Source organism: Sphingomonas sp. R647, from assembly GCF_020177055.1.
In the GTDB taxonomy this organism is placed as follows: domain Bacteria; phylum Pseudomonadota; class Alphaproteobacteria; order Sphingomonadales; family Sphingomonadaceae; genus Sphingomonas.
This window is the reverse complement of sequence record NZ_JAIQXT010000005.1, coordinates 54280-270335: the sequence shown is the minus strand read 5'-3', so window position 1 is coordinate 270335 and position 216056 is coordinate 54280. Positions and strand designations below refer to the sequence as shown.

Sequence of the window (216056 nt, the reverse complement as noted above, 5' to 3'; positions counted from 1 at the left end):
TTGAACTTCGCGAGCCGGGCGGCACTGGTGGCCGATCGCGAGTCGAACTCGCGCATCATCGACCCAGCCCATCCGCCGCGGTCCCCTACCATCTCGAGGTTGGTCGCGAGCGTCGGGAGTTGGGTCAGCAGCGGCGCGATCGCCGAGATAGATTCGCTGCCAAACAGCTGATCGAGGATACTGGCGCGCTGATAGTCGGGCAGCGCCGCGATCTTCTGCATCACCGTCATGATCGTGCCGGTGGCGTCGCGCTGCATCGATTTAGCGACAGCCGTAGACTCGAGGCCCAGCAGTCCGAACGCCTTCTTCTGCGACTTCGTCGCTGCCTCGCCCTTTGTCAGCGCGAGCATCGTATTCTTGATGCCGGTGGCGGCAATCTCCTCCTGCACGCCCATCGAGGCGAGCGTCGCGCCCATCGCCGCAATCTCGCCGGCGGCGAGGCCCGCGACTTCCCCCAATGGGCCGACGCGGGTCACGATCGCCGAGATCTGATCCGGGGCGGCGGCGGTCTTGTCGCTGAGCCAGTTCACCTTGTCGGCGAGCTGCACCACCTCGCGCTGCCCGAGGCGGAAGGCGGTGCGCCACTTCGCCATCGTCTCGCCGGCCTTATCGGGGTCGATGTCGAATGCGACGCCCATCTGCGCGGCGTTGCGCGCGAAGGGCAGCAGCTCGTTGCCGGCAAGGCCGGCCTGACCGCCCGCGGCGACGATCTGGGCGAGCCCTTCCGCCGCGATGGGCAGCTCGCGCGACAGTTGAAGGATATCGCGGCCCATCGATTTGAACGCGCGCGGATCCTCCATCCCGTCAACGACCTTGCGCACGTCGGACATGGCAGATTCGAAGTCGATCGCCTCGCGCACGGCAAAGCCGAGCGGCACAGTGATAGCCGTGCCCGCGATCCCGGCTGCCATGCCCATGCCCTGGATCTTGCCGCCGACCGCCTGCACCTTCTCCGCGCGGGCCTGGACGCGACCGCGCTTCTCAAGCTCCTGGCGCTGCTGCTGGAGCCGCTTGTTGGTGTCGTGCAGCTCGTTGCCCAGACGCTCCTCGTGGCGCGCCAGCTCGGCGACGTCGACGCCGGCGCGATCGAGGTCACGGGACAGGCCCTGCAGCTCGATACCGTGCTTTTCGTGCTGGGCGATCAGCCGCGCTTCCTTGCGCTCGGCCGCCTCGATCCGACTGGTGAGGCGCTTGGTGCTGCCTTCTGCTTTCCCGTGTTCGGCACGCAGCCCGGCGAGCTTCGCGCGCTGCTCTTCGATCGCCGACGCGCTCGCGCGGAAACGATTCTCCATGTCGCGAAAGGCACCGACCTTCGCCTGCGCCTTCTGCAGGCGATCGATCTCCCTGCGCGTCTCGGCGATATCGGCGGCGGTCTTCTTTGCCGAACCGCCGATCGTCCGCATCTTGCCCGTCAGGCGATCGAGCGCAGCGAACTTGATGACCAGGGAGAGCGAGCGGTCGATTGCCATGTCACTTATCCTTGGGGCGACGCGCCACCATCAAATTGTGCCAGCGGACCAGATCGCCGATCGCCATCCGGTCCATCTGGTCGGGCATCCAGCCCCAGATTTCGGCGAGGTTCGCCATCACCTCATCGAGATCGTCTACGAGCCCGCTTTCCGCGCCTTCGTGAACAAAAAATCGACGACGATCTCGCACAGGTCGGTCAGATCCTGCACCTCGAGCTGGCCGCTGCTGATCTCCTGCTCGGTCAGCGCCGGCGTCGTGATGCGCGGGAGGAGCTTGGTCAGCGCCGTCACGTCGCCGTTGCTGACGGCGTTGAGCGTCAGGCCGCGACAATCTCCCGGGGTCGGCTTGCGCACGGTGACCTCGGTGATCTGGGTGTCGCCGCGCTGGATTGGTTCGTCCAGCGTGTGCTTCTTGAACTTGGGCGACTTGGGCGCACCCGGTGCTTCGGCTTCCATGACTGCTCCTTACTGGCCGAGGATCGCGCGCATCTCGGCGAGGCGATCGACGCCGCCGACGCGGTAGATGTTGTTGAGGATGTCGATCTCGATCTCGGTCGAGCCGTTGACGTCCCAGCGCAGATAGGCGGCGGTCTGCTTGAACTTGTGCTCGGTATCGTCGCCCGGCTTGGCGTTGCCCGGATCGAACTCGATCCATTTACCGCGGGTGATCACCTCGGCCGAGAGCCAGGTGCCCGCGCTCTCCTCCTGATAGGCACCCGCGAAGCGGCTGATCGCGCCGGCGACGCCGACCATGCCCATCTGGCGCATGATCGGGACCGCGATGCCGCCGACCGTCAGCTCGAGCTCGAGCTTTTCGAGGCCGAGCGAGATGTCGAGCTCACCGTTCATGCCGCCGCCGCGATAGCCTTCGGTCTTCTCCACGATCTTGGGCAACGTGATTTCAGGCACCTGGTGGATGAATGAGGTACCACCGGCGAAGTAGTTGAAGTTCTTGAGCTTGGAGGGGAGCATGGTCGTATCCTCGGGTCAGGCAGGCGGGGGCGGTCGTGGCGGTGCGCTGGGGATCAGCCCAGGTTGCGGCCGAAATCGGCGTAGTAGATGTCGGTGATCTGCTGGGTGCCGTTGAGCTCCTCCATCGGGGCGCAGGGCGTGAAGTCCCAGATGAGCGCGAGCTTGCCGGCGGCGAGATTGACGGCGGGGTTCAGGTCGCGGTCGTAACGTGCGCGGCCGCCGATCAACCGACCCTGCGCGATCTTCGCATCGAAGTCGGCGTTGATCGTCTCGATCATCGCCTTGATCAGACCCTCGGTCAGAGGCTGATCAACCGCCCAGAGCAGGCCATTGGCGATCGAGTCGCGCAGCACCTGACTGGTGCGCACGGCGCTTTCGAACGCGTACATCGGGTCGGGCGAGCGGGTGCGGTTGCCCCAGAAGCGATAGCCGTCCTTGCGGATGACGGTCGTGATCGGTCCGTCGTTGAGCAGCCCGGCGTCGGTCGAGGCGTCCTGAAGGTCGAAGAAGACCGGCGTGGCGAGGCCGGTGATGCCGTTGACGACGACGTTGGAGATCGTCTTGTGCCAGCCGACCGTCTCATCGATGCGCGCACGCATGCCGAGCACGCGGGCGATCAGATCGGCGGGGCCGTTCTCGGCGCTGGTACCTGGCCAGAACAGCATCTGTTCGCGCAACGCGAAGTCCTCGGCATAGACCAGCGCTTCGCTGACGCTGGTGGCGCCGGTGCAATAGCCATAGGCCATGCCGTTGAGTTTCTGGGCCGCGATGCCGAGCGCGCCGAACACCGGGGCAGTGTCGAGACCCGGGGCGCCCAGGATGCGCGGGCGGACGCCGGTCGCGCCTTCGGCCGCGAGCAGCGCCTGAATGCCGGTATAGGCGCCGCCGGCGATCGTGCCGATGACCGCATCATCCTGATCCTCGGGATCCACCGTTTCCGCGACGCGCACGACGATCAGGATCGGGCTGCACTGGTCGTAGATTGCGGCGAGGGCTGCCGGCAGGGTGCCGGTCTCACCGGCGACCGCGATCGCGGCGCGGATGTCGCCGATCAACACCGGCGTGTCGAGCGGGAACAGATCCTCGTCGGCGTCGGGGCCGGTGGCGACCAGGCCGACGACCGCAGTCGCGACCTCGACGATCGGGCGGGCGCCCTGGGCGGTTTCGGTGATGAAGATACCGTGGCGGACGGGCATGGCAGGATCCTTCAGGTTGCCGGCTGCAGGGGCAGGGTGAGCGGGACAGAGAGGCGGGCCAGCGCGTTGGGCGCGGGGGATTCGAGGTCGACGCCCTCAAGCTCGAGCTGCGCCTTGCCGTCGGCGGCGAAGGCGAGCGCGACGCGGGTCAGACGAAACAGCGGCTCCCACCGCGCGATCGCGGTCGCGGTTGCGGCGAACAGGCGAAGCCGGCCGAGCGCGTTCATCGGCTGATCGATCAGCTCGAACAGCATCGAGCCGAAATCGAGCCGGTTCACGCGGGTGCCGAGCGGCGTGTTGAGGATGATCGAGAGCCGCTGGCGCAGATGATCGCGGCCGGCGAGGCGTTTGCCAGTGTGGCGGTCCATGCCGATCATCGCGCTGGCCGATCGGACTTGCCGCAACTCTGGGGCTTGGATTCGCTGGTGCGATCGGGGCGGCGGGAGCGATCCATCAAGACACGTCCGGTCTTCGCGCCGCGGACATGCTGGTCGACACCGAGGAAGCGCGGGGTGGTCATTCCGGCACCGCAGTCTTGGCCGCGCCGGCCTGGACGCCGGCGTGCTTGTGGGTCTTGAGGCTGATCGCGCCAGCCTTGACGTCGCCATCGGCCTCAACATCGCCGGTGACGCTGAGCTTGCCGTCGATCGAGACGTCGCCCGTGATCGAGACGTTCGCCTCGATCGACACGCCATCGGCTGCGACGACGGTCACCGAACCGCCCTGGACATTGAGGGTGGAACCTTCCGCGAGGGTGATATCGAGGGTCGAGTTTTCAGGGTCGAAGGCGAGGATCGATCCATCCTCAAATTCCACCAGCTCGCGCGCCGAGGTTCCGGGCAGCGGGAAAGCCGACTGGGTCAGGCCGCCAATCGCGATCGCGCCCTCGATGTCACCTTCGGGACAGAGTAGAAGCAGTTGCTCGCCAACACTGGGCGGCGACCAGGTGCGCGTCGCGCCGGCGCGGCGCTCGAGCCAGCGGATCTTGCTTGTGCGGATCTCGCCGACCGCAACCACGATGCGCCCGGCGGCAAGATCGACTTCCTCGACCTTGCCGATGCGGAGCAGCTCGCCGATGCGGCCGTGCGGATCCTCGCCGTCGCCCATGCTCAGTCGCGGGTGAGCTCGAGCGTGACGCCGAATTCCTCGGCCGACGCCGGGGTATAGGTGTCGGTCGCCTCGATCAGGGCATAGAGCTTGCTGTTCGGCTTGGTGGTGTCGAAGATGATATCGCAGCTGGCGCGACCCTGCGAACCATCGCCGAGTGCCTGGCCGACGACCACGGCAACCGAGCCGATATAACCCTTTGCACGGCCATTGGTGATCGCAAAGGGGCCGTTGTCGCCATTGGTGACGCCGGGCGCCTGGTCGAACAGGTGCACCTTGAATTCGGCGTCGGTGAGCGTGACGCTCGACTTGTCGATCGACACCGCGGTGATGGTGCCAGCCCCGCCGGGAAAGCGTGCGCCGGGGGAAATTTCGAGCGGCACGACGCTGCCTGCGGTCGCATGGTTGGCGACCAAGTCACCGGCAGCATACTGTGTGGTGTTCGCGAGACGGGTGAAGGCGGCGCGGACGCGGCGGCGGAAATCGGACATCGGGACGTTCCCTCGGCTGAATGACCATCCCGGCTGTCCGGGAGCGCGCAGATGGTTGCGAGCGAGGGCGCGGCGCGTCATCCGCCCGCTGTTGTGCGGGGCGGAGACACAACAAGGGGTGAGATCAGCGGCTCGGGTCAGCACCTTCCTGTGCGAGCATGCCCCGGGGGGCGGCCGCGCGCGCGGCTTTGGAGAGCGCGGCGGGGTAGGGGGGTGGCGTTACCGGCCGAAGTGCGCGGGCAAGAGGCTCAAATGCCGCGCCGCCCAGGCTTGAAGAAAATGCTCTTCAGCAGTCCGCTTTCATCAACGAGGTTTTCTCCCGGCGACAGCGGGGAAAAGCGCGTCCCAAAGATTCGTTCATATTGATGAGGAACGTGGCGTCGAATTTGAGTGAGAGTTGGATTCGTGGGCCACTTTGGAGGGTAGCCCGCGCGATCGGCCTCTTCTGCAGATTTGCGACCGTAAAACGCCAGAAAATCTGCGAGTTGGATCGCTCGCGAGTCATCCTTACGGACAAATTTGAGTGAACCTAAATCCTTCGCTGCATCCTCGCTATTCCTCCTAAACCAGTCAAAGTAATTGGCGATGTTCCCATTGTTGCGGTGGCCATCTTCGACAATAAATGTGAGCGGAAGTGCGGCGGGGATAGGGCGGCGCTTTAAAATGATCCCGGTGATAATCGACCCAAAGCACAATCCGATGGGTGACATATTCTGAAGCCCTGGCGTCTGCTTCAGGAGGGCGCTTGCGTCGAGTTTGTTTGCCGACGCGTAGATCCCCAACATCCCATACCGGCCAGCGATCCAGAACAGGCCCTCGATGAACGCTGTGCGCTTCGCATCCGGCCAGCCCCTGTGCACCCCCTTCCGGTACTGAAAATCCTTCGTATGGAGCACCTCGATACCCCATGATTTCATGTATCTGTCCGCCTCCTCCTCGAAGGCGCGCCAACGCTCTGCAAGTGTCACGTAGCCGCCGAGGACAATTACGGGTCCCTTGTCATTGTCGCTGTCGTCAAGGTAGCAGATCAACCCCATGGGCTTGCTTCCTAGCGAACCCCGAACCGAGCTGCCATACCCTGCTACCAGAGGATCATGTCAGACCCCCGGAACGCGCTTCCTGATCCACTCATAGAGAGTGTCACACTGTTCGACCGTCAGGGCCGACTGTGCCACGCCAGCAGCTTTAAAGCGCACGGTGTCACCTGAGTATATCGACTGAGGGCTGGGGCCGGGCCCGAGAATGATGCTGCGATCAGACGGGGTGCGCGACCCGGTGCATGCCGCCTCGATGAGCTCTCCGATACGCGGGATGTAGAGTATGTTCTTGCCAGTCGAAGTGTTCACAATTCCGAACACAACCTCGTATTCAAGCGGACTAACCGGCCAGCCCGCGTCAGCAGATACGGCAACGCCCGCGCTCGCCGACCATTTCGAACTGAAGACCGGCTTACGGGGTGAGGAGCCGTTGGTATAAAGGCGGATGAAATTTGCATCGCCGTTCAGATCACTTCCCATAAACATGACTTGGGCGTTATTCCGCTGGACGACGCCAATCAGGGTCATGTCAGCGCTCTCCTGAATGCCTGTGTCGATGTAATTCCCATCGGTGAAGGTCGCCGCGACATCGACCGAAGGTGCGCCCACCACGGTTGCATCCTCGCCGCCGGTGACCACGTTTCTGACCGCATGCTCGAGCGAATCCGACAGGAACAGGAAGGAAGCCAACGGAACGGGAGGGTTCACCCGCTTGATATAGCGGATCGGATTGGTGGCGGTGACACCGACAGCCTTAAGGTTGAGGGTCATGGTCGGCTCCTAGAAGTTGAGGGTGTGGTAATAGACGGCCATCGCCTCATCCGGGGCGAGGACAAGAGCCGCGCCGGTCTGCTGAAGCCAGGCCAAGTGATCGAGGATCTGCTCAAACTCGGCCGTGGAGGGGCGAGGTGTCAGGTCAGGGTTCGTGTAATAGGCGGATGGGACACCGTGAATGTAATAGCCGCGGAGATATTTCGCGGCTGCTACCGCATCCATATCGCCGGTTACGGCGGCGACATTGTGCCCGCCATGGATACCTGGGTCGGCATTGAGCAGCGACTCGATGCCCTTGCGCGCAAGGCGGGTCGGATCGACGGTCTGATCCCAACCAAGCGCGTTGGTATAGGTAAACGCGTAGCCATAGTGTTTCCGAAGCGGGTCAAAATAGCTTGCGTGCAGCTCGCTGCTGGGGGTCACCCAGCCCGACACCTTGAAGCCGTAGCTCTCCAGCACTGCCTTGCTGTCCGCCATCTTCGACTCGATGACCGCGATATCTGTTGCCCCGCTGCTCATCGCCGTCGCGTCGGTCGAATGCGACAGGATCGAGTGGCCGCGCGCATAGGCGCGCTTGTACAGGGCAATAGTGTCGGAGCTCACGTTGGCCGTGTTTAAAGCAAAGCCAACCTTGAGACCTCGCTCGTCCAGCATGTCCAGGACGTCAGCATCAGTTGGATTCAGGTCATCGACAACCAGCATAATGACTGCCTGCCGTCGCGAAGTGAAGCGAACCTTGGATGCATTTACTATTCGCATTTGTGCATCGAGTTCGACGTCGCCGGGGATACTCGGCACTTCGGAGACTTCAAACAGCACGCCACCATTTTCATCGGTAACGACGAATGCGTAGCCTGGATCGTCGGCCTGCTCCAAAGCGAACCCAGCGACATTCAGCCTATCCATCGCGATCGCGCCGCTGATTGCGGTAAGCACTGCAGCCACACCATCTGCATCAACCGCGCTGAAGCCGCGCGTTTCGAAGATACCCGACGCCAGCAGCCTCGCCGCGACAGCGCCGGATGGATCAAGAAAGCGCGCTATTGCATGCGGATCGAAATCAGGTTCTGCCGAGGGGGTTTGCGATACCGCTGCAGTAAGCGGCGCCGTCGCTGCCTCGACCACGCGATCAAGTGGGACGCGCTTCGCCTCCCCGTCAGCGAGCACCAGGACGGTCTCAGCGCCGGTAGGTTCAGGAAGTTCGGGCAGTTCGGAGATCTTCGCCATCAGGAGTTTTCCGGCCAGAGGGGATGCGAGGAAGGATCGAAGGCGGCGAGGTTCGACGCCGGCATGCGAGCGACGATCGCCTCGATCGCGTTGGAGGCGGTGCGGATCGCGTTGATGCGGGCGCGTCGATCGAGCGCGCCGCCGATATCGGTCGCTGCCCCGGCGAACGCCTCGATCGCGATATCGGCGCTGTCGTTGGCCTGGCGCTCGAGGCTGGCGACATCGAGGATCCGGCGGCGAGCCTCGCCCTTGATCGAGTTGACCGCGCGATCGCGCAGCTGCTCCAGGCTAAGCCGCGTCGCCTTGATGACGGGTCGCCCTTTGGCATCGGCGACGATCTGCTTGCCGGCGCTGCGCGCCTCGATCAGCTCAGCATAGCGCGCGCGAGACATCCGCACCGCGTCGGCGGGCAGCTCGGGATGGATGGCGGGATCGTAGAAGCCGCCGGTGGCTGGGGAATAGAACATAAGCCCTCCCTCAATGTCCGATCATGATGAGGTCGAAGCCGTCGACACGGATGTCGCGGTCGAAGTGGAGCTGCAGCATCACCTGACAGCCGTATCGGTCGGCCGAGACGATCTGCGGCTGAAGGTTCCGGTAGATGCTGGGCGCTTCCAGCCAGGCCGTGGCCGAGCCGACCAACGCGGCGTTCGGGAACACGATCGGCCAGCTGATCGGAATCGCGATTTCGTAGAGAATGACCGCGCGGTACGCGATCCACTGGATGATCATGCCGTTCGGCAAGGTCGCATAGCCGTTTGGAGTGAGGCTCTTTGCCAACCCGCCCAGAGCGGCAGGCGTCACGGCCTTGTCCCCGGCCAAGCCTGCCAGGATCTCTGCGGTAGAAGATGGCAGCACGGTCAGGGTGCGGTCGGCCGTGAAGTCGCCTCCCCCGGTCACCAGCCCGCCGCCGGTAACGCTGCGCGCAGACGGCACCTTGCCGCCAAGCGCGGCCGCCATGGCTAAGGGGGTGACGGCCTTCGCATCGTCGGTGCCCGTGGCAACATCGACCGGTGACGCCTTCGGCACGGTGAGCGTGATGTTCCCTGCGAGGCTCCCGCCGCCGGTGACCAGCCCCCCGCCGGAGACCGTGCGCGTTGTCGGCACCGCGCCGACATCGGCGGCGGTGAGCACCACAGTGCCGACTTTGCCGTTGACGCTCGACACCGGTGCCGGGGTCGAGATCTCGAGCCAGTTGGCGAGGACGGTCGCTGGCGCGGCCTGAAGGACGTAGACTAGCCCGTTGTCGGTTCGGACAGCGAAGTCCCCGACTGTGGCGGCGAGCGCGAGCATCGCGGCTTCGCTTGCCGCAGGGAACACGTCGATCAGATCGATCGGCGGGCGCTGCGACACGAGCAGTTTGCCATCAGGGCCGAGCGTGGCGACACCGTTTGCAACACCGAGCTGGTCCGCCGCGACATAGCTGGCAAGCACCGCCGCCATCGTCGCGGGCGTGATGATCTTGTCCGCGACGGCTCCGGCCAGCGCCTCGGCAATCGTGGCGAGATAGGCGACGCCCTTCTCGCTCTCGGTTGCGGGCGGGTTGAGGAAGTTGGTGTCCCCGAACGCGATCAGATCGGCCTCACCGTCGAGGAACTTGAGGTCGAACGCGGTGAGGAAGTGCGAGGCGGGATATTTGCCGAGGAAGGGGTCGCCCTGGCTGAAGACGGCGAACAGCGTCCCGTCCGCAAGATAGAAGCCCAGCCCGCGCGCGACATATTCATCGTCGCTCGAATCGCGCACGATCAGGTGCACCGTATCGGGATCCGCAGCGGTGCCCGCGATCGCGTCGATCCGCTTGAACTCACCGGGCAGCGCGGTGAGCGTCGGCGCGGCCACGAACACCGACGCGGTTAGGCCGGCCTCGGCGATCACAACAGCCGCCGACCCGCCGCCCTCCGCATCGACCAGGGCGGCGCGACCGGCATCGGTAATTACGAGTTGAAGCGGTGTCGTCATACGGCACTCCCGTCGATGAATTCGCCGCTGTCATCCTCGAGCGGTTCGCCGTCCTCGGTCTGGATAAGGTCGGCCCATGGCGTTTCGCTCGCGTCGGTCGCGGCCATGTCGAGGCGGGCATAGGCGACCGGCTGCCCCGCCGAGATCGGCGCAGGGAGGCCGATCAGCTCGAGTTGCTGGACCAGCGCGAAATGAGCGCGGACCGGCTTGGCGCGGGTCACGTCGATGAGGATTTGGCGCGCGAACTCGGCTGACGCGCGCTTGCCGCCAGCGACGCCATCGGCATCGATCAGGGGCAGACGCACCTCGAAAGTGTGCCGGGGAAGGTTGGGCGAAACCTCGAACCACTCGACCAGCTGCAGCAGGTCGTCGAGCGCCTGCAGCGCTTCCTCGACCGCGAGGCGCGTGCCCTTGATGCGCTGCGCTGCGATTGCCCCGGCGACGGCTTCGCGCTTCTGATCGTCACCCCAATCGGCTTGCCAGCGATCGACCGAAAGCATCCATCCCAACCAGGGAAGCGCGTTGATGGCACAGGTGGCGGGGTTGACGAGCGTAGCCACGTCGACGGGAATGTCGCCGATCCGCGCGCCGGCATTGGCGAAGGTTCGCTCGAGCGGAGTGCTGGCCGGTGGCAGAAGATCAGTCATCGGCCAACGTCACATCGGTGCCGGTGCAATGGGCGATCTGGGTCCCGTCAGGCAAAATGTCGGTAGCGGGCTCGACCAGGGCAACGTTGAGCACGCCTTCGACGTGGAGGGCGGCGATGATCCCCGAGCGGGTGACGGGTCGCCCGATCTTGCGTGCATCGGCGAGATAAGCGGCCAGCCGTGCCTCGGCCGCCGCGAGCACGACCACCGCATCCGGACCATGGAACAAGGTCAACACGGCAAGGACGTTGAAGGTCAGCAGCGTGACCGACGCCACCCGGACATTGTCGGTCAGGGGCCGCACCTCGCGATCATTGACGATCGCCTCGACCGCTTCGATTTGGTCGGCGGAAGCGGTGCCGTCGCCCAGGCGGGAGAGAATGCTGACAAGGACGTCCCCGGGCCAGTCGGCGGCGCCTAGCGTAGTCGTCATTGCCGTTACGAGTTCGGGCGCTGCGTCATGCGCTGCGAGGACGCTGAGCACGATCGACAGGATGTCGTCGGGGGTCGGTGACGTGGCGAGCGCGTCAGCGATCGTCGCATCGGCCGACAGGGCGTGGAAGCGATAGGCGGTCGCGGGACCAGCGACGCTGAAGCTCTCGGGCGCGAGCTGGATGCGGCGGCGCAGATCCGCGTCGCTTTCGTATATCGCCGGGGTTGGTCCGTCCGCTTCCTGGAGTATCAGACGAGGGACATTGACCAGTGCCCCCAGCTGCTCGAGATCCGCGCCTGTGGCGTAGGCGAGCATCGTCTGCAAGGCGCGCTCATTGAATGCCTGGCGGATCACCAGCTCGCGCCAGGCGATCGTCTCGAGCAGCATAACGGCAGGATCGGCCTCGACGGTCGCGTCGAACTCAGGAAGGTTTTCGGGGCGCGTGACGTACTCGATCAGCTCCGCGCGAATCGATTCGAACGAAGGCACCGCGACAAAGCTCGGTGGCGGGAGACGCGACAGGTCGATCGCGGTCGAGGAGTTGGCGGGGTCGGACACGGGGCCATGTCGCCGCCCGCGCATAGCCCTTGCCACGGGGTGCTGTTGTGCCGGGCGGAGACACAACAGCAGGGGTGCGTTCTTTCCCGCCGTCACCAACCCGCTTTGTTGTGATGCTGGCCCACCGTCGTGGGCCAGCGTTCTCGGGAGCGTGGGAGCCGGAGCCTTTGGTACAAACCCGCTGGCGTCTTACTACCTAGCGATCTCCGCCGCCGCCATGCCAAGCAGCATGTCGATATCCGCTTGGCGAAAGCCGAGGAGAACGCGGGCCGCATAGGTGACCTCGGGAGCACCCGGCTCGCCGGAGACTCGGTCACGCAGGCCGAGCTGGTGGATGCGGGCGATTCTGCCGGCCGCACCAGCGAAGCCGACGGCCACTTCGTCGGTTCCGGCCTCATTGCGCAGCCATTGGACGAGACGCAGCTTGCGGAACATCGGGCCGCCCTGGGCTCGGCGCCGAATCGCGCCACGGCGGGCGCGACCACCCTCACGGGGCTTGCGCGGAGCAAACGGGGACCCATCGGGGTTCTTCTGTTCGGCAATGCGGCGGGCCTGAGCCTGGCGCAGCGCTCGCCCCATGCGCACGGCCAGACCAGCGCGGCGATCAGGCGAAACCGCAGCCATGATCGCGCCGAGCTCCGCCTCGAGCGCGGCGAAGTCGCCGGCGTCGCTCATTGCGCGGGCGGGTACGGCAGGATGACGCCAGCGGGGTCCATGAGCTCGAGCAGCACCGGATTGCCGTCATAGCCCGGGTCGATCGGCCCCGGCTCCGCGTGGTGGACGAAGTCGATACCGCCGTCGGGCTTGCGAACCACACCGACCGCCTCGGTCAGGCGCAGCGTCAGTTCGAGGTCGGCAGAGGTGCCGCCGAGGAACTCGGCGTCGAATGCGATGGCCTCGTTGGCGTTCGCGCGCGTCTGAAGCTGATCGGGTTGATGCGTCGCGAGCCAGTCGAGCAGGGGCAGAATGACCGCGTCCAGATGGCCGGTGAAGTCGAGCAGTATGATCCGAAGATCGTAACGATACTCGAAGCCTCGATCGACCGGAGAGCCGGGCGCGGTCGGGCGGGTGGCGATGCGCCCCTTTTCAGCGAAGACCACAAGCCGATCAGGGTCGCGCGCATAGTCGGGCAGCGCGGCGGTGAGGGCGGCACGGATCGAGTCGGGCTTGAGCATCAGCGCGCCGGCGGCGCAGGGCCGTTGTTCTCGATCGCGGCCTGCGCCCGCACCCATGCCTGCAGCGCCTCGAGCTGCATCGCCTGCTCGGTCGCGATCAGGCGGTCCTCGAGATCCATCAGCCCGATGGCGAGAGGAAGTCGGTCTTGCGCGGCGGCACCATCAGGTCCGCCGGCGGCTGTGCCGGCGGCGGGCATTCGCGGGTCTGCGGCGCTGCTGGGATCGGTTGGGGCCGCTCGCTGCAGCTGAAGGCGCAAAGCATCGGCACGAGCGCGGACGCCAGCAAGGCGCGTTTGATAGTCACGAGAGACCTCCTGGTTGATGCGGGACTGTTCGGCGATGACGCGCTTCGCATTCTCGGCGTCCGCGATCTTGGCCTGCGCGGCCGCCAAGCGGACGTTGGCGACCGTGATGCGGTGCGCGGTGCGTTCGTCGGCGAGCTCGACCCGCGCGCGCGCCGTTTCGAGTCGGGCACCGGCGAGCTGAAAGTTCAGGATTGTGACGGCCGCGAGCGCTATGAGCGCACCGGTTCCGCGCCAACCGAGAAACGCCCACACCGCTTTCGCCGCGCCAATCATGCCGTCACCAGTGCGTAGGGGATCGTCGCGCTCGACACGCCGAGCCGCTTCGCGAGCGCGTCGACCTGGGCGATGAACGCATCCCACTGATCGGGCGGCACGGTCTGGCATCCCTCCGACGACGTCGTTGAGTTGCCGCCGCGGTGGATGTTGATCCCGAAAAAGCCGGTGTCATCATAGGGCGGCGTGCCATCCCGCGTGACCGTCACCTTGCCGCCGGTCTGCACCAGGGCGCGGTACTGGCCCTTGTGCAGGCCGAAGCGGTGCGCACGCCACAGGCCCGGCTTCAGCACCGCCATGCCCTTGCCGGCACCGGTGCCCGAACCGAGGCGACCGCGCGAAGGGTCGGTATTGCCGTTCCAGGCGCTGAAATGAACGCCGGGCGCGACGATGAACAGGGCATCGTCATAGATGCCGCGATCATTCGCGCCGGGCTTCCCCATCGTGTCGCGGTAATAGCCGCGGACACCGACGATGAAGAGCCGATCGCGCGCAGTGAGGCCGAGCGCAGCGACCTTCGCCATCACTTCAGTCTCGGTCATCTTGGGGCGGCTCGCGGGCTTCATGGCTTGCTCCTCTTGGTGCGGCGGGGGCGTGCAGCCGCTCGGTCATAGGTTTGGGCGAGCGCGCAAACGCCGGCGTCGAGCCCGTCGATCGCCGCGGTCGACGGCGCATCGGACGCGACGCGGATGCACGCGGCTTTGAGGCACGCGGCCATCAGGCGATCGGCGGCGCGCGCCAGATCGGGCCCGGGCTCAGAGAGCGCGGTCATCGGGGATGCTTCCGGTGATCTTGAACGCCAGCACCGTCAGCGCGGCGGCGATTTTCTTGTCGGTTTCGAGCCGATCCTTGTCGAAGATCAGACGATCGGCGCGCTCCTGGCGCAGCGCGTCGCGATCCGCTTTGGTCTGGAGATAGAAATATAGCGCGAAGATGCCGATGGGGCCGCTTCCGATCAGTGCCTGGACGAGGCCTTGTTCCATGGAATCAGTCCCACAGCTGGACCAGTTCGACGCGCTGCGCCGCTGGCGAGGTTTCGGGAATGAGGACAGCGCGGCCCTCCGGAAGCACCGGGCCGAGACCGGCAAGGCCGCGATTTGCACCGAGCACCACCTCAACAGCGGCGGGGCCGCCGCCGATCGCGCGCCAGACCAGCTGGTCGAGGCGCTCACCCTGGCGGGCCGGGACGGTCATCGCGGCCATCAGATCAGCTCGACATCGATGCGCGTCCGCGCCGGCGGCGCGTCGACGTCGGGATCTTGCGACGGCACGATCGCGAGCAGGTCGCGCACGGCGTGAAGGCCATCGCGCCGATAATCCTCGGCGCTGGTCGCCTTCATCTCCGCACGCTCGTCGCCGGCGCCGGTGGCGCTGATATCACGATGGGTCTCGGCGAGCTGGGCGAGGGCGTAGTTATAGACCGCGCTGCGCCACAAATGAGAGCAGGCGCTTTCCCCGTCGAGCTGCAGACCCGGAACCTGGCTGACGTGCTCGACACCAGCGAGCACCCAGTTGGTGCGCCAGGCCGCCAGATCCTTGAGCGCGTCGGTCATCCCCTTGAGCGCCGCCTCGCGCAGGCGCGGGAATGTGATCTGAGTGCCGACGCGCATGACGTCCTGCAGATGGTGCAGATCCACCGGCGCGAACCAACCATCGGCATGGACCAGCTGCTCGCACGATTCCGCGCCGGCGCACGGGGCGCTGGCGGGCGGGATCGAGATGATGGCGGGGCCGGTCATTGGCGGTTCCAAAAATGCTAGCGGGGGGTGAGGAGACGATCGCGGCGGGAAGGCTGCGTAGGCGTGAGGCCGTCCGCCCGTCGTTCCGCCCCCCGAGCGCTCGCGGGGCGAGGGGGTGACAGGGCCGGTTGCCCGGCCCCGGAAGTCAGGCGGCGTAGCGCGGCGAGCGCGGATGGCCTGCGATCAGATGATCGTGGTGGCGATAGGGTGCCGCAAAGGTGAACGCGGACAATAAGCGCTCGAGCGGATGCACGATCGTCGCCTTCACGAAGGCAACGCTGCTCGCAAGCGCCGCAGTCAGGGCGAGGGATGCGAGGGCAATGATATGGGTCAGTCGCATTGTCAGTCTCCTGCTTCAAAAGGCTCGCGCGCGGCCACTTCCGGCGCGGGCGTCATGATGCGGCCCGACGTGAGCGTAATGTGCGCTCCTCGGGCGATGATCAGTTGAGGTTTGCGGAGTCCGGCGTCCTCGAACGCATCGACGATCGCGTCCGCGACAGCCTCGGCATCATGATCGGTGACTTTCTCGCTGAGCTCGACGATCAGCACCCGGCGCTGGCTGCGGCGTTCGAGCCAGGTGCCGAAGAGGATCGCACCGGCGAGGATGGCAAATAGGATGAGCAGGCTCATTGGACGTCACCCATCTTGACGAGATCTCGCTCCGCCTTCTCGAGATCCTTCTTCACCCCGACTTTTGGGTGACGGCGGAGGGCAGCTTTGAAGTGGGTGACGGCGCCATCAAGCGCAGCGCGAATGCCGCCGGCACGATCCGACGCCTCGGCATCGGCTTCGCCTTCAGGCGGCGTGGCGAGGCGGACCAACGTCAGCCCGATCGCCTTGTGCAGCTTGGCGCGAACCTCATCGATCATGTCGTGATCGGCGGTCGATTCCTCGACCAGCTGCAGGAAGTCGATGCTCGGCGTATCGCCGCGCCCGAGACGCGCGATCGCTGCCTCGGCCGCGATCTCGGCGATCACCGTCGGCGCGGTGCGACTGTAGCGTTCCGGCATCGCCAGATTGTTGCCGAGCACATAAGCGATCAGCGGGAGCGCGCGATCGTGGTCCTCGATGTCGAGTGCCCAGACCATCATGGTCAGCACGATATCGTCCTGCACCGCCGGCGCGCCGGCCTTATGCGCGTCGAGGATCCCGGCGACCCATTGGTCGAAGATTGCGATCAACTCGCGCTTGCGGGCGATCTTGGCTTCGCGGGCCTGGATCTGCTTGAGCTGGCGCAGGCAGTCGCCGAGCTCGGCGAGCTGGAGGCGCTCCTCCGACGTCGCGGCAGCCTGAGCCCCGCCCAGCGCGCGGGGCGCGCCGCCGGCCGCCACGCTGGCGTGGCGGCGCTGCATCATGCGCTGGGCGGGGCTGAGGCGCATCACGGCTCCTCGGGATCGAGGATGACGACGTTCTCGAGCAGGAACGCGACCTCATAGTCCTCGACGACATAGCCGTCGTTGGAGCTGTTATAGTCGGCCACGCGATCGGCATCCGGCTCTTCCTGGATGTGCCGGCGGCGCTTGCCGTCCTGATAGTAAAGGGCGAGGTTCTTCGGCGGCGTGACCAGGATGGCGTTCGCCGGGAAGTACGGCACGACCATCGCCTGCTTGCCGCCGAGGCGACGCGACGCGAGAATGACCTCGAGAGCGATCTCTTCGGTCGGTGCCTGCTCGACATTGACCTTGTTGAAGTACTTGTCGTGGAGCAGATCGGCGCCGGTGATCGCGACCAAATCGCTGCGCGTGCGATTGTAGCTCGGCAGCAGCGTGTGGGTCATGTCCATGACCAGCGCGTCCAGGTTGCGATAGTCGCCTCCCTGGCCAATCGTGATCTGGTTCGAGTCGGTCACCAGCTCGGCCACCACGCGGGTTTCGTTTTCGGTCCGCATCTTCTCGAGCCAACCGATGTTGACGTCCTGAAGGAGCGGGTTTGCGGTGCGGTCGGTGGTCGCGGCAGCGCTGGTACCGTTCCACCCGATCATGATGCGATCGAGCGCGCAGCGCTCCATCAGCACCGACTGCCACATGGTCTGGAAGTTGGGGAACTTCGCCCAGCTGTCGAGCTTGTCGTAGCGCAGCGCCACGTCATAGTTTGTCTGCTTGAGCGTGTAGCCCTCACCGGTCAGGCCGGTAGGATCGCGCGGCACGCGGCGACCGGCGCCGGTCGTGTCGGTGCGGCCCGCGACCGTGGAGGTCGCGTTCATGCCCAGCTTTTCGCCGGTCAGCTCGGGCACGCCCTGCATGCTGATCAGCTTGAGGAAGCCGCTCGATTCCTGCGTCTTCTGCTCGAGCGTCTGCTGGGTCGAGGGGGAGACGGTGAACTTCTTGTCGGCGGGCGCGCCATCGTTCAGCGAGCTGACGCGCTGGCAATAGGCGTCGAAGGCCTGGCGGGTTTCGGGACGCATCGGGCGGGATCCTCGTTAGTAAGCGGCGGGGCGGGCGGTGGCTTAGAAGTCGGCCTGGGCGTAGGTGCCCGTGCCGGAAGCGGGCGGGCGGCGGTGGCGGTCACCGTCGGTGGTCTCGATGTCCGAGCGCAGCTTGGTGACGTCGGCCTTCACCTCGCCCAGCTGCTTGGTGAAATCGGTCTGGAGCGCCGCCATGCCTGCGGTCAGCTTCTCGACGCCCTGGCCGAATGCCGCAAAGCGGGCGGCCATTTCGTTGTCGTTGGCGGGGTCCTTCGGCTCTTCCTTCTTCGGCTCCTCGGCGGGCTTGCCCTCGGTGAAGTGCTTGAAGAAGGCAGTGGCGGCGGCGAACAGACCCTGCGCATCGCTCGGCACCGCCGGCGCGGTTTCGTCCAGCTCGAAGCTAGTTTCGAGCCCAAGCGAGAAGACGTTGCCGTCCTGCTGGACGCGCGGGGCAAGGCTCATGCCCTGGCCCTTGTCGAGGGCGAAGCTCAGCACTTCGGTGCCGAGCGATGCCGGGCTGTCGGTGACGGCCAGGCCGACCAGATACGCCTTGTTCGAGTTGGCGAAGTTCGGTTGCACCTCGATCGAGGTGTAGAGCTTCTGCTTGTCGCGGTTCATCGCGACCAGATCGTCGGTCGGGTCGATCTGCGCTTCGAGCGCCAGCTTCTTAACCGGCTTGCCGCCGATGTTGAGATCGACCTCAGCGGTGCGAACCGCGACGACGTCGCCATAGGACTTGAACGGCGCCTTGTCGGTAATGCCGCGGATATGCTCCATGTTGACGCGCGCGCCATAGGTCTTAGGGTCGAAGGTCGCGACGATGTCCTTGATCCAGTTCGCCTCGATCTTGCGGCCGTCGACGGTGTCACCCTCAACGGCGACGCGGAAAAACTTGGTCTTGGCCATGACGGCGCGCGCTCCTGCAGCTGGTCAGCTTCGTGTCGCCGCAACAGGCGCGAGGAAGCGGCCATTTCGCAACGCGGGGCTGTTGTGCCGGGCGGAGACACAACAAGCGGCTAGGGCTGTCCGGGCATCGCCGCGTCTAGCGTCCGCGCATGCTGGATGGCCTCCGCCACGATCCCCGCGCCAAAGCGCGTCATCTGTTCTGGGCGCACTACACGCTGGAGCAGATCGCCGAGGTGCTGGACGTGCCGGCCGCGACCGTGCGCAGCTGGAAGCACCGCGACAAATGGGAATCGATCGCGCCGATCGGCCGCGCCGAGGAAGTGATGTCGGCCGAGCTGATCCGGCTCGTCCTCAAGGCGGATAAGACGGGCAAGGATGTCCGCGATATCGACCTGCTCGGCCGCCAGCTCGAGCGCTTCGCGCGGATCCGGCGATATGAGGCTCCCGGCGGCCATGAGGGCGACCTCAACGATCGCGTCGCCAATCGAAACGCCGGGCCGAAGAAGAAGCCGCGCAAGAACCAGATCACCGTCGAGCAGGCCGAGGCGCTGCGCGAGGCGTTCATCGCCGAATGCTTCCCCTATCAGCTGGCATGGTATGAAGCAGGCGGCGAGCGCACGCGCTTCATCCTGAAGAGCCGCCAGATCGGCGCGACCTGGTATTTCGCGCGCGAGGCGCTGATCGATGCGCTCGACACCGGGCGCAACCAGATCTTCCTGTCGGCGTCGCGGCGCCAGGCCAACATCTTCCGCAGCTACATCGTCGAGTTCGTGTTCCGCGTCACTGGCGTGAAGCTGACCGGCGAGCATTTGACGATCGATCGGGGCGACGACGCGGAAGGTAAGCCGCTCGAGATGCCGACGATGTTCTTCCTGGGCGCGAATTACCGCACCGCGCAGGGCGAGCACGGCAATTTCTATTATGACGAGTGCTTCTGGAGTCAGGACTTCGAGCGCACCGACGATGTCGCGTCGGGCATGGCGAGCCAGAAGCGCTATCGCGAAACCTATTTCTCGACCCCGTCGACGGTGCAGCATCAGGCGCACCGCAAGTGGAGCGGCGAGAAGTATAACGAGGGCAAGTCGAAGGCGGATCGGGTCAAGGTCGATGTCAGCGAAGCGAATGTCGCCGCCCTCCGCGCGGGCGAACTCGGCGCTGACGACATCTGGCGTCAGGTCGTGTCGATCGAAGACGCGGCGGCGGGTGGGTGCGACCTGTTCGACCTCGACAAGCTGCGCGCGAGCAAGTCGCCCGAGGTGTTCGACAACCTCTATATGTGTCGGTTCATCGACGACGCCCAATCGGCCTTCCCCTGGGCGACGATGCGGCGGTGCATGGTCGACAGCGAGGATGCGTGGCGCGATTTCGAGCCCTATGCGCTGCGCCCGCTCGGCGACAAGCCGTGCGTCATCGGGTACGATCCGCAACAGTCGCTGACCGGTGACGAAGGGTCGCTGGCCGTCCTGGCGATGCCCGAGATCGGGAAAAGTGCGAAAGCGAAATCCGGCAAGTTCCGTGTGCTTGAGCGCAAGCGCTTCCGTGGGCGCGACTATGATGAGCAGGCGGAGGCGATCCTCGACGTCTGCACCCGTTATAATGTCGTCGGCATCGCGATCGACAAGACCGGCCTGGGCGATGCCGTTTACAAGCTGGTCGCGAAGAAATTCGCGAACACCCGGGGGCTGGTCTATTCGGTCGAGCTCAAGACGCTCTTGGTGCTCAAGACCAAGAACGTCATCCGCGCCGGCCGCCTCGAGTTCGACGCCGGCATGATGGATATCGTCGAGGCGTTCGTCTCGATCCATGCCGAGCTGACCAAGAGCCAGCGGGCCGTAACCTTCACCAGTAGCCGCGCAGGGAATGTCGGCCATGGCGACGTGGCCTGGGCGATCATGAACGGCATCAGTTTCGAAGAGCTGGACGGCGGCGCGCCGGGCCAGGGCAATATCGTGGAGATCTGTTGAGATGAGCGAGCAGCTGCCGGCGATCGCCGAGACGGTAGAGACTGTGGAGGGCGAAGTGATCGCCAGCGGCGGGCGTGGAATGACCTTTGCGTTCGGCGAGGCGGAATCGGTTCGCGATCGGCGCATGCTGATGATGGAGTGCTGGCACAACGGACGCTGGTATGAGCCGCCGGTAAGCCGCGACGGGCTCGCCCGAGCGTTCGACGCCGCGCCGCACCATGCCAGCGCGATCAAGCTGAAGGTCAACCTGCTGGCGCGTCAGTTCATCCCGAGCCGCTGGCTCAACCGCGACGATTTCATGCGGTTCGCGCTCGATTTCCTCACGATGGGCGACGGCTATCTAGAGCGGCGCGACAACCTGGCGGGGCGGCCTATGGCGCTGAAGCACAGCCTGTCGCGCTATACGCGCCGCGGCGTGGTCGACGGCGAGTTCTTCTTCGTGCCGGGGTGGCGTCAGGAGCATGAATTCCGGCCAGGCACAGTCTTTCAGCTGAGCGAGCACCACCCGAGCCAGGAGATCTATGGCGTCCCATATTACATGGGCGGGCTGCAGAGCACGTTCCTCAACGAAAGCGCCACGATCTTCCGCCGGCGCTATTACGACAACGGCAGCCATGCGGGCTTCATCCTGTATCTGAACGGCACCGATTTTGGCAGCGCCGAGACCGAGGCGATCCGCAAGGCGATGAAGGACGCGAAGGGGCCGGGCAACTTCAAGAACATGTTCCTGCACGTCCCAGGCGGCAAGGAACATGGCGTGAAGGTCATCCCGATCGCCGAGGTCGCGGCGAAGGACGATTTCATGCCGATCAAGAATACGAGCCGCGACGATATGCTGGCCACCCATCGCACGCCGCCCCAGCTGCTCGGCGTCGTGCCGACAAACAGCGGCGGGTTCGGCGACGTCGGCAAGGCCAGCGACATCTATTTCTTCAACGAGATCGAACCGCTGCAGGGTCGGATGCTTGAGGTGAATGAGTTCGTCGGCCTCGAGGCGGTGGCGTTCCGGCCTTATGAGCGGGTGGGGGTCTCAGGCGGAACGGGATAGCCGACGCTCTTCCGTCCATCTATGGCGTCAGCAAAAGCAGACAGTGACGGATCCCTGAGGTCCAGATCCTCGTCCACTCGCCGGATGATGCGCGCGGCATGTTCCCAAGTTCGCTGAACTGCTAGTCGCGCCGCCATCCTGGCAACCGTGGTCACCCGATCTTCTGCGGGCATCGGCGTGCTGGCATAGTATTGCTCCGCCTCGCGAGCGATTTGATCGGCGAACAATAGATCCCGGTGAAACGACCCGTCGTAATCATTCTTGGTTGCTGCCGACATGTTCGCTGGCCTCATGTTGTGCCCGCCGGATACACAACAGGCCGCTGTTGCCGCGTCAATAGCGCCGGGGGGAAGCGGGGGTCGCCGCCCTGCAAGGCGGAAACCGACGAGCATGCACTCGCCATGACACAGCTGGCCGACTGAGCCACCCCGCACCCGCGCAACGGGCGGGGCCCATGGACACGTATGCAATGAACCCGTCAAGCACCCCTGTTTCCCCCGTCCGTCCCGCCGCCGGCTATATCGGCGGGAAGCGCAACCTCGCGCGAAAGATCGTTCCGATGATCGATGCGACCGAGCATGCGCTCTATGGCGAGCCCTTCGTCGGCATGGGCGGCATCTTCCTTCGGCGCCGGCGTCGGCCGAGTGTCGAGGCGATCAACGATGCGTCGGGTGACGTCGCCACGTTGTTTCGCGTGCTCCAGGAGCACTATCCCTATTTGATCGATATGCTGCGCTGGCGGGTCGCCAGCCGCGCGGAGTTCGACCGGCTGATCGGCATGGATCCGACGCGCCTTACCGACCTGCAGCGCGCGGCCCGGTTCCTTTATGTCCAGAAGCTCGGTTTCGGCGGCAAGGTCGCCGGGCGTCATTTCGGCATCTCGCCGGGTCAGTCGGCTCGGTTCGACGTATCGAAGCTGGAGCCGCTGCTCGCCGACATTCACGAGCGGCTGTGCGGCGTGTGGATCGAGCAGCTCGACTTCGCGACCTTCATCGGGCGCTATGACCGCGCCGACGCGCTGTTCTACCTCGACCCGCCATATTGGGGCAGCGAGGACGATTATGGGGCCGAGCTATTCGGGCGGCACGACTTCGATCGTCTCGCGGGCGCGCTGCGCGGAGTGCGCGGGAAGTTCCTCCTGTCGATCAACGATTGCCCAGGGGTACGCCAGTGCTTCGACGGATTTCAGATGGCCGAGGTCCAAACGACCTACACCGTCGGCGGAATGAAGTCAGGCGGAGTTCGCGCTGGTGAACTGCTGATCAGCAACTACGCCTTGCCGACCGGGGGATAAACTCGAACGAAGACGGCATGGTGCCGCGGAAACATGGCCCGGGCCTTGGCCGATATCAGGCAAAGGTACCGGGCCTGTCGAGAGACCAGCAGTACATCGTAGCTCGCCCATAAGCGTCGCGGGACCCGCGCCAGACGCGGGCTTTGGCCCGGCTCCACGGGCCGGGCGTATCCTTCGATCAACGCGACGCCGGCGGCGAACTCCGGATATCGCGCGATCATCTCCTCGAGACTGACGGGGCTGAGTTGCTCGGCCACGCGGCTTGCTGCGGCAGCGGTGCGATGGTGCGTCAGCTCGCAGCCGCCGACGCTCACGATGTGCGTGACCTCGCCCAGCATCACGCGCCGGCCGATATCGACAGCCCAGCGGTGGCGCAGCCAGTCGGCCTGAGAGATCGATTTCGAATCGCGGAACACTGAAGGGAACAAAGCACGAACGGGCGGCGGCGGCCAGACCCCCAGCGCCGCGCTTGCCCCCGCGCCTCGCCCGGAGGCTTTTGGTACCGGTTTTGTTGCGAGAGCCAAATCGCGCCGCTGGGCGGGCGGTGGGCCGTACAGGGGCCGCGTTGCAGTTTGTTGCGAGGAGCGGCGGCTTGCCCCTCGGGGCCACTCCTGACCGCCCTAGCGTCGCGCTAGACGCCAATCGGGCGGACGAGCCTTGACCCTTTCCCCCTTGGAAAGCCACGCGGCGGCGCATGCCGCCGCATCCCGGAGGCGCTGTCGGGCGATCCGGTTGGGTGCGTGGACGCAGGTTGTGGGGTTTCAGATCAAATGCGCGTCGCGAAGCGACCTGCCTTTACATGGATCAGAATGATCCCCCGATCTCATCGGTCCTGGAGGATTCGCGACTCTGGCTTTCGCGACGGTCGACTGCGGCGGCAAGCCCCGCGAGCGTGTCGCCCAGCAGCGCGCTGCCAGTCCAGGTTGCGGCGAGGCGCTCCTGAGCCGTCAGGCCGGCGAGCATCGCATCGAACTCGGCGCGCTCGCGCTTGCGGCGATCGGCGTCGCATTCCGGATGGTGGCCCTTGCCTAAGAGGCGATTGAGCCACGCCTTCATCCCGGCCGGGCACAGCAGCGCGTAGGCGTTGCTCACCTGCTTTGCCGGTGGCCCTCCCGGCTGCGGATCCTCGACCGGCTCACTGCGCCGCATCCACGAGAGGAATCCGTTGTCGCGCAGGCGCACCAGCGCCTTATGCACTGCGGAGTAGCTGTGGCCGACGGCGTCGGCGATGGTGCGCAGGGCGGGCTCGAGGCGGCCGGTCTGAAAATCGACGAGGCCATAGAGGTATTCCAGCACAGCCAGGCCGACGTCGCCCAGCGCGCCGTTGCGCGCGCCAGGCTCGATCTCGCGGCGCTCGGCGCGGGTCTTCCGCTCGAATCGCTTGGCCGCGCCCAGCAGCGCCGCCGTCCAGCGTTTGCCGCCACGGCGGGTGCCGCCATTGATCGGCTTCCAGATGCGATCCTCGATCTGCCCGACATAGTAACTGTTGCGCCAGACCGGAGCGCCCGATCGCGATGCGTCGCCGCGGATCTTCGCCGCGGTACCGGAGGCGAGCGCCTTGGCGAAAAGTCCGAACGCGGACGCGCCCGAGGGCGTGGTGGAGACGCGGGCCGTCATGCGCGGCCTCCCGCGATCAACGCCTGGCGGCGAGCTGCTCCGGCGTTTCCAGTCCTCTGATGAGCATGTCCGCCCATTGCTGCGCGAGCGCGCGCCGGCGTGGCATGTAGGCCGCACGGTTGTACGCCGCCTCGACCCCCTCGGGCATGTGCGCGAGCATCATGTCGATGATGGCGCGGTCGCGTTCGCGATCGTCGATCGCCGCCTGCTCGTTCATGATCGTGGAAAAGGTTGCGCGCCAGCCATGCGGCACGTGCTGTCCGCTGAAGCCCGCGTCCCGGTACAGCTTGCTCAGCGTCGAGTCGCTGATCGGCTTGTGGAGGCTGCGGATGCTGGGGAAGAGCAGCCGCGGCGCGTTCGACAGCGTCAGCGCCTGCTGCACGAGCTCGACCGCCTGACGCGACAGCGGGATGACGAACTCGAAGGTGACGTCGTTCTTGCGCTCGCGCGTCAGCTTCATCTTCTCGGCCGGGATGCGCCAGATCGGCGCCGTGCCGTCGAGATCCTCGAACTCGTCCCGCTCCGCCAACCGCACCACACCAGGGCGCGCGGCTGTCAGCGCCAAAAGTCGAGAGGCGAATCGCGACGCCCAGTAGCTGCGGTGTTGCGCCTCCGCCTTCGCCAGCACCTCGCGCGCGGGGACGATGCGCGTCATCGCCGGCCACAGCCGAGGGGTCGTAGGCTTGAGCGCCTTGCGGATGACGTGCGCAGGATCTTGCTGCGCCTTGCCCGTCGCGATCGCGTGGACGAACACGTCCGAAATGTGCGACCGAACCTTGTGCGCCATCTCCGTCGAGCCGCGCCGCTCGATCACGCGAACAACGTCCAGCACCTCGGCCGGCGTGATCTCGCTCACCGGATGCGCGCCGATCAGCGGGAAGACATCCGCCTTCAACCGATCGAGGATTTGTCGGGCATAGCGCGCGGCCAGGGTCGGCGCCTTCAGCTGGTGCCACTCCAGCGCCACCGATTCGAATGTGTTGGCCGACGATCGCGCCGCCGCTGCCTGATCGCGCTTTCGCTCGAACGCTGGATCCCGCCCCGTCCGGAGATGCTTGCGCGCGGCGTCGCGCAGCTCGCGGGCCTCGCTCAACGGCACATCGGGATAGGGGCCGAAGATCAGCCGCTTCTCCTTGCCATCGATGCGGTACTTGAAGCGCCACGAGCGGAAGCCGGTCGGCGTGACATAGAGATACAGCCCGAGTGCGTCGGCCAGCTTGTAGGGCTTGTCCTTCTTCGCCGCCTTGCGGCACTGCATGTCGGTCAGCAACCGGTGCCCCCAGATGCGGCGACCGGTGCCCCAAGAGTGCCCCCACCTTGGGGGCGTTTCCCTGACCCGCGATGTCCCGCCGTGGCCCGTCTGTGCGGGCTAGATCGGCTGAATTCAAGGGGTTTTGTCCCCCCTTGGCCTCGCGTGGCCCTAAGAATTGGCTCCCCGAGTTGGATTCGAACCAACGACCAAGTGATTAACAGTCACCTACTCTACCGCTGAGCTATCGGGGAACGACAGCGAGGCGCGCCTATACGAAGGGGTGCGGCGCATTGCAAGCGGGGAAAACGGGATTTTTTGGGAGGCTTCTCATTCCTCCCCTGAGCTTGCTCAGGGGAGGGGGACCGCCCGCGCAGCGGGTGGTGGAGGGGCGGCTGCGCAGACAGCCGTGAACCGCTCGGCAAAATTCCGCCGTCTAACGACGGCGGCCACTCTGTCAGCACTGCGTGCTGCCACCTCCCCTGCGGGCAGGGGAGGAATTGGGCACTCACGCGATAAACTGTTCCATCGTGATCCGCTCATCCAGCGCGTGTTCGGGATCGAACAGCAAGGTCAGGTCGCGGTTGCGGTCGATCGCGATGTCGACCTGCGCCACGTCGCGCACCTCGCGCTGGTCCGCCACCGCGCTGACCGGGCGCTTGCCGGGGTCGAGCACGCGCAGCGAGATTCGCGTCTTTTCGGGCAGGATCGCGCCGCGCCAGCGCCGCGGGCGAAACGGGCTGATCGGGGTCAGCGCGAGCAGCCGCGAGCCGAGCGGCAGAATCGGGCCATGCGCCGACAGATTATACGCGGTCGACCCCGCCGGCGTCGCCACCAGGATGCCGTCGCACACCAGTTCGGGCAGCACCACGCGATCGTTGACCCGCACCTCCAGCTTGGCGGTCTGGCGCGTCTCGCGCAGCAACGACACCTCGTTGATCGCCGGCAGGACGTGGCGCTCGCCGTCCATCGTCGTCGCGGTCATCACCAGCGGCGACACCTTGAACGGCCGCGCCCGCGCCAGCCGATCCTCCAGCCCCTCGGGCTGCCAGTCGTTCATCAGAAAGCCGATGGTGCCCAGGTTCATGCCGAACACCGGCACGATCCGACGCCGCTCCAGCATCGCGTGCAGCGTCTGCAGCATGAATCCATCGCCACCCAGCGCGACGACCATGTCGGCATCATCGACGTCCACCCAATCGCGCCCGGCGAGCAGTTCCGCCGCAGCGGTTTCCGCCGGCGTGGTGGGAGAGGCGGCCAGCGCCCGGCGTACGTCGCTCATCCGCCGGTCACGCTCATATGCCGCGAAACAGCCGGCGCAGCGCCCGGCGCGACGTCGAAACTGTGGCGCGCGGGCTTTGCCGCCAGCGCCGTATCGATCGCATCATCGACCGCCGCCAGCCCGCCGCTGCGGATCGCGGCCTTCAGATCGACCTGGTCGTCATGGCCCAGACAGGTGAACAACTTGCCCTCCGTGGTCAGCCGCACGCGGTTGCAGCTGTCGCAGAAATTGCCCGTGAGCGGGGAAATCAGGCCCAGCCGCGCGCCGGTCCCGCCAACGCGCCAGTAGCGTGCCGGACCGCCGCTGTCATGGGCATCGCGGGTCAGGTCGAATTGTGCAGACAAATCGTCGAACACCGCGGTCAGCGGCACGAAGCGATCGGCGCGATCCTCGTCGATCCGCCCCAGCGGCATCGTCTCGATCAGCGTCAGGTCGATGCCCTGCGCGCTGGTCCATTCCAGCATCGCCGGGATCTCGGCTTCGTTCAGCCCCTTCATCGCAACCATGTTGATCTTGACGTCCAGCCCGGCCGCCTGCGCCGCTGCGATGCCGTCGAGCACTTGGCGCACATCGCCATGCCGGGTGACATGCCGGAAAATCTCGGGATCGCGGCTGTCGAGGCTGACATTGATCCGCCGCACGCCTGCATCCGCCAGCGCAGCCGCATGGGTCGCCAGCCGCGTGCCATTGGTGGTCAGCGTCAACTCGTTCAGCCCGGCACCCACGCTGCGCCCCAGCCGCCGCACCAGATCCAGCGCGTCGCGCCGCACCAGCGGCTCGCCCCCGGTCAGCCGGATCTTGGTCACCCCGCGCGCGACGAACCGTTCGGCAATCAGCGCGATTTCCTCCAGCGCCAGCAATTCGCTGCGCGGCAAAAATGTCATCTCTTCGGCCATGCAATAGCGACAGCGCAGGTCGCACCGGTCGGTCACCGATACCCGCAGGTAGCGGATCGCACGGCCATGCTTGTCCATCAAAGGCCGATCCATCGCCATCCTCCATTCGCTAAGCTGTTCGTAGCGCGGGGACAAGGCTTTGGTTCCGCCCGGGCTTGGGTTAGGACTGCTGCCGATGACCGACGCCGCGCCCGTTCCCGCCACCCCGATGACCGGACGCGATCGCCCGCTGTTCCTGCTGTCCTTCCGCCAGCGTGACGAGCTTGCCGCCCATGCCGCGCGTGCCGGGTGGCGCGTCGTCGCGGCGCGGCGCGGGGAGGGGGCGGACCGCCGCTTCCTCGCCAGCGGCGCGGCGGTTGCAGTGGTCGATGCGCGCGGATCGGTCGATGAAGGGCTCGCCGCCGTCCGCTCGCTCGCCGCCGTCACCGGCGCCAGTGGCGGCGCGCTGCTCGCGCTGGTCTCGCGCGACGACACCGCCCGGCTCGGCGAGTTTTACGATGCCGGCGCCACCCATTTCCTCGCCAGTCCGATGCGCGAGATCGAGTTCGTCCAGGCGCTGCGCTTCGCCGCGCGCCACGCCCAGCGTGCCGGCAACGAAGCCGCCCGCGCTGCGACCGGCGAGCCGCTCGGCTGGCGCTACGACCCCGCGCTGCGCTCGCTTCAGGTGACGCCAGCACTCGCCTCGATGCTTGGCCTCACTTCGGCGCCCTCGCTGCGCACCGTGCTGCGCCATGTCGAGGCCGCCGATCGCGGCGCGATGCGCGGCGCGCTTCAGCGGCTGCGCGACGGCATTCAGGCGACCGCCTTTGCGCACGACCTGCCCGGCGCGGGCCGCGTGGTCGAACATCTTCAGCGCGACGCCCGCACCGGCCGCATCCACGCGCTGATCGAACGGCTGGGTGAGGTGGATGCGAGCGCCGTGGTCCGCGACGTGCTTACCGGCGTGCGCGACGATGCCGGGATGCGCCGCTGGATCACCCGCCGCCTCGACGATGCCCAGCCGATCGGCGTCATCCTCGTCGCGCTTGGCCGGTTCGACATGGTCAACACCGCCTATGGCCGCGACGCTGGCGACGCCGTGCTGCGCGCCGCCTCGACCCGTATCGCCGAAGCGGCGCGCGCCACGCTGGGTCGTCGCGCCGTGCTCGCGCGGATGGGCGGGGCCGAATTCCTCGTCGCGGTCGAGGATGCCGATCCCGCCACGCTCGCCGCCGCTGCCAAGGGGATCGAGGACGCGCTGACCCGCCCCTTCGTCATCGGCGACGCCATCGCCCCGGTCGGCGCGCGCGTCGCCACCGCGCACTCCCGCCCCGACGACGATGCCGCCGCGCTGATGCGCCGGGCGGGTGAGGCACTTGCCGGGGAAGAGAGCGACCGCACCCTCAGCGTGCCGATCGAAACGCTCGCGATCGACCTGCGCCGCGCGATGGACGCGGGGGAGATCGAGTTGCGCATGCAGCCCCAGGTCGCCGTCGCCACCGGCGCGATCGTCGGGGTCGAGGCGCTGGCCCGCTGGCGCCACCCCGACCATGGCGAGGTCGGCGCCGAAACCCTGTTCGCCGCCGCCGCCCGCGCCGAACTCGAACTCGCGCTTTCGGAGCATGTCCAGCGGCTTGCACTCGCGCAGGCCGCACGCTGGCCCGCCGCACTCCGCCATCTGCGCCTCTCGGTCAACGTCACCGCCGCCGATGTCGCGCGCTCGAGCTTTGCCGACCTGTTCCTCGACTGGGTCGACACCAGCGGCTTTCCGCGCGCGCGCCTGACTGTCGAAATCACCGAAGGCGGCCTGATCGACGACCTCGGCGAAGCCTCACGCCTGCTCAGCGAGCTGCGCGCGGCCGGCTGCCGTGTCGCAATCGACGATTTCGGCACCGGCTATTCCAGCCTCGCCTATCTCAAGGCGCTCCCGCTCGATTACCTCAAGGTCGACCGCAAGCTGACTCAGGACATCACCGGCAGCGCGCGCGACCGCATCGTCGTGCGCGGCGTCATCGACATGGCGCGCTCGCTCGGCCTCACCGTCATCGCCGAAGGGGTCGAAACCCCCGAACAGCTCGACCTGCTCGCCAAGGAGGGGTGCCAATATTATCAGGGTTTCCTCTGCGCCGAGCCGCTGACCCTACCCGAACTCATCGCATTGGTGGACCCTGTATGAACGATCCGCGCGACGCGACCGGCGTCTGGTATGGCCGCTATTTCGCGACCGGCTGGGACGTGCCCGAAAACAGCTTTATCGCGCATCTTGAGGAATTTGGCGGCGCGGTCGAGGGCACGATCACCGAACCTGACGACACCGGCCGCTCCGAAATCCGCCGCGCCTTCGTCTCCGGTTCCCGCAGCCTCGACACGCTCGTCTTTACCAAACAATATGACCCATCCGGTCCGCTCGCGCACAGCGTCGCGTACACGGGCTGGATCAGCGACGACGGGACCGAGGTTACCGGCGACTGGCGCTTCTCCGGCTATCACGGCAGCTTCGTGATGAACCGCGAGATTTTCAGCGCCGAGGAACTGGACGAAGAGGCGGCGGTGGACGAAGAACTGCTGATCGAATTGGGGGACCCGGCGCCGCCCGCTTGGCGCCTGTGACATGGGAGGGATTGAGATGATGAACCGCCGCGGCCTGTTCGCGACACTGGCGATGCTGCTGACTGCAGCCCTGCTTCCCACGCCAGCGACGGCAAAGAACTTCGCGTCCGACCGCATTGCCGTGACCGTGGAGGGGAAGGGCGCCGACGTCATCCTGATCCCCGGCCTGTCCTCGTCCCCCCGTGTCTGGGCGGAGATGACTGCCGCGCTCCCCGGCTATCGCTACCACAAGGTTCAGGTGCGCGGCTTTGGCGGGCTCGACAAGGGCGGGAACACCGAAGGCAATGTCGCGGCTCCGGTGGCCGAGGAAATCTCGCGCTACATCGCCGAACACAAGCTCGGCAAGGTCGCGGTGATCGGCCATTCGATGGGCGGCACGATGGCGATGATGCTCGCCGCGCGCCACCCGGATCAGGTCGGCAAGCTGATGGTCGTCGACATGCTCCCCTTCCTCGGCGCGATGTTCGGTGGCCCGCAGGCAACGCCGGAGACGCTCAAGCCGATCGCCGACCAGATCATGGCCGGCATGCGCAACAGCCCGCAGGACGCCTATGCCAAGCAGCTTGAAGGCACGATCGCATCGATGGTCGCGACCGAAACCATGCGCGCGCCCGCACTCGATGACGCGATGAAGTCCGACCGCGACGTATCCGCCCGCGCCTATGGCGAACTCGTCGTCACCAACCTGATGCCGGAACTGGGCAAGATCACCGCGCCGACCACGGTCCTCTACGTGACGCCCAAGGGCGCACCGGTCACCGACGCGCAGATGGACGGATTCTATCAGGCGTCCTTCGCCCCGATCAAAGGCGCCAAGCTGGTCCGCGTCCCCGCCTCCGCGCACTTCATCATGTGGGACAACGCGCCCTTCTTCCAGGCTCAGGTAAAGGCATTCCTCGCAGCATGATCCTCACCCTCGCACTCGCCGCCGCCACGCTCGCCGCACTCCCCGCCATGGTTCAGGACGACGCCCCCGACCGCTCGCAGGACGTCGCCTGGCACAACAACCAGATGCGCGCGCTGGCTGAGCGACACAGCGGCACCGGCTGGAACGTCACCGCCACCGGCCTGCGCTGGCGATTGATCGCCGGCAACGGCACCGGCAAACGCCCCGGCCCGACCGATCGCGTCGCGGTCCATTATGTCGGCAGCTTCACCGACGGCGTGGAGTTTGACAGCTCGGTCAAGCGCGGCGTCCCCGCCGTCTTCCCCCTGAACCGCGTCATCCCCGGCTGGACCGAAGGCGTTCAGCTGATGGGCGTCGGCGACAAGGTCGAATTCGCGATCCCCGCAGAGATCGCCTACGGCCCCAACGGCCGCGGCCCGATCCCCGGCGGCGCAACGCTGCTGTTCACGGTGGAACTGCTGGGGATCGAAGGGGCCGGGGAGTAGGGCCGGCCACCCGCTCGATAGGGATCACCTCAAGCCGTTTGTGCTGAGCTTGTCGAAGCACCATCCCCGCGCTCAGTGAGGACGGGAGACGGCCCTTCGACAAGCTCAGGGCAAACGGCGGTTGGACAATGCAAATTGCACGCGCTCTGGTGACGGCAGGCCGCAATCCACCCCACCGTCATCCTGAACTCGTTTCAGGATCCACGTCTCCACCAGCGGCTCAGTCGCCTTTTGAACGGTGGATGCTGAAACAAGTTCAGCATGACGGAAGGCGAGAGGGGCGGCCAGCGACCACCCAAATCTCGTCGCCCCGGGCTTGACCCGGGGCCGGGCTGCCTTGGTGTGCGTGCAGAGCAGAAGAAGAAAGAAGCCCCGCCCCGGGTCAAGCCCGGGGCGACGATGGGGGAGGGATCACCCCAAAGCCTCAAACGCCCCCGTCTCGAAATCCTCGCCCAGCATCGCAACGATCCGCTCCGCCACCTCTTCCGGCGGCTTGACGCTCTCGGGCGCCTCGCCCGGATAGGCCCGCGCGCGCATCTTGGTCCGCGTCGCGCCGGGGTTGAGCAGCGCCACGCGCACCTTGGTCAGGTTGCGCACCTCATCGGCATAGCTCAGCAGCAGCGTCTCGAACGCCGATTTGGTCGCGCCGTACAGGCCCCAATAGGCGCGCGGCTGGCGCGCGACGCTCGACGTCAGGCCGATCACGCGGCCAGCGTCGGACTTGCGCAGCAGGCCGTCGAACGCCCCGATCAGCGCCGCCTGCGCGCTGACGTTGAGCGCCAGCACCTTGGCCACTTCCTTGGGATCGAACGCCGCCACCGCCGACAACGTGCCCAGCGCAGCCGCATTCAAAACCAATATATCCAGCTTCCCCCACCGCTCCGCCACCGCAGCGGCCAGACGCGGGATCGAATCGCTCTCGATCAGATCCATCGGCGCGATCGTCGCCGATCCACCGGCTGCGAAGATCGCTTCCTCGACCTCTTCGAGGCCACCGGCGGTTCGCGCGGTCAGCACGACATGCGCGCCCTGTGCCGCCAGCGCGATCGCGGTCGCCGCGCCAATCCCACGGCTCGCGCCGGTGACGAGCGCGATGCGCCCTGCAAGTGCCTGTTCTGTCATCGGATCAACGCGTCTCGTCGAGCAGCGCGAGCTGGCTCACCGCCTGCTCGTCATGGTCGGTCAATTGGGTCGGATACTGGCCGGTGAAGCACGCATCGCAATAACGCGGCAGCACGTCGCCGCGCTCCGCCTCGCCCAGCGCGCGGTACAGGCCGTCGATCGACACGAACGCCAGGCTGTCGGCCTTGATGAACTTCGCCATCCCCGCAACGTCATGCTGCGCGGCGAGCAGCTTCGAGCGCTCGGGCGTGTCGACGCCATAGAAACAGCTATGCGTCGTCGGCGGGCTGGCGATGCGCATATGCACCTCGGCAGCGCCAGCCTCGCGCATCATCTCGACGATCTTCAGGCTGGTCGTCCCGCGCACGATCGAATCGTCGATCAGGATAATCCGCTTGCCCTTGATCAGCGCGCGATTGGCATTGTGTTTGAGCTTGACGCCCAGCCGCCGCACTTCCGCGCTCGGCTGGATGAACGTCCGCCCAACATAGTGCGATCGGATGATGCCCAGCTCGAACGGAATGCCCGACTGCTGCGCATAGCCGATCGCGGCGGGGACGCCCGAATCCGGCACGGGGATCACCAGATCGGCATCGACCGGCGATTCGATCGCGAGCTCGGCGCCGATGCCCTTGCGCACGGTATAGACCGAGCGGTCCTGCGCGATCGAATCCGGGCGGCTGAAGTACACCCACTCAAAGATGCACGGGCGCGGCGCGATCGCGGTGAACGGGCGGATCGAACGCATCGCGCCGTCCTGCACAATCACCAGCTCGCCCGGCTCGACGTCGCGGACATAGGTTGCACCGACCACGTCGAGCGCCACCGTTTCCGACGCAAAGATGAAGCTGTCGCCCAGCCGTCCCATCACCAGCGGCCGGATGCCCAGCGGATCGCGGCACGCGATCATCCCCGCCGGCGTCATGCAGATCAGCGAATAGGCGCCCTCGACCTGCTTCAACGCATCGATGAACCGGTCGAGCAGATCCTTGTAGCCGCTGGTTGCGACCAGATGGATGATCGTCTCGGTATCCGACGTCGACTGGAAGATCGAACCGCGCCGGATCAGCTCGCGGCGCAGATGCATCGCGTTCGAGATATTGCCGTTATGCGCGATCGCGAACCCGCCGCTCGCCAGCTCGGCATAAAGCGGCTGCACGTTGCGCAGCGCGGTCTCGCCGGTGGTCGAATAGCGGACATGCCCGCACGCCACGGTCCCGGCGAGCGCGCGGATCACCTCGTCGCGGTCGAAATTGCCCGCGACATGGCCCATCGCGCGGTGCGTGTGGAAGTTGGCGCCGTCCCAGCTGGTAATCCCGGCCGCCTCCTGTCCACGATGCTGCAACGCGTGCAGCCCCAGTGCAACGAGCGCAGCTGCGCCCTCGGCACCGGAAACACCGAAAACGCCGCACTCTTCGCGCAGCTTGTCGTCATCGAACGGATTTGTGGTCAGCATCGGCCCTTCGGGGGAGTCGTTGGTCGATCCGCGGGCCTATAAGCGGTCGATCCGGCTTTGTCGCCTGTTTGTCACATCAAATCCGCGATCAGTGTGTTTCTGTGTGGGGGGGAGAGGGCTTGAGGCAGGCAAATCCTCCCCGGAACGGGGAGGGGGACCATGCGCAGCATGGTGGAGGGGGCCCGAGGCAAGGGAGTCCGGTGCCTCGGGGCCCCTTCCACCACGCCCTGCGGGCGCGGTCCCCCTCCCCGTGCCGGGGAGGATTTAGTAAACCCAAATCCCCACTCTGTTCGTCCCAATCGATGACGAAGCGATGACATAATCGATTTCCTCACTCGCACTGACCGGTTTATCCCGTTTCCGCCGCGCGCCCCACTCCGATAGCCTCCCTCCAAGACCAATCACCCAAGGAGGGATTCCAACATGGACGCAAAGACCGGATCGATCGACGGCGGCGGCTGCCCCGTTCACGGCAATGGCGGAGTCCGCGCGCTGCTCGGCCGCACCAACAAGGATTGGTGGCCCGAAATGCTCGCCACCGAAATCCTCAACCCCAACGGCCCGTCCAACCCGATGGGCCCTGACTTCGATTATGCCGAGGCGTTCAAGAAGCTCGATTACGCCGCGCTCAAGGCCGACCTCGTCGCGCTGATGACCGACAGCCAGCCGTGGTGGCCGGCCGATTACGGGCATTATGGCCCGTTCTTCATCCGCATGGCCTGGCACGCCGCCGGCACCTATCGCACCGCCGACGGTCGCGGTGGCGCCAATAGCGGGCAGCAGCGTTTCGCCCCGCTCGACAGCTGGCCCGACAACGGCAACCTCGACAAGGCGCGCCGCCTGCTGTGGCCGATCAAGCAGAAGTACGGCCAGCAGATCAGCTGGGCCGATCTGTTCATCCTCACCGGCAATGTCGCGATCGAGAGCATGGGTGGCCCCGTGTTCGGCTTCGGCGGCGGCCGCGCCGACGTGTACGAGCCCGAGCGCGACATCTATTGGGGCAGCGAAGACAAGTGGGTGAATGAGGGCGTTCAGACCCGCATCGACCCCGACAAGAACATGGCCGAGCTGGAAGGCCCGCTCGCCGCGATCCAGATGGGCCTCATCTACGTCAATCCCGAAGGGCCGGGCGGCAACCCCGATCCGCTGCTGTCGGCGCGCGACATGAAGGCGACGTTCGAACGCATGGCGATGAACTCGGAGGAAACCGTCGCGCTCACCGCCGGCGGCCACACCTTCGGTAAGGCGCACGGCAATGGCGACGCCTCGCTGCTCGGCAATGCCCCGGCCGGCGGCGACATCTCCGCGCTCGGCTTTGGCTGGGTCAGCAGCCATGAAAGCGGCGGCATTGGCGAACACACCGTCACCAGCGGCATCGAAGGATCGTGGGTCAACACGCCCACCGAGTGGACCGAGAACTATTTCCGCCTGCTGCTCGATTACGACTATGAACTCGTCCACTCGCCCGCCGGCGCGCAGCAGTGGCAGCCGATCAACCAGCGCGAAGAGGACATGGCCCCCGCGGCATGGGACCCGAACGTCAAGGTTCCGACCATGATGACCACCGCCGACATGGCGCTCAAGATGGACCCCGAATTCCGCGCGATCAGTGAGAAGTTCCGCACCGACCATGAAGCGTTCAAGGACGCCTTCGCCCGCGCATGGTTCAAGCTGACCCATCGCGACATGGGGCCCAAGGTCCGCTACCTCGGCCCGGAAGTGCCGGCCGAAGACCTGATCTGGCAGGACCCGATCCCCGCCGGCACCATGCCGAGCGACGCCGACGTGGCATCGGTGAAGGCGGCGATCGCCACTAGCGGTCTGACGGTCAGCCAGCTGATCAAGACCGCCTGGGCCTCGGCCAGCACCTATCGCAAGTCCGACCATCGCGGCGGCGCCAACGGCGCGCGCGTCCGCCTCGCCCCGCAAAAGGACTGGGAGGTCAACGAGCCGGAGATGCTCGCCAAGGTGCTCGAGACGCTCGACGGCCTGCGCGGCAACCTGTCGATGGCCGACGCGATCGTGCTCGGCGGCGTGGTGGGTCTGGAAAAGGCGATCAAGGACGCCGGCCACAGCGTCTCCGTCCCCTTCACCGGCGGCCGCGGCGACGCGACCGACGACCAGACCGACGCCGACAGCTTCGCCGTGATGGAGCCGGAGGCCGACGCCTTCCGCAACTATCTCGGCAAGAAGAAGCTGGCGGTAAAGACCGAGGAAATGATGCTCGACCGCGCGTCGCTGCTCGGCCTCTCGGTCCCCGAACTGGTGGTGCTGGTCGGCGGCCTGCGCGTGCTCGGCGCCAACCACGGCGAGCGCGGCCATGGCCACTTCACCAAGCGCTCGGGCCAGCTGACCAACGACTTCTTCGTCAACCTGCTCGGCATGACCAATGTCTGGAAGGCCTCCGAAGGCTCGGACGATCAGGAGTTCATCGCGACCGACCGCAAGGGCGGCCACGAAACCTGGCGCGCGACCCGCGCCGACCTGATCTTCGGCTCCAACTCGGAACTCCGCGCCGTCGCCGAAGTCTATGCCGAAAACGGCCATGAGGAAAAGTTCGTCAAGGACTTCGTCGCGGCCTGGACCAAGGTCATGAACGCCGACCGCTTCGACCTGAAGGCGTAAGGCGACCGCACCGCCCCCGTCGTCGGGGGCGGGTGGCATCGATCGATGGGCGGCGGCGCGCTGACGGGCGTGCCGCCGCCCATCCTTGTTTGCACGGCGCGCTTGCAATGCGTGCTGGTGCCCCGCACGGGACCTCCCTATCGCAGGGGTAGAGAGGGGCTGAACCATGAAATTGCCAGCTGCGGCTTGGAAATCGGCCGGCCTTTGGCTGCTGCGCGGGCTGGCAGCCCTGCTCGCGGCAGGTACGCTGCTCAGCGCGACTGATTTCAATGAATGGTGGATCCGCATCTGGGATTTTCCACGCCTGCAGATCCTGATCGCGCTGGTCGCGACGGCGGCGGCGCTATGGATGGTCGACCGCAAGGCGCGACCATGGCTCCCCGTCTTCCTTGTCGCGCTGAGCATCTGGCAGGTCTATCGCATCTTCCCCTACACCGCGTTGGCGGACCCCGAAGTCATGCAGATCGCCTCGACCGAAGCGAAGACGCCGGGCTGTTTCACGGTGCTGTCGTTCAATGTCCTCCAGTCCAACCGCGCCTATGACCGCACCGCAAAGCTGATCCGCGACGTCGATCCCGATATCCTGCTGCTGATGGAAACCGATCGCGCATGGATGGATGCGATGGCCCCGATGCTGAAGCGCTATCCAAGTCAGTTGCATCGCCCGCTGCCGAACACCTATGGGATGATCTTCGCGACCCGGATGCCGATGCGCGACGGCAGCGTTCAGGACATTGCCGAACCCGACACCCCGTCGATGTTCGCGACGCTGCGCGCGGGCAAGCAGGATTTCCGCATGGTCGCCCTGCATCCGCGCCCTCCAACGGTGGGGCAAGATACCGAGGAGCGCGATGCCGAGATCGTCCTCGCCGCGAACTATGCGCGCAGCCTCGCCATGCCCGTGATCGCGATCGGCGACTTCAACGACGTCGCGTGGTCCGACACCACCCGCCTGTTTCAGGAGCTTGGCGGCTTCCTCGATCCGCGGATCGGCCGCGGCACCTATGCCACCTTTCCGGCCGACATGACCTGGCTGGGCTGGCCGCTCGACTATCTGTTCGTGACCAAGGAGTTCGTGGTCGCCGACATGCAGGTTGGCCCCGCGATCGGATCCGACCATCGCCCCGTCATCGCGCGCCTGTGCCTCAACCCGGCGGCCGGGCAAGCGGGCAACGCCACGCCCAGGACTGCGGGATCAGACGAGAAGCAGGACGCAGCCGAGGTGCTGGAGGAATACCGGGACGACACTGCAGAGGATCGCAACGAGCAAGGGGATTAGGCTCAGGCGATGGGGGTGTGCGATGCGATTGCGACGGGTCGTTCTTGGTGTCGCGGCGGTGGTGATCGAAACCGTCAGTCGCCTCGAACAGCTGAGCCAACCCTGCGTCGTTCCACGGTCTCGGTCCCGGTTCTCTTCTCCGTTACCCCGTCTTCGCGCCTGATCTCGGTTCGGGTCGTCTTCACCCGCTTGCGGGCCACCCCCGTCGCGTCCGTTTCCCACGTAACCGTGATCGAACCCGTCACCTGCTCGCCCGCGCGCTCGCGAAGCGCCGCCTCCAGACTGACCGGCTTCCCGCTGATCTCACCAACGACCACATCGGTCTCGGCGCGTTCATGGCGAACCTTGTCCGGATCGATGCGGACCGTGACGCTGAACCCAGCTTTGCCGGTCTGAACGATCCGACCGTCCGGCGCCGCGCGCGGATCTGAATAGGTGGCCCCCTCCGTCACGATCTGCGCAGCGGGGTCGAGTTCGGCTATGCGGGCAAGGATCGCTTGCGGGTCACATTCGATGCGAAACGCGGTCCAGGTGAAGATCCAGCGTCCACAAACCGACCGGTCCCATTTGGCCACCTTCAACCAGCCCTCAAGACGCGCTTCGAGTTGCGCGGTATTGAGCAACTGTCGCGACCCGTCGGCCGCCTTGAAGACAAGCGCAGGCAACAGCCATTCGCGCGCCCTGTCTTCCGGTGTCGCTTCGGACGGCAGGTCATATTCCAGCTCAACCCCGCCATCGCGCAAGCTCACGACCCGTTCGACCAGACCCGTCCGGCCGCTTGAACTGCCCTTTGATCCGTCGCTCGACGTCTCGGTCGTCTGGTAACTCTGCGTGAGTTCATAGACGTCCCCGGCTTGCATCGCCTGCGCCAATGCGGGCGTCGCTCCTGCGAACAGCATCGCTGTGCCAGCACCGAGGAAAGCCAGGCTCATTGTCAGGGTCGTGCCCGCGCAACCTGCGTCTGACAAGCCAGATCAGCGGCCCCCAACCGCCAACCCAACCCCGCCCCTCACCGCCGCCCGCCGCGCCACCACAAACGCCGCCGCCACCATCACTACGCCCAGATATCCGACCAGCAGCGAATCCAGCGCCATCACCGCCCACACAACCCCCGGCGCCTTGCCCACCGCGAAAAACGCCAGCGCATAATGCGCGACCATCAACGGCAGCATCGCCAGCAGCGACACGACCACGGCGTAGAGATACACCCCCCGCATCAGCCGGATCGATCGCACAAAGCCGATTGCCGGATTGCCCGCCGCCGCCGCCGTCTTCCACGCCGACAGCAACGGCTCGAACAACAGGCTGACGATCAGGCTCAAAATCAGCACCCACGCCGCGACATTGCCCGAAATCCCCGCCGCATCGGCGACCAGCGGCACATCCTGCACCAGGATCAGCCAGAACAGGCTCCACGCCATGACGGGCAGGAACAGCCGCACCGCCACAGGATCGATCCGCCGCGCCGCCACCGGATCATCGCCGAACACCAGGAATCGCGCCGCCCAATATCCGGTCAGGAACAGCGCGATCACCTTCACATGCCCGATAATCAGCCGCAGCACATCGCCCTCCGCCGCCTTCAGGCCAGCGATATCGACATACATGCCCGCGCGGATCTCTACCGCATGCTGCACCATCTCGATCGCCACCGGCACCAGGAACAACAGCGGGCACAGCAGGGCATAGCGGCCCGAGCGCACGAACACTTCAATCAGGTCGCGTCCCATCGTCATTCCCCTTCGTCATAGGTCAGGATGTCGCCCGGCTGGCACTCCAGCGCGCGACAGATCGCCTCGAGCGTCGAAAATCGGATCGCCTTGGCCTTGCCGGTCTTCAGGATCGACAGGTTGGCCAGCGTGATGTCGACCCGCTCGGCCAGTTCGGTCAGGGTCATGCGCCGCGCATGCAGCACATCGTCCAGCGTCACGCGGACCGCCATCAGACCGTCCCCTCGATCTCGTCCTGCATCGCCGCACCCTGCTGGAACACCCGCGCCAGCACGAACAGCAACAGCACCGCGAGCCAGCCGGTGAAGGAAAACTGCCACGCCATGAACTCGCCCGTCGCCTCGCTCAGCTGCGTCGCGAACCAGCCATAGCCAAGGTCAACGATCTGCAACGCCAGCATCGCCCACGCGACCTGCCGCAGCCGCTCGGCATTGACCGGCGCGAACGGGTTACCGATGCGCACCGTGTCGATCATCGCGATGATCCGGGTAAACATGACATGCACCGGCACCGCCGCGACGCACCCGATCGCCATCACGCCGACCAGCGCAAGGCGAACTGCGTCTGCATCGCTGCCGAAACCCTTTGCCAGCTTGCCCGCCATGAACTCCGGCATCGCCAGCAGCACGCCCCCGAACACCACGAACCCCGCCACCGCGATCCAGTTGAGAACCAGCAGCACCATCAGGATGCGCCGCGTGAGAATGAGCATGTCGAGTCTCCGTGAATTATCGCTATTCGATAATCCACACATCGAATAACGGCAAGTGAAGTTATCGTTTTCCGATAAATCTTGAGGCAATCACGCCGCCGGGGTGGCGAAAGCGCCCGGCAAAACCCCTCGTCGTCCCGGCCTTGAGCCGGGACAGGGCTTTTTCGCCTGAGGCCGCCAACGACCATTTTGAACTGGCCGGATCACGGGTTATGCAGAAACGGCAGGGGCGTGTGAGATGCGATTGCGACTGGTTGTTATTGGTATCGCGGCTGTGGTGTTCGGCATCGCCGCCCTCTGCGCTTTCTCATTCGCCCAAACGCCCCGACGCGATCCCATCGCGCCAGCCACCGACCGGATCATCGTCGAGAAAAGCGCGCATCGCATGACGCTGCTGAAGGACGGGCGCGTCGTCCGAACCTATCGCATCGCCCTCGGCCGCGGCGGCCTTGGCCCCAAAACATGGTCGGGCGACAATCGCGTGCCGGAAGGCATCTACCGGATCAGCGGCCGCAACCCCGACAGCGCCTATCATCTGTCACTGCGGATCAGCTACCCGACGCGATCGCAGGCACAGGCCGCCCGCGCGCGCGGTATCGATCCGGGCGGGGACATCATGATCCACGGGCTGCGCAACGGCCTTGGCTGGATCGGCACGCAGCATCGTCGTGTCGACTGGACCCAGGGATGCATCGCGGTAACCAATGCCGAGATCGAGGAAATCTGGCGCACCGTGCCGGATAACATCGTCATCGAAATCCGGGCGTAAGCTGCCCCCACTGCGGTTGACTGAGCAGACTATCGCCCGCAGCATCCGCGCCATGAACACGGGAAAGACCTATCAATGGACGGGGCTCGGGCGCTGGCTCGTACTCGCGGCCGCTGCCGGGATGATCCTTTTCTCCATTCCCCTGATCGTCTCGAACGTAGCGGCGGGTGGATGGAACGTCTTTCTTGGTCTGCTGCTGTTCGGCGTGACCGTGTCGGGTAATCGCCATGCGCCGAAGCTCGCCTATGTGCTGGCGATCCTGTTCGCCATCCGCGCCGTCCTTGCGGTCCTGCTGGAAGCGGACTTCATCGGAGCTGCGATTGAGGGCGTATTCTGTGCCGTCATCGCCGTTGCAGCGAGCCAGTTGGATCATCAGAAGGCGGCTGCTGACCGGGGCTGATGCCGGTCGCGCCCGGTCGCCGGGCCAAAGCCCCGCCTCACCCCGGGTGCCCGTGCCGGGTTCCACTCCAGCCACCCTCACCGCTGAAACCCAATCTCCCGCACCCGCACCCGCCGCGTCGCCACCGTCCGACCCGCAACAAACGCCCGCAGCACCGGCTGGAGCACTGGATCGCCGAACAGGTCGAACTGGTGCGCGGCATTCTCCACCACGACGGCGTGCGCATGCGATAGCCCGCGCGCGATCTCCCGCGCATTCTCCACCGGCGTGCGCGCGTCGAGGTCGCCGACCAGGATCAGCGTCGGCACCGCACTCCGTACCGGCTTGCGATAGGCCGCGCCCAGATCGACGGCCGGCCAGGCATCGCGCAGCCCCATCAGCGGAAAGTTGATCGCATTGCCGAGCAGCGCGGTGCGCGCCTGCCGCTCGATCCGCCGCAGCCGCGCCGGGCTGGCATGCGAGGCGAGGTCCATCATGTACTTCATCCCCGACCCCAGCCGCCACTGGCTGCGTGCCGCCAGCGCCACCACACCCATGCGGCGGAAATCGCCTGCCGCCATCTCGCGATAGGCGGCGGGCAGGGTGGCGAGCGTGCGCGGGTCGCCCAGCGCCTGCGCCGTCAACCACTGCACGTCGAACGCTCCGATGGTGACGCGCCGCGCCACGCCGTCCGGCCCGGCCACCTCGAGCGTCACCGGCTCGCGCCGCAGCCGCGCGATCACCGTGCGCATCGTCGCGGGCAGCTCCGGCGTTCCCGCCCGTTCGGCAATGCGCGCAATCACCGCATCGGTCTGCGCGGGCAGCTTGTAGGTGTGATCGGGGCCTTCGGGGCTGACCAAAATCAGCCGCGCGACGCTCGCCGGGTGCCGCCGCACCGTTGCCAGCGCGAGGTGCGATCCATAGCTGCGCCCCCACAAGTGCATCGTCGCATAGCCGAACGCCCGCCGCACCGCGTCGACATCATCGGCATTTTCGGCGCTGGTATAAGATGCCAGCCGCACCCCGTTCGCCGCGAACCGCCGCGCCGCCGCGCGCGCCGCATCCGCCATCACCGGCAGCCACAGGGCAGGGGAGCCCTCAGCTTCGAGTGGCAGCGGTGTGCGCTCAGGCAAGCCAAGGCTCGGCCGCGACCGCCCGCTCCCGCGCTGGTCGAACGCGATCACGTCCCCGCCCATCAGGTCGAGCAAAGCAGCCGCGCGCGCGGCGGAAAGGCCGCTCAGCAATCCGGTTCCGGAATCGCCCGGTCCGCCCGCCAGCACCATATTGACGATCCCGCTCGGCGCGTCCGCCCAGCGCAGCCGCATCACCGCCAGCTCGATCACCCCCTCCGGCACAGCGCGATCGCGGCGTTCGGGGACGCGCAGAAAGCCGCGCTCGACCGCCATCGCGCGCCCGTCCGGCGCAACCAAGCGCTCGGCGTGCGCTTCACCCAGTTGCGGCGCGATCGGTGCGGCGTTGGCGGTGGCCGCGCCGGCCAGCAGCGCCAATCCGATCAGCAGGATCCGGATCATCGCGCGCGCTCCGCCATCTGCGTCTCCAGCGCCCGCCGCTTTGCCGTCAGCGCCGCCAGCCGCTGTCGTGCCCGGCTCAGCAGCACCAGCGAGGCACCAACCATCGCCACTCCCATCGCCGCCGCGACGAACCCCGTGGCCATCCCTGATCCGATCCCGATCGCCAATGCGCCCAGCGTGAACACCGACGTAAACGCGACCGCCATCCATCCCGCGACGACTTGCTGGCGCGCATACAGCACGCGGCGCTGGGTCAGCACCCACAGCGCATAGGTGGTCCACCCCATCCCGATCAGCGACAGCACCGCAAATGCGGCGCGCGTGCGCAGCGGCAGGTCGGGCTCGGTGATGAACAGCGACAGCGTGACCACCGTCCCGCTGAGCGCTGCCGCCAGCAACAGCGCGTGCGCAACGCGGGGGCCGGTGGACAATTCGGCGCTGACGATCCGGACTTCCGGGGCCGCAGCATCCATTTGGGGGGCAAGGGTCATTGGACATCTCCATGCAATTCGAGCACGCGCCGCAATTGCTTGCGGGCGCGGTGCAGGCGTGACTTGACGGTTCCGGTCGGGATCGACAGCGCCGTGGCGACCTCGTCGATCGCCAGTTCCTCAAGGTAGAACAGGGTCAGGATCTCGCGTTCGACCGGGGCCAGTCGCGCCAGTCCGCGCTCGACCGCCTCGACATCGAACTCCGCCTCGCCCGCATCGGCTTCGGCGACGTCATCCTCGGCGGGCAGCGGCGTCGCGGTGCGATATTTGTGGCGCAGCTGGTCGGCAAAGGCGCGATGGGCAACGCCGAACAGCCACGACCGGAACCGGCTTGTGTCCTCGATCCGCCCGATCCCGCGCACCACGCGCAGCCAGATGTCCTGCGTCAGCTCGGCGGCAGCATCGGCTTCACCGGTCACGCGCCGGGCGTAGCCGCTGACCGGCCCGGCCCATCGCCGCACCAGCGCATCGAACGCGTCGCGCTCGCCCAGCTGGCAGCGAACGACGAGCAGCTCGTCCGCGATCGCGCTTGATTGTTCCCCGCCGTCCGGCCGCATCTTTCACCTCATGCTTTCCCTCGTAGTCGCCGCGCGGCGAAAAAGGTTCATCCGAATGGCATCGGACGCTAACACCGCCGCATGACCGATCCCCGCGATTCCACGCTCGACCTCAACCCGAACTACGACGCCAGCGGCCTGATCACCGCCGTCGCCACCCACGTCGCGACCGGCGAGCTGCTGATGCTCGCGCACATGAACGCCGATGCGCTGGCCAGGACGCTCGACACCGGCGAGGCGTGGTTCTGGTCGCGCAGCCGCCAGCGCCTGTGGAAAAAGGGTGAGAGCAGCGGCCACGTCCTGCGCGTCATTGAGGCACGGATCGACTGCGATCAGGACGCTTTGTGGCTCAAAGTCGACCCCGCCGGCCCCGCCTGCCACACCGGCGAACCCAGCTGCTTCTTCCGCCGCATCGAAAACGGCAAGCTGGTGCGCGGGTGAGGGGAGGGGCCGCCCTCGCCGCCGCACTCCTCCTCGCCGCCTGCTCGGGCAGCGGGCCGCAGCCCGGCGCGTCGCCCACACCCCCCAGCCTCGAATCCGCCGCGATCGAACGCGGCCTCGTCCGCGATCCCAAGGCGAGCGACGTCACCGGCCTCTACGCCCGCGACACCGACCGGCTGTGCGTCGTCCCCGACGGCACCGCCTACCGCGTCGGGGCGTTCGTCGATTATGGCGACAAGGTCAGCTGCACCGGCCGCGGCACCGCCGCCCGCTCCGGCGCGACCCTCGCGATCGAGTTCAAGGGCAGGAACGGCGAGACCTGCGCCTTCGACGCCAAGTTTGACGGCGACCGCATCACCTTCCCCGCCAACGTCCCCGATTCCTGCGCCAAACTCTGCGGCCCCCGCGCCAGTTTCGCCGCACTTGAAGTCGAACGCCTCAGCGAATCCGCCGCCGAAGCCGAAGCCCTGCGCAGCGCCGAAGGAACGCGTTTGTGCGGTAGTTGACGTTAACGTCAACCGCGACTAAATTCCCCCCATGGCAACGAAACTAAAAGCCGTAGCCAGCTTCGCCCCGATCGAGGCGCGGCCGGATAAGGAGAGCTTCTCGATCTCGGACCTGTGCGCCGAGTTCGACGTCACCGCACGCGCGCTGCGCTTTTACGAGGATGAAGGGCTGATCGGCCCCGAGCGCCGCGGCCTCCAGCGCATCTACTCGCACCGCGACCGCGCCCGGCTCGCCTGGATCCTGCGCGGCAAGCGCGTCGGCTTCAGCCTCGCCGAAATCCGCGAGATGATCGACCTCTACGACGTCGGCGACGAACGCCGCACCCAGCATCAGGTCACGCTCGACAAGTGCCGCGCGCGCATCGACCTGCTCGAGCGGCAAAAGCACGACATCGACGCCGCCATTGCCGAACTCGACGATTTCATCGCGGTCCTCGAAGGCCGCGCCAGCCCCATCAAATAAGAACAGGAACGAGAGAGATGCCCCGCTACAATCCCCCCGTCCGCGACACCCGCTTCGTCCTCGACCGCGTGCTCAAGCTCGACCGCTACGCCGACCTCCCCGGTTTCGCCAACGCGACGCCCGACACCGTCACCGCGGTGCTCGAAGAGGGCGGCAAGTTCGTCGCCGAAGTCCTGTTCCCGATCAACCACAGCGGCGACCAGCAGGGCTGCACCCGCCACCCCGACGGCAGCGTCACCACCCCCGACGGCTACAAGGAAGCGTACCAGCAGTTCGTCGACTCCGGCTGGGGCACCCTCAGCGCGCCCGAGCAGTTCGGCGGCCAGGCCATGCCGCACGTCGTCTCGACCGCGTTTCAGGAATATATGATCTCCGCCAACATGGCCTTCGCCATGTACCCCGGCCTCACCCACGGCGCGATCGAGGCGCTCCTCGCCAAGGGCAGCCCGGAGCAGCAGGAGAAGTACGTCCCCAAGATGGTCTCGGGCGAATGGGGCGGCACGATGAACCTGACCGAACCGCATTGCGGCACCGACCTCGGCCTCATCAAGACCCGCGCCACCCCCAATGCCGACGGCAGCTGGTCGATCACGGGGACCAAGATCTTCATCTCCTCCGGCGAGCATGACCTCACCAGCAACATCATCCACCTCGTCCTCGCCAAGACCCCCGGCGCGCCGGAAAGCAGCAAGGGCATCAGCCTGTTCGTCGTCCCCAAATTCATGGTCAACGACGACGGCAGCCTCGGCGACCGCAACGCCGTCAGCTGCGGCTCGATCGAGCACAAGATGGGCATCCACGCCAACTCGACCTGCGTCATGAACTATGACGGCGCGACCGGCTGGCTGGTGGGCGAGGAGATGAAGGGCCTCGCCGCCATGTTCATCATGATGAACGCCGCCCGCCTCGGCGTCGGCCTTCAGGGCCTCGGCATCGGCGAAGTCGCGTACCAGAACGCCGTCCAGTACGCCCACGACCGGCGTCAGGGCCGCGCGCTTACCGGCGCCGCCGAGCCACAGGAAAAGGCCGACACCCTCTTCGTCCACCCCGATGTCCGCCGCATGCTGATGGAGGCCAAGGCGATGACCGAAGGGCTCCGCGCCCTGTGCCTGTGGGGCGGCCTCCAGGTCGACCTGTCGCACAAGGCGGCGAGCGAGGAGGAGCGTCAGCTCGCCGACGACCTGATCGGCCTGCTCACCCCCGTGATCAAGGGCGTCGGCACCGACGCCGGCTACCGCATCGCGACCGACAGCCAACAGGTCTATGGCGGCCATGGCTACATCGCCGAATGGGGCATGGAGCAATATGTCCGCGATGCCCGCATCGCGATGATCTATGAAGGCACCAACGGCGTGCAGGCGATGGACCTGGTCGGCCGCAAGCTCGCCCAGAATGGCGGCCGCGCGGTCCAGACCCTGTTCCGCATCGTCGCGGAGGAGGTCGCCGCCGCCAAGGCCAAGCCCGAACTCGCCCACCTCGCCGAAGCGCTCGAAAAGGCCAATGGCCAGCTTCAGGCCGCGACCATGTGGTTCATGGCCAACGGCATGAAGGACCCCAACCAGGTCGGCGCCGGCGCCTATTCGTACATGGAGCTGATGGGCACCGTCGCGATCGGCCTGATGTGGCTCCGCATGGCCGACGCGGCCGTCGCGGCACTGGCCGAAGGCGACGACGACAAGGCGTTCTACGAAGCCAAGCTGGTCACCGCCCGCTTCTACGCCGACCGCATCATGCCCAACGCCGGCGCGCTCCGCCGCAAGATCGAAAGCGGCGCGGAGACGATCATGGCGCTGCCGGTGGAGGCGTTTGGGGTTTGATCCCCAAGCGCGGCCATCCGTGGAGCCGCGCCACGACCCGATGGACCGCCTGATCGAGGCCGCGCTCGGCGAGCGCGGCCTCGATTTCGTTGGCGAAGGCCATTGGTTGATCGCCGAAGCTGCTTTTTTAATTTAGTCCTTTTTGAGATTGAGACTGAAGTAACCAGCCACTACTGCTAGCGCTCCGCCGGGAGCTAGTATTGAAGCCGTCGCAGGTTCGCATACTTGATAAAGAAGCATTAGAGTTCCGAAAGCAATAGGTGCCGAGGCTGCAAGCGGCTTTAAGCCGGCGACCATTAAATGTCCTGTATCAGCGCAGAATGAAAATACTAAGCTGGATAGTTTTCGAACTAATTTAATTTTATTTTTCGGCACCGTTCCGGATTGAGCGCTAGAAATTAGATCGCTTAATGCCGATTCGAGTTCAGCAAGTTTTGCGATGTTATCAAGATCGTTTTGATCGCTGCCCCCGTTGTGAAGTCTCCACTTCATTTCAGAAAGGAGGTGTCTGACGCCTTCGCGCGCGGAAATTGCATCTTCTAATATCGCGCGTGCTTTGACATGGGGATCCGGCCGATGAGAATGCAATTCTCGCCCAGCACTAGCAGGTGGGGTATGACTTTTCGGTCGAAACAGCTTTGAATTTTCGTATGCTCTTTCGAATGCCGCGTTGATAATATGATCTGCTGTCAAAAGATCGTCTGAAAAGTACTCAATTCCATAGGATATATCTTTGACAAATTGGTCGGCGTCTTTGTGGCTGCTCTGAATGATATATATCATGCTGGACAGGTACTTGTTGATGTCGAAGTCTCGCTGGCTGGCATCTCGAAATACTACGCATATCTCCCCCGGGCCAATGAGTGACAAAAAGACATTATTATTTGGAAAAATCCGGAGAGTTTCTGCGATTTCTCGCACCTTCAACTCGGACTTGCGTACCCCAAGTTCGGTCTTGATAGTCGCGAGTCCAGGTATGACAATTCCGGCAACCGCCGATATTGTCCCATTTGACATTCTTTCGAAGTTGGCTGAATCAATAGCATCTATAGTGAGCTGCCTATTTGGCAAGCCCGTCGCCGCGTCATAGCGCGCGAGCTTGCTTAATCTATTGGCGCTTTCACGAGCGGAGGTTATGTCAGACATAACGCCTAGGTAGCCGAGCAAATCGCCTTTACTATTGAATCGCGGATTTCCTGATATTTCTACCCAAGTCTCGCCCGAGGACCGTACAACCGGTAAGATTAAATCTTGAAATCTCTCATTTTTTATAAATGCGTCTGCTAAATCTCTGAGACCTGTTGAAAAGTTTCCAGAGTGCCAACATTGTCCCGCAGCCGCCTCTAGCAGTAGCTTACCCGATAACGTGTCGCTTTCGAAGAAATCACGCATTTTCCTTGAGGGGTTTACGATCCTCCGCTGGTCGTCGGTTTCCCAAAGCCAGTCGCTATCCCCGGACGTTTCACGAAGAAGCAGGCTGATGACCTCTTCCGGGTCAGGTCGACTGGATTTCTTTCGGGCGTTCTTAAATTCCATCATCCACGTCTAAATCTGCGAAGCTGTAAGTAAATAGTTATCACTGTAGGAGGGGCAGGAAGAGCCCCTATCCCGAGTTTGCCAATCTCGGGGAGCATTCAAAGTCTCGACCTCGCTCCGGAACAAAAATAGAACTTTCCTACAGCCCCCGTTCCGGCATACCTAACCGGTCCTCTGCATCACATCAGCAAAGGACCGGCAGACATGAACGCTTTCACCACGCCAGAACCGGCGCCCTACGACCCCGCGACCTTCAACCACGCCGCCTTCCACGAACTCGAACCCGGCGTGCCCGATGCCCAGCGGTATGACGGCTGGACCCCCGAAAAGCAGAAGCGCTTCCTCACCGCTCTCGCGCGCGGGCATAATGTGACCAAGGCGTGCGCCATCGTCGGCATGTCGCGCCAGACCGCCTATGCCCTGCGCGACAGCGCGCGCGGCGCGGCGTTCGCGCTGGGGTGGAAGGCGGCTCAGCTGCGCAGCCGCGACTGCCTCGCCGACGAACTGATGGACCGCGCCTTCAACGGCGTGCGTGAATCCGTCACCGGCGATAATGGCAGCATCACCACCCGCCACCGCTACGACAACCAACTGGCGTGGAAGATGCTGAACCGGCTCGACAAGCGCGCCGACGCCGCCTGCACCGATACCGACGCCGCCGCCGTGCGGCTCGCCGCGGCGGACTTCGAACAATTTCTCGATCTGGTCGAACAATCGGCGGCACCGGGCCGCGCCGGCCTGTTCCTCGCCGCGCGTTTCGGTGCGGCGGGGGTGGCGAGCGAGGACGACCTCGCCCCGATCCGCACGCTCGCCCGCGCCGATCGCTGGTTGCGCACCCATGTCGACGACAGCGCCGCCGTCCCCGCCACCGACCTCGACCCCGCCGACCGCGCTCGCTGGACCGACGAACAATGGCGCCGCGCCGAAGCCATCGGCCTCGTCGCGCTCGCCTCCGAAGCCCCGCCAGAGGAACAGCCTGACAGCTCGTCCGACACACGCGATTCTTGTCAGGATCGTCTGGACAGTGACGAGACTGCGCCCCCCATCTGGTGGTGCGACGAGCGTAACGCCTGGCGCACCAGCTTCCCGCCGCCCCATGATTTCCACGGCTTCGACGAAGGCATCCCCGGCACCGACGACTATGAGCGCGACCTGACCGAGGAAGAGGAAGAAGCCATCGAAGCCGAAGAGGACGCCAAACTCGAACCGCTCATCGCCGCCGGCGACGCCGCCCGCGAAGCCTGGCTAGCCAAATGCCGCGCGGCGGCGGGGGAGGCTAACAATCCTCCCCCGCCAGGGGGAGGTGGCGCGCATAGCGCGACGGAGGGGGAGGAAGGGAAACCGCCCGAGGCTCCATCCAATTCCTCCCCGGAACGGGGAGGGGGACCGCGACGCGAAGCGGCGGGGTGGAGGGGGCCCGAGGCAAGGGAAGCCGGTGCCTCGGGCCCCCTCCACCAGCCTGCGGCTGGTCCCCCTCCCCGTGCCGGGGAGGATTGATAACCCCTTGAGCCTTTCGCCCCACCCGCCATAACGGAGGAATGCTGCTCCCAGACACGCCGCTCCACCCGTTCGAACGCGGCCAGCTCAATGCGATGCGCTTCACCGCCGCCGTCTTCTGGACGATCGCGACGCTCGTCTCGTTCGGCCCCGGCATCGGCCTCGACATCGCGTTCGACTGGTTCCCCTTCTGGGCGCCGCCCGCGGTCATCGCGCCGATCGGCCTGTGGTCCGTCCTCTACGCCGCGCCCAAGCAATGGGCGCGCTGGGGCTGGGCATGGACGGGGAAGGAACTGCACGTCGCCTCTGGCTGGCTCGCCCGCCGCCACACCATCGTCCCCGCCGCGCGCGTCCAGCATATCGACGTGACGCAGGGACCGGTCGAGCGGATGTTTGGCGTCGCCACCTTGGTCCTCCACACCGCGGGGACCGCCAACAGCGAAGTGCATCTCCCCGGCATCGCCCGCGAAACCGCCGAGGAGATCCGCGACGCGATCCGCGACCAGCTCACGGTCGACCCATGGTGAGCGAGGAGGTGAACGAGCCGCTGGCCGAGCCGGAGGCGCTTGAGGACCACGAACCCCGCCGCGTCCATCCCGGCACGATCGGCATCTGGTTCCTCAAAAAGGCGCCCCAGAATGTCGTCGGCCTGCCCGCGCTGATCGGCATCACTTCGGGCCGCGGATTTGGCTGGATTTTGCTGGCGGCGGGGGTGGTCGGCGCGCTCAGTCTGGTGTGGACCTGGATCAACTGGCGGCGCCTCACCTATGCCGTCACCGACAGCGAACTGGTGATCGAACGCGGCCTGTTGAACCGAACCCGCCGCTCGATCCCGCTGGAGCGCATTCAGGACGTCGGCATCGAACAGGGGCCCTTGTCCCGCATCTTCGGCCTCGCCGAAGTCCGCGTCGAAACCGGCGGCGGCGACAAGGACGAAGCGGTGCTGGACAGCGTCACCCTGTCCGAAGCCGCCAGACTGCGCGGAGCCCTGAGAGGGGCACCGGTGAAGCGGGCCAGTGTCGGCCTCGATCTGCCGATCGAGGACACGCTGACCGACGTATTCGCAATGACGCCCCAGCGCGTGTTGCTGCTGGGCCTGTTCAGCTTCTCGCTGGTCTGGATCGCCGCTTTGGCCACCGGCATCCAGTTCCTCGGCGATGCCTTGGGCTTCGGCTGGGACGAAGTCGCCGACATGGCGAAAAGCGCCCAGGGTGAGGTGCAGAGCCGGTTGAACTACTCCACCGGCTTCGGCCTGTTCGGGCTGGTGGTGGTGCTGGGCGTGATCACCGGGGTGGCCCGGACGGTACTGCGCGAATGGAACTTCAAACTACGCGCCGGGATCGGCCGTTTCCGCCGGACAAGGGGCTTGCTGACCCGCAGCGAAGTGGTCGTGGCGATGCGCCGCATCCAGCTCGCCCTGATCCAGCGCGGCCCGTTCCGCGGCCTACTCGGATGGAATGCCCTGAGTGTTCAAACACTTGGCGGCAGCAACGACCCCAGCGGCCGCCAGGTCATGGCCCCGCTGGCCCGCGATTACGAAGTGGCAGGAATCGTCGACCGAGCCGGACTACCCCCGTTCGAAAGGCTCCCCCTCCGCCCCGTAGCCCCGGCCCACATCCTCCGAACCTTGGTGCTGGCGATCCCTCTGCCACTAGCAGTCATCGCCGCAGCACTGCTCCTAACCCCCTTCGCCTGGCTAGGCCTGATCCTGACGCTCCCGCCAGTCCTCACCGCCCTCCTCCAACGCCGCTACCACCGCTACGCCCTCCGCAGCGCCAGCCTGCAAGTGATGAGAGGGGTATTGGCCCAGCGCGACTGGATCGTTCCGGTAGAGAATGTCCAGGTCGTGACCCTCCGTCAGGGCCTGATCCAGCGCTGGCTGGGGCTGGTAACCGTCGAAGTCGACACCGCCGGAGCCGGAATGGGAGCAACCCCCGCCGTCGTCGATGTCGCTTTGGAGGACGGAGCAACGCTAGCCCGCGACCTCGCCGCAGGAATCAGTTGATGGCCGGGGTAGGGGATGGCGTCGGCGCAGCCTTCCGCCGCACCCCGCTCAGCACCTCCGGCGTTGTCGAAGGAACCGGCGCCGGGGCAACCGCAGCCGCAGCCGGCGTCCGCCGCATACATTGGATCGGGCTAGGCCGCTTGAACTCGCCGCAATTCCACAGCGCCTTGCCGAACCCCTGATCCTTGTCCCGAAGGTAGCTAAACGACATCGCGTCGATCTGCGCCGGTGTCAGGCTGGCCCCCACCGCCGGGACCTTGGCCCGATCGGTCCAGCCCAGAAACTTGCAATAGGCCCGCTCACCACAGGTCCGGATCGCCAACGCCGCAAAGGCATCCGCCCCCATCGCCTTGTCGAGTGCGACATGAAAACTGTCACCCCCCGCCGCCACCGGCTTGGGCACCGCGGACTCCGGAATGGTATCCGGGTCCAGCATAGCCGCCGGATCGACAACCCCGGCCAGTGCAACCTCGCCACCGCCATGAAAGGACGACAGCGCCGCCAGCTTCGCCACCACCGGCTCGGCCCCGGCATAACCGCGGCGAAAGGCAGGCGGCGTGCCCCACCAGCCGGTCCAGCGGAAGAAGAGGTGCGTGTTCACCTCGGCCACCTTGTCCAGGCTCGAGCTCCAATAGGGCACGACCCAGTCGGTATGATAATGCGTCGAATGTCCGACCTTGGCAAAGACCGACCCGGTCAGCGCCTGCCGCGCAATCGTCTGCGCGCGACCCCAGGCGGCGGGGGAGGGGGTGCGCCGCAACGCCCCGTCACAGGTGAAGGTGAACTGGCAGCCGGTGCGCCGCTCCTGCCCCTGAAACACCACGCCGCACACCGATTTGGGGAAGGCGGGGTGGCGCATCCGGTTGAGCACGACCTGCGCTACCGCCCGCTGGCCGACCGGATCGTCGCCCGCTTCATACCAGGTCGCGGCGGCCAAGCAGTCGACCGCCCGCCCGAAATCGTCCGCGGCGGCGTCGAGGATCAGCGGGTGCGCCGCCGGATTGGGCGCGGTGGAAAAGGGGATGGCAGCGTTGAACGTCCGCGCATCGTCCATCGACAGCGCGGCGAGGCGCACCGGCTCGACCTCGGGCACTTCGGCTTGGGGCACGACCCGCTTGGGCCTTGAGATTTCGGCGAGCACGGGCGCAGCGGACGGAGGCGGCGCGCGCAGCACGACCGCCAGCGGTCCGGCAACGACTGCCAGCGCAATCGCTGCGAGCGCGGCCCACAATCCGGGAGTGGGCCGGAGCGGCGATGCCAGAGCGGGAGAGGGGGTCACTAGGGCGCGCGGTCCTTCAGCGGCGACAAACCAGCGGCGCTGGCAGTCGTCCCCTTACCCCAACTGGTGCGCGCAGGGAACCTCCTCCCGCTCCTCTGCTGAGGCCGGCGGGATGGTCGAATCCGGTGCTCAGTTCAGGGCCAGAAGCCCGTCGCCTCGCACAGGTCCCACTGGTCCGCGACCCTGACTCGGCAGCTGCTGTCGATCGCATTGCAGCGCGCATATTCGCGCTCATAGCGTTTGAAGCAGTTTTCCAGAGCCCTGGCCTGCGGAGCGCCCGCAGGTTTGACATTGGTCTGGACCAGTCGCGCATCGACGGCGATCGCCGCCGGTGCCGCGACGGAGACCATTTGAGCCCCCGCAGCACGCACCGCCGACGTCTTTTCGCTGCCGAACACCGCCGGCCACGCCAGAAAAATTGCCAGCATCACGCTGACACAGATCATTGCATTACGCACGATTTCCCCCCGGAATCCGTGTACCCCGACTCGGACAGCTTATCCGGATTGGGACAGAATGCGAGTCATTACGCCTCGGGAAGGAAGTCCGGAACGCTCAGATAGCGCTCACCTGTATCATAATTGAACCCTAGCACCCGCGAACCGGCTGGAAGGTCGCCCAGCTTCTTCGCAATCGCCGCCAGAGTCGCGCCAGACGAGATGCCGATCAGCATCCCTTCCTCACGCGCCGCGCGGCGGGCGAATTCCTTCGCATCGGCGGCATCGACCTGAATCGCGCCATCGATCGAGTCGGTATGCAGGTTCTTCGGCACGAAGCCGGCGCCGATGCCCTGGATCGGATGCGGGCCCGGCTGGCCACCCGAAATGACCGGCGACAGTTCCGGCTCGACCGCGAACACCTTGAGCGACGGCCAGTGCTTCTTCAGCGTCTCGGCAACCCCGGTGATGTGGCCGCCGGTGCCGACGCCAGTGATGATCGCATCGAGCGGCGTGTCGGCGAAGTCCTTGAGGATTTCCTGCGCTGTCGTGCGGACATGGACATCGACATTGGCCGGGTTCTCGAACTGCTGCGGCATCCACGCACCCGGCGTCGACTCGACGATCTCGATCGCTCGCTCGATCGCGCCCTTCATCCCCTTTTCGCGTGGGGTGAGGTCGAAGCTGGCGCCATAGGCCAGCATCAGGCGGCGGCGCTCGATGCTCATGCTCTCGGGCATCACCAGTACCAGCTTGTAGCCCTTGACCGCCGCGACCATCGCCAGGCCGACGCCGGTGTTGCCACTGGTCGGCTCGACGATCGTGCCACCGGGCGTCAGGCTGCCATCGGCCTCCGCCGCCTCGATCATCGCCAGCGCGATGCGGTCCTTGATCGACCCGCCGGGATTGGTGCGCTCCGACTTGATCCAGACCTCGGCATCGGGGAACAGCCGGGCCACGCGGATGTGTGGGGTGTTGCCGATCGTTTCGAGGATCGAGTTCGCCTTCATGCCTTGATCTCCTCTGGCGGGGAATTGTCCAACGATGCGGGCGGATCGAAGGTCCGCGCGCGCCGCAATTCGGGAAAGATACGCGCCCACAGCGCGGTTACCAAGATGGCTGCAATGCCGCCGCCCACAGTCGCGATAACCGGACCGATCAGGGAGGCGAGAAAGCCCGATCGCGCCTCACCCAATTCGTTCGAGCTTGAGATGAACAGGGTCGAGACCGATCCGACCCGCCCGCGCATCGTATCGGGCGTATGCAGCTGGATCAGCGAGGAGCGGACATAGACCGAGATCATGTCGAATGCGCCCAGCGCGATCAGCGCGACGATCGATACCAGCACTGCCGGGGCAAGTTCGCTGCCGATCATTTCTGGCCCGAACCAGCGGGTCATTAACGGCCCGGCCCAGCCAAATACCGTCGTCGCGATACCGAAGCCGATCACGGCCCACAGCATCTTGACCCCGACATTGGTCTTGAGCGGCCGCCACGACAGCACCACTGCCACCGCCACCGCGCCTACCGCCGGCGCTGCGCGCAGATGGCCGAGGCCATCGGCGCCGATCATCAGAACGTCGCGGGCGTAGATTGGGAGCATTGCGGTGGCGCCCCCCAAAAGCACTGCGAACATGTCGAGGGAGATCGCGCCGAGGATCAGGCGGTTGCGGCGGACATAGTGCAGCCCTTCGATCATTTGCATCAGCGGATTGCCGATGCGGGCAATCGTGCTGCGCACCACCGGCGTCACCAGCATCATCATCAGGAAGGATACGCCGAACAATGCGGTCGCGACCCAATAGGGCGCCGCTGGCCCGACCGCGTAGAGATAGCCGCCCATCGCCGGGCCGCCGATCGACCCGACCTGCCACGCCAGCGCACTCAACGCGATGGCGGTGGGCAGTGAGGCGGCGGGGACGAGATTGGGGGCCAGCGCCTGCTGCGCCGGGCTGATGAACGCGCGGGCAACGCCGAGCAAGGCGGCGATACCGAACAAGGCGGGCAGGGTGATGGTGTCGGTCTGGGTCAGCCAGGCCAGCGCGGCGGCACAACCCAGCTCCAGCGCGATCGCCGCCCGCACGATCCAGCGGCGGTCGAGCCGATCAGCGACCCAGCCAGTAACGAGGGTAAGCGCAAGCAGCGGGAGAAACTGCACCAACCCGACAAAGCCGAGCTGCATCGCTGCTTCGCGGATGCCCATCGTCTCACGGGCGATGTCATAAACCTGCCAGCCAATGACGACCACCATCGACAGTCCGGCCAGTGTCGAGGCGAGGCGGGCGATCCAGTAGGCGCGGTAATTATGGATCGAAAAGGGGTGGGCGGCCATGCGTTCCTGTCCGGCCGCCCATCCCGATGATCAGCGGATCAGCCGGCCTGTAGAGGCTGGATATCCGATCGCGCAATGAAGGATTCATTGCCTCCGCTGCGCGCCGGGTTGCCGAGGAAGGTGAGAAGATCGCGGGTCAGGCGATCGCTCTCGGTCGCGAATAGCCCGTGCGGCGCGCCGTCATATTCGACCAGCTGTGCGTTCGCGATTCCAGCTGCTGCCTTCCGACCCGTGGCGCCGATCGGCACCGTCGCGTCGGCGGTGCCGTGCAGCACCAGGGTCGGCACGTTGAAGGCCGAAAGGTCGCCGCGGAAGTCGGTAAATCCAAACGCCTTTGCGCATTCGACCGTTGACCGCAGGCTCGCCTGCATCGCCAGCCCCCATGCCCAGTCGAGTACTTCCTGCGACACCGGGTGCGAGATCAACCCGACGCCAAAGAAGCTGCGGAAGAAGTCAGCGAAGAAGGCCGGGCGATCCTCATTGATCCCCTGAACGATCTTTTCGAGTTCCGCCTTCGGAACGCCATCGGGATTGTCGTCGGCCTGCGGCAGATACGGGACCACCGATCCGACCAGCGCCGCCGACACGACGCCCTTGCCGCGATGCCGCGACATATAGCGTGCGACTTCGCCGCCACCCATTGAGAAGCCGACAAGGCTGACATCCTCGGTCGCGCCGGTCGCCTGCATCACATCTACAAGATCGTCGGTGAGCGAGTCATAGTCGTAGCCCGACCAGGGCTGTCCAGAGCGCCCGAACCCGCGCCGATCATAGGCGACCACCCGGAACCCGGCTTCGGCCAAAGCCACTGCCTGCGGATCCCAGCTGTCGGCAGATAGCGGCCAGCCGTGGATGAGGATGACGGGACGGCCGCCGCCGTCCCAATCCTTGACGAACAGGTCCACGCCATCGCGCGTTTTGATATAGCTCATGGAAGGTCCTCCGGGTCAGGCGAGCGAGACGTCGGCGACCTTGTCCTTATAGTCTTCCTTCGGATCGGCACCGAGCATCATCTTGAGGCCCGCAAACAGGCTATTCTCGTTCAGCCAGATCTGGCCATGTTCGGTGTCGAGGCGGAGCAGCTGCAGCTTCGGATCGTCCTTGCCGCCTTCGTACCAGGCGGCGACGAAGGGATTCCACAGCCGGTCGATCATCGCGCGGTCATTGTCGGCGACGAGACTTCCGTGGATCGTCGCCCACAGGTCATGCCCCTTCGACACGAAATGCGCCATCGCGCGGTTACCCTCGGTCAGGCCCTGGACGATGCCATTGTCCTTGGTCGTGAAGAACCAGATCGGGCCGCCATGCTGGTCGTCTTCACGCAGCGCGGTCATCGGCTGGGCATGGCCGTCGCGCACGCCATCAAGGCCAAGGAAAAGGGTGCGGTCGCTGTCGAGCGCTTTCCAGAATTTTTCGGCGAGTTCCTGAGGGTTCGACATGGGGGTGCTCCTATCTGATGAGTTGGAGCGGGGAACGGACGGCGCCGCGATGCGGTTCCGTGGACGTCGCGACGTGGTTCGACGCCCAGCCGAAGCGAGAGGGCGGCAAACGCGTTTCAGCAATGCGGCATGGCTTCACCAGCGGTGAAGCGGATCTAACCCAGATCCTGCGCCTGCGCGCGGTAGCGGATGTAGGCGGTGCCCGGCTGACGCATCGGAAATCCCGACTGGGCCAGTCGCCCGATCAACTGACGCGCCCGATAGGCAAGCGCGCTGCGGCCATCGTTGGCGCGGGCGTCATCGACCGGGCGCAGCGCTGCGCCGCTACGCGTCAAGAACCCGCTATCGACCAGCGCATCGATGTTGCGCGAGGTCGTTGCATAGGGAAGGCCAAGGATGCGCGCGGCGGTGCTGGTGCGGATCACCGGATCGCTCGCACGGTCCGCGCCCGCATGGGCCGCCCGACGCTGCGCCCATTCAATCGCGAGCAGCAGCGCCAGGCGGGTGAAATTCTCCTCGCGCCGCCCGTGGCTCTCGACCGCCGCGAGCATCAGGTCGAGCGCGATGCCGATCCCCGATCGCGGATCATAGGCGATGTCAGGCGCGGGCGACGGTAGTGTGAGGCCATCGCCTGCCAGATCCTCGATCAGGCGCACCAGCAGGTCGTGGCACGTGTCGGTGAGGCGCGCGACGCGCGGCTCGATGATCGCCTCGGTCGTAACCGACAGCCCGTTGGGCGAACGCAGGATCAGCGCCTCGTCGATCAGTGCGTTGGCATGCCGCCGGGTCGTTTCGAACGGCCGGCCGAGCGAGGCGGCGAGCGCGTTGATACTCACCGGACGTTTGCGCCCCGGCGTCTGGTCGAACGGGCCACAGGCGCGTGCAGTCGCGGCAAACAGGATCGCGCTGTTGAGATTGCCGAATGCGTCCAGAGCGTGCGCCATGGCCGACACGGCGAACGTGAGGACGTGCAGGTCGAACGCTGCCCCTTCGAGCGGAGGCGAGGCCGGCTGGAGGACTCTGGCCTCAGCCAACATGGCCTTGGACCACTTCCAAGCACATCAAGTCTCGACGCAACAAAATAGCAACTTCCCCCAAAGCGGAGGGAAGTAAGAGCGCTCTGCGCCACGGGTGCAACGCGTCTGCTACTCATTTTGCGCGCGTTGTCGGGCCGGGATCGGGAAATCCGGCGACTTGCGACCTGAAAGCCACAAATGGGGGCAGCATGGCGGCGCGCACCTCGCAGTTACTTGCCGCCATCACGCCGGCGACGCACCCATATCGGATCGAGAGTGCAGCTTTGATTTGAACCGGGGCGCGGCGCGCGCCACGCCCCGGTCCGGAGTCAGGCATAGGCAGAGTGGCGCACCGGGACCGGCGGCAGGCGGTTGCCGAGCCCGCCGAGCGGGCCAACCACCAGCCCCCGCATCGGCTGCCAGAAGGCCGACAGCGTGAGCAGCGCCGATCCGATCACCAAAGCCGTCAGCGCCGCGCCCAGCTCGACCGCGCCCGCCGTCTGGAGCAGCGCGTACATGGCGTAGAGGACATAAGCGAGGCTGGAGACGAGCAACGCGCGGCGATCAACGGCAAGCGCGACGATCGCGAAGCCGACATAAAGCAGCAGCACGACCGCAGCCATGCCCGGCTGGACCGCGCCGTCGAAGATGCCGAGCATGCGGAAGATCGGATGTGCGATCATCGGTGCCGCTGCGAGATGCAGCCAGAAGGCAACATCGGCGCGGCGCGTCTTGCGCTCGCGATCCGACATGTCCCAGCGCATCGCGAACAGGAACATCAGCACGCCGCCGCCCAGCACGATCGGCATCGCCCAATCCTGCGCCGTGGGGATGGCGATCATGATCAGCGCGATCATCACGCCGATAACCGCGACGGCCCCCGCAGCCACGGTGATCGGCACCATGAAGCGCCGCCAGTGCAGCCATGCCGCTCCAGCCGTCGCGATGCCCACGGTCGCGGCAATTGCGGCGCCGACCTGACGCTGCAGCGTTTCGTTGTCGTTGCCGACATAGCGTTCGAGCAACTCGACATTGACCGCGACGATGCCCACCAGCGTGGCCGCGATCCCGCCGACAAAGGCGAGCAGCAGCAGGATGCTGGGCAGTGCCATGCGGCGGACGCGCGTGAAATATTCGGCCAGCCCCCAGGCCAGCGCCGCCACCGCGACGCCACCAAACCAGGGCTTGATCTCGCCGCCGATCTTGGCGACCGCGACCAGCATCAGGGCCGCCGCGATGGCGACGAAGATGTCGTTGAACCCGGTCAGCAGCCGGAAAGGCTCTTCATCCGCGATCGGCGCAGAGCGCATCGACGCGATATGGTCGCGGAACGCGGCGGCGGCCTCCGGGCTGATCGCCCCGGCCTCCACCGCGCTGTTGAGATCGACTTCGCTGTACATGGCAGTCCCTCCTGTGCCGGGGAGACTGCCATAAGTGTATTAGTGTTGCAATACGCTGTTGCGCGGGCTTTTGTTCAGCTGCGCTGAACCGGCACCGGCCCGCTCCCCCACCCGGCCACCCATAGGATACACTGTCGTTGGGTGGCCGGGTGGGGAAGCAGGCCGGCGCCGCCACACCAAAAAACTTTAGCTCTGCAGCTTCGCCATGATCGTCATCGCCTGCTCGCCGCCCGATTTGGGGACGATCTCGCCGGTGCGATCGGTGATCTGCGCCCAGTGTGCGGCGACGCCCTCGGGGCTCATCTCCGCGTCGCTCAGGCGCACGCCCTGCGTCAGCGTGACATAGGCGGCCTGGAACACGCCTGCTCCGGCCCCGACGATCGCATTGGTCGGCGCGTCCTCGCTGACCAGAAACAGTGCGGCGGGGGCGACGCTTTCGGGGGTGAACGCCTTGAACGCCGCTTCAGGGAAGATGTCTTCGGTCATCCGCGTGCCGGCGGTCGGGGCGAGGGTGTTGACGCGGATGTTGTATTTCGCGCCCTCAAGGTAGAGCGTCTTGGTGAGACCCGCGAGGCCCAGCTTGGCGGCGCCGTAATTGGCCTGTCCGAAATTGCCGTACAGCCCGGACGATGAGGCGGTCATCAGGATGCGGCCGTAATTCTGGTCGCGCATCGTCGCCCACACCGCCTTGGTCGCGTTGGCCGAGCCGTTGAGGTGGACATCGACGACGAAGCGGAAATCCTCCGGCTCCATGTTCGCGAAGCTCTTGTCGCGCAGCACGCCGGCATTGTTGATCAGGATATGGACGCCGCCCCATTTCTCCTGCGCGCGGGCAACCATTTCCTGCATCTGGGCATAGTCGGTGACGCTGCCGCCATTGGCGATCGCCTCACCGCCGGCCGCTTCGATCTGTTCGACCACCTGCTGCGCGGCATCTGATGCGCCGCTGCCATCGCGAGACCCGCCAAGGTCATTGACCACGACCCGCGCACCGCGCTTTGCGAGTTCCAGCGCATAGGCGCGCCCCAGACCACCACCAGCGCCAGTGACGATCGCGACGCGGCCTTCAAAACTGATGCTCATAACCCCTCCGACTTGACGTTTCCGTCAAGCTATGCGGCGGGCGTGCGCGGCTGGCAAGCGGGGAGCGGGGGCTCGACCGCGATCCTTACTGCCCCGCGTCGAGCGAGTAGCCGGCCGAGCGCACGGTGCGGATGATGTCGGGGCGGTTGCCGATATTGATCGCCTTGCGCAGTCGGCGGATGTGCACATCGACCGTGCGGCTCTCGATATCGCTGTCATGCCCCCATACCGCGTCGAGCAGCCGCTCACGCGAGAAGACCCAGCCCGGATGCTCCAGGAAATGCTTGAGCAGGCGGAATTCGGTCGGGCCGAGCGGCACGACTTCGCCGCCGCGGCGCACCTTGTGGCCGACCGTGTCCATCTCGATGTCGGAATAGGTCAGCGCTTCACCGGCCAGCGCCGGGCGGACGCGGCGCAGCACCGCGCCCACCCGCGCGACCAGCTCGCGCGGAGAGAAGGGCTTGGTCACATAATCGTCGGCACCGGTCTCGAGCCCGCGCACGCGGTCTTCTTCTTCCCCGCGTGCGGTGAGCATGATGATCGGCACGTTCGCCGTCTCGCTCATCCGGCGCAGTCGGCGGCACACCTCGATCCCCGACAGGCTTTCGACCATCCAGTCGAGCAGCACGATGTCCGGCGGCGATTCCTGAGCGAGCAGCAACGCCTCCTCGCCGTCCGGGGTATGACGGACTTCGAAATCCTCACGCCGGAAATGATAGGTGAGGAGCTCGGCAAGCGCCGCATCGTCCTCGACCAGCAGCATGCGCGCGCGGCTCATGTCAGATCCCCGGCGTTTCGACCGGATCGCGGTCGGCGAGATACTGTCCGGTTGCGGCGAAATAGACCATTTCGGCGACGTTAGTCGCGTGGTCCCCGATCCGCTCGATATTCTTGGCGACGAACAGCAGGTGCGCCACCTCGCTCACCGTGCGCGGATTTTCGACCATGTAGGTAACGAGCGTACGGAAGATGCTATCGTAGAAATCGTCCAGGCGGTTGTCGCGCTCGACCACGCGGATCGCCGCCTCGGCGTCGCGGGCGGAGAATGCGTCGAGCACGTCATGCACCATCTCGCTCGCCATCCGTGCCATCGCGGGTAACAGCGAGATCGCCTCGATCCGCTCCGCGCCGGCAGTGTGGACCAGCGGCACGCGCTTGGCGATGTTCTTGGCATAATCGCCGATCCGCTCGACCACCGCAGCAATCTTGAGCGCAGCGACAACCTCGCGCAGGTCATCGGCCATCGGCGCGCGCAGCGCGATGACCCGCACGACCAGCTTTTCGACTTCCGCCTCGATCGCGTCGATGGCGCGGTCCTTGCGGCGCACCTCTTTGGCGAGCGCGGTGTCGTTGCGCTCAAGTGCCTTCATCGCGTCGTGGATTGCCTGTTCCGACAGGCCGCCCATTTGCGAAATCAGCGCGCGAAGATGCTTGATGTCCTCGTCAAACGCTTTGACCGTATGTTCGTGGCCCGTCACCATCATCCGTACCTTCCGGTGATATAGTCCTTGGTGCGCTCCTGCTTGGGCGCAGTGAAGATCTGGTCGGTCTCGCCATATTCCACAAGCGTGCCGAGGTGGAAGAAGGCGGTGCGCTGGCTGACGCGCGCGGCCTGCTGCATATTGTGGGTGACGATCACGATCGCATATTTGCCGCGCAGTTCGTGGATCAGCTCCTCGATCTTTGCGGTGGCGATCGGGTCGAGCGCGGAGCAGGGCTCGTCCATCAGGATCACTTCGGGGTCGACCGCGATGGCGCGCGCGATGCACAGCCGCTGCTGCTGTCCGCCCGACAGCGCGGTGCCGCTGTCCTGCAGCCGGTCCTTAACCTCTTCCCACAGGCCCGCGCGCTTGAGCGATCGCTCGACGATCGCGTCCATGTCCGAACGTGAACGCGCCAGGCCGTGGATGCGCGGGCCATAGGCGACGTTTTCGTAGATCGACTTGGGGAAGGGGTTCGGCTTCTGGAACACCATGCCGACGCGCGCGCGCAGCTGCACCACGTCCATCGAACGGTCGTAGATATCCTCGCCGTCCAGCATGATCTTGCCTTCGACCCGCGCGCTGGCGACGGTGTCGTTCATGCGGTTGAGCGTGCGCAGGAAGGTCGACTTGCCACAGCCCGACGGGCCGATGAACGCAGTCACATTCTCCATGTCGACGTCGATCGACACGTCACGGATCGCCTGTTTCTCGCCATAGAAGACATTGACGCCGCGCGCCGACATCTTGGACGGGCCACCGGCCTGCGCGGGCGCGGCGCTGTCGACGGCGGTGCTTGCATAATCGATTTGGGTCATCACCAGCGGGTCTCGAAGCGGTTGCGAAGATAGATGGCGATGGCGTTCATCGCGAGCAGGAAGATGAGCAGAACGATGATTGCGGCGCTCGTCTTTTCAACGAAGCCGCGGCTCACCTGATCCGACCACAGGAAGATTTGCACCGGCAGCACCGTCGCGGGTTCGAACACGCCGCCGGGCGGGGTAACGATGAACGCGCGCATGCCGATCAGCAGCAGCGGTGCAGTCTCACCCAGCGCGCGCGCCATGCCGATGATCGTGCCGGTCAGGATGCCGGGCAGCGCAAGCGGCAGGACGTGGTGGAACACCACCTGGATGCGGCTCGCGCCGATGCCGAGCGCGGCGTCGCGGATCGACGGAGGGACCGCCTTGATCGCGTTGCGCCCGGCGATAACGATGACCGGCATGATCATCAGTGCCAGCGTCATGCCGCCGACCAGCGGTGCCGAGCGCGGCAACTGCATGAAGTTGAGGAACATCGCGAGGCCAAGCAGGCCGAAGATGATCGACGGGACCGCGGCAAGGTTGTTGATCGAGACCTCGATCAGGTCCGTCCAGCGGTTCCGCGGCGCATATTCCTCAAGATAGATGGCCGAGAACACGCCGATCGGGAACGCGATCAGCAACGTCACCAGCATCGTCAGCAACGATCCCTTGAGCGCACCCCAGATGCCGACCCCGGTCGGGTCGGTGGCGTCGGAGCCGGTCAGGAAGTCGATGTTGAAGCCCTGCTTCAACGTGCCTTCGTCGCGCAGGCGCGCCGCGACCTTGGTCACCTCGGGATCGTTGCCGTCGCCCTTAGCGGCGAGCGCGATCGGGGAGGAGGCAGGCACGTCGATCGACGCGCGGCCCTGCAACAGCTCAGGCCGGTCCTTGAGTTCATCGCGCACCGCGACCCAGGCGCTCTCGGAGATGTAATCCGCGCCGTCCGGGCCGAATGCCGCGACCGCCGCATCGGCGACGACATCGTTCAGCCCCGCGCTGGCGAGCGCCAGATCGGCACCCTTGCCGCGCAGCTGTTCGGGCGTGACTTCGAGGGCCGCAGCCTTGAAGTCGATCGGCAATGCGATCTCGGCGCGCTGGAACCCGCCAATGCCCTGCCACAGCATCGTGACGAGCAGGAAGGCAAGGAAGCTGGCCGAGCCGACGACCGCCGCCAGCCCCCACATGCGGAAGCGACGCTCCTTGGCATAGCGGGCACGGATGCGCTTTTGCATCACGTCGGTTTTCCAACCCGTCGGGGCCGCGCGTGGGGGCTCCTCGGAACTGGTCGGCAGCTGCGGGATGAGGCTCTCACTCATAAGCTTCGCGATACTTTTTGACGACGCGCAGCGCGACGATGTTGAGGACGAAGGTGATCATGAACAGCGTCAGGCCCAACGCGAACGCGGCGAGGGTCTTGGGGCTGTCGAACGCGGTTTCACCGGTCAGCAGGTCGACGATCTGCTTGGTCACGGTCGTCGCGCCATCGAATGGGTTGAGCGTGATGTTGGCGGCACCCGAAGCGGCCATCACCACGATCATCGTCTCGCCGATCGCACGGCTGACCGCGAGCAGGATGCCGGCAACGACGCCGGGCAGGGCGGCGGGGATCAGCACGCGCTTGATCGTCTCGCTGGTCGTCGCGCCCATCGCGAGCGAACCGTCGCGCATCGCGGTCGGGACCGCCGCGATCGAATCGTCGGCCATCGACGACACGAACGGGATGATCATGATGCCCATCACCAACCCTGCCGAAAGCGCGCTTTCGGCCGAGGCGAACTGGAAGCCGAGCATGACCGCAAAATCGCGGATCAGCGGGCCGACGGTCAGCGCGGCAAAATAGCCGTACACCACGGTCGGCACGCCCGCCAGGATCTCAAGGATCGGCTTCATCCACGCACGGAAGCTGCGCGGGGCATATTGGGTGAGGTAGATCGCGCTCATCAGCCCGAACGGGATCGCGATGATCATCGCGATGACGGCACCGATGAAGAAGGTGCCCCAGAACAGCGGCAGCGCGCCCAGATTGGCACCGGGATCGTCGGCGCGGATGACCTGCGGGCTCCAGTTGAGGCCGAACAGGAAATCGGTGATCGGGACGATCGAGAAGAAGCGGACGCTCTCGAAGATCAGCGAGAGGAAGATGCCGAGCGTCGTCAGGATCGCGATCAGCGACGCGACGAGGAGCATCATCATTACCGCCCGCTCGAACTTCGTCCGCGCGCGGAAATCCGGCTTGACCTTGGTAAAGGCAAGCGCCCCGAACGCAAACGCGATGACCAGCGCGAGCGCGGTGCCGATCCAGTTATAGCGGGAAAGCGCAGTGGCATAGGCCGGGGCGAGCTGTTCGGCGACCGGATAGAACGCCCCCTGGCTGCTGCCCTCAGCAAGGCTGCGCGCTTCGTTGAGGATCGTCTCACGCTCGAACCCGAACGCCGGGAGCTGGGCGGAGGCGGGGCTGGATAACACCGATTCAGTGACCAGCGCCGGGCTGACATTCGCCCAGACGACGATGAAGATCAGCGCCGGGACCACGGCCCAGGTCGCGACATACCAGCCATGCTGGCTGGGCAGGCTGTGCAGCCGCTTGGCGGCGAGGCCACGCGCCATGCGGGCGGCGCGCGCACGCGCCGTCAGCCAGCCGATCAGCCCGAGGCCGAGCACGAGGAACAGGAGTGCGAAGACGTTCACCGGTCGAAACCGCCTATCTGGGAGGGGTGGGCGTGTCGGCTTGGATCAATCGAGGTCGCTGCGCTGCATCACGCGACCCTGGCCGATCGTGTCGCTCGCCTTGCTGCGATCCGCATCGGACGAGGCGATCATGCCGCGCTTGGTCAGCGGGCCTTCCGGCTCCCACATCTTGATATACTGGCCGAGGAACTCGTTGATCCCGGGCACTGCCTTCAGGTGCTGCTTCTTGACGTAGATGAACATCGCGCGCGCACCTGGATACTGGCCCGACGAGATCGCCGCATAGGTCGGATCAACGCCGTTGACCGGCACGCCCTTCAAGCGCGACGCGTTTTCCTCAAGATAGGAATAGCCGAATACGCCGATCGCGTTGGGATTGGCGCTCAGCTTCTGGACGATCAGATTGTCGTTCTCGCCCGAGTCGACATAGACGCCGTCCTCACGCACGCGGGTGCACAGCTCGGTGGCCTTGTCCTTGTCGGTCTTCTCGATTTCCTTGACCTGCGGATACGCCTCTTCGCAGCCCGGATGCATGATCAGCTCGTGCAGCGAGTCGCGCGTGCCGCTGGTCGCGGGCGGACCCATGATTGAGATCGGCACGGCGGGAAGCGACGGGTTGATATCCGACCACAGCTTCGTCGTGTTGGGCTTGCCCATCGGGGTCGCGGCGAGCGCGCGATAGGCTTCGGCCAGCGTCAGCTTGATCTTTGGGCCGTTGATCGATTCGGCAAAGGCGATGCCGTCCATGCCGACCTGGACTTCCATGATCTCGGTCACGCCGTTGCGCTGGCACAGCTCGAATTCCGATGCGGTCATGCGGCGCGAGGCATTGGTCATATCCGGGTGCTGCGGGCCGACGCCCGCGCAGAACAGCTTCATGCCGCCGCCTGTGCCGGTCGATTCGATCACCGGCGCCTTGAAGCTGCCCGAGTTGACGAACTGCTCGGCGACCATGGTGGTGAAGGGATAGACGGTCGAGGAGCCGACGATCTTGATCTGGTCGCGGGAAGCCTGGCCACCGCCGCCGCACGCAGAAAGCGTGAGCGCCGAAAGCGCGATCAGAGTGAAGCTGCGCATCGTTGAATCCCCTCGGCCTGCTTTCGAGTCGCGGGACGGGGGCCGGGCCTGTCCGCGACCGGCCCTCTGTTTCAATTGCGTGACGTTATGATGACACCGACTCTGGAATCGGTGCTGTGGGCAGCAGGATCGTGACCGCAGTGCCCTCTCCCACGGAGCTGGCGATGTCGAGCCGACCGCGATGCCGTTCGACGATATGCTTGACGATGGCGAGGCCAAGGCCGGTGCCGCCGGCTGCCCGGCTGCGGCTCGAATCGACGCGATAAAATCGTTCGGTCAGGCGGGGGAGGTGCTCGGGCGCGATTCCTTCGCTTTCATCGCGGACGGTGAGCCGGATCATCGCCGATTCGGTCGCGGTAAGCGCGACGGACACCGGCGTCCCGTCGCGGCCATATTTCATCGCATTGCCGATGATGTTGTGCAGTAGCTGTGAAAGCTGGACCCGGTCGCCGCGTACCGCAGGCAGCGGATCAACCGTCAGCGCGATATCGGCGGCACGTTCGGGTGCCAGCGCGGACATTTCGTCGCGGACCTGCCGGAGCAGCGAAGCCAGATCAACGACATCGTCAGGCGCGCGGTACTTCTCCGCCTCGATCCGCGACAATGAGATGAGGTCGTCGATCAACCGCTGCATCCGGCGCGCCTCGTTGTCCATCACCTTGAGGAACCGCGTGCGGGTTTCCGGATCGTCGGCGGCATCCTCCAGCGTCTCGATAAAGCCGAGGATCGACGCGAGCGGGGTGCGCAGTTCGTGACTGGCGTTAGCGACAAAGTCGACCCGCATCTTGTCCGCAGCATGGGCACCGGTCCGGTCGCTGAGATGCACGACACGCGCGCCGCCGGGCAGGGCACGGACCCGCATTTCCCAGCGCTGATCGCGGGTGCCAAGGCCGACGAGGTGGATCGGACCGCCGGGTGCGCCGTCCACCGGGTTCAGCAGTCGCTCGGCAGCGGCGGGGTGGCGGATGGCGACGCGGACGTCCTCGCCCAGAATGTGCTCGCCAAGCAACGCGCGCGCCGCGCGGTTCGCCGCCGCGACTCGCTGCGACTCGACCAACAGCATTGGTTCGAACACCGCCTCGATTGCCTCAGCTACGCCAGCCGGGTTCGCGCCGACCGCGAGCGGGGGCGTGTCGTCCGTCGCAGGCTCCTCTGGCGGGGGCGACGCGATCAGCGCGGCGAGCGTCGCGCCGACCAGCGCGATCCCGCCCGCCTGGGGGCCGGCGGTGATCCACGCGACGATCGCGGTGACGAGAATGGCGATCAGTGCGGCGAGCGTGCGGGTGTTGGTCAGGCTGGGCATGGCACCATGCCTAACCGATCGCCGCGCGATTCACACTTGTGAAAGGCGGGTATGCGAGTGATGAACCCATCATGGCCGACACAACGCCTCCCAAGGACGGACCGACCAAAGGCCCAAGCAGGCGCGCGCTGATGCTGGGCGCGGCCAGCGCGTCCGCGATCGTCTCGATCAAACCGGCGCTCGCCCAGAGTGCCGGGTCGGTGCTGAACTGCGAGATACCGGTCCCTGATGCAGGGCGCGCGGGCAATTATATCGCCGCCGATGGCTCGCTGGTTCCGGCCGGGACGCAGGGCGCGTTCCCGCCGGCGGGCCGCAACTTCAAGGGCGAAGAGGTCAAGCAGGCGCTGAACGGCGCGAACCTGCCCGGCACCACCTATGACCAGAGCCGCGCCTACACCAACTACATCCGCCGGCTGCAGCGCGGGACGAGCGGCTTCACCTGTTTCGCATCGCTCCAGATGCCGCGCGGGTAACGCCGCGTGACCCGGTATCGCGCCGCGCCCGCCGCGACGCTGCGGATCGAGCCGCTGGATGCGCTCACGCTGATCTATCACCGCGCGTCGGGGATCACGCATCTGGTGGATTCGCCGGTGCCCGAGCTGCTCGACCTCGTGATTGAGTCGCTGACGCTGGATGAGGCGCTGGCGGCGCTGACCGAACGCTTCGATCTGGTCGATCCTGACCGCGACGCACTCGCGGCACGGATCGACGAGCTGGTCGCGTCCGGACTGGTGGAGCGCGTCTGATGCGCCACGCGACCATGCTGCGCATCGGCCCGGTGGGGTTCCGCATCGGCAGCGACTGGCGCGCGCCGGTCGCCGCGCTGGACGAGCTCTACCGCGACTATCCGCAGCCGCAGGATGGCATCCCCGATTTCACCGTCCGCCTGTTCGCTGCGCGTTTCTGGCGGCGCTGGATCCGCCCGGCGGTGCATCTCGGCGGCGATTTCGTGATCCCGGAGGCGGCGCCGCTGCCGCTGGCGCAGGGGGTGCTGGCGGCGGAAATGGCGATGAACCTGCAGATGGCGCTGGGCCAGCGGCGCTATCTGCTGCTCCACGCCTCGGCGGTCGAGAAGGACGGCCGTGCGCTGGTGATGACAGGAGAGAGCGGGGCAGGCAAGTCGACGCTCGCCGCATTGCTGATGGCGCGCGGGTGGCGGCTGATGGGCGACGAGTTCGCGCTGCTCGATCCGGCGACGGGGATGCTGCACGGCTTTCCGCGGCTGATCAGTCTGAAGAATGAGGCGATTGGGGTGATGGAGGCGGCGCTGCCCGATGCGCGCTGGGGGCCGTTGCTCAAGGGCACGCCAAAGGGCGATATCCGCCACCTCGTCCCCGACGCGCGTGCGATTGCGGCGATGGATGAACCGGCCCGGCCCACGCTGATCCTGTTTCCCGCATTCGGCCATCAGCTCGCCGAACGCGCCGTCGAGCCGAGCGAATGTTTCGTGCGGTTGACCCAGGCGTCGACCAACTATGTTGCACTGGGCGAGGCCGGGTTCGACGCGCTGACCGGCCTGGTGCGCGGTGTTCCGGCGCGGGCGATCGACTATCCCGACACCGATGGCGCGATCGCGCTGGTCGAGCGGCTGTGGGGCGAGCTGGCATGAGCGGCACGCTGGTCGCCTGCGCGCTGCGCGATCCGGCGTCGGTGCTGGCGCTGGATGCGGCGGGCTGGACCGCATTGCTGTGCGCCGCGCGGGCGGAGACGCTGATCGGAACGCTGGCGCATCGGCTGGCCGGCTTGGCGATGCCGCCCGCTGCCGCCCGCATCCTCGCCGATGCGCGCGCTGCTGCGGAACAGGGGCGGATGGCGGCGCTGTGGGAGGCGGAGATGGCCCGCCGGGCGCTCGCCGCCAGCGGGATGCCGGTGGTGCTGCTCAAGGGCACGGCGTTTGTCGCGAGCGGGCTGTCGGCGGGGCAGGGGCGGCAGATCGGCGATCTCGACATCCTCGTGCCGCGCGATCGGATCGAAGAGGCGGAGGGTTTGCTGCTGGCGGCCGGGTGGGAGTGGGTGAAGTCCGACCCCTATGACGACGCCTATTATCGCCGCTGGATGCACGAGCTGCCGCCGCTGATCCATCGCGAGCGCGACCGGATGATCGATGTTCACCACACGATCCTGCCGCTGACCGCGCGCGTGACGCCCGATGCGGCTGCGCTCATCGCCAGCGCGGTGCCGCTGGGCAATGGCCTGTCGGTGCTGCCGCCCGAGGGGATGGTCGTCCATGCGGCGGCGCATCTGTTCGCCGATGGCGATCTGCAGGGCGGCTTGCGCAATTTGTGGGATATCCACTGCCTGCGCGACGAATTTGGCGGGGTGGAGTTTGACCTCAGCCTAGCGGCCTGCGCCGCGCAGCACGGCCTGACCCGTGAGGTCGAGCGCTCGCTTCGGCTATCCGCGCATCTGTTCGGCGAAGGCGCAGCACTGACGCTTGCCGATCGCCTTTATGTCCACCGCCTGCTTGCCCGTGACGGCTGGGGGCAGCGGACGCGCAAGCTGACCGAGATGGGGTTTTATCTGCGCGGCCATTTCCTCCGCATGCCGCCGCTCATGCTGGCGAAGCATCTGTGGACGAAGTGGCGGAAGGGCTATCGGCCAGCCGGATGAGCGTGGGTACCAGCTCCTCATAGCCGTCGATCACCGCGTCCGCGCCCAGTTCCGCGACCGGCTGCATCAGGAACCCGAAGCTGACCGCGATACTCGGGATGCCGGCATTCTTGGCGGCCATAATGTCGTAGATCGAGTCGCCGACAAAGGCCGCGCGTCCGCCGCCGCAGCGCGCGATCATCTCGTGGATCGGGGCGGGCGAGGGCTTGGCATTGCCGCGCCCCATCGTGTCACCGCCGATCACGCAGGCGAAGCGGTGGTCGAGGCCGACTTCGCGCACCAGCCGGGTCGCAAAGCGTTCGAACTTGTTAGTGACGATGGCGAGTTTCACCCCACGCGCTTCCAGTTCGTCGAGCGCTTCGGCTAGCCCGGCGAACGGGACGGTGCCGTGCGACAGGTTCTCGCCATAGAACTCCAGCAGCGCGGGATAGGCCCGACGCATGACGTCTTCGTCATAGCCGCCCGATTCCTCCAGCCCATGTTTGAGCATGTTCTTCGCCCCGCCGCCGATCATCGTCCTGATCCGGTCGGGCGCGAGGGTGGGGCGGTCCACCAGCGCCAGCGCATGGTTGGTCGCGGCGAGCAGGTCGGCGCTGGTGTCGAGCAGCGTGCCGTCGAGGTCGAACCCGACGATATCGAACGGAAAATCGGTCATCGCGCCAAATGCCTGTGCCGCTATGGAAATTGCAACATGATCGTGGCAGGGGCGCGGTTCAGGGGAGTCCTAGGGCCTATGACCAAGCCGATCGCCGCGATCATCCTTGCCGCCGGTAGCGGGACGCGGATGAAGTCCGACACGCACAAGGTGCTGCACAGAATCGCAGGCAAGCCGATGCTTTTGCACCTGACCGATGCCTTCGCGGCGGCAGGCGCGGCGGAGAAGGTCGTCGTGGTCGGCGCACGGCGCGAACAGGTCGAGGCTGCGGTTGCGCCGCTTGGCGTGAAGATCGCCCACCAGAGCGAACAACTCGGTACCGCGCACGCCGCGCTGATGGCGCGTGAGGCACTGGCTGGGTTCGACGGCACCGTGATCGTCGCGTTCGGAGACACGCCGTTCCTGTCGGCGCAGACGATCGCGGCGATGGCCGCGCGGCTCGACGCGACAGATGCGCCGCGCGTCGCGGTGCTCGGCTTCCGCCCCGATGATGCCAAGGCCTATGGCCGGATCATTGCCGATGCGGACGGCGCGATTGCCAAGATGGTCGAGTATAAGGACGCGACCTCTGAGGAGCGCGCGGTCGACCTCTGCAATTCGGGCGTGACGGCGGTGCGCGCCGCCGACCTGTGGCCGCTGCTCGACCGGGTCGGCAACGACAATGCGGCGGGCGAATATTACCTTCCCGACATCGTCATGCTTGCACTGGCCGATGGCGACCGCGCGGTGGTGGTCGAGACCGATGCGGATGAGGTGATCGGGATCAACGGCCGCGCCGAACTCGCTTATGCCGAGGATCGCTGGCAGGCCGCACGGCGGGCGCAGGCGATGGCCGATGGCGCGACGCTGACCGCACCGGAAACCGTGTGGTTCGCGCACGATACCATGCTGGGCCGCGACGTGACCGTCGAACCGAATGTGGTGTTCGGCCCCGGCGTTACCGTCGCCGATGGCGTCACCATCCGCGCCTTCTGCCATATAGAGGGCGCGACGATCGCGACCGGCGCCGAAGTCGGCCCCTATGCGCGGCTGCGCCCCGGCACGGTGCTGGGCGAGAACAGCAAGGTCGGCAATTTCGTCGAGACGAAGAAGGCGGTGCTGGGCAAAGGCGCCAAGGCCAACCACCTGACCTATCTGGGCGATGCGCAGGTAGGTGAGGGCGCGAATATCGGCGCGGGCACGATCACCTGCAACTATGACGGCTTCTTCAAATATCCGACGGTGATCGGGGCGGGCGCGTTCGTTGGATCGAACAGTGCACTGGTCGCCCCGGTCAGCATCGGCGACGGCGCGATCGTCGGCGCTGGGTCGGTCGTGACCAAGGATGTCGAGGCCGACGCGCTGGCACTGGTCCGCCCCGAACAGACCGCGCGCGCCGACTGGGCGAAGCGGTTCCGCGCGGCGATGGCGGCACGAAAGGCGGCGAAATGAGCGACATCTATGAAGGCAAGCCGTTCCTGAAGCTGCTCGATGCCTATGTCCTCGACGCGATCGGCGCGCTCGATGCGGAGAGTGATGCGGCGCTGGCTGCGCAGGAGCCGGCGTTCCACGCGATGTTCGGCGCGACCGGCGACTGGCGCAGCATCGTCGTCCAGCGGATGCAGTTCCCCGAGGGCATGGCGGGCGCGATCAACGAGGTCTGGGCCAAGGGGCGCGCCAAATTCATTGCCGCGCAGGGGCATGAGCCAGACCCGGTCGAATTCGTGCGGAGCTTTGTCGACAGCAAGTTCCCGCATTGACATGATATCATGATATGATATCAGTATATCAATGACCCGCATCCTTGCCGATCTGCCCGATGAGGACATCAAGTGGCTCGACGCTCAGGCGGCCGAGCAGGGCAAGTCGCGTGCCGCAGTGCTGCGTGAGGCGGTGGCGGCGTATCGCGCCGAGGCACCCAAGGACTGGCTGGAAATTGGCTTCGGTGCGTGGAAGGATCGCGACGATATCGGCGATGCTGTCGAATGGCAGCGGCGCGAGCGGGCGTCATCGACGCGTCCTTGGGACGACGACTATGAAGAGGTGAAGGCCGAGTTTCCGGATCTGTTCGACGCTGAGGACGATCGCCAGCGGCAAATCTATCTCGACATGAGCAAGGGCCGCTACCCCGATCCGAAGAGGCCGGCCAAGTGAGCGGCTTTGCGTTCGACTCCAACATCCTGATCGACGCGCTCAAGGGCTTGGAGCCAGCGCGCGACGAATTGCGCCGCGCGACATCGGGCGGTGCGCGCGCGTGGATCAGCCGCATGGTGTGGATCGAAGTCCTGTCCAAAGGATCGGGGGAAGGCCTCCGCCGCGCGGAAATTCTGCTGTCGGGCTTTGGCATCGACGAAATGGATGTCGAGATCGCGACCCGTGCGGCCAGCCTGCGCCGGGAGCGGCAGCACCTGCGATCGCCCGACGCCGTCATTCTCGCCACCGCAATGCTGCGCGGCCGCGTCCTCGTTACCCGTAACACCAAGGATTTCCCGGCCAACATGCCGGGGATCCGCGTCCCCTATACCCTCTAAAGTCGAGAGCAGACCCCATGTGTGGAATCGTTGGAATCCTGGGCAATGACGATGTTGCCGACCGGCTGCTCGATGGCCTGAAGCGGCTGGAATATCGCGGCTATGACTCGGCCGGCATCGCCACCATCGTTGATGGCGGCATCGCGCGGCGCCGCGCATCGGGCAAGCTGGTCAATCTGGGCAAGGTGCTGGCCGAGGATCCGCTGCCCGGGCTGGTCGGCATCGCCCACACCCGCTGGGCCACGCATGGCGGCCCGACCACCAACAACGCCCATCCGCATGCGACCGGCGAGGTGGCGCTGGTCCACAACGGGATCATCGAGAATTTCAAGCCGCTGCGCGAGGAACTGCTGGCGCGCGGCCGCGTGTTCGAGAGCGAGACCGACACCGAAATCGTCGCGCATCTGGTGAGCGAGCAGGTCGAGGCGGGCCTCGACCCGGTCGCCGCGGTCAAGGCGGTGCTCCCGTGCCTGCACGGCGCCTTCGCGCTCGCCATCCTGTTCCGCAGCCATCCCGACATGCTGATCGGCGCGCGGCTCGGCTCCCCGCTGGTGGTCGGCTATGGCGAGGGGGAGACCTATCTCGGCTCCGACGCGCTCGCGCTCGCGCCGCTTACCCAGCGCATTTCGTATCTGGAAGAGGGCGACTGGGTCGTCCTCACCCGCGACGGCACGCAGGTCTATGACGTCGAGAACAATCCGGTCGAACGCCCGATCGTCAATTCGGGCGCATCGGGCCAGCTGATCGACAAGGGCAACCACCGCCACTTCATGGCGAAGGAAATCTACGAACAACCGATCGTGGTCGCACAGACGCTGCGCGGCTATCTCCAGCGGCTCGAGGAAAAGGTGACGCTGCCGATCCCCGAGTTCGACCTGTCGGCGATCCGCCGCGTGACCATCGTCGCGTGCGGCACCAGCTATTACGCCGGGATGGTCGCGAAATACTGGTTCGAGCAGTTCGCGCGCGTCGCGGTCGACATCGATGTCGCATCCGAATTCCGCTACCGCGCCCCGGTGATGGAGCCGGGCGGGTTGATGATCGTCATCAGCCAGTCGGGCGAGACCGCCGACACGCTCGCCGCGCTGCGCCATGCCAAGGCTGAGGGCCAGACGATCGCCGCCGTGGTCAACGTGCCGACCAGCACGATGGCGCGCGAGGCCGACCTGCTGCTGCCCACCCATGCCGGGCCGGAGATCGGCGTCGCATCGACCAAGGCGTTCACCTGCCAACTCGCCGTCCTCGCCGCGCTCGCCGCCAACCTCGCCAAGGCGAAGGGGCGGATGACGCCAGAGGAGGAGAAGGAAATCGTCCTCCACCTCGCCGAAGCGCCCGCCGCGCTCAACGACGCGCTGAGCCGCGATGAGGCGATCGAGGCAATGGCCGGCAGCGTCGCCGGCGCGCGCGACGTCCTCTATCTCGGTCGCGGCACCGACTATCCGCTGGCGATGGAAGGGGCGCTGAAGCTCAAGGAAATCAGCTACATCCATGCCGAAGGCTATGCCGCAGGCGAGATGAAGCACGGCCCGATCGCGCTGATCGACGAAAATGTCCCCGTCATCGTCATCGCGCCGAGCGGGCCGCTGTTCGAAAAGACGGTCAGCAACATGCAGGAAGTGCAGGCGCGCGGCGGCAAGGTGGTGTTGATCAGTGACGCCGAGGGGATCGCGGCCGCGGGCGAGAATTGCCTCGCGACGATCGAGATGCCCCGCGTCCACCCGCTGATCTCACCGATCGTCTATGCGGTGCCGGTGCAGCTGCTCGCCTACCATGTCGCGGTGGCCAAGGGCACGGACGTCGATCAGCCGCGTAACCTCGCCAAGTCGGTGACGGTGGAGTGATGCTGTAGAGAAACTGGAGCGGGTGAAGGGAATCGAACCCTCGTCGTGAGCTTGGGAAGCTCCTGCTCTGCCATTGAGCTACACCCGCGAGGCGCGTCGAAATCGAAGGTTTGCGGGCGGTTGTCAAGGACGATCGCGTCGAACCCGCGACACGCGTCGGGAAACGGTCACCCTGGTCCCGCCCTCAACTGTGACTAACGCGCCATTGAGCAGGTCGGGTGACGTTTCGCTATCGATAGTTCGGGTACGCCAGTGGCCGGGGTATCATGGGCCCGGAGCTGGAGCTGCGAGCACTCTTTCTTTCGGCAAATGGCTGCTCGCGGGAGGAATGCCCGTGAATGCGGAAGAACTGTCGGACGTCGCGCTGCATCAGGACGACGATCGCCGCGCCGATGACCGCACCACCACCTTGTTCCAGGTCGCACGCCTGCTCACCGAACAGGGTACGCAGCATCTCTGTCTGATCCGCAACATCGGCGCGGGCGGGATGATGCTGGAAATCTACGCGCCGCTCGAACCGGGGATGCGCGTGCGGATCGAGCCGAAGGTGTGCGATCCGATTACCGGGGTGGTGCGCTGGGCGCAGGCGGGGCAGGCGGGGATCGCGTTTGACGATCCGATCGACGTCCACGCCTATCTCCACACCCACAATGTGCTGCTGCCCGACCAGCTTCCGCGCTGCCCGCGCGTCACCACGGCACTGCGCGCGCGCTTGCGCATCGGTGCGGTGTGGCACCTCGTCCCGCTGATCGACCTGTCGCAGGGCGGGGCGAAGGTCGAAACCGATCTGCCGGTGGAACTGGGGCAGGGGGCGGAGATTGACATCGCGGGCATCGGCACGCTCGGCGCGCATGTGCGCTGGGTGCGCGGTGAGCGGATCGGGCTGGTCTTTACCAATCCGCTTCGGCTGGCGCTCGTCGCCCAATGGATTGCGACCCACGGCGCGGAACAGGGAGCTGTCCGCGCCGCGTGACCGCGCTCAATCGATCGTGCGCGCCAGCTCGCGGTTGAGCCACAGCGCTACCAGCGTCCCGATCGCGCCCGAGAGCAGATAGGCACCCGCTGCAAGCAATCCGAACTCCGACGACAGCCACAATGCGGCGAGCGGCGCGAAGCCGGCGCCGAACAGCCAGGCGAGATCGGCGGTCAGGGCAGAACCGGTGTAGCGGTAGCGCTGCTGGAAGCTGGCCGACAGCGCGCCCGACGACTGGCCGAACGTCAGGCCAAGCAGCACGAAGCCGAGCAGCATGAATGCTGCCTCGCCCGCCTCGCCCATTTCGAGCAACTGCGGCGCGAAGCCGCTGAACGCGGCGATTGCGGCAGCGGTGGCGGCGAGCACGGTGCGGCGACCCACGCGGTCCGCGAGATAGCCCGAAGCGACGATCGCGCCGACGCCAAGCGCCGCCGCGACTGCCTCGATCGCGAGGAAGCGGACCGGTGATTCCTCGGTGTAGAGGAACACCCACGACAGCGGGAACACGGTCACCATGTGGAACATGGCAAAGCTCGCCAGCGGGGCGAAGGCGCCGAGGATGATCGTGCGCCAGTTCGACCGGATCGTTTCGACCATCGGCGCGGGCTGAAGCTCGCGCCGCTCGAACAAGGTCGCATAGTCCGGCGTCACCACGATGCGCAGGCGGGCGAACAGCGCCACCACGTTGATCGCAAAGGCGACGAAGAAGGGGTAGCGCCAGCCCCAGTCGAGGAAATCCTGCGCGGGCAGGGCGGCGATCAGGAACATGAAGAGCAGGCTGGCGACGATCAGGCCGAGCGGTGCGCCGAGCTGGGGGATCATCGCGTACCAGCCGCGCTTGCCCTCTGGCGCGTTGAGCGCGAGCAGCGAGGCGAGGCCGTCCCACGACCCGCCCAGCGCAACGCCCTGCCCCATGCGGAACAGCGCGAGCAGCAGCGCCGATCCCACGCCGATCGAGGCATAGCCGGGAAGAAAAGCGATCGCCGCGGTCGATCCGCCGAGCAGGAACAGCGCGATGGTCAGCTTGGCACCCCGGCCATAGGCGCGGTCGATCGCGGTGAAGATCAGCGTGCCAACCGGCCGCGCGACAAAGGCGAGCGCGAAGATCGCGAACGACCACAATGTCCCCTGCAGCGGATCGAGATGCGGGAACACCAACGCGGGGAACACCAGCACCGACGCGATGGCGTAGACGAAGAAGTCGAAAAACTCGGATGTACGCCCGATGACGACACCGATCGCGATCTCGCCCGGGGCGATCTTGTGCCCGTCCCGCGGACCATCGGAATTGACCGCGCGGGCGTCGCGCTCGGCTTCGGTCGTTGGGACGGTGTCGGCGCTCATTCCAGTCTTCCCGGCTTGCCGCATCGGCGCGGCGCGAATCACTCTGGCGGGTCAGTGTCGGCTTCCCGCAGCAGAAACGCAGTGCTGCATTGATGGGCATCAAGGGATTGGACAAAATGTCCTATGTCCGCGCCGGTGCGGGGGGCGTAGGCGCCGATCATGGCCCAGAACCCCATCCGAGTCCGCCATCGCCTCCGGCCCCTGCTCACGCTTGCGTTGCTGCCGCTGTTGTCCGGCTGCGGGCTGATCGTCCTCGACCCCGCCGGTGAAGTGGCGCGGCAACAGGGCAATCTGGTGATGATCTCCACCGCGCTGATGCTGTTGATCATCGTGCCGGTGATGGCGCTGACGGTGTTTTTTGCGTTCAAGTACCGCGCGGCGAACAAGGATGCGGCCTATGATCCCGAGTGGGACCATTCGACCCAGTTGGAGTTGGTGATCTGGGCCGCGCCGCTGTTGATCATCATCTGCCTTGGCGCGCTGACCTGGGTCGGCACGCATCTGCTCGACCCCTACCGCCCGCTCGCCGCCGCTGAGGGGAAGGGGCCGGGCGCACCGGAAACCGACCGCGAAAAGCCGCTGGAGGTTCAGGTCGTCGCGCTCGACTGGAAATGGCTGTTTATCTACCCCGAACTGGGCATCGCGACGGTCAACGAGTTCGCCGCGCCCGTGGATCGCCCGATCCGCTTCCGCATCGCCTCATCCTCGGTGATGAACAGCTTCTACATCCCCGCGCTGGCTGGCCAGATCTATGCGATGCCGGGGATGGAGACCAAGCTGCACGGCATTTTCAACCAGCCCGGCAATTTCGTCGGCTTTTCCGCCAACTATTCGGGCGCAGGCTTCTCCAACATGCGCTTTGCCGCAAAGAGCATGGAGCGTGGCGCGTTCGACGCATGGGTGGCGCAGGTGAAGGGGACGGCAACGCCGCTCGACCGTGCGACCTATCTCAAGCTCGAACGTCCGAGCGAAAAGGAGCCGGTGCGGCGCTACGCGCAGGTCGAGCCCAATCTGTTCGATCGCGTCGTCAACCTTTGCGTCGAGCCGGGCAAGATGTGCATGCACGACATGATGGCGATCGATGCCAAGGGCGGCCTTGGGCTTGCCGGCGCCTATAATGTCCGCGACCTTGCCTATGACAAGTTCGCAGCGCGCGGCAGCTTGCCGGCGCTCACCACGCGCTATGTCGCGGCGGTCTGCACGACCCCGATGGTCGCGGCGACTGCACCCGAACCCACGCCGGTGGACAGCGCCCCGCTGACCGGCGCTGGCCTGTCGCGCGTCCGCCAGTCGGTGCCGCTGCCCGCGCGCACCGCCATGGCCGATATTCCCGTCCTTCCGGAAAGCTGAGTCAAGCCTGTGTCCGATCCCACCGCGCATCCCGTCCCGTCGGTCGATCCGATCTTCGGTCGTCTGTCGCTCGATTCGATCCCGCTGCACGAACCGATCCTGATCGCGACCTTCGCCGTGGTCGCGATCGGCGGCATGGCGGTGATCGCGCTGCTGACCAAATATCGCCTCTGGGGTTATTTGTGGAAAGAGTGGTTCACCAGTGTGGATCACAAGAAGATCGGGATCATGTACATGATCCTCGGCCTCATCATGTTCATGCGCGGTTTTGCCGATGCGATCATGATGCGGTTGCAGCAGGCGATGGCGTTCGGCGGGAACGAAGGCTATCTCAACGCGCACCACTACGACCAGATCTTCACCGCCCATGGCGTGATCATGATCTTCTTCGTGGCGATGCCGTTCATCACCGGCCTGATGAACTATGTCGTCCCGCTCCAGATCGGCGCGCGCGACGTCAGCTTCCCCTTCCTCAACAATTTCAGCTTCTGGATGACCGCGTCGGGCGCGGCGCTGACGATGGTGTCGCTGTTTGTCGGCGAATATGCGCAGACCGGCTGGCTCGCCTATCCGCCGCTGTCGGGGATCAGTTACAGCCCCAGCGTTGGCGTCGATTATTATATCTGGTCGCTACAGATAGCGGGTGTCGGGACAACATTGTCCGGCATCAACCTGATCGTCACCATCCTGAAGCTGCGCGCGCCGGGCATGGGCCTGATGAAGATGCCGGTGTTCACCTGGACCTCGCTGTGCGCCAACATCCTGATCGTCGCCAGCTTCCCGGTGCTGACCGCCGTGCTCGCGCTGCTCGGGCTCGACCGCTACGCCGGCACCAACTTCTTCACGAACGACTTCGGCGGATCGTCGATGATGTACGTGAACCTGATCTGGATCTGGGGCCATCCAGAGGTTTATATCCTGATCCTCCCGCTGTTCGGCGTGTTCAGCGAAGTGACCTCGACCTTCTCGGGCAAGCGGCTGTTTGGCTACACCTCGATGGTCTATGCGACGGTGGTCATCACCATCCTGTCGTACGTCGTGTGGCTCCACCACTTCTTCACCATGGGGTCGGGGGCGAGCGTCAACAGCTTCTTCGGCATCACCACCATGGTGATTTCGATCCCGACAGGTGCAAAGCTCTTCAACTGGCTGTTCACCATGTATCGTGGGCGCATTCGGTTCGAGCTGCCGATGATGTGGACGATCGCGTTCATGCTGACCTTCACCATCGGCGGCATGACTGGCGTACTGCTCGCGGTGCCGCCGGCTGACTTCGTGCTGCATAATTCGCTGTTCCTGATCGCGCACTTCCACAATGTGATCATCGGTGGCGTGCTGTTCGGCCTGTTCGCGGCGATCAACTATTGGTGGCCCAAGGCGTTCGGGTTCAAGCTCGACAAGAAGTGGGGACTGGTGTCCTTCTGGTGCTGGGTCGTGGGCTTCTGGCTCGCCTTTGCGCCGCTCTATGTCCTCGGCCTGATGGGCGTGACGCGGCGGATGCGGGTGTTCGATGACCCGTCCTACCAGATCTGGTTCATCATCGCCGGCATCGGCGCGGCGACGATCGCAGTCGGCATCTTCGCGATGCTGGTCCAGTTCGCGGTCAGCATCTGGAAGCGCGAGGAGCTGAAGGTCGATGGCGACCCGTGGAACGGTCGTACGCTGGAATGGGCGACCAGCTCGCCCCCGCCGGAGTACAACTTCGCCTTCACCCCGCGCATCCACGATCTGGACGCCTGGTACGACATGAAGAAGCGCAACGCCGAGCGTCCGGTTGGTGGCTATCGCGACATCCATATGCCGCGCCCGACCGGTGCCGGGATCATCCTGTCGGGCATCAGCCTGGTGATCGGTTTTGCGCTGGTGTGGCACATCTGGTGGCTGGCGATCGCGGCGTTCGTCGGGTTGCTCGCCACCGCGATCATCCACACCTTCAACTATGACCGCGACTTCCACATCCCGGCGGCGACCGTCACCGAGGTTGAGTACGCGCGCACCCGCCAGCTGGCCGCCGGAGCCGCCGCATGACCGCCATCACCGCAGATACCAACGCGCCCCCCGTCTTCTACGAGCTGGAGGAGCATCCGCACCCCGAGGGGCACAGCACGATGCTGGGCTTCTGGATCTATCTGATGAGCGACTGCCTCATCTTTGCGATTCTGTTTGCGTGCTACGCGGTGCTGGGCGGCAATTATGCCGCAGGGCCGGGGCCAAAGGATTTGTTCGACCTCAAGCTGATCGCGCTCAACACCGCGATGCTGCTGTTTTCGTCGATCACCTATGGCTTTGCGATGCTGTCGATGCAGATGGGCAAGGTTCGCGCGACGCAGAGCTGGCTTGCCGTCACCGGCCTGTTCGGCGCGGCGTTCCTCGCGATCGAGCTCTATGAGTTCGCGCACCTGATCCACCTCGGCGCGACGCCGCAGCGCAGCGCGTTTCTCTCGGCCTTCTTCACGCTGGTCGGCACGCACGGCCTCCACGTCACCTTCGGCCTGATCTGGCTGGTGACGCTGATGGTACAGCTGGGGCGCAAGGGGCTGATCCCCGCCAATCAGCGCCGGGTCGCGTGCCTTGGCATGTTCTGGCACTTCCTCGACGTCATCTGGATCGGCGTCTTCACCTTTGTCTATCTGATGGGGATGCTGCGATGAGCGCGCACCATGACGAGCACCACGCGGCCGCTGAACTGCCGCACGCGACGCTGCGCGATTATGTGATCGGCTTTGTCCTGTCGGTGATTCTGACTGCGATCCCGTTCTGGCTGGTGATGACGATGCCGCTCAGCGCCGGGGTGACGGCTGCGGTCATCATGGGCTTTGCGGTGGTGCAGATCGTCGTCCACATGGTGTATTTCCTGCACATGACGCCAAAGGCTGAAGGCGGCTGGTCGCTGACCTCGCTCGTGTTCACCATCATCGTGATCTTCATCATGCTCGCCGGATCGCTGTGGGTCATGCATCACCTCAACAGCAACATGATGCCGCAGCATATGGAGCAGCAGGTCCCGTGAAGCTCCGCCGCGCCGTTCCAGCGGCGCTGCTGCTGATGCTCGCCGCCGGCTTTGTCGCGCTGGGCATCTGGCAGGTCGAGCGGCGGGCGTGGAAACACGCGCTGATCGACGCGGTCGAGACGCGCAGCACCGCCGCGCCGGTCGCCGCTCCCGCTCCGGACGTGGCGGTCAGCGCCGAGGCGGACGCCTATCGCCGCGTGCGGGTTACCGGACGCTTCCTGCATGACCGCGAGACGCTGGTGCGCGCGGTGAGCGATCTGGGCAGTGGATATTGGGTGGTGACCCCGCTCGACACCGGCGGATTCACCGTGCTGGTCAATCGCGGCTTTGTGCCGCCCGACCGGCGCGAGTCCGCCAGCCGCGCGGCAGGCAATGGAGCAGGGGAGGTTACCGTTACCGGCCTGCTCCGTATCACCGAGCCGGAAGGCGGGTTTCTCCGGAACAACGATCCGGCGGCGGGCAATTGGTATTCGCGTGATGTTGCCGCGATTTCCGCAGCGCAGGGTCTGAACAACGCAGCCCCCTATTTCATCGACGCCGATGCCGCGCCCAATCCGGGCGCGTGGCCGCGCGGCGGACTGACCGTGCTGCGCTTCTCCGACAATCATCTGGGGTACGCGTTGACCTGGTTCGCGCTGGCATTGCTGTCGCTGGGCGCCATCTGGCTGGTGTTGCGCAAAGTGGCGGTAGCGCCCAACAAGGACGCGTGAACCGGCAGATCCTTGAGCCCGCCTTTCAGCCGGCGGATGCGGGGCGGCGCAACATGCTGCTGCTCACGCAATTGCGCTGGCTGGCGGTGGGCGGACAGCTGGTGACCGTCGCGGTCGTGCAATTTGCCCTGGGCATCGACCTGCCCATGACGCAGTTGTTGATGTCGACCGCCACGCTCGCCGCGCTCAACATCGCCAGCCATGTGCTGATCGCCAGCGGTGCGCGGTTCACCGACGGTGCGCTGGCCGCCGCCCTGTTGTTCGATGTCGGCGCGCTGACGGTGCAGCTCAGCCTGTCGGGCGGGATCACCAATCCGTTCGCGGCGCTGTTCCTGTTGCATATCGTGCTCGGCGCCGTGCTGTTGCGGCCGCATTATCCGTGGACGATCGTGGCGGCGACGCTGATCGCACTCGGGATCCTCGCGCTCGATCCGACGCCGCTGGTGCTGCCCCCCGATCTGCCGGTCGACCCGGTCAATCTATACCTCGGCGGGGGTATCGTCTGTTTCGTGCTGATCGCAGTGCTGCTGGTGATCTTCATCGGCCAGATCAGCCGCAATTTGCGCACCCACGACGCCGCGCTCGCTGCGGTGCGCCAGCGCGCGGCGGAGGAGGACCATATCGTCCGCATGGGCCTGCTCGCATCGGGCGCGGCGCATGAGCTGGGGACGCCGCTGTCGCTGCTGTCGGTCGCGATCGGCGATTGGCGGGCGATGCCGCGGCTGAAGGGGGATAAGGAGTTGCAGGAGGAGCTGGCCGAGATGGACGGCGCGGTTCGCCGGTGCAAGGCGATCGTCAGCGGCATCCTGATGTCGGCGGGCGAGGCGCGCGGGGTGGCGCCCGAAGTGACCAGCGTGCGCCGCTTCCTGACCGAGATTGTCGCGGACTATCGCGCCAGCCTGCTCCCCGGCACGCTCGACTTCGACGACCGCTTCGGCGCAGACGTCACCATCGTCTCCGATCCCGCGCTGCGTCAGGTGATCGGCAATGTCATCGACAATGCGATCGAGGTGTCGCCTGGCCGCGTCGCGCTGACGGTGCTGCGCGAGGGCGAGGCGCTGGTGCTCGATATCGCCGATCGCGGACCCGGCTTCGCGCCCGAGATCCTTGAGACGTTCGGCCAGCCCTACCGTTCGACCAAGGGCAAGCCGGGCGGCGGTCTCGGCCTGTTCCTGCTGGTCAACGTCCTGCGCAAGCTGGGCGGTGAGGCGAGCGCGGAGAACCGGCTGGACGGCGGGGCACGGGTGCGGATCGTGCTGCCGCTCGCCGCGCTGGCGATGGCGGCGCGGCGATGAGCGCGCGGCTGCTGATCATCGTCGAGGATGACGAGGCGTTTGCCCGGACGCTCAAACGCTCGTTCGAGCGGCGCGAGTACACCGTGCTGTGGGCGGCGAACCATGACGAGCTGGCCGCGTTTCTGACCGAGCATGCGCCGGATTTCGCGGTGGTGGATTTGAAGCTCGGCGGCGCATCGGGGCTGGCGTGCGTGCAGACGTTGCGAGCGAGCGATGCGGGGATGAAGATCGTCGTCCTGACCGGCTTCGCCAGCATCGCGACCGCGGTGGAGGCGATCAAGCTGGGCGCCAACCACTATCTCGCCAAGCCGTCGAACACCGACGATATCGAGGCGGCGTTCGCGCGCGTCGATGGCGATGTCGACGCCCCGGTCGACGGCCGCACCTCATCGATCAAGACGGTCGAGTGGGAGCATATCCATCAGACGTTGGTCGAGACCGACTTCAACATCTCCGAAGCCGCGCGGCGGCTGGGGATGCACCGCCGCACGCTGGCGCGAAAGCTGGAGAAGCGGCCGGTGCGTTAGGAGGTGGTCCGATTAGCGGTCGCTCCCAGCGCGACGCTCGCGAAATCTTGTAACCGCCGGACGTGCGTTACTCTTACGTCACCGAATTGAGGCATCTGCGTCAGCCCGTTTACAATCGCTTCTGCTAGCTCGGGATCGCGTCTGCCAAACCAGCTTTGCTTATCGATATAGAGCGCCCAAGCATCAACGCTCGGTCCCCGCGCAAGCATCAAACATGACCGAAATCTCTGTCGCCGTGCGTCAAAGGCCCAGCCGTAGAATGAATGCCGACCGAGATCGCCTGTTTCCCAGCCATCGCGAGTAACGAGCCGGTGGATCACCGAGGCAAGCGGTAGAGCCTCCGCTGCTTCATCGTTTTCGACCGGTCGGTCGCCCTCGGCTCGAAATTCCACGATCTCCCTCATAGATGTTCCCCAGTGGTTACGCGAGTCGATCGGTTTTGTCAGACACCTATCGCCTCTTTTGGGAGCGCGCCAACGCGATGCCTGTCCGCTACCCAGTCGCTTGCAGCCGGCCCGCTTTGATGCGGCTTGCCGTTGGCGCGCGGCAAAGGCATGGCGCGGGGCACGAGAGAGGAAATCCGATGCGCCTGCGTTCGCTGTTGTTCGTCCCCGGTGACCGGCCCGACCGGATGGAAAAGGCGCTGGCCAGCGGTGCCGATGCGCTGATCCTGGACCTTGAGGATTCGGTGACGCCGGAGCGCAAGGCGGAGGCGCGCGCGGCGGTGGCGGCGTTCCTCGCCAAGCAGCATGGCGGCCCGGCGTTGTGGGTCCGCATCAATCCGCTCGACAGCGGAATGACGCAGGACGACCTTGCCGCCGCGCGCGGTGCTGATGGCATCGTCCTGCCCAAATCGGCGAGCGGGCAGGATGTGGCCGCGCTCGACGCGATGCTCGCTGGCGTATCGGCGCGCATCCTGCCGATCGCGACCGAGACGCCCGCCGCGATCTTTGGCCTGGGCAGCTATGCCGGTTGCTCGTCGCGCCTCGCCGGGATCACCTGGGGGGCGGAGGATTTGCCCGCCGCAATCGGTGCGCAATCGTCGCGTGAGGCAGATGGCCGCTACACCCCGCCATACGAGATGATCCGCGGCCTCACCTTGTTCGGCGCGCACGCCGCCGGAGTCGCGCCGATCGAGACCGTCTATCCCGATTTCCGCAACCTTGAGGGGCTGGAGGCCTATTGCGCGCGGGCAATGCGCGACGGCTTTACCGGCATGATGGCGATCCACCCGGCGCAGGTCCCGGTGATCAACGCGGCCTTCACCCCGTCCGAAGCGGCGATCGCCCACGCGCAGGCGGTCGTTGCCGCGTTCGCCGCCAACCCCGGCGCGGGGGCGCTGCAGCTCGACGGCAAGATGATCGACGCGCCGCACCTCAAACAGGCGCAGGCGCTGCTAGCCCGTGCGGGAGCGGCATGACGCCGGACTTTCACCGCGACGATCTGAACCGGCTGGAGCGGGCAGGGCGGCTGCGGTCGCTCAGCCCGCGCGCCGGGCTGGACTTTGCGTCGAACGACTATCTCGGGCTCGCCAATGATCAGCGACTGCGCGATGCCGTGGCCGATGCCGTCGCGCGCGGCGTGGCGGTGGGGTCGGGCGGGTCGCGGCTGCTGCGCGGCAACGATCCCGAGATCGCGGCGCTGGAGGCCGAAGCCGCCGCGCTGTTCGGTGCGGAGGCGTGCCTGTACTTCGCCACCGGCTTTGCCGCCAATGTCGCGCTGCTGGCGACGCTGCCGCAGCCGGGCGACCTGCTCGTCCATGACGCCATGATCCATGCCAGCATGCACGACGGCCTGCGCCTCGCCCGCGCCCCGGCGATGGCGGCAGGGCATAATGACCCACAGGCGGTGGACGATGCGATCCGCGCCTGGCGCGCCGGTGGGGGCACGGGCACGCCGTGGATCGCATTCGAGACGCTCTATTCGATGGATGGCGATTGCGCCCCGGTCGCCGAGCTGGCGGCGGTGGCGGCGCGGCATGACGCCGTGCTGCTGGTCGATGAGGCGCATGCCACCGGCGTGTGGGGTGCGCATGGGCGCGGGCTGGCCGAGGCGCTCGAGGGCGCCGAGAATGTCGTCGCGCTGCACACCTGCGGCAAGGCGCTGGGCTGTCAGGGCGCGCTCGTCACCGGCCCGCGCGTGCTGATCGATTTCCTGATCAACCGCGCGCGCCCGTTCATCTTCTCGACCGCGCCATCGCCTTTGCTGGCGAGAGCGGTCCGCACGGCACTGCGCATCGTGGCGGACGAGCCGGAGCGGCGTGCGCGGCTCCATACGCTGATCGCCCATGCCGAAACCGCACTCGCCCCGCATGGCGTGACCGCGACGGGGACGCAGATCCTGCCGCTGATCATCGGCGACGATGCGGCGACGATGGCGCGTGCAGCGGCGGTGCAGGCGCGCGGGTTCGACGTGCGCGGCATCCGCCCGCCGACAGTTGCGCCGGGGACCGCGCGGCTGCGCATCACGCTGACGCTGAACGTTACCCCGCAAGATATTGATTCACTGGCAGAGGCACTCGCATGATCGTCGTCACCGGCACCGATACCGGGGTGGGCAAGACCGTTGCGTCGGCGGCGCTCGCCTGGCGGCTGAGCGCGACCTATTGGAAACCGGTCCAGGCTGGGCGCGAAGAGGAAGAAACCGACCGTGAGGCGGTCGCGCGGCTGGCCGGGGTGGACACGCTGCCCGAAGCCTATTTCCTCGAAACCCCCTGCTCGCCGCATCGTGCGGCGGAGATCGACGGGGTGACGATCGACCCCGGGCGCCTCACCCCGCCAGCGGGGCGGCTGGTGATCGAGGGGGCGGGGGGCGCGCTGGTGCCGGTGACCCGCGACCTGCTCTACGCCGATCTGTTCGCGCGCTGGGGGCTGCCGGTGGTGATCGTCGCGCGCACCGCGCTCGGCACGATCAACCACAGCCTGATGACGATCGAAGTGCTGCGTGCGCGCGGCGTGCGCGTGGCGGGCATCCTGTTTTCGGGCGATGAAGTGCCCGACAGCGAGGCGACGATCTGCGCGATGGGGCAGGTGTCGTCGCTGGGTCGCTTGCCGCGCCTCGATCCACTGACCCCGGACAGCCTCCGCACGGCGGCGGCGCAACTCGACCTCGGGCCGCTCGCATGACGTCACCCGTCTGGCATCCCTTTACCCAGCATGGCCTCAACGAGCCGGTGCCGCTGGTGACGCATGCGCAGGGCGCAATCCTCCACACCGCCGATGGCCGCCGCGTGATTGACGCGATCTCGTCCTGGTGGGTGACGACGCACGGCCATTGCCACCCGCGCATCATGGCGGCGATCCGCGCGCAGGCGGAGCGGCTCGACCAGCTGATCTTCGCCGGCTGGACCCATGAACCCGCCGAGACGCTGGCGCGGGACCTTACCGCGATGATGCCACCCGCGTTGACCAAAGTGTTCTTCTCCGACAGCGGATCGACCAGTGTCGAGGTCGCGCTCAAGATGGCGCTCGGCCATTTCGCCAATCGCGGGGAGGATCGCCACCGCATCGTCGTGATGCAGGGCAGCTATCATGGCGACACGATCGGCGGCATGTCGGTCGGCGCGCGCGGCGTGTTCAACAAGAGTTACGCGCCGCTGCTGTTCGACGTCGACGTCATCCCCTTTCCCGAGCCGGGTGCCGAGCAAGCGACCCTCGATGCGCTGGAGGCATATTGCCGGGCGCGCCCGGCGGCGCTGATCGTTGAGCCGCTGATCCTGGGCGCAGGCGGCATGCTGATCTATCCGCCGCAGATCCTGCGCGCGATGCGGGAGATGTGCGCGGCGCATGGCGTGCTGTTCATCGCGGATGAGGTGATGACCGGCTGGGGCCGCACCGGCACGCTGCTGGCGTGCGAGCAGGCGGGCGTGGTCCCCGACCTGCTGTGCCTGTCCAAGGGGTTGACCGGGGGATCACTGCCGCTGGCGGTGACGCTTGCGACCGAAGAGATTTTCGCCTCGCATTTGAGCGACGACCGGGCACGAATGTTCTTCCATTCGTCCAGCTACACCGCCAACCCGATCGCCTGCGCTGCCGCCGTCGCCAACCTTGCGATCTGGCGGGACGAGCCGGTGCTGGAGCGGGTCGCAGATCTCGCACGGCGTCAGGCGGAATTGTCCGCGCCGCTCGCCGGAAAAGTCAGCAATCTCCGTCAGATCGGCACGATCGTCGCGATGGAGTTCGAGCAGACGGCGGGCAGCTATATGTCTACGCTCGGCCCACGCCTGATGGCGTTCTTCCGCGACCGCGATGTGCTGCTCCGCCCGCTCGGCAACAGCGTTTATGTGATGCCGCCTTATTGCATTTCGGACGACGATCTGGCGCGGGTTTACGCTGTGATCGGGGAGGCAGTGGACGGGCTTTAGGCCGCCCGCAGATCCGCCAAAAACCCCCGAACCGCGGCATCCAACGCCCCCGCTTCAGCCTGCAGCCGGTCCGCAAGGCAACCCATTTCCTGCGCGCTTTTCGTCGCCGATCCCGCAGTGCCGCCGATCGCATCGACATCGTCGGCGATCATCGCCCCCGCGCTGACCGTCTCCTCCACCGTCATCGCGATCAGGCGGGTCGTGTCGCGCTGGGTCGCCACCGCATCTTCGACCGTGTCGCACAGGCGCGCCATCGCCGCGATGGCGCGTTCGACCTCACCATGGCCGTCCGCCACTTGAGCGATGCCAGTGCACAGTTCGGCAACATGCGCGGTAATTCTTCCCGCCGCGTGCCCCGCCTGCGTCGCCAGCGCCTTGACCTCGTTCGCCACCACGGTGAAGCCGCGTCCGGCCTCGCCCGCGCGCGCGGCTTCGATCGTCGCGTTGAGCGCGAGCAAATTCACCTGACCGGCAATATCGCCGATCAGCGCGATCACGGCGTCGATCGACTCCGCCGAACGGATCAGCTGGCGCATCCGCGCACCACCTTCGCCGACCAGCCCAACGGCATTTTCCGCCGCCGCCTTGGCGCGCGTCGTATCCGCGTTGATGGCCGCGAAGGCTTCGGCAAGCATCCGCCCGCGATCGGCAATTCCGGTCATGCTGAGGCTGGTCTGCGCCGCCGCCGACGCGACTGCGGCAGCGCGGTCGCCGGTATCCGCCGCGCGTGATGCGGTGGCGGTGGCGTTCCCGCCGATCCGCTGCGACAGGCTGGCGAGCGTGCGCGCGAGTGATCCGACCTGCTGTTCGAACCGCGCCGATGCCGCCTCGATCCGTGCCGATCGCTGGAGCTGTCCGCGCGCATGGTTTAGTTCGCGCTCGACCGCGAGGCTGACGATCCGCCGGTTGGCGACGACTGCGAACAGCCGTCCGCGATGCGTCAGGATCATCCCCTCCTGCCCGCTGGCGGCGCGATAGGCGTCCAGCACCGCGCCGATATCCTGGTCCACCTCCGCCTCAGGGCAGGGGCGGATATGCGCCGCAATCGCGCTTCCATAAGCCGGGTTACGCATCAGCGCATGACCGAACGGGTTGAGCAGCAGCCGCCGCACATCCTTTTCAAACAGCGCCCCGATCGCGCGGTGACTGGCATCGACCACGGGCAGCAGGCGCAGCTCCATATTCGCCTGGAACATCTCGGTCGCGGTGAACAGCGTGTCCTGCTCGCGCAGGAACGGCGGATTGCGCTCGACCGTCGACAGCCACTCGCGCGTCGTCGTGGAAGGGGCGGGGGCGGGATCGGCGAGCGCGAACATAGCGCTGGTGATAGGGAGTAGAGGGTAAATGCCGTGTTAGCCGGGCGTGACACTTCCGTGACAAATGGCGGTTTTGTGCGGCTTTTCGACTAGCCGACAAGTTCGGAGCGATGCGCGGCAACCAGCGCCCCGAGCCAGTCGGTAAACGCCGCGACCGGGGCGAAGTGTCGCGTCTCCTCATGCGTGACCAGCCAGAAGCTCCGCCGGATCGCCAGGTCGGGCAGCACCCGCGTCAGCCCCGGATCGGCATCGCCGATGAAACAGGGCAGCACCGCGACCCCCGCACCGGCCTCGGTCATCCGGTGCTGTGCATTGATGCTGGACGATCGCAGCTGTGGCGCGGGGGCGCCGGGAATTTCGTCGAGGTAACGCAGTTCGGGCGCGTAGAGGATGTCGGGGACATAGCCGATCAGCCGGTGGTCGCGCAGCTGCTCGGCGCTGGCGGGGGTGCCGTGCGCGGCGAGGTAGGCGCGCGAGGCGTAGAGACGCAGGCCGTAATCGGCGAGCTTGCGGGTGAGCAACGGCCCCCGGCGCGGGCGGGCCAGCAGCACCGCGACATCGGTTTCGCGCCGCGTCGGATTGAGGAAGCCGCTGCTCGCGACCAGATCGACCGACAGCCCCGGATGCGCGTCGGCGAGCGTGCCGAGATGGCGGCTGACGAACCAGCTGCCGAACCCCTCGGACACGCTGACCCGCACCGTGCCGCGCACCGGCCCGCCAGCCTCGCGCTCGCCGATCGCGGCCGCAGCACGTTCCATCGCGCGGGCATGGGTCAGCAGCCGCTCGCCCGCCGGGGTTAGCGCCTGGCCATCCGGCCCCTGCTCGAACAGCCGCTCGCCGACCGCCTGTTCGAGGCGGCGGAGGCGGCGGCCGGCGGTGGTGGCGTCGATCGACAGGCTCTGCGCGGCCTTTGCAAGCTGGCCGGTGCGGGCAATCGCGAGGAAGATGGGGAGGTCGCTCCAGTCCATTGCCTGCAAATATGCAGCTATGGCCTGCATGTCGATGGGTTGCCGCCAATCCCCCCGCGGGTGCATCACCTGCCGCAAATAGGAGAGGCCCGACCCATGCGCGAGATCACCCATTTCATCGGCGGCAGCGCCAGTGCGGGCACCGGCACGCGCCGGTCGGACGTGTTCGACCCGAATAGCGGGGCAGTACAGGCCCAGGTGACGCTCGGCAGCCCCGCCGACCTCGAAACCGCAATGCAGAAGGCGCTGGCCGCGCAAATCGGCTGGGCCGCGACCAATCCCCAGCGGCGCGCGCGCGTGATGTTCGCGTTCAAGGCGCTGGTCGAGAAGCATATGGACGAGCTGGCACACCTGCTGTCGTCCGAGCATGGCAAGGTGATCGCGGATTCGAAGGGCGACATCCAGCGTGGCCTTGAGGTCATCGAATTCGCCTGTGGCATCCCGCATGTGCTCAAGGGCGAGTACACGCAGGGGGCAGGGCCCGGCATCGACGTCTACTCGATGCGCCAGCCGCTCGGCGTGGTCGCGGGGATCACCCCGTTCAACTTCCCGGCAATGATCCCGATGTGGATGTTCGGCGTCGCCATCGCCTGCGGCAACGCCTTCATTTTGAAACCCAGCGAGCGCGACCCCAGCGTGCCGGTGCGGCTGGCCGAACTGATGCAGGAAGCGGGCATGCCCGATGGCGTGCTTCAGGTGGTGCAGGGCGACAAGGAGATGGTCGACGCGATCCTCGACCATCCGGAGATCAAGGCGGTCAGCTTCGTCGGCTCGTCCGACATCGCGCATTATGTCTATCGCCGCGGCGTCGAGGCAGGGAAGCGCGTTCAGGCGATGGGCGGCGCGAAGAACCACGGCATCGTCATGCCCGACGCGGATCTCGATCAGGTGGTCAACGACCTTGCCGGCGCCGCCTTTGGCTCGGCGGGGGAGCGCTGCATGGCGCTGCCGGTCGTCGTGCCAGTGGGCGAGAAGACAGCGATCGCGCTGCGCGAGAAACTGCTGCCCGCGATCGAGGCGCTGCGGATCGGCGTGTCGACCGATGCCGAGGCGCACTATGGCCCGGTCGTCACCGCCGCGCACAAGGCCAAGATCGAATCCTACATCCAGATGGGCGTCGACGAAGGTGCCGAGCTGGTCATCGACGGTCGCGGCTTCAGCCTTCAGGGGCATGAGGATGGCTTCTTCGTCGGCCCGACCCTGTTCGATCGCGTGACGCCGCAGATGCGTTCGTATCAGGAAGAGATTTTCGGCCCGGTCCTTCAGATGGTGCGCGCCGACAATTTCGAGGAGGCGCTGCGCCTGCCGAGCGACCATCAGTACGGCAATGGCGTCGCGATCTTCACCCGCAACGGTCACGCCGCGCGCGAATTTGCCGCGCGGGTCAATGTCGGCATGGTCGGCATCAACGTGCCGATCCCCGTGCCGGTCGCCTATCACAGCTTTGGCGGGTGGAAGCGCAGCGCGTTCGGCGACACCAACCAGCACGGCATGGAGGGGGTCAAGTTCTTCACCAAGGTAAAGACGATCACCCAGCGCTGGCCCGATGGCGGGGTGGGGGACGCCGCCAACGCCTTCGTCATTCCCACGATGGGATGAGACGGGTGCGCCGCGGAGTTCGAGAATCGCTTGAGACCATGCTAACCATCTTTCCGGGTCTGCGGGGGATGCGGCTTGGTCTGGCTGTTTCGGATAATCGTGGCGGTTGCGGCGCTCACCTGCATCGCATGGGCCGCGCCGCTTGCGCTGTCGGCGAGCGAGCCTGAGCGCGTGGACAAGCGCATCGCCATCACCTTCGACGATACCCCGCGCGGGGCGGGGGCGTTCCTGACGCTGGAGGAACGCGGGCCGAAGCTGATCGCGGCGCTGGAGGCTTCGGGCGTGCGGCAGGCGGCGTTCTTCATCAACCCGTGCCGGATGCAGAGCGACCGCGACGGTGCTTTGGTCCGTGCGTATGAGACGGCGGGTCACGTCCTGGCCGACCATACGTGCAGCCATCCCGGCCTGTCGCGGGTCAGCGCCGCATTCTACCTCGCCGATATCGACCAGTCGCAGGCGTGGCTGCGCGGGCGTTCTAGCTATCGCCCGTGGTTCCGCTTCCCGTTCCTCGATGAGGGCGGGCGCGACGCGGGCAAGGCACAGGCGGTGCGCGAAGGGCTTGCCGCGCGCGGGCTGATCAACGGCTACGTCACCGCCGATGGCTATGACTGGAACATGGAGCGGCTGACGATCGCGGCGAAGCGCGCGGGGCGGACGATCGACATGGCGCGGCTGCGCGACCTCTATGTCGAAACCCATGTCGGCGCGGCGGAGTTCGCCGACAGCCTCGCGCTGCGTGCCACCGGCCGCCACCCGGCACAGGTGCTGTTGTTGCACGAAACCGACCTTGCCGCGCTGTTCCTGCCCGACATGGTCGCCGGGCTGCGCAAGGCCGGCTGGACCATCGTCACAGCGGACGAGGCGTTCGACGACCCGATCGCGCGCCGCACGCCGCAGGTCGATTTCGCCAATGGCACCCGCATCCAGATGCTCGCCTGGGAAAAGGGGCTGGAGGGGTCGCGCTGGTATGATCGCACCGACGGCCCCATCGCCGACCGACTGTTCGAGGCGCGGGTGATGCAGGGGGCGAGCGTCCAGTGAGGATCGTTGCGGCCCTGCTTGCCTGCTTGCTGCTCGCGCTGCCCGCTGCCGCGCAGAAGCGGATCGCGCTCAGCTTTGACGACGCACCGCGCGGGGCCGGGGCGTTCCTCGATCCCGACGACCGCGCCAAAAAGCTCACCGCCGCGTTGAAGCGGGCGGGCGTCAAACAGGCAGTGTTCTTCGTGAACCCGGGCAATGTCGGTCAGCCCGGCCATGGTGACGGCGTCACCAATCTCGACCGCTATGTGAAGGCGGGCCATGTCCTCGCCAACCATAGCTGGTCGCATCCCAAGCTCGGCAGCACCGATGCGGACGCCTATCTCGCCGATCTCGACCGCGCCGAAGCTTGGCTCAAGCCGCGCCCCGGCTATCGCCCATGGTTCCGCTTCCCGTTCCTCGATGAGGGCGGCCGCGACAAGGTCAAGCGCGACGCGATCCGCGCAGGGCTGAAGGCGCGTGGGCTGATCAACGGATACGTCACCGCTGAATCGTCGGACTGGAACATTGAGAGCCTGACCATCGCCGCGAAACAGGCGAGCAAGCCGATCGACATGAAGGCGCTGCGCGACCTCTATGTCGAAAGCCATGTCGAGGCGGCGGAGTTCTACGACGGGCTCGCGCTGAAAACGCTGGGCCGCTCACCAGCGCACGTCATGCTGCTCCACGAAACCGACATCGCAGCTTTGTTCATCGGCGATCTGGTCAAGGCGCTGAAGGCCAAGGGCTGGACCATCGTCACCGCCGACGAAGCCTATACCGACCCGCTCCGCGACGCTGCCCCCGACACGCCGCATGCTCAAGGCACGCTGATCGAGGCGCTGGCGTGGGAAAAGGGCCTGCCCGCGCCGCGCTGGTACGACCGCAACGACCTGCGCATCGCCAATCCGCTGTTTGCAAAGCGCGTGCTGGGGGAGGGACAGTGAGCGTGCTACATCGGCTCCTGCCGCCCGTGCATCACGTCTTCGACCGCGCGCTGTTGCGGCGATCCGTAGCGCGGCGCTTGATCCCGCACGGTGCAGGTCGAGCTTTGCTCGCATACGCCGGCCGCGAAGGTGTTAAGCCCCTCTGCCGAGGTGCAGGCGGCGGCGAGCAGCAACGGTGCGGCGAGCAACAAGCGAAGTTTCATGTGACGACCCCCTAAAGACGCCATCCGGATCGCACGCCTCGACCCGGCGTTCCTCCGACAGGATCAGACAGAGAGAATGATGGACCAGCAATTCGACCTGACCGAAGACCAGCGCGCGATCCAGGAGATGGCGCAGCGCTTCACCGCCGATGCGATCACCCCGCATGCGGCGGAATGGGACGAGAAACACATCTTCCCGCGTGAGACGGTGAAGGCCGCCGCTGAACTCGGCTTCGGCGCGATCTATGTCAGCGAGGAAAGCGGCGGGATCGGCCTTGGCCGGCTCGAAGCGGCGCTGATCATGGAGGCGATGGCCTATGGCTGCCCCGCAACCAGCGCGTTCATCTCGATCCACAATATGGCCGCATGGATGATCGACCGCTTCGGGTCGCAGGCGGTGAAGGACAAGTACCTCGCCCAGCTGGTCACCGCCGACTGGCTGGCGAGCTATTGCCTGACCGAGCCGTCCTCGGGCTCCGACGCCGCCGCGCTCAAAACCACCGCCAAGCGCGATGGCGACTTCTATATCGTCAACGGGTCGAAGCAGTTCATCTCCGGCGCGGGCGAGAATGAACTGTATGTCACGATGGTCCGCACCGGCGTGGATGGCCCCAAGGGCATCTCCTGCCTTGCGATCGAAAAGGACATGCCGGGCGTCAGCTTCGGCGCGAATGAGCGCAAGCTCGGCTGGCATGCGCAGCCGACGCGGCAGGTGATGTTCGACAATGTCCGCGTGCCGGTCGAAAATCTGATTGGCGCCGAGGGCGAGGGGTTCCGCATCGCGATGATGGGGCTCGACGGCGGCCGCCTCAACATCGGCGCCTGTTCGCTCGGCGGTGCGCAGCGCTGCCTCGACGAAGCAATTGTCTATACAAAAGACCGCAAGCAGTTTGGTACTGCGGTGGCCGAGTTCCAGAACACCCAGTTCATGCTCGCCGACATGGCGACCGAGCTGGAGGCCGCGCGCGCGTTGCTCTACCTCGCGGCGGCCAAGGTGACCGCCAACGCGCCTGACAAGACCAAGTTCGCCGCAATGGCCAAGCGCTTTGCCACCGACACCGGATCGGCGGTGGTCGACCGCGCGCTGCAGCTGCATGGCGGCTATGGCTATCTGATGGACTATCCGATCGAGCGCTTCTGGCGCGACCTGCGCGTCCATTCGATCCTTGAGGGCACCAATCAGGTGATGCGGATGATCGTCGGACGGGAGCTGACCCGCCAGTGACCGATCAAGCAAATGACGACGTCCTGATCTCCGTCGAAGGCAAGGTCGGCCGCATCCGGCTCAACCGGCCCAAGGCGATTCATGCGCTCAACACCGGCATGTGCCGGGCGATCCTCGATGCGCTGACGGCGTGGCGCAGCGATATGTCGGTCGAGGCGGTGATGATCGACCATGCCGAGGGTCGTGGCTTCTGCGCGGGTGGCGACATCCGCATGCTCGCGACCAGCGGCGCGGATGACGGCGCGGCGGCGCGGGAGTTCTTTCGCGTCGAATATCAGATGAACCACGCGCTGTTCACCTTCGCCAAGCCGATCGTCGCGTTCATGGACGGCATCACGATGGGGGGCGGCGTCGGGATTTCGCAGCCGGCCAGAATGTGCGTTGCTACGGAGAATACGCGCTTTGCGATGCCGGAGACCGGGATCGGTCTGTTCCCGGACGTTGGCGGCGGCTGGTATCTCTCGCGTCTGCCGGGGCGGATGGGACAATATCTGGCGCTGACGGGCGCACGGCTCGACGGTGCGGACTGCTATGCGTTAGGACTGGCGAGCCACTATTTGATCAGTGACCAGATTGCCGGGGCCAAGGAGCGGATCGTAGGCGAAGGTGGGGAGGCGCCCGCAATTCTTGACGAACTACATGTTGCACCACCGGCATCGGCCGTGACAAGGCAACAGGCCCAAATCGATCGGCTGTTCGCATCCGACACCCTGGAAGAGATCTTGGCCGCGCTGGAAGCGGATAGCGGAGAATGGGCATCCGAACAGCTCGCTATTCTCCGCACCAAATCGCCGCAGTCGATGAAGGTCAGCCTAAAGCTGCTGCTCGACGGCGCGACCATGCCGACGTTGGAGGACGAGATGCGGCAGGAGTTCGCGGTCGCCACGCGCGTCGTGCAGCGCCACGACTTCATCGAGGGCGTCCGCGCCCTCATCATCGACAAGGACAACCACCCGCGCTGGGACCCCGCCACGCCGGAGGGGGTAAGCGACCATCTGATCGACCAGATCTTCGCGCCGCTGCCCGAGGCTGAGGCGTGGACGCCCGCTTAACCCCCCTCCCGCTTGCGGGAGGGGCTGGGGGAGGGCCTGTCCTCCCCGACGTCGTTTGAGTTACAGGCCCTCCCCCGACCCCTCCCGCCAGCGGGAGGGGAGAAAGGTAGAAGAATGACCGACTACAACACCATCCTCGTCGAACAGCGTGGCGCGGTCACGCTGGTGACGCTCAACCGCCCGCAGGCGCTCAACGCACTTAACAGCGAAGTGCTGTCCGACCTGCTCACTGCCTTCGCCGCGTTCGACGCCGACCCGTCACAGGGCTGCGCGGTGCTGACCGGCAGCGAAAAGGCGTTCGCAGCCGGCGCCGACATCAAGGAGATGCAGGCGCAGGGTTTCGCCGACATGTACGGCCGTAATTTCTTCGCTGGCTGGGACCAGTTCACCCGCACGCGCAAGCCGATCATCGCCGCCGTGTCGGGCTTCGCGCTGGGTGGCGGGTGCGAGCTGGCGATGATGTGCGACTTCATCCTTGCCGCCGACACCGCCAAGTTCGGCCAGCCCGAGATCAAGCTCGCAGTTGCCCCCGGCATGGGCGGGTCACAGCGCCTGACCCGCGCGGTGGGCAAGGCGAAGGCGATGGAAATGTGCCTGACCGGCCGCATGATGGGCGCCGAAGAGGCGGAGCGCGCTGGCCTTGTCAGCCGCATTGTCCCCGCCGCCGAACTGCTGGACGAAGCGCTGAAGACCGCCGCGACGATCGCGTCGATGGCACCGCTCGCGGTGCTGGCGAACAAGGAAATGGTCAACGCTGCGTTCGAAACGAGCTTGGCGCAGGGCGTCCAGTTCGAACGCCGCCTGTTCCACGGCCTGTTCGGCAGCGCCGACCAGAAGGAAGGCATGGCGGCATTCGTCGAAAAGCGTCCGGGGAATTGGACGGGGAAGTAGCGACATGCACGGTGTCTTCGAACTTTGGATGCAGCTGGCGGGGGGCGCGGCAATCCTGTCGATCCTGCTGGTTGCAGCGACCCGACTGCCGCCCATGGCAGTTGCAGCCTCCATGTTGGCGGTGGTGTTCCTATCGGCGGTGTGGCTGGCCCTTCCGGCGGGTGCCGCCGCCTTGGTCATCGGGCTTTACGCTGTCGCCCTTGCCGCAGTGCCGACAGTGATCGCGGCGCTCGTCGGCAGCAAGCTGAGAAGGAAGTAACTCATGGCCCGCGTAGGATTTATCGGTCTTGGCAATATGGGCGGCGGGATGGCCGCGAACCTGGCGAAGGCGGGGCATGACGTCCGCGCCTATGACCTGAGCGAAGACGCGCTCGCCCGCGCCAAGGCCGCCGGATGCCTGCCCGTCGCCAGTGCGGCGGAGGCGGCGGACGGCGCCGAGGCGGTCATCACCATGCTGCCCGCCGGCAAGCATGTCGAACAGGTCTATGCCGACAGCGTGTTCGGCGCGGCGGATACCGGCGCGATCCTGATCGACTGTTCGACCATCGACGTCGAGACCGCGCGCCGCGTCGCCGATGCGGCCGCGACCAAGGGGTTGATGGCGGTCGACGCGCCCGTCTCGGGCGGCATCGCCGCGGCGAGCGCGGGCACGCTCACCTTCATGGTCGGCGGCAGCGACGCTGCGTTCGAACGCGCGGAGATGTTCCTGTCCGACATGGGCAAGGCGGTGATTCATGCCGGGGCCAACGGCGCGGGGCAGGCGGCGAAAATCTGCAACAACATGCTGCTCGGCGCGACGATGGTCGCGACCTGCGAGGCGTTCCTGCTCGCGCGCAAGCTCGGGCTCGACCCGCAGACGTTCTTCGACATCAGCTCGGTCTCGTCGGGGCAGAGTTGGTCGATGACGAGCTATGCGCCGCTCCCCGGCGTCGGCCCAAAATCGCCCGCCGACAATGACTATCAGGGCGGCTTTGCGGTCGGGCTGATGCTCAAGGATCTCAAGCTCGCGATGGAGGCGGCGGAGTCGGTCCATGCCGATACGCCGATGGGCGCGCGCGCCGCCGAGCTCTACACCAAGTTCGCGGATGCTGGCCATGCCGGCATGGATTTTTCGGGCATCATCAAGATGCTGGAGGACCGCGCGGACGGTTGAGCGCGGGTCGGGGCGGAGCGTGGCGCCGGTTGCCAGCAGGGGGGAAGTCAACCGATCGCCACGATCCTGATCCGATATAGAGGGCCGCGGCGTTGCCCGGTCCTGCCGGTATCGATTATTGCGTCAGGCGGATCAGCGTGGCGGCGTTGTAGAATACGCCGTTGACCTGGAACGTCATGCCGGACGCGTCCTGCGCCACTTCCTTGACCAGGCCGCGTGCGGAGATCGACGTCGGCACGCCCGCCCCGGTCGTATCCTTGGCGGTAATCTCGAGCTTGTAGGCGCCGTCCGGCGCGCGGGTGCCATTGGCCAGCGTGCCGTCCCAAACCAGATCGCCTTCCGATCCAGTCAGGTTGATCGTGTGAACCGTCGCGCCAGAGGCGTTCTTGATCGTCGCGACCACCGCTTCGGCGGGGCGGGTGGTGGCATAGGTCCACTGCGCGGGTGCGGTCGCACTCAGCCCGGCCTGGTCGCTGCCAAAGCTTGCCACCTTGCCGACGACCGAGGCCGCGCCGACGAGATTGTCGGAGGTCAGCGCGGTCAGGATCGATTTGAGCGAGGCATTCTGCTGAATTGACTGCTCGATCTGCGAAAACTGGACCAGCTGCGCGGTGTATTCCGACGTATCCATCGGATCGAGCGGATCCTGGTTCTGCATCTGCGTGGTCAGCAGCTTCAGGAACATCGTTGAGTCAGTGGCGAGCTTCCCCAGGGCATTGCTGGCATTGCTGCTGGTCGCGCTAGTGGCTGCGGTGGCGGCGTCGACGGCCATGATCGGTTCCTTCAGGCGACGAGATCGACCCGGCCCGAGCTGCGGACCTGGACGGGGGTGGGGATCGACGACGCGGCGGCATCGTCCTCGGGCAAATAGGCGCGGCTGGCGATGCGGCGGCCCTGCTGGGCCTGCTGGTCGCTCTGGCCAAAGCCACGGCTGTCGAAGCGCAGGCTCTGGTCGTCAGCGCGGAAACCGGCATCGTTCAGCGCGCGGGTGAGGTTATCTGAGTCACGGCGCAACAGGTCGAGCGTGGCGGGCTGGTCCGCAGTCACTTCCGCGCTCAACTGGCGCGCTTCGTCCATGCGCAGCCGCACTTCGATCTTGCCAAGTTCAGCGGGGTCGAGGCGGATGACGAGCACGTCGCCCGATCCGCTATCGGCATGGCGGACGATCGCCAGGCCCACGTCCTCACCGATCGCGCTGGCGCGGGCACGCGGCTCGGCGGCCGGGTCGTTTGCGGCGCGCGCGGCGTCAGGCGCTGCTGCGCTGGCGAGCGGGTCGAAGGCGGGGATCGGCGCTGCGGAGGTTGGGGCCGGTGCGGCTGCCGGCTGCTGCGGAGCCGATTGGCGGTTGCCGTCGCGGTTCATGGCGTCGCTCGCCGTATCGCTGCTGGTGCGCAGGGCGTCGGTGTCGGGTGCAGTCTCGCTCGTGACGAGGTTGTCGAATGCGCCGTCATCGACCGGAGCGTCGGGTGCGATATCGGTCGGGGAGGGGTCAGCCGAACGGGCCGGTTCCGCGACCCGCGAAGCAATCGGAGCGGGCGCGGTGGCCGGTATAGCCTGAGGCTGGATCGGTGCCGGGCTGACGGGGGCCGGAGCCGGGGTCAAAAGGATCGGAGCCGCGGTCGCGACCGGCGGGGCTAGCGGTGCGGGTGCGGCTTCGCCATCCGCCGTTGCCAGTGGATCGGCGATGACTTCCGTCAGCGCTGGCGCGACATCGACCGGCGCGACATCGACCGGCTCGGCAACCGGTGCCGCATCGACGGGGCTAATCGGCGTTTCCGGCGCGCGCTCGACCGACTTGCGCAGACCATCGACGACGGTCACGCTGACGTCCGCCAGAACCGGTGCGGTCTTTGGCGTGCTGACGCTGCGGACCGGTTCTACGATTGTCACTGACCCGCCTTCGGATCCAGTGGCGGGCGCGGGCTCGGCGGGCTTGAAGATCGGCGCGACGACCGTCAGCACCGGACCTTCCGGCACGCGCTCAATCGGTTTGTCGGGGCCGTCCACAATGGTCACGGTTCCGCCATCGCCTTCTGGCGCAGGAACGGGCTTGACCAACGGCGCCGGCTTGTCGGGGCGGTCAACCACCGTCACAGTAACTGCGTCCGTGACGGATAGCGGGGCGGCGGATTTGCGGCCGCCCTCGACGACGGTGACGGTTCCGCCCTCGGTTTCCGGCACGGGAGCGGGTGCCTTGGTGAGTGTCGCCACCGGAGCCGGAGCCGGAGCCGGCGCTATGACGGGTAGGACCGGTACGCTGACCGGCTCGGGGATGGCATCGGTCAGCGATTCTACCGGATCGGCGATGCTGAGCAGTTCGGGAAGGGCGGTCTCGAGGGGCTGAACACCCTTGCCACCGGTCAGGCCCAGCAACGGCTTTGCGGCCGGCGGGATCAGGGTGACCGTAACCGGAGCAATGCCGGGCATCGTTCCGCCTGCGGGACCTTGCGCCACCGGGGTTGTGCCCAGCCCCAGCATCGCGGCGAAGCCGGGTAGCCCCTGCGGGACCGCGGCTGCGCTTTGGGTCGATCCACCGCCCGTCGTGACGGACGCGGAAAAGGGCAGGAGGTTCGGCACCATAGGCGATTCATAGAGGTGCGGCGTGCCGTCCGGTCGCATGGCTTAACCAATCGTGCCGAGCGCGCGGACGCGGGCGCGGGCGTGGATCTCGTTCTGCGAGAGCACGACGGTCGCCGGGCGCACGCGCTCGATCACCGAACGCACGAACGGGCGGATCGTCGGATTCGTCAACAGGCACGGAATTTCGCCGCTGCTCGCCATCCGGTCATAGGTGTCGCGCACCGCCGCGATAAAGCCCTGAAGCATCGATGGCGGCATGGCGAGATGACGCTCGTCGCCCTGGCCCATGATGTTCTCGGCGAACGCTGCATCCCATTCCGGCGAAAGTGTCAGGATCGGGATCGATCCGTCGCGCGCCTGGGTTGCGGATATCTGCCGGGCGAGCCGCGCGCGGACATGCTCGGTGATCTGTGTCAGGTTGGTGGTGATCGGCGCCGCTTCGGCGATCCCCTCCAGGATCGTCGGCACGTCGCGGATAGACACGCCTTCGCCGAGCAGGTTCTGCAGAATGCGCTGCACGCCCGAGATCGAAATGCGCGACGGGATGATCTCCGCCACCAGCTTGGACGAGTCGGTATGCACCTCGTTCAACAGCTTTTGCACCTCGGTGTAGCTCAGCATGTCGGCGATGTTGTCCTTGACCAGTTCGGTCAGGTGGGTGGTGATGATCGTGCCGGCATCGACCACGGTCAGGCCACGGAAGCCCGCTTCCTCGCGCAGCTCGCGGTCGATCCACAAGGCTGGCAGGTTGAACACCGGCTCGCGCGTCGGTTCACCGGGGATTCCCGCCGGGCCGTCGCCGGGATTGATGACCAGCAGGCGGTCGAGGCGGATGTCGCCGCGCGCCGCTTCGGTCTCCTTGATGTAGATGACATACTGGTTCGCCTGCAGCCCCATATTGTCGATGATGCGGACCGAGGGGAGGACGAAGCCATATTCGGTCGCCATCTGGCGGCGTAGCGCGCGGACCTGATCGTCGAGGCGCGGCTCGCGCGCGGCGTCGTTGATGATCGGGAGCAGGCCATAGCCGATCTCGATGCGGACCGCGTCGATCGCGAGCGTGCGCGAGATCGGCTCTTCGACCACTGCGGCGGCCTGTGCCTCTTCGACCTGCGCCATGCGCTCGGCGATCGCCTCGCGTTGCTTGGTCTTTTTCGACAGGTACCAGCCGGCATAGCCGGTGCCGCCCGCAAATAGCGCGAAGGGCAGGAACGGCAGGCCGGGCACCAGCGCGAGCGCGCCCAGCAGCACGGCAGACATGCCGAACGCCTGCGGATAACGGCCAAGCTGCTCGCCCAGCGCCGCGCCGGTCTTGCCCGCCTGCGTGCCCTTCGACACCATCAGGCCAGCGGCGATCGAGATCACCAGCGCCGGAACCTGGCTGACCAGCCCTTCGCCGACGGTCAGCAGCGTATAGGTGTGGAACGCCTCGCCGAACGGAACGCCATGTATGGCGACGCCGATGATCAGGCCGACGATCACGTTGATCGCGGTGATCAGCAGCGCGGCGATCGCGTCGCCCTTCACGAACTTGGACGCACCGTCCATCGCGCCGAAAAAGCCGCTTTCTGCTTCAACCTCGGTGCGGCGCGCGCGCGCCTGTTCTTCGGTGATCATGCCAGCCGACAGATCGGCGTCGATCGCCATCTGCTTGCCCGGCATCGCGTCGAGGCTGAAGCGGGCGGCGACTTCGGCGATGCGGCCTGCGCCCTTGGTGATGACGACGAAGTTGATGACGATCAGGATCGCGAAGATGGTGATGCCGATCACCGGCTCGCCGCCGATCAGGAAATCACCGAACGCCGCGATCACCCCGCCCGCTGCATGCGCGCCTTCATGCCCATGCGCCAGGATCAGGCGCGTCGAGGCGATGTTGAGACCCAGCCGCAGCATCGTCGTGATCAGCAGGATCGTCGGAAATGCCGCCAGCTGCAGCGGCTTTTCGATGAACAAAGCGGTCATCAGGATCATCACCGACAAGGTGATCGACAGGACGAGGCCAAGATCGAGCATCCAGCCGGGCATCGGCAGGACCAGCGTGCCGATGATCGCCAGCACGCCGACCGCGAGCGCGATGTCGCGGCCATTGCCGAGACGAGCGAGGAAGCCGTTGAGTCCGTTCATGGAAGTGGCTCCGCGTCAGGTAACCGGGACGACCGCAATGCCGGCCTCGACAAAGGCCTTGAGCTTGTTGCGCATCGTGCGGACAGAAATGCCCAGGATCTGCGAGGCCGAGGTGCGGTTGCCCTGGCACCGCTCCAGCGTCTCGAGGATCAGCTGGCGTTCGACCTCCTCGACCGTCTGGCCGACGAGCGAGGCGATCAGCGGCTTGCCCGCCACCGGAGTGGGCGGAGCGAGCCGCGACCCGTCGGCGAGCACGATGGCCTCCGGTCCGATATAGCCGTCGGGCGACAGCAGCACGGCGCGATGCATCGCATCCTGCAGCTCGGCGACATTGCCCGGCCATTCATAGCTGGTCAGCAGCGTCTCGGTCGCCGGGTCGATTAGCGGCGAGGGCAGGCACTGCATTGCCGCAAAGCGCGCGGCAAAGGTCGCGGCGAGCAGACGGATGTCGCCGCCGCGCGCGCGCAGCGGCGGCAGCGCGACGGTCGCCAGCGCGAAGCGGGCGAGCAGGTCGCTGCGGAACTGCCCGGCATCGACCAGCGCTGCGAGGTCGCGGCGGGTGCTGGCGATGACATTGGGCGCGCCGTGCGCACTCATCGCCTTGAGCACGCGCAACTGGACCGCGGCGGGCAGGCGATCGATGTCGCGCAGGAACAGGGTGCCGCCGCTTGCCGTCGCAAAGGCGCCACGGCGGCCCGCCAGCGCACCTTCGAACGCGCCAGCTTCATGGCCGAACAGCTCGGATTCGAGCACTTCGGCGGCGACGCCGGTGCATTCGATGGTGACGAAGCCATTGCGGCCCGATGCGGCATGGGTGGCGTGCGCGACGCGCTCCTTACCGGTACCGCGCTCACCGCTGATCAGGATCGGGGCATGCGCCGGTGCCATCGCGCGGGCGAACTCGAGCGCACGCAGCCAGGCGGGATCCTCACCGACGATCGGCGCGAAATCGGCCTGCGCCATTTGCGCGATCGCCGCCGCGATCAGCTCGCGATCGGGAGGCAGGGGGATATAGTCGCGGGCGCCGGCGCGGATCGCGGCCACTGCCCGCTCGGCCGGAGCATCGATGCCACAGGCAAGCACGGGCACTGCGAACCGCTCGGCGATCAGCGCGCGCATGAAGGTCGGTACGTCGCTCTCAACGTCGATCATTACCAGACCCGCGCCGGCGTCGCGCAGATGCACGAGCGCCTCGTCCGGGGTCTCGGCGATCATTACCTCGGCGCCCAGGCTGCGTGCCATCCGCGCGGCCTCGCCGAACGGGCCGCTGCTGGCGCCGATGATCATCAGGCGAAGCTGCATGATCAGCCGTCCTGGCGCACGATTTCGGTGAGCGTCACGCCGAGCGCATGGTCGACCAGCATCACCTCACCGCGCGCCACCAGCCGGTTGTTGACATAGACATCGACCGGCTCTCCGACGCGGCGATCGAGTTCGAGCACCATTCCGGACTTCATCCGGATCAGTTCGCCGACCGGCACGCGGGCGCGCCCGAGGACCGCCTGGACACGGACCGGCACCTCGTGGACGGCGGAAAGCGATCCGCCGCTACCGGCGTCGGGCGTGTGACTGTTGCTGCCGAATTCCTCGAACGATGGCGGTGTGTCGGTTTCGACCATCACACCACTTTCGAGGTTCGGGATCGGTTCACCGGGGTCGGACATCGGGGTCTCCATCATGCGTTCATCCACTGGCGGATCACCGCAGTCGCCTCTGGCGCGTTGCTGGCGACCATGTCGCCGACCTTGCGCAGGTGCGACGCCTTGATCTGGCCATCGACATTGCTGAGCTGAATATCATGGTCGAGCAGTGGCACGTCGGACTTGGTGCCCTGCATCGTTTCCAACTGCTTGAGCGCCTCGGGATCGCCATCGGCCGCCTGCTGCGCGATCGCGAGCATCTCGGCGTCCCTGTCGCTGGGCAGCATCGGTGGCGCGGCGGGATCGGCCGCAGCCTCCTTGTTGGCGCGCGATCGCAGCATGCGCAGGACGATGAGGCCGATGGCGCCAACCAGCAGCACCTTGAGCAGTCCGACGACCTGGTCGGACGTGAAATAGGAATACCAGGCGGTTTGCGCATCGGCGGGTTCGGCCGGAGCGGCAAAGGCGAGGCTTTCGACCACCACGCTGTCGCCGCGTTCGGTGTCGATGCCCACGGCATTTTCGACCAGCCGGGTCAGCTGCTGCTTGCGCGCTTCGGGCAGGCCCTGTGCGCCGCCATCGACGGTGACCGCGACCGACAGGCGGGTCAGCTTGCCCGGCTCGCGGGTAACGACGCTGCGGGTCGAGCTGTTGGCATAGGTCGTGTCTTCGGAATTTTCCTTGCGCGCCTGCTGGCGGGTGTCGCCGCCGGCGGCACCGACTGGCTGCTGCTGTGCCTCGGGCAGCTGGTTGCCGACGGTCGCGGCCTGCTCGTCGCTATTCTCGCTGCTCTGGTCGTCGCTCTCGACCGTCACCTGACGTGCGATCACCTGCTTGTCGGGATCGAACACGTTCGATTCCTCGCGGGTCGCGTCGCGGTCGATCTGCGCGGCGACTTCCGCGCGGACCTTGCCCTGGCCGACGATCGGTTCGAGCAGCGCGATGATCTCCTCGCGCATCTTCGCCTCGATCTGCGACTGACGTTCGTCGACGCTGCCACCGCCCGCCGCGCCCTGTTCGCCCGCGCGGGCGAGCAGCGCGCCAGACTGGTCGACGATCGACACGGACTCTGGCGACAATTCGGGGACGGCGGAAGAGACGAGGTAGCGGATCGCCTGAATCGTCTCGGCGGGCAGGCGGCCCTTGGTCTTGACCGTGACCGAAGCGGTTGCGGGACGCGCCTCGGCGGCGAACATCGCCCGCTCGGGCATCACGATATGGACGCGCGCGCCCGACACGGCGTCGAGGCTCTGGATCGAGCGGACGAGCTCGCCCTCGATCGCGCGGGTCTCGTTCATCTTGGCGCGGCTGGCGGACACGCCGAACGGCTGTTCTTCGTCGAGTACCTCGTAGCCGATCTTGCCGCCCAGCTTTTCACCAGCCATCGCCATGCGCAGCTCGGCGAGCTTGTCGACCGGAGCCATCACGGCAGTCCCGTCGGCGGAAAGTTCGAAGGGTACGTTCTGCGCCTTGAGCTTTTCGCTGATCGCGGCCGCGGCGGACGGGTCCAGATCGGTGTACAGGAACCCCATCGTGCTGTTCTCGCCGCGCAGTGCGACCATCGCCAGCGCCGCCATGATCAATGCCGCGACGCCGCCCATGATGATGAGCCGTTTGGCCCCCAACTGCGCGATCAGACCTTTAACCTGCTCCAAGCGGCACCCTATCAGACTACCGGGACTGCCTGTCCCTCAGGTCAATTATAGATGCGGAGCGGGCGGCAGGTTTTGCCGGGGGGAAAAAATTGCCGAGTGGGGAAGCGGCTGGCCGCTCGGATCCGGCTGCGCGGGATTCCAAACAAAAGCGCCCCCGGACGGGGGAGGTCCGGGGGCGCCGATTGCGGAGGCGACCGGGCAGGGGAGCCGAGCCGTCCGACACGCTATTGATAGAGGATCAGGCGGCCTGCCTGTCGTCGGCGGGAAAAAGATTATTGAGTTCGCGCAGCACGGCCTCCTCACGCATCGCGCGGTCGAGCGTGAGGCCACCCTCGTCCCACTCGATCCGCGCGTCGCCGCTGGCGAGCGAGGGGTCGTGGGTGACGTGAAGGTTCAGGCGGCGGCGGTCATTGGCCTGACGTGTCGCGATCCGCTCCTCGATCTGCTCGGCCATGTCGGGGTGGATGCGCACGACCAGTTCGGTGCCACGCGCGACCTGAGACAGCGCCCGCCCGATCGCATCGTCGATCGCCTGGGCAGGGGAAGCGAGCAGCGGGTGTCCGGCGAGATGCTGGGCGACCGCAAGCACCAGCTCGGCGGCCTCGCGGGCCGTGTCGGCGCGGAAGTCTGCGCGCTCTTCGACCATGCCCTCGACCCCGGCGTGCAGCGCGTCCATCGCCGCGAGCAGCGCATTGTCGCGGTCCGAGCGGGCGGCGTCGAGCCCCGCCTGAAACGCGTCGGCGCGCGCCCGCGCCAGTTCCTCATTCTGCATGTTGCGCAGATGCGCCAGCTCGTCCTCCAGCGCCTCGATCTTGATGACGAGGGAGATGGTGTCGTCATGTTCGACGGTGCGCGCCGCCTCTCGCGCGCTGAAAACGCGGTCGAAGCCGAACGGCTTTGTACTGAACGAAAGGTCCATGTGCCGCCTCCTAGACGATCATCGTGTCGTCGCTCTTGGGGTCGACCAGCACGATCTCCCCCATATCGGCGAGGTTCTTGGCAAGGCGGACCAGTGCGGTCTGGGCTTCTTCGCAGTCGCGCGCGCGGACAGGGCCCATCGACGCCATGTCCTCGCGCAGCAATTTTGCTGAGCGTTCGGTCATGGTCGAGAAGAACAGCGAGCGGATATTTTCCGGCGCGCCCTTGAGCGCGAGCGCCATCTGGCGCTTGTCGGCCTGGCGGACGATGACCGCGATCGATGCGGGCAGCAGGCCGCCCAGATCTTCGAAGGTGAACATGAGCGAGCGGATGCGGTCGGCCGCGTCGGGCGAGCGGGTGTCGAGCGCAGAAAGCATGCTCTCTTCGGTCGAGCGATCCATCGCGTTGAAGATCTCCGCCATCGCTTCATGCGGGTCGCGGCGCTGGGCGCGCGCGAAGTTCGCCATGAACTCGGTCTTCAGCGTCGCTTCGACTTGCGCCAGCACTTCCTTTTGCACGGTCTCCATGCGCAGCATCCGCTGTACCACATCGACCGCGATGTCGCGGGGCAGCGCGCCAAGCACGCGCGCGGCATGGTCGGACTTGAGCTTGGACAGGATCACCGCGATCGTCTGGGGATATTCGTTGCGCAGATAGCCGGCGAGCACGCCTTCATTCACGTTGGACAGCTTGTCCCACATCGTCCGGCCCGACGGACCACGGATATCTTCCATGATCTCTTTGACCCGATCGGAATCGAGGACGCTGTTCAGCAGCCGCTCGGTCGTCTCGTACGAGCCGTGGCACGAGCTCATCGACGACATCTCGGCCTGAAACTGGTTGAGCAGATATTCGATCAGGTTCGACGGGATCCGGCCGAGCTGCGACATGCTCTGCGACAGCTCCTTCACCTCGTCGATCGACAGCTGTTCCCAGATCGGCGCGCCATGCTCCTGGCCCAGCGCCAGCATCAGCGCGGCGGCACGCTCGCGCTGGTTGAGCTTCTTAAATTCTGGCGGTTCCACGACCGGAGTCATCATCATCGTCTAGTTCCCCTGCATTATTCGTAGTTAACCCGTCGGTTCGTCCTACGACCCCTCTATTATGGACTCGAAAGGGGGCACCCGGTCGCGTGAGGACAGCAAGATGAACATCAATTCGGGATTGGCAGGGTTGACCCTGTTGGGTGCCGATACGAGCTGGTTCTCGGCAGCGGGCATCGGTCAGGCGATCGAGAGCAAGGCCGTGCGCGAGGCGAAGGCGCAGTTCACGCTGCCCGAAACCACCCCGCCCTGGCGTGAGGCCGGGTCTACCGGATCGATCTCGACCCAGATCGCGGCGATCCGTCGTCTGGCGACGATCATCGACAAGCCGCTGACCGGCGTCCGCGCGCTCCCCACCGACGTCCAGACCGCCTTTACCACCTGGAAAGCGCTCGACCGCCTCAATGTGCTGGCGACGACCGCGGCCAAGCCCGGCCTGTCCGCCACCGAACGGTCACAGCTCGCCTCGACCTTCACCAAGGGGCTGGCAGATCTTCAGACCTATATGGGCACCGCGCCCTCCGACAAATTGGAGATGTCGTTCGGTCAGCCGGTGCGCCGCGCTGAAAGTGCGGTAGTCGCACCGGGCACGGGTGGCCTGAGTGTCAGCGTCACAGGCAAGGGCGTCGTGGCCAAGCGCGATGAGGTCCTGTCGCAAATGTCTGGAACCGAACGGTTCCGCGTCACGCTCGAGCGCGGCAGCTCGGTCGACACGGTCGTGATCGACCTTGGCTCACTGCCAGAGCCGCCGACGCTCGATAGCGTCGCCAACCTCGTCAATCAGGCGATCGCCAATATCCCGATGCGCGATACCGGCGGCAATGTCGTGCTCAACCCCGACGGCACCCCGGTGCCGAAATGGAAGGTCGCGTTCGAGCCGCAAAAGACCGAAGAAGACGGCTGGGCGATGGCGATCAACCGGCAGGGGCTTGAGACCGTCTCGATCGATCAGGTCGATGCGCCCGACGCGCTGATCGTCGCTACCGGCCGCACCGGTCTTGAAACGCCAACTGCCGCCCGCGTGCTCCGGATCGACGATCCGGAAGCGGCGATGACCAACAAGACGCTGGCGACGATCGAGGCAAAGGACCGGCTGACGACCAAGGCGGTGGCGACCACCACCGACGCGGTGGCGACCGATGCCGATGGCTTTGCCTATGTCGTCGGCACCGCGTCCGGCGATCTCGACGAACTGCGCGCTGCGGGCACGCAGGACCTGTATCTCACCAAGATGGACAGCATCGGCAACGTCGTCTGGCAGCGCGCACTGGGCGCCGCCGACAGCGCGTCGGGGGCTGCGGTCACGGTTGCGGAAAATGGGGACATCGTCGTCGCCGGCACCGTGTCCGGCAGTTTCGACGGTACCAGCGCCGATGCCGACATGCTCGTCGCGCGCTATGCCAATAATGGCGACGAGATGTTCGCCAGCCGCATCCGCTCGGTCGGTGAGGACCGTGCGACCAGCATCGCGATCGCCGATGATGGCGCGATCCTGGTCGGTGGCCGCGCGGGGCAGGGCGGGGGCGATGCGTTCGTCGCCCGGCTCAACGGCACCGGCGCGGTTACCCAGCGGGTCAAGCTGCCCAGCACGGGCGATGAGAGCATTACCGCGATGGCGATGACTGCCGACGGTCGCCTCGCCGCGCTGACCAAGGAGGGCGCGACGTCGAAGCTGCGCTTTCTCGATCCCGCCAATCCCGGCACCGAACTGGGCTCGGTCGACCTTGGCACGGCAGACGCGCGCGCCATCGCGATTGCGCCGGATGGATCGATCGCGATCGGCGGCACGACGCTAGCGGCGCTGCCGGGCACGCAGGTCAACGGCATTTCCGGCGGTCGCGACGGCTTCGTCGCGCGCCTTGCTGCCGATGGCAGTGGCATGGCCGTGACCTATCTCGGCACGGCGGGCAACGAACAGGTCGACAGCCTCGCCTTCACCAACGGCAAACTCTATGTCGGGGGACGCACCACCGGCGACCTTGGCGGTACGCGCAGCGGCCCGACCGACGGCTTTGTCGCGCGGGTCGATCCGGTCAGCGGCGGCGTCGAGAAGATCACCCAGTTCGGCCAGCCGACGCTGCGCACCGAACCGGTCCGCGTCGCCGCGTCCGAGGGCGGCTCGAGCAAAGTCGAGGCGCTGGGCCTTGGCCGTGGCGTGGCAACACCCGATGGCTCGCTCAAGCTGACCACCGGCTCCAGCCTGCGCGCCGGCGACAATTTCCAGATGCGGATTGGCGGGGGCGTGATCCGCACGATTACCATCGGCAAGGACGAAACGCTCGCCACGCTCGCCGACAAGGTGCGCAAGATCACCGGATCCAAGGCGCTGGTGACGACGCCCAAAAAGGATGACGGCGCGATGCTGCGCGTGTCGCCCAAGGCAGGGATCGATATCGAGTTCATCGCCGGGCCAGCTGGCCGCGACGCACTCGAAAAGCTCGGTCTGCCGGCAGCGCGCGTTTCGGGGATGGACCCGATCGACAAGAACGCGCCGCGCGTCCGCCCCGGCGGCAGTTTTGGCCTCGGCCTCAACCCGGCGCTGTCGATCGCGGACCAGAAGTCGGCGACCGCAGCGCTTGCCAAGCTCAAATCCGCGCTCTCGATGTCCCAGACGAGCTATCGCTCGCTATATTGGGATGACACGAAGCAGGCGATGGTCGAGGGGGGCCGGAAGGGTGGGAGCACCGTGCGCGAACAGGCCCAGATGGCGAACTATCAGGCCGCGCTCAGCCGGCTCTCCTCCGGCCCTTCGACGTCCATAGGGTTCTGACACCATGTCCGATCTGATCGGCGGGATTGCCCGCAACATGAAACATCTCTCGGAGCGCCAGCGCGTGCTGTCCGAGAATATCGCAAACAGCGAGACGCCGGGGTTCAAGGCCCGCGATGTCCGCGCACCCGATTTCAGCGACCTGATCAACACCGGCAACAGCAGCGCGTCGATCGCACGGCCGCAGGTGCAACTGACTGGCGGCATGGCCGCGCTCGGCGCGCGCGCGCCGATCTCGGCGGGCAGCGTGATGCTCGATGCCAATACCAGCGAGACCAAGCCAGATGGCAATAACGTCACGCTGGAGGACCAGCTGCTCAAGATGGGCCAGGTGCAGGCCGACTTCGCGGCGATGACCAGCCTCTATCGCAAGAGCCAGGGGCTCATGCAGTCGGCGCTCGGCCGCAAGGGCGGCGGCTGACGACGCCGACCGACCGGCACAAAAAAGGGGCCGTCCCAGCCGGGACGGCCCCTTTTTTGTGTCCGCTCCGGCTTCAGGCGGCTTGGCGCAGCGGCATCGGCGTGCCCTGTTCCTCGAGCGTGAAGCGTTCAGTCAGCCGCGCGAGCGCGCGCGCCTCGTCTGACAACGCGCGGGCGGCGGCATTGCTTTCCTCGACCATCGCGGCGTTCTGCTGGGTGAATTCGTTCAGCGTCGTGAAGGCTGAGCTGACCTCGCTCAACGCGCTGGTGTGCGATCCGTAATCCTCGGCCATGTCGGTCAGCAGCTGGTGGACGCCCTCGACCACCTGCTCGATGCCGTTGAGCGCACCGTCCACCTGGCCGATCGCGGTAACCGCGCTTGCCACCTGATCCTGGGTCGCGGTGAGCTGTTCGCGTGCGCGCTTGGCCTCTTCTTCCGAACGCATCGCAAGCTGTCCGACCAGATCGGCGACGACGGCAAAGCCACGGCCTGCCTCGCCGGCGCGGCCAGCCTCGACCGCCGCGTTCATTGCAAGGACTCGGGTCTGGAACGCAATCTTGTCGAGGCCCTCAATGACGTCGTCGATGCCCTTCGCGCTGGTCGCGACGCACTCCATCGTCTGGACGGCGTCGTCAGTGACGCCGCGGCCGCGACGCACGCTGTCGATCGCCTCGTCGGCGCGGGCGACGGTTTCGCGGACGGTGCTGTTGCCTCTGCTCAGTCGCGCGTCGATCTGCCCGATGGCGGAAGATGCCTCGTCGATCCGTGCGCTGGTCCGCTCGCTGCGGGCAGCGAGATCCTCGGCGGCGTGCGCGATCTGACTCGAGTTATGATCGAGCTGCGCCGCGCCGCCCGATACCGCGTCGACCAAAGTCCGCAGCGATTCGATCGCCTGGTTGAAATAGGCCTGGATCGTCGCATAGCCGCTCGGCATGGTCCCGGTGATGCGATGGTGAAGCTCGCCGCGGCTCAGGCCTTCCAGCCCGCGCGCCAGCGCGGCGGATGCGCTTTCCAGTTCGCGCATCCGCTGTTCGCGCTCGGCGGCGATGGCTGCCTCGGTCGCGCGCTGGACGGCGTCCTTTTGCGTAATCGCGTCAAGCAGCGCCACGACGCGCGCGGAAATGAAGACGAGCGCGCCGGCTTCACCGAGCAGGATCACCGCATGGAGCAGGATCCGCGCGAACGAGGAACCGCCGAGAAATACCCAGTCCGGAACTGCCATGCCGAGCACGAGATGGTGAACTGCGACAACGAGCGTCGCGCCGATGATCGCGCGCCAGTCGCAGAGCACTGCGGTGATGGCGAGCGCGGCGAAGAACGCCATATGCAGATCGACCTGCCATGCCATCCCGCGAAAGGCGAAGAGCATGATCGCCGGGATGGCGACGAGCGCCATGCTCGCGGCGATGCGCGCGGTTGAATCGGTGGCGCCCGTCCGCCACAGCCAGGTCGGGTAGGCGAGCAGGGCGACCAGCGCGAGCAGGACGGTCACGAAGCCATCCGCACCGGTGACCAGCATGCCGGCCAGCAGCGCCAGGGACAAGGTTGCTGCCACCGACATCACCAGCGTCAATCCCGCCTTGCGAATGCCGTCTAGCGTCAACTCATTCATTCCAACCGTTCCTTCCGGTACATATCTCTGGTCGCGCGGCGAGTGTGATCGCCCCGTGGCGCCACGTTTCCCGCACGATGGCGTCCCTGTTTCCGATGACGATCAGCGAGCCTGGCACGGGGCCTGAACCGATCAGTCCGGCATCGGCACGCGCGATCCAGTCGATCACCTCCGCCTGACGCGCCGGGATCAGCGGCACGATCAGCATCGCGCCCTCGCGCGGCGGCGCCCCTGCGGCGATCAGCGGTACCGCAAGCGGAAGCGCGACGGCGAAGGCGAGGCGTGCGTTCAAAAGCTGGTGTTGACGGAGATTGGCACCGCCATCCCCACACCGGCCATCGCACCCGATGCGCCATAGGCGCTGCTTCCGCTGCCATGGCGGCGGCGCGCGTCGGCGGCGATTTCCCCCATCATTTCGTCCGACAGGTCAATCTGGCGCTTGAGCGCCGCGCCATTGGCCGCGCAGATATCGCGCAGTCGGCCCGCAACCTCGAACAGCTCGGCGCGCGTCTCCGGATCGAGTGTGTCGCGCCATCCGGGGTTGGTGCGGTCGAGCCGTGCGACTTCGGTATCGACCGCGCCGACCAGTCGGGTCTTGGCCTGAACCAGCCCGGCGATCTCGCCACGGCGACCATGGCTCAGCAGCAACGTCTCTTCCTCGCTGATCGACGCCAGCGAGCGGAACAGGTCGAGAAGTTCAGTTTCCATCGGTGTTGCCCCCCTGCAATTTGATGATCTGGTCCATGACGGCCGGCGCCAGGCCGATCCCGCCCTTGGCAGCGATGGCGGTGCCGAGATTTTCGGCCAGCACGCCGCGGAACATCTGTTCGCCATGCCCGCCGGAAAACTCGCCCTCTTCGACGCTTTCGAGCATCAACTGGGTCATCTGGCCGATGAACACCGCCTCAAACGCCTGCGCGGTTTCCTTGTTCTTGGGCGTAGGCACGCTCGGCGCGGCGCCGGTGGTCGCGGCGGCGGGGGTGGAAAGGGGGCTCATCACTGCACCTCGATATCGGCTTGGAGCGCGCCGGCGCTCTTCACGGCCTGAAGAATGGTGATCAGGTCGCGCGGGCTGACGCCGAGCGCGTTGAGGCCGGCGACCAGCGAGGCGAGCGAGGTTTCGCCGCCCAGCGTGCCGAGCGATCGGCCAGTGCCGTCATCGACCGTCACCTGAGTGCGCGGCACCACCTGAGTCTGGCCCTGCGACAGCGGCGCAGGCTGCGACACCTGCGGCGATTCCGCGACGCTGATGGTCAGCCCGCCCTGCGCGATCGCGACCGGGCTGACGCGCACATTCGCGCCCATCACCACGGTGCCCGAAGCTTCGTTGACGATCACCTTGGCCGGCTGATCGACCGAGACCGGCAGGTTTTCGATGCGCGCGACCAGATCGACCACCGAACCGGGGAAACCGGGTCCGGGCTTCAGCTCGACGGTCGCCGGATCGAGCACTTCGGCGGTGCCGGCGAAGGTCGAGTTGATCGTGCCCGCAATCATGTTGGCGGTGGTGAAGTCGGGGTTCTTGAGCGCCAGCTTGAGGCTAGTCGCGCTGCGCAGCGCGAACGGCACTTCACGCTCGATGATCGCGCCATCGGCGATGCGGGCGGAGGTGGAGACGCCGCGGCTGATGCTCGCCGCTGCGCCCTGTGCCTTGAAGCCGGACACGGATACCTGTCCCTGCGCGACGGCGTAGATTTCGCCATCGAGCGCGCGGAGAGACGAGGCGATCAGCGTTCCGCCCTGAAGGCTGGTGGAATCGCCGAGCGCCGACACGGTCACGTCGATCCGCGATCCGGCACGCGCAAAGGGCGGCATGGTCGCGGTGATCGAGACCGCAGCGACGTTCATCGTCTTAAGCTGTGACCCGCGCACATTGACGCCCATCCGCTCCAGCATCGCCTGCATCGATTCCTCGGTGAAGGGCGTGTTGCGGGTGCGGTCGCCGGTTCCGGCAAGGCCAACGACCAGACCGTATCCGACCAGCTGGTTGGGCCGGACATTCTCGATGTCGACGATGTCCTTGATCCGATGCGTGCTGTTCGCCGCCGCGGTGCCGGGCACCGCGAGGGTCAGCGCTAACAACAGCAATCTCAAAATGTGCATAAACCTGTCCATCGTCTCCGAAATGCCGTTAATCTTCTTATAGAAAGAGAAAGGCCCATTCGGTCTTTGCGGAGGTGAGAAGACAGTGCAGATCCAGGGCGTCTCGATGCCGGTCCAGATGGTGCTCAACGCACTGTCGCGGTCGGACGCCGCCCTGCGCCTGGCCCTCCCGAAAATGGCGATGCCTGAGGCACCGCAGCAGGGGCAGCAGGCCGGCCCGACGCTCCAGGCCGCGACCACCGTCCACGTCCTGCTCGCTGCAGCGACCGCGCTCGAAACGCCGAAGGACAAGCGGCGCCGCGAGGCACGGCCGGCGGCACGCGGGCTGGAAATCCTTGAAAAATTGCATGCTGCGCAGGTGAAGGGCACGCCCGACGAGGCGGTGCTCGACGCGCTGACGCAATGGGCGGCGGTGTTCGAGATGCCCGACGATCCCGATCTTGCCGACATCGCCCGCGATATCGAGCTGCGCGTCCGCGTCGAACTCGCCAAGCACGACCGCACGGTCTGATCCGCAATTCTAAATCGGCATGGTTAACGGTGCGCCGGCGCGTGACCGTCGCGCTGCAGCCTTAATTTCCGCCGCGCGCGAGCTTCAGCACATAGCTGATGACTTCTGCCACCGCCTGATAATGCTCGAGCGGGATCGGGTGATCGATCTCGGCACTCGCGTAGAGCGCGCGGGCGAGCGGGCGGTTTTCGACCAGCGGCACGCCATTGGCGGTCGCGATCTCGCGGATCTTGAGCGCGATCGCGTCGGTGCCCTTGGCCACCACGATCGGCGCGTTCATAGCGCCATGGTCGTAGCGGAGCGCGACCGCAAAATGGGTCGGGTTGGTGATGACGACAGTGGCGGACGGGACCGCCTGCATCATCCGCTGGCGCGAGCGCTTCATACCAATCTGGCGCATCTTGCCCTTGATCTTCGGATCGCCCTCCTGCTCCTTATGTTCGTCCTTCATGTCCTTGAGCGACATCATGTTCTTCTTCGTCCAGCTGTACCGCTGATAGAAGAAGTCGGCGGCGGCGATCACCGCAACCAGCACGACGACCGAGGTCAGCACGCTGAGGATCATCTGCTGCGACAGATCCGCGATCATTGTTGGGCCGATGCCGACCATGGTTTCAAAACCTGGCAGGAACGGCCACAGAATGATCGTCCCGATGGTCGCAACGACGATCAGCTTGGCGAGCGTCTTGGCAAACTCGAACAGGCCCTGTCCGCCAAACATGCGTTTGAACCCGGACACCGGGTTGATCTTTGAGAGCTTGGGCGCGATGCGGCTGAAGCTGATCATCGGGCGCCCTTGGGCGAAGCCGCCGAGCAGCGCGAAGCCAAACAACACGCCAAGCAGGGGCAACAGCGCTCCGGCCAGTTCGCCGAGGATATAGCCGCCGAAATTCTGCGCACCATCAGGGTTGAACAGGAAATCGTCGGCTCTGCCCCAGATCCGGGCGAGGGATCCGGCCAGTGTGGATGCGGCATGCGCGCCCAGCCCGCCAGTGATGACGATCAGGCCCAGAAACATCGCCGCCTGGCGCATTTCCGGCGCCATCGGCACATCGCCCTTCTTCCGCGCATCGTCGATGCGCTTCTGACTGGGGGCGAATGTTTTCGAGTCCTTGTCTTCGGAGTCCGATCCACCAGCCATCGCGTCAGCTCCAGCCCATATTCATCCACATCGCGATGCTGTTCGCGAAGGTGACGAGCGTCGCCCCCAGCGTGGCCGCGGCGATGGTGATTCCGAGCAGCAGGTTGAGCGGCTGGGCGATGAAGAATACCTGCAGCGCCGGCGCGACGCGCGCGACCAGGCCAAGCACGGTGTTGAAGACGATGCCATAGACCAGCAGCGGCGCGGCGAGCGACACGCCAAGCGCGAGCGAATTACCCGCTACCTTTACCGCCAGCTGGGCGAAGTCATGGCTGTTGGGCACGACGCCCACGGGAAACAGGCCATAGGATTTGATCAGCGCGCCGAGCCACAGATGGTGGACGGCCATCGCAAAACACACGACCGCAGCGGCAACTCCGACAAACTTGGACAGGATCGGCGCCTGACCCGACTGAGCGGGGTCGAACACCATCGCCGAGGTGAGGCCGATCTGCAGGCTGATCAGCGATCCGGCGATCGCGATCGCCTGGTACATGATCCGCATGATCAGGCCGAGCCCGATGCCGACCAGCAATTCCGCGACGAGGATACCGGCGAGCTGAATATCGGTGACGTCGGCGATCGGGATCACTTTGGCCGACAGGAAACTCCACAGGCCGAGCGTCATGCCCATCCCCGCGAACAGGCGGATCTGCGCGGGCACCGCATCTTCCGAAAACACCGGCAACAGCATCAGCACCGACCCAACCCGCGCAAACAGGATGAGGAAGGCGGTGGCGTGCAGCGGCAGGTCTTCGATCATCGCGCGGTCAGCCGCCCTGGACGATCTTGTCGCTCAGCACCCGCATGAAGTCGCCAAGTGCGGAGCCGATCATCGGAAAGCTGAGCAACAGGGTGATGCCCATGATGATGATCTTGGGAACGAAGGTCAGCGTCTGTTCCTGAATCTGCGTCAGCGCCTGAAGCAGGCCAATCGCGACGCCTGTAAACAGCGCGGCGAACAGCAGCGGCCCGGCGACGGTGAGGGTGAGGATCAGCGCGGCGCGCCCGATCTCGATGGCGGAATTTGCGTCCATCGATTCGGCCTAGATCTGCATCCGCATGATTTCGGAATAGGCGTTCACCACGCGGTCGCGCACAGCGACGACGGTGTCGAGCGCGACTTCGGCGGCGCCCATCGCGGTCACCACGTCGATCAGGTCGCCCTTGCCCGCGATCTGGCGCGTGGACGCGGTCTCAGCGGCTTTCAGGCTGGACGACGCCTCGCCGACCATGCCCTGGACGAGCTGGCCAAAGCCGCCGGCGGCCGGCGCGTCGGTGGCGCCGGGGCCGCCGATGCCGGGGCCGCGCGACAGCGGCGAAACGCCCGCGGCGCGGCCATAGGCGGTGGCGGCGTCAAGTGCTCCGATGGACATGGATGCTTCCCTTATTTCAGCAGGTCGATGGTGCGCATCGTCATGCCCTTGGCGGCTTCGATGGCGCTGAGATTGGCTTCGTAGGAGCGCTGTGCAGCCTTGAGGTCGGCGGTCTCGACGAGGCCGTTGACGTTGGGCATGTTCACATAGCCGCGCGCGTCGGCAGCGGGGTTGCCCGGCTGATAGACGCGCTGAAATGCGGATTTGTCGGTGGCGACGCCCTTGACCGACACCTTGGTCGCACCGGTCGCGCGATCGACCTCGGCGGCAAAAGTTGCCACCCGGCGGCGATAGGGGTCGCCGCCCGGCGTCTGCGACACCGAGCTCTGGTTGGCGAGGTTCTCGGCGATCACGCGCATCCGCAGCGACTGGGCACGCAGGCCCGAGGCGGAGACCGAGACGGCACTTTTGAGGTCCATGATCCCAAATCCGGCGCGGCGGGCAGGAATTGCCCCCGACAGCTTTCTTATAGGCAAGTTTTTCCGGGTCGGTCGGACCGGGGGTAAATTCTGCCCCCTATAAACACGGTATGACGACCACGCAGGGGAACGCCGTGCTCAACGATATCATGGTTGAACTGTCGATCGTGCTGGGGTCCACCCGGCTACCGATCCGACAGGTACTCAAGATGAGCCGCGGCGCGATCGTCGCGCTCGACAGCACCGACGCCGATCCGACGCTGATCTACGTCAACGACACGCTGATCGCCAAGGGCCGCGTGATCGTAAGCGGCGAGCATATGTCGATCGAGATTTCCGAAGTCGTCTCTGCGAGCGCAGCAGCATGACGATTCTGGCACTGTTGCGCATGTTCGGTGCGCTCGCGATCGTGCTCGGTCTGCTTGCAGGCGTACTTTGGGGTGTGCGGCGCTTTGACATCCGGCTGCCCGGGCGGTTGGGCGCGGGCCGCACCCCGGAGAAGCGGCTTGAGGTGGTCGAGCGGCTGACCGTCGACCAGAAACGCTCGCTGCTGCTGGTGCGCCGCGACAATGTCGAACATCTCGTTCTGATGGCGCCCGAGGGCAATGTCGTGTTGCACGAGGCGCGCATGGACGCGCCCACGCTGCGCCTGATCGACTCCCCGGCGCCGCAGCCTGCGGTGCCCATGCCGGTCGAGCCGGCCCCCATGGTGGCTGCACCAATCTTCGACGCGGCGCGCGATGGCAGCGACACGCCGGGATCGACCGCGTTCCTCAGCAATCTCGAACGCTTCCAGACGTTCGCGAGCGCGCGGATCGCCCGACATGCCTAAGCTGCTTCGCGTCGGTCTCGCCGCTGTCCTGCTACTGATTCCTGCCACTGCCGCGGCTGCCGCGGGGGGCGGGGCAGGGGGCTCGGCGCTGGATCTGGCAGGCGGGTCGATGAGCGGCAAGGCGATCGGCATGGTCGCGCTGCTGACCGTGCTCAGCCTGGCGCCTGGCATCCTGATGACGGTGACGTCGTTCACCCGCATCGTCGTCGCGCTGTCGTTGCTGCGCACCGGTCTCGGCGCGCAGGGCGTCCCGCCCAACCCGGTGATCATCAGCCTGGCACTGTTCCTGTCGATGTTCGTGATGACGCCGACGCTGGAGGCGGCGTGGACCGCCGGGATCAAACCCTATACCGAAGGCAAGATCACCGAGGATGTCGCGTTCGAAAAGACCGCCGCGCCGTTTCGCAAGTTCATGCTGAGCCAGGTGCGCGACGACGATATCGCACTGTTCAACGGCCTTGCCGCAGAACCGGCCAAGACCCGTGCCGAGGTGCCGCTTGGCACGCTGATCCCGGCCTTCATGATCTCCGAGCTGCGTCGCGCGTTCGAAATCGGCTTTCTGTTGCTGCTGCCCTTCCTCGTTATTGACCTCGCCGTGTCGGCGGTGCTGATGGCGATGGGTATGATGATGCTGCCGCCGACGACGATCGCCTTGCCGTGCAAGATCATCTTTTTCGTGCTGGTCGACGGCTGGGCGCTGGTGGCAGGCAGCCTGATCCGAAGTTTCGGGACGGGGTAGGCTTCTGGCATTCGCAACGACCGTTTGCCCTGAGCTTGTCGAAGGGCCGTATCCCGGCCGGACTGAGTGCGGGACCGGTGCTTCGACAAGCTCAGCACAAACGGCGTTGGAGACGCCCGCTTGGCTGAAGCCTAATCCCGCCGGCCGAACCGACTCGCCGGATCGAGGAGCCAGGCTGACAGCGTCTCGAACCGCAATGGGGTCAGGAATTGCAGCCCGGCTGCGTCCTCGCGCTGCCAGCGGATCGCGGCGTTGACCGTGCCCAGCTGGGGAATATGGACCGACAGCGTCCCTTGCGTCAGCGTGCGGCTGAGCCCGTCAATCCGCAGCCCGCGCTGATTGATGTCGCGCAGCGTCGCGGCGAGGCGTCGGCCGTCGCAGGTGACGAGCACCGCGCATTCGGTTTCGAGCCGTGGCAGGCGGTTGTGCCAGCCCTGTTGCTTGGGCGACGGCTTCAGGATCAGTTCGGCGGGAACCTTCGACAGGAAGCGCAGGCCGCACGCCCCGCCCTGAGACCAGGCGATTTCGGCATCCAGCAGCTCAGCGCCGCGCAGCTCGAGCTGCACGCGCTCGCCGCGCGACAGGGCGATTGCGCACTCGATCCGTGCGCCGCTTTCGGAGATGTTGCGCACCCGGCAGACGACGTCACCGCGCGGTGTCACTAGGCGCCCGACCAGCAGGGTCGTGACCAGCCGGGTGTCGCCGCCACTGCGGCGGTCGTCGAGCGCGGTCGGCGCACTGTCCCAGCGCTCGGGATGGTCGCTGTACATCACGCCGGCTCGGCCTTTGTGATCGCGACCTTGCGCACCTTGTCCGGACCGATCGCCTCGCGCGCCGCCTCGATCACCACGCGGCGGAAATTGTCGAGATCGGGCAGCATCCCGTCCGCGCCCGCCGCCAGCGGCACCTTGAAGGTACGCAGGTTGATCGCGTGCTGCAGAAAGGGGAGGCGCGCAGTGACTGCTTCGACCTGGCTTTCGTCGACCTCCAGCTGGACCTCGAACGTCGCATAGCCGGACAGCTTGCCGTCCTTCAGCACCAGCGGCGCGGTCATCGCGGGGACGGTGACGAACTGGCCCGGTTCTTCTTCGGCGGGTTCAGGCTTGGCGGTCGTCGCGCCAGCAGGCGTGCCGAGGAAGAAGTTGGTCGCGTAGCCGCTCCCCGCGCCGATCGCACCGCCGGTGATCAACAGGATAATGGGGAACAGGATCTTCTTCATTGTCCTGCGCTCACAGTTTGAAACTTGAATCGGCGGGCGTCGCGGGGGATTCACCCTTGACGATGATCGTGATGCGACGGTTTTCGGCGCGGGCCGGCTCGCCCGGGTACATCGGCTGGCTGGCCCCGCGCGCCATCACCCCGGCGATGCGGTCGGCGGTGATCCCACCACCCAGCAGCGTCGATCGCGCGGTCAGCGCGCGCTCGCCCGACAGGCGCCAATTGGCGTCGGTATCGCCGCCGGCGCCGTCGGTATGCCCTTCGATCGTCAGGCGTGCGCCCGACCGGGCGAGCTTTTCGGCGACGGTGTTTAACTGGCGGCGGGCAAAGTCGTTGAGCTGCGCGGTGCCGGGCCGGAACATCGGCTGGCGCACGCTGTCCATCAGCGTGATCCGCAGTCCGTCCTCGTCGGACTCGATCTTCTGCTGCGCGCTCGCCTCAGCGGAAATCGCGTCGAGCGACACGCGCAGCTCCTGCGCCAATACACGCAGCGTCGCGTCCGGGATCGTTGCGGAGCCGCCGCGCGCGGTGCCGACGCTCTGCGCCTCCATCGCGGGAACACCGGCGGCCTTGGCCTGATCGGCATTCTTGGCGCGGCCATGCCCGCCCGATCCGGCCTGAGCGCCGCCGGCAGCATTGCCCGCGCTCCCCACCATCGGCGGGCCGGGGGTGAAATACTCGGCTAGACCCTTCAGCGTTTCCTTGTCGGGGTTGCTGATGAGCCAGAGCAGCATGAAGAACGCCATCATCGCGGTCACGAAGTCCGCATAGGCAACCTTCCACGCGCCGCCATGATGGCCACCGGCCACCTTCTTGATCTTGCGGATCACGATTGGCCGCGTGTTGGGTGCCTGGCTGGCCATGATCAGTGCGCCGCCTGCAGGGCAGCGTGCAGCCGCTCATGGATCTGGCCGAGGCGCACGGGCGCGATCGCGCTGCGGGTGCAGGCGCCAGCGGCGAGCCGGTCGAGCACCGCCGCGCTTTCCTCGGTGCATTGGACGAGCAGGTCGAACGCCTGGAGCTTGTCGAGGTAACGGTCGACGAAATGCTCGTCACCGACCAGCACTTCGGCCAGTTGCTCGATCAGCGCGCCAACATGGCGCAATTCTCCCGCGACCGCGCTGTGCAGCGAGGCGATCATCGGGTCGGCTCCGGAATTGGCGACCATAGGGTTGTTGTTTTCTTCCATGATTAAACCCCTCAGAACAGGTCGATCTCGCCGCCATGCGCGGGCATTTTCGGCGGCAGCGTGACGGGCGGCGGTTCGGCGACATAGGTGCACCGGATCTTCCCGTCATAGGGCCGGAACTCGACCTTGCGCGCTTGCGTCCCGCCGGTGTCGTTCAGGCCGATGGCGATGCCTTCGGTTTTCAGGAAACGGACGGCAAAGGCGGCGTTGGCCGTGCCGATCCCGCCCAACCCTGCGATGATGTTCGCGCCGCCGTACATGTGCGCGCGCAGTTGCGAGCGCTCGGCACCCGCCTTCATCATGCCGTTGATGAGCAATTCCATCGCATGCACGCCATAGCGTTGCAGCTCGGACTGGCTGACCTTGTGGTCCGGGCTCGGTTCCCCCAGCAAGAAATGGTTCATCCCCCCGATGTGCGCACGCGCATCGTGCAGGCACACGGCGATACAGGACCCAAGCAGGGTGGAGATGACGATCTCCGGCTTCGCGATGACCGCGAACTCGCCCTGGATGATCGTGATCTTGCTGGCGGTGATAACACTCATGACAAGTCGCCGAACACGCGCTCGATCTTCTCCTTCAGCGCTGCCGGCGCAAAGGGCTTCACGAGATAGTTGTTGACCCCCAATGCCGCCGCCTTCGCCACGACCTCACGGTCCGACGATCCGGTGAGCATGATGAACACCGTCTTGGCGAGGGTTGCATCGTTGCGAACGGTCTCAAGGAATTCGAGTCCGTCCATCTCGGGCATATTGTAGTCCGAGATGATGAGGTGGACGCGATCCACGCGCATCGCCGACAGCGCTTCGGGCGCGGTCGCCTTGTCGCGAATATCCTTGAATCCAAAGTCCTGCAGGGCGCGACGAATCATCGCGCGCATACTGGTCTGGTCGTCCACGACCATGACTCGGATAGCTGACGCCGCGGGCATTTAACGCTCCTGATACTTGCCGCGCGAAGCGGCGAGGATGGCACCTGCCATGGCAGACAGGCTGGTTTCGGTGTCGACCGCGCCGGCCAGGAGCGCCGCACGCGGCATCCCCCACACGACGCAATCCTCGCGGGACTGGCCGAAGGTGCGCGCACCGGCCTGGCGCATCGCCAGCATGCCGTTCGCGCCGTCGGTGCCCATCCCGGTCAGGATCGCGGCAACCGCGGACTTGCCGAGCCGGGCAACCGAGTCAAACAGCATGTCCACGGACGGACGATGACCGTTCACCGGATCGGCCGCGACCAGTTTGATCCGGCCATGCGTGCCGCCGTCGAGCACCATGTGGTGCGAGCCGCCAGGCGCAATATAGACCGTGCCGCGCTGAAGCTGGGCACCGTCGGTGGCCTCGACCACCCGCACTGCGCAGCCACGATCAAGCCGGGCAGCGAAGCTGGCGGTGAACGCCGCCGGCATATGCTGAACGACCAGCACTGGCGGGCAATCGGTAGGCAGCTCGCCGAGCACGTTGAACAGCGCTTCCACGCCGCCGGTCGATGCCCCGATCGCGATGACGACATCGCGGAAGGGGGGTTGGCCGGGGGCCGGGGCAGGGGGCTGACGCTGCGCAGTCGGGGCCACATGCCCCCTGCGCGCCTGCGAGCGCGCGGCACCCTTGACGGTTGCACGCAGCTGTTCGGCACCAAGCGCCAGCTCGGCGGGGCCGCCGGATGGCTTGGCGATGCAGTCGACCGCACCGAGGCGCAGTGCCTCGATCGTCACCTCGGCACCCGCTGCGGTCAGCGACGAACACATCACCACCGGCATTGGCCGCAGCCGCATGATCCGCTCAAGGAACGACAGTCCGTCCATCCCCGGCATCTCGACGTCGAGCGTCAACACATCGGGATTGAGTTCCTTGATCATGTCGCGCGCGGTGTGCGGCTCAGGGGCGGCGCCGACGACTTCGATCTCGGGGTCGCCCGACAGGATGCGCGTCAATGCCGCCCGCATGGACGGGCTGTCATCGACGATCAGGGCACGGACCCGCTTCATGCTGCACCGTCCGTTTTTTGATAGATGGTGTTTCCACAGCTGCGCATCTGCGCGACCGCGGGGCCGATCAGGCGTTCGCTGTGTCCGATATAGAGGTAGCCGCCGGGCTTGAGCAGCGCGACCAGCCGTGCCTCCAGCTCTTCCTTCGCCGTATCGTCAAAGTAGATCATGACGTTGCGGCAGAAGATCGCATCATAGCGCTGGCGCATCGGCCATTCGCCGAACAGGTTGAGCACCCGCGCCGTCACCAGCGCGCGCGCCGCCTCTGCCATGCGATAGCCGTTGCCTTCCGGCACCATCCACGCCTTGCGATAGGCTTCCGGCACGCCGTCCACGCCCGACGCGGCGTAGAAGCCCTCGGCTGCGGCGTTGACCACCGGTTCGGAGATGTCGGTCGCGAGCAGGCGGATGTCGCGGTTGCGCATCCATTCTGCCTGACTGCGCTCCGACCCCATCAGCGTCATCGCGAGCGTATAGACTTCCTCGCCGCTGGAGCAGCCGGCCGACCACATCCGCACCGGCGCACGCGTCGGATCGCTCTTGAGCTGCGGCAGCAGCACGTCGCGCAGATGGTCGAAATGATGACACTCGCGGAAGAAATGCGTGTGGTTGGTGGTCAGCGCAGTGACCAGCAGCCGCAGCTCTTCCGGATCCTTCTCGGCAAAGGCGACATAGTCCTTGAACGACGCCAGCCCGCGATCGCGAAGGCGGCGCGACAGGCGCGAATGCACCAGCACCTTCTTCGTCGGCGGCAAGCTGATGCGTGCCTCGGTCATCATGATCCGCGCGATCGCCGCGAACTCGCTGTCGCCGAGCGGCGGGGCGCCGTCAGACAGCAGCGGGCTCATGGGCGCAGGCGCCAGCGACATGCTCATTACGCGGCCAGGTCCAGATGACGGGTGATCGACAGCGCGTCGAGGTCGAGCAGCAGCACCATCTGGGCGCTCGGCTCGCTTCCGTCGCGGGCGCGGGCGGTGATCTGGATCAGACCCGAGATCACGTTCGATTCCTGCAGCTCGACATCGGGTGCCGCCTGGATCGCGCTTTCCTGGATCGCGACGATGTCATCGACCTCGTCGACCAGGAAGCCGGCCTGCTTGCCCGCGATGTTGACGACCAGCACGCAGGAGCGCGCGTGGATCTCGCTCGGGGTCCAGCCTAGCCGATCGGCGAGGCCGATCACCGGTACCACGGTGCCGCGCAGGTTGGTGACGCCCAGGATGTAGCCGGGAACGCCGGGGAGCGGGGTCGGTTCGGCCCATTCACGGATTTCGATCAGCGAGCGCATGTCGATGCCGAAATTGCGGCTGCCGAGCGTGAAGGTGACGATCTTGATCTCGTCGGCGGGGGTCTCTTGGTCGTTCATGCTGCAAGTCCTCTCAGAAGGTTGCGGGTCTGTCCGGCCGGGGCGACGAGCGCCTCGACGTCGAGGATGAGTGCGATCGAACCGTCGCCAAGGATGGTGGCGCCGCCCAGACCGCGGATCGGATGGAGGTTCTGCTCCAGGCTCTTGATCACCACCTCGCGGCGGTCGTCGATCGTGTCGACGAGCAGGCCGACGCGGCCGGCGCTCTCGCTCTCGACGATGATCACCAGGCTCTCATGCACCGGGCGATCCTCATTGGCGTGGAGCCCGAAGACCTGGGTGAGGCGACGGACCGGGAGATAGTCTCCGCGGATCTCGATCACTTCGCTGCCCGGCGTGGTCGCGCTGACCTGGCCCGGCTCGGGGCGGATCGCCTCGATCACGGTGGCGAGCGGGAGCACGAAGCGCTGACCGGCGAGCCGGACGACCATGCCGTCGAGGATCGCGAGCGTGAGCGGCAGCACCAGGGTGAAGCTTGTGCCCTTGCCCGGAACCGATGCGATCTCGACCCGACCGCCCAGCGCCTCGACGTTGGATCGGACCACGTCCATTCCCACGCCACGACCCGAGATGTTCGAGATCGTCGCCGCGGTCGAGAAACCGGGGGCGCAGATCAGCTGATCGATTTCCTCGTCCGTCAGCACCGCATCGGCGGCCACGATGCCCTTTTCAACAGCCTTGGCGCGGACGCGGGCGCGGTCGATGCCCTTGCCGTCGTCCGACACCGTGACGATGATGCGGGCACCCTTCTGCTCGGCCGACAGGACGATCGTGCCCTGCGCCGACTTGCCGGCGCGCAGCCGCTCTTCGGTGCTTTCAAGGCCATGATCGACCGCGTTGCGGATGAGGTGGGTCAGCGGGTCGCCGATCTTCTCGATCACGCCCTTGTCGACTTCGGTCATCTCACCATGCGTCTGCAGGTTCACCTGCTTGCCGGTCTCGGCCATCAGGTCGCGCAGCATACGCGGCACGCGGCTGAACGCCTGTTTGATGGGCTGCGCGCGCAGGCTCATCACATTGTCCTGAATCTCGCGCGTCAGGCGGGCGAGTTCGGGCAGCTCGACCCGCTCCTGATCCTTTGCGCTCAGGCGATCGGACAGGATCGAATTGCGGATCACCAGCTCGCCGACCAGGTTCAGCAGCATGTCGAGCTTGACCAGATCGACGCGGATCGTCTGCGATCCCGAGTCCGCAGCGGCAGGCGGCGGTGCGGCAGGGACTGCCGCCAGCGCCGGCGCGGCGACGGTGGCCGCAGCGGTCACCTGTTCGATCAGCGCGCGGGCATCGTCCAGACGCTCGGCACGGGCATCGGTTGCCGGGGCTTCGACGGCGCTCGGCTCGACGCGGCTGATCGCGATGTGCGAATCCGGCGCGACAAAGTCGAACGCATCGTTGATACGCGATTCGGCGGTCCAGCCAGGCAGCTCGATCGTCCAGCGCAGATAGGATTGCTCAGGGTCGACGTCGCGCAGACCGGGCAGCGCGTCGCAATCGACCGCGACCACGCGGCCGCCATTGTCCTCCAGCTCGCGGATCACCAGGACTGGCTCGGCCCCGGCGGCCATCGCGTCGCGCGACGGACCGAATTCGACGCGCCACACTGCTTCGGCGGGCTCTTCCGGCTCGTCCGGGGTCTCTTCGGGTGCGTCGAAATCGAAATCGAGTGCGACGGCGACCGGCTCGAACCCGAACGGGTCTTCCTCTTCGGGCGCAGTCGCGACCGGTGCTTCGACGGGCGCAGGCGCGGGGGCCGCGGCGACAGCGGGGGCGGCCTCGCCATCCAGGATTGCCTGGATCGCAGCCAGCGACGCGCTGTCATCGGGCAGCGGGGCGGTGCCCTGCGACGCGCCGACATGATCCGACAGAACGTCGAGTGCCGACAGCATCACGCCAACGGTTCCAGGCGTCGGGTCGATGCGACCAGCGCGCACTTCGTCGAGCAGATTCTCGAACTTGTGGGCAAAGGCGGTCAGCGCGACATGGCCGAATGCGCCCGCGCCACCCTTGATCGAGTGGACCGCACGGAACACCGCCGCGATCGTACCGGACGACACGTCGCCCGCCTGCATCGCCGACAGCCCCTGTTCGGCGGCGGCCAGCCCCTCGGCGCATTCTTCAAAGAAGATCGCCTGGATATCGTCCATATCGTCGCTCATGGGCAGACGCGGCGGATCGCCGCTCCCAGCTTCTCGGCCTCGAACGGCTTGGTGATCCAGCCGGTGGCACCGGCCGAGCGGGCGCGCGCCTTCTTCTCGTCCGAGAATTCGGTCGAGAGGACCAGGATCGGCGTGCCACGGAATTCGGGCAGGCCGCGCACCGCTTCGATCAGCTCGAAGCCGTCCATTTCCGGCATGTTGATGTCGGTGATGAGCAGGTCAGGCTTGACCTCCTGCATCCGCTCAAGGCCGTGGCGCCCGTCATTGGCGGCCTCGATCTTGAAACCCTGGGCGGTGAGCGACGCCTTCAGCAGCATGCGCATGCTGGCGGAATCGTCGACGGTAAGAATCAGCTTGCTCACGATTGCATTTCCTCTGTCTGGCTCAGGCCCAATCGGTCACTCAGACCAAGCGCCTCGATCCTGGCCAGGAAGGCGGGGCTGGGGTTCTTGATGATCAAGCGATGGCCAGTCGCTTCAGCTTCGGTTCGCGCGGCCAGCAACAGCTGGAGCACGGCCTGGCCGACACTTTCGACCGCGCTCGCGTCGACGACGAGGTCGCCTCCGAAATCTGCCGCGAGCACGAGGCGAACCTTGAGCTCCTCGGCGGTCACCGTCACGCCATGGGTAGGCAGTTCGATGATGCCGCCCGGGGACGGCGCCAGTTCAGGCGGGTTGGGCTGCGAAGTCACTCTTTGCCTCCTCGAGCGCGGTTTCTAGTTGCTGGAAGCTCGGCGCCTTGTCCGAAGGCGTCGCGCGACGTGCGATTTCGACCGCCACCTGCGTCGGCATGCCCTGAGCGTGCGCGACGATGGCGGTCTTGGCGATGATGAAGGGCTTGCCATCGGCTTCGATCACCTGGCCCAGCTTGGCGGCCAGCGGGCCGACGAAGCAGTAGGACAGGAGCACGCCGAGGAAGGTGCCGACCAGCGCGCCGCCGATCATTGCACCGAGCACCTCGACCGGCTGGTCGATCGATCCCATGGTCTTGATGACGCCCAGCACGGCGGCAACGATGCCGATCGCCGGCAGGCCGTCCGCCATTTGCTGCAGCGCATGCTGCGGGTGCATCTCGTGGTGATGATGCGCCTCGATGTCGTTTTCCATCGCTTCGGCGATCTGATGCGGATCTTCGAAGTTCACCGTCATCATGCGCAGATAGTCGCAGATGAAATCGGTGAGGTGATGATCGGCGATCAGGCGCGGGTAGCGGCTGAAGATCGGGCTGTCCTTGGGCGAGTCCAGATGCGGCTCGATCGCGGTCGCGCCGCCCTTCTTGAACGCGGACAGCAGGCCGAACATCAGCGTCAGCAGGTCGCGATAGTCGGAATCCTTCCAGCGGCTGCCCTTGAACGACTTGGCGATGCCCTTGCCGGCGGCCTTGACCACCGAAAGCTGGTTGGACACCAGGAACGCGCCGATCGCCGCGCCGCCGATCGCCATCATTTCATGGGGCAAGGCGTGCAGAATCACGTCCATCTTGCCGCCAGCCATGATGTAGCTGCCGAACACGCAGATCATAATTATCACGAATCCGACGCCGTTAATCATGATGCTGGCCGTCCCCTGCCGTGTTTGATGGTCCCGTGGATTATAGGCGGGGGGCAGGGGGGGCGGACGCGCTGTGCGTCTTTTAGATATTTGTTTGCGGTGCCGATGCATGCGCGACCGGACCGACGCTGACCACTCTAGATAGGTGTAAACCCGAACGAGGAACCCGCATGTCGCTTAGCGCCTATCAACGTGCCCGCACTCTTGTGGAGACGCCCCGCGCAACTGAACAGCGACTGATCCGGGCCGTTACCGCGTCGCTGATGGAAGCGCGCGACCACGGCTATAGCGGTGGGCGCCTGATGGAGGCGCTGCACTGGAATCGCGAGATGTGGGATACGTTCGCCAGCGCCTGTGGCGCGCCTGGCAACGAGCTTCCCGATGCACTGCGCGCATCGATCATCTCGATCGCGCTGTGGGTCAATCGCCATGCCAGCGACGTGATGAAGGGGCGTGAGTCGCTCGATCCGCTGATCGAGGTCAATCGCTCGCTACTCGAGGGCCTTGGCGAAGGCCGCATGGCTGCGTAACCCTTGGTGGCACCGGCCTTATACCGGTGCCGCAACCTCCGCAGCATAGGCCAGGCGCAACGCCTCCGACAGGCTGCTGACGTCCAGCTTTTCCATCATGTTGGCGCGATAGATCTCCACCGTGCGCGGTGACAGGTCGAGCTGGTGGGCGATCACCTTGTTCGGCCGCCCCTCAATCAGGCCCATCAGCACTTCATGCTCACGCGGCGACAGCCGTGCGATCCGCTCGCGCGCCTGTTCGCGCCGCTCGGCAATGCCGCTCGTCTCACTGAACCGGGCAAATGCCTGGTCGAGCAGATTGAGCAGGTGATGCGGGTCATAGGGTTTTTCCAGAAAGTCGGTCGCGCCGGCCTTCATCGCCTGAACCGCCAGCGAGATATCGCCCTGACCGGTCAGCATGATCGTCAGGAACTTGGCGCTGCGCTCCTGCAGCTCGCGCATCACATCGATGCCGTTGCGTCCGGGCATCTGGAAATCGAGCAACAGCACGCCGCCGTCACTGGCCTCGATGTTATCGAGGAAAGCGTCCCCCGATGCGAACACGCGGATCACCAGATTGGGGCGCTCGGACAATAGTCCATGGAGCGACTGGCGAACCGCCTGGTCATCGTCGACGATATAAACACTCTGCATCAGTCCTCCCCCAACGGCCGCTCTATCCCTGAAACGGTAAAGCGGAATGTGGCGCCACCCTGGTCATTGTTTTGCGCCGATATTTTGCCGCCATGCGCCTCGATAATCCTGCGACAGATCAACAAGCCGATCCCCATACTGCCCGCGCCCTTCGTTGAATTGAATGGCAGAAACATCTGGTCGAGTATCGGTTTTGCCAGACCTGGCCCATTGTCGGACACGGCAAACTCGATGCGGTCGCCTTCGAGCTTGCGGGTCGCGACGCGAATGGTGCGCTGGTCTGCGGCAGTTGCACGCAAGGCCTCCAGCGCGTTGCGCATCAGATTGACCAGAACCTGTTGGATCTGGATCTTGTCGGCGAGCATGAAGGGCGCCTCTGGTGCAAGATCATACACTATCGATACGTCCAATCGCTGGGTTCCGACAAGTACCAATGCGCTGGCTTCGCGAATCGCCGCTTCTACGGGCTCGACGCGCAGATCGATATCGCGCCGCGCAACAAAATCGCGCAGCCGTCGAATGATCTCGCCAGCACGCAGCGCCTGCGCGCGCGTCGCGCGCAATTGGCCGAACAGCCGCTCGTGCAGCGGATCGGAGATTTGTTCGTTTTCGAGAATGACCTCGGCGGTGGCGATGTGGTTCGCGATCGCTGACAGGGGCTGGTTGATCTCATGCGCCAGCGCTGCCGCAAGCTCGCCCATCGCGTTGATCCGCCCGATCTGGGTCAGCTCGCTCGACAATTGCTCCAGCCGCTCTTCGCTTCGCAGCCGTTCAGACAGGTCCGTGATGAAGCCGGTGAAAACGCGATTATCCTCATACACCGCCTCACCAACATGGAGCTCGATCGGAAATTCACGGCCATTGGCGTGGAGTGCGGTCAGAATCCGGGGCCGTCCGATAATCCGCCGCTCACCCGTGCGCAGGTAGCGATCGAGGAAGCTGTCATGCCGAAGCCCATATTCGTCGTTCATCAACAGCGAGACATTCGACCCGATGACGTCGTTGGCGGTGTGGCCGAACAACCGCTCGGCCGCCGGGCTGAAGCTGAGAATCCGTCCGTGAATGTCGATCACCAGCATCGCGCTGGGCACGGTTTCGAGGATCGAGCGCATCTGCGCCTCTCGCGCGGCGAGCTGCGTGGTTTGCTGCACGCGATCGGTGACGTCGATGTTCACGCCGACCGTGCGGGTGAGCGCGCCGGCCTCGTCATAGAAGCAGCGCGCCGACCCCTCGATCGCGCGGACCGATCCGTCGGGCAGGCGAAGGCGATAGAAGAAGCTGATCTGCTCGGCCCGGCTCCACACGGCGGCCTCCAGCCGCTTGGCGAGCAGGGCGCGGTCCTCGGGAAGCATCGCCTCCTGCCACGTGGCATAGTCGCTGAGGGTCCCCGAGGGCAGCCCGAGCAGCGGTTCGGTATCGGCGAACCAGGTCAGCTTGCCCGAAGCGATATTCCATTCGAAAATGCCGATCTTGTGTGCCTGCGCCGCCAGCGACAGCCGGTCGTCGCTTTCTGCGGTCGCGCTTTGGGCGCTGAGCAGCGGGCCGAGATCGGTGACGGACAGCACGGTCACGGTGCCGCGGTCGCGATCGTCGACCTGCTGCTCGGTCTCCAGCACCTGCACCGCGCGACCGTCGCGCGCGGTTTCGACCAGTCGGCGCTGGCGATGGATGCCGCTGGCGTCCACCGCCAGCTCCTCTTCCTCGGCGCCATCGGCCGGCCGCGTCCGGAGCAGTTCCGCCTTGATTTGTCCGATGGCCTCGTCGGCGGAAAAGCCGAACAGCGCGGTACATCCCCGTGACCAGTGGGTAATGCGTCCCGCGCTGTCGATCATCACGATCGGCTGGGCGTCGAGTGTCGCGGCAAAGATGCGCAGTTTGGAGCGCTGCCGGGTCAGCCGCGCGATCGCCCACAGCAGCACCGAACCGACGATCAGTGTGTTCGCCAGCATGCCCCAGATTTCGGTCGTCTCCGGAAAGTCGCGATCGCTGAAGAAAATGAGATCCGCTGCCAGGACCAATGCGGGGGCCACCATCAGCGCCGGCACCGCGCGCAGCGGCATCGGCCATTGCTCGCCGCCATTCGGGCGATCGTCGCCCAGCGCCTGATCGGTCGCGGTCATCAGCAGGCCAACGCCCAGCAGCAACTCGGCGATATTGGTCAGGATCGGAATATGCCAGGGCTGGACCGTTCCCCCCCGCACTTCGGTCGCCAGAAGCTGGCCAGCCAGCATGAGCAGCGCGAAGCTGATGACGAGCGCAGCGACCAGCGCTGCAATCGGAGCGCCCTCCCGCTCGTTGCGGAACAGGATCACCGTCGAAGCGCCAAGCAACATGATGAGCAGGCAGGAGATCGGGCTGCCGCCATTGTTGGTAAATAGCGAGAGCGCGAGCAGCAACGATGCGACCAGTGCGACGCCGATCCCGATTGATGCGACGCGCCTGCGCGCGATGGCGCCAGGTACGCCGACGGCGATCAACGTCGCGGCGAGGATCAGATTGGCGGCGAGGGCGGGGGGCCAGGCAGCGGCAAAGCCCGGCAGCGGGCTAAAGAGTATAGGAACGTCCAGAACCCAGCCGATCAGGGCGACAGCGCAGACAAGCGCGGCTGCGACGAAACAAATTGCGGCTACCCGCCCGCGTATCGACCTCATCGGGAACCAGAGACCGCCCGGCGTCACGCCACCCCCATTACAGCCTTTGCCCCGTTTCTGTAGCTAACTTTACCCAGATTGGATGGGGTTACAACTGGTTACACAAATCGTGCGGCGACGACCGCATGGACCTCATCCTGAGTGAGGTCATTGAGGGGGAGGGAGCGCTGTGGCGACTGGCTGTGTCCCACCAGCATGCCGTCCATTCCGGCTGCGACCGCAAGGATACGAAAACCGCCTGTTTCGCGTACTGCGGCAAGTCCCCCTGCCACGGGATAACGATCCGGGTCGATGAACAGGATCGCCTGCCCGGGAAGCCCGGCGCCGAGCGTGGCACGGCACAGGCGCAGCGCGATGACCTGAGCGCCGCAGCCGGGCGGGGGCGGAATGCGCTCGCCCGTCTCCTGGTCGAGCACCAGCCCGTCCGGTCCGGCGATCCCGCGGACTGCGATCGTCGCTGCAGGGTCGCCCACGGTGGCGATCGTTGCGGGCGCCGCGGGCACGCCGGCGACATCGCCGCGCAACTCGGCCCGCAGCGCCACGATCCGTTCACGCGTCCGGCGCAGCCGCTCGTCGGGATCGCTAACCGAAGACATCCACGGGTCGAGCTCGCCGGCGCGGTGCAACTGATCGATGCGCGCGCGCAACGTCGCCTCGCTCGCGGTGCCGAACAGCTCGGCGATCGCCAGCCGGGTCGGTGCATTCCACTCCTCGAAGCTGCGCTGGGCATTTTCGATGCGCGACAGGTTGACCGGCGCGATCCCGTGGCGCTCGCCGATCGCCTGGATCGTCAGCGACCGGTCGGTCGAGCGGAGATGACGCACCGCAGCCGCGAGCAGGACGGCGAAGCGCTCGCGCTCGAGGTCCAGCATCGGCATGTTGACGAACGGGGTTGCCCAATCGTCGATCGAAAAGCCCGGCGCATCGGCATCCAGCAGCAGCGCGTCGGGCGCGACGCCGAGCACGCCCGCGACCTCGATCAGTTCATGCGCCCGCGCCGTCACCTCGCCGCGTTCGATCTTCGACAGGCGGATATAGGTGAGGCCGGGCAGGCGATGCGACAGGCCGATCAGCTTCTGATAACCCGCGCGACGGCGCAACTCTCGGATATTATTGGGAAAGATGAACGCGCGGTAGGGATCGACCGGCACGGTGCCGGGACTGGCCGCAGTCCTGAACTTGACGGGCGCGTCCATGCCCCGGTCTCCTATACCCATAATGATATAGGATAGCAGGCCTCCCGAATGCTTCCAAGTGTTTAGAGATTGAAGCGGTCAGCCAGCCCGGCGCGCTGCGGTCGACCGTGGCGGATGCGAGATCAGCGCCCAGTTTCCCGCCGGGTCAAAGCGACGGAGCGCAACCAGACTGCCCGGACGGGCAATGCGACGGTCGAGCCAGCCCGGTGCGAGCGGCCAGGGATCTTCCGGTGCGACGGCAACGCCGCTGCCGTCGGTGATCAGGCCGATGCTGTTCGGCGCCATACCGATCGGCCACCGCTGACGAACCCGCTCGAGCAGCTGCCCGGCAAGCCGCTCGCAAGCCCGCGCAGTGCGCAGCGGAGCGATGTCCTGACGCTTGAGCCAGCGATCCCAGCTTGCACCGAAATTACCGTTGGCGCCGACGCCCCATACGGCGATCAGATGGCCCGACTGGTCGAGCCAGTAGCGGGCATTGTGACAGAATTCCCGGGACAGGTCGTCCAGACCCGGATCGATGAACGGCATAAGGCCGTCGGCGCTGCCCTGAGCGGTCATGATGCTCTCGCGGATCACGGGGTTGGTCTCAGCGCGAACGGGTGGTTGTGCCGCGGACCAGCGCGGCTTCGCGCTCGTCCTGCTCAACGGCCGGGGTCTCCTGTAGCGGGGCCGGAACCACCGCGATCACGCGGCTCAGCCGGTTGTGCGGTGCATTGTGATCCGGAAGCACGCCGACCGGGGGCGTTTCCAGCTTGTCGCTGGCGCGGCGGCGCGGCGTGGTCTTGGGGCGCTCGAACATCCCGCCGAAACGGGGGTCGTTGGCGGCGATGTCGGCGATCGTCTTGGCGGCGCGCTTGGCGACCTGACGCTGGCGCTCACGCTCCTGCGGATCGGCCTCCATCTCGATGTCGGCGGCGTCGTCGGACAGGCGGCGCGCAACGGTGCGGCGCTGCGCCTCCAGCTTTTCCTCCAGCTCGGCGATCTCGGCGGGATCGATGATCGCGGCACCGGCGCGGTAACGGGGCAGGCGCGGGTCCTGGACCTGCACCGACCGGGTGTTGCGGGCGCGGCGCTTGAGCTGCTCCATCGCAACGCCGCGCAGATGATCGACATAGGCATCGAGCAGCGCTTCACGGGTCTTGACCGCGAAATGCTCGCCGGCCGCTGCCTCGGTACGCTCAAGGGCGTATTCGTCCTCGATCATGCTCTCGAGCGTGTTGGCTTCACCCTCGGCGCCGACGCTGGTCGCATGGAGCGAAACGGTGGTCGCCTCGACCTTTTTCGCCGACGGGCGCTGGTCGGTCATGACGCGGAAGCGCAGGCTCTGCAGTTCGCCGCGCAGCTGCCAGTTGACGAAGGTCGTGAACTGGGCGCGCTCGGAGTCATAGGCCTGGATCGCGCGGTGAACGCCGATCGCGCAGCACTGCTCGGCATCGTCCCAGTGGGCGGCAAGGCCGTACTGGCGGATGAAGTGGCGGATGCGCGGAGCGAGCAGCTTCAGCACATGGGCAAAGGCGCGATCGCCATGCACGCGCTGGCGATTGGTTTGCGGCTGGCCGTCCTTGGCCAGGTTCTCGATAACGGTCGCAACGGCAACTTCGAGCGCGGCAGTGGTGGTCGACATGATCGTCCCCTCGATCGTCTTCGCCGTTGCGATGCTTGCTCCGGCTACAGGGGAATGATCGCTCATTGCGGTAAATAGGAGTAAACCACTCCTATACGTAATTCCACAACATGTACTTCTACAGTATCCTGTGTCTCACGCCGCGCGCACCTGGCTGACGAAGCGATGGACCTGATCGGAGAGGGTGCTGGCCTGTCCCGACAGCGCGCTCGCGGAGGAGAAAACCTGGCTTGCCGCGGTTCCCGTGGCCTCCGACGCCTGACTGACTCCGACGATATTGGCGGACACTTCGTGCGCCGCCTGGGCGGTCTGCTGGATGTTGCGGCTGATGTCGGCGGTGGCGCTGTTCTGCTGATTCACCGCGCTGGCGATGCTGCTGCTGATCTCGGCGACCTGGCTGATGGTTGCGGTGATGCTGCCAAGGCCGGTGACGGCGCGGCGAGTCGCGTCCTGGATCTCGCGCACCTGCGCCTCGACCTCCTCGGTCATCCGCTCGGTCTGGCTGGCGAGTGCCTTGACCTCGGCGGCGACCACTTCGAACGCCTTGCCGGCCTCGCCCGCACGCGCCGCCTCGATCGAGGCGTTGAGTGCCAGCATGTTGGTTTTGCCAGCGATCTGCCCGATCAGGCCGACCACGGTGCCGATCCGCTCCGCTGCCTCGTCGAGTGCGCGGACCGTCTGGTCGGTCTGCTGCGCGTCGGTGACGGCGCGCTGAGTGGTGCGGGTGGATTCGGTGACTTGGGCGGCAATCATCTGGATCGATGCCGACAGCTGCTCGGCCGCCGACGCCACGGTCTGCACGCCAGCACTTGCCTGTTCGGCCGCAGCCGCGACGGCGAGCGCGCGGTTGTTCGCGACGCCGGTATTGTCGCTCATCGACTGGGCGCTGGCTTCCAGTTCGTTCGATGCGACGCTCAGCTGCTCGACGAGTCCCGCGACCTGCCCCTGGAAAGTCTCTGCGAGACTGGTCAGCTTCTCGTCATAAGTGACCCTGTTCTCGACAATGTAGCCCGAGATGGCGAGGTCCATGTCGATCATCACCGCCATGTTGATCGCGGTGCACAGGTCCGCCGTGCGCCGCGCCGCTGCGGGGCTCAGCGTCCGTCCGGTGCTGCTTGCGGCCAGTTCGAACAGATGGCGCAGGATGAAGGTGTAGCCGCCGATATACCAGCGCGGGTCCAGCCCGATCTTGCTGTGCATCAGGCCGATTTTCTTGACCGAGCTGACATAGGCATCGTCGAACCGCCCGGAAAACAGTGACTTCCAGTGCGCGGCCTGCGCGTTCGCGGCGCGCGGCATGGCCTCGCTGTCCTTGAACATCGCGGCGAGTTGCGGCCAGCCGCGCAGGTTGGCGTAGAATTTGTCGAGGATGCCGGGAAGCGCGCGCTCGAGCGTCGGGCCGAACTTGGTCAGCGCGCTGCGCTGGACATCGGTGAAGCCGGCAAAGGCCAGGCGTTCGACAAGTTCGGCACTCACGGTCATGGCAGGACCCTCTCATCCCAGCTGCAATCCTTACCCATATAGGAGAATTGCAGGATGGCTGGTCGCCCCCCGCGTTCTTACTTACCCATTAAGCGAACCGCTCCGGGCGCACGCGGCTGCCGACATAATTGTCCAGCCACGCGCGGTGCGCGGCGCTGGCGTCGCCGGTCCGGGCGATCGCCTGGCTGGCGCGGCCGCCGCCGATCTGGGCGCGCAGCAACAGTCCGGCACGCTCGTCGCTAAGGCCGGTCTTCAGATATTTGATCGCATCCCCCGGGCCGAGATGATGAGCGAGATAGGCGGTGCGCGCGACCGCGGACGGATCTTCGCCAGTGGCGACGCCCGATCGCTTGAGCAGCTTCAGGTTCGCCTGGGCATAGTCGGCGGTCGTTTCGATTGATGCAGCGGCGTTGTAGCGCAGCTGGAGCAAGTCCGCGCGCGCGGCGGGGCGGACCTGACCCGACCGGTCGAGCCAGCCCTTTGCCTGTGCGGTCTGGTTGAGCCAGGTGCCGCGCGTTTCGGCCATTCCCTCCCAGGTGCGGCTGAGGAACTGGCCAAGCCCCGCCGCCGATGAGCGGCTGTTGCGCGAATAGGTGTTCCACTGGCCAGTGGAATCCTTCGCGGCCTCGGCATTGACGATCGCGGCGAGCGCGGTGGCGGGAATGCCGGTGCGTTCGGCCGCGCGCTCCAGCGCCGGGGCGTGGCGGGCATTGGCGCCAAGCCGCGCAGGATCGAGCGTGATCGTGCCGACGGCTTCGGGCTGGCTGGCCTCGAGGCTGCGCAGGTCGATGTCGCGGAATTCGGGGCTGTGCAGCATGGCCGCCATCGGACGCGGCTGCGTCGCCTGACCCGCCAGCTCCAGCAGCGCGTCGAGGTCCAGCTTCTCCATATCGGGGTTCTGCGGCAGTTTCGTCTGGGCGTCCGGGGCCATCGTCCCGATCGCCGCCTGCCACAGCCGCTGCTGCGCCGAACCCAGCGCGTTGCGGTGGATCGCGGCGGCGGTCGCTGCGGTATCCGGCGAACCCAGCGGGCGGGTGTGGATCGTCATCATCGGCTGCTCCTGCGCATTTCGCGGGCGCGGCGCACGAAGCGCGCTGCGGTCAGGTCGTCGAGCATCGCCTGCTCGGCGGTCTGCGCCACGCGTTCGGCCTCGGCCTTGTACTGATCGGCGGCGTTGCCGATCGCCTTCATCGACGCATATTGCTGTGCGGCCTGACGGCGCAGCATCGTCAGTTCGACCTCGGCATCGTGGCGCAATTGCTCCAGCCGGCGGCGCTCGGCGCGTGCACGGTCGAGATAGGATTCGGCATAAAGCTGCCAGTCCATCGCGCTCAGTTCGCGCTCGCGCACGATCTTCGCGCCTAGCGCCTCGTGCAGCGACTGCATTTCCTGCAGCCGGATCGTCGCGTCGGCGATCAGCCCCTTCAGGGCATCCATATCGCGGTCGAGCGCGCGGAGGGCCGCGTCATAGGGCGTGCGCATGAGCTTCCTCCACCAATGCGTTGAGGTCGGCAAAGGCCTGATCGGCGTGACCGCGATCGCCCTTGTTCTGGGTCAGCATCGCCTCGATCTGCGGGGCGATGGCGACGGCGCGATCGACTTCCGCGTTCGATCCGGCCTTGTAGGCGCCGAGCCGGACGATCTCTTCCATATCGGCATAGGTGCCAAGCACGCGCCGCGCCGCGAGCCGCGTGGCGTTCTGATCCTCGTTCAAACAGCGGGGCAGGGTACGCGACACCGATTTGAGCAGGTCGATCGCGGGATAGCGCCCGCGCTCGGCGATCTTGCGCGTGATGACGACGTGGCCGTCGAGAATGCCGCGCACTGCGTCGGCGACCGGCTCGTTATGATCGTCGCCATCGACCAGCACTGTGAACAGGCCGGTAATCGATCCCTGTCCCGGAAGGCCGGGACCAGCACGTTCGAGCAGCCGGGGCAGCTCGGCAAAAACAGTGGGGGTGTAGCCGCGCGTCGCGGGCGGCTCACCATTGGCGAGGCCAATCTCGCGCTGCGCCATCGCAAAGCGGGTGACCGAGTCCATCAGGCACAGCACGCGCAGGCCGCGGTCGCGATAATATTCGGCGAGGGCCAGCGTGGTCCAGGCGGCCTGTCGGCGCATCAGCGCGGGCTCGTCCGACGTCGCGACGACGACGATGCTGCGCGCGAGACCCTCGGGGCCAAGGTCGTCCTCGACGAACTCCTGCACCTCGCGGCCGCGTTCGCCGATCAGTCCGATGATCGCGACATCGCATTCGGTCCAGCGTGCCAGCATCGACAGCAATACCGACTTGCCGACGCCCGACCCTGCGAACAGGCCAAGCCGCTGGCCGGTGCACAAAGGCACGAACAGGTCGAGTGCGCGGACCCCCGTTTCGATCCGCTCGCCCACGCGGGCGCGGGAGGCGGCGGGGGGCGGGGGTGCCTTGATCGGCTGGCGCGTCGCGCCTTGCGGCAGTTCGCCCTTGCCATCGACCGGGCGGCCAAGGCCATCGACCATTCGGCCGAGCCAGCCATCGCATGGACGCAGCGCGAGCGCGCCGGGGTGGAGCCAGGCGATCGTGCCGGAACTCAGCCCCTGCGGCTCGCGGAACGGCATGCATTGCGCAAGGCCAGCCTCGATTCCGGTCACTTCCGACGGGATCATCCCCTCGGGCGTGTCGATATCGATCCGCGCGCCGATCTGCGCCGCACCGGCAAGGCCCTCGACCTCGATCAGGGCGCCGCGGACCGCGGTGACGCGCCCGTGACGCTTTTCCAGCGGCAACGCGGCGATCGTCCGTGCGGCGGTGGACAGGCTGTGCACGCGATGCGCCTCAGGCTGCTTCGTTGGCCGGAGCGGTGGTGGCGTCCTCGAACTCGATCAGCGTGCGGCAGGTGGTGAGGCCGCGATAATAGCTGCCCTCGGCAACCTGACGGGCGAAGCGCACGCACGCGGCGCGGCCTTCGTCGCTGGCCATTGCGGGGATCAACAGCGTCAGCTCGTCGATCACCTGGTTCTTGTGCGCCTCCGGCTCGTCGCCGAGATACGCCATCATCGTCGCGTAATAGAGCCGACGGGCAGTGGTGGTGGCCTCTTCGGGCGCCATGATCTCACGGCCGCGCAGCAGCGCCACCTTGTTCTCTATCACCAGTTCGGTGCGGCCCTTGGCGCGCAGCATTGCGCCGTTGACTACAAGCGCTTCGCCGTCGCGCAGGGAAATTCGCAGCATCGTCACGTCCTCGTCTTGTGCGTTGCTGCATTCATAGAAGCGCGGGGACAGGCGCGGTCCCGCACCCGGAAAAAATTGCCGCCCAGCAAATTTTGCGTGGCCCAGCAGACCGATGGGCCGGGCGCCCTCCTATCATGGCCCTGACTTGCCCTTCATGGGGCGCGAACCGGAGACAGTCCTTGAGCCTTTATTCCGCACTTTATGCCGGCGTGTCCGGTCTCGGCGCCGAAGCGACTGCAATGGCCGTCGTTGCCGACAACATCAGCAACATCAACACGGTCGGATACAAGGGCAGCGATACTCAGTTCCGCACGCTTGTCAGCGACGGCCGTGCGCGGTCGGCCTATACGGCGGGTGGCGTGATGGCGGCGCCCCAGGCGCTGATTTCGAAACAGGGTCTGCTTCAGGCGTCGAGCAGCACGACCGATCTTGGCATCGAAGGCGGTGGCTTCTTCGTCGTGCGTGAAGCGCTGGATGGCAATGATGTCGCGTTCACCCGCGCCGGTTCGTTCCGGCCCGACGAATTCGGTTTCCTGCGCAACGCGTCGGGCATGTATCTTCAGGGCTGGCGTCTCGACAGCTTCGGCGAATTCACCAACACCGGCAACGTCCAGGCACTGACCCCGGTGCGTGTCAGCGACCTCACCGGCGCAGCCGCCCCGACGACGAAGATCGACGTGCGCGCCAATCTGCAATCAACCGCACCGCTCTACGCGGGTACCTATGCGACGGGCGACATTGCCAACGGGACGGCCACGCCAAGCTTCAGCCGCTCCTTCGACATTTTCGATGCACAGGGCACCTCGCACCGCGTGACCATGGCCTATATCCGCACCGGCCCGAACAGCTGGCAGGGCGAACTTTTTGCCGAGCCCCCCACCGACGTCACCGCACCCGACGGCGTTATGGCGAGCGGCGAGCTGCGGTTCAATCCCGACGGCAGCCTGATCCGCGATGACTCGGTCTATACCTCTGACCTGTTCGATCCGGTCAACGTGACCTGGAGCAACGGCGCCGGCGCCGTGCCGATCCGGCTGGGACTGGGCGAGAATGGCACGATCAGCGGCCTCAGCCAGTTTGGTTCGGAATCGGCGATGATCGCCGCGACCACCGATGGCGGCGTGCTCGGCAACATCGCCTCGATCCAGGTCTCGGAAATCGGCCTGCTCAGCGCAGTGTTCGACAATGGCGTGACCCGTCCGGTCTTCCAGCTTCCGGTCGCGACCTTCCCCAACCCGGACGGTCTGACCCGCATCTCCGGCAACGCCTATCTGCTGTCGGACAAGTCGGGCAACGCCTCGATCGACATCGCGGGCGCGCTTGGGGCGGGCAAGATCCGCTCGAGCACGCTTGAGGCGTCGACGGTCGATCTGGCGCAGGAATTCAGCAACATGATCCGCTTCCAGCGCGCCTACAGTGCCGCGTCGAAGATCATCACCACGGTCGACGACATGTTGGCCGAAGTCAGCAACCTCAAGCGCTGATCGTTGAACGGGCGGGGGAGCTGACGTGTCGATATCCGAGATTCTGGGGGCTGCCGTATCGGGCATGAGCGCGGCGCAGGCCGGGCTCAAGACCGTGTCGACGAACATCGCCAATGTCGGCACCCCCGGCTATGCTCGCGAACGCGCGAACCAGGCCGCCGCCGTCCATTCCGACCGGGTCAGTGGCGTCGTCGTCGGCGAACCGACCCGTATCGCGGACAAATTCCTCGAAGCTGCCGTCTATCGCCGTGCCAACGACCTTGGCAATTCGGAGGTGACGGCAAGTTATCTTGACCGGGTGCAGACGCTGCTCGGTGCGCCTGGATCGGAATCAGCGATTCCGGCGCGGCTCAATTCGATCAACAGCGCCGCAATTGCCATGACCGGTGCGCTCGGTGCCGAACAGAATGCGGCCGACTTCATCGCCCGCACCACTGACGCCATCGGGACGCTGCAGCGGCTCGATACCGACATCTCGATGCTGACCGGCGACGTTGATTCCGAGACGGGCCTGACGGTCGAGCGGATCAACGCGCTGCTCAAGCAGATCCATTCGCTCAACGACGCGGTCTCGCGGCTCGACGGGCTCGGTCGCAGCCCTGCCGGCACAGCCGACCAGCGGAACAACGCCGTGCAGGAACTCAGCAGCCTGATGGCGGTGACGGTCCGCGAACAGCCCAATGGGCGGCTGCTGGTCGAGACCGCCGGTGGCGCGCCGCTGCTCGATACCCGGTTGCGCTTGCTGTCCTACCCCACGTCTAAGTCCGGGTCGGGCGCGGCGCTGGCCGAATATCCCGGCATCGACATCCGCTTTGCCACTGAAGCGGGCGCGCTCGGTGCGGCGACCGGCGACCGGGTGGAATCCTCGGCGGTCGGGGGCAAGCTCGGCGGTCTGCTCGAACTGCGCGATCGCACCCTGCCGGGGTTCCGTGATCAGCTCGGCACGCTGTTCACCGGCCTGGCCCGCGCGCTCAACGGTGCGTCAAATGCCGCCAGCGCCGTCCCGGCACCCAACCGACTCAATGGCACGAGCACCGCGCTCGCCAGTGGAGACCGACTTGGATTTACCGGCGCCAGCATCTTTGCGGTGATGGGTTCGGACGGCACGATCGTCGCCCGCACGCGCATCGACTTCGACGCGATGGGCGCGGGCGCGACCGTCGGTGACGCCGTTGCTGCGATCAATGCGGGGCTGGGCGGCGCTGGCGTGGCCAGCTTCGCGGACGGCCGCCTGACGATCGACGCCGTTGGCACCGGTCGCGGTGTTGCGGTTGCCGATGATCCCGTCGCGCCAGCCAATCGCGGCGGCGTCGGGTTCAGCCAGTATTTCGGGCTTAACGACGTCGTCCGGACCGAGGGCGCGTTGATGGTCCCCGCCGGCTTTGCCGCCGGCGATCCGCACGGCTTTGCCGCCGGAAGCACGTCGGACATCATGCTGCGCGATTCATCGGGGCGGGTGATCGCGCGCACGACCCTCACCGCGGCGGCAGGGGGCACGATGGGCGACCTCGTGACGCAGCTCAACGCGAGCCAGGTCGGCACGTTCGGCACGTTCTCGATCGACACCAGCGGCCGGTTCCGGTTTGAACAGGCGGCCGGCGTCACCGGCACCTCGATCTCGGTCCCGTCCGACGCGACCGCCCGGTACGACACCGGCATCTCGTTCACCGCATTGTCCGGACTGACCGGCAGCGCCAGCGGACTTGCCGCAGGCGGGGTCGCACCCGACCTGCGCAACAGCCCGGGCAAGCTGCCGCTCGCGATCTTCAATACCAGTGCTGCCGTGGGCGAGCGCGGGGTGCTGGCGTCCGACACGCGCGCCGCGCAATTCTACACTGACAGCTTTGGCCGCGTGAACGACCTCGGCAAGGAGGGCAATGTCTCGCTGGAGCGATATGCGTCGCTGATCCTTGGCGAGACCGGCACCAGCGCGGCCAACGCCCAGACCCGATACGAGGACGCCTCGGCGCGCAGCCAGGACGCGATCACGCGCCGCGATTCCTATGCCGGCGTCAATATCGACGAGGAATTGTCGCTGATGATCGTCCTCCAGAACAGCTATTCCGCCGCCGCGCGCGTCGTGCGGGTCGCCGACGAAATGTACCAGGCCCTGCTCGGGACCGTGGGTTGAGGATCGAATAGATGCGCGTCGCCACCATCCCGCTGCAACAGACCACTGCGATCTCGATCCAGCGGGCGCAGCAGAAGCTGTCCGTCACCCAGGCACAGCTGTCGACCGGCAAGAAAGCCCCCGACCTCGCCGCGCTTGGGAGCGAGGCCGTGCGCACGCTGTCGGCCCACACGCTGCTCGCCAAGCAAGAGGCGCATGCGCAGAACGCGACCCGGCTCGGTACGACGCTCAGCCTGTACGAAACCTCAATCACCGCGATCGAGAACGGGTCGATGGAACTCGGCAACCGCATCGCAACCGCGGTCGGCACCCGCGAGTCTGCGGGCTTGGGCGAAGCGATCTCCGCCGCGTTCGACCAGTTCCGTTCGATGCTCAATACCAGCGAGGGCGGCCTCCCGCTGTTCGGTGGTGGCATTTCCGGCGAACCGTATACCGTATCAAAGGTCGAGGACCTGACGGGGTTGCCGGCGACGGATCACTTTGCCGACGGGACCGCCATCGCGCGCGCCCGCGTCGGGGACGGTCTCGACCTGAATTACGGGATCACGGCATCCGAACTCGGCACCGAAATGACCGAGGTCTATCGCAGCCTGGTCGAAGCCGGTCCCTATGGTGAGACCCTGACCGATGCCCAGAAGACCACGCTGACCAACATCAAGATCCAGCTGGACGACGCCGTCTCGGGAATCCGGCGCATCAACGCCGAGAACGGCCGCCGGCTCGCCCAGACCGATACGCTCATCGATCGCGCCAACGAACGCGCGCTGGTGCTCAAGGATGTGATCAGCCGCAATGAGGACGCCGACCTTGCTCAGGTCGCGATGGACCTCGCGATGCACAAGACCACGCTGGAGGCCAGCTACTCGGTCTTCACCCAGCTCAATGAACTCAGCTTGCTCAATTACATGCGGTGAGGATGTCGGGCGGACGCCGCCCCAATCCTCGCCAATGCCGAACTCAAGAACACAGAAAGCGAGTGTCGCATGAACGCGTTCACCAATCTCAAGATCGCCTACAAGGTCGCAGCGCTGATGCTGCTGCTCGGTGCGGTTACGTTGGGCCTCGTCCTCAACGGCGTCAGCTCGATCCGCTCGGTGGATCATAGCTACTCACAGCTCACCGACGTGACGCTGCCCAACAACACCGAGCTCGCGCGTGCCTATCAGGGCACGATCGACATGACGCTCGCCGGCTATCAGGTCATGGCCTATCCCGGCGCCAGCGCACAGGGCAAGGAAGCCGCCAGCCGCGAGCGCGAAGTCTATGACGCGACCACGAAGCGCCTGCGCGACTTGATGAAGGCGGAGCCGGCGACTGCCCCGACGATCGAAGCGATCCTCAAGGACGTGGACGGCCTTCACGGGCTGGTGTCCGAAGCGATCACGTTCGGGCAGACGGATCGCAATGAAGAAGCGCGGCTGAAGCTGGTCGAAGCGGATGCTGTCGCACTCAAGATCCGCACCGAACTGCGTCGCTTCACCACCGAGCGTTCCGAGAAGGCGAGCGCCGAGGCCGAAGCGCTGACCGCCTCGACCAATGCGACCAGCCTCTCGATGCTCGTCATCGGCCTGATCGGCGTTGTCGTGGCGATCGCCATCGGCATCTTCGTCGCGCGCCGTACGATCATCGCGCCGCTGCGTGGCCTTGAAGGCACGATGCGCGCACTTGCTGGCGGCGACAACAAGGTCGACGTGATCGGCACCGATCGCCGCGACGAAGTGGGCGAAATGGCCAAGGCCGTGCTCGTCTTCCGCGATAATGCGCAGGAACAGGAGCGCCTCGCTGCGGCCAAGGCGGCTGCCGATGCCGAGCAGAAGACCGTGATCGACACCGTCTCCTCGCACCTTGAGTCGCTGGCGCAGGGCGACCTGACGCGTCCGATCAACGCCCAGTTCAGCGGCTCCTACGCTGCGCTCAAGGACAATTTCAACGGCGCCCTGTCGTCGCTCAGCACGCTGCTGCAGTCGGTCAAGGAAAGCGTCCGGTCGATTGGCTCGGGATCGAGCGAGATCGAAGCGGCGTCCGAAGATCTCGCCCGCCGCACCGAAAGCGCCGCCGCCTCGCTTGAGGAAACCTCGGCAGCTGTCGCACAGATCAACGATCGCCTGCGCACCGGCGCTGCATCCGCGACCACCACCGTCGGCCGCGCCGATCAGGCAATGGTCACCGTCGGCACCGGTCGCGGCACCGCCGAGGAAGCCGTCGCAGCAATGGGCCGCGTCGCCGAAAGCGCCAAGGGCATCGACAGCGTGATCGAGGGCCTCGACAAGATTGCCTTCCAGACCCGCGTTCTCGCGATGAACGCCGCGGTCGAAGCGGGCCGCGCCGGCGAAGCGGGCCGTGGCTTTGCGGTCGTCGCCGATCTGGTCGGCCAGCTTGCGATGCGTTCGGAAGAAGAAGCCAAGCGCGCACGCGAACAGCTCACCGCCACCCAGAACGACGTCGAACTGGCGGTCGGTGCGGTCGAGCGCGTCGATGGCGCACTGGTCGGCATCTCGTCGGACGTGTCGGCCGTGCACGAACTGCTCAGCGCCATGGCGGTGGACAACCAGGCCCAGGCCGCTGCCGTCCAGCAGATCGCATCGGCAATCGGAACGATGGATGAATCGACGCAGCAGAATGCCGCGATGGTCGAAGAGACCTCGGCCGCTGCGCGCAGCCTGAACTCCGAAGTCCGGGTGCTTGGCGAACGCGCCGACAGCTTCCGCACCGCGACCAGCTCTGCGCCGAGTGCAGCTGCACCGGTCCGCCTGGCAAAGCCGGTGACGAAGGCCCCGGCCAAGCCGCGTGCGGCTGCGCCCGAGCCGAAGATCGCGCTCAAGACCATGCAGCAGCCCAGCGAGCGCGTCTATCAGTCGCCGGTCAAGCCGCTGCCAGCTGCAGCGATCCCCGCACTCGTCCGTCGCAACGACGAGTGGGACGAATTCTGATCCCCAAGCCGGCCGGGCATATCGCCCCGACCGTCTAACTCTCGCGGCGGTGCCTCCCCCGGCACCGCCGCTTTTCTTTTGTGGGGGGAGCGATTTCAGTTCCTCCCCTGAGCTTGCTCAGGGGAGGGGGACCGCCCGCGCAGCGGGTGGTGGAGGGGCGGCAGCGCAGACGGCCGTGAACAGTTCGGCAAAATTCCGCCGTCTTCGCGGCGGCCCCTCCGTCAGCGCTGCGCGCTGCCACCTCCCCTGCGGAGCAGGGGAGGAATGGAATGCACTACTGAGAGAGCGGATTACCCGCGCGCGAGCAGCAGCAGGTCGCCGTCGGCGGGGGCCTCGGACACGCCCGCCATCGCGGCGTCGAGTGCGGCGGGATTGACCGCGCCGGTGGACGAGGCGAGCGCGCCCAGCGCCTCGCCCGCCTTGGTCCCGCGCAATGCGGGCAAATAGCGTTTGCGCAGCGCGGCAAGGCCGGGCTCGTCGCCCAGCATCACCAGCGCGACCGCCTGACGCAGCACCGCACCGTTGCGACCGGCGGCCAGGACCGCGCGATTGGCATCGGCAAAGCGCGCCCAGTCGCGCGCCTGCCACAGCATTTCGGCGCGCAAATCATCGGCGGATTCGATCTGGTCGAGCATCGCCAGCGCGTCGCCGCGCCGCCCCATGCGCCAGGTCGCAATGACCTGCATCCGCCGCCGATCCTCGGCCATCGGCGCGGGATAGTCCGGACCTTCGCTGCGCTGAAGGATCGCCAGCACCTGATCGGGCTTGTCGGCAAGCAGCAGCAACCGGGCGATGCGGACCGACAGCGGCCCCTTGGCGATGTCGATCGCGCGGTTCTGCATCTGATGCTGCAACAACTCGGCGGCGCGGACATACAGGCCCGCGGCGGACAGACGATCGGCGAGCGTGCTGACGAGCAGATCGCCCGGCGCGCCGGTTGGCGATAGATCGCGATACTCCCAGAACAACCCCGCCGCCTGCGCGATCGGGCGCTTGGGGTCGTTGACCAGCGCCTGCAGGCCTGCCTGGATCCGGGTCAGCGTCGCGCCGGTTTGTGCGCCCAGGTCGAAATGCCGGAACAACGCTGCGGATGCGACGATCGCCATCACCGGATCCTGCGCGCGCTCGGCAATCTGCCATTTGAACTCGAGTGCGGCACGTTCGACGTCGCCACCGCGCCAGCGGAAGGTGAGGGCGTCGAGCCGCTTGGCCGCATCGCCGGGCTTGATCTTCCCGCGCGCAACCCCGTCGCGGATCAGCGCAAGCTCGGCCTCGGCGCGTTCGCCCGGCGTCCCCGACAGCATCACGCGTTCAAGCCGCAGCTTACCCGGCTCATGCTGGCCGGTCGCAAGCAGCGCGATCCCGCGCTGAAGATTGGCGGCGGAATGCTGATCAGGGAGCGCATTGAGAAAGCGCAATGCGCGGGCGTGATGGCCCGACCGGATCAGACCGGTGGCGGCATCAAGCATGAACGCGATCCGATCCGACCCGCGCCGTGCAAGGATCGCCGGCACCGCGCATTTGAGCAAGGCGCTGCCCGCCGCGCCGTCGATGACCGCCCGCGCGCGGATCTGCCAGGCACAGGCTTCGGGATCCGCCATCAATTCGGGCGCATTGAACCAGGTCAGCGCAGCGGCATCGCGGCCGGCCAGGACATTTGCCTTGCCGATCGCCAGCCGCCATGCCGGTACCATGTCGAGCGCGCTGTCGTCGCGCTGCATCGTTTCGAGGACGCCAAGCGCTTCGGCACCGCGCCGTCCGTCGATCAACGCCGTGGCCAGCTTCCAGCGTGCGGCCTGTCGCGTCTCCGCCGTGCTCCGCGCGATCAGCGACCAGGCGAGCGGAATGTCGATCGCGGGCCGCTCGCCGGGGGCTGTCCGCGGCATTTCGGCGAGTTGGGCGGCAAAAGGAGGCGGCTTGGCCACCGCTCCGCTGGGGGCGGGCTTGGCCGCCGCTGCCGGAGGATGCGCGCCATGCGCCGGGGCGGCGGGCTTGGGGTCGCCGGCAGCCACTGCGGCGCTTGCGGTCCCGGCAAGCAGGACCAGCGCGAGGATGCGGATGGGCCGTGTCATGCGCGCAGCAACAGCCACGCCTGAACCGCGCCGCCGATCAATGCTGCGGACAAAAACAGAAACGCGATGGTCGTGCGTGCCAGCCCCGGCTTGCGCGCCTGGCGCGGCTTGGCCCGACGCGGCGCGGGACCGGTCGCAAAGCCACCGCTCAGCGCGGGGCCCGCACTGCGCTGACGATCGGGGGCGGTGCCGCCGACGACGCGTATCCGTGCTGGCTTTTGATCGTGGCTCATTCAAATCCCAACAGGGGCAAGTCCCAACACGGGGTTTTCCACCTATTATAGGAAGATGGGGCCGGGTGCGGTCCCCGCTGCACGCCTTTGACGGAGACCCTATGCGCAGACCCGCTGCTCGACTGACTGCCGCTGCCGCACTGCTCGCCATAGCCGCGCCCGCTGGCGCCGCCGGTGGGGGCGGGGGCGATGCTGGCGTCGTCCCGCTGGGCAAGTTCCGCGTGCCGATCATCGATGCCGGACGCTTCGACGGCGACCTTGAGCTCGACCTTGCGATTACCCCGGCGGAAGGCGCCGATCCCGCCGAGCTTGGTACCGCCCAACCGGCATTGCGCGCGGCGGTGCTGTCGGCGCTGCTCGATTTTGCTCAGTTGAATGCCTCGCCGCGCGTCGCGGTGGATGCCGTGGCGCTGGCCAAGGCGCTCGATACCGCCGCGCACGCCGCCGATCCGCACGCCGGCCATGTACTGATTCTTGAGGTTCGGACCAGCCCCGCGCGCGGCGCCCCGTAAGCCGTTAGATCCCGCGCACCCCGGTCAGCGGGAGCACGTCGCGCATCACCCGGTCGATCGCGGTAACCAGCGCGTCATCGCCATCGCGGGTCGCCCGGCGGATCAGCGCTTCCAGACCCTCAACTGTGGTGCGACCGATCCGGCGCATATGATGCGGCGCCGACGCCTCTTCCAGAATGCGCAGCGCCGTACGCTCCAGCCGCGGGACGGCGCGGTCGGCAAAGTCGGGCCGAACGCGCTGGTCGGCGATGAAGATGGTGCCGAGCTTCGCCCCCTGTACGCCCAGCAGCGGGACTGCAGCATAGGCTCGCAGGGCGAGTGGGCCGGCGACGAAGCGGTTGTCAGCGAACTGCGGTTTGGCAGGCAGGTTGGTCTCGGCCATCGGGATCTGCGTTTCGACCACCCCGATGCACAGCGATTCCGAAAGCGGCACCGCGTCGAGATCGGCTCCGTGCAGCACCGGCAGCCAGCAGAATCCACTGTCAATCACGCTGACGCCCGCAATCGGGACGTCCATCGTGCGACACAGTTCCTGAATAAGCTCATGGAAACGCGGCGATTCACGCAGCGCAAGCAATCCCGATGCAAAAAGCGCAGCGCGACGCAGCGCATCTTCGCTCGACAAGGGCACATCGTCCGTGTCGGGGATCGTCACTGCAGTCTCCGCTTAAGAACCCCGCTTGTCGCAGAATGATCTTAGCCGGAGGCTTCTGTCAGTATTGTAGAACTACAGTAACGTTTTGCGGTCTCATCTTGACACGGATCGGGCGGGCTTGGCCGGAGTGGCGGCAGCTCCCTTTGGCTGGGCCATTCCACCACGGGCCAGCGCCATGCCGAGCGTTGCGGCCGCGTCGGGCGACATCGCCTGCATCATCAGCGCCGCATTGCGCTCACGCATGCGCTGCGCCACCTGGAACTGCACGTCGGCGCTCAGTTTCTCGAACACCGGCGCAGCCTTGGCGGGCTTCATCGCCTGGAAGATCCGGGCAAGGTCGCTGTAGCGCTTCTCCTCCGCCGGCGGCGCTGCATCGACCGCGCCTGGGGCGCCGGCTTCCGCTGCGGCCTTGCCCTCGGCGGCGGCTTTGGCCTCGGCTTCCTTCTGCTGGCGTTGCAGGCGCAGCCGCGCCGCCTTGAGCGCCTGTTCGCGCAGGTCCAGCGCGCGGCGCCGTTCGGCTTCCTTGCGCTGGGCATCGTTCAGTTCGCCCTCGATCTGGCTGCCAAGCCGCGTCTTGGGCACGGCGGATTCGCCAACCGCGACGGCCGCATCGACCCCGTTTGCGACGGCGCCAACCGTTGCGGCAAGCGCGGTGAGGAGCAGGAAGGGAACGCGCATCAGTACCGCTCCACCGGCTCGGCCCGGCGCGCCGCGGCGGCGGACTCGACCAGTCGTTCTGCGGTCGAATCGGCGATCTCGATCATCATCCGTAGCTCGTCCGCGACCGCCTTGGCGCGGGCCGCGTCGTGGGTGCCGCGGGCATATTGGGTCAGCGTCCCCTTGAGTTCCGACAGCACCAGCCGCGCCTGTACCGTCGCCTGGTCGAGCGTCGCGACGACCTGGCCCAGATCGTTGCGCTTCAATGCGTTGAGCGCGCGCATCATGCGGACGCTCTGGATGATCGTCACCGTGCAGAACAGCATCGTGAGCACGTTCGCTGCGAGCGAATAGGTCATGCGCGCATCTCCTTGGCGATGTCGGATACCAGTCGGACGGCGACCTTGTTGGAACGCTGGCCGATCTGGGCGCGGCCAATCGTGACGCCGCCGCATTGCATGTCGAGAGGCTGGTCGGGGTCCGCAAATAGCGGGATCGTCTGCCCGACCTTGAAGTCGCGCACCGCGCCCAGCGCCATTTCGCGCTCGCCCAGCACAACGTCGAGCGTTACGTCCACCTTGCGCACTTCGGACGCCATATGGACTTCCCAGATCGTGTCGCGGCCCAGCTTTTCGCCCATGAACCGCTGGTTGAGCAGATGCCGGACCGGTTCGATCGTCGCATAGGGCAGTAGAATGCTGAAATTCCCGCCGCGCTCGTCCATGCTGACGCGGAAGGTCGCGACCGCGCACACGTTCGTGGTGCCGGCGATCGCGACGAAGCGCGGACTGCTTTCGACACGCTCCAGCTCGATCGTGGTCGGAGTGATCGGGGCCATCGACGTCGACAGATCGGTCAGCACATGCCCCAGCATGCGCGAAACCAGATCGGTCTCGATCGTGGTAAAGCCGCGACCATCGATCATCACCTGATCGCCACCGCCGCGGCGCCCGCCCAGCAGTGCATCGACCACGGCATAGATCAGGCTCGAATCGACCGAAACCAGCCCGTAATTCTCCCACTCCTCGACGCGGAACACGCCGATCATCGCGGGCAGCATGATATGGTTGAGATAGTCGCCGAAACGGATCGAGGTCACCTCTTCAAGGCTGACGTCAATCGCGTCGGAGGTGAGGTTGCGCATCGAGGTCGCGAAGATGCGGACCATCCGGTCGAACACGACTTCCAGCATCGGCAGCCGTTCGCGGCTGATGACGTTGGATTCGATGACCGCGCGCAGCCCTTCCTTCGGCTGGCCGAACCCGCCGACCTGACCGAACAGCGCGTCGATGCCCGCCTGGTCGAGCAGCGCGTCCGCGTCCGGATCGAACTTGGGCGGCTCGGGAAGCTCGAAATCCTCGAAATCGTCGCTCATTGCTGCACCAGATCCTGGATCAGGACGTCCTTGACCTGATTCGGCCCCAGCGTCTGGGTCGCGCGGACCAGCAGCTCTTCCTTGACGCGATAGACTGCGCCCGACCCGTTCAGGTCCTCGGGGCGCAGCTCGCGCAGAAATGGCTGATAGGCGTCGATGAGCAAGGGGAGCTTGCCCTGAAGTTTCTCGACCGTGCTTGCCGAGCCCGGCACCAGCACGATGTGAACCTTGAGGAAGCGTGCCGCGCCATCCGCGCTGCGCAGGTTCACGACCAGCGGCGGCACGTCCAGATAGGCGCCGCCCTTGCCGTCCTTGCCGCCCTTTTCGTCGCCGCCCTCGGCCTCGGCTTCCGCCTCAGCTTCGGCTTCGCCATCTTCACCCTCGGCAGTTTTTGCCGCCGGCTTGTCCGACCCCATCAGGAAAAAGGCTGCGCCACCGCCGCCGCCGCCCAGCACCAGCACGGCCGCGCCGATGATGATCATCAGCTTCTTCTTGCCGCCCTTGGGCTTGGCAGGCGCCTCGCCGTCCTTCGCCTCGACGATGATGTCGTCGCTCATTGTCTGTGCCCCAATCTCTTTGCCCATCCGCGACCGGACCGGCTGAATGTTCCTATTATAGGGGAGTGGGGCGGCAACATTTGCCTAGCCGCAAAAAACTTGGACGAATTTTTTGAAGGGCGGTCGCGATGGATATCTCATCCTATGTGCTGCTGAGTCACAATCAGGCGCTCCGGCGTCGGCTCGACGTGAGCGCGAATAATATGGCCAATATTTCGACGGCCGGATTCAAGCGCGAGGCACCGGTGTTCCGCGAATATGTGGAGCAGGCGGGCGGCGGCACGAATGCGCCGGTCAAGACGACGTCGATGGTGCTCGATTATGGCGCGGTGCATGACCAGAGTGCTGGCGCATTCCTTGCGACCGGCAATCCGATCGACGTGATGATCGATGGCCCGGGCTATCTCGCGGTCGAAACGCCCGAGGGTGGCACCGCCTATACACGCGCGGGCTATCTAAGGGTCGGCGAGGACGGCACGCTGGAGACGGCGGGCGGGCTCGCTTTGCTCGGCGAAGGCGGACGGCCGATCACCATTCCGCCCGAACAGGCGGGACAGGTCAGCATCGGCAAGGACGGCACGGTCAGCGCGGGCGATGCCCAGGTCGGGCGCGTCGCGGTGACGGTGTTCGACGATGAACGCATGGTCGATCCGCGCGGCGACGGCACCTTCACCGGTACCGGGGGGCGCGAGCTGGCCGCTGCCGACACCAAGCTGAAGAGCGGCGGGGTCGAAGGATCGAACGTCCAGGCAATCGTCGAGACCACCAACATGGTCGAGATCCTGCGCGCTTATCAGACCAGCATGAAGATGTCGGAGTCGCTGGGCGACATGCGCAAGTCCGCGATCGACAAGCTTGGCCGCTTCGGCTGACCCCATTTCCACGGAGACTGATCCATGCGTACCCTCTCCATCGCCGGCACGGGCATGCTCGCGCAGCAGACCAATGTCGATGTCATCTCGAACAACATCGCGAACATGAACACGACGGCGTACAAGCGCCAGCGTGCCGAGTTTCAGGACCTGCTCTACCAGCAGGTCACCCGCCCCGGCGGCGCGTCCGGACCCGACAGCCGCGTGCCGACCGGCATCCAGATCGGCGCGGGCGTCAAGACCGGCGGCGTGTATCGCATCGCCACCCAAGGCGCGATGACCCAGACCGACAACCGCTATGACGTGGCGATCCAGGGGCGCGGCTATTTCGCGATCACCATGCCCTCGGGCGAGACCGCCTATACCCGCGACGGGTCGTTCCAGCTGTCCGACCAGGGCGAGTTGGTCAACGCCGACGGCTTCGCGGTCCAGCCGGGGATCACCATCCCCGCCGAGGCGATCGACGTCACCATCTCCAAGTCGGGCGAGGTTCAGGTGATCCTGGCCGGCCAGCCCGAGCCGCAGAATGTCGGCCAGCTTCAGCTCGCGACCTTTATCAATGAAGCCGGGCTCGAGGCGCAGGGCGGCAACCTCTATCTGGAAACCGCCGCATCGGGTCAGCCGACCATCGCCAATCCGGGCGAGCCGGGCTTCGGCGCGCTGCAACAGGGCTTTGTCGAGGCGTCGAACGTCAATCCGGTGGCTGAAATCACCGCGCTGATTACCGCGCAGCGCGCCTATGAAATGAACAGCCGCGTCGTGAAGACTGCGGACGAGATGCTGGCCACCACCAGCCAGCTGCGCTGATGATCTACCGCATCGCCTTTATCGCCGCAGCTTTGCTGCCGGTCCCGGCTCCCGCTCAGACGCCCGCGCCTACACCCGCACCCGTGCGCGTTGCGCCCGAACAGGTCGAGGTCGCCGTGCTCGTGCGACCGGTCCAGCGCGGCGAGATCCTGTCCGCCGACGACTTCGTCTATGAAAAGCGCTCGCCCAACATGGGCCGCGGCGCGATCGAGGCTGAAGCCGCCAAAGGGCTGGAAGCGGTCCGCCCGCTCTCGCCCGGATCGGTCGTCCGGATCAGCGACATCATCACCCCGCGGCTGGTCCGCCGGGGGGAGCCGGTGCTGATCGCCTACAAGACCGGCGCGCTCACCATCACCACCCAGGGCCGCGCCCTGGCCAGCGCGGGCGCGGGCGAACCGGTCCGCGTCGTCACTTCGTCCACCCAGCGCACGCTCGACGGCTTTGTCGCCGGCAACGGGCTGGTCCGCATCGCATATTGAGGGAGTTGACCCCATGAAGAAGATCATTCTCGCCATCACCGCCGCCAGCCTGGTTGCCGGCTGCGGCAGCGTCGGACGCCTCGGCCGCATCGGCAAGGCACCCAAGATGACCGCTCCTGAAGAGATGGCGATGCCCGGCGGCGAACGCTCGCTCGGCACGCCGGGCCTGCGCAGCGGGGACGCGGTCGCGGCCGTGACGGGCGCTCCGTCGGCACCCGGCGTCGTGCCCGCACCGGCACCTGCCGCCTCCGCCTCGCTGTTTCGTGCCGGCGCGGGTGCGTTCTTCAGCGATCAGCGTGCGGCCCGCATGGGCGACATCCTGACGATCAAGATCAACATCGCCGACAAGGCGGAGGTGGGGAACAACACCTCGCGCGTCCGCACCGGCTCGGAAAGCGCCAGCATCGCCTCGCTGCTCGGCCTCGAAAAGTTGCTGCCCAAGTCGCTTAACCCGGCCAACCTCGCCAGCACCGACAGCAAGTCGCAGTCGGGCGGCGGCGGCAATATCAGCCGGTCCGAAACGATCAACATGACCATGTCGGCGATCGTCACCAACGTCTTCCCCAACGGCAATCTCGGCATTCGGGGCCGTCAGGAAGTGCGCGTGAACAACGAGTTGCGCGAACTGGTGGTCAGCGGTGTGGTCCGCCCGCAGGACATCGGCCGCGACAATGCCGTGCGCCACAGCCAGATCGCCGAGGCGCGGATCAGCTATGGTGGCCGCGGACAGCTCTCCGACGCGCAGCAGGCGCGCTGGGGCCAGCAGATTTACGACGCGCTCTTCCCGTTCTGAGGACGCCGTACTGAGTTTTGCCTGCCCCAGCCGGGGGGCCGAGGGCGGGCAAGCCCCTTTCCCAGCCGGGGGGCCGAGGAAAGGGAAGGGAGGCGCAGAAGCGCCGCCGTTCCAAAGAGGGGGAGGGAGAAACCCTCCCCCTTTTTTGTTGCCCCCAGCGGCGCAGTCGTTTGCGGGGGATGGTCCCTGAACTGGTTCAGGGCCACGATGGACAGTCGAGAGGGGCCGGTTGGCGTCGCTTGTCGGTCAGTTGTCCGCGCACCCCTTCAACCGCCTGTGGTATTTGATGAAGTCGAAATAACTGCGCCCCTCGCGGACCTCCAGGATGTTCTGCCCGGAGAAGGTGACCAACCAATAGCTCGTATCGATCTGGTAGCCTGCGGGCTCGATCTGCATCGGGTCGAAACTGCCCTCGCGCTCTGGGAACCAGCGGTCGCGCTGTAGCCCGATGACATACAGCGCCTTGGCGTCCTTCGCCTTGCGTTTGCCCACCGGCCAGACCATCGTGATGCGCAGCGGCTTGTTGTCTGGCTTGCCATGCGCGGTCGTCATGCTGCGGATAAACGCGGCGCGCTCGCCAAATTCGACATGTCCGAAATCGTCGCTGAAATAGAGCGGCCAGAGGTCGAAATCCGGCTTCGCACCGGTCATTTGCGCGACCGCTGTCTCGATTGTCGCGCATGCCCTGGACGGATCATGCGGCGGGATCTTCACCCAGCTGGTCGCCTGTGCCGTCGAGAGCATCACGAGCGATGCAGCGACTAGGGTCCAACGCAGCCGAATCGTCCAATCCCCTCAGCTTTCATCCTCGCCAACACTGCGCCCGGCCTTCAGCGCTTCGTGCCGGTCGATCGATTTCTGGATATGCCGCCGCGCCGCGCGCCGGGCCGCCGCCGGATCACCCGCCGCGATCGCCGAATAGATCGCCTCATGATCGCGGTTGATCATGCGGGCGTAGCGCTGGTGCTTCTTGGTGTCGTTGCCCTGCAGAGCCAGCTTGCGCGAGGGCACCAGCCGCACGCCGAGAAACTGGGTGAAGCGCACGAAATAGGCGTTGCCGGTCGCGCGCGCGATGGCCGCGTGGAACGCCGCGTCGGCGGCGACCGATCCCTCCGCCTCGGTGCTTGCATCCATCGCCGCCAGCGCAGCGCGGATATCCTCAAGATCGGTGTCGGTGCGTCGCTGGGCGGCAAGGTCGGCCATTTCCGCCTCGAACCCCATGCGCATTTCCAGCAGGCGCAGGACGTCGTCGATCGCGTTGACCTCGTCCGGCGTCACCTGGAACGCGCGATACTGCGCACCTTCGGCGACATAGGCGCCCGACCCGCGCCGCGAGACGAGCAGCCCGCGCGCGGCGAGGCGCGAATAGGCTTCGCGCACCACGGTACGGCTGACCCCGAAACTCTCGGTAATCGCCTTCTCGGTCGGGAAGCGCGAGCCCGGCGGCATCTCTCCGCGTTCGATCTGTTCCTCGAACCGCTGGACAAGATCGTCGGCCAGCGATGCCGCCTTGGTCACCGTCATCACCGGACGGATAGCATTGCCCACAGGCATATGACTAGGGTTTGAAATCAGGGTGTTGCTGCTGGACATAGGCGTGCCAATCGGGTTCGCGCTTGAAATCGGGACCGCCGCTCCACGCCGCGCCGGCATAATAGACAAAGGGTCTGCCCGGGGTGACCCGGACGAGGATCAGGTAATTGTCGGCATCCTCAGCAAAGCCGACGAACGCCGCCGGATCGACCATCACCGCCGCCGCCATCGCGCCCTTGCCCGGATTGTCCGGCCCCCACCAGACCAGCCGCGCAGAGTCCGCGTCCTTGCGGATGCTGCCCAGCGTGGTGCCGGTGGGGCGTTTCGACAGGCCGATCGCGACGGTCAGCGGCTCGGCGCTGCTCGATGCGATCGTCGATGTCATCCGGATGAAGTTGCTGCCCGGTGCCAGCGCGAATTGCCGCGTTTCGGCGACGCTGCGCGCGGTGTCGACCGGCCAGGCGGGATAATCGACGCTGAACGCCGCGCGATCCGGTCCGGCGCTGGCGATGCGCGGGTTCACATAATTCCGCGAGGTCCACAGCTTGTTGTCGTGCCAGATGCCAAGCCCCCCGACCCCGCGCCCGGTGCCGACATTGTAGAAATCGACGCCCTCGCCCTGGTCCTGATGCTGGTCACCGGTGCGCAGCTGGCGGTCCATGAACGGCCAGCGCACGCGCTTGCCCCACGCATCGATGCCGGAAGAGGAGGGCGGCTCGGCAGCCTCAAGCGGGCGCCCATAGATGCGGAACGCGATCCGGTCATTTTCGAACAACAGGTCGCCAAAGCGATACTCGGCGATCGATACCGCCGCACGCGCCGTCTGCTCCGCCGCCGTCGCGGGGCGCAGTGGCTTATGCTCCTGCGCCGACGCCGCATGGGCGGCCAGCAGCGCGAGCGCGGCGATGCGCAACGACACCCGTCCTATTCGCGCTTCCGACATCCAACCCCCTCGACTATAGTCTAGTTGTGTGACAACCTTATTGACAGCCATTCGTCAATTGGAAAGATTGTGGCACCGGTGTCAACAACGATCATGCACAGGACTGATCAGGAGAGGGCTGCGACCGTCGCGACTCGCGTCATGCCCGGAAGGAAATGAGATGTCGTTGATTCTGCTTGCCCTTGCCGGAGCGGTGCCCGCTGCGTCCGCCCCGATGGCGACCGTATCGGCGGTCGAGACACGCGCGCAGCTGCCCCGCTCGGATGCGATCCTGGCGCAGGTCCGCCGCGTCGCCGACTGGCAGCTTGCCAACCGCACCAACTGGGCAACCATGCCCGCCGCGCGCAAGAGCGTGCAGAACCCGCGCGACTGGCAGCAGGCGACCTTCTGGATCGCGCTGACCGAGTTGGCCAAGCGCAATGCGCGCTACACCCCGCCGCTGATGGAGCTTGGCCGCGCGCAACAGTGGAAGCTCGGTGACAATCCCTTCCACGCCGACGATCAGCTGATCGGACAGGCGTGGATCTGGGCGGCACGCAACGGCGCCGGCAGCGAGGCGCTCGCGCCCATGGTCACCTATTTCGACAACGTCCTCGCCAAGCGCCCGACCGGCAGCCTCGAATTCATCCCCGGCGCGCCAGGGGCGGGCTGGTCGAAATGCACCGATCGCTGGTGCTGGTGCGACGCGCTGTTCATGGCCCCGCCGACCCTGCTTCAGCTCGCGCGCCAGACCGGCGACCAGCGCTATGCCGATTTCGCACATGCCGAGTTCAAGGCAACCACCGACTATCTCTACGACCCGGTCGAGAAGCTCTATTTCCGCGACAGCCGCTTCTTCGACACGCGCGATGCCAAGGGGCGCAAGCAGTTTTGGAGCCGTGGCAATGGCTGGGTGATGGGCGGCATCGTCCGCATGCTCGACGCGATGCCCAGCAAGGATCCCAAGCGCGCTTACTATGAAGGGCTGTTCGGCGACATGGCGGCAAAGCTGCTGACGCTGCAAAAGCCCGATGGCTATTGGTCGCCCTCTTTGCTCGACACAGATCCCGGCACGCCGACAGAGACTAGTGGCACCGCCTTCTACACCTATGCCTTTGCCTGGGGCATCGAAGCCGGCCTGCTCGACCGCGCGACCTATCAGCCGGCGGCGATCCGCGGTTGGGACGCGATTGTCCGCGCGGTGCAGCCCGATGGCATGCTCGGCTGGGTGCAGCAGGTCGGCGACCGACCCGACAGCGTCTCAGCGCGTGAAACCCAATTCTATGGCGCAGGCGCGTTCGTGCTCGCCGGTACCGCGATGGCCGATCTCGCGCGGAAGGAGTCCAATTGATGCGTTCGTTGTTGCTGTTGGCACTCGCGGCCCCCGTCGCTGCTCAGGCCGCCCCCGTCGATCGCCGCGCCGATGTGCCGGCCGGCCCGCTTTACGCCGACAGCGTCGCGCCGATGGACACCAGCGTCACCACCCGCCTGTCGCCCCAGCTTGAACGGCTGGTCGAACAGCTGCTGCGCGATGGCAAGGCGACGAAGATTGATGGCGTCGCTGTGTTTGGCGGCGGTGACCGCTTTCTGCCCGGCAAGATCGCCGCAACGATGGCGCACCGCATCGTCGCGCTTGAACCCGGCGATCCCAAGCTCGACCAGCGGCTGCGCGAATTTGCCGACATGGCCGACCTTACGCTTGCCAATGAGAATGAGAGCTGGGGCCTTTATTACTACATCGCCGCACTGCACGACCTGCACGCGCGTGGACTGCTCGACCGCGCAGTGCGGCCCGCGACGCTCGCCGCGTTGCGCGAAAAGCTCGACTGGCGTCGCTTTGTCCGCCCCGACCTCAGCCTGATCAACCTGCCCAACAACTATTACGGCGTCGCCTTCTCGATCGCGCGCTTCCGCCACCTGCTCGGCTGGGAAGATGCGTCGGCGGGGGACCAGTTGCTCGCGCGGATGATCGACCATTACCGCAAATATTCGGGCGAATATGGCTTTGCCGACGAGACCGAGGGGAAGGGGCGGTTTGACCGCTATTCGGTGCTGCTGATCGGGGAGATTGCGCACCGCCTGCTCGAAACCGGCATGACGCCGAGCGCAGAGGTCAAAGCATGGCTGCGCAAGTCGGTCGACCTGCTGCTCCCGCGCTTCAACCTGCATGGCGAGGGGTTCGAATATGGCCGCAGCATCGGCACCTATGGCGACACCGCCTTCCTCGAAGTGCTGACCGCCGCCGCCTTGCTCAAGGTGATGACCCCGGTCGAAGAGCGCATGGCCTATGCCTTCTCCAGCCGGGTCACCGCGCGTTACATGGATTTCTGGATTGATCCGGTCAGCGGGTCGGTCGACCTGTGGGGCCGCACCGCATGGGGGCAGGGGCGGCGCACCGATGTCTATCGTGGCGAAGGCCGGATTCTCGGCGAGAATTTCAGCCTCGCGCGCCAGCACATCTACACCAATGCGATCTGGAACCGGCTCGGCTATCGCGGTCAGGCGCCGGATCCGGGGTTCGCGCGCTGGCTCGACACGCTGCCGCGCTCGACCATGACCTGGTTCGCGCGCGGCGTGCATGATCGCGGGCTGGTGACGATCCGCGACGGCGCGCGGATGATCGCGCTTCCGATCATCAACGGGGCGGAGGGGCAGCATATGAACAACCCCTATTTCCCGATCCCCTTCTCGCCCGGGATGCTCGCCGCGTCGGCGGATGCGCCCTATCCGCAGCTTCTGCCGCGCATCACGCTGGCCAATGGCGACGTGCTGTTGCCGCTGGCGTTCTTCAAGGATGTCCGCGTCACACGGCGCGGAGCGGTGACCGATGTGCGCTGGCACCAGACCGCGCTCGACCGCATGGGCGGCAACGACGCGCAACTCGACACGCGGGTGTCGATCGAAACCCACTATCGCTTTTCGCCGGGCAAGATCGAGCGCCGCGACCGCATCGTTCCTGCAGAAGGCGTGAAGATCGCGCGGATCGATATGGAGTTTGCCAGCTTCTCGGACGCTCCCGCAACGGGTGCATCCGGCATCCAGTTCGCACGCGGCGCGGTGAAGCGGTTCGCCGCGACCGGCTATGGCGCGTGCGAGGCGCAGCCGGCGACCGATCCGGTCTATCGCGCTCCCACCGGCCCGTTCGCGACGGTCGTCAAATGCGCGCGTGAAGGCGGCGATATACCCGCGCGAACGGTCGAGGCAGGTTGGTCATTGTCATACAACTAAGACTAAGGGCTAGTTGACGGCCACCGCGCCAGTTGTCATACACATCGCATACCGGAGCACCCGGCACCATGAACACGCGCGACACGACCGCCGCCGCCCCGGACAGCGGCACGCACGATCACTTCGGCTTCCGGGTCCGCCCGTGAGCTTTCAGAAACTCGGCTGGGCCATCCCTCTCTCGGTCCTCGCCATCACCGCCGCCGCGGGGTCTTCACCCCCGGCGGCGGCCTTTTCATCCGCGCAGCGCTGCACCGGCGTCGAGGGCTATGCCGCGGCGTTCGGCGGACGGCGCACCTTCACGCTGCGTCCGGCTGAACTTCAGGCAGTGCGTGCAACGATCGCCACCGATCCGGCGGTCAAGTCGGCCTATACAGCGCTGATGGCGCGGGCTGAGCAGGCGCTCAAGCGCAAGCCCGGCAGCGTGCTCGACAAGCGCACGATCCCGCCCTCGGGCGACCGCAACGACTATGTCAGCCTCGCCCCCTATTGGTGGCCCGATCCCGCCAATCCTGCCGGCCCCTATGTCCGCCGCGATGGCAGTTTCAATCCGGAGCGTAGCACCAACCGCTTTGACCGCACCGCGCTTGGCCGCATGGCGAGCGACGCGGATGTGCTGGCGCTGGCCTATTATTATCGCGGCGAGAAGATCTACGCCGACAAGGTTGCGGCGATCGTCCGCGCCTGGTTCCTCGATCCGGCAACGGCGATGAACCCCAACATGAACTACGCCCAGATGGTGCCCGGGCGCTCGGACGGGCGGCCCGAGGGCGTGCTCGACACCAGCGCCTTCATCGCGGTGATCGACGCGGTCGGCTTGATCGCCCCGGCGGGCGCATTGTCGGCTGCAGAGGTCACCGCGCTCGAGGACTGGTTCAGCCGCTATCTCGACTGGATGCTTTCCAGCCCGAATGGCAAAGGCGAGGGGGCCAAGACCAACAATCACGGCATCTGGTACGACGCACAGGTCACCCGCTTCGCGCTGTTCGCCCGCCGCCCCGACCTGGCGCGCAAGGTGGTCGCCGACTTCCCGAAAAATCGGATCGAAAAGCAGATGGAACCCGGCGGCGCGCTGCCCGAGGAACTTAGCCGCACGCGCAGCTTCCATTACTCGCTCTACGCGATCGAACCGGCCTACCACGTCGCCGACAGCGCCGCGTGCCTTGGCGTCGATCTCTACGGCTGGACCGACGGCAAGGGCCGCTCATTGCGCGCCGCCACCGACTTCGTCGCCGCCTATCGCGGGCGGGTCGAAGCCTGGCCGCACAAAGAGATGAAGTGGCCGGCCGCCGAACTCGACGCCCTGCTCCTCCGCGCCGATGTGGCTTGGCCCGGCGTGTGGCAGCGCAAGGGCGAGGGCGATGTGGTCCTGCGCTATCGGGTCGGCGATTAGCCCAATCCTCCTCCCCCGCCAGGGGGAGGTGTCAGCGCAGCTGACGGAGGGGGAGGAGGCACGACGGCAAGAGGCTCAAGGACGCAGCCGTCCTCCCCCTCCGTCGCCTTCGGCGCCACCTCCCCCTGGCGGGGGAGGATCAGGTCTTACCGCCCCCGCCGCGCGTCCCACCACGCCAGCCGCTCGGCGATACGCTTCTCCGTGCCCCGGTCGGTCGGGGTGTAGAAGGTCTCCGGCGTCATCTCTTCCGGCCAGTAATTCGCGCCCGAAAACCCGCCCTCGGCATCATGGTCATAGGCATAGCCCTTGCCATAGCCGATCTCCTTCATCAGCTTGGTCGGCGCATTGAGGATGTTCTGCGGTGGCATCAGCGATCCCGTCTCCTTCGCGCTGCGCCACGCCGATTTCATCGCCTTATAGGCCGCGTTCGATTTGGGCGCGGTCGCGCAATAGAGGCATGCCTGCACGATCGCGAGTTCGCCCTCGGGCGACCCCAGAAACTCGTAACTGTCCTTGGCGGCAAGGCACTGGACCAAAGCCTGCGGGTCAGCCAGGCCGATATCCTCGCTCGCAAACCGCACCAGCCGCCGCAGCACGTACAGCGGCTCCTCGCCCGCCACCAGCATCCGCGCGAGATAGTAGAGCGCCGCCTGCGGATCGCTCCCGCGCAGCGATTTATGCAGCGCGGAGATGAGGTTGTAATGCCCCTCGCGGTCCTTGTCGTAGACCGCGACGCGGCGCTGCAGGAATGCCGACAGCCCCGCCGGATCGAGCGGCGCGTCGAAGCTGACCGAATAGAGCGTCTCCGCCTGATTGAGCAGGAACCGCCCGTCACCATCGGCGCTCGCCACCAGCGCGTCGCGCGCTTCGGGGGTGAGGGGCAGGGGGCGGCCTTCGATCGCCTCGGCGCGGTCGAGCAACTGGCTGAGCGCCGGATGATCCAGCCGTCGCAGGATCAGCACCTGCGCCCGGCTGAGCAACGCGGCATTGAGTTCGAAGCTGGGATTCTCGGTCGTCGCGCCGACCAGAGTCACCGTGCCATCCTCGACAAAGGGGAGAAACCCGTCCTGCTGCGCGCGGTTGAAGCGGTGGATCTCGTCCACGAACAACAGGGTGCGCTGACCGATCCGGGCATGATCCCTGGCTTCGGCGAACACCTTTTTCAAATCCGCGACGCCGGAAAACACCGCGCTGATCGCGACGAAGCGCAGCCCCACCGCATCGGCGAGCAGCCGCGCCGTCGTCGTCTTGCCCGTCCCCGGCGGCCCCCACAGGATGATCGACGACAGCTTCCCCGCCGCGACCATCCGCCCGATCGCGCCCTCGGGGCCGGTCAGATGCTCTTGCCCGACCACCTCGTCCAGCCGCGCCGGACGCAGCCGATCGGCCAGCGGCGCGGAGGCGGAAACTTCGGAAGGGGAGGCGGCGGGTTCGGTCCCGCCGAACAGGTCAGCCATGGGCACGATATAGGAATTACGCGCCGCAACGCGAAGGGTCTTGTCAAAATGCGTTCAAGATATATCTTAGACGCATCAAGACTCGGATATGAAGGATATAGAATGTTTCGAGGACATCATCGCGGCCACGGGCCGCACGACATGCATGCCAGCCGCGGACGCCGCCAATGGGGGCCGTTCACCGTCGAATGGGATATGAGCGGCGAAGCGCCGGGCGGCGGCGGACGCGGACGCCGCCGCATGTTCACCGGCGACGAGCTCCGCCTCGTCCTGCTAGCGCTGATCGCCGACCAGCCGCGCCACGGCTATGACCTGATCCGCGAGATCGAAGAGCGCACCGGCGGCGCCTATGCGCCTAGCCCCGGCGTGGTCTATCCGACGCTAACGCTGCTCGCCGACATGGACCATATCGCCGAACAGGCGGCGGAGGGCGCCAAGAAGCTCTACGCGATCACCTCCACCGGACAGGCGCATCTCGACGAGAATGCAGAACAGGTGACGGTGCTGATGGGCCGCCTCGCCGAACTCGGCACGATGCGCGAGAAAAGCGGGCGCAGCCCGGTGCGGCGCGCGATGGGCAACCTCAAAATGGCGGTGATGCAGCGGCTCAACGACGGCGAGACCGATCAGGAGACGGTCGACGCGATCGTCGACATCATCGACGCCGCTGCGCGCAAGGTGGAGCGGCTGTAATGACGGTAACCGCAACCGGCTTCGCCGCGACCGACAAGGCGTCGCGCTACCTCCAGCAGCTGTGCAAGCACTGGGAGCATAACCTGAAGGTCGACTACACCGCTGACCACGGCACGATCGTCTTCCCCAAGGATGCGCGCGGCGCGGACTGGCCCGGCGACGGACTGGTCACGCTCGACGCCAAACCCGACGGCATCGCGATCCGCATCGACGCCAGCGCGCCCGAGCAGGCCGAAGGGCTGAAAGGCGCGATCGAACGCCATATCGACCGGTTTGCGTTTCGCGAGGAGGGGCTGAAGTACGATTGGGATTAAGTCCCCCTCCCGCTTGCGGGAGGGGTTATGGGAGGGCCAGTCAACACGCGACGCGACCCGAATAGACAAGGCTTGTAATCCTCCCCCGCCAGGGGGAGGTGGCAGCGCAGCTGACGGAGGGGGAGGACGGCGATGTCCTCAAGCCTGAAGCCGTGACCCTTCCTCCCCCTCCGTCGCCTTTGGCGACACCTCCCCCTTGCGGGAGAGGATTGGTGGGAATCACCGCCCCGCCATCACCTCAAGATACGCGTCCAGCACCGCCTGATTGACCTGCGGCCACACCTGCGCCTGCATCCGCTGATGCCCCAGCACGCCGAACCGCACCCGCATCGCCGCATCGCGCGCCAGCCGTTCGATCGCATCGGCATAGGCGGTGACGTCGCGAGGCGGGACCAGGAAGCCGGTCTCGCCCTCGACCACCAGGTCCATCGCTCCGGTCGCGCGCGCCGCGACGACCGGCACGCCGCACGCCATTGCTTCGGACGTCACATTGCCGAACGTCTCGGTCACCGACGGGTTGAAGAATACGTCCATCGACGCGACCGCGCGGCCCAGCGCGTCGCCCGACTGAAAACCGGTAAAGATCGCCTCGGGCACCTGCCCCGCGAACCACTCCCGCGCCGGACCTTCGCCGACCACCAGCACCTTGTGCGGCACCCCGCGCCGGGTCAGCTCGCGCGCCACCTCGGCAAAGATGTCGAGCCCCTTTTCCAGCACCAGCCGCCCGAGAAACCCGATCGCCGGCACATCGTCGGCGATCCCCAGCCCGCGCCGCCACGCCAGATCACGCCGCTGCGGATTGAACCGCGCATGATCCACCCCGCGCGACCAGATGCCGACCGGCGTAGTCACGCCCCAGCTCTTGATCAGCTCGGCGATCGACTGGCCCGGCACCATCACCCGATCGACGCGGTTGTAAAAGCGCTTGAGGCGGCGGATCAGCCATGGCTCGACAAAGCCCAGCCCATAATAGCGCGGATAGGTCTCGAACCGCGTGTGCAGCGACGCGAGCACCGGAATGCCCTGCTTGCGCGCCCACGCCACCGCGGCATGGCCCAGAAACTCGGGCGCGGAGACATGGACGAGGTTCGGCGCAAACGCCTCCAGATCCTCCCGCGGCGCGCGCGGCAGACCCAGCGCGACCTTATACTCACCGCGTCCACCCGGCATGGCAAAAGCCGGCACGCTGACCAGATCGCCCTCCGGCGCGAAGGCTGGCTTGTCGACGGTCGGCGAATAGACGCGCACCGTTACGCCAGCGTCGAGCAGATGGCGCACCAGCTTGTTCAGCGCCTGGTTGGCGCCGTCGCGCACATAATTATAGTTGCCGCTGAATAGCGCCACGCGAAGATCGGTCGGAGTCATCGGCGCGCCCATAGCGATGCGAATAGGGCGATACTATGTCGCCGGAAAGGAGTTTCCCGCATGGCTGACCTGTCGCACTTCCCGATCACGACCCGCTGGCCCGCACAGCACCCGGACCGCATCCAGCTGTATTCGCTCAACACCCCCAATGGCGTGAAGGCGGGGATCATGCTCGAGGAAACCGGGCTGCCCTATGAGGCGCATCTGATCGACATCGGCGCGGACGACCAGAAGACGCCCGAGTTTCTCAGCCTCAATCCCAATGGCAAAATCCCCGCGATCCTCGATCCCGACGGCCCGAACGGCCGCCCGCTCGCGTTGTTCGAAAGCGGCGCGATCCTACTCTACCTCGCCGACAAGACCGGAAAATTCCTCGACCCGGCGCAGCGCTACGAAACGATCGGCTGGGTGATGTGGCAGATGGGCGGCCTTGGCCCGATGTTCGGCCAGCTCGGCTATTTCCACAAATTCGCCGGGCGCGAGATCGCCGACAAGCGCCCACTCGACCGCTATGTCGCTGAATCGAAGCGGCTGCTCGGCGTGCTCGATGCGCAACTCAACGGGCGCGACTGGATCATGGGCGACTATTCGATCGCCGACATCGCCTCGCTCGGTTGGGTCCGCAATTTGATCGGTTTTTACGACGCACGCGATCTGGTCGGCTTCGATGACTTCGCCAACGTCGCGGCGTGGCTGGAACGCGGTCTTGCGCGTCCGGCGGTGCAGCGCGGGCTGATGGTGACGGCAAAGGGGTGATCCGGCGCAATTCATTGCGCATTCACCCCCCGTAACGAATAGTGCATCTGTCGCCCTGAGACGGTCGGCCTGTTCCGTGTACCACACCGTTTCAGGGAGGGTCCCGATGTCCGTTCTCGCACTTTCGCTCGCCGCGCTGCTGCTGCCCGCCGCGATCCAGACCGACCGCCCGTCCGGCGCGGCGGCGGGGGATGAAAAGGCCAACCACAACACCGCGCGGTCGAACAAATCGACCATCGCCGCGCCGGGCGGTCCCGCCGTCGAGACTGGCGATGCCACGGCAAACCACAACACCGCCCGCTCGAGCAGGAACAAGGGCGGCCGCGGTCCAGCCCCCGCCAGCGGTGGAACGCAGCCAACCACGCCCGCGCCGGAAAGCACCTCAAAGCCGCAGTGACCGACGCGGTTTTCGGAACGCATATTCCCTTTTCGTTCCACTCGGGTTAGGCACGCGCATGGCCAAACCCCAGAAGCGCTATGTCTGCCAGCAATGCGGATCGGTCTCGTCCAAATGGGCGGGGCAATGCGTCGATTGCGGCGAGTGGAACACGCTGGTCGAGGATGCCGGCGCGGTCGTGACGCCGTTTCAGGCGAAGCATAACCTGCAGGGCGGCGGGCGGATGATCCTGATGTCCGGGCTCGACGCCGACATCCCGCTCCCCGCGCGGATGGGCACCGGCATTGCCGAGCTCGATCGCGCGCTGGGCGGCGGTTTTGTCGAGGCGTCGGCAACGCTGATCGGCGGCGATCCCGGCATCGGCAAGTCGACGCTGTTGCTTCAGGCGGCGGCGAAAATGGCGCTGGCGGGCAAGAGCGTCGCCTATGTCTCGGGCGAAGAAGCGGCGGATCAGGTGCGGTTGCGCGCCCGACGTCTCGGTCTCGGCAATGCCCCGGTTCAGCTCGCCTCGGCGACCAGCGTCCGCGACATCCTCACCACGCTCGGCGGCGCAAGCCCGCCCGACCTGCTGGTGATCGATTCGATCCAGACGATGCACAGCGACCTGATCGAGGGCGCACCCGGCACGGTCAGCCAGGTGCGCGCATCGTCGCAGGAACTGATCCGCTTCGCCAAGGAACGCGGCACCGCGCTCGTGCTGGTCGGCCATGTCACCAAGGACGGCAGCCTCGCCGGCCCGCGCGTGCTCGAACATATGGTCGACACCGTGCTGGCGTTCGAGGGCGAGCGCAGCCACCAGTATCGCATCCTGCGCGCGGTCAAGAACCGCTTCGGCGGCACCGACGAGATCGGCGTATTCGCGATGCAGACCGAGGGGCTGACCGAAGTTGGCAACCCGTCGTCTTTGTTCCTCACCAGCCGCGACGAAAGCGTCAGCGGCACCGTCGTCTTCCCCGCGCTGGAAGGCACGCGTCCGGTGCTGGTCGAGATTCAGGCGCTGGTCGTCCGCCTCGCATCCGGCGCGACCCCGCGCCGCGCGGTGGTCGGCTGGGACAGCGGCCGGCTGGCGATGATCCTCGCGGTGCTGGAGGCGCGCTGCGGCCTCAGCTTTGCGACCAGCGAAGTCTATCTCAATATCGCCGGCGGCTATCGCGTTCAGGATCCGGCGGCGGACATGGCGGTCGCGGCGGCGCTGATCTCCGCTTTGTCCGAACGGCCCGTGCCGACCGACATGGTCACGTTCGGCGAAATCGCGCTGTCGGGTGAGGTGCGCCCGGTCGCCCACGGCGCGCTGCGGCTCAAGGAAGCGGGCAAGCTCGGCTTCACCCGCGCGCTCGTGCCCGCTGCTCAGGCCAAGGAGGGCAGCGTCGCGCTAACCGGCTTCCGCAACCTCGGCGGATTTGTCGACCACATGCTCGGGCGCTGACCGAGTCCGCCGCCGCGCGAGCAAGCGCCGCGCCGGGTCGAGCACCGCCAGCACCACCATGGTCGCCGCAACATCGGCGATCCAGTCGTCCAGCGCCGCCGTCCGCCCCAGCGCCGGCAGCATCTGGGTGAGCTCGATCAGCGCCCCGAACAGGGCAAAGGCAAGCAGCAGAGTGAGCGCCCGCGCGCGCGGATAGGCCAGCCGCGCCAGCGCGGTCAGCGTGACGAAGGCAATGATATGCTGCACCTTGTCCCCCGGTGCGCCCGGCAACGCCGGAGGCTTGGGCAGGACGGCCATCACGAAGGCGAAGATCAGCGCCGCCCAAAAGGCGACAAGGAAGAAGCGACGAAGCCAGATCATTGCCCATAAGGTGAGGAGGAAGCGCGCCCGGCGCAACCCGAACCCATCGAAACGCTCTTCGCGCCGCCGCTCCGGCCCGCTATGAGCGCGAGACCGAGGGAGCGGGCGAAATGGGACTGACGGCAATCGACATCTTGGTGCTGCTGGGCATCGGCGCAGCGGCTATCACCGGGGCGATGCGCGGTTTCGTCACCGAAGTGCTGTCGCTGATGGCGTGGCTGCTCGTCGTAGCTGCGATCCGCTTTCTCCACACGCCGGTTGCCGCCGCGCTGACCGAGCCGGTCGGGACGGTTCAGGGGGCGGCGGTGCTCGCGTTCGCATTGCTTGGCGGCGTCGCCTATTTCGGCGGGCGGATGGTCGCCAATTCGATCGGGTCGCGCACCCGATCCGGCTTTCTTGGGCCGATTGATCGCGCGCTCGGCGTCGGCTTCGGCGCGGTGAAGGGCCTGATTCTCGCCAGCCTCGCCTTCCTGCTCGTCGCGATGGTCGTCGATACGGTCACCGGCGGCCCGGCGCAGCGCCCCGAATGGATGACCGCGGGCCGCACCTATCCGCTGCTCAACGCCACCAGCGCCAGCATCGCCGAATTCGTCGACCGCCGCCGCCGCGGCGAACCGGTGTTCGGCAACGACACCGACGCCGCAGAGCTTGCGAACGGGTCGGGTGAGGTTACATCGGAGCCATGACGGCCCCGCTCTACAACAATCAGATTTTGCGGCTCGCCGCGAGCATCCCCTATCACGAGCGACTGACCAACCCGATGGCGAGCGTCGAGAAACGCTCGCCGGTGTGCGGCAGCCGCGTCGCGGTCGATGTCGATCTCGACGAAGCAGGCCGCGTCGCTGCGCTCGGCATGCAGGTCCGCGCGTGTGCGCTGGGGCAGGCGGCGGCGTCGCTGATGGGCGCGCACGCGATCGGTCGCACTCCCGCCGAACTCGACGCCACCCGCGCCGCCCTGACCAACTGGCTGGCGGGGGATGGTGACACGCCGCCCGAATGGCCCGGCCTCGACCTGTTCACCCCCGCACTCCCGCACAGCGCGCGCCACCCCTCGATCCGCCTCGCCTTTGAGGCGGTGGCCGAGGCCGCCGCGCTTGCCAGCCGCGACAAGGCCGCCTGATGGACCACAGCGCCGCACACAGCTTCGTTGCAGAAAGCGCCCCGCTGCTCGGCTTCGCTTTGCTGTTCGTCCTGATCTTCCGCCGCATGGGGCTGGGCGCGACGCTCGGCTATCTCGTCGCCGGCGCGCTGGTCGGTCCGCAGGTGCTGAACCTGGTCGGCGGCGCCGAAAGCAAGATGGGCATCGCCGAATTTGGCATCGCCCTGCTGCTGTTCCTCGTCGGCCTCGAACTCAGCCCCGCGCGGCTGTGGCGGATGAAGCGCGACATTTTCGGCTTCGGCCTGCTCCAGGTCGTCCTGTGCGGCGTCGCGCTCAGTGTGGTGATCGGCTACGGGGCCAATTTCTCGGTCTCCGCGGCGCTCGCCCTCGGCCTCCCGCTCGCGCTGTCCTCGACCGCGCAGGTGCTCCCGATGCTGCAAAGCGCCGGCCGCATGCGCACCCCGTTCGGCGAGCGTGCCTTTTCGACCCTGCTCTTTCAGGACATCTCGATCGTCCCGCTGATCACGATCATCGCCATCCTCAGCCGCAATCCGGCGGATGCGGAGGGGCCTCCGGGCTGGCTGCTCGCGATCTACACCGTCGCCGCGATCACCGGGCTGGTGCTGGCCGGTCGCTATCTGCTGCGCCCGCTGTTCCGCCTGATCGGCAATTGGGGCGAGCGTGAGCTGTTCGTCTTCGCGGGCCTGTTCACCGTCGTCGGCGCCGCCGCGCTGATGCAGTCGATTGGCCTGTCCACGGCACTCGGCGCGTTCATCGCGGGCGTGATGCTCGCCGACAGCCCGTACCGGCACGAGATCGAGGCGGATATCGAACCCTTCCGCTCGATCCTGCTCGGCCTGTTCTTCCTCTCGGTCGGCATGATGCTCGACCTGTCCGCCATCGCCGAGCGCCCGGTGTTCGTGCTCGGCATGGCCGCCGCGCTGATCGCGACCAAGACGGTGGTCATCACCGGCCTTGCCATGGCATTCCGAATGCCGTGGCGGCAGGCGCTGGGCCTTGGCCTGTTGCTCAGCCAGGGCGGCGAGTTCGGCTTCGTCCTGTTCGCCCAGGCACAAAACGCCCTGCTGATCGCGCCCGAAGCGGTCAGCGTGTTCAGCGCAGTCGTCACCCTGTCGATGGCTACCACCCCGTTCCTGATGATGTTCACCAAACGCTTCCGCGCCGATGCGGTCGAGGCGCAGGGCGAGCGCGAAGGCCCGGTGTCGGACGGATCGAACGCGCTGATCGTCGGCTATGGCCGCTTCGGCCAGACGGTCGGCCAGATGCTGAATGCTCAGGGCATCGCGGTCACGTTGATCGACACCGATATCGAGATGATCGACATCGCCGGCCAGTTCGGCGCGAAGGTTTATTATGGCGACGGCACGCGCATCGACATGCTCCGCCAGGCCGGAGCGGGGGAGGCGCAGCTGATCCTGTTCTGCCTCGACGGCGACAAGATCGAACCGGAACTGGTCGAGGCGGTCCACGAATCCTTCCCCAACGCATCGATCTTCGTGCGCGCCTATGACCGCCGCGCGCTGCTCAAGCTCAAGGGCGGTCCGGCCGCTGGCGTCGTGCGCGAAGTGCTTGAGTCCGCGATCGTCATGGCGCGCAAGGCGATGGCTGCGGTCGGCGTCGACATCGAGGAGATCGAACGCACCGAAGATCTCTACCGCCGCCGCGACCGCGAACGGCTGCGCATCCAGCATGAAGCAGGCAGCCTGACTGCCGCGCGCGAAGCGATCATCGGCGATCCCGATCTCGACTGGCGCCCGGGGCGACGTGACGCGCCCGATCCGCTGGAACCCAAACCCGCCACTGGGAGCGAATGCGGATGAACTGGCTAGTTGTACTTGCCGCGCTCTCCGGCGCCATCGCGGTCGGCGCGGGCGCATTCGGCGCACATGGTGCGGAGGGCAAGGCGGCGGAATGGCTGCGCACCGGCGCGACCTATCAGCTGGTCCATGTCGTCGCCGCACTCGTCGCAGTGCAGATGGGCGCGAAGGGTGCGGGCTGGCTGTTCGTCGCCGGTGCCGCGATCTTCGCCTTCACGCTCTACGCCATTGCGTTCGGCGCACCGCGCTGGCTGGGCGCGATCACCCCGATTGGCGGCACCGCGCTGATCGTCGGCTGGCTGTGGCTCGCATGGCACGGATTGGGCCGTAGCGGGCAGTGACGACCGTGCGCCGGAAATGGCTGGTTGCGGGTTTGGCGGGTGTCGCCATGACGCTGACGCCGTGGATAGGGTTTCTCGCACCACAGCCTACCGTTTATCTTATGCTATTCGCCTTATGCGCAGGGGTCGTGGCGCCATTGGTGCTGCTCCGCTCACCGATCGAACGGGTTGCAGGCGCTGGGCTGTCGCTGATCGGGCTGTTGCCTGCACTCTTTCTCAGTGAGGTTCTGGCGCATCTGACCTTTGGCGGGTGCCTGCAATAATATGCGGACGCGGCTGAGCGTCTGCCGTCGCAAGCGGCGTTTTGCGGGCGAGGATGCGGCCAAGGCCGCTGCGCTGGCCGCAACCATCACCCTGCGCCCCTATCGCTGCGACCGCTGTTTCGGCTTTCACCTGACCGGGCGGACCAGGGGGAAGCGCAGCCTGTGATGGCTTAGCCAAGCTCCACTCAATCCGTTTGTGCTGAGCTTGTTGAAGCACCGCTCCCGGACCCAGTGGCGTCAGGCTACGGCCCTTCGACAAGCTCAGGGCAAACGGGCGTTAGCGATGCAGATGTGTCGCGCGTCGCTCTACCCCGCCGCCCGCAGCTCGGTTGCCCCATCCCGGATCGCCGCCAGCGACTGCGGCCGCCCCAGCAAATACCCCTGGATCAGGTCGATGCCCAGCGCACGCAGCACCGCCAGCTCATCCTCGCGCTCGACCCCCTCGGCGATCAGCCGGCTGCCGGTATCGCGCGCGAACATCATCAGCCCGGCGGCCAGCGCGCGCCGACCTGGATCATGCTGGATATCCTCGATCAGGAAGCGGTCGAGCTTCACCAGATCGGGCCGCATCTGAATGATCTGCTGCAGCCCGCTATAGCCCGATCCGGCATCGTCCACCGCGATCTTCAGCCCCTCCGCCCGCAGCGGCGCGAGCCGCTCAAGCAGGATGGCGACGTCCGAAACCCGGTCATGCTCGGTCACTTCCAGCACCACGCGGTCCAGCGGCGCGCGGCGCAGGATCGCGGGCAGCTCCGGCGACGTCGCGGTCGCGGGACTCGCGTTGACCGACAGATAGGCATGGTCGGGAAGCTGCGACAGGCCCTGCAGCGCGCGGTCGATCGCGAACAATTCGAATGCGACGCCCATGCCCACCAGGCTGGCCTGATTGAACCACTTGTCGGGCGAGCGATAGGGTTCAACGCTGATCCGCGCCAACGCCTCATACCCCGCAGGTCGGCCCTGCGAGAGGCTGACGATCGGCTGATAGTGAATCTCCATCAGGCCATCAGCCATGATCGCCTCAATCGCAGTGCGCGACGCCGTCGCCTCCTCGCGATTGCCCAGATCACGCTCGATCTCGAACGCGGCCAGATCGGCAAAGGCGCGCATCATGCCCAGGTCGCGGGGGTTCAGCGTCGGGCTGGCGAACGGGCCAAGGCAGCAGAACATGCCATAGGTGCGCCCGTTGGACAGCCGGATCGGCACGCTGACATGCGCGCCGATCGGCACCGCGGCGGTGATCGGCATCGCCATCGCGATCGGTTCGGCGGCGGTGTCGGGGATCAGCTCGGGCAGCCGCCCCGCCAGGATATGGCGGCAATAGACATCGTCGAGCGAGTGAACGTCGCCGGCCTTGGCCAGATGCTCCAGCCCCGGCGCATCGACGACACGGAACACCGAATCATCACCAACAAATTCAGACACATAGGCAACCTGCAGCCCGAGATGCGCACGCACCGCCTGCAACGCGCGGGAGATGATCGCATCCGAACTCGTTGCGTCACTGGCATGAGAAATAATCTCACGCAGTGCGGTTGCGCCAAGCGTTTCTCCCTCAACCATCGTTCCAACCCCGTTCGTACCGCGAATTCTGTCGCGCTTCGTTCGAACTTTGGCCGAAACAATATGAAGATTTGGTCAGCGGCGATCGAATTTGACGGGGTCAGCTACCCAAAATGCGCGTCACTGCGCCCACCGTCACCGGATGATATCCCGGCTTCGCCTTGGCAAAGATGCGCTGCGCAATCGGCTCGCCCCATGCGCCCTGTGCCTTCAACCCGCGATAGAGCGGCGTGACGAGCAGATTGCGGCCGACCCGCGTCAGATACCCCTCCAGCGCGGGGATCACCGGCTCGTAGCGGTTGGCGATGGCGAGGTCGAACCACGCCGACTGGACATAGGCATTCTGCGATTTGGTCAGCCCCAGCGCCGCGTCCAGCTCGGCCAGCCGCGCCGCACTCTGCTGGCGGGGCAGGTTGTCGATCAGCCGCTTCCACTGCTGCGTCTGCCAGCCGGTCGTGTCGATCGCCGCCGCCGGCCCGCCCGCGTTGAACGCCGCGAGCTGCGCATCGACCTTCGCCAGCGTTTCCGACTTCACCTGAACCGCGTTGGACGGAATCCCCGGCTCGAACACCCAGCGGTCGAGCTGCAGCTTGGCTTCCAGCGCCTTGTCGCCCTTGATCAGATGCTTGCGGATGTCCGCCAGGAACCCAGCGCTGGTCTGCGGCTGAAACGCGTGCCGGTCGAAATAGCCGCGCAGATACGGGTCCCAACGGTCGCGCCCCACCGCATACTCGATCGTGCGCAGGAATGTGCTGCCCTTGAGGTAATCGAGCTGCCCCGCGCTTTCGCCCGGCGCGCCATGCAAGCGCGTTGCGGGCGCGGCATCGCCACCGGCGTTCTTCACGTCGCGCAGCATCCCGGCATAGTCGAGGTCGGAATAGATCGCCGCGCGCTCCGTGCCGTACAGCGCCTCCATGATCCGGTTCTCGAAATAGGTCGTGAACCCCTCGTTCAGCCAGCCATCCGCCCAGGTCGCGTTGGTGACGAGGTTACCCGACCAGCTATGCGCCAGCTCATGCGCCAGCACATCGGTGTTCGACCGGTCGCCGGTGATGATCGTCGGGGTAAAGAAGGTCAGATTGGGGTTCTCCATCCCGCCAAACGGGAAGGACGGAGGCAGGACCAGCATGTCATAGCGGCCCCAGCGATAGGGGCCGTACAGCGCCTGCGCCGCGTCGATCATCTTTTCGACATCGGCAAATTCGGACACGGCGGCGTCGAGCATGCCTGCCTCCGCCCACACGCCGCTGCGCGGCCCGACTTCCTTGAACTTGAGGTCGCCGACCGCGATCGCGATCAGATAGGGCGGGACCGGATTGTCCATCCTGAAGCGGAAGTTGCGGCCCCCCTGCGGCGCCGGCGTGCCCGTCGCGCCGTCCAGCATTTGCGCGCTCATCACCGGCACGAAGCCCTCGGGCACCGTCACCGTCGCGGCCCAGGTCTGGCGGATGCCGGGGCTGTCCTGTGTCGGGATCCAGCTGCGGTTGTTGATCGCCTGACCCTGGCTGAACAGGAAGGGCAGGGTCTTGCTCTGCGTCTGCTCGGGCGTCAGCCATTGCAGCGCGCGGGCGCCGGGCTTGGAGCGATAGACGATGCGGATGCGCTTCGCCCCGTTCAGCTCGATCGTCAGCGGCGCGCCGAGCTGGGGATCGCTGGCCCCGACACGATGCGCCAGTTTGACCCCGCGCTCGTCACTCACCACCGCAATGTCGAGGTCGAGCGTATCGAGCACGATCTCCTTCGCGCCCTTCGCCGCCAGCACGTCGAGCGTCGCCACGCCGCCGATCGTCTTGCTGTCGAAATCGATCTTCAGGTCGAGATCGACATGCGTGACCCGCGCTTCGGCGGGGCGGGCATAGGTCCACACGTCCTTTGCCTCGGGCGTGGTCAGCACCGGCGCGACCTTGGCGGTCTGGGCAAGAGCAGGGGCAGGGGCGGCGGAGGCGAGCAGCAATGCTGCGAGGGTCAGGATACGCATGGCTGCACCTGCTACGACCCCGGCCCGTATGGCACAAGCACGGCCCTGATGCGTTGATCGCAATATCCCAAAACCTCAGGAGAGACGCGATGAACACGACTGTCGACAGCCCCAACCCCCTGATCGCATCCGACCGGGTCGAAGGCACCGCCGTCTATGACACCGCGGGCGAAAAGCTCGGCCACGTCGAACGCTTCATGGTCGACAAGGTATCGGGCCAGGCCGAATATGCCGTGATGGCGTTCGGCGGCATTCTCGGCATCGGCCACCGCCACTATCCGGTGCCGTGGCAGGCGCTGACCTATGACACCGACAAGAGCGGCTATGTGGTGTCGCTGAGCAAGGAAAAGCTCGAGAACGCGCCCAATTACGACCGTGAGGGCGACGAACCGACCTACGACCGCGCCTATGGGCAAGAGGTCTACGCCTATTACGGCGTCCCGCGCCTCTGATCAAAGGGCGCTCAACACCGTTTGCGCTGAGCCTGTCGAAGCGCCGCGAGCCGCAACTCGAAGGAGCGGGAAACACCCTTCGACAAGCTCAGGGCAAACGAATGATGTGAAGGTGGATCAACCCCTGGGGAGCCCCCACCGCCCCGTCTCCATCCACCGCAACAGCGGCTTCAACGGCAGGATCCACACGATCCCGGTGAAGACGTAGAAGACCATCTGAACGAGGGCCGGCCACTGGCCGACGATACGCGATAGGCTCGCCACCGCGACGCACCAGATCAGGATCAGCGCGATGATCACGAACGCGCCAACGGGCTTGCGCCAGGACGGGGTCATGCTGCCACCTCGCCGAATGCGGCGGCTTCGGTAATCACGCCGTGCAGCGGCATGTCCCAGCTATCTACCGCCAGCGCCTCAACCTGCTGCACCGACCAGGCGATACCGACTCGCCAGGCATTTGGCAGCCGCTCGAACACCCGGTCGTAATGTCCTGCACCCTGACCCAGTCGGTTCAGCGCCGCGTCAAACGCCAGCAACGGGGTGAGAACGATCTCGGGATCGCACTCCAGCCCGCTATCATCGGGCTGGCGCAACCCCAGCGGCCCGTCGACCAGCGCATGTTCGGGCTCCCATGCAAAGAAGCGCACCGGCGACTCGCGGCTGGTGACATGCGGCAGCACGATCGTGCACCCCGCCTCGCGCGCCGCCCAGGCAATCGCGGTCGGATCGGCCTCGCTGCCCACGGGCACATAGGATGAAACGATCACGCCGGGCGCAAACCGTGCGAGCAGGGCAGGGGGAGGTTCGATGACACCACCGATGGTCATCGCGAACTCGTCGCGCAGCGCGCGCATCCGGGCGCGTAATGTCCGTTTATCGTCAGCCATCGTCGTGCTTCGCTTTACGCGAAGCCTGAGCCTCGCTGACAAAATTCGTTGGCGGGACCACCATGGGCCGTTGCTTGAATATCCTCTGACGCCGTTTTACGTCAGGTGGGGACCATGTGCCACAGACCAGGGTCTGAACAGGGACAGCCCCCATGGATGATGAATCGCCTCAGGGATAATCGCTAAAGCTCGCACCGGGCAGTACCCGCCGACACCAATCTAGGCGCGCGGTGCTCACGGATCAATGGGGGTTGGCGGCGTAAGCCTCAAACAACAGCTCAAGATTGCGGCGTCCGGGCAGGATCGCGACCACCTCGATCACGTCACCGACATAGTGAAAGAAGATCAGATAATTGGTGTAAACGATCGATCGAATGCCTGGGCGTAATTCGGGCCGCATCGTCCCAAGCAAGCCGGGAAGCGCCGCCAGTTTCTCGCACCGGGCTTCCAGCTTGGCGACGAACGCGCTTCCGGCCGCACGACTGCCACTGCGTTCGGCGATTCCTAAGGCGATCTCCACCAGATTCTGCCTGGCGGCGCTCGTATAGGTCAACCGACGCATTAGCGTACTGCGCGATCGGCTTCCCATTCATCCAGCGCTGCCTCGACGGACTGACGAACATCCTCGGGGCTATGCTGGCCGCCGCGTTCGATCGATGCATTCAGCGTATCGCGCAGCGCCTTCAGCTTGAACTCGCGTTCCTCGACCAGCCTCAACCCTTCGCGAACGACCTCGCTCGCCGAGCCATACCGACCCGACTTCACGATCTCCGCGACATAGTCTTCCCAGCGTTCACCAATTGAAACGTTCATCTCGGCCTCCTGCCGAAAACTCTACACCAATAACAAAAAATGCACAATTTTCGTTATTGCTCGAGCGCCGCCGCGACCGCCTCCAATCGATCCGCCAAATTCTCGAGCAGCACCGGCGACACGCCCCCCGGCGGGTTGCGTTCGGCCTCGTCCAACTGGTCGGCGAGGATCAGCGCGAGGAACAGCATCGTCCGCTCGCTGCTCAGCCCGCCCGACGCGCGCACCGCCGTTTCGGCATGCCGCTCCAGCAGCGCGCCGAGCCGTTCGAGATGCAGTTCTTCGCCGTCGCGACAGGCGATCGTGTGGCAGCGCCCGGCGATGGTAAGCGTGACCTGACCCATCAGTCCTCGCCCTCCTGCGCGATCACCGCATCGAGCGCGGCAATCGCCTGCTCGACCCGGCCGCGCAGTGCCGCATGCCTGTGTTCCAGCCGTTCGGCGTCGAAGGCGCGCCGCGTGGCAGCCGCCTCGATCCGCGTGAGCGCGCGCTCGATCCGGTCAAGCGCGGAAGGTGCCGCATCCGCCATGCCGGGTGGATAGGGGGGCTTTCCCCAACCCGCAACCCCGCCCGGTTGACGCACGCGCCCGCGCGCCCCATTGGCACGCCAACTTCGATTCGCCGGGCCGTGGCGAGACTCAACGCGACGCGCGCAGGCCCGATAGGGGATATGCCGTGACCATTTCATTCGCCGACCGCGCCAACGCCATTCGCGCCCTGTCGATGGACGCGGTGGAGGCCGCAAATTCGGGCCATCCCGGTATGCCGATGGGCATGGCCGATGTCGCCACCGTGCTGTTCAGCGACTATCTGAAGTACGATCCGACCGACCCCAAATGGGCCGACCGCGACCGCTTCGTGCTGTCGGCGGGCCATGGCTCGATGCTGATCTATTCGCTGCTGCACCTGACCGGCTATGCCCGTCCGACGCTCGACGACATCAAGAACTTCCGCAAGGTCGGCAGCCCCTGCGCCGGCCACCCGGAAAATTTCGAGCTGCCCGGCATCGAATGCACCACCGGCCCGCTGGGTCAGGGCCTCGCGATGGCGGTCGGCATGGCGCTCGCCGAACGCCATCTCAACGCCGTGTTCGATGACAGCATCGTCGACCACCGCACCTGGGTGATCGCGGGTGACGGCTGCCTGATGGAGGGCATCAACCACGAAGCGATCGGCCTTGCCGGCCACCTCAAGCTCGGCCGCCTGATCGTGCTGTGGGACGACAATGACATCACCATCGACGGCAAGGTGTCGCTGTCGTCGAGCGAGAATATCCCCGCCCGCTACGAAGCGACCGGCTGGCACGTCGTCGCCTGTGACGGTCATGATCCGGCCAGCATCGCCGCCGCGTTCGACGCCGCGCTCGCCGATCCGCGCCCCTCGCTGGTCCGCTGCAAGACCGTGATCGGCAAGGGCGCCCCGAACAAGGGCGGCACCAGCAAGGTTCACGGCTCGCCGCTCGGCGCGGACGAAGTCGCCGCAGCCCGCGAAGCGCTTGGCTGGAGCCACGAACCGTTCGACATCCCCGCCGACATCCGCGCCGCCTGGCTTGACGCCGGCAAGCGCGGTGCCGCACCCCATGCCGACTGGAAGGCGCGTCTCGCGGCGCACACCGACCATGCCGAGTTCGAGCGCCGCATGGCCGGCGACCTGCCTGCCTTCAACCTCGATTCCTACATCGCCGACCTGCTCGCCAACCCGCCCAAGGTCGCGACCCGCAAGTCGAGCGAAATGGCGCTTGAGCCGCTGACCGAAAACCTGCCCGAACTGATCGGCGGCTCGGCCGACCTCACCGGCTCCAACAACACCAAGACCAAGGCAACCGGTCCGCTTACCGCCGACAATTATGCCGGTCGCTATGTCTATTACGGCATCCGCGAATTCGGCATGGCTGCGGCGATGAACGGCATGGCGCTGCACGGCGGCATCATCCCCTATGGCGGCACCTTCCTCGTCTTCTCCGACTATGCCCGTGGCGCGATCCGTCTCTCAGCGCTCCAGCGCGCGCGCGTCGTCTATGTGATGACGCATGACAGCATCGGCCTTGGCGAAGACGGCCCGACCCACCAGCCGATCGAGCATCTGCAGAGCCTGCGCGCGATGCCGAACCTCAACGTGTGGCGTCCGTGCGATGCGGTCGAGACGGCGGCGGCGTGGGATCTGTCGCTGCGCACCGTCGATGGCCCGTCGATGCTGGTGCTGACCCGCCAGAACCTTCGCCCGCTGGTCGATGCAACCCAAGTCGCCGATATCGCCAAGGGTGGCTACCGCCTCCAGTCGGCACAGGCCGCGCGCAAGGTCGTCCTCCTCGCCACCGGTTCGGAAGTCGAGATCGCCGCCGATATCCGCACCGCCCTTGAAGCGCAGGGCATCGGTGCCGATGTCGTCTCCATGCCCTGCACCGAGGCGTTCGACGCCCAGCCCGCTGCCTATCGCGCCGATATCCTCCCCGCCGACGCGCTGACCGTGTCGATCGAGGCCGGCAGCACCTTTGGCTGGCAGCGTTACACCGGCCTCAATGGCCTCAACTTCGGCATCGACGGCTTCGGCGCGTCGGGTCCCGCCGAAGACCTGTACAAGCATTTCGGGCTGACCGCCGACGCGATCGTGCCCCAGATTATCGAACGGCTTGCCGTCTAAGGCCCATCATCTTGCGGCTTGCCGCTAAAAGGAGACTCGAATGACGAAGGTAGCGATCAACGGGTTCGGACGCATCGGGCGTCTCGTGGCGCGCGCCATCCTGGAGCGCCCGGAAAGCGGTCTTGAACTGGTCACGATCAACGATCTGGCCGATGCCAAGTCGAACGCGTGGCTGTTCAGCCGCGACAGCGTGCACGGCAAGTACCCCGGCACCGTGAGCGCCGATGGCGATGACATCATCATCGACGGCAAGCGCATCAAGGTTACCAAGGAGCGCGATCCCGCCAACCTGCCGCATGCGGCGAACGGCGTCGATCTGGTTCTTGAATGCACCGGCTTCTTCACCGATCGCGCCAGCTGCCAGAAGCATCTCGACGCGGGCGCAAAGAAGGTGCTGATCTCGGCCCCCGGCAAAAATGTCGACCTGACCGTCGTCTATGGCGTCAACCACGACAAGCTTGAGGCCGGCCACACGATCGTCTCGAACGCATCGTGCACCACCAACTGCCTCGCCCCGGTGGCAAAGGTGCTGAACGACAGCATCGGGATCGAACGTGGCCTGATGACCACGATCCACGCCTACACCAACGATCAGAAGATCCTCGACCAGATCCATGACGATCTGCGTCGCGCCCGCGCTGCGGCGATGAGCATGATCCCGACCACCACCGGCGCCGCCCGCGCCGTGGGTGAGGTGCTGCCCGAGTTGAAGGGCAAGCTCGACGGCTCGTCGGTGCGCGTCCCCGTGCCGGACGGCTCGCTGATCGACCTGACCTTTACGCCGAAGCGCGACACCACCAAGGAAGAGGTCAACGCGATCCTCAAGGCGGCGGCTGAAAGCGGCCCGCTGGTCGGCGTGCTGACCTATAGCGACGAGCCGCTGGTTTCGATCGACATCGTCCACAATCCCGCATCGTCGACCATCGACAGCCTCGAAACCGCCGTCATCGACGGCAAGCTCGTCCGCGTCGTCAGCTGGTATGATAACGAGTGGGGCTTCTCGAACCGTATGGTCGACACCGCCAGCGCAATGGCCAAGCTGGGCTGAACCCAACAACCACACTGCCGCAAGCGGTGGGGCGCAATAAGCTCCCCTCCCGCTTGCGGGAGGGGCTGGGGGAGGGCCTGTCACCCCGCCAAACCACCGGATCGGCAGGCGGCCGCTTTCCTACAGCCGCCCCTTTCGGTTAGGGTCGAACCATGACGCAGCGTCACCCCCTCCCAACCGCAACCGTCAGCCTCAACCGTCAGCCTGACACCCGCGCATACATGGGCAAAAACGTCAGACTTGTCAGGAACGGGTGCCCCGCTACCCGCTCAACCGGAGCGATTGCATGACTGGCCGCATCACAGGCATCGCCCGCCACGCCATCCCCAAGGGGCCGATGGAGGTTATCGACCACGCCACCGTCACGCTGGAAGGCGGCATCGGCGGCGATTTTCGCGGCGCGATGAAGGGCCAGCCGTACCGGCGTCAGGTCAGCCTGATCGAATCGAACGACTGGGACGCCGCGATGGCGCAGGTCGGCCATTCGATCCCGTGGGAACAGCGCCGCGCCAATTTGCTGGTCGAAGGCTTCGACCTGCCCCAGACCCCCGGCGTCCGCATCCGCATCGGCGCCGATGTCGTCCTCGAAATCACTTGCGAAACCAATCCGTGTGAACGGATGGAGGCACTGGCCGAGGGGCTCCGCGCCGCGCTCACCCCCGACTGGCGCGGCGGCGCGCTCACCAAAGTCATCACGCCCGGCAGCATTGCCGTCGGCGACAGCATCAGGATCGAACCATGACGCGTGCATTCAAGACCCTCGACGATATGGGCGACATCACCGGCAAGCGGGTGCTGGTGCGCGAAGACCTGAACGTGCCGATGGCCGATGGCGCGGTCACTGACGACAACCGCTTCCGCGCTGCGGTGCAGACCGTCGCCGAACTCGCCGACAAGGGCGCGATCGTCCTGATCCTCGCCCATTTCGGCCGCCCCAAGGTGCCGAGCCCCGAACTTTCGACCGCGCAACTCGCCCGCCCGTTTGCCCAAGTGCTCGGCCGCGAGGTCCGCTATATCGACTGGGAGGGCGACGCTGAATCCACCGCGACGCTCCAGCCGGGCGACATCGGCCTGCTCGAAAACACCCGCTTCTTCGGCGGTGAGGAAAAGAACGACCCTGCGACGGTCGAGCGCTTCGCCGCGCTCGGCGACCTCTACGTCAACGACGCCTTCTCCGCCGCGCACCGCGCCCATGCCTCGACCGAGGGGCTGGCGCACCGTCTGCCCGCCTTCGCCGGTCGCCAGATGGAGGCCGAACTCGACGCGCTCGACAAGGCGCTGGGCAACCCCGACCACCCCGTCGCCGCAGTGGTCGGCGGCGCCAAGGTCTCGACCAAGCTCGATGTGCTGAAAGCCATGGTCGGCAAGGTCGATCACCTGATCATCGGCGGCGGCATGGCCAACACCTTCCTCGCCGCGCGCGGCGTGAATGTCGGCAAGTCGCTGTGCGAGCACGACCTGACCGGCACCGCCGAGGAAATCTTCGACGCTGCGGACAAGGCCAATTGCACGATCCACCTGCCCTATGACGTGGTCGTGTCGAAGGAATTCGCCGCCAACCCGGCGTCGCTGCGTACCTGCAACGTCCATGAGGTCGCCGCCGACGAGATGATCCTCGACATCGGCCCGGCGGCGAGCGAGGCGCTGGCGGACGTGCTCAAGAACTGCCGCACTTTGGTGTGGAACGGCCCGCTCGGCGCGTTCGAGACCAAGCCGTTCGACACCGCCACCATGGCACTCGCCCACACCGTCGCCGCGCTGACCAAGGAAGGGTCTTTGGTCTCGGTTGCAGGTGGCGGCGACACGGTCGCGGCACTCAATGAGGCCGGCGTCGCGGGCGACATGACCTTCGTCTCCACCGCCGGCGGCGCGTTCCTCGAGTGGATGGAGGGCAAGGAGCTGCCGGGCGTGGCGGCGCTGACGCGCTAGGTATGAGCGAAGGCAGCCCGGATTATCTCGCGGCGTTCGATGCCGCTTCGCCGCGACTTTATCCGGGCGAGGCCGAGTATGAATTGGAGCGGGGGACCTGGAGTATCACGCTCTCGCTTCCAGTAATCGATGACACTGTGGTGCCCGAGGCGATCGACTCTTCCCGTAGCCTCCTGTCCCGGCTCGGCGCCCTCGATCGTGAAGCAGCCGCATGGCTGCGGGCGCAACCGGGCTGGCCATATGCCGACGACGCAGTGCTGTGGTTGTTGATCGTTGAGCCGACCAATGCGCGCTTCTGCTATCGTCAGGAGACGGCGAACGACGAACAGGTGGTCGGATTCAGGCGCGAAGCGGACGACTGGGTGCTTACCGGTCCCGACCCCCGGTTTCGCGCTTCCAGCGTTTCCGCGTGATCCGGCGAAGATGCCGGCAAATTTGAGGGCCTGCCGGGTTGGCTATCGTTGTCAGGCTTTTCAGCCGCTTGTCGCGCTGCAATAGGCCGCGCAACAAAGTGTCGGAACAGGGATGCCAGCGATGAACACCGCCGAAATGACTGCCAAGATCGCCGAGGGTAACGGCTTCATCGCCGCGCTCGACCAGTCCGGCGGTTCGACGCCAAAGGCGCTGGCCGGCTATGGCGTCGCCGATGACGCATGGTCGACCGATGAAGAGATGTTCGGCCTGATCCACGCGATGCGTAGCCGCATCATCACCTCGCCCTGTTTCAGCGGCGAGAAGGTGATTGGCGCGATCCTGTTCGAACGCACGATGGACGGCCATGTCGAAGACAAGCCGACGCCGCACGCGCTGATCGAGCGCGGCGTCGTTCCGTTCATCAAGATCGACAAGGGGCTGGAGGCTGAGGAAAACGGCGTTCAGTTGATGAAGCCGATGCCCGACCTCGATGCGCTGCTGACCAAGGCAAGCGCGCTTGGCGTGTTCGGCACCAAGGAGCGCTCGGTCGTCAACCTCGCCAACGCCGAGGGTATCGCCGCGGTGGTGAAGCAGCAGTTCGAGATCGGCGCCCAGGTGCTCAGCCACGGCATGATGCCGATCATCGAGCCTGAGGTGAATATCAAGTCGCCCGAACGCGCCGAAGCCGACGCGATCCTGCGCGACGAAATCCTCAAGTCGCTCGACGCCCTGCCCGAGGGGCAGCAGGTGATGCTCAAGCTGTCGATTCCCGCCACGCCGGGCCTGTTCGACCCACTGATCGACCACCCCAAGGTGCTGCGCGTCGTCGCCCTGTCCGGTGGCTTCAAGCGCCCCGAGGCGTGCGCCGAACTAGCCCGCAACCGCGGAATGATCGCCAGCTTCAGCCGCGCATTGCTCGAAGACCTGCGCCACGGCATGACCGACGCCGAGTTCGACGCTGCGCTGGGTGAGGCGATCGACGCGATTCACGCGGCGTCGACGAAGAAAGCGATGGCCGCCGCCTGACGGGGCGAAATGGGGGAGGGGACAGTGATGCGTAACTCGTGGCTCGCGGCGCTGTGCCTGATCGTACTGCCGGTCAATGGCGCGCTCGCCGCTGACCGAGGCGACGCCAAGGTCGTTGCGGCGGGTGAGGCCGAAACCGCGCATCGCGAATTCTTCGCCTATGGCGAATGGGTGCTGAAACTCGATCGCGCGGTCAGTCCGGCGATGAACGAAGTCCGTGCACTCGGCCCGCAATGGCAGGCCGCCATGAACGGCGGAAACTTCGCGGCAGTAGAGGGACGATTCCTCCCCCTGCTCGCCTCTGCCAAGCGCGCGATCGCCGACGCGCGTCAAAAGCTGGACGCGCTGCCCAGACCGGATTTTCCGACGCTCGAACTCCCGCCAGAGGTCAGAACTCCTGCGGTCCACGCCGAAATGGTGCGGACGCTGGGGCAGCTCGACGGCGTGCTCGATACCTTCCCCCCGGTGCTCAAAGCGCTGGCGCGGAAGGACATCAAGGCGACGGAAGCGGCGCTTGTGCAGATGCTCAGCTCCGCCAAGGCGATGTTCCGCGCGCAGGAAACCATGTCCGGCGTGTGGATGGCGACGCTTGAGGCTGGCGACCCCGGGCGCGAGGCGATGAAGTTCGAACAGCTCTATTTCCGCTCAGCCTCTCGCCTGATGACCGCGACTGAGCACCTGTCCTTGCGACGGCGTGATCCGGCGTTCGGCGCCGATGTGCTGCGTATCGCCGATGATATCGACGGCGTGATCGCCGCCGGGAACGCGTCGATCGAGACCGGTCAGGCCAAGGCGATGGCCGTCATGCTCGAACTTGGGTCCGATGCCGAGGGACGCAGCGCGAAGGCGATACTGACCAAGTCGCATACCGCCATGGGCATGTACCGCGACACCTTCGCCATCGCCGGGCGCTACAGCGCCGCGCTGCGCGCCACGGCGAAGCGCGCCGGCAGCACCGCGCTGACGTTGCAGCACCTCCAGGCGGTGATGGTAACCTTTCGCGCGACGCGCGAGGAACTCGATGCCGTCGGTACGCGTCAGGCAGAGGTGATGGCGGGGACGCGTTGACGGGCTTCCCGTTCGGCGCAACGCAGCCTATCAGCGCGACATGCATGATGAAGACGACCTGCCCCCGCTCGGCCCCGAATTCGCCGCCCAGTTCAAGCGCGACGACAAACGGCCGCCCTGCCAGCTTTACCTGATCTCGCCGCTAAGCGTTGATGGCGACTTCCCTGACCGGCTCGCCCGGGCTCTGGATGCCGGCCCCGTCGCCGCGTTCCAGTTCCGCGTCAAGGATGTCGATCAGCACGAAGCCGCCCGCCTCGCCGAGCCGTTGCTGCGGATCTGCGCCGACCGTGAGGTTGCGTTCATCGTCAATGACAGCGTCAGTCTCGCCAAAAGGCTGGGCGCGGACGGCGTCCATCTGGGGCAGGGCGATGGCGACCCGCGCGAGGCGCGCAGCGTGCTTGGCCCGGCGGCGCAGATCGGCGTGACCTGTCACGACAGCCGCCATCTGGCGATGGAAGCGGGTGAGGCCGGGGCCGACTATGTCGCGTTCGGCGCCTTCTACCCCACCACGACCAAGCCGACGACCCACCACCCGGACCCCGCGATCCTGTCGTGGTGGACCACGGTGTTCGAGATCCCATGCGTCGCGATCGGCGGCATCACTCCGGACAATGCTGCGCCTTTGGTGGCGGCAGGGGCGGACTTCGTTGCCGTGTCGAGCGGGGTGTGGGCCGGCGATGAAGTGGCTGCGATGCGCGCGTTCGAAGCCTTGCTGAACCAGCCGCGCTGACCGAAAGGGGCCGACGATGCTCGACCGGATGTTCACGATCGTCGCCGGTCGCATCGCCGCGCTGGCGGGCCAGCCGCTGGCGTTCATCGTCGCGGTGCTGCTGATCGTCGGCTGGGGCCTGACTGGACCGGTATTCGGCTTTTCCGATACCTGGCAGCTGATCGTGAATACCTCGACCACCATTGTCACCTTCTTGATGGTGTTCCTGATCCAGAATTCGCAGAACCGCGATGCTGCGGCGCTGCAGGCCAAGCTTGACGAGCTGATCCGGGCGATGGAGGGCGCGCGCAACGAGTTTATCGGGATCGAGCATCGCAGCGATATCGAGATCGAGGCGATCCGTGCCGCGATCGAAGCCGAGGTCCGCGCGAATGCGGCGGAACATCCGGCTGCGACGGTCGAGCGGCTGCGCAATCGCTATTGATCGCGCAACCCTCGCCGCGATGCCTCGTTATCCCCGAGTAACGAGACGGAGAGTGCGTGTGCGTAAGGGTGTTGCAGGATTGATCGGGGCGGTAGCGCTCGCAGCGGGTGGCGCAGTGGCGGTGCAGGCGCAGAACGGGGCCGCCGAGAAGTCGACTCCGGCGAAGCCCGCGCTCAGCCGCGACATCCTGCATGTTCAGGTGATCCTCGACCATCTCGGCTTTCCGCCCGGACCGTTGGACGGTCGCGAGGGGCAGGGACTGTCGGCGGCGCTCAAGGGGTTCCAGATCACCCGTCAGATTCCAGTGACGGGTAAGACCGACCCGCGCACGCTGCAGGCGCTGCATGAACACCGCGCGCTCCGCCCCACGCGGATCGTGCGCCTAACCCCCGAGATGCTGGCCGGGCCGTTCGTCCGCCCCTGGCCGCGCGACCCGCAGGCGCAGGCGAAGCTCAAGACGATGGGCTACCGTACCGCGCTCGAAAAGCTCGGCGAGATGTTCCACACGACGCCGCAGGTGCTGATCGAACTCAACAGCCCCGACACCCGCCTCGCGCCCGGCGTGCCGATCGAAGTGCCGAACGCAATTCCCGCGTCGCGTGCCTATCCCGCCGACATCAAGCCCGAATGGCGCAAGACGCTGACCGATCTCAATGTCGGCGCGGTGCAGCCCAAGGCGAACCGCATCGTGGTCGACAAGTCCGACAAGGTGCTGCGCGTGTTCGACGCCAAGGGCATGCTCGCGGCACAGTTCAACGTCACCGTCGGGAGCAAGCGCGACCCGCTGCCGATCGGCAGCTGGAAGATCAACGGCGTCGCGCCCAATCCCGACTTTCACTACAACCCAAAGCTGTTCTGGGACGTCAGTGACAAGAAGCCCGACGCGCTGCTGCCGCCCGGCCCCAACAGCCCGGTGGGCGTGGTGTGGATCGACCTGAGCAAGGAGCATTACGGCATCCATGGCACGCCCGAGCCCCACATGATCGGGCGCAGCGAAAGCCATGGCTGTATCCGCCTGACCAACTGGGACGCGGCGCGGCTGGCGCTGATGGTGTCGCCGGGCATCCCGGTGATCTTCCAGGAATGAGCCGGCTGCGGATCGTCCTGTGGGTGGCGGGGGGCTGCGTCGTCGCAGTCGTCGCCTTCCTCGCCGCGACGATCCGCGTGGTCGAGCCGAGCACCGCGACCGCCCAGCCTACGCCAGAGCCTCAGTCCCCGCGCGTCACCCACAGCAGGGACCTGATTGTCCCGGTTCAGGGTGTGAAGGCCGAAACGCTGCGCAGCAACTGGGGTGAGGCGCGTGGCGGGGGCGCACGGGCACATCAGGGGCTCGACATCATTGCTCCCGCCAACACGCCGGTGATCGCCGCAGCGGACGGGCGGGTGGAAAAGCTGTTCTACTCCAACGGCGGCGGCGGGATCACGCTGTACCAACGCTCGGCTGATGGCGGCTGGACCTATTACTACGCCCACCTCGCCGGCTACGCGCCGGGAATCGTGGAGGGCAGGATGCTGCGGACTGGCGAAGTGCTCGGCTATGTCGGCGACACCGGCAATTCCGGCGCCGGCAATTTCCACCTTCATTTCGGCGTCAACCGGATGGCCCCGGGCGAGCGCTGGCATCAGGGCACGCCGGTCGATCCCTATCTGCTGCTTGCCGGATCGCGCGTAGATCGCTAAGGGCCGCGCCTGTTCTTTCTCAGCACTGTAGGCGATCCCCATGAAGATCAGCGGCGTGGACATCCGTCCCGGCAACATCATCGAATATGAAAACGGCATCTGGCGCGCGGTGAAAATCCAGCACACTCAGCCGGGTAAGGGCGGCGCCTACATGCAGGTGGAGATGAAGAATCTCCGCGACGGTCGCAAGAACAACGTCCGTTTCCGCTCGGCCGAGACGGTCGAGCGCATCCGCCTCGACACCAAGGATTTCCAGTTCCTCTACCCCGAGGGCGACATGCTCGTCTTCATGGACAAGGAAACCTATGACCAGGTCACGCTGCCCCGCGACCTGCTGGGCGACGCCGCCGCGTTCCTTCAGGACGGCATGGATGTCGTCATGGAGCTGTATGACGAGGAAGCGATCAGCGTTCAGCTGCCCGACACGATCGAAGCGCTGATCGTCGAGGCTGACGCGGTGGTGAAGGGGCAGACTGCCTCGTCCAGCTACAAGCCCGCGATCCTCGAGAACGGCGTGCGCGTTATGGTGCCGCCCCATATCGGCGCCGGTACGCGGATCGTCGTGGATGTCTACGAGCAGACTTACGTCAAGCGCGCGGACTGATCTGTTCCCCTCCCGCGTGCGGGAGGGGCCAGGGGAGGGCGTGTTCGTGGCCTCACGACCCTCCGCTGATTGCTGACAGGCCCTCCCCCAACCCCTCCCGCAAGCGGAGGGGGGAGAAGAAGTAATGGTTTCGCATTCCGGCCTCATCACCGTCATCGAGCGTGCCGCGCGCAAGGCGGGGCCGCGGTTGCGGCGCGACTTCAACGAGGTCCAGCAGCTGCAGGTCAGCCGCAAGGGACCGGCAGACTTCGTGTCGATGGCCGACAAGCGCGCCGAAGACACGCTGATCGAGGAGCTGCGCAAGGCGCGGCCCGACTGGGGCTTCCTGGTCGAGGAGCGCGGCCAGATTGCGGGCGATCCCAACAAGCCGCGCTGGATCATCGATCCGCTCGACGGCACCACCAACTTCCTCCACGGCATCCCGCATTTCTGCATGTCGATCGCGGTCGAGGATCCCTTTGGCAGCCAGGGCAAGCCCGAAATCACGCACGGCTACGTCTATCAGCCGATCACCGATGAGAGCTTCTGGGCCGAAAAGGGCCGTGGCGCATGGGTTCAGGACCAGCGGCTGCGCGTCTCGTCGCGGCGCGACCTGGCCGATACGCTGATCGCCACGGGCATCCCCTATATGGGCCACGGCAATTTCGCCGAGTGGAGCCGCATTTTCGGTGCGGTTGCACCCGAAGTCGCCGGCATCCGCCGCTTCGGCTCCGCTGCGCTCGACCTCGCCTGGGTCGCGGCGGGCCGCTATGACGGCTTCTGGGAAAGCGGCCTCAAGCCGTGGGACACGGCGGCGGGCATCCTGCTCGTGAAGGAATCGGGCGGGTTCGTCACCGATTTCCGTGGCACCGACAATGCCCATGCCAAGGGCGAGATCCTCGCCGCGAACGACGCGATCCACTCCAAGCTGCACAAGCTGCTGGCCGGATCGCTGCGGTGATGCGCGCGGGGGCTCTGCTGCTGGCCCTGACGGCTGCCGCAGATGCCCCCGAGGCCGTCTATTCCGCGCCCGCGCAGCACCGGCTGGTCGAGGGGGTCGCCACGGACGGGGCGACGATCTGGCTGTCGAGCGTGCTCGACCGCAACATTCTGGTTCGGCGCGCCGGGGCCGTCACCAACATCGCGATGCCGGCGGGTACGCTGCACCCGCTCGGGATGGCATGGGACGCGCAGCGCAAGTGGCTGTGGGTCGCCACCGATTGCCCCGATCTGCCCGGCGTGGCCAAGTGCGACTCCGGCGCACTGGTCGCGCTCGACCGTAAGGGGCGGCTCAAGGCGAAGCTCTCGGCTGGACCGGGCTTTCACCCCGGCGATGTTTCCGCAGCGGGTGGCGCGGTGTTCGTGTCCGACGGCCTCAATGGTGCGGTCTATCGCCTCAACGGCGGCACCCTCGACCCGCTGATCGCCCCGGGCGTCGCGCGTTCGGCGCAGGGAACCGCGCTCACCGCCGATGGCCAGCATCTGGTCGTCGCCGATTATGGCCGCGGCGTCGCGACCGTCGATCTGAAAACGAAGGTGCGGACGTTGCTCCCGATGGCGGATGGCAAGCCGCTGCGCGGGCTCGACGGTTTGGTTCGCGTCGGCGCGGATTACTACGCGATCCATAATGGCAGCAGCCCCGGATCGCTGATCCGCTTCCGCATCACCGGAGCGCAGATCGATGTTACGGTCGTGCAGCGCGGAACCCTGCTCGCCGACCCGACTCAGCTCACCCATGACGGCAATCGCCTGCTTGTCGTAGCCGATGCTGGCTGGCCCGCGGCGAGCAAGCCGGACCAGCCTCCGCGCGGTTCAAACACGCTCGTCGCCTTTCGCCTCCCATAGCGCTTTAGTTGCGAGTGATTCTCAAGGGTTTCCGCCCTTGATGCCCCCCTGCCATCGGCCTAAAGCGACCCGAAGATTCCGCAACCGCGAGGGGCCGTCTTGGTCGACCTGTCAGAATATCTGCCGATCCTGCTGTTCCTGGGGGTGGCCCTGGTGCTGTCGAGCGCCTTTGTCTTCCTGCCCATGGTCGCGGCCCGTTTCACCGGGGCGCATCAGCCGACGCCGGAAAAGCTCACCGAATATGAATGCGGCTTCCCCGCGTTCGAGGATTCGCGCAGCCAGTTCGACGTGCGCTTCTACCTCGTCGCGATCCTCTTCATCATCTTTGATCTTGAAGCGGCGTTCCTGTTCCCCTGGGCGGTCACCGTGTTCGACCTGGGCTGGGCCGCATGGATCAGCATGATGATCTTCATCGCCGAACTCGGCCTGGGCCTCGCTTATGCGTGGAAGGTCGGGGCGCTGGATTGGGAATGAGCACCGTGAACCAGACTTCTCCGATCCTCAATGCGCAAGGTCAGCCGATGGCTGGCGGCGCGGTTGTTCAGCCCGATCAGTCGTTCTTCAACGACCTGAATGGTGAGCTGAACGACAAGGGCTTCCTCGTCACCTCGACCGAGGATCTGTTCCAATGGGCGCGCACCGGCTCGCTGTGGTGGATGACCTTTGGCCTCGCCTGCTGCGCGGTCGAGATGATCCACGTCAACATGCCGCGCTATGACATGGAGCGGTTCGGCGCCGCCCCGCGCGCATCGCCGCGCCAGTCGGACGTGATGATCGTCGCGGGGACGCTGTGCAACAAGATGGCCCCGGCGCTGCGCCGCGTCTACGACCAGATGTCGGAGCCGAAATACGTCATCTCGATGGGCAGCTGCGCCAATGGCGGCGGCTATTATCACTATAGCTACAGCGTCGTGCGCGGATGCGACCGGATCGTGCCGGTCGATATCTATGTCCCCGGCTGTCCCCCGACCGCTGAGGCATTGCTGTATGGCGTGATGCAGCTTCAGCGTAAGATCCGCCGCATCGGCACGGTGACGCGGTGAAGGCCCCGGCTCCCAAGTACGCCGCCAATGACGGCGTGATCGCGGCGGCGCAGGCTGCGCTGGGCGATATGTTGATCGAGGCGACCGATCTGGTCGGTGAGGTCAATCTGACCGTCGATCGCGCGCGCCTGCCTGAGGCGATGATCGCGCTGCGTGACGGTGCGGGTTTGCAGTATCAGGCGCTGATGGAGATCGCCGGGGTCGATTACCCGGCGCGGTCCGAACGGTTCGATGTCTGCTACATGCTGCTGTCCTACACCCGCAACCACCGCATCCGCGTCCGCGTGACGACGGACGAGGTAAAGCCGGTGCCGTCGGTCACCGCGATCTGGCCGGTCGCCGGCTGGCTCGAGCGCGAAGTGTACGACATGTACGGCGTGCTGTTCGAGGGGAATGACGACCTCCGTCGCATCCTTACGGACTATGGCTTTCGGGGTCATCCGCAGCGCAAGGACTTTCCGCTCTCCGGGTTCGTCGAGCTGCGCTATTCGGAAGCCGACAAGCGCGTGGTCTATGAGCCGGTGCAGCTGGCGCAGGACTTCCGCAATTTCGACTTTATGAGCCCGTGGGAAGGGGCGGAGTATATCCTGCCCGGCGACGAGAAATATGTCGCGCCGCCACCGCCGCCCGCGCCCCCGGCGCCGCCCGCTGCCAAGGTCGAGGAAAAGCCCGCTGCCGCTCCCGCCGCAAAGGGCGCGCCGACTCCGGCCAGCGCCGATACGGTTGCCAAGTCGGATGGCGCCGACAAGCCGGTCAAGGCGCGCGTGAGCAAGCCCAAGACCAGCGATGGCCCCGACGATACGGGCATCGGCAAGGCGTCGCCCGACGCCGGCCCTGCGCCGGCAGACCCCGATGTTGTGAAAAAGCCCCGCAAGCCGGCCAAGCCGCGCGCGAAGAAGGGGGATGAGGCATAATGGCCGAGTATCTCGACGAAATCGCCGGGCGCACCGATGCGAGCGACCCGAGCGTGGGCGACACCGCGATCGCCAATTACACGATCAACTTCGGCCCGCAGCACCCGGCGGCGCATGGTGTGTTGCGCCTCGTCACCGAGCTGGACGGCGAGATTATCGAGCGGATCGACCCGCACGTGGGTCTCCTGCATCGCGGCACCGAAAAGCTGATCGAGTACAAGACCTACACGCAGGCGCTCCCGTACATGGACCGCCTCGACTATTGCTCGCCGCTGGCGATGGAGCACAGCTTCGTGCTCGCGGTCGAAAAGCTGCTCGACATCGAAGTGCCGGTGCGCGCGCAATATCTGCGCGTGTTTTTCGCCGAGCTGACGCGCATCTGCAACCATATGCTCAACCTTGGCGCGCACGTCATGGACGTCGGCGCGATGACGCCGAACCTGTGGATGTTCGAGCTGCGCGAGGATTGCCTCAACTTCTTTGAGCGCATGTCCGGCGCGCGCATGCACCACAACTACCTGCGCCCCGGCGGCGTGCATCAGGACGTGCCGCTCAAGCTGCTCACCGACATCGGCGACTGGCTCGACACGCGCCTGCCGCAGCTGTTCGGCGACGCGATCAGCCTGGTCGCGGAAAACCGCATCTTCAAGCAGCGCAATGTCGACATCGCGATCGTCAACCGCGACGACGCGGTGAAATGGGGCTTTTCCGGCCCGATGATCCGCGCCGCCGGCATCCCGTGGGACCTGCGCAAGTCGCAGCCCTATGACGTGTATGACCGCATGGATTTCGAGATTCCGGTGGGCACGCGCGGCGACTGCTACGACCGCTTCATGGTCCGCGTCGAGGAAGTCTATCAGTCCGCGCGCATCATGAAGCAGTGCCTGAACGAGATGCCGTCGGGTCCGATCGCGTCGCTCGACCGCAAGGTGGTGCCGCCCAAGCGCGCCGAGATGAAGCAGTCGATGGAAGCGCTGATCCATCACTTCAAGCTGTATACGGAGGGCTTCCACGTCCCCGCGGGCGAAGTGTACGTCGCGACCGAAAGCCCCAAGGGCGAGTTCGGCATCTACATGGTCAGCGACGGGTCGAATAAGCCGTACCGCTGCAAGATCCGCCCGACCGCGTTCAGCCATTTGCAGGCGATGGACTTCATGTCGCGCGGGCACATGCTGGCGGACATCACCGCGATTCTGGGCGCGATGGATATCGTGTTCGGGGAGTGCGACCGGTGAGCGTTTCAACCTTTATCATGGCTGGTATTGCAGCCGTGACGGGCCAAAGTCCTGTCCCGGCGCCCTCCCATGAAAATCTGAAAATTTTCGAGAGCTATCTTAGCGCTATGAGGAAAGGTGAGGTCGCTCGGGAGCGTTCACCCTTTGCGGCCGATGCTTATCTCTCCACTGCAGGGGCGAAAGCCGGAAAAAACCCGTATGTGGATTTCTCTCAAGCTGTCTCAGCTTGCTCATTCTCGCGGTACTTGAGTCAGTTTCATGGAGGGCAGGCGTCTTCTTTTACTGCCGAGTTGAAATGTGAGTCTGGCTCACCGCTTGTGCTGACGGTCGAAATGTATGCGGGCCGGATCAATACTATGGTGTGGGGTGACACGCCCGCTCTCTTGGTGCCTCCGCCGCCGCCCGCGCCTTCGAAGCAGAGCCCGCGATGATGGCTGCACCCTCACTCTCCAGGACGCGCCCGTGAGCACCCGCATCGCCACCGCGCACGAAATGATCGCGCATTACAACGCGCAGGATGCCGACGCCTATGTCGCGCTGATGACCGACGATGCCTGTGAAGCGGGCTATCGCGGTGCGGTGCTGCGTGAAGGCAAGGAAGGCGTTCGCGCGGGGCTCAAGGCGATGTTCGTCCAGTTCCCACACAACCGCGCCGACATCCTCGCCAGCTATGAACTGGGGGAGACGGTACTGCTCCACGAAACGGTCTCGCGCGCGCCCGATGGCGAGCAGTTCGAGGTCATGTCCATCTACACCTTCAGCGGCGACAAGGTGAGCCGCGTGGAGTTCATCCGATGAGCATGGCGAATGCCCGAAAGCATTGGCGTGGGCTCGCCGGGATGGCGGCGATCTTTGTCGCGCTGGTCGCGATGGGGCCGATCTTTTTTTATGGGATTGGACCGGTGTTCGGTCCGCTGGTCGACGCGATGGGGTCCGAGGCCATGCTGGTGATTGCTGCGGCGATCGCGGTGTTTGTGCTCGGATCGCTCGCATTTGCACTTTGGGCCGGGAACCGGGCGGATCGCTCGATCGGCAAGGCTGAGACAAATGGCTGACGCAAACGCAATCGAAGACACGCCGGAACTCCGCGCACGTTGGGGCGGGTTCGCCTGGACGCCGGAGAACGCCGCAAAGGCCGCGACCATCCGTGCGCGCTACCCTGAGGGGCGGCAGATGAGCTGCTCCATTCCCTATCTCGACCTCGCCCAGCGTCAGGTCGGGGCGGAGACGGATACGCAGGGGTGGCTGCCGATCCCGGTGATCGAGTTCGTCGCGCGTGAGCTCGACATGGCGGTGATCCGCGTGCTCGAGGTCGCGACCTTCTACACGATGTTCAACATGCACCCGGTCGGCAAATATCATGTGCAGGTGTGCGGCACGACGCCGTGCTGGCTGCGCGGATCGGACGAGGTGTTCGCCGCGTGCAAGAACCGCGGCATGGCCAAGGGCAAGACCACGCCCGACGGCCTGTTCACGCTGACCGAGGTCGAGTGCATGGGCAATTGCGCGTCGGCGCCGATGGTCCAGATCAACGACGATAATTTCGAGGATCTGGATTACGACCGTACCGTCGCGATCCTCGACGCGCTGGCGCAGGGCAAGAGCCCCAAGGCGGGCACGCAGGAGCCCGGCCGCCACACCGTCGAGCCGCTGGGCGGCCCGACCAGCCTGACCGCGATGGTGTCCGACAACCACGATTACAGGAGCGAATGGTGAGCAAGAACACGATCTTCACGATCCTCGCCATCATCGGTGGCATCGTCGTCGCGATCTGGGCGCTGAAACTGGCCGCGAAACTGTTCGTGCCGCTGCTCGTCATCGGCGCGGGCGTCGCGATCTACCTCGCGGTCAAGGATAACAAGCGTATCGGGGGGCCGCGTTAACATGCTCGCGGACAAGGACCGGATTTTCACCAACCTCTACGGCTATCAGCCGTGGAACCTCGACGCTGCGATGAAGCGCGGCGCGTGGGACAATACCAAGGCGCTGCTCGACCTCGGCCCCGACACGATCATCGAAAAGATCAAGGCGTCGGGCCTGCGCGGGCGCGGCGGGGCGGGCTTCCCGACTGGCATGAAATGGTCGTTCATGCCCAAGAACCCGACGCCAGAACGGCCGAGCTTCCTGGTCATCAATGCCGACGAATCCGAACCGGGGTCGTGCAAGGACCGCGAGATCATCCGTCACGACCCGCACCTGCTGCTGGAAGGCGCGCTGGTCGCGGGCTTCGCGATGCGCGCGCGCGCGGCGTATATCTACATTCGCGGCGAATATATCCGCGAGGCGCAGACGCTGTTCGCAGCGATCGAGGAAGCCTATGCCAAGGGCCTGCTGGGCAAGAATGCCTGCGGTTCTGGCTATGATTTCGACGTCTTCTGCCATCGCGGCGCGGGTGCCTATATCTGCGGCGAAGAAACCGCGATGATCGAAAGCCTCGAGGGCAAGAAGGGCCAGCCGCGCCTGAAGCCGCCCTTCCCGGCGGGTGCCGGCCTCTATGGCTGCCCGACCACGGTCAACAATGTCGAATCGATCGCGGTTGCGCCGACGATCCTGCGCCGCAGCCCTGAATGGTTCGCGAGCTTTGGTCGTGAGAACAACAAGGGCACCAAGCTGTTCCAGATCAGCGGGCACGTCGAAAAGCCGTGTGTGGTCGAGGAAAGCATGTCGATCCCGTTCCGCGAGCTGATCGAAAAGCATTGCGGCGGCATCCGTGGCGGCTGGGACAACCTCCTCGCCGTGATCCCCGGCGGATCGTCGGTGCCGCTGGTGCCGGCGGCGGAGATCATGGACGCGCCGATGGATTTCGACGGTCTGCGCGCGCTCGGATCGGGCCTTGGCACCGCTGCGGTGATCGTGATGGACAAGTCCACCGACATCGTCGCCGCGATCAGCCGCATTTCGTACTTCTACAAGCATGAGAGCTGCGGCCAGTGCACCCCGTGCCGCGAGGGCACCGGCTGGATGTGGCGCGTGATGGAGCGGATGCGCACCGGCGACGCTGACATCAGCGAGATCGACACGCTGTTCAACGTCACCAAGCAGGTCGAAGGCCACACTATCTGCGCGCTCGGCGACGCGGCGGCATGGCCGATCCAGGGCCTGATCAAGCATTTCCGCCCGGAGATGGAGCGGCGCATCCTTGAAAAGCAGGGCGGCGGACTGAGCCCGATGCAGGAGGCTGCGGAATGATCGCCGCATTCGCTCTTGCCGCGACGCTGCTGACCGCCGCGCCCGCCGACGCCGCCAAGGAAAAGGCCGAGGCGGAGTCGATGGGGCGCAAGGTGCTGGGCGAGTTCGCCGAATGCGTCGTACAGGCGCACAAGCCGCTCGCGCGCAAATATGTGCTGACGCCCGCCGATCAGCGCATGTCGGAAGAAGAGTTCCGCAAGGTTGCTGGCGCGCGCTGTCTGGGCTTTCTTCGCGGCAAGCTGCGCATGCGGCCGCAGCAATATCGCGCGGCGCTGGCCGAGCGGCTGGTAGCGGTCGAGCTGAAGGGGCAGGGGCCGATCGACGCCGCGACCAAGCCAGCGCTGGTCTGGGCCATGCCCAAGCCGTCGGGCCGCACCGATGCCGAGCGGCAGGAAGCTGCGGCGTTCGCAGCCGCCGATGTCTATGTCGGCAAGCTTGGCGAATGTGTCGTCCGCGCCAATCCGGCGGGGGCGCAGGCGCTGCTCGCCACGCCGATCGGCGATGCGGCCGAGATGACTGCCTTTCGCGCTCTCGGCCCCGCGATCCCGGCCTGTGTGCCCAACGGCGAGACGCTGAAGCTCAACCGCGCGACGCTGCGTGAGGGGATCGCGATCAGCTATTACCGGCTGGCAGCGGGGGCGACATCGTGATGATTCAGAATTCGAACGCCCGGCGCATCCGGGTCGGGGATAACGTGTAATGCCCAAGCTAACGGTTGACGGGATCGAAGTCGAAGTCCCCGCCGGTGCCACCGTGCTCCAGGCGTGCGAGGCCGCGGGCAAGGAAATCCCGCGCTTCTGCTATCATGAGCGGCTGAGCATCGCCGGCAATTGCCGCATGTGCCTGGTCGAAGTGAAGCCCGGGCCGCCCAAGCCGCAGGCGTCGTGTGCGCTGCCCGCCGCCGACAATCAGGACGTCCGCACCGACAGCGCAATGGTCAAGGCCGCGCGCGAAGGCGTGATGGAGTTCCTGCTGATCAATCACCCGCTCGATTGCCCGATCTGCGATCAGGGCGGCGAGTGCGATCTGCAGGACCAGTCGGTCGCCTATGGCCGTGGCCATTCGCGCTACACCGAGAACAAGCGCGCGGTGACCGAGAAATATATGGGCCCCATCGTCAAGACGGTGATGACCCGCTGCATCCAGTGCACTCGTTGCGTCCGCTTTGCCGAAGAGGTTGCGGGCGTTGAGGAAATCGGCGCGATCTATCGCGGCGAGAATATGCAGATCACGTCTTATCTGGAAAAAGCGGTCACGTCCGAACTGTCGGGCAATGTCGTCGATCTGTGCCCGGTCGGCGCGCTGACGTCGAAGCCCTATGCGTTCGAAGCGCGGCCGTGGGAGCTGCGCAAGACGCTGGCGATCGACGTGATGGACGCGGTCGGCACCAATATCCGCATCGACAGCCGCGGGCGCGGCGTGCTGCGCGTCCTGCCGCGCATCAACGAAGATGTGAACGAGGAATGGGCGCACGACAAGACGCGCCACCATGTCGACGGCCTCAGCTTCCGCCGGCTCGACAAGCCTTATGTCCGCAAGGACGGCAAGCTGGTCGAAGCGACGTGGGACGAGGCGTTCGCCGCCATCGCCGTCGCGGCGAAGGGCGCGGGCGACAAGGTCGCCGCGATCCATGGCGACCTGCTCGATTGTGAGACGATCTTTGCCGCCAAGAAGCTGGTCCAGTCGTTCGGCTCGACCCTGCTCGAAGGGCGTCAGACCGGCATGGCGTATGACACGTCGTCGCTGTCGGCGGTGAATTTCAACACCACCATTGCCGGCGTCGAGACGGCGGACGTGATCCTGCTGGTCGGCACCAACCTGCGCTGGGAAGCGCCGCTGGTGAACACCCGCGTGCGCAAGGCGATCAAGAAGGGCGCGAAGGTCTTTGCGATCGGGCCGGAAACCGACCTGACCTACAAGACGACGTGGCTCGGCAACGATCTTGGCCTGCTCGGCAAGCTGCCCCAGGCGGCGGCGGATGCGTTCAAGGATGCCAAGCGCCCGATGGTGATCGTCGGCGGCGCGGCGCTCAAGAACGGGCATGGCGCGGCGCTGGCTCTGGCCAAGTCGCTCGATCTGGTGCGTGAGGGCTGGAACGGCTTCAACGTGCTGCACATGGCGGCGAGCCGCATGGGCGGCCTGATGCTCGGCTTCGCGTCGAAGGGCGGCATTGCCGACATCGTCGCGGCAGAGCCGAAGCTGACCTTCTTCCTCGGCGCGGACGAAGTCGATTTCTCGGCCTTCGCCAACAGCTTCAACGTTTATATCGGCCATCATGGCGACAAGGGCGCGCATGCCGCGGACGTGATCCTGCCGGGCGCGAGCTATGCCGAAAAGCATGGCACCTATGTCAATCTGGAGGGCCGGGTCCAGCGCAGCGAGAAGGCGGTTTCGGCGCCCGGCGACGCGCGTGAGGACTGGACGATCCTGCGTGCACTGTCCGAAGTGGTCGGCAAGACGCTGCCGTTCGACAGCTTTGGCGAACTGCGCGCGGCGATGGCCGCCGAAGTGCCGGCGTTGGGCAGCGAAGGGCTCGCCAGCTTCGACTGGAACCCGCCCGCGCTCGACGCCAAGGGGGAAGGGGAGGTCGCTTACCCGATCGCCGACTTCTACCTCACCAATGCCATCTGCCGCGCATCGCCGACGATGCAGCGCTGCTCGGCCGAACTGATCCACGGCCAGGATTTCGCGGAGGCCGCAGAGTGACCGCTTTCTTCCAATCCCTCGGCATGTCCTTCGAATGGGCGTGGTTCGTCGCGACGATCGCGGGCATCCTGCTGATCGCGCTGCCGCTGATGCTGGCCGTGGCCATGATCATCTATGCCGATCGCAAGATCTGGGCGGCGATCGCGCTGCGCCGGGGTCCCAACGTCGTCGGCCCGCTTGGCCTGCTCCAATCGTTCGCGGATGGTTTGAAGGTCTTCCTTCAGGAAACCATCATTCCGTCGAGCGCGAACAAGGGGCTGTTCCTGCTCGCGCCGATCATCACCTTCACCGTCGCGCTGATCGTGTGGGCGGTGATCCCGTTCCAGGCGGGCGTGGTTCTGTCGAACATCAATGTCGGCCTGCTCTACATCCTCGCGGCATCGTCGCTGGGGGTGTATGGCGTGATCCTCGCCGGTTGGGCGTCGAACTCCAAATATCCCTTCTACTCGGCGATCCGCGCGGCGGCGCAGATGGTGTCCTACGAAGTCTCGATCGGTTTCGTGCTGATCGCGGTGGTGCTGTGGGCGGGGACGTTCAACCTGTCGGGCATCGTCGAGGCGCAGCAGGGGCATGTGCTGGGCATCTTCAACGGCTTCGGCTTCAACCCGCTGCTGTTCCCGATGGCGGTGGTGTTCCTGATCTCCGCCCTCGCCGAAACTGCGCGCGCGCCGTTCGACCTGACCGAGGCGGAGAGCGAGCTGGTCGCGGGCTATCAGACCGAATATTCGTCGATGGCCTTCGCGCTCTACTGGCTGGGCGAATATGCCAACGTCATTCTGATGTGCACGCTCAACGCGGTGCTGTTCTGGGGCGGCTATCTGCCTCCGATCGACTGGGCGCCGCTCTATGCGGTGCCGGGCATCATCTGGCTGTTCATCAAGATCCTCGTCTTCTTCTTCATCTTCTCGTGGATCAAGGCGACCGTCCCGCGCTACCGCTATGACCAGCTGATGCGGCTGGGCTGGAAGATCTTCCTGCCGCTGTCGCTGTTCTTCGTGTTTCTGGTGTCGGGCTGGCTGATGATCGATCGGGTGGGGCTGTGAGCGTGGCGCTTACAATGGCTTATAGCCTGACGCTGCTGTTGGCAGAATCACCCGATCGCGAGTTCTCGATACCGCCGAGCTACTTCGTGTGCAGCGATCGTGTCTCCAAAGGTGGTTTTATCATCCAGATTGAGGGCACTCATCGGGATAATCGCTTTCGGGTAAAGAGTTTTGGGGGGCATCCTTGGCCCAAATTCCCGATTGACCTCCGCAACACGATTTCTGGTGATGGAAGCCCATCGAAAGATGGTGAGAAGGTGCTTCTTCCTTTCTTCCTTCGAAAGGGACCAGGAAGCGACATTCGTTTCAGGGCAACGGTTGACCCAGCGGCATCTACTCGTGCGCAGGTTTCAGTGACTGAGGGTGATTCGTCCTACGCCGCTGATTGCGTATCGTTCCCTGTCCCTTCGAGGCCCAAATAACATGAGCGTCGCCCAACTCGTCCGTTCGTTCACCCTGTGGGAGTTCGTGAAGGCGCATGCCCTCACGCTGAAGTATTTCTTCAAGCCCAAGGCGACGATCAACTATCCGTACGAGAAGAACCCGATCTCGCCCCGCTTCCGCGGCGAGCATGCGCTGCGTCGCTATCCGAACGGCGAGGAACGCTGCATCGCGTGCAAGCTGTGCGAGGCGGTGTGCCCCGCGCTGGCGATCACGATCGAGGCCGAACCGCGTGACGACGGCAGCCGCCGCACCACGCGCTACGACATCGACATGACCAAGTGCATCTATTGCGGCCTGTGCCAGGAGGCATGCCCGGTGGACGCCATCGTCGAGGGACCGAACTTCGAATTCGCGACCGAAACCCGTGAGGAGCTGATCTATCACAAGGACAAGCTGCTCGCGAATGGCGACCGCTGGGAACGCGCAATCGCCGCGAACCTTGCCGCCGATGCACCGTACCGTTAAGCGCGCGGCACCAAAGGGGCATATGATTCCGTGATTCAAGCAATCGCCTTCTATCTCTTCGCCGGGGTGGTGATCCTCTCCGCTGCGATGACGATTACCGCCCGCAACCCGGTGCATTCGGTGCTGTGGCTGATCCTCGCGTTCTTCAACGCCGCCGGGCTGATGGTGCTCGCAGGCGCCGAGTTCATCGCGATGCTGCTGGTCATCGTATATGTCGGCGCGGTCGCGGTGTTGTTCCTGTTCGTCGTGATGATGCTGGACATCGACTTTGCCGAGCTGCGCGCCGGGTTCGTGCGCTATGCCGTGTTCGGCCTCGCCATCGCGGTGGCGCTAGCGGCGGAGATCGTGATCGGCACGATGGCGTGGACCGCGGGCAAGATCGACCTTGCCAAGCGGATCGCGCCGGTCGACGCGGACACCGCGCTCGGCCAGGTGTCGAACGTTCAGGCGATCGGCATGCTGCTCTACAGCCGCTACCTTTATCTGTTCGAGGCCGCCGGCTTCATCCTGCTCGTCGCCATGGTCGGCGCGATCGTGCTGACCCACCGCAAGCGCGGCGGGGTGCAGACGCAGAATGTCTGGCGCCAGATCAACCGGCGTCAGAAGGACGCGACCCGCAACGTCAACCAGCCCGTCGGGCAGGGGGTGGAGCTGTGATCGGAATCACCCATTATCTCGTCGTCAGCGCAATCTTGTTCACCATGGGCGTGCTGGGCATTTTCATGAACCGCAAGAACCTCATCGTCATCCTGATGGCGATCGAGCTGATCCTGCTCAGCGTGAACCTCAACCTCGTCGCGTTCAGCGCCGCGCTGGGCGATCTGGTGGGGCAGGTGTTCGCGATGTTCGTGCTGACCGTTGCGGCGGGTGAGGCCGCGATCGGCCTTGCCATCCTTGTCATCTATTTCCGCGGCCGCGGCACGATCTCGGTCGACGACGTCAATCGGATGAAGGGCTGATGTCTTCGATCCATTTCATCGTATTCCTGCCGCTGCTGGCAGCGATCGTCGCCGGTTTCAGTAACCGCGCGTTCGGTACGGCATTCCCGAAGATCGTCACCACCGGCGGCTTGTTCGTCGCGGCGATCCTCAGCTGGATGACGTTCATCCCGTATCTGTCGGGCACGGCCGAGCCACAGGTCATCAAGGTGCTGACCTGGATGAACTCGGGCGATCTGATGGTCGACTGGGCGCTGCGCGTCGACAGCCTCACCGCCGTGATGCTGGTGGTGGTGACGAGCGTTTCGGCGCTGGTCCACCTCTACAGCTGGTCGTACATGGAAGAGGACCCGGATCAGCCGCGCTTCTTCGCCTATCTCTCGCTGTTCACCTTCGCGATGCTGATGCTGGTGACCGCCGATAACCTGCTGCAGATGTTCTTCGGCTGGGAAGGCGTGGGCCTCGCGTCGTATCTGCTGATCGGCTTCTGGTTCAAGAAGCCGTCGGCCAATGCCGCCGCGATCAAGGCGTTCGTGGTCAACCGCGTCGGCGACCTTGGCTTCATGCTCGGCATCTTCGGCGTGTTTCTGGTGTTCGGCACCATTTCGATCCCCGAAATCCTTGAAGCTGCGCCCGGCATGGCCGGCAGCACGATCGGCTTCCTGGGCTATCGCGTCGACACGCTGACCGTACTCTGCCTGCTGCTGTTCGTCGGTGCGATGGGCAAGTCGGCGCAGCTTGGCCTGCACACCTGGTTGCCCGACGCGATGGAGGGCCCGACCCCGGTGTCGGCGCTGATCCACGCGGCGACGATGGTCACCGCTGGCGTGTTCATGGTCTGCCGCCTGTCGCCATTGTTCGAGCAGGCGCCGATCGCGCTCGGCTTCGTCACTTTCATCGGTGCCGCGACCTGTCTGTTCGCCGCGACGGTCGGCACGACGCAGACCGATATCAAGCGCGTCATCGCCTATTCGACCTGTTCGCAGCTCGGCTACATGTTCTTCGCTGCGGGCGTCGGCATGTATGGCGCGGCGATGTTCCACCTGTTCACCCACGCCTTCTTCAAGGCGCTGCTGTTCCTGGGTGCCGGCTCGGTGATCCATGCGATGCACCATGAGCAGGACATGCGGTATTATGGCGGCCTGCGGAAGCACATCCCGGTCACCTTCTGGACGATGATGGCGGGCACGCTCGCGATCACTGGCGTCGGCATCTACTGGCTCCATGCCGGGTTCGCGGGCTTCCACTCCAAGGACGCGATCCTTGAGGCGGCGTACGCAGCCGGGGGTGGCGGTCAGGCGGCGTTCTGGGTCGGCGTGTTCGCCGCACTCCTGACGAGCTTCTACAGCTGGCGCCTGATGTTCCTGACCTTCTGGGGCAAGCCGCGCTGGACGCAGTCAGAGCATATCCAGCACGCGCTGCATGACTCGCATGGCCATGATCACGCGCATGACGATCATGCGCACGGCCATGACGACCATCACGCGCATGACGCCAAGGGCGACGGCACCGGCGGATATCATCCGCACGAAAGCCCGCTGCCGATGATGATCCCGCTGATCATCCTGTCGATCGGCGCGGTGTTCGCTGGCTTCGCATTCAACAAGTTCTTCATCCAGCCCGAGGCTGGCGAGATCTTCTGGAAGGGCGCGGTCGCGTTCGACACGCACCTCGCGCATGCGATGCATGAAGTGCCGTTGTGGGTGAAGCTGTCGGCGAGCATCGTCATGCTGCTCGGTCTGTTCGGGGCGTGGGTTGCGTACATCAAGTCGCCGACCATCCCCGCGCGTTGCACCGCGACCTTCTCGCTTCTCTACAAGTTCCTGCTGAACAAGTGGTATTTCGACGAGCTGTACAATGTGCTGTTCGTGAAGCCCGCCTTCTGGTTCGGCCGCCTGTTCTGGAAGCGGGGCGATGAGGGGCTGATCGACCGGTTCGGCCCGAACGGCTCCGCTGCGGCGGTCAAGTTCGCCGGCGTGTGGAGCGCCAAGCTCCAGTCGGGATATGTCTATAGCTATGCGTTCGTCATGCTGATCGGCCTGACCGCAGCCGTTACCTGGGTGATCACGCGATGAGCGGCATTCTCTCCCTGATGCTGATCGTGCCGCTGGTGGCGGCGATCGCATGTCTGTTCGTCAGCGCCAATCAGGCGCGCTGGATTGCGCTGGGCGCGACGCTGGTCGACCTCGTCCTTGGCGGCGTGCTGTGGGCGAATTTCGAGATTGGCGGGCCGCAGTGGCAGTTCGTCGAGCATTATCCCAACCTGTTCGGCGCGTTCGGCTGGTCGCTGGGCATCGACGGCTTTGCGCTGCTGCTGATCATGCTCAGCGTGTTCCTGATGCCGATCTGCATCGGCGCGAGTTGGGAAGCGATCACCAAGCGCGTCCAGGAATATATGGCCGCGTTCCTGATCACCGAAGTGCTGATGATCGGCACCTTCGCGGCGCAGGATATCTTCCTGTTCTACGTGTTCTTTGAGGCCGGCCTGATCCCGATGTTCCTGATCATCGGCATCTGGGGCGGCGCGAACCGCATCTACGCGAGCTACAAATTCTTCCTCTACACGCTGCTCGGCTCGGTGCTGATGCTGATCGCGATGATGTACATGACCATCACCGCGGGCACGACGTCGATCCCGGAGCTGATGGCCTATGACTTCCCCGCCGGGGTCCAGACCTGGCTGTGGCTGGCATTCTTCGCGAGCTTCGCGGTGAAGATGCCGATGTGGCCGGTGCACACCTGGCTGCCCGACGCGCACGTGCAGGCGCCGACCGCCGGGTCGGTGATCCTGGCGGGCGTGCTGCTGAAGCTCGGCGGCTATGGCTTCCTGCGCTTTTCGCTGCCGATGTTCCCGGAGGCTTCGGCGCAGCTGATCTGGCTGGTATTCGGCCTGTCGTGCATCGCGGTGGTGGTCACCTCGCTGATCGCGCTGGTGCAGAGCGATATGAAGAAGCTGATCGCCTATTCGTCGGTCGCGCACATGGCGATCGTGACGCTTGGCCTGTTCACCTTCAACCGTCAGGGGATCGAGGGCGCGATGATGGTGATGCTGGGCCACGGCCTGGTGTCGGGCGCGCTGTTCCTGTGCGTCGGCGTGATCTACGACCGTCTGCATACGCGTGAGATCGACCGCTACGGCGGCCTCGCGATCAACATGCCGAAATACGCGATCCTGTTCATGCTGTTCACGATGGCATCGGTTGGCCTGCCCGGCACGAGCAACTTCGTCGGCGAACTGCTTGCGCTGATGGGTACCTATCAGGTGTCGACGCTGGCAACGCTGATCGCGACCACCGGCATTATTCTGGGCGCGGGCTATATGCTCTACCTATACCGCCGCGTCGTGTTCGGTGACCTGACCAAGGACGACGTCAAGGCGATGCCGGACCTGAACAAGCGCGAAATGGCGCTGCTGGCACCGATCGCGGCGGCGGTGCTGTGGATGGGTGTGTACCCTGAGAGCTTCCTCGCCCCGATGCGCGCCGACGTTGCGACGTTGCTCGCGCGGATCGAGCGGGCGCGTCCGGCGGGTGATAGCCTGCCGACCCCCGGCAATCCCGCTGCTGCCAAGGCCGCGCATGCGCCAGAGCATAAATCTGCCGAGCATGGAGCGGCACACTGATGGACTACGGCCTGCAACTTTCGATGGTCCTGCCCGAGATTGTCCTCTCGGTCGGTGGGCTCGCTTTGCTGATGGTCGCCGCATGGGGTGGCCCAGCGGTTTCGCGCGCGGTGAGCTGGGTTTCGGTCGCCGTGCTGATCGGCGCAGGGATCGCGCTGACCGGCAACGCCTCCTCGGGCGGCACGGCGTTCGACGGCCTGTATCGCGCCGATCTGTTCTCGGCCTATGCCAAGGCGCTGATCTTCTTCGCCGCGGCGGTTTCGATCATCATCGCCCCGCGCTTCTTCGCGCGCACCTCTGGTGAGGATCTGCGCCCCGAATACCCCATCCTGATCCTGTTCGCGACCGCGGGCATGGGCATGATGGTGTCGGCAAACGACCTGCTGACCCTCTATGTCGGGCTCGAGCTCAACAGCCTCGCGTCCTACGTCCTTGCCAGCTTCATGCGCCGCGATGTGCGTTCGGCCGAAGCGGGTCTGAAGTACTTCATCCTCGGCTCGCTCGCGAGCGGCATCCTGCTCTACGGCATTAGCCTGGTCTATGGCTTCAGCGGCACCACCGTGTTCGGTGACATCGCCTCGGCTTATGCTGCGGGTGAGAATATGGGCCTGTTGTTCGGCCTCGTGTTCGTCTTCGCCGGCCTCGCGTTCAAGATGTCGGCGGTCCCGTTCCATATGTGGACGCCGGACGTATACGAAGGCGCGCCGACCCCGGTGACGACCTTCTTCGCCAGCGCGCCCAAGGTCGCGGCGATGGCGCTGTCGGTCCGCGTCGCGATCGAGGCGATGGGTCCGGTGACCAGCGACTGGCGCCAGATCGTGATCTTCGCCGCGCTTGCCTCGATCGTGCTCGGCGCCGTCGCGGCGATCGGGCAGACCAACATCAAGCGTCTGCTCGCCTACTCGTCGATCAACAATGTCGGCTTCGCGCTGATCGGTCTTGCTGCGGGCACGGCCGAGGGCGTGGCGGGCGTGCTGACCTATCTCACCATCTATGTGGTGATGACGTTGGGCAGCTTCCTCGTCGTGCTGCAGATGCGCGACACCGAGGGGCAGCCGGTCGAAACGATCGCGAGCCTGTCGGGCCTGTCGCGCACGCGCCCGGCACTGGCGGCGGCGCTGGCGATGTTCATGTTCAGCCTTGCGGGCATCCCGCCGCTGTTCGGCTTCTGGGCCAAGTTCGCGGTGTTCGAGCCAGCGGTGAAGGCGGGGCTGTTCCCGCTCGCCGCGATCGGTATCGCGGCGTCGGTGATCGGGGCGTTCTATTACCTCAAGATCGTCAAGACGATGTACTTCGACGAGCCTGCGCCGGCCTATGCCAAGAGCGACAGCGCGCTTGAGGGTGGCCTGATCGCCGCAGCGGCGGTGTTCGTCTCGCCGCTCGGCTATCTGCTGATCCCTGTGCTCGGCGCTTGGTCGATGGCGGCGGCACGGACGCTGTTCTGATCCGGGTTGTAGCCGAAACCGGCTCGACCAACGCCGACATGCTGGCGCTCGCTGCGGCGGGTGCCGCTGAGGGTAGCTGGCTGCGTGCAGAGCGTCAGACGGCGGGCAAGGGACGACAGGGCAGGGCGTGGGAGTCGCCGATCGGCAATTTTTACGGCAGCACGCTCGTCCGCCTGCGCCCGACCGATCCACCCGCGCCGACGCTGGCGCTGATCACGGTCGTGGCGCTGGAAGAGTCGGTCCGCGTCTTCCTCCCCACCGGCGCGACGATCAAATGGCCCAATGACCTGCTGATCGACGGCGCGAAGCTGTCGGGCGTGTTGCTCGAGCGCGCCGGGGATGCGGTCGTGGTCGGCATCGGCGTCAACCTGTCGCATCACCCTGATTTGCCCGATCGCCCGGCGACCAGCCTTGCCGCACAGGGCGTTGCGGTGGCCGCCGCGACCTTTGCCGAGGTCCTGGCCGAGAGCTTTGCACGCTGGCTGTCGCGCTGGCGTGGTGAGGGTCTGGACCCGATCCGCCAACGCTGGCTCGACCGCGCGCATCCGACCGCTACCGCGCTCACCGCGCGCTTGCCGGACGGGATCAGCCATGACGGCCTGTTCGACGGCCTGACCGGCGATGGCGCGCTGATCCTCCGCTTGGCCGATGGGTCGCGGCATGTCATTCATGCCGGCGACGTCTTCCTGATCTGAAGGACCATTTCATGCTGCTCGCGATCGACGCCGGCAACACCAACATCGTTTTCGCGCTCGTTCAGGGGCGTGAGATCAAGGCGCGCTGGCGCATCGCGACCGATCCGCGCCGCACCGCTGACGAATATGCGGTGTGGCTAAGCCAGCTGCTCGCGCTGGAGGGCTATGAGCGCGGCGTCGTCACCGGCGTCATCATCGGCACCGTCGTCCCGCGCGCGCTCCACAATCTTGAGGTGCTGTCGCAGAAATATTTCGGCTGTACCCCGCTCGTCGCCGGACGCGACGGATGGCCGATCGCGCTGGATGTCGAGGAGCCGCAGAGCGTCGGTGCCGACCGCGCGCTCAACATCATTGCCGCGCACGAAAACCATCCCGGCGACCTGATCGTCGTCGACTTCGGCACCGCCGCGACGTTCGACGTCGCCGACTATACCGGCGCGTACAAGGGCGGGATCATCGCGCCGGGCATCAACCTATCGCTCGACGCGCTGGTTACCGCCGCCGCCAAGCTGCCGCGCATCGCGATCGAGGCGCCCGCGAACACCTCGGTCATCGGCCGCAACACGGTCGATCAGATGCATATCGGCATTTATTGGGGCTATATCGCGATGATCGAGGGGCTGGTCGCACGGATGAAGGCAGAGATCGGTCGCCCCGTGAAAGTGATCGCCACCGGCGGCCTTGCGGTGCTGTTCGAAAAGCAGACCGATGCGTTCGACGTGATCGAACCTGACCTGACGATTCAGGGGCTGGCGATGCTGTGGGAGCGGTCGCGGGCATGATCGTTTGATCGCCGGCGCATATCCCACTAACGCCGTTTGGCCTGAGCCTGTCGAAGGCCTGTTCCCGCCATCACGTTCGCGGCACAGCCCTTCGACAGGCTCAGGGCAAATGGCCGTTTATCAGACTGGAAACATGTGACCCCCGGTAAAGAACTCCTCTTCCTCGCGCTCGGTGGCTCGGGCGAGATCGGCATGAACGTCAATCTCTATGGCTGCCACGGCAAGTGGATCATGGTCGATTGCGGCGTGATCTTTGGCACGCCCGACTATCCCGGCATCGACCTGATCCTGCCCGACCTGCAGTTCATCGAGGAGCGGCTGGACGACCTGCTCGGCATCGTGCTGACGCACGGGCATGAGGATCATATCGGCGCGCTGCCCTATCTGGCGGGCGAGCTGGGCGTGCCGCTCTATGCGACGCCGTTTACCGCGGGTCTGATCCACGGCAAGCTGGATGAAGAAGGCATTGCCGACCGCGTCGAGCTGAACGTGGTGCGCGAAGAGGAGCCGTTCCAGATCGGCCCGTTCGGCATCCGCTATCTGCCGCTGGCGCACTCGATCCCTGAGGGGAATGCAGTGCTGATCGACACCCCCTATGGGCGCGTGTTCCACACCGGCGACTGGAAGATCGACGACACGCCGGTGATGGGCGGCGCGTCGACCGCCGCGGAGCTGACCGCAGTCGGCGACGAAGGCGTGCTCGCGCTCGTGTGCGACTCGACCAATGTGTTCAACCCCGAAGCCTCGGGCTCCGAATCCGCGGTCCGTGAAGGGCTGGACGAGGTCGTCGCGGGCATCAAGGGCCGGGTGCTCGTCACCACCTTCGCCTCCAACGCCGCGCGGCTGCAGACGCTGGGCGAGGTTGCGAAGGATACGGGCCGCGCGATGTGCGTCGCGGGGCGTTCGCTCGACCGCATCCTGCGCGTTGCCAAGGCAACCGGCTATCTGCGCGACTTCCCCGAGACGGTCGATTTCGAAACCGCGATGAAGCTGCCGCGCGACAAGGTGATGATCATCGCCACCGGCGGGCAGGGCGAACCGCGCGCCGCACTGGCCCGCATCGCCGACGAGACGCATCAGCTGAAGCTCGAGTCGGGCGACACCGTCGTGTTCTCATCCAAGCAGATCCCCGGCAACGAAATGGCAATCGGGCGGATCATGAACATCCTGGCGGGCAAGGGGGTCGAGATGATCACCGACCGTCAGGCATTCGTCCACGTCTCCGGCCATCCCGGCCGCCCCGAGCTGGCGGCGATGTATGACTGGATCCGCCCCGACATCCTCGTGCCCGTCCATGGCGAGATGCGCCATATCGCCGAACAGGCCCGCTTCGGCCGCGCGCATGGCATCCCCAATGCGGTGGTGCAGAATAATGGCGAGATTATCCGCCTTGCGCCGGGCAAGCCGAAAAAGGTCGGAAATGCCCCAGCCGGACGGCTGGTGCTCGACGGCGACGTGATCCTGCCCGCCGATGGCACAACGATGAACGAGCGGCGCAAGCTCGGCCTGTACGGCCAGATGTCAGTCGCCGTGGCGATCAAGGCCAATGGCAAGCTGGCCGGCCAGCCCGAAGTAACCATTCAGGGTGTGCCTGCTGAAGAGGATCGCGCCACATTGATCGCCGATGCCAGCGCGGCGGTGGCCAAGGTGGTGGGCGAGGCGCGCGGCGGCGACCGCGACAAGCTGCGCGAGCAAATCCGGCTCGCCGCACGGCGCGTCGCGGTGCGCTATACCGGCAAGAAGCCGGTGATGGATGTAATGCTGATCGAGGTGTGATGGAATGAACTGGTTCAGCGCGCTCGCAATCTACTTCCTGTTCTGGTTCCTCGCCTTGTTCCTGGTGCTGCCCTTCTATGCGCGCACCGGGGTCGAGGCGGGGGACCCGATGGTCAAGGGGCAGGCCGAAAGCGCGCCGCAGCGCTTTGAGGCGGGGCCGATCGCGAAATGGACGACGATCGTCGGTACCACGCTGTTCGCGGCCTTTTACCTCAACTATGTCAACGGCTGGATCACCGCCGACATGCTCGATT

Annotated in this window: 242 protein-coding genes and 2 tRNA genes (2 of these 244 only partly in view); 116 read left to right on the top strand and 128 right to left on the bottom strand. The window is 66.0% G+C overall.

Features of this window, described 5'->3' with window-relative positions; genetic code table 11:
- The 28 genes from K9B35_RS14335 to K9B35_RS14200 form a co-directional block, all read right to left on the bottom strand.
- On the bottom strand, positions 1 to 1469 hold the 5' portion of the coding sequence (locus tag K9B35_RS14335; protein WP_224922593.1) for a phage tail tape measure protein. It extends 940 nt beyond the left edge of the window; only the first 1469 of its 2409 coding nucleotides appear in the window; it begins with the start codon at positions 1467 to 1469; its stop codon lies off the left edge, out of view.
- Between the two features lies 1 nt (position 1470).
- On the bottom strand, positions 1471 to 1587 hold the full coding sequence (locus K9B35_RS14330) for a GpE family phage tail protein (protein WP_224922592.1): 117 nt from the start codon (positions 1585 to 1587) through the stop codon (positions 1471 to 1473).
- Positions 1588 to 1604: 17 nt separating this feature from the next.
- The gene (locus K9B35_RS14325; protein WP_224922590.1) at positions 1605 to 1925 is read right to left on the bottom strand and encodes a phage tail assembly protein; all 321 of its coding nucleotides are present in this window, start codon (positions 1923 to 1925) and stop codon (positions 1605 to 1607) included.
- A 9-nt stretch (positions 1926 to 1934) separates the two neighbouring features.
- On the bottom strand, positions 1935 to 2441 hold the full coding sequence (locus K9B35_RS14320; RefSeq protein WP_224922589.1) for a phage major tail tube protein: 507 nt from the start codon (positions 2439 to 2441) through the stop codon (positions 1935 to 1937).
- A 53-nt stretch (positions 2442 to 2494) separates the two neighbouring features.
- Positions 2495 to 3637 carry a phage tail sheath subtilisin-like domain-containing protein gene (locus K9B35_RS14315; RefSeq protein ID WP_224922587.1) on the bottom strand — a complete coding sequence of 381 codons (1143 nt, stop codon included), beginning with the start codon at positions 3635 to 3637 and terminating at the stop codon, positions 2495 to 2497.
- An 11-nt stretch (positions 3638 to 3648) separates the two neighbouring features.
- A complete protein-coding gene (locus tag K9B35_RS14310) occupies positions 3649 to 4005 on the bottom strand; it encodes a GPW/gp25 family protein (RefSeq protein WP_224922585.1) in 357 nt (118 codons plus the stop codon).
- 148 nt (positions 4006 to 4153) lie between these two features.
- Positions 4154 to 4744, bottom strand: a complete 591-nt coding sequence (locus K9B35_RS14305) for a phage baseplate assembly protein V (protein WP_224922583.1) — start codon at positions 4742 to 4744, stop codon at positions 4154 to 4156.
- A gap of 2 nt (positions 4745 to 4746) precedes the next feature.
- On the bottom strand, positions 4747 to 5235 hold the full coding sequence (locus K9B35_RS14300; protein WP_224922582.1) for a hypothetical protein: 489 nt from the start codon (positions 5233 to 5235) through the stop codon (positions 4747 to 4749).
- Positions 5236 to 5483: 248 nt separating this feature from the next.
- A complete protein-coding gene (locus K9B35_RS14295; RefSeq protein WP_224922580.1) occupies positions 5484 to 6272 on the bottom strand; it encodes a DUF3800 domain-containing protein in 789 nt (262 codons plus the stop codon).
- A gap of 60 nt (positions 6273 to 6332) precedes the next feature.
- Positions 6333 to 7043, bottom strand: a complete 711-nt coding sequence (locus K9B35_RS14290; protein WP_224922579.1) for a hypothetical protein — start codon at positions 7041 to 7043, stop codon at positions 6333 to 6335.
- A 9-nt stretch (positions 7044 to 7052) separates the two neighbouring features.
- On the bottom strand, positions 7053 to 8273 hold the full coding sequence (locus tag K9B35_RS14285; RefSeq protein ID WP_224922576.1) for a polysaccharide deacetylase family protein: 1221 nt from the start codon (positions 8271 to 8273) through the stop codon (positions 7053 to 7055).
- Complete coding sequence (locus K9B35_RS14280) at positions 8273 to 8740, bottom strand: hypothetical protein (RefSeq protein WP_224922574.1); 468 nt, start codon at positions 8738 to 8740, stop codon at positions 8273 to 8275. Before K9B35_RS14280 ends, K9B35_RS14285 begins: the two co-directional genes overlap by 1 nt.
- Before the next feature lie 10 nt (positions 8741 to 8750).
- Positions 8751 to 10232: a hypothetical protein gene (locus K9B35_RS14275; RefSeq protein WP_224922573.1), complete on the bottom strand. Its 1482-nt coding sequence runs from the start codon at positions 10230 to 10232 to the stop codon at positions 8751 to 8753.
- Entirely contained in the window at positions 10229 to 10879 is a 651-nt protein-coding gene (locus K9B35_RS14270; protein WP_224922572.1) for a phage tail protein I, read from the bottom strand. The genes K9B35_RS14275 and K9B35_RS14270 overlap by 4 nt, the downstream gene beginning before the upstream one ends.
- Positions 10872 to 11870, bottom strand: coding sequence for a baseplate J/gp47 family protein (locus K9B35_RS14265; protein WP_224922571.1), 999 nt, complete (start codon positions 11868 to 11870; stop codon positions 10872 to 10874). Before K9B35_RS14265 ends, K9B35_RS14270 begins: the two co-directional genes overlap by 8 nt.
- Before the next feature lie 192 nt (positions 11871 to 12062).
- Positions 12063 to 12545: a phage virion morphogenesis protein gene (locus K9B35_RS14260; RefSeq protein ID WP_224922570.1), complete on the bottom strand. Its 483-nt coding sequence runs from the start codon at positions 12543 to 12545 to the stop codon at positions 12063 to 12065.
- Positions 12542 to 13045 (bottom strand): phage tail protein, encoded by a 504-nt coding sequence (locus K9B35_RS14255; RefSeq protein ID WP_224922569.1) that lies wholly within the window; start codon positions 13043 to 13045, stop codon positions 12542 to 12544. Before K9B35_RS14255 ends, K9B35_RS14260 begins: the two co-directional genes overlap by 4 nt.
- A complete protein-coding gene (locus K9B35_RS14250; RefSeq protein WP_224922568.1) occupies positions 13045 to 13623 on the bottom strand; it encodes a hypothetical protein in 579 nt (192 codons plus the stop codon). Before K9B35_RS14250 ends, K9B35_RS14255 begins: the two co-directional genes overlap by 1 nt.
- Positions 13620 to 14189, bottom strand: coding sequence for a hypothetical protein (locus K9B35_RS14245; protein WP_224922567.1), 570 nt, complete (start codon positions 14187 to 14189; stop codon positions 13620 to 13622). Before K9B35_RS14245 ends, K9B35_RS14250 begins: the two co-directional genes overlap by 4 nt.
- Positions 14186 to 14395: a hypothetical protein gene (locus tag K9B35_RS14240; RefSeq protein WP_224922566.1), complete on the bottom strand. Its 210-nt coding sequence runs from the start codon at positions 14393 to 14395 to the stop codon at positions 14186 to 14188. Before K9B35_RS14240 ends, K9B35_RS14245 begins: the two co-directional genes overlap by 4 nt.
- The gene (locus tag K9B35_RS14235; RefSeq protein ID WP_224922564.1) at positions 14379 to 14606 is read right to left on the bottom strand and encodes a hypothetical protein; all 228 of its coding nucleotides are present in this window, start codon (positions 14604 to 14606) and stop codon (positions 14379 to 14381) included. The genes K9B35_RS14240 and K9B35_RS14235 overlap by 17 nt, the downstream gene beginning before the upstream one ends.
- Positions 14607 to 14610: 4 nt before the next feature.
- Positions 14611 to 14826 (bottom strand): tail protein X, encoded by a 216-nt coding sequence (locus tag K9B35_RS14230; RefSeq protein WP_224922563.1) that lies wholly within the window; start codon positions 14824 to 14826, stop codon positions 14611 to 14613.
- The gene (locus K9B35_RS14225; protein WP_224922561.1) at positions 14826 to 15362 is read right to left on the bottom strand and encodes a head completion/stabilization protein; all 537 of its coding nucleotides are present in this window, start codon (positions 15360 to 15362) and stop codon (positions 14826 to 14828) included. The genes K9B35_RS14230 and K9B35_RS14225 overlap by 1 nt, the downstream gene beginning before the upstream one ends.
- 145 nt (positions 15363 to 15507) lie before the next feature.
- The gene (locus tag K9B35_RS14220) at positions 15508 to 15702 is read right to left on the bottom strand and encodes a hypothetical protein (RefSeq protein WP_224922560.1); all 195 of its coding nucleotides are present in this window, start codon (positions 15700 to 15702) and stop codon (positions 15508 to 15510) included.
- Positions 15703 to 15704: 2 nt separating this feature from the next.
- Entirely contained in the window at positions 15705 to 15992 is a 288-nt protein-coding gene (locus K9B35_RS14215; RefSeq protein WP_224922558.1) for a hypothetical protein, read from the bottom strand.
- The gene (gpM, locus tag K9B35_RS14210) at positions 15989 to 16741 is read right to left on the bottom strand and encodes a phage terminase small subunit (RefSeq protein WP_224922556.1); all 753 of its coding nucleotides are present in this window, start codon (positions 16739 to 16741) and stop codon (positions 15989 to 15991) included. Before gpM ends, K9B35_RS14215 begins: the two co-directional genes overlap by 4 nt.
- Positions 16741 to 17766: a phage major capsid protein, P2 family gene (locus K9B35_RS14205; RefSeq protein WP_224922554.1), complete on the bottom strand. Its 1026-nt coding sequence runs from the start codon at positions 17764 to 17766 to the stop codon at positions 16741 to 16743. Before K9B35_RS14205 ends, gpM begins: the two co-directional genes overlap by 1 nt.
- 42 nt (positions 17767 to 17808) lie before the next feature.
- Positions 17809 to 18672: a GPO family capsid scaffolding protein gene (locus tag K9B35_RS14200; RefSeq protein ID WP_224922552.1), complete on the bottom strand. Its 864-nt coding sequence runs from the start codon at positions 18670 to 18672 to the stop codon at positions 17809 to 17811.
- A 149-nt stretch (positions 18673 to 18821) separates the two neighbouring features.
- Here K9B35_RS14200 and K9B35_RS14195 point away from each other — a divergent pair, with 149 nt between their 5' ends.
- The 3 genes from K9B35_RS14195 to K9B35_RS14185 all read left to right on the top strand — a co-directional run bounded on the left by K9B35_RS14195 (position 18822) and on the right by K9B35_RS14185 (position 22978).
- Positions 18822 to 20636 carry a terminase large subunit domain-containing protein gene (locus tag K9B35_RS14195; RefSeq protein WP_224922550.1) on the top strand — a complete coding sequence of 605 codons (1815 nt, stop codon included), beginning with the start codon at positions 18822 to 18824 and terminating at the stop codon, positions 20634 to 20636.
- 1 nt (position 20637) lies between these two features.
- On the top strand, positions 20638 to 21684 hold the full coding sequence (locus K9B35_RS14190) for a phage portal protein (protein ID WP_224922547.1): 1047 nt from the start codon (positions 20638 to 20640) through the stop codon (positions 21682 to 21684).
- Positions 21685 to 22138: 454 nt separating this feature from the next.
- Complete coding sequence (locus tag K9B35_RS14185; protein ID WP_224922546.1) at positions 22139 to 22978, top strand: DNA adenine methylase; 840 nt, start codon at positions 22139 to 22141, stop codon at positions 22976 to 22978.
- Here K9B35_RS14185 and K9B35_RS14180 read toward each other — a convergent pair.
- The 6 genes from K9B35_RS14180 to moaA all read right to left on the bottom strand — a co-directional run bounded on the left by K9B35_RS14180 (position 22954) and on the right by moaA (position 28121).
- The gene (locus tag K9B35_RS14180; protein ID WP_224922544.1) at positions 22954 to 23394 is read right to left on the bottom strand and encodes a hypothetical protein; all 441 of its coding nucleotides are present in this window, start codon (positions 23392 to 23394) and stop codon (positions 22954 to 22956) included. The two genes, K9B35_RS14185 and K9B35_RS14180, sit on opposite strands and share 25 nt — an antisense overlap.
- A 388-nt stretch (positions 23395 to 23782) precedes the next feature.
- Complete coding sequence (locus tag K9B35_RS14175; RefSeq protein WP_224922543.1) at positions 23783 to 24595, bottom strand: hypothetical protein; 813 nt, start codon at positions 24593 to 24595, stop codon at positions 23783 to 23785.
- A 16-nt stretch (positions 24596 to 24611) separates the two neighbouring features.
- Positions 24612 to 25865 (bottom strand): tyrosine-type recombinase/integrase, encoded by a 1254-nt coding sequence (locus K9B35_RS14170; RefSeq protein ID WP_224922541.1) that lies wholly within the window; start codon positions 25863 to 25865, stop codon positions 24612 to 24614.
- 158 nt (positions 25866 to 26023) lie between these two features.
- Positions 26024 to 26098 (bottom strand) — tRNA-Asn (locus K9B35_RS14165).
- Positions 26099 to 26352: 254 nt separating this feature from the next.
- On the bottom strand, positions 26353 to 27126 hold the full coding sequence (locus K9B35_RS14160) for an NAD kinase (protein WP_224922540.1): 774 nt from the start codon (positions 27124 to 27126) through the stop codon (positions 26353 to 26355).
- The gene (moaA, locus tag K9B35_RS14155) at positions 27123 to 28121 is read right to left on the bottom strand and encodes a GTP 3',8-cyclase MoaA (RefSeq protein ID WP_412103472.1); all 999 of its coding nucleotides are present in this window, start codon (positions 28119 to 28121) and stop codon (positions 27123 to 27125) included. The genes K9B35_RS14160 and moaA overlap by 4 nt, the downstream gene beginning before the upstream one ends.
- A 76-nt stretch (positions 28122 to 28197) precedes the next feature.
- Between moaA and K9B35_RS14150 the strand changes: the two genes are divergently transcribed.
- Genes K9B35_RS14150 through K9B35_RS14135 form a run of 4 tightly spaced genes read left to right on the top strand, consistent with a single transcriptional unit; the run spans position 28198 to position 32003 of the window.
- Positions 28198 to 30177 (top strand): putative bifunctional diguanylate cyclase/phosphodiesterase, encoded by a 1980-nt coding sequence (locus K9B35_RS14150; RefSeq protein WP_224922538.1) that lies wholly within the window; start codon positions 28198 to 28200, stop codon positions 30175 to 30177.
- Positions 30174 to 30611, top strand: coding sequence for a hypothetical protein (locus K9B35_RS14145; RefSeq protein ID WP_224922537.1), 438 nt, complete (start codon positions 30174 to 30176; stop codon positions 30609 to 30611). The genes K9B35_RS14150 and K9B35_RS14145 overlap by 4 nt, the downstream gene beginning before the upstream one ends.
- Before the next feature lie 19 nt (positions 30612 to 30630).
- Positions 30631 to 31518 carry an alpha/beta fold hydrolase gene (locus K9B35_RS14140; RefSeq protein ID WP_224922535.1) on the top strand — a complete coding sequence of 296 codons (888 nt, stop codon included), beginning with the start codon at positions 30631 to 30633 and terminating at the stop codon, positions 31516 to 31518.
- Positions 31515 to 32003, top strand: a complete 489-nt coding sequence (locus K9B35_RS14135) for an FKBP-type peptidyl-prolyl cis-trans isomerase (protein ID WP_224922533.1) — start codon at positions 31515 to 31517, stop codon at positions 32001 to 32003. Before K9B35_RS14140 ends, K9B35_RS14135 begins: the two co-directional genes overlap by 4 nt.
- A gap of 411 nt (positions 32004 to 32414) precedes the next feature.
- Here K9B35_RS14135 and K9B35_RS14130 read toward each other — a convergent pair whose 3' ends face one another.
- On the bottom strand, positions 32415 to 33125 hold the full coding sequence (locus K9B35_RS14130; protein WP_224922532.1) for an SDR family NAD(P)-dependent oxidoreductase: 711 nt from the start codon (positions 33123 to 33125) through the stop codon (positions 32415 to 32417).
- Between the two features lie 4 nt (positions 33126 to 33129).
- Entirely contained in the window at positions 33130 to 34581 is a 1452-nt protein-coding gene (gene purF, locus K9B35_RS14125; RefSeq protein WP_224922530.1) for an amidophosphoribosyltransferase, read from the bottom strand.
- Positions 34582 to 35004: 423 nt separating this feature from the next.
- On the opposite strand from purF, the gene katG reads away from it, so the two are divergent.
- Both katG and K9B35_RS14115 read left to right on the top strand, forming a co-directional pair.
- Positions 35005 to 37206 carry a catalase/peroxidase HPI gene (gene katG, locus K9B35_RS14120; RefSeq protein WP_224922529.1) on the top strand — a complete coding sequence of 734 codons (2202 nt, stop codon included), beginning with the start codon at positions 35005 to 35007 and terminating at the stop codon, positions 37204 to 37206.
- Between the two features lie 166 nt (positions 37207 to 37372).
- Positions 37373 to 38485 (top strand): endonuclease/exonuclease/phosphatase family protein, encoded by a 1113-nt coding sequence (locus K9B35_RS14115; RefSeq protein ID WP_224922527.1) that lies wholly within the window; start codon positions 37373 to 37375, stop codon positions 38483 to 38485.
- A gap of 74 nt (positions 38486 to 38559) precedes the next feature.
- On the opposite strand, the gene K9B35_RS14110 is transcribed toward K9B35_RS14115, so the two are convergent.
- The 4 genes from K9B35_RS14110 to K9B35_RS14095 are packed head-to-tail and all read right to left on the bottom strand — an operon-like array spanning position 38560 to position 40927.
- Positions 38560 to 39417 carry a hypothetical protein gene (locus K9B35_RS14110; RefSeq protein WP_224922526.1) on the bottom strand — a complete coding sequence of 286 codons (858 nt, stop codon included), beginning with the start codon at positions 39415 to 39417 and terminating at the stop codon, positions 38560 to 38562.
- 42 nt (positions 39418 to 39459) lie between these two features.
- Positions 39460 to 40215, bottom strand: a complete 756-nt coding sequence (locus K9B35_RS14105) for a hypothetical protein (RefSeq protein WP_224922525.1) — start codon at positions 40213 to 40215, stop codon at positions 39460 to 39462.
- Positions 40216 to 40217: 2 nt separating this feature from the next.
- Positions 40218 to 40427: a helix-turn-helix domain-containing protein gene (locus tag K9B35_RS14100; RefSeq protein WP_145844190.1), complete on the bottom strand. Its 210-nt coding sequence runs from the start codon at positions 40425 to 40427 to the stop codon at positions 40218 to 40220.
- A complete protein-coding gene (locus K9B35_RS14095) occupies positions 40427 to 40927 on the bottom strand; it encodes a DUF2975 domain-containing protein (protein ID WP_224922524.1) in 501 nt (166 codons plus the stop codon). The genes K9B35_RS14100 and K9B35_RS14095 overlap by 1 nt, the downstream gene beginning before the upstream one ends.
- A gap of 238 nt (positions 40928 to 41165) precedes the next feature.
- On the opposite strand from K9B35_RS14095, the gene K9B35_RS14090 reads away from it, so the two are divergent.
- Entirely contained in the window at positions 41166 to 41696 is a 531-nt protein-coding gene (locus tag K9B35_RS14090) for a L,D-transpeptidase family protein (protein WP_224922523.1), read from the top strand.
- A 52-nt stretch (positions 41697 to 41748) separates the two neighbouring features.
- Positions 41749 to 42096: a hypothetical protein gene (locus tag K9B35_RS14085; RefSeq protein WP_224922522.1), complete on the top strand. Its 348-nt coding sequence runs from the start codon at positions 41749 to 41751 to the stop codon at positions 42094 to 42096.
- Between the two features lie 77 nt (positions 42097 to 42173).
- On the opposite strand, the gene K9B35_RS14080 is transcribed toward K9B35_RS14085, so the two are convergent.
- The 3 genes from K9B35_RS14080 to K9B35_RS14070 are packed head-to-tail and all read right to left on the bottom strand — an operon-like array spanning position 42174 to position 44655.
- Complete coding sequence (locus K9B35_RS14080; RefSeq protein WP_224922521.1) at positions 42174 to 43607, bottom strand: alpha/beta hydrolase; 1434 nt, start codon at positions 43605 to 43607, stop codon at positions 42174 to 42176.
- Positions 43604 to 44098 (bottom strand): hypothetical protein, encoded by a 495-nt coding sequence (locus tag K9B35_RS14075; RefSeq protein WP_224922520.1) that lies wholly within the window; start codon positions 44096 to 44098, stop codon positions 43604 to 43606. The genes K9B35_RS14080 and K9B35_RS14075 overlap by 4 nt, the downstream gene beginning before the upstream one ends.
- Positions 44095 to 44655 carry an RNA polymerase sigma factor gene (locus tag K9B35_RS14070; RefSeq protein WP_224922519.1) on the bottom strand — a complete coding sequence of 187 codons (561 nt, stop codon included), beginning with the start codon at positions 44653 to 44655 and terminating at the stop codon, positions 44095 to 44097. Before K9B35_RS14070 ends, K9B35_RS14075 begins: the two co-directional genes overlap by 4 nt.
- Before the next feature lie 81 nt (positions 44656 to 44736).
- Here K9B35_RS14070 and hisI point away from each other — a divergent pair, with 81 nt between their 5' ends.
- Genes hisI through K9B35_RS14050 form a run of 4 tightly spaced genes read left to right on the top strand, consistent with a single transcriptional unit; the run spans position 44737 to position 47882 of the window.
- A complete protein-coding gene (gene hisI, locus K9B35_RS14065; RefSeq protein WP_224922518.1) occupies positions 44737 to 45096 on the top strand; it encodes a phosphoribosyl-AMP cyclohydrolase in 360 nt (119 codons plus the stop codon).
- Complete coding sequence (locus K9B35_RS14060; RefSeq protein WP_224922516.1) at positions 45093 to 45602, top strand: hypothetical protein; 510 nt, start codon at positions 45093 to 45095, stop codon at positions 45600 to 45602. The genes hisI and K9B35_RS14060 overlap by 4 nt, the downstream gene beginning before the upstream one ends.
- A 31-nt stretch (positions 45603 to 45633) precedes the next feature.
- Positions 45634 to 46065: a MerR family transcriptional regulator gene (locus K9B35_RS14055; protein WP_224922515.1), complete on the top strand. Its 432-nt coding sequence runs from the start codon at positions 45634 to 45636 to the stop codon at positions 46063 to 46065.
- Between the two features lie 17 nt (positions 46066 to 46082).
- A complete protein-coding gene (locus K9B35_RS14050) occupies positions 46083 to 47882 on the top strand; it encodes an acyl-CoA dehydrogenase C-terminal domain-containing protein (protein WP_224922513.1) in 1800 nt (599 codons plus the stop codon).
- 132 nt (positions 47883 to 48014) lie between these two features.
- On the opposite strand, the gene K9B35_RS14045 is transcribed toward K9B35_RS14050, so the two are convergent.
- Entirely contained in the window at positions 48015 to 49418 is a 1404-nt protein-coding gene (locus tag K9B35_RS14045; RefSeq protein WP_224922511.1) for a sensor domain-containing diguanylate cyclase, read from the bottom strand.
- Between the two features lie 204 nt (positions 49419 to 49622).
- Here K9B35_RS14045 and K9B35_RS14040 point away from each other — a divergent pair, with 204 nt between their 5' ends.
- Genes K9B35_RS14040 through K9B35_RS14030 form a run of 3 tightly spaced genes read left to right on the top strand, consistent with a single transcriptional unit; the run spans position 49623 to position 52920 of the window.
- Positions 49623 to 50915, top strand: coding sequence for a hypothetical protein (locus K9B35_RS14040; protein ID WP_224922506.1), 1293 nt, complete (start codon positions 49623 to 49625; stop codon positions 50913 to 50915).
- Positions 50916 to 50956: 41 nt separating this feature from the next.
- On the top strand, positions 50957 to 51442 hold the full coding sequence (locus tag K9B35_RS14035; RefSeq protein ID WP_224922504.1) for a PH domain-containing protein: 486 nt from the start codon (positions 50957 to 50959) through the stop codon (positions 51440 to 51442).
- An 8-nt stretch (positions 51443 to 51450) separates the two neighbouring features.
- Positions 51451 to 52920 carry a PH domain-containing protein gene (locus tag K9B35_RS14030; RefSeq protein WP_224922502.1) on the top strand — a complete coding sequence of 490 codons (1470 nt, stop codon included), beginning with the start codon at positions 51451 to 51453 and terminating at the stop codon, positions 52918 to 52920.
- Here the strand turns inward: K9B35_RS14030 and K9B35_RS14025 are convergent.
- The 16 genes from K9B35_RS14025 to K9B35_RS13950 all read right to left on the bottom strand — a co-directional run bounded on the left by K9B35_RS14025 (position 52913) and on the right by K9B35_RS13950 (position 69258).
- On the bottom strand, positions 52913 to 54151 hold the full coding sequence (locus K9B35_RS14025) for a cell wall hydrolase (RefSeq protein WP_224922501.1): 1239 nt from the start codon (positions 54149 to 54151) through the stop codon (positions 52913 to 52915). The two genes, K9B35_RS14030 and K9B35_RS14025, sit on opposite strands and share 8 nt — an antisense overlap.
- 182 nt (positions 54152 to 54333) lie before the next feature.
- Entirely contained in the window at positions 54334 to 54657 is a 324-nt protein-coding gene (locus tag K9B35_RS14020; RefSeq protein WP_224922499.1) for a hypothetical protein, read from the bottom strand.
- A 68-nt stretch (positions 54658 to 54725) separates the two neighbouring features.
- Entirely contained in the window at positions 54726 to 55646 is a 921-nt protein-coding gene (gene cysK, locus K9B35_RS14015) for a cysteine synthase A (RefSeq protein ID WP_224922497.1), read from the bottom strand.
- The gene (locus K9B35_RS14010) at positions 55643 to 56968 is read right to left on the bottom strand and encodes an MFS transporter (protein ID WP_224922495.1); all 1326 of its coding nucleotides are present in this window, start codon (positions 56966 to 56968) and stop codon (positions 55643 to 55645) included. The genes cysK and K9B35_RS14010 overlap by 4 nt, the downstream gene beginning before the upstream one ends.
- A 38-nt stretch (positions 56969 to 57006) precedes the next feature.
- The gene (locus K9B35_RS14005; RefSeq protein ID WP_224922493.1) at positions 57007 to 57900 is read right to left on the bottom strand and encodes an alpha/beta fold hydrolase; all 894 of its coding nucleotides are present in this window, start codon (positions 57898 to 57900) and stop codon (positions 57007 to 57009) included.
- A 15-nt stretch (positions 57901 to 57915) separates the two neighbouring features.
- Positions 57916 to 58407 carry a pyridoxamine 5'-phosphate oxidase family protein gene (locus K9B35_RS14000; RefSeq protein WP_224922491.1) on the bottom strand — a complete coding sequence of 164 codons (492 nt, stop codon included), beginning with the start codon at positions 58405 to 58407 and terminating at the stop codon, positions 57916 to 57918.
- A gap of 155 nt (positions 58408 to 58562) precedes the next feature.
- Positions 58563 to 59351 carry a hypothetical protein gene (locus K9B35_RS13995; protein ID WP_224922490.1) on the bottom strand — a complete coding sequence of 263 codons (789 nt, stop codon included), beginning with the start codon at positions 59349 to 59351 and terminating at the stop codon, positions 58563 to 58565.
- Positions 59352 to 59752: 401 nt separating this feature from the next.
- Entirely contained in the window at positions 59753 to 60823 is a 1071-nt protein-coding gene (locus K9B35_RS13990) for a hypothetical protein (RefSeq protein ID WP_224922488.1), read from the bottom strand.
- A 186-nt stretch (positions 60824 to 61009) separates the two neighbouring features.
- Positions 61010 to 61906 carry an SDR family NAD(P)-dependent oxidoreductase gene (locus tag K9B35_RS13985; RefSeq protein WP_224922487.1) on the bottom strand — a complete coding sequence of 299 codons (897 nt, stop codon included), beginning with the start codon at positions 61904 to 61906 and terminating at the stop codon, positions 61010 to 61012.
- Positions 61907 to 61991: 85 nt separating this feature from the next.
- Positions 61992 to 62684, bottom strand: coding sequence for a phosphate regulon transcriptional regulator PhoB (gene phoB, locus K9B35_RS13980; protein WP_224922486.1), 693 nt, complete (start codon positions 62682 to 62684; stop codon positions 61992 to 61994).
- Position 62685: 1 nt separating this feature from the next.
- Positions 62686 to 63387, bottom strand: a complete 702-nt coding sequence (gene phoU / locus K9B35_RS13975) for a phosphate signaling complex protein PhoU (protein WP_224922485.1) — start codon at positions 63385 to 63387, stop codon at positions 62686 to 62688.
- Positions 63387 to 64205 (bottom strand): phosphate ABC transporter ATP-binding protein PstB, encoded by an 819-nt coding sequence (gene pstB, locus K9B35_RS13970; protein ID WP_412103471.1) that lies wholly within the window; start codon positions 64203 to 64205, stop codon positions 63387 to 63389. The genes phoU and pstB overlap by 1 nt, the downstream gene beginning before the upstream one ends.
- Positions 64205 to 65506: a phosphate ABC transporter permease PstA gene (gene pstA, locus K9B35_RS13965; protein WP_224922484.1), complete on the bottom strand. Its 1302-nt coding sequence runs from the start codon at positions 65504 to 65506 to the stop codon at positions 64205 to 64207. The genes pstB and pstA overlap by 1 nt, the downstream gene beginning before the upstream one ends.
- Complete coding sequence (pstC, locus tag K9B35_RS13960; protein ID WP_224922483.1) at positions 65499 to 66878, bottom strand: phosphate ABC transporter permease subunit PstC; 1380 nt, start codon at positions 66876 to 66878, stop codon at positions 65499 to 65501. Before pstC ends, pstA begins: the two co-directional genes overlap by 8 nt.
- 45 nt (positions 66879 to 66923) lie before the next feature.
- Positions 66924 to 67955 (bottom strand): substrate-binding domain-containing protein, encoded by a 1032-nt coding sequence (locus K9B35_RS13955; protein WP_224922482.1) that lies wholly within the window; start codon positions 67953 to 67955, stop codon positions 66924 to 66926.
- A gap of 85 nt (positions 67956 to 68040) precedes the next feature.
- Positions 68041 to 69258 (bottom strand): sensor histidine kinase, encoded by a 1218-nt coding sequence (locus K9B35_RS13950; protein WP_224922481.1) that lies wholly within the window; start codon positions 69256 to 69258, stop codon positions 68041 to 68043.
- A 71-nt stretch (positions 69259 to 69329) separates the two neighbouring features.
- Between K9B35_RS13950 and K9B35_RS13945 the strand changes: the two genes are divergently transcribed.
- From K9B35_RS13945 to K9B35_RS13930, 4 genes are read left to right on the top strand one after another with little or no spacing between them, the layout of a single operon-like run.
- Positions 69330 to 69731 (top strand): hypothetical protein, encoded by a 402-nt coding sequence (locus K9B35_RS13945; RefSeq protein ID WP_224922480.1) that lies wholly within the window; start codon positions 69330 to 69332, stop codon positions 69729 to 69731.
- A 6-nt stretch (positions 69732 to 69737) separates the two neighbouring features.
- Positions 69738 to 70004, top strand: a complete 267-nt coding sequence (locus K9B35_RS13940; protein WP_224922479.1) for an HPr-rel-A system PqqD family peptide chaperone — start codon at positions 69738 to 69740, stop codon at positions 70002 to 70004.
- Positions 70004 to 70867 (top strand): HprK-related kinase A, encoded by an 864-nt coding sequence (locus tag K9B35_RS13935; protein ID WP_224922478.1) that lies wholly within the window; start codon positions 70004 to 70006, stop codon positions 70865 to 70867. Before K9B35_RS13940 ends, K9B35_RS13935 begins: the two co-directional genes overlap by 1 nt.
- Complete coding sequence (locus K9B35_RS13930) at positions 70864 to 71868, top strand: nucleotidyltransferase family protein (RefSeq protein WP_224922476.1); 1005 nt, start codon at positions 70864 to 70866, stop codon at positions 71866 to 71868. Before K9B35_RS13935 ends, K9B35_RS13930 begins: the two co-directional genes overlap by 4 nt.
- Here K9B35_RS13930 and K9B35_RS13925 read toward each other — a convergent pair.
- On the bottom strand, positions 71810 to 72523 hold the full coding sequence (locus K9B35_RS13925; RefSeq protein ID WP_224922474.1) for an HAD-IA family hydrolase: 714 nt from the start codon (positions 72521 to 72523) through the stop codon (positions 71810 to 71812). The genes K9B35_RS13930 and K9B35_RS13925 overlap by 59 nt on opposite strands.
- Before the next feature lie 78 nt (positions 72524 to 72601).
- Between K9B35_RS13925 and glmU the strand changes: the two genes are divergently transcribed.
- Genes glmU through glmS form a run of 5 tightly spaced genes read left to right on the top strand, consistent with a single transcriptional unit; the run spans position 72602 to position 76874 of the window.
- Positions 72602 to 73954 (top strand): bifunctional UDP-N-acetylglucosamine diphosphorylase/glucosamine-1-phosphate N-acetyltransferase GlmU, encoded by a 1353-nt coding sequence (gene glmU, locus K9B35_RS13920; RefSeq protein WP_224922473.1) that lies wholly within the window; start codon positions 72602 to 72604, stop codon positions 73952 to 73954.
- Complete coding sequence (locus K9B35_RS13915) at positions 73951 to 74262, top strand: hypothetical protein (RefSeq protein ID WP_224922472.1); 312 nt, start codon at positions 73951 to 73953, stop codon at positions 74260 to 74262. The genes glmU and K9B35_RS13915 overlap by 4 nt, the downstream gene beginning before the upstream one ends.
- Before the next feature lie 31 nt (positions 74263 to 74293).
- Positions 74294 to 74656 carry a ribbon-helix-helix protein, CopG family gene (locus K9B35_RS13910; RefSeq protein ID WP_224922471.1) on the top strand — a complete coding sequence of 121 codons (363 nt, stop codon included), beginning with the start codon at positions 74294 to 74296 and terminating at the stop codon, positions 74654 to 74656.
- A complete protein-coding gene (locus tag K9B35_RS13905; RefSeq protein ID WP_224922469.1) occupies positions 74653 to 75033 on the top strand; it encodes a type II toxin-antitoxin system VapC family toxin in 381 nt (126 codons plus the stop codon). The genes K9B35_RS13910 and K9B35_RS13905 overlap by 4 nt, the downstream gene beginning before the upstream one ends.
- 17 nt (positions 75034 to 75050) lie before the next feature.
- Positions 75051 to 76874: a glutamine--fructose-6-phosphate transaminase (isomerizing) gene (glmS, locus tag K9B35_RS13900; protein ID WP_224922468.1), complete on the top strand. Its 1824-nt coding sequence runs from the start codon at positions 75051 to 75053 to the stop codon at positions 76872 to 76874.
- A 14-nt stretch (positions 76875 to 76888) separates the two neighbouring features.
- On the opposite strand, the gene K9B35_RS13895 is transcribed toward glmS, so the two are convergent.
- A tRNA-Gly gene (locus tag K9B35_RS13895) sits at positions 76889 to 76962 on the bottom strand.
- A 246-nt stretch (positions 76963 to 77208) separates the two neighbouring features.
- On the opposite strand from K9B35_RS13895, the gene K9B35_RS13890 reads away from it, so the two are divergent.
- Positions 77209 to 77847: a PilZ domain-containing protein gene (locus K9B35_RS13890; protein ID WP_224922467.1), complete on the top strand. Its 639-nt coding sequence runs from the start codon at positions 77209 to 77211 to the stop codon at positions 77845 to 77847.
- A 6-nt stretch (positions 77848 to 77853) separates the two neighbouring features.
- On the opposite strand, the gene K9B35_RS13885 is transcribed toward K9B35_RS13890, so the two are convergent.
- Complete coding sequence (locus K9B35_RS13885; RefSeq protein ID WP_224922466.1) at positions 77854 to 79191, bottom strand: MFS transporter; 1338 nt, start codon at positions 79189 to 79191, stop codon at positions 77854 to 77856.
- Positions 79192 to 79350: 159 nt separating this feature from the next.
- On the opposite strand from K9B35_RS13885, the gene cyoA reads away from it, so the two are divergent.
- The 11 genes from cyoA (at position 79351) to K9B35_RS13830 (ending at position 90446) form a co-directional block, all read left to right on the top strand.
- Positions 79351 to 80541 carry a ubiquinol oxidase subunit II gene (gene cyoA / locus K9B35_RS13880; RefSeq protein WP_224922465.1) on the top strand — a complete coding sequence of 397 codons (1191 nt, stop codon included), beginning with the start codon at positions 79351 to 79353 and terminating at the stop codon, positions 80539 to 80541.
- 9 nt (positions 80542 to 80550) lie between these two features.
- On the top strand, positions 80551 to 82569 hold the full coding sequence (gene cyoB, locus K9B35_RS13875; RefSeq protein WP_224922464.1) for a cytochrome o ubiquinol oxidase subunit I: 2019 nt from the start codon (positions 80551 to 80553) through the stop codon (positions 82567 to 82569).
- Positions 82566 to 83192, top strand: coding sequence for a cytochrome o ubiquinol oxidase subunit III (gene cyoC / locus K9B35_RS13870; protein WP_224922463.1), 627 nt, complete (start codon positions 82566 to 82568; stop codon positions 83190 to 83192). Before cyoB ends, cyoC begins: the two co-directional genes overlap by 4 nt.
- Positions 83189 to 83551, top strand: coding sequence for a cytochrome o ubiquinol oxidase subunit IV (cyoD, locus tag K9B35_RS13865; protein WP_224922462.1), 363 nt, complete (start codon positions 83189 to 83191; stop codon positions 83549 to 83551). The genes cyoC and cyoD overlap by 4 nt, the downstream gene beginning before the upstream one ends.
- A 35-nt stretch (positions 83552 to 83586) precedes the next feature.
- Entirely contained in the window at positions 83587 to 84261 is a 675-nt protein-coding gene (locus tag K9B35_RS13860) for an SURF1 family protein (RefSeq protein ID WP_224922894.1), read from the top strand.
- Positions 84258 to 85556: an ATP-binding protein gene (locus K9B35_RS13855; protein ID WP_318245975.1), complete on the top strand. Its 1299-nt coding sequence runs from the start codon at positions 84258 to 84260 to the stop codon at positions 85554 to 85556. Before K9B35_RS13860 ends, K9B35_RS13855 begins: the two co-directional genes overlap by 4 nt.
- Positions 85553 to 86083 carry a response regulator transcription factor gene (locus K9B35_RS13850; RefSeq protein ID WP_224922461.1) on the top strand — a complete coding sequence of 177 codons (531 nt, stop codon included), beginning with the start codon at positions 85553 to 85555 and terminating at the stop codon, positions 86081 to 86083. Before K9B35_RS13855 ends, K9B35_RS13850 begins: the two co-directional genes overlap by 4 nt.
- A 583-nt stretch (positions 86084 to 86666) precedes the next feature.
- On the top strand, positions 86667 to 87503 hold the full coding sequence (locus K9B35_RS13845; protein WP_224922459.1) for an HpcH/HpaI aldolase/citrate lyase family protein: 837 nt from the start codon (positions 86667 to 86669) through the stop codon (positions 87501 to 87503).
- Positions 87500 to 88609 (top strand): 8-amino-7-oxononanoate synthase, encoded by a 1110-nt coding sequence (locus tag K9B35_RS13840; RefSeq protein ID WP_224922457.1) that lies wholly within the window; start codon positions 87500 to 87502, stop codon positions 88607 to 88609. Before K9B35_RS13845 ends, K9B35_RS13840 begins: the two co-directional genes overlap by 4 nt.
- Complete coding sequence (gene bioD / locus K9B35_RS13835; protein WP_224922456.1) at positions 88606 to 89208, top strand: dethiobiotin synthase; 603 nt, start codon at positions 88606 to 88608, stop codon at positions 89206 to 89208. Before K9B35_RS13840 ends, bioD begins: the two co-directional genes overlap by 4 nt.
- Positions 89205 to 90446, top strand: coding sequence for an adenosylmethionine--8-amino-7-oxononanoate transaminase (locus K9B35_RS13830; RefSeq protein ID WP_224922455.1), 1242 nt, complete (start codon positions 89205 to 89207; stop codon positions 90444 to 90446). The genes bioD and K9B35_RS13830 overlap by 4 nt, the downstream gene beginning before the upstream one ends.
- Here K9B35_RS13830 and K9B35_RS13825 read toward each other — a convergent pair.
- Together K9B35_RS13825 and K9B35_RS13820 are read right to left on the bottom strand one after the other, a co-directional pair.
- On the bottom strand, positions 90443 to 91762 hold the full coding sequence (locus K9B35_RS13825; RefSeq protein ID WP_224922454.1) for a methyl-accepting chemotaxis protein: 1320 nt from the start codon (positions 91760 to 91762) through the stop codon (positions 90443 to 90445). The genes K9B35_RS13830 and K9B35_RS13825 overlap by 4 nt on opposite strands.
- Positions 91763 to 91851: 89 nt before the next feature.
- On the bottom strand, positions 91852 to 92730 hold the full coding sequence (locus K9B35_RS13820; RefSeq protein WP_224922453.1) for a LysR family transcriptional regulator: 879 nt from the start codon (positions 92728 to 92730) through the stop codon (positions 91852 to 91854).
- 96 nt (positions 92731 to 92826) lie between these two features.
- On the opposite strand from K9B35_RS13820, the gene K9B35_RS13815 reads away from it, so the two are divergent.
- The 3 genes from K9B35_RS13815 (at position 92827) to K9B35_RS13805 (ending at position 96293) form a co-directional block, all read left to right on the top strand.
- Positions 92827 to 94329: a CoA-acylating methylmalonate-semialdehyde dehydrogenase gene (locus K9B35_RS13815; RefSeq protein ID WP_224922451.1), complete on the top strand. Its 1503-nt coding sequence runs from the start codon at positions 92827 to 92829 to the stop codon at positions 94327 to 94329.
- Positions 94330 to 94404: 75 nt separating this feature from the next.
- On the top strand, positions 94405 to 95370 hold the full coding sequence (locus K9B35_RS13810; protein WP_224922450.1) for a polysaccharide deacetylase family protein: 966 nt from the start codon (positions 94405 to 94407) through the stop codon (positions 95368 to 95370).
- The gene (locus K9B35_RS13805; protein ID WP_224922446.1) at positions 95367 to 96293 is read left to right on the top strand and encodes a polysaccharide deacetylase family protein; all 927 of its coding nucleotides are present in this window, start codon (positions 95367 to 95369) and stop codon (positions 96291 to 96293) included. The genes K9B35_RS13810 and K9B35_RS13805 overlap by 4 nt, the downstream gene beginning before the upstream one ends.
- Before the next feature lie 5 nt (positions 96294 to 96298).
- Here K9B35_RS13805 and K9B35_RS13800 read toward each other — a convergent pair whose 3' ends face one another.
- Positions 96299 to 96496 (bottom strand): hypothetical protein, encoded by a 198-nt coding sequence (locus K9B35_RS13800; protein WP_224922445.1) that lies wholly within the window; start codon positions 96494 to 96496, stop codon positions 96299 to 96301.
- A 79-nt stretch (positions 96497 to 96575) separates the two neighbouring features.
- Here K9B35_RS13800 and K9B35_RS13795 point away from each other — a divergent pair, with 79 nt between their 5' ends.
- From K9B35_RS13795 to mmsB, 5 genes are all read left to right on the top strand, one after another.
- Entirely contained in the window at positions 96576 to 97721 is a 1146-nt protein-coding gene (locus K9B35_RS13795) for an acyl-CoA dehydrogenase family protein (protein ID WP_224922444.1), read from the top strand.
- The gene (locus tag K9B35_RS13790) at positions 97718 to 98773 is read left to right on the top strand and encodes an enoyl-CoA hydratase/isomerase family protein (protein ID WP_224922442.1); all 1056 of its coding nucleotides are present in this window, start codon (positions 97718 to 97720) and stop codon (positions 98771 to 98773) included. Before K9B35_RS13795 ends, K9B35_RS13790 begins: the two co-directional genes overlap by 4 nt.
- Positions 98774 to 98887: 114 nt before the next feature.
- Entirely contained in the window at positions 98888 to 99664 is a 777-nt protein-coding gene (locus K9B35_RS13785; protein ID WP_224922440.1) for an enoyl-CoA hydratase, read from the top strand.
- 4 nt (positions 99665 to 99668) lie between these two features.
- Positions 99669 to 99923 carry a hypothetical protein gene (locus K9B35_RS13780; RefSeq protein ID WP_224922438.1) on the top strand — a complete coding sequence of 85 codons (255 nt, stop codon included), beginning with the start codon at positions 99669 to 99671 and terminating at the stop codon, positions 99921 to 99923.
- A 3-nt stretch (positions 99924 to 99926) separates the two neighbouring features.
- Positions 99927 to 100817: a 3-hydroxyisobutyrate dehydrogenase gene (gene mmsB / locus K9B35_RS13775; protein ID WP_224922437.1), complete on the top strand. Its 891-nt coding sequence runs from the start codon at positions 99927 to 99929 to the stop codon at positions 100815 to 100817.
- 115 nt (positions 100818 to 100932) lie between these two features.
- On the opposite strand, the gene K9B35_RS13770 is transcribed toward mmsB, so the two are convergent.
- From K9B35_RS13770 to fliG, 8 genes are all read right to left on the bottom strand, one after another.
- Positions 100933 to 101589: a flagellar hook assembly protein FlgD gene (locus K9B35_RS13770; protein WP_224922436.1), complete on the bottom strand. Its 657-nt coding sequence runs from the start codon at positions 101587 to 101589 to the stop codon at positions 100933 to 100935.
- 11 nt (positions 101590 to 101600) lie between these two features.
- Entirely contained in the window at positions 101601 to 103397 is a 1797-nt protein-coding gene (locus K9B35_RS13765; RefSeq protein WP_224922435.1) for a flagellar hook-length control protein FliK, read from the bottom strand.
- 42 nt (positions 103398 to 103439) lie between these two features.
- Positions 103440 to 105521: a flagellar biosynthesis protein FlhA gene (gene flhA / locus K9B35_RS13760; protein ID WP_224922434.1), complete on the bottom strand. Its 2082-nt coding sequence runs from the start codon at positions 105519 to 105521 to the stop codon at positions 103440 to 103442.
- Between the two features lie 15 nt (positions 105522 to 105536).
- Complete coding sequence (locus K9B35_RS13755) at positions 105537 to 106823, bottom strand: sigma-54-dependent transcriptional regulator (RefSeq protein ID WP_224922433.1); 1287 nt, start codon at positions 106821 to 106823, stop codon at positions 105537 to 105539.
- Between the two features lie 2 nt (positions 106824 to 106825).
- A complete protein-coding gene (fliN, locus tag K9B35_RS13750; protein WP_224922431.1) occupies positions 106826 to 107185 on the bottom strand; it encodes a flagellar motor switch protein FliN in 360 nt (119 codons plus the stop codon).
- 11 nt (positions 107186 to 107196) lie between these two features.
- Positions 107197 to 108816, bottom strand: coding sequence for a flagellar basal-body MS-ring/collar protein FliF (fliF, locus tag K9B35_RS13745; protein ID WP_224922430.1), 1620 nt, complete (start codon positions 108814 to 108816; stop codon positions 107197 to 107199).
- A gap of 238 nt (positions 108817 to 109054) precedes the next feature.
- Entirely contained in the window at positions 109055 to 109735 is a 681-nt protein-coding gene (locus K9B35_RS13740; protein ID WP_224922429.1) for a FliH/SctL family protein, read from the bottom strand.
- 10 nt (positions 109736 to 109745) lie between these two features.
- Entirely contained in the window at positions 109746 to 110777 is a 1032-nt protein-coding gene (fliG, locus tag K9B35_RS13735; protein ID WP_224922428.1) for a flagellar motor switch protein FliG, read from the bottom strand.
- A gap of 103 nt (positions 110778 to 110880) precedes the next feature.
- On the opposite strand from fliG, the gene K9B35_RS13730 reads away from it, so the two are divergent.
- Entirely contained in the window at positions 110881 to 113547 is a 2667-nt protein-coding gene (locus tag K9B35_RS13730) for a hypothetical protein (protein WP_224922427.1), read from the top strand.
- A gap of 4 nt (positions 113548 to 113551) precedes the next feature.
- On the top strand, positions 113552 to 113968 hold the full coding sequence (locus K9B35_RS13725; protein ID WP_224922425.1) for a flagellar basal body protein: 417 nt from the start codon (positions 113552 to 113554) through the stop codon (positions 113966 to 113968).
- A 73-nt stretch (positions 113969 to 114041) separates the two neighbouring features.
- On the opposite strand, the gene K9B35_RS13720 is transcribed toward K9B35_RS13725, so the two are convergent.
- From K9B35_RS13720 to K9B35_RS13700, 5 genes are read right to left on the bottom strand one after another with little or no spacing between them, the layout of a single operon-like run.
- Complete coding sequence (locus K9B35_RS13720; RefSeq protein ID WP_224922424.1) at positions 114042 to 115580, bottom strand: methyl-accepting chemotaxis protein; 1539 nt, start codon at positions 115578 to 115580, stop codon at positions 114042 to 114044.
- Entirely contained in the window at positions 115573 to 115872 is a 300-nt protein-coding gene (locus K9B35_RS13715; protein ID WP_224922423.1) for a hypothetical protein, read from the bottom strand. Before K9B35_RS13715 ends, K9B35_RS13720 begins: the two co-directional genes overlap by 8 nt.
- Entirely contained in the window at positions 115869 to 116288 is a 420-nt protein-coding gene (locus K9B35_RS13710) for a flagellar protein FlgN (protein WP_224922422.1), read from the bottom strand. Before K9B35_RS13710 ends, K9B35_RS13715 begins: the two co-directional genes overlap by 4 nt.
- Positions 116278 to 116577, bottom strand: a complete 300-nt coding sequence (locus K9B35_RS13705; RefSeq protein WP_224922421.1) for a rod-binding protein — start codon at positions 116575 to 116577, stop codon at positions 116278 to 116280. The genes K9B35_RS13710 and K9B35_RS13705 overlap by 11 nt, the downstream gene beginning before the upstream one ends.
- On the bottom strand, positions 116577 to 117683 hold the full coding sequence (locus tag K9B35_RS13700; protein WP_224922419.1) for a flagellar basal body P-ring protein FlgI: 1107 nt from the start codon (positions 117681 to 117683) through the stop codon (positions 116577 to 116579). Before K9B35_RS13700 ends, K9B35_RS13705 begins: the two co-directional genes overlap by 1 nt.
- Before the next feature lie 85 nt (positions 117684 to 117768).
- Here K9B35_RS13700 and K9B35_RS13695 point away from each other — a divergent pair, with 85 nt between their 5' ends.
- Positions 117769 to 118194, top strand: a complete 426-nt coding sequence (locus K9B35_RS13695) for a flagellar assembly protein FliX (protein WP_224922417.1) — start codon at positions 117769 to 117771, stop codon at positions 118192 to 118194.
- Positions 118195 to 118255: 61 nt separating this feature from the next.
- Here the strand turns inward: K9B35_RS13695 and flhB are convergent, their stop codons facing one another.
- From flhB to flgC, 5 genes are read right to left on the bottom strand one after another with little or no spacing between them, the layout of a single operon-like run.
- On the bottom strand, positions 118256 to 119335 hold the full coding sequence (gene flhB, locus K9B35_RS13690; RefSeq protein WP_224922415.1) for a flagellar biosynthesis protein FlhB: 1080 nt from the start codon (positions 119333 to 119335) through the stop codon (positions 118256 to 118258).
- A gap of 4 nt (positions 119336 to 119339) precedes the next feature.
- On the bottom strand, positions 119340 to 120098 hold the full coding sequence (gene fliR, locus K9B35_RS13685) for a flagellar biosynthetic protein FliR (RefSeq protein ID WP_224922413.1): 759 nt from the start codon (positions 120096 to 120098) through the stop codon (positions 119340 to 119342).
- Between the two features lie 7 nt (positions 120099 to 120105).
- Positions 120106 to 120372: a flagellar biosynthetic protein FliQ gene (locus K9B35_RS13680; RefSeq protein ID WP_224922412.1), complete on the bottom strand. Its 267-nt coding sequence runs from the start codon at positions 120370 to 120372 to the stop codon at positions 120106 to 120108.
- A 9-nt stretch (positions 120373 to 120381) separates the two neighbouring features.
- Positions 120382 to 120711 (bottom strand): flagellar hook-basal body complex protein FliE, encoded by a 330-nt coding sequence (locus K9B35_RS13675; RefSeq protein ID WP_224922410.1) that lies wholly within the window; start codon positions 120709 to 120711, stop codon positions 120382 to 120384.
- Between the two features lie 11 nt (positions 120712 to 120722).
- A complete protein-coding gene (flgC, locus tag K9B35_RS13670; RefSeq protein ID WP_224922409.1) occupies positions 120723 to 121130 on the bottom strand; it encodes a flagellar basal body rod protein FlgC in 408 nt (135 codons plus the stop codon).
- 110 nt (positions 121131 to 121240) lie between these two features.
- Here flgC and K9B35_RS13665 point away from each other — a divergent pair, with 110 nt between their 5' ends.
- From K9B35_RS13665 to fliP, 3 genes are read left to right on the top strand one after another with little or no spacing between them, the layout of a single operon-like run.
- Positions 121241 to 121498 (top strand): FliM/FliN family flagellar motor switch protein, encoded by a 258-nt coding sequence (locus K9B35_RS13665; RefSeq protein ID WP_224922408.1) that lies wholly within the window; start codon positions 121241 to 121243, stop codon positions 121496 to 121498.
- Positions 121495 to 121962 (top strand): FliO/MopB family protein, encoded by a 468-nt coding sequence (locus K9B35_RS13660; RefSeq protein WP_224922407.1) that lies wholly within the window; start codon positions 121495 to 121497, stop codon positions 121960 to 121962. Before K9B35_RS13665 ends, K9B35_RS13660 begins: the two co-directional genes overlap by 4 nt.
- Positions 121955 to 122701: a flagellar type III secretion system pore protein FliP gene (fliP, locus tag K9B35_RS13655; protein WP_224922406.1), complete on the top strand. Its 747-nt coding sequence runs from the start codon at positions 121955 to 121957 to the stop codon at positions 122699 to 122701. Before K9B35_RS13660 ends, fliP begins: the two co-directional genes overlap by 8 nt.
- A 131-nt stretch (positions 122702 to 122832) precedes the next feature.
- Here the strand turns inward: fliP and K9B35_RS13650 are convergent, their stop codons facing one another.
- The 13 genes from K9B35_RS13650 to motA are packed head-to-tail and all read right to left on the bottom strand — an operon-like array spanning position 122833 to position 132164.
- A complete protein-coding gene (locus K9B35_RS13650; protein ID WP_224922405.1) occupies positions 122833 to 123471 on the bottom strand; it encodes a PilZ domain-containing protein in 639 nt (212 codons plus the stop codon).
- A complete protein-coding gene (locus K9B35_RS13645) occupies positions 123471 to 123920 on the bottom strand; it encodes a hypothetical protein (RefSeq protein WP_224922404.1) in 450 nt (149 codons plus the stop codon). The genes K9B35_RS13650 and K9B35_RS13645 overlap by 1 nt, the downstream gene beginning before the upstream one ends.
- A gap of 10 nt (positions 123921 to 123930) precedes the next feature.
- Positions 123931 to 124782, bottom strand: coding sequence for a flagellar motor protein MotB (locus tag K9B35_RS13640; RefSeq protein ID WP_224922403.1), 852 nt, complete (start codon positions 124780 to 124782; stop codon positions 123931 to 123933).
- A 2-nt stretch (positions 124783 to 124784) separates the two neighbouring features.
- Complete coding sequence (locus tag K9B35_RS13635) at positions 124785 to 125108, bottom strand: hypothetical protein (protein WP_224922402.1); 324 nt, start codon at positions 125106 to 125108, stop codon at positions 124785 to 124787.
- 11 nt (positions 125109 to 125119) lie between these two features.
- The gene (locus K9B35_RS13630) at positions 125120 to 125653 is read right to left on the bottom strand and encodes a chemotaxis protein CheD (protein WP_224922401.1); all 534 of its coding nucleotides are present in this window, start codon (positions 125651 to 125653) and stop codon (positions 125120 to 125122) included.
- Positions 125650 to 126039, bottom strand: a complete 390-nt coding sequence (locus tag K9B35_RS13625; protein ID WP_224922400.1) for a response regulator — start codon at positions 126037 to 126039, stop codon at positions 125650 to 125652. Before K9B35_RS13625 ends, K9B35_RS13630 begins: the two co-directional genes overlap by 4 nt.
- Positions 126040 to 127092 (bottom strand): protein-glutamate methylesterase/protein-glutamine glutaminase, encoded by a 1053-nt coding sequence (locus tag K9B35_RS13620; protein ID WP_224922399.1) that lies wholly within the window; start codon positions 127090 to 127092, stop codon positions 126040 to 126042. It lies immediately after the preceding gene.
- A complete protein-coding gene (locus K9B35_RS13615; RefSeq protein ID WP_224922398.1) occupies positions 127089 to 127940 on the bottom strand; it encodes a CheR family methyltransferase in 852 nt (283 codons plus the stop codon). Before K9B35_RS13615 ends, K9B35_RS13620 begins: the two co-directional genes overlap by 4 nt.
- Positions 127941 to 127966: 26 nt before the next feature.
- Positions 127967 to 128458, bottom strand: a complete 492-nt coding sequence (locus K9B35_RS13610) for a chemotaxis protein CheW (protein WP_224922397.1) — start codon at positions 128456 to 128458, stop codon at positions 127967 to 127969.
- Positions 128455 to 130614, bottom strand: coding sequence for a chemotaxis protein CheA (locus tag K9B35_RS13605; RefSeq protein WP_224922396.1), 2160 nt, complete (start codon positions 130612 to 130614; stop codon positions 128455 to 128457). The genes K9B35_RS13610 and K9B35_RS13605 overlap by 4 nt, the downstream gene beginning before the upstream one ends.
- Entirely contained in the window at positions 130611 to 130976 is a 366-nt protein-coding gene (locus K9B35_RS13600; RefSeq protein ID WP_224922395.1) for a response regulator, read from the bottom strand. Before K9B35_RS13600 ends, K9B35_RS13605 begins: the two co-directional genes overlap by 4 nt.
- A complete protein-coding gene (locus K9B35_RS13595; RefSeq protein WP_224922394.1) occupies positions 130973 to 131305 on the bottom strand; it encodes an STAS domain-containing protein in 333 nt (110 codons plus the stop codon). The genes K9B35_RS13600 and K9B35_RS13595 overlap by 4 nt, the downstream gene beginning before the upstream one ends.
- Entirely contained in the window at positions 131280 to 132164 is an 885-nt protein-coding gene (gene motA / locus K9B35_RS13590; protein ID WP_224922393.1) for a flagellar motor stator protein MotA, read from the bottom strand. Before motA ends, K9B35_RS13595 begins: the two co-directional genes overlap by 26 nt.
- Positions 132165 to 132334: 170 nt before the next feature.
- Here motA and flaF point away from each other — a divergent pair, with 170 nt between their 5' ends.
- Positions 132335 to 132694 (top strand): flagellar biosynthesis regulator FlaF, encoded by a 360-nt coding sequence (flaF, locus tag K9B35_RS13585; protein WP_224922392.1) that lies wholly within the window; start codon positions 132335 to 132337, stop codon positions 132692 to 132694.
- A gap of 18 nt (positions 132695 to 132712) precedes the next feature.
- Here the strand turns inward: flaF and K9B35_RS13580 are convergent, their stop codons facing one another.
- The 10 genes from K9B35_RS13580 to K9B35_RS13535 all read right to left on the bottom strand — a co-directional run bounded on the left by K9B35_RS13580 (position 132713) and on the right by K9B35_RS13535 (position 143489).
- The gene (locus K9B35_RS13580; RefSeq protein WP_224922391.1) at positions 132713 to 133327 is read right to left on the bottom strand and encodes a response regulator transcription factor; all 615 of its coding nucleotides are present in this window, start codon (positions 133325 to 133327) and stop codon (positions 132713 to 132715) included.
- Entirely contained in the window at positions 133327 to 135978 is a 2652-nt protein-coding gene (locus K9B35_RS13575) for a PAS domain S-box protein (RefSeq protein WP_224922390.1), read from the bottom strand. Before K9B35_RS13575 ends, K9B35_RS13580 begins: the two co-directional genes overlap by 1 nt.
- Before the next feature lie 98 nt (positions 135979 to 136076).
- Entirely contained in the window at positions 136077 to 137174 is a 1098-nt protein-coding gene (locus K9B35_RS13570; RefSeq protein WP_224922389.1) for a helix-turn-helix transcriptional regulator, read from the bottom strand.
- Between the two features lie 78 nt (positions 137175 to 137252).
- Positions 137253 to 137732 (bottom strand): hypothetical protein, encoded by a 480-nt coding sequence (locus K9B35_RS13565; RefSeq protein WP_224922388.1) that lies wholly within the window; start codon positions 137730 to 137732, stop codon positions 137253 to 137255.
- A 28-nt stretch (positions 137733 to 137760) separates the two neighbouring features.
- Positions 137761 to 138864, bottom strand: a complete 1104-nt coding sequence (locus K9B35_RS13560; protein ID WP_224922387.1) for a sigma-70 family RNA polymerase sigma factor — start codon at positions 138862 to 138864, stop codon at positions 137761 to 137763.
- A gap of 69 nt (positions 138865 to 138933) precedes the next feature.
- Positions 138934 to 140274 (bottom strand): protoglobin domain-containing protein, encoded by a 1341-nt coding sequence (locus K9B35_RS13555; protein ID WP_224922386.1) that lies wholly within the window; start codon positions 140272 to 140274, stop codon positions 138934 to 138936.
- Between the two features lie 94 nt (positions 140275 to 140368).
- Entirely contained in the window at positions 140369 to 141331 is a 963-nt protein-coding gene (locus K9B35_RS13550; RefSeq protein WP_224922385.1) for a peptidoglycan-binding protein, read from the bottom strand.
- A complete protein-coding gene (locus K9B35_RS13545; RefSeq protein WP_224922384.1) occupies positions 141328 to 141762 on the bottom strand; it encodes a hypothetical protein in 435 nt (144 codons plus the stop codon). Before K9B35_RS13545 ends, K9B35_RS13550 begins: the two co-directional genes overlap by 4 nt.
- Complete coding sequence (gene fliI / locus K9B35_RS13540; RefSeq protein ID WP_224922383.1) at positions 141746 to 143083, bottom strand: flagellar protein export ATPase FliI; 1338 nt, start codon at positions 143081 to 143083, stop codon at positions 141746 to 141748. The genes K9B35_RS13545 and fliI overlap by 17 nt, the downstream gene beginning before the upstream one ends.
- Positions 143084 to 143093: 10 nt before the next feature.
- Positions 143094 to 143489: a flagellar biosynthesis repressor FlbT gene (locus K9B35_RS13535; protein ID WP_224922382.1), complete on the bottom strand. Its 396-nt coding sequence runs from the start codon at positions 143487 to 143489 to the stop codon at positions 143094 to 143096.
- Between the two features lie 179 nt (positions 143490 to 143668).
- On the opposite strand from K9B35_RS13535, the gene K9B35_RS13530 reads away from it, so the two are divergent.
- The 4 genes from K9B35_RS13530 to K9B35_RS13515 all read left to right on the top strand — a co-directional run bounded on the left by K9B35_RS13530 (position 143669) and on the right by K9B35_RS13515 (position 150034).
- The gene (locus tag K9B35_RS13530; protein ID WP_224922381.1) at positions 143669 to 144973 is read left to right on the top strand and encodes a flagellar hook protein FlgE; all 1305 of its coding nucleotides are present in this window, start codon (positions 143669 to 143671) and stop codon (positions 144971 to 144973) included.
- Between the two features lie 25 nt (positions 144974 to 144998).
- A complete protein-coding gene (locus tag K9B35_RS13525; RefSeq protein ID WP_224922380.1) occupies positions 144999 to 147104 on the top strand; it encodes a FlgK family flagellar hook-associated protein in 2106 nt (701 codons plus the stop codon).
- 11 nt (positions 147105 to 147115) lie between these two features.
- The gene (locus K9B35_RS13520; RefSeq protein ID WP_224922379.1) at positions 147116 to 148018 is read left to right on the top strand and encodes a flagellin; all 903 of its coding nucleotides are present in this window, start codon (positions 147116 to 147118) and stop codon (positions 148016 to 148018) included.
- A gap of 69 nt (positions 148019 to 148087) precedes the next feature.
- Positions 148088 to 150034 (top strand): methyl-accepting chemotaxis protein, encoded by a 1947-nt coding sequence (locus K9B35_RS13515; protein WP_224922378.1) that lies wholly within the window; start codon positions 148088 to 148090, stop codon positions 150032 to 150034.
- A gap of 290 nt (positions 150035 to 150324) precedes the next feature.
- Here K9B35_RS13515 and K9B35_RS13510 read toward each other — a convergent pair whose 3' ends face one another.
- Positions 150325 to 152106 carry an endoglucanase gene (locus tag K9B35_RS13510; protein ID WP_224922377.1) on the bottom strand — a complete coding sequence of 594 codons (1782 nt, stop codon included), beginning with the start codon at positions 152104 to 152106 and terminating at the stop codon, positions 150325 to 150327.
- A complete protein-coding gene (locus K9B35_RS13505) occupies positions 152103 to 152339 on the bottom strand; it encodes a hypothetical protein (RefSeq protein ID WP_224922376.1) in 237 nt (78 codons plus the stop codon). The genes K9B35_RS13510 and K9B35_RS13505 overlap by 4 nt, the downstream gene beginning before the upstream one ends.
- Positions 152340 to 152440: 101 nt before the next feature.
- Here K9B35_RS13505 and K9B35_RS13500 point away from each other — a divergent pair, with 101 nt between their 5' ends.
- Positions 152441 to 152851, top strand: coding sequence for a hypothetical protein (locus K9B35_RS13500; RefSeq protein ID WP_224922375.1), 411 nt, complete (start codon positions 152441 to 152443; stop codon positions 152849 to 152851).
- 4 nt (positions 152852 to 152855) lie between these two features.
- Here K9B35_RS13500 and K9B35_RS13495 read toward each other — a convergent pair whose 3' ends face one another.
- The 5 genes from K9B35_RS13495 to K9B35_RS13475 form a co-directional block, all read right to left on the bottom strand.
- Positions 152856 to 153506 (bottom strand): GAF domain-containing protein, encoded by a 651-nt coding sequence (locus K9B35_RS13495; RefSeq protein ID WP_224922374.1) that lies wholly within the window; start codon positions 153504 to 153506, stop codon positions 152856 to 152858.
- Between the two features lie 93 nt (positions 153507 to 153599).
- Entirely contained in the window at positions 153600 to 154184 is a 585-nt protein-coding gene (locus K9B35_RS13490) for a MotE family protein (protein WP_224922373.1), read from the bottom strand.
- Entirely contained in the window at positions 154184 to 154522 is a 339-nt protein-coding gene (locus K9B35_RS13485; RefSeq protein ID WP_224922372.1) for a DUF6468 domain-containing protein, read from the bottom strand. The genes K9B35_RS13490 and K9B35_RS13485 overlap by 1 nt, the downstream gene beginning before the upstream one ends.
- On the bottom strand, positions 154519 to 155538 hold the full coding sequence (gene fliM, locus K9B35_RS13480; protein ID WP_224922371.1) for a flagellar motor switch protein FliM: 1020 nt from the start codon (positions 155536 to 155538) through the stop codon (positions 154519 to 154521). The genes K9B35_RS13485 and fliM overlap by 4 nt, the downstream gene beginning before the upstream one ends.
- The gene (locus tag K9B35_RS13475; RefSeq protein WP_224922370.1) at positions 155535 to 156095 is read right to left on the bottom strand and encodes a flagellar basal body-associated FliL family protein; all 561 of its coding nucleotides are present in this window, start codon (positions 156093 to 156095) and stop codon (positions 155535 to 155537) included. Before K9B35_RS13475 ends, fliM begins: the two co-directional genes overlap by 4 nt.
- Before the next feature lie 128 nt (positions 156096 to 156223).
- Between K9B35_RS13475 and K9B35_RS13470 the strand changes: the two genes are divergently transcribed.
- Genes K9B35_RS13470 through flgH form a run of 4 tightly spaced genes read left to right on the top strand, consistent with a single transcriptional unit; the run spans position 156224 to position 159046 of the window.
- Entirely contained in the window at positions 156224 to 156967 is a 744-nt protein-coding gene (locus K9B35_RS13470) for a flagellar hook basal-body protein (RefSeq protein ID WP_224922369.1), read from the top strand.
- 24 nt (positions 156968 to 156991) lie between these two features.
- A complete protein-coding gene (flgG, locus tag K9B35_RS13465; RefSeq protein ID WP_224922368.1) occupies positions 156992 to 157774 on the top strand; it encodes a flagellar basal-body rod protein FlgG in 783 nt (260 codons plus the stop codon).
- Positions 157774 to 158253: a flagellar basal body P-ring formation chaperone FlgA gene (flgA, locus tag K9B35_RS13460; RefSeq protein ID WP_224922367.1), complete on the top strand. Its 480-nt coding sequence runs from the start codon at positions 157774 to 157776 to the stop codon at positions 158251 to 158253. The genes flgG and flgA overlap by 1 nt, the downstream gene beginning before the upstream one ends.
- Before the next feature lie 13 nt (positions 158254 to 158266).
- Positions 158267 to 159046, top strand: coding sequence for a flagellar basal body L-ring protein FlgH (gene flgH / locus K9B35_RS13455; protein ID WP_224922366.1), 780 nt, complete (start codon positions 158267 to 158269; stop codon positions 159044 to 159046).
- Positions 159047 to 159292: 246 nt separating this feature from the next.
- Here flgH and K9B35_RS13450 read toward each other — a convergent pair whose 3' ends face one another.
- Genes K9B35_RS13450 through K9B35_RS13440 form a run of 3 tightly spaced genes read right to left on the bottom strand, consistent with a single transcriptional unit; the run spans position 159293 to position 161522 of the window.
- Positions 159293 to 159793 carry a hypothetical protein gene (locus tag K9B35_RS13450; RefSeq protein WP_224922365.1) on the bottom strand — a complete coding sequence of 167 codons (501 nt, stop codon included), beginning with the start codon at positions 159791 to 159793 and terminating at the stop codon, positions 159293 to 159295.
- A gap of 48 nt (positions 159794 to 159841) precedes the next feature.
- On the bottom strand, positions 159842 to 160600 hold the full coding sequence (locus K9B35_RS13445; protein ID WP_224922364.1) for a FadR/GntR family transcriptional regulator: 759 nt from the start codon (positions 160598 to 160600) through the stop codon (positions 159842 to 159844).
- A 4-nt stretch (positions 160601 to 160604) separates the two neighbouring features.
- Positions 160605 to 161522, bottom strand: a complete 918-nt coding sequence (locus tag K9B35_RS13440; RefSeq protein WP_224922363.1) for a DUF4861 family protein — start codon at positions 161520 to 161522, stop codon at positions 160605 to 160607.
- A 160-nt stretch (positions 161523 to 161682) separates the two neighbouring features.
- Here K9B35_RS13440 and K9B35_RS13435 point away from each other — a divergent pair, with 160 nt between their 5' ends.
- The 3 genes from K9B35_RS13435 to K9B35_RS13425 all read left to right on the top strand — a co-directional run bounded on the left by K9B35_RS13435 (position 161683) and on the right by K9B35_RS13425 (position 166119).
- Entirely contained in the window at positions 161683 to 162852 is a 1170-nt protein-coding gene (locus K9B35_RS13435) for a glycoside hydrolase family 105 protein (protein WP_224922362.1), read from the top strand.
- Positions 162852 to 164729: a hypothetical protein gene (locus K9B35_RS13430; RefSeq protein WP_224922361.1), complete on the top strand. Its 1878-nt coding sequence runs from the start codon at positions 162852 to 162854 to the stop codon at positions 164727 to 164729. Before K9B35_RS13435 ends, K9B35_RS13430 begins: the two co-directional genes overlap by 1 nt.
- Before the next feature lie 142 nt (positions 164730 to 164871).
- Entirely contained in the window at positions 164872 to 166119 is a 1248-nt protein-coding gene (locus K9B35_RS13425; protein ID WP_224922360.1) for an alginate lyase family protein, read from the top strand.
- A gap of 146 nt (positions 166120 to 166265) precedes the next feature.
- On the opposite strand, the gene K9B35_RS13420 is transcribed toward K9B35_RS13425, so the two are convergent.
- Positions 166266 to 167576, bottom strand: coding sequence for a replication-associated recombination protein A (locus tag K9B35_RS13420; RefSeq protein ID WP_224922359.1), 1311 nt, complete (start codon positions 167574 to 167576; stop codon positions 166266 to 166268).
- A gap of 102 nt (positions 167577 to 167678) precedes the next feature.
- On the opposite strand from K9B35_RS13420, the gene K9B35_RS13415 reads away from it, so the two are divergent.
- Positions 167679 to 168269, top strand: a complete 591-nt coding sequence (locus K9B35_RS13415) for a PadR family transcriptional regulator (protein ID WP_318245974.1) — start codon at positions 167679 to 167681, stop codon at positions 168267 to 168269.
- On the top strand, positions 168269 to 168583 hold the full coding sequence (locus K9B35_RS13410) for a DUF2218 domain-containing protein (RefSeq protein WP_224922358.1): 315 nt from the start codon (positions 168269 to 168271) through the stop codon (positions 168581 to 168583). The genes K9B35_RS13415 and K9B35_RS13410 overlap by 1 nt, the downstream gene beginning before the upstream one ends.
- Before the next feature lie 219 nt (positions 168584 to 168802).
- Here the strand turns inward: K9B35_RS13410 and K9B35_RS13405 are convergent, their stop codons facing one another.
- Positions 168803 to 169948, bottom strand: a complete 1146-nt coding sequence (locus tag K9B35_RS13405) for a glycosyltransferase family 4 protein (protein WP_224922891.1) — start codon at positions 169946 to 169948, stop codon at positions 168803 to 168805.
- A gap of 60 nt (positions 169949 to 170008) precedes the next feature.
- Between K9B35_RS13405 and K9B35_RS13400 the strand changes: the two genes are divergently transcribed.
- The 3 genes from K9B35_RS13400 (at position 170009) to radA (ending at position 172527) form a co-directional block, all read left to right on the top strand.
- A complete protein-coding gene (locus tag K9B35_RS13400) occupies positions 170009 to 170704 on the top strand; it encodes a glutathione S-transferase N-terminal domain-containing protein (protein WP_224922357.1) in 696 nt (231 codons plus the stop codon).
- A 106-nt stretch (positions 170705 to 170810) separates the two neighbouring features.
- Positions 170811 to 171101, top strand: a complete 291-nt coding sequence (locus tag K9B35_RS13395; protein WP_224922356.1) for a hypothetical protein — start codon at positions 170811 to 170813, stop codon at positions 171099 to 171101.
- A 58-nt stretch (positions 171102 to 171159) separates the two neighbouring features.
- Positions 171160 to 172527: a DNA repair protein RadA gene (gene radA / locus K9B35_RS13390; RefSeq protein ID WP_224922355.1), complete on the top strand. Its 1368-nt coding sequence runs from the start codon at positions 171160 to 171162 to the stop codon at positions 172525 to 172527.
- Here radA and K9B35_RS13385 read toward each other — a convergent pair.
- A complete protein-coding gene (locus K9B35_RS13385) occupies positions 172474 to 172887 on the bottom strand; it encodes a teicoplanin resistance protein VanZ (RefSeq protein WP_224922354.1) in 414 nt (137 codons plus the stop codon). The genes radA and K9B35_RS13385 overlap by 54 nt on opposite strands.
- A gap of 110 nt (positions 172888 to 172997) precedes the next feature.
- On the opposite strand from K9B35_RS13385, the gene K9B35_RS13380 reads away from it, so the two are divergent.
- From K9B35_RS13380 to K9B35_RS13355, 6 genes are read left to right on the top strand one after another with little or no spacing between them, the layout of a single operon-like run.
- Positions 172998 to 173573, top strand: a complete 576-nt coding sequence (locus K9B35_RS13380) for a CvpA family protein (RefSeq protein WP_224922353.1) — start codon at positions 172998 to 173000, stop codon at positions 173571 to 173573.
- Positions 173570 to 174007 carry an iron-sulfur cluster assembly scaffold protein gene (locus K9B35_RS13375; protein ID WP_224922352.1) on the top strand — a complete coding sequence of 146 codons (438 nt, stop codon included), beginning with the start codon at positions 173570 to 173572 and terminating at the stop codon, positions 174005 to 174007. Before K9B35_RS13380 ends, K9B35_RS13375 begins: the two co-directional genes overlap by 4 nt.
- Positions 174007 to 175827, top strand: a complete 1821-nt coding sequence (locus tag K9B35_RS13370; RefSeq protein WP_224922351.1) for a monovalent cation:proton antiporter-2 (CPA2) family protein — start codon at positions 174007 to 174009, stop codon at positions 175825 to 175827. The genes K9B35_RS13375 and K9B35_RS13370 overlap by 1 nt, the downstream gene beginning before the upstream one ends.
- Positions 175824 to 176165, top strand: coding sequence for a DUF423 domain-containing protein (locus tag K9B35_RS13365; protein WP_224922350.1), 342 nt, complete (start codon positions 175824 to 175826; stop codon positions 176163 to 176165). The genes K9B35_RS13370 and K9B35_RS13365 overlap by 4 nt, the downstream gene beginning before the upstream one ends.
- On the top strand, positions 176162 to 176428 hold the full coding sequence (locus K9B35_RS13360; protein ID WP_224922349.1) for a hypothetical protein: 267 nt from the start codon (positions 176162 to 176164) through the stop codon (positions 176426 to 176428). The genes K9B35_RS13365 and K9B35_RS13360 overlap by 4 nt, the downstream gene beginning before the upstream one ends.
- A 1-nt stretch (position 176429) precedes the next feature.
- Complete coding sequence (locus K9B35_RS13355; protein ID WP_224922348.1) at positions 176430 to 176594, top strand: hypothetical protein; 165 nt, start codon at positions 176430 to 176432, stop codon at positions 176592 to 176594.
- A gap of 140 nt (positions 176595 to 176734) precedes the next feature.
- Here K9B35_RS13355 and K9B35_RS13350 read toward each other — a convergent pair whose 3' ends face one another.
- The gene (locus K9B35_RS13350; RefSeq protein WP_224922347.1) at positions 176735 to 177991 is read right to left on the bottom strand and encodes an EAL domain-containing protein; all 1257 of its coding nucleotides are present in this window, start codon (positions 177989 to 177991) and stop codon (positions 176735 to 176737) included.
- 100 nt (positions 177992 to 178091) lie between these two features.
- The gene (locus K9B35_RS13345; RefSeq protein WP_224922346.1) at positions 178092 to 179969 is read right to left on the bottom strand and encodes a M1 family metallopeptidase; all 1878 of its coding nucleotides are present in this window, start codon (positions 179967 to 179969) and stop codon (positions 178092 to 178094) included.
- Positions 179970 to 180058: 89 nt separating this feature from the next.
- Between K9B35_RS13345 and K9B35_RS13340 the strand changes: the two genes are divergently transcribed.
- The gene (locus tag K9B35_RS13340) at positions 180059 to 180421 is read left to right on the top strand and encodes a PRC-barrel domain-containing protein (protein WP_224922345.1); all 363 of its coding nucleotides are present in this window, start codon (positions 180059 to 180061) and stop codon (positions 180419 to 180421) included.
- 117 nt (positions 180422 to 180538) lie between these two features.
- Here the strand turns inward: K9B35_RS13340 and K9B35_RS13335 are convergent, their stop codons facing one another.
- From K9B35_RS13335 to K9B35_RS13310, 6 genes are all read right to left on the bottom strand, one after another.
- The gene (locus K9B35_RS13335) at positions 180539 to 180757 is read right to left on the bottom strand and encodes a DUF2842 domain-containing protein (RefSeq protein WP_224922344.1); all 219 of its coding nucleotides are present in this window, start codon (positions 180755 to 180757) and stop codon (positions 180539 to 180541) included.
- A complete protein-coding gene (locus tag K9B35_RS13330; RefSeq protein WP_224922343.1) occupies positions 180754 to 181308 on the bottom strand; it encodes a 5-formyltetrahydrofolate cyclo-ligase in 555 nt (184 codons plus the stop codon). The genes K9B35_RS13335 and K9B35_RS13330 overlap by 4 nt, the downstream gene beginning before the upstream one ends.
- Before the next feature lie 241 nt (positions 181309 to 181549).
- Positions 181550 to 181870, bottom strand: a complete 321-nt coding sequence (locus K9B35_RS13325; RefSeq protein ID WP_224922342.1) for a type II toxin-antitoxin system RelE/ParE family toxin — start codon at positions 181868 to 181870, stop codon at positions 181550 to 181552.
- Complete coding sequence (locus K9B35_RS13320; RefSeq protein ID WP_224922341.1) at positions 181870 to 182121, bottom strand: type II toxin-antitoxin system ParD family antitoxin; 252 nt, start codon at positions 182119 to 182121, stop codon at positions 181870 to 181872. The genes K9B35_RS13325 and K9B35_RS13320 overlap by 1 nt, the downstream gene beginning before the upstream one ends.
- Before the next feature lie 53 nt (positions 182122 to 182174).
- Positions 182175 to 182462 (bottom strand): cell division protein ZapA, encoded by a 288-nt coding sequence (locus K9B35_RS13315; protein ID WP_224922340.1) that lies wholly within the window; start codon positions 182460 to 182462, stop codon positions 182175 to 182177.
- A complete protein-coding gene (locus K9B35_RS13310; protein ID WP_224922339.1) occupies positions 182462 to 182647 on the bottom strand; it encodes a hypothetical protein in 186 nt (61 codons plus the stop codon). Before K9B35_RS13310 ends, K9B35_RS13315 begins: the two co-directional genes overlap by 1 nt.
- A gap of 146 nt (positions 182648 to 182793) precedes the next feature.
- Here K9B35_RS13310 and tkt point away from each other — a divergent pair, with 146 nt between their 5' ends.
- From tkt to K9B35_RS13120, 38 genes are all read left to right on the top strand, one after another.
- Complete coding sequence (gene tkt, locus K9B35_RS13305) at positions 182794 to 184758, top strand: transketolase (protein WP_224922338.1); 1965 nt, start codon at positions 182794 to 182796, stop codon at positions 184756 to 184758.
- A 40-nt stretch (positions 184759 to 184798) separates the two neighbouring features.
- Positions 184799 to 185806: a type I glyceraldehyde-3-phosphate dehydrogenase gene (gap, locus tag K9B35_RS13300; protein ID WP_224922337.1), complete on the top strand. Its 1008-nt coding sequence runs from the start codon at positions 184799 to 184801 to the stop codon at positions 185804 to 185806.
- Positions 185807 to 186092: 286 nt separating this feature from the next.
- Positions 186093 to 186548: an MOSC domain-containing protein gene (locus tag K9B35_RS13295; RefSeq protein WP_224922336.1), complete on the top strand. Its 456-nt coding sequence runs from the start codon at positions 186093 to 186095 to the stop codon at positions 186546 to 186548.
- Positions 186545 to 187735, top strand: a complete 1191-nt coding sequence (locus tag K9B35_RS13290; protein WP_224922335.1) for a phosphoglycerate kinase — start codon at positions 186545 to 186547, stop codon at positions 187733 to 187735. The genes K9B35_RS13295 and K9B35_RS13290 overlap by 4 nt, the downstream gene beginning before the upstream one ends.
- A 2-nt stretch (positions 187736 to 187737) precedes the next feature.
- Positions 187738 to 188148: a hypothetical protein gene (locus K9B35_RS13285; RefSeq protein ID WP_224922334.1), complete on the top strand. Its 411-nt coding sequence runs from the start codon at positions 187738 to 187740 to the stop codon at positions 188146 to 188148.
- A gap of 121 nt (positions 188149 to 188269) precedes the next feature.
- Positions 188270 to 189175, top strand: a complete 906-nt coding sequence (locus K9B35_RS13280) for a fructose bisphosphate aldolase (RefSeq protein WP_224922333.1) — start codon at positions 188270 to 188272, stop codon at positions 189173 to 189175.
- Positions 189176 to 189202: 27 nt separating this feature from the next.
- Positions 189203 to 190243, top strand: coding sequence for a hypothetical protein (locus K9B35_RS13275; RefSeq protein WP_224922332.1), 1041 nt, complete (start codon positions 189203 to 189205; stop codon positions 190241 to 190243).
- 40 nt (positions 190244 to 190283) lie between these two features.
- The gene (gene thiE, locus K9B35_RS13270) at positions 190284 to 190973 is read left to right on the top strand and encodes a thiamine phosphate synthase (RefSeq protein ID WP_224922331.1); all 690 of its coding nucleotides are present in this window, start codon (positions 190284 to 190286) and stop codon (positions 190971 to 190973) included.
- A 16-nt stretch (positions 190974 to 190989) separates the two neighbouring features.
- A complete protein-coding gene (locus K9B35_RS13265) occupies positions 190990 to 191397 on the top strand; it encodes a low affinity iron permease family protein (protein WP_224922330.1) in 408 nt (135 codons plus the stop codon).
- Between the two features lie 58 nt (positions 191398 to 191455).
- The gene (locus K9B35_RS13260; RefSeq protein WP_224922329.1) at positions 191456 to 192484 is read left to right on the top strand and encodes a L,D-transpeptidase family protein; all 1029 of its coding nucleotides are present in this window, start codon (positions 191456 to 191458) and stop codon (positions 192482 to 192484) included.
- Positions 192481 to 193077: a M23 family metallopeptidase gene (locus K9B35_RS13255; RefSeq protein WP_224922328.1), complete on the top strand. Its 597-nt coding sequence runs from the start codon at positions 192481 to 192483 to the stop codon at positions 193075 to 193077. Before K9B35_RS13260 ends, K9B35_RS13255 begins: the two co-directional genes overlap by 4 nt.
- Before the next feature lie 40 nt (positions 193078 to 193117).
- Positions 193118 to 193681: an elongation factor P gene (gene efp, locus K9B35_RS13250; RefSeq protein ID WP_224922327.1), complete on the top strand. Its 564-nt coding sequence runs from the start codon at positions 193118 to 193120 to the stop codon at positions 193679 to 193681.
- Between the two features lie 124 nt (positions 193682 to 193805).
- Positions 193806 to 194621, top strand: a complete 816-nt coding sequence (locus tag K9B35_RS13245) for an inositol monophosphatase family protein (protein ID WP_224922326.1) — start codon at positions 193806 to 193808, stop codon at positions 194619 to 194621.
- The gene (locus K9B35_RS13240) at positions 194621 to 195505 is read left to right on the top strand and encodes a hypothetical protein (RefSeq protein ID WP_224922325.1); all 885 of its coding nucleotides are present in this window, start codon (positions 194621 to 194623) and stop codon (positions 195503 to 195505) included. The genes K9B35_RS13245 and K9B35_RS13240 overlap by 1 nt, the downstream gene beginning before the upstream one ends.
- A 99-nt stretch (positions 195506 to 195604) precedes the next feature.
- Entirely contained in the window at positions 195605 to 195979 is a 375-nt protein-coding gene (ndhC, locus tag K9B35_RS13235) for an NADH-quinone oxidoreductase subunit A (RefSeq protein ID WP_224922324.1), read from the top strand.
- A 47-nt stretch (positions 195980 to 196026) separates the two neighbouring features.
- Entirely contained in the window at positions 196027 to 196548 is a 522-nt protein-coding gene (locus tag K9B35_RS13230; protein WP_224922890.1) for a NuoB/complex I 20 kDa subunit family protein, read from the top strand.
- The gene (locus K9B35_RS13225; protein WP_224922323.1) at positions 196545 to 197462 is read left to right on the top strand and encodes an NADH-quinone oxidoreductase subunit C; all 918 of its coding nucleotides are present in this window, start codon (positions 196545 to 196547) and stop codon (positions 197460 to 197462) included. Before K9B35_RS13230 ends, K9B35_RS13225 begins: the two co-directional genes overlap by 4 nt.
- Positions 197462 to 198697 carry an NADH-quinone oxidoreductase subunit D gene (locus K9B35_RS13220; RefSeq protein ID WP_224922322.1) on the top strand — a complete coding sequence of 412 codons (1236 nt, stop codon included), beginning with the start codon at positions 197462 to 197464 and terminating at the stop codon, positions 198695 to 198697. The genes K9B35_RS13225 and K9B35_RS13220 overlap by 1 nt, the downstream gene beginning before the upstream one ends.
- Complete coding sequence (locus K9B35_RS13215) at positions 198694 to 199128, top strand: hypothetical protein (RefSeq protein ID WP_224922321.1); 435 nt, start codon at positions 198694 to 198696, stop codon at positions 199126 to 199128. Before K9B35_RS13220 ends, K9B35_RS13215 begins: the two co-directional genes overlap by 4 nt.
- 61 nt (positions 199129 to 199189) lie before the next feature.
- Positions 199190 to 199495: a nuclear transport factor 2 family protein gene (locus tag K9B35_RS13210; protein WP_224922889.1), complete on the top strand. Its 306-nt coding sequence runs from the start codon at positions 199190 to 199192 to the stop codon at positions 199493 to 199495.
- Complete coding sequence (locus K9B35_RS13205) at positions 199492 to 199752, top strand: hypothetical protein (RefSeq protein WP_224922320.1); 261 nt, start codon at positions 199492 to 199494, stop codon at positions 199750 to 199752. The genes K9B35_RS13210 and K9B35_RS13205 overlap by 4 nt, the downstream gene beginning before the upstream one ends.
- Positions 199745 to 200413, top strand: coding sequence for a complex I 24 kDa subunit family protein (locus K9B35_RS13200; protein ID WP_224922319.1), 669 nt, complete (start codon positions 199745 to 199747; stop codon positions 200411 to 200413). The genes K9B35_RS13205 and K9B35_RS13200 overlap by 8 nt, the downstream gene beginning before the upstream one ends.
- Entirely contained in the window at positions 200410 to 200580 is a 171-nt protein-coding gene (locus K9B35_RS13195; protein WP_156442874.1) for a hypothetical protein, read from the top strand. Before K9B35_RS13200 ends, K9B35_RS13195 begins: the two co-directional genes overlap by 4 nt.
- A gap of 1 nt (position 200581) precedes the next feature.
- A complete protein-coding gene (gene nuoF / locus K9B35_RS13190; protein ID WP_224922318.1) occupies positions 200582 to 201886 on the top strand; it encodes an NADH-quinone oxidoreductase subunit NuoF in 1305 nt (434 codons plus the stop codon).
- Positions 201883 to 202536, top strand: a complete 654-nt coding sequence (locus tag K9B35_RS13185) for a hypothetical protein (RefSeq protein ID WP_224922317.1) — start codon at positions 201883 to 201885, stop codon at positions 202534 to 202536. Before nuoF ends, K9B35_RS13185 begins: the two co-directional genes overlap by 4 nt.
- 49 nt (positions 202537 to 202585) lie before the next feature.
- Positions 202586 to 204592, top strand: coding sequence for an NADH-quinone oxidoreductase subunit NuoG (gene nuoG / locus K9B35_RS13180; protein ID WP_224922316.1), 2007 nt, complete (start codon positions 202586 to 202588; stop codon positions 204590 to 204592).
- On the top strand, positions 204589 to 205635 hold the full coding sequence (gene nuoH, locus K9B35_RS13175) for an NADH-quinone oxidoreductase subunit NuoH (RefSeq protein ID WP_224922315.1): 1047 nt from the start codon (positions 204589 to 204591) through the stop codon (positions 205633 to 205635). The genes nuoG and nuoH overlap by 4 nt, the downstream gene beginning before the upstream one ends.
- A 14-nt stretch (positions 205636 to 205649) precedes the next feature.
- The gene (locus K9B35_RS13170; protein WP_224922314.1) at positions 205650 to 206057 is read left to right on the top strand and encodes a hypothetical protein; all 408 of its coding nucleotides are present in this window, start codon (positions 205650 to 205652) and stop codon (positions 206055 to 206057) included.
- A 1-nt stretch (position 206058) separates the two neighbouring features.
- The gene (nuoI, locus tag K9B35_RS13165) at positions 206059 to 206544 is read left to right on the top strand and encodes an NADH-quinone oxidoreductase subunit NuoI (protein ID WP_066663200.1); all 486 of its coding nucleotides are present in this window, start codon (positions 206059 to 206061) and stop codon (positions 206542 to 206544) included.
- Between the two features lie 30 nt (positions 206545 to 206574).
- Positions 206575 to 207201, top strand: coding sequence for an NADH-quinone oxidoreductase subunit J (locus K9B35_RS13160; protein ID WP_224922313.1), 627 nt, complete (start codon positions 206575 to 206577; stop codon positions 207199 to 207201).
- Positions 207198 to 207503, top strand: coding sequence for an NADH-quinone oxidoreductase subunit NuoK (gene nuoK, locus K9B35_RS13155; protein WP_224922312.1), 306 nt, complete (start codon positions 207198 to 207200; stop codon positions 207501 to 207503). Before K9B35_RS13160 ends, nuoK begins: the two co-directional genes overlap by 4 nt.
- Positions 207503 to 209557 carry an NADH-quinone oxidoreductase subunit L gene (gene nuoL / locus K9B35_RS13150; RefSeq protein ID WP_224922311.1) on the top strand — a complete coding sequence of 685 codons (2055 nt, stop codon included), beginning with the start codon at positions 207503 to 207505 and terminating at the stop codon, positions 209555 to 209557. The genes nuoK and nuoL overlap by 1 nt, the downstream gene beginning before the upstream one ends.
- Complete coding sequence (locus K9B35_RS13145) at positions 209554 to 211104, top strand: NADH-quinone oxidoreductase subunit M (RefSeq protein WP_224922310.1); 1551 nt, start codon at positions 209554 to 209556, stop codon at positions 211102 to 211104. Before nuoL ends, K9B35_RS13145 begins: the two co-directional genes overlap by 4 nt.
- Complete coding sequence (gene nuoN / locus K9B35_RS13140; protein ID WP_224922309.1) at positions 211104 to 212549, top strand: NADH-quinone oxidoreductase subunit NuoN; 1446 nt, start codon at positions 211104 to 211106, stop codon at positions 212547 to 212549. The genes K9B35_RS13145 and nuoN overlap by 1 nt, the downstream gene beginning before the upstream one ends.
- Positions 212546 to 213244, top strand: a complete 699-nt coding sequence (locus K9B35_RS13135) for a biotin--[acetyl-CoA-carboxylase] ligase (protein WP_224922888.1) — start codon at positions 212546 to 212548, stop codon at positions 213242 to 213244. The genes nuoN and K9B35_RS13135 overlap by 4 nt, the downstream gene beginning before the upstream one ends.
- A gap of 11 nt (positions 213245 to 213255) precedes the next feature.
- Entirely contained in the window at positions 213256 to 214026 is a 771-nt protein-coding gene (locus K9B35_RS13130) for a type III pantothenate kinase (RefSeq protein ID WP_224922308.1), read from the top strand.
- Positions 214027 to 214161: 135 nt separating this feature from the next.
- On the top strand, positions 214162 to 215802 hold the full coding sequence (locus K9B35_RS13125; protein WP_224922307.1) for a ribonuclease J: 1641 nt from the start codon (positions 214162 to 214164) through the stop codon (positions 215800 to 215802).
- 4 nt (positions 215803 to 215806) lie between these two features.
- On the top strand, positions 215807 to 216056 hold the 5' portion of the coding sequence (locus K9B35_RS13120; RefSeq protein ID WP_224922306.1) for a DUF1467 family protein. The gene runs 11 nt beyond the window's last position; the window shows 250 of its 261 coding nt (coding positions 1-250); it begins with the start codon at positions 215807 to 215809; the stop codon falls past the right edge of the window.

What these genes read in the sequence shown, in the direction of transcription:
- K9B35_RS14330 (WP_224922592.1), bottom strand. Translation starts at nt 1,587, where the DNA reads ATGGCGAACCTCGCCGAAATCTGGGGCTGGATGCCCGACCAGATGGAC.
- K9B35_RS14325 (WP_224922590.1), bottom strand. Translation starts at nt 1,925, where the DNA reads ATGGAAGCCGAAGCACCGGGTGCGCCCAAGTCGCCCAAGTTCAAGAAG.
- K9B35_RS14320 (WP_224922589.1), bottom strand. Translation starts at nt 2,441, where the DNA reads ATGCTCCCCTCCAAGCTCAAGAACTTCAACTACTTCGCCGGTGGTACC.
- K9B35_RS14315 (WP_224922587.1), bottom strand. Translation starts at nt 3,637, where the DNA reads ATGCCCGTCCGCCACGGTATCTTCATCACCGAAACCGCCCAGGGCGCC.
- K9B35_RS14310 (WP_224922585.1), bottom strand. Translation starts at nt 4,005, where the DNA reads ATGGACCGCCACACTGGCAAACGCCTCGCCGGCCGCGATCATCTGCGC.
- K9B35_RS14305 (WP_224922583.1), bottom strand. Translation starts at nt 4,744, where the DNA reads ATGGGCGACGGCGAGGATCCGCACGGCCGCATCGGCGAGCTGCTCCGC.
- K9B35_RS14300 (WP_224922582.1), bottom strand. Translation starts at nt 5,235, where the DNA reads ATGTCCGATTTCCGCCGCCGCGTCCGCGCCGCCTTCACCCGTCTCGCG.
- K9B35_RS14295 (WP_224922580.1), bottom strand. Translation starts at nt 6,272, where the DNA reads ATGGGGTTGATCTGCTACCTTGACGACAGCGACAATGACAAGGGACCC.
- K9B35_RS14290 (WP_224922579.1), bottom strand. Translation starts at nt 7,043, where the DNA reads ATGACCCTCAACCTTAAGGCTGTCGGTGTCACCGCCACCAATCCGATC.
- K9B35_RS14285 (WP_224922576.1), bottom strand. Translation starts at nt 8,273, where the DNA reads ATGGCGAAGATCTCCGAACTGCCCGAACTTCCTGAACCTACCGGCGCT.
- K9B35_RS14280 (WP_224922574.1), bottom strand. Translation starts at nt 8,740, where the DNA reads ATGTTCTATTCCCCAGCCACCGGCGGCTTCTACGATCCCGCCATCCAT.
- K9B35_RS14275 (WP_224922573.1), bottom strand. Translation starts at nt 10,232, where the DNA reads ATGACGACACCGCTTCAACTCGTAATTACCGATGCCGGTCGCGCCGCC.
- K9B35_RS14270 (WP_224922572.1), bottom strand. Translation starts at nt 10,879, where the DNA reads ATGACTGATCTTCTGCCACCGGCCAGCACTCCGCTCGAGCGAACCTTC.
- K9B35_RS14260 (WP_224922570.1), bottom strand. Translation starts at nt 12,545, where the DNA reads ATGAGCGACGCCGGCGACTTCGCCGCGCTCGAGGCGGAGCTCGGCGCG.
- K9B35_RS14255 (WP_224922569.1), bottom strand. Translation starts at nt 13,045, where the DNA reads ATGCTCAAGCCCGACTCGATCCGTGCCGCCCTCACCGCCGCGCTGCCC.
- K9B35_RS14250 (WP_224922568.1), bottom strand. Translation starts at nt 13,623, where the DNA reads ATGATTGGCGCGGCGAAAGCGGTGTGGGCGTTTCTCGGTTGGCGCGGA.
- K9B35_RS14245 (WP_224922567.1), bottom strand. Translation starts at nt 14,189, where the DNA reads ATGAAGCCCGCGAGCCGCCCCAAGATGACCGAGACTGAAGTGATGGCG.
- K9B35_RS14240 (WP_224922566.1), bottom strand. Translation starts at nt 14,395, where the DNA reads ATGACCGCGCTCTCTGAGCCCGGGCCCGATCTGGCGCGCGCCGCCGAT.
- K9B35_RS14235 (WP_224922564.1), bottom strand. Translation starts at nt 14,606, where the DNA reads ATGGAACAAGGCCTCGTCCAGGCACTGATCGGAAGCGGCCCCATCGGC.
- K9B35_RS14230 (WP_224922563.1), bottom strand. Translation starts at nt 14,826, where the DNA reads ATGGCCGCGATGACCGTCCCGGCCCGCCAGGGTGAGCGCCTCGACCAG.
- K9B35_RS14225 (WP_224922561.1), bottom strand. Translation starts at nt 15,362, where the DNA reads ATGACCGGCCCCGCCATCATCTCGATCCCGCCCGCCAGCGCCCCGTGC.
- K9B35_RS14220 (WP_224922560.1), bottom strand. Translation starts at nt 15,702, where the DNA reads ATGCGACTGACCCATATCATTGCCCTCGCATCCCTCGCCCTGACTGCG.
- K9B35_RS14215 (WP_224922558.1), bottom strand. Translation starts at nt 15,992, where the DNA reads ATGAGCCTGCTCATCCTATTTGCCATCCTCGCCGGTGCGATCCTCTTC.
- gpM (WP_224922556.1), bottom strand. Translation starts at nt 16,741, where the DNA reads ATGCGCCTCAGCCCCGCCCAGCGCATGATGCAGCGCCGCCACGCCAGC.
- K9B35_RS14205 (WP_224922554.1), bottom strand. Translation starts at nt 17,766, where the DNA reads ATGCGTCCCGAAACCCGCCAGGCCTTCGACGCCTATTGCCAGCGCGTC.
- K9B35_RS14200 (WP_224922552.1), bottom strand. Translation starts at nt 18,672, where the DNA reads ATGGCCAAGACCAAGTTTTTCCGCGTCGCCGTTGAGGGTGACACCGTC.
- K9B35_RS14195 (WP_224922550.1), top strand. Translation starts at nt 18,822, where the DNA reads ATGCTGGATGGCCTCCGCCACGATCCCCGCGCCAAAGCGCGTCATCTG.
- K9B35_RS14190 (WP_224922547.1), top strand. Translation starts at nt 20,638, where the DNA reads ATGAGCGAGCAGCTGCCGGCGATCGCCGAGACGGTAGAGACTGTGGAG.
- K9B35_RS14185 (WP_224922546.1), top strand. Translation starts at nt 22,139, where the DNA reads ATGGACACGTATGCAATGAACCCGTCAAGCACCCCTGTTTCCCCCGTC.
- K9B35_RS14175 (WP_224922543.1), bottom strand. Translation starts at nt 24,595, where the DNA reads ATGACGGCCCGCGTCTCCACCACGCCCTCGGGCGCGTCCGCGTTCGGA.
- K9B35_RS14160 (WP_224922540.1), bottom strand. Translation starts at nt 27,126, where the DNA reads ATGAGCGACGTACGCCGGGCGCTGGCCGCCTCTCCCACCACGCCGGCG.
- moaA (WP_412103472.1), bottom strand. Translation starts at nt 28,121, where the DNA reads ATGGCGATGGATCGGCCTTTGATGGACAAGCATGGCCGTGCGATCCGC.
- K9B35_RS14150 (WP_224922538.1), top strand. Translation starts at nt 28,198, where the DNA reads ATGACCGACGCCGCGCCCGTTCCCGCCACCCCGATGACCGGACGCGAT.
- K9B35_RS14145 (WP_224922537.1), top strand. Translation starts at nt 30,174, where the DNA reads ATGAACGATCCGCGCGACGCGACCGGCGTCTGGTATGGCCGCTATTTC.
- K9B35_RS14140 (WP_224922535.1), top strand. Translation starts at nt 30,631, where the DNA reads ATGAACCGCCGCGGCCTGTTCGCGACACTGGCGATGCTGCTGACTGCA.
- K9B35_RS14135 (WP_224922533.1), top strand. Translation starts at nt 31,515, where the DNA reads ATGATCCTCACCCTCGCACTCGCCGCCGCCACGCTCGCCGCACTCCCC.
- K9B35_RS14130 (WP_224922532.1), bottom strand. Translation starts at nt 33,125, where the DNA reads ATGACAGAACAGGCACTTGCAGGGCGCATCGCGCTCGTCACCGGCGCG.
- purF (WP_224922530.1), bottom strand. Translation starts at nt 34,581, where the DNA reads ATGCTGACCACAAATCCGTTCGATGACGACAAGCTGCGCGAAGAGTGC.
- katG (WP_224922529.1), top strand. Translation starts at nt 35,005, where the DNA reads ATGGACGCAAAGACCGGATCGATCGACGGCGGCGGCTGCCCCGTTCAC.
- K9B35_RS14115 (WP_224922527.1), top strand. Translation starts at nt 37,373, where the DNA reads ATGAAATTGCCAGCTGCGGCTTGGAAATCGGCCGGCCTTTGGCTGCTG.
- K9B35_RS14110 (WP_224922526.1), bottom strand. Translation starts at nt 39,417, where the DNA reads ATGAGCCTGGCTTTCCTCGGTGCTGGCACAGCGATGCTGTTCGCAGGA.
- K9B35_RS14105 (WP_224922525.1), bottom strand. Translation starts at nt 40,215, where the DNA reads ATGGGACGCGACCTGATTGAAGTGTTCGTGCGCTCGGGCCGCTATGCC.
- K9B35_RS14100 (WP_145844190.1), bottom strand. Translation starts at nt 40,427, where the DNA reads ATGGCGGTCCGCGTGACGCTGGACGATGTGCTGCATGCGCGGCGCATG.
- K9B35_RS14095 (WP_224922524.1), bottom strand. Translation starts at nt 40,927, where the DNA reads ATGCTCATTCTCACGCGGCGCATCCTGATGGTGCTGCTGGTTCTCAAC.
- K9B35_RS14090 (WP_224922523.1), top strand. Translation starts at nt 41,166, where the DNA reads ATGCGATTGCGACTGGTTGTTATTGGTATCGCGGCTGTGGTGTTCGGC.
- K9B35_RS14085 (WP_224922522.1), top strand. Translation starts at nt 41,749, where the DNA reads ATGAACACGGGAAAGACCTATCAATGGACGGGGCTCGGGCGCTGGCTC.
- K9B35_RS14080 (WP_224922521.1), bottom strand. Translation starts at nt 43,607, where the DNA reads ATGATCCGGATCCTGCTGATCGGATTGGCGCTGCTGGCCGGCGCGGCC.
- K9B35_RS14075 (WP_224922520.1), bottom strand. Translation starts at nt 44,098, where the DNA reads ATGACCCTTGCCCCCCAAATGGATGCTGCGGCCCCGGAAGTCCGGATC.
- K9B35_RS14070 (WP_224922519.1), bottom strand. Translation starts at nt 44,655, where the DNA reads ATGCGGCCGGACGGCGGGGAACAATCAAGCGCGATCGCGGACGAGCTG.
- hisI (WP_224922518.1), top strand. Translation starts at nt 44,737, where the DNA reads ATGACCGATCCCCGCGATTCCACGCTCGACCTCAACCCGAACTACGAC.
- K9B35_RS14055 (WP_224922515.1), top strand. Translation starts at nt 45,634, where the DNA reads ATGGCAACGAAACTAAAAGCCGTAGCCAGCTTCGCCCCGATCGAGGCG.
- K9B35_RS14050 (WP_224922513.1), top strand. Translation starts at nt 46,083, where the DNA reads ATGCCCCGCTACAATCCCCCCGTCCGCGACACCCGCTTCGTCCTCGAC.
- K9B35_RS14045 (WP_224922511.1), bottom strand. Translation starts at nt 49,418, where the DNA reads ATGGAATTTAAGAACGCCCGAAAGAAATCCAGTCGACCTGACCCGGAA.
- K9B35_RS14040 (WP_224922506.1), top strand. Translation starts at nt 49,623, where the DNA reads ATGAACGCTTTCACCACGCCAGAACCGGCGCCCTACGACCCCGCGACC.
- K9B35_RS14035 (WP_224922504.1), top strand. Translation starts at nt 50,957, where the DNA reads ATGCTGCTCCCAGACACGCCGCTCCACCCGTTCGAACGCGGCCAGCTC.
- cysK (WP_224922497.1), bottom strand. Translation starts at nt 55,646, where the DNA reads ATGAAGGCGAACTCGATCCTCGAAACGATCGGCAACACCCCACACATC.
- K9B35_RS14010 (WP_224922495.1), bottom strand. Translation starts at nt 56,968, where the DNA reads ATGGCCGCCCACCCCTTTTCGATCCATAATTACCGCGCCTACTGGATC.
- K9B35_RS14005 (WP_224922493.1), bottom strand. Translation starts at nt 57,900, where the DNA reads ATGAGCTATATCAAAACGCGCGATGGCGTGGACCTGTTCGTCAAGGAT.
- K9B35_RS14000 (WP_224922491.1), bottom strand. Translation starts at nt 58,407, where the DNA reads ATGTCGAACCCTCAGGAACTCGCCGAAAAATTCTGGAAAGCGCTCGAC.
- K9B35_RS13995 (WP_224922490.1), bottom strand. Translation starts at nt 59,351, where the DNA reads ATGGCGCACGCTCTGGACGCATTCGGCAATCTCAACAGCGCGATCCTG.
- K9B35_RS13990 (WP_224922488.1), bottom strand. Translation starts at nt 60,823, where the DNA reads ATGTACAGCGAAGTCGATCTCAACAGCGCGGTGGAGGCCGGGGCGATC.
- K9B35_RS13985 (WP_224922487.1), bottom strand. Translation starts at nt 61,906, where the DNA reads ATGAGCATCAGTTTTGAAGGCCGCGTCGCGATCGTCACTGGCGCTGGT.
- phoB (WP_224922486.1), bottom strand. Translation starts at nt 62,684, where the DNA reads ATGAGCCGCGCGCGCATGCTGCTGGTCGAGGACGATGCGGCGCTTGCC.
- phoU (WP_224922485.1), bottom strand. Translation starts at nt 63,387, where the DNA reads ATGGTGACGGGCCACGAACATACGGTCAAAGCGTTTGACGAGGACATC.
- pstB (WP_412103471.1), bottom strand. Translation starts at nt 64,205, where the DNA reads ATGACCCAAATCGATTATGCAAGCACCGCCGTCGACAGCGCCGCGCCC.
- pstA (WP_224922484.1), bottom strand. Translation starts at nt 65,506, where the DNA reads ATGAGTGAGAGCCTCATCCCGCAGCTGCCGACCAGTTCCGAGGAGCCC.
- K9B35_RS13955 (WP_224922482.1), bottom strand. Translation starts at nt 67,955, where the DNA reads ATGCGCAGCTTCACTCTGATCGCGCTTTCGGCGCTCACGCTTTCTGCG.
- K9B35_RS13950 (WP_224922481.1), bottom strand. Translation starts at nt 69,258, where the DNA reads ATGCCCAGCCTGACCAACACCCGCACGCTCGCCGCACTGATCGCCATT.
- K9B35_RS13945 (WP_224922480.1), top strand. Translation starts at nt 69,330, where the DNA reads ATGGCCGACACAACGCCTCCCAAGGACGGACCGACCAAAGGCCCAAGC.
- K9B35_RS13935 (WP_224922478.1), top strand. Translation starts at nt 70,004, where the DNA reads ATGCGCCACGCGACCATGCTGCGCATCGGCCCGGTGGGGTTCCGCATC.
- K9B35_RS13930 (WP_224922476.1), top strand. Translation starts at nt 70,864, where the DNA reads ATGAGCGGCACGCTGGTCGCCTGCGCGCTGCGCGATCCGGCGTCGGTG.
- K9B35_RS13925 (WP_224922474.1), bottom strand. Translation starts at nt 72,523, where the DNA reads ATGACCGATTTTCCGTTCGATATCGTCGGGTTCGACCTCGACGGCACG.
- glmU (WP_224922473.1), top strand. Translation starts at nt 72,602, where the DNA reads ATGACCAAGCCGATCGCCGCGATCATCCTTGCCGCCGGTAGCGGGACG.
- K9B35_RS13915 (WP_224922472.1), top strand. Translation starts at nt 73,951, where the DNA reads ATGAGCGACATCTATGAAGGCAAGCCGTTCCTGAAGCTGCTCGATGCC.
- K9B35_RS13910 (WP_224922471.1), top strand. Translation starts at nt 74,294, where the DNA reads ATGACCCGCATCCTTGCCGATCTGCCCGATGAGGACATCAAGTGGCTC.
- glmS (WP_224922468.1), top strand. Translation starts at nt 75,051, where the DNA reads ATGTGTGGAATCGTTGGAATCCTGGGCAATGACGATGTTGCCGACCGG.
- K9B35_RS13885 (WP_224922466.1), bottom strand. Translation starts at nt 79,191, where the DNA reads ATGAGCGCCGACACCGTCCCAACGACCGAAGCCGAGCGCGACGCCCGC.
- cyoA (WP_224922465.1), top strand. Translation starts at nt 79,351, where the DNA reads ATGGCCCAGAACCCCATCCGAGTCCGCCATCGCCTCCGGCCCCTGCTC.
- cyoC (WP_224922463.1), top strand. Translation starts at nt 82,566, where the DNA reads ATGACCGCCATCACCGCAGATACCAACGCGCCCCCCGTCTTCTACGAG.
- cyoD (WP_224922462.1), top strand. Translation starts at nt 83,189, where the DNA reads ATGAGCGCGCACCATGACGAGCACCACGCGGCCGCTGAACTGCCGCAC.
- K9B35_RS13860 (WP_224922894.1), top strand. Translation starts at nt 83,587, where the DNA reads ATGCTCGCCGCCGGCTTTGTCGCGCTGGGCATCTGGCAGGTCGAGCGG.
- K9B35_RS13850 (WP_224922461.1), top strand. Translation starts at nt 85,553, where the DNA reads ATGAGCGCGCGGCTGCTGATCATCGTCGAGGATGACGAGGCGTTTGCC.
- K9B35_RS13845 (WP_224922459.1), top strand. Translation starts at nt 86,667, where the DNA reads ATGCGCCTGCGTTCGCTGTTGTTCGTCCCCGGTGACCGGCCCGACCGG.
- K9B35_RS13840 (WP_224922457.1), top strand. Translation starts at nt 87,500, where the DNA reads ATGACGCCGGACTTTCACCGCGACGATCTGAACCGGCTGGAGCGGGCA.
- bioD (WP_224922456.1), top strand. Translation starts at nt 88,606, where the DNA reads ATGATCGTCGTCACCGGCACCGATACCGGGGTGGGCAAGACCGTTGCG.
- K9B35_RS13830 (WP_224922455.1), top strand. Translation starts at nt 89,205, where the DNA reads ATGACGTCACCCGTCTGGCATCCCTTTACCCAGCATGGCCTCAACGAG.
- K9B35_RS13825 (WP_224922454.1), bottom strand. Translation starts at nt 91,762, where the DNA reads ATGTTCGCGCTCGCCGATCCCGCCCCCGCCCCTTCCACGACGACGCGC.
- K9B35_RS13820 (WP_224922453.1), bottom strand. Translation starts at nt 92,730, where the DNA reads ATGGACTGGAGCGACCTCCCCATCTTCCTCGCGATTGCCCGCACCGGC.
- K9B35_RS13815 (WP_224922451.1), top strand. Translation starts at nt 92,827, where the DNA reads ATGCGCGAGATCACCCATTTCATCGGCGGCAGCGCCAGTGCGGGCACC.
- K9B35_RS13800 (WP_224922445.1), bottom strand. Translation starts at nt 96,496, where the DNA reads ATGAAACTTCGCTTGTTGCTCGCCGCACCGTTGCTGCTCGCCGCCGCC.
- K9B35_RS13795 (WP_224922444.1), top strand. Translation starts at nt 96,576, where the DNA reads ATGGACCAGCAATTCGACCTGACCGAAGACCAGCGCGCGATCCAGGAG.
- K9B35_RS13785 (WP_224922440.1), top strand. Translation starts at nt 98,888, where the DNA reads ATGACCGACTACAACACCATCCTCGTCGAACAGCGTGGCGCGGTCACG.
- K9B35_RS13780 (WP_224922438.1), top strand. Translation starts at nt 99,669, where the DNA reads ATGCACGGTGTCTTCGAACTTTGGATGCAGCTGGCGGGGGGCGCGGCA.
- mmsB (WP_224922437.1), top strand. Translation starts at nt 99,927, where the DNA reads ATGGCCCGCGTAGGATTTATCGGTCTTGGCAATATGGGCGGCGGGATG.
- K9B35_RS13770 (WP_224922436.1), bottom strand. Translation starts at nt 101,589, where the DNA reads ATGGCCGTCGACGCCGCCACCGCAGCCACTAGCGCGACCAGCAGCAAT.
- K9B35_RS13765 (WP_224922435.1), bottom strand. Translation starts at nt 103,397, where the DNA reads ATGGTGCCGAACCTCCTGCCCTTTTCCGCGTCCGTCACGACGGGCGGT.
- flhA (WP_224922434.1), bottom strand. Translation starts at nt 105,521, where the DNA reads ATGAACGGACTCAACGGCTTCCTCGCTCGTCTCGGCAATGGCCGCGAC.
- K9B35_RS13755 (WP_224922433.1), bottom strand. Translation starts at nt 106,823, where the DNA reads ATGCAGCTTCGCCTGATGATCATCGGCGCCAGCAGCGGCCCGTTCGGC.
- fliN (WP_224922431.1), bottom strand. Translation starts at nt 107,185, where the DNA reads ATGTCCGACCCCGGTGAACCGATCCCGAACCTCGAAAGTGGTGTGATG.
- K9B35_RS13740 (WP_224922429.1), bottom strand. Translation starts at nt 109,735, where the DNA reads ATGGACCTTTCGTTCAGTACAAAGCCGTTCGGCTTCGACCGCGTTTTC.
- fliG (WP_224922428.1), bottom strand. Translation starts at nt 110,777, where the DNA reads ATGATGATGACTCCGGTCGTGGAACCGCCAGAATTTAAGAAGCTCAAC.
- K9B35_RS13730 (WP_224922427.1), top strand. Translation starts at nt 110,881, where the DNA reads ATGAACATCAATTCGGGATTGGCAGGGTTGACCCTGTTGGGTGCCGAT.
- K9B35_RS13725 (WP_224922425.1), top strand. Translation starts at nt 113,552, where the DNA reads ATGTCCGATCTGATCGGCGGGATTGCCCGCAACATGAAACATCTCTCG.
- K9B35_RS13720 (WP_224922424.1), bottom strand. Translation starts at nt 115,580, where the DNA reads ATGAATGAGTTGACGCTAGACGGCATTCGCAAGGCGGGATTGACGCTG.
- K9B35_RS13710 (WP_224922422.1), bottom strand. Translation starts at nt 116,288, where the DNA reads ATGGAAACTGAACTTCTCGACCTGTTCCGCTCGCTGGCGTCGATCAGC.
- K9B35_RS13705 (WP_224922421.1), bottom strand. Translation starts at nt 116,577, where the DNA reads ATGAGCCCCCTTTCCACCCCCGCCGCCGCGACCACCGGCGCCGCGCCG.
- K9B35_RS13700 (WP_224922419.1), bottom strand. Translation starts at nt 117,683, where the DNA reads ATGCACATTTTGAGATTGCTGTTGTTAGCGCTGACCCTCGCGGTGCCC.
- flhB (WP_224922415.1), bottom strand. Translation starts at nt 119,335, where the DNA reads ATGGCTGGTGGATCGGACTCCGAAGACAAGGACTCGAAAACATTCGCC.
- fliR (WP_224922413.1), bottom strand. Translation starts at nt 120,098, where the DNA reads ATGATCGAAGACCTGCCGCTGCACGCCACCGCCTTCCTCATCCTGTTT.
- K9B35_RS13680 (WP_224922412.1), bottom strand. Translation starts at nt 120,372, where the DNA reads ATGGACGCAAATTCCGCCATCGAGATCGGGCGCGCCGCGCTGATCCTC.
- K9B35_RS13675 (WP_224922410.1), bottom strand. Translation starts at nt 120,711, where the DNA reads ATGTCCATCGGAGCACTTGACGCCGCCACCGCCTATGGCCGCGCCGCG.
- flgC (WP_224922409.1), bottom strand. Translation starts at nt 121,130, where the DNA reads ATGGACCTCAAAAGTGCCGTCTCGGTCTCCGCCTCGGGCCTGCGTGCC.
- K9B35_RS13665 (WP_224922408.1), top strand. Translation starts at nt 121,241, where the DNA reads ATGACGACCACGCAGGGGAACGCCGTGCTCAACGATATCATGGTTGAA.
- K9B35_RS13660 (WP_224922407.1), top strand. Translation starts at nt 121,495, where the DNA reads ATGACGATTCTGGCACTGTTGCGCATGTTCGGTGCGCTCGCGATCGTG.
- fliP (WP_224922406.1), top strand. Translation starts at nt 121,955, where the DNA reads ATGCCTAAGCTGCTTCGCGTCGGTCTCGCCGCTGTCCTGCTACTGATT.
- K9B35_RS13650 (WP_224922405.1), bottom strand. Translation starts at nt 123,471, where the DNA reads ATGTACAGCGACCATCCCGAGCGCTGGGACAGTGCGCCGACCGCGCTC.
- K9B35_RS13645 (WP_224922404.1), bottom strand. Translation starts at nt 123,920, where the DNA reads ATGAAGAAGATCCTGTTCCCCATTATCCTGTTGATCACCGGCGGTGCG.
- K9B35_RS13640 (WP_224922403.1), bottom strand. Translation starts at nt 124,782, where the DNA reads ATGGCCAGCCAGGCACCCAACACGCGGCCAATCGTGATCCGCAAGATC.
- K9B35_RS13635 (WP_224922402.1), bottom strand. Translation starts at nt 125,108, where the DNA reads ATGGAAGAAAACAACAACCCTATGGTCGCCAATTCCGGAGCCGACCCG.
- K9B35_RS13630 (WP_224922401.1), bottom strand. Translation starts at nt 125,653, where the DNA reads ATGAGTGTTATCACCGCCAGCAAGATCACGATCATCCAGGGCGAGTTC.
- K9B35_RS13625 (WP_224922400.1), bottom strand. Translation starts at nt 126,039, where the DNA reads ATGCCCGCGGCGTCAGCTATCCGAGTCATGGTCGTGGACGACCAGACC.
- K9B35_RS13620 (WP_224922399.1), bottom strand. Translation starts at nt 127,092, where the DNA reads ATGAAGCGGGTCCGTGCCCTGATCGTCGATGACAGCCCGTCCATGCGG.
- K9B35_RS13615 (WP_224922398.1), bottom strand. Translation starts at nt 127,940, where the DNA reads ATGAGCCCGCTGCTGTCTGACGGCGCCCCGCCGCTCGGCGACAGCGAG.
- K9B35_RS13610 (WP_224922397.1), bottom strand. Translation starts at nt 128,458, where the DNA reads ATGAACGACCAAGAGACCCCCGCCGACGAGATCAAGATCGTCACCTTC.
- K9B35_RS13605 (WP_224922396.1), bottom strand. Translation starts at nt 130,614, where the DNA reads ATGAGCGACGATATGGACGATATCCAGGCGATCTTCTTTGAAGAATGC.
- motA (WP_224922393.1), bottom strand. Translation starts at nt 132,164, where the DNA reads ATGATTAACGGCGTCGGATTCGTGATAATTATGATCTGCGTGTTCGGC.
- flaF (WP_224922392.1), top strand. Translation starts at nt 132,335, where the DNA reads ATGTCGCTTAGCGCCTATCAACGTGCCCGCACTCTTGTGGAGACGCCC.
- K9B35_RS13580 (WP_224922391.1), bottom strand. Translation starts at nt 133,327, where the DNA reads ATGCAGAGTGTTTATATCGTCGACGATGACCAGGCGGTTCGCCAGTCG.
- K9B35_RS13575 (WP_224922390.1), bottom strand. Translation starts at nt 135,978, where the DNA reads ATGAGGTCGATACGCGGGCGGGTAGCCGCAATTTGTTTCGTCGCAGCC.
- K9B35_RS13570 (WP_224922389.1), bottom strand. Translation starts at nt 137,174, where the DNA reads ATGGACGCGCCCGTCAAGTTCAGGACTGCGGCCAGTCCCGGCACCGTG.
- K9B35_RS13565 (WP_224922388.1), bottom strand. Translation starts at nt 137,732, where the DNA reads ATGACCGCTCAGGGCAGCGCCGACGGCCTTATGCCGTTCATCGATCCG.
- K9B35_RS13560 (WP_224922387.1), bottom strand. Translation starts at nt 138,864, where the DNA reads ATGAGCGATCATTCCCCTGTAGCCGGAGCAAGCATCGCAACGGCGAAG.
- K9B35_RS13550 (WP_224922385.1), bottom strand. Translation starts at nt 141,331, where the DNA reads ATGATGACGATCCACACCCGCCCGCTGGGTTCGCCGGATACCGCAGCG.
- K9B35_RS13545 (WP_224922384.1), bottom strand. Translation starts at nt 141,762, where the DNA reads ATGCGCACGCCCTATGACGCGGCCCTCCGCGCGCTCGACCGCGATATG.
- K9B35_RS13535 (WP_224922382.1), bottom strand. Translation starts at nt 143,489, where the DNA reads ATGCTGCGAATTTCCCTGCGCGACGGCGAAGCGCTTGTAGTCAACGGC.
- K9B35_RS13520 (WP_224922379.1), top strand. Translation starts at nt 147,116, where the DNA reads ATGCGCGTCGCCACCATCCCGCTGCAACAGACCACTGCGATCTCGATC.
- K9B35_RS13515 (WP_224922378.1), top strand. Translation starts at nt 148,088, where the DNA reads ATGAACGCGTTCACCAATCTCAAGATCGCCTACAAGGTCGCAGCGCTG.
- K9B35_RS13510 (WP_224922377.1), bottom strand. Translation starts at nt 152,106, where the DNA reads ATGACACGGCCCATCCGCATCCTCGCGCTGGTCCTGCTTGCCGGGACC.
- K9B35_RS13505 (WP_224922376.1), bottom strand. Translation starts at nt 152,339, where the DNA reads ATGAGCCACGATCAAAAGCCAGCACGGATACGCGTCGTCGGCGGCACC.
- K9B35_RS13500 (WP_224922375.1), top strand. Translation starts at nt 152,441, where the DNA reads ATGCGCAGACCCGCTGCTCGACTGACTGCCGCTGCCGCACTGCTCGCC.
- K9B35_RS13490 (WP_224922373.1), bottom strand. Translation starts at nt 154,184, where the DNA reads ATGCGCGTTCCCTTCCTGCTCCTCACCGCGCTTGCCGCAACGGTTGGC.
- K9B35_RS13485 (WP_224922372.1), bottom strand. Translation starts at nt 154,522, where the DNA reads ATGACCTATTCGCTCGCAGCGAACGTGCTCACGATGCTGTTCTGCACG.
- fliM (WP_224922371.1), bottom strand. Translation starts at nt 155,538, where the DNA reads ATGAGCGACGATTTCGAGGATTTCGAGCTTCCCGAGCCGCCCAAGTTC.
- K9B35_RS13475 (WP_224922370.1), bottom strand. Translation starts at nt 156,095, where the DNA reads ATGAGCGACGACATCATCGTCGAGGCGAAGGACGGCGAGGCGCCTGCC.
- K9B35_RS13470 (WP_224922369.1), top strand. Translation starts at nt 156,224, where the DNA reads ATGGATATCTCATCCTATGTGCTGCTGAGTCACAATCAGGCGCTCCGG.
- flgG (WP_224922368.1), top strand. Translation starts at nt 156,992, where the DNA reads ATGCGTACCCTCTCCATCGCCGGCACGGGCATGCTCGCGCAGCAGACC.
- flgA (WP_224922367.1), top strand. Translation starts at nt 157,774, where the DNA reads ATGATCTACCGCATCGCCTTTATCGCCGCAGCTTTGCTGCCGGTCCCG.
- flgH (WP_224922366.1), top strand. Translation starts at nt 158,267, where the DNA reads ATGAAGAAGATCATTCTCGCCATCACCGCCGCCAGCCTGGTTGCCGGC.
- K9B35_RS13445 (WP_224922364.1), bottom strand. Translation starts at nt 160,600, where the DNA reads ATGCCTGTGGGCAATGCTATCCGTCCGGTGATGACGGTGACCAAGGCG.
- K9B35_RS13440 (WP_224922363.1), bottom strand. Translation starts at nt 161,522, where the DNA reads ATGTCGGAAGCGCGAATAGGACGGGTGTCGTTGCGCATCGCCGCGCTC.
- K9B35_RS13435 (WP_224922362.1), top strand. Translation starts at nt 161,683, where the DNA reads ATGTCGTTGATTCTGCTTGCCCTTGCCGGAGCGGTGCCCGCTGCGTCC.
- K9B35_RS13430 (WP_224922361.1), top strand. Translation starts at nt 162,852, where the DNA reads ATGCGTTCGTTGTTGCTGTTGGCACTCGCGGCCCCCGTCGCTGCTCAG.
- K9B35_RS13420 (WP_224922359.1), bottom strand. Translation starts at nt 167,576, where the DNA reads ATGGCTGACCTGTTCGGCGGGACCGAACCCGCCGCCTCCCCTTCCGAA.
- K9B35_RS13415 (WP_318245974.1), top strand. Translation starts at nt 167,679, where the DNA reads ATGTTTCGAGGACATCATCGCGGCCACGGGCCGCACGACATGCATGCC.
- K9B35_RS13410 (WP_224922358.1), top strand. Translation starts at nt 168,269, where the DNA reads ATGACGGTAACCGCAACCGGCTTCGCCGCGACCGACAAGGCGTCGCGC.
- K9B35_RS13405 (WP_224922891.1), bottom strand. Translation starts at nt 169,948, where the DNA reads ATGACTCCGACCGATCTTCGCGTGGCGCTATTCAGCGGCAACTATAAT.
- K9B35_RS13400 (WP_224922357.1), top strand. Translation starts at nt 170,009, where the DNA reads ATGGCTGACCTGTCGCACTTCCCGATCACGACCCGCTGGCCCGCACAG.
- K9B35_RS13395 (WP_224922356.1), top strand. Translation starts at nt 170,811, where the DNA reads ATGTCCGTTCTCGCACTTTCGCTCGCCGCGCTGCTGCTGCCCGCCGCG.
- radA (WP_224922355.1), top strand. Translation starts at nt 171,160, where the DNA reads ATGGCCAAACCCCAGAAGCGCTATGTCTGCCAGCAATGCGGATCGGTC.
- K9B35_RS13385 (WP_224922354.1), bottom strand. Translation starts at nt 172,887, where the DNA reads ATGATCTGGCTTCGTCGCTTCTTCCTTGTCGCCTTTTGGGCGGCGCTG.
- K9B35_RS13380 (WP_224922353.1), top strand. Translation starts at nt 172,998, where the DNA reads ATGGGACTGACGGCAATCGACATCTTGGTGCTGCTGGGCATCGGCGCA.
- K9B35_RS13375 (WP_224922352.1), top strand. Translation starts at nt 173,570, where the DNA reads ATGACGGCCCCGCTCTACAACAATCAGATTTTGCGGCTCGCCGCGAGC.
- K9B35_RS13370 (WP_224922351.1), top strand. Translation starts at nt 174,007, where the DNA reads ATGGACCACAGCGCCGCACACAGCTTCGTTGCAGAAAGCGCCCCGCTG.
- K9B35_RS13365 (WP_224922350.1), top strand. Translation starts at nt 175,824, where the DNA reads ATGAACTGGCTAGTTGTACTTGCCGCGCTCTCCGGCGCCATCGCGGTC.
- K9B35_RS13355 (WP_224922348.1), top strand. Translation starts at nt 176,430, where the DNA reads ATGCGGACGCGGCTGAGCGTCTGCCGTCGCAAGCGGCGTTTTGCGGGC.
- K9B35_RS13350 (WP_224922347.1), bottom strand. Translation starts at nt 177,991, where the DNA reads ATGGTTGAGGGAGAAACGCTTGGCGCAACCGCACTGCGTGAGATTATT.
- K9B35_RS13345 (WP_224922346.1), bottom strand. Translation starts at nt 179,969, where the DNA reads ATGCGTATCCTGACCCTCGCAGCATTGCTGCTCGCCTCCGCCGCCCCT.
- K9B35_RS13340 (WP_224922345.1), top strand. Translation starts at nt 180,059, where the DNA reads ATGAACACGACTGTCGACAGCCCCAACCCCCTGATCGCATCCGACCGG.
- K9B35_RS13335 (WP_224922344.1), bottom strand. Translation starts at nt 180,757, where the DNA reads ATGACCCCGTCCTGGCGCAAGCCCGTTGGCGCGTTCGTGATCATCGCG.
- K9B35_RS13330 (WP_224922343.1), bottom strand. Translation starts at nt 181,308, where the DNA reads ATGGCTGACGATAAACGGACATTACGCGCCCGGATGCGCGCGCTGCGC.
- K9B35_RS13325 (WP_224922342.1), bottom strand. Translation starts at nt 181,870, where the DNA reads ATGCGTCGGTTGACCTATACGAGCGCCGCCAGGCAGAATCTGGTGGAG.
- K9B35_RS13320 (WP_224922341.1), bottom strand. Translation starts at nt 182,121, where the DNA reads ATGAACGTTTCAATTGGTGAACGCTGGGAAGACTATGTCGCGGAGATC.
- K9B35_RS13315 (WP_224922340.1), bottom strand. Translation starts at nt 182,462, where the DNA reads ATGGGTCAGGTCACGCTTACCATCGCCGGGCGCTGCCACACGATCGCC.
- K9B35_RS13310 (WP_224922339.1), bottom strand. Translation starts at nt 182,647, where the DNA reads ATGGCGGATGCGGCACCTTCCGCGCTTGACCGGATCGAGCGCGCGCTC.
- gap (WP_224922337.1), top strand. Translation starts at nt 184,799, where the DNA reads ATGACGAAGGTAGCGATCAACGGGTTCGGACGCATCGGGCGTCTCGTG.
- K9B35_RS13295 (WP_224922336.1), top strand. Translation starts at nt 186,093, where the DNA reads ATGACTGGCCGCATCACAGGCATCGCCCGCCACGCCATCCCCAAGGGG.
- K9B35_RS13290 (WP_224922335.1), top strand. Translation starts at nt 186,545, where the DNA reads ATGACGCGTGCATTCAAGACCCTCGACGATATGGGCGACATCACCGGC.
- K9B35_RS13285 (WP_224922334.1), top strand. Translation starts at nt 187,738, where the DNA reads ATGAGCGAAGGCAGCCCGGATTATCTCGCGGCGTTCGATGCCGCTTCG.
- K9B35_RS13280 (WP_224922333.1), top strand. Translation starts at nt 188,270, where the DNA reads ATGAACACCGCCGAAATGACTGCCAAGATCGCCGAGGGTAACGGCTTC.
- K9B35_RS13275 (WP_224922332.1), top strand. Translation starts at nt 189,203, where the DNA reads ATGCGTAACTCGTGGCTCGCGGCGCTGTGCCTGATCGTACTGCCGGTC.
- thiE (WP_224922331.1), top strand. Translation starts at nt 190,284, where the DNA reads ATGCATGATGAAGACGACCTGCCCCCGCTCGGCCCCGAATTCGCCGCC.
- K9B35_RS13265 (WP_224922330.1), top strand. Translation starts at nt 190,990, where the DNA reads ATGCTCGACCGGATGTTCACGATCGTCGCCGGTCGCATCGCCGCGCTG.
- K9B35_RS13255 (WP_224922328.1), top strand. Translation starts at nt 192,481, where the DNA reads ATGAGCCGGCTGCGGATCGTCCTGTGGGTGGCGGGGGGCTGCGTCGTC.
- efp (WP_224922327.1), top strand. Translation starts at nt 193,118, where the DNA reads ATGAAGATCAGCGGCGTGGACATCCGTCCCGGCAACATCATCGAATAT.
- K9B35_RS13245 (WP_224922326.1), top strand. Translation starts at nt 193,806, where the DNA reads ATGGTTTCGCATTCCGGCCTCATCACCGTCATCGAGCGTGCCGCGCGC.
- K9B35_RS13240 (WP_224922325.1), top strand. Translation starts at nt 194,621, where the DNA reads ATGCGCGCGGGGGCTCTGCTGCTGGCCCTGACGGCTGCCGCAGATGCC.
- K9B35_RS13230 (WP_224922890.1), top strand. Translation starts at nt 196,027, where the DNA reads ATGGCTGGCGGCGCGGTTGTTCAGCCCGATCAGTCGTTCTTCAACGAC.
- K9B35_RS13220 (WP_224922322.1), top strand. Translation starts at nt 197,462, where the DNA reads ATGGCCGAGTATCTCGACGAAATCGCCGGGCGCACCGATGCGAGCGAC.
- K9B35_RS13210 (WP_224922889.1), top strand. Translation starts at nt 199,190, where the DNA reads ATGATCGCGCATTACAACGCGCAGGATGCCGACGCCTATGTCGCGCTG.
- K9B35_RS13205 (WP_224922320.1), top strand. Translation starts at nt 199,492, where the DNA reads ATGAGCATGGCGAATGCCCGAAAGCATTGGCGTGGGCTCGCCGGGATG.
- K9B35_RS13200 (WP_224922319.1), top strand. Translation starts at nt 199,745, where the DNA reads ATGGCTGACGCAAACGCAATCGAAGACACGCCGGAACTCCGCGCACGT.
- nuoF (WP_224922318.1), top strand. Translation starts at nt 200,582, where the DNA reads ATGCTCGCGGACAAGGACCGGATTTTCACCAACCTCTACGGCTATCAG.
- K9B35_RS13185 (WP_224922317.1), top strand. Translation starts at nt 201,883, where the DNA reads ATGATCGCCGCATTCGCTCTTGCCGCGACGCTGCTGACCGCCGCGCCC.
- nuoG (WP_224922316.1), top strand. Translation starts at nt 202,586, where the DNA reads ATGCCCAAGCTAACGGTTGACGGGATCGAAGTCGAAGTCCCCGCCGGT.
- K9B35_RS13170 (WP_224922314.1), top strand. Translation starts at nt 205,650, where the DNA reads ATGGCTTATAGCCTGACGCTGCTGTTGGCAGAATCACCCGATCGCGAG.
- nuoI (WP_066663200.1), top strand. Translation starts at nt 206,059, where the DNA reads ATGAGCGTCGCCCAACTCGTCCGTTCGTTCACCCTGTGGGAGTTCGTG.
- nuoL (WP_224922311.1), top strand. Translation starts at nt 207,503, where the DNA reads ATGTCTTCGATCCATTTCATCGTATTCCTGCCGCTGCTGGCAGCGATC.
- K9B35_RS13145 (WP_224922310.1), top strand. Translation starts at nt 209,554, where the DNA reads ATGAGCGGCATTCTCTCCCTGATGCTGATCGTGCCGCTGGTGGCGGCG.
- nuoN (WP_224922309.1), top strand. Translation starts at nt 211,104, where the DNA reads ATGGACTACGGCCTGCAACTTTCGATGGTCCTGCCCGAGATTGTCCTC.
- K9B35_RS13130 (WP_224922308.1), top strand. Translation starts at nt 213,256, where the DNA reads ATGCTGCTCGCGATCGACGCCGGCAACACCAACATCGTTTTCGCGCTC.